The organism is Pseudomonas paraeruginosa PA7 (genome assembly GCF_000017205.1).
Taxonomy (GTDB): domain Bacteria; phylum Pseudomonadota; class Gammaproteobacteria; order Pseudomonadales; family Pseudomonadaceae; genus Pseudomonas; species Pseudomonas paraeruginosa.
In genome coordinates, this window is record NC_009656.1 from 4,390,323 (window position 1) to 4,613,498 (window position 223,176).

General features: G+C 64.5%; 213 protein-coding genes, 1 tRNA gene and 4 pseudogenes (2 of these 218 running past the window's edge). 91 read left to right on the forward strand and 127 right to left on the reverse strand.

Features of this window, described 5'->3' with window-relative positions:
• Together PSPA7_RS20205 and PSPA7_RS20210 are read left to right on the forward strand one after the other, a co-directional pair.
• Positions 1-1,539 carry the 3' portion of an LTA synthase family protein gene (locus PSPA7_RS20205; RefSeq protein ID WP_012076701.1) on the forward strand. 786 nt of this gene lie to the left of the window's left edge, so 1,539 of the gene's 2,325 nt are visible here — the last part of the coding sequence; its start codon lies beyond the left edge, outside the window; the stop codon is at positions 1,537-1,539.
• A gap of 73 nt (positions 1,540-1,612) precedes the next feature.
• Positions 1,613-1,948, forward strand: coding sequence for a lysozyme inhibitor LprI family protein (locus PSPA7_RS20210; RefSeq protein ID WP_003157845.1), 336 nt, complete (start codon positions 1,613-1,615; stop codon positions 1,946-1,948).
• Position 1,949: 1 nt separating this feature from the next.
• On the opposite strand, the gene hcuC is transcribed toward PSPA7_RS20210, so the two are convergent.
• A complete protein-coding gene (gene hcuC, locus PSPA7_RS20215; protein ID WP_012076702.1) occupies positions 1,950-3,716 on the reverse strand; it encodes a hydrophobic compound transporter HcuC in 1,767 nt (588 codons plus the stop codon).
• 447 nt (positions 3,717-4,163) lie between these two features.
• On the opposite strand from hcuC, the gene PSPA7_RS20220 reads away from it, so the two are divergent.
• A complete protein-coding gene (locus PSPA7_RS20220; RefSeq protein ID WP_003157643.1) occupies positions 4,164-4,355 on the forward strand; it encodes a PFL_1563 family small protein in 192 nt (63 codons plus the stop codon).
• 98 nt (positions 4,356-4,453) lie between these two features.
• Positions 4,454-4,675, forward strand: a complete 222-nt coding sequence (locus PSPA7_RS20225) for a VF530 family protein (protein WP_003157644.1) — start codon at positions 4,454-4,456, stop codon at positions 4,673-4,675.
• Here the strand turns inward: PSPA7_RS20225 and PSPA7_RS20230 are convergent, their stop codons facing one another.
• Together PSPA7_RS20230 and hcuA are read right to left on the reverse strand one after the other, a co-directional pair.
• Entirely contained in the window at positions 4,676-5,827 is a 1,152-nt protein-coding gene (locus PSPA7_RS20230; RefSeq protein ID WP_003157645.1) for a PQQ-dependent sugar dehydrogenase, read from the reverse strand. It lies immediately after the preceding gene.
• 97 nt (positions 5,828-5,924) lie between these two features.
• Positions 5,925-6,548 (reverse strand): hydrophobic compound transporter HcuA, encoded by a 624-nt coding sequence (hcuA, locus tag PSPA7_RS20235; protein ID WP_012076704.1) that lies wholly within the window; start codon positions 6,546-6,548, stop codon positions 5,925-5,927.
• Positions 6,549-6,661: 113 nt separating this feature from the next.
• Between hcuA and PSPA7_RS20240 the strand changes: the two genes are divergently transcribed.
• Positions 6,662-7,372, forward strand: coding sequence for an rRNA pseudouridine synthase (locus tag PSPA7_RS20240; RefSeq protein ID WP_012076705.1), 711 nt, complete (start codon positions 6,662-6,664; stop codon positions 7,370-7,372).
• A 4-nt stretch (positions 7,373-7,376) separates the two neighbouring features.
• Here the strand turns inward: PSPA7_RS20240 and PSPA7_RS20245 are convergent, their stop codons facing one another.
• The gene (locus PSPA7_RS20245) at positions 7,377-8,156 is read right to left on the reverse strand and encodes an AraC family transcriptional regulator (RefSeq protein ID WP_012076706.1); all 780 of its coding nucleotides are present in this window, start codon (positions 8,154-8,156) and stop codon (positions 7,377-7,379) included.
• 89 nt (positions 8,157-8,245) lie between these two features.
• Here PSPA7_RS20245 and PSPA7_RS20250 point away from each other — a divergent pair, with 89 nt between their 5' ends.
• The 3 genes and pseudogenes from PSPA7_RS20250 (at position 8,246) to PSPA7_RS20260 (ending at position 10,824) form a co-directional block, all read left to right on the forward strand.
• Complete coding sequence (locus PSPA7_RS20250) at positions 8,246-9,397, forward strand: MFS transporter (protein WP_012076707.1); 1,152 nt, start codon at positions 8,246-8,248, stop codon at positions 9,395-9,397.
• Positions 9,398-9,510: 113 nt separating this feature from the next.
• Positions 9,511-9,714, forward strand: a pseudogene (locus PSPA7_RS31835) (GGDEF domain-containing protein); the annotation flags it as partial.
• Positions 9,715-10,110: 396 nt separating this feature from the next.
• The gene (locus tag PSPA7_RS20260) at positions 10,111-10,824 is read left to right on the forward strand and encodes a TorF family putative porin (protein ID WP_003158010.1); all 714 of its coding nucleotides are present in this window, start codon (positions 10,111-10,113) and stop codon (positions 10,822-10,824) included.
• Between the two features lie 4 nt (positions 10,825-10,828).
• Here PSPA7_RS20260 and fliJ read toward each other — a convergent pair whose 3' ends face one another.
• The 37 genes from fliJ to PSPA7_RS20445 all read right to left on the reverse strand — a co-directional run bounded on the left by fliJ (position 10,829) and on the right by PSPA7_RS20445 (position 48,861).
• Positions 10,829-11,272 (reverse strand): flagellar export protein FliJ, encoded by a 444-nt coding sequence (gene fliJ, locus PSPA7_RS20265; protein ID WP_003158011.1) that lies wholly within the window; start codon positions 11,270-11,272, stop codon positions 10,829-10,831.
• A 13-nt stretch (positions 11,273-11,285) separates the two neighbouring features.
• Positions 11,286-12,641, reverse strand: coding sequence for a flagellar protein export ATPase FliI (gene fliI, locus PSPA7_RS20270; protein ID WP_012076709.1), 1,356 nt, complete (start codon positions 12,639-12,641; stop codon positions 11,286-11,288).
• Positions 12,631-13,434, reverse strand: coding sequence for a flagellar assembly protein FliH (fliH, locus tag PSPA7_RS20275; protein WP_003158012.1), 804 nt, complete (start codon positions 13,432-13,434; stop codon positions 12,631-12,633). The genes fliI and fliH overlap by 11 nt, the downstream gene beginning before the upstream one ends.
• Position 13,435: 1 nt before the next feature.
• Positions 13,436-14,452: a flagellar motor switch protein FliG gene (gene fliG, locus PSPA7_RS20280; protein ID WP_012076710.1), complete on the reverse strand. Its 1,017-nt coding sequence runs from the start codon at positions 14,450-14,452 to the stop codon at positions 13,436-13,438.
• A gap of 5 nt (positions 14,453-14,457) precedes the next feature.
• Positions 14,458-16,251 (reverse strand): flagellar basal-body MS-ring/collar protein FliF, encoded by a 1,794-nt coding sequence (gene fliF / locus PSPA7_RS20285; RefSeq protein ID WP_012076711.1) that lies wholly within the window; start codon positions 16,249-16,251, stop codon positions 14,458-14,460.
• Positions 16,252-16,273: 22 nt separating this feature from the next.
• Positions 16,274-16,603 carry a flagellar hook-basal body complex protein FliE gene (gene fliE / locus PSPA7_RS20290; RefSeq protein WP_003158014.1) on the reverse strand — a complete coding sequence of 110 codons (330 nt, stop codon included), beginning with the start codon at positions 16,601-16,603 and terminating at the stop codon, positions 16,274-16,276.
• A 246-nt stretch (positions 16,604-16,849) separates the two neighbouring features.
• On the reverse strand, positions 16,850-18,262 hold the full coding sequence (fleR, locus tag PSPA7_RS20295; protein WP_012076712.1) for a sigma-54-dependent response regulator transcription factor FleR: 1,413 nt from the start codon (positions 18,260-18,262) through the stop codon (positions 16,850-16,852).
• Between the two features lie 4 nt (positions 18,263-18,266).
• Positions 18,267-19,475 carry a sensor histidine kinase gene (locus PSPA7_RS20300; protein ID WP_003152330.1) on the reverse strand — a complete coding sequence of 403 codons (1,209 nt, stop codon included), beginning with the start codon at positions 19,473-19,475 and terminating at the stop codon, positions 18,267-18,269.
• A gap of 112 nt (positions 19,476-19,587) precedes the next feature.
• A complete protein-coding gene (gene fleQ / locus PSPA7_RS20305; protein ID WP_003152329.1) occupies positions 19,588-21,060 on the reverse strand; it encodes a transcriptional regulator FleQ in 1,473 nt (490 codons plus the stop codon).
• Positions 21,061-21,340: 280 nt separating this feature from the next.
• Complete coding sequence (locus tag PSPA7_RS20310; RefSeq protein WP_003152328.1) at positions 21,341-21,634, reverse strand: flagellar protein FliT; 294 nt, start codon at positions 21,632-21,634, stop codon at positions 21,341-21,343.
• A gap of 25 nt (positions 21,635-21,659) precedes the next feature.
• Entirely contained in the window at positions 21,660-22,040 is a 381-nt protein-coding gene (gene fliS / locus PSPA7_RS20315; protein WP_033998731.1) for a flagellar export chaperone FliS, read from the reverse strand.
• Positions 22,041-22,098: 58 nt separating this feature from the next.
• Entirely contained in the window at positions 22,099-22,497 is a 399-nt protein-coding gene (gene fliS, locus PSPA7_RS20320; RefSeq protein WP_003152327.1) for a flagellar export chaperone FliS, read from the reverse strand.
• Entirely contained in the window at positions 22,497-23,930 is a 1,434-nt protein-coding gene (fliD, locus tag PSPA7_RS20325) for a flagellar filament capping protein FliD (protein WP_012076713.1), read from the reverse strand. Before fliD ends, fliS (PSPA7_RS20320) begins: the two co-directional genes overlap by 1 nt.
• 76 nt (positions 23,931-24,006) lie before the next feature.
• Positions 24,007-24,390, reverse strand: coding sequence for a flagellar protein FlaG (locus tag PSPA7_RS20330; protein WP_012076714.1), 384 nt, complete (start codon positions 24,388-24,390; stop codon positions 24,007-24,009).
• Positions 24,391-24,469: 79 nt separating this feature from the next.
• The gene (locus PSPA7_RS20335) at positions 24,470-25,633 is read right to left on the reverse strand and encodes a flagellin (protein ID WP_012076715.1); all 1,164 of its coding nucleotides are present in this window, start codon (positions 25,631-25,633) and stop codon (positions 24,470-24,472) included.
• A gap of 227 nt (positions 25,634-25,860) precedes the next feature.
• On the reverse strand, positions 25,861-29,364 hold the full coding sequence (locus PSPA7_RS20340) for a glycosyltransferase (RefSeq protein ID WP_041025504.1): 3,504 nt from the start codon (positions 29,362-29,364) through the stop codon (positions 25,861-25,863).
• 125 nt (positions 29,365-29,489) lie between these two features.
• Positions 29,490-30,116, reverse strand: a complete 627-nt coding sequence (locus PSPA7_RS20345) for an LbetaH domain-containing protein (RefSeq protein WP_003152321.1) — start codon at positions 30,114-30,116, stop codon at positions 29,490-29,492.
• Complete coding sequence (locus tag PSPA7_RS20350) at positions 30,113-31,312, reverse strand: aromatic ring-hydroxylating oxygenase subunit alpha (RefSeq protein ID WP_003152320.1); 1,200 nt, start codon at positions 31,310-31,312, stop codon at positions 30,113-30,115. The genes PSPA7_RS20345 and PSPA7_RS20350 overlap by 4 nt, the downstream gene beginning before the upstream one ends.
• Positions 31,309-32,487 carry an FkbM family methyltransferase gene (locus PSPA7_RS20355; RefSeq protein WP_012076717.1) on the reverse strand — a complete coding sequence of 393 codons (1,179 nt, stop codon included), beginning with the start codon at positions 32,485-32,487 and terminating at the stop codon, positions 31,309-31,311. Before PSPA7_RS20355 ends, PSPA7_RS20350 begins: the two co-directional genes overlap by 4 nt.
• A 9-nt stretch (positions 32,488-32,496) precedes the next feature.
• On the reverse strand, positions 32,497-33,135 hold the full coding sequence (locus tag PSPA7_RS20360; RefSeq protein ID WP_003152318.1) for an acetyltransferase: 639 nt from the start codon (positions 33,133-33,135) through the stop codon (positions 32,497-32,499).
• A 4-nt stretch (positions 33,136-33,139) separates the two neighbouring features.
• Positions 33,140-33,889, reverse strand: coding sequence for an SDR family NAD(P)-dependent oxidoreductase (locus tag PSPA7_RS20365; RefSeq protein WP_003152317.1), 750 nt, complete (start codon positions 33,887-33,889; stop codon positions 33,140-33,142).
• 13 nt (positions 33,890-33,902) lie between these two features.
• On the reverse strand, positions 33,903-34,943 hold the full coding sequence (locus PSPA7_RS20370; protein ID WP_012076718.1) for a ketoacyl-ACP synthase III: 1,041 nt from the start codon (positions 34,941-34,943) through the stop codon (positions 33,903-33,905).
• Positions 34,944-34,945: 2 nt separating this feature from the next.
• Positions 34,946-35,170: an acyl carrier protein gene (locus PSPA7_RS20375; RefSeq protein ID WP_012076719.1), complete on the reverse strand. Its 225-nt coding sequence runs from the start codon at positions 35,168-35,170 to the stop codon at positions 34,946-34,948.
• Between the two features lie 54 nt (positions 35,171-35,224).
• The gene (locus tag PSPA7_RS20380; protein ID WP_012076720.1) at positions 35,225-36,361 is read right to left on the reverse strand and encodes a DegT/DnrJ/EryC1/StrS family aminotransferase; all 1,137 of its coding nucleotides are present in this window, start codon (positions 36,359-36,361) and stop codon (positions 35,225-35,227) included.
• Positions 36,362-36,641: 280 nt separating this feature from the next.
• A complete protein-coding gene (gene flgL, locus PSPA7_RS20385) occupies positions 36,642-37,943 on the reverse strand; it encodes a flagellar hook-associated protein FlgL (RefSeq protein WP_012076722.1) in 1,302 nt (433 codons plus the stop codon).
• A 38-nt stretch (positions 37,944-37,981) separates the two neighbouring features.
• Positions 37,982-40,030: a flagellar hook-associated protein FlgK gene (flgK, locus tag PSPA7_RS20390; protein ID WP_012076723.1), complete on the reverse strand. Its 2,049-nt coding sequence runs from the start codon at positions 40,028-40,030 to the stop codon at positions 37,982-37,984.
• 17 nt (positions 40,031-40,047) lie between these two features.
• Entirely contained in the window at positions 40,048-41,250 is a 1,203-nt protein-coding gene (gene flgJ, locus PSPA7_RS20395) for a flagellar assembly peptidoglycan hydrolase FlgJ (protein ID WP_012076724.1), read from the reverse strand.
• A gap of 10 nt (positions 41,251-41,260) precedes the next feature.
• Positions 41,261-42,370: a flagellar basal body P-ring protein FlgI gene (locus PSPA7_RS20400; protein WP_003082169.1), complete on the reverse strand. Its 1,110-nt coding sequence runs from the start codon at positions 42,368-42,370 to the stop codon at positions 41,261-41,263.
• Between the two features lie 11 nt (positions 42,371-42,381).
• On the reverse strand, positions 42,382-43,077 hold the full coding sequence (gene flgH, locus PSPA7_RS20405; RefSeq protein ID WP_012076725.1) for a flagellar basal body L-ring protein FlgH: 696 nt from the start codon (positions 43,075-43,077) through the stop codon (positions 42,382-42,384).
• 45 nt (positions 43,078-43,122) lie between these two features.
• Entirely contained in the window at positions 43,123-43,908 is a 786-nt protein-coding gene (gene flgG / locus PSPA7_RS20410; protein WP_003082164.1) for a flagellar basal-body rod protein FlgG, read from the reverse strand.
• Positions 43,909-43,954: 46 nt separating this feature from the next.
• A complete protein-coding gene (flgF, locus tag PSPA7_RS20415; protein ID WP_012076726.1) occupies positions 43,955-44,704 on the reverse strand; it encodes a flagellar basal-body rod protein FlgF in 750 nt (249 codons plus the stop codon).
• Between the two features lie 199 nt (positions 44,705-44,903).
• A complete protein-coding gene (gene flgE, locus PSPA7_RS20420; protein ID WP_012076727.1) occupies positions 44,904-46,292 on the reverse strand; it encodes a flagellar hook protein FlgE in 1,389 nt (462 codons plus the stop codon).
• 27 nt (positions 46,293-46,319) lie between these two features.
• Positions 46,320-47,003 carry a flagellar hook assembly protein FlgD gene (gene flgD / locus PSPA7_RS20425; protein WP_003149706.1) on the reverse strand — a complete coding sequence of 228 codons (684 nt, stop codon included), beginning with the start codon at positions 47,001-47,003 and terminating at the stop codon, positions 46,320-46,322.
• Between the two features lie 12 nt (positions 47,004-47,015).
• Positions 47,016-47,456: a flagellar basal body rod protein FlgC gene (gene flgC / locus PSPA7_RS20430; RefSeq protein WP_003082150.1), complete on the reverse strand. Its 441-nt coding sequence runs from the start codon at positions 47,454-47,456 to the stop codon at positions 47,016-47,018.
• A 5-nt stretch (positions 47,457-47,461) separates the two neighbouring features.
• Complete coding sequence (gene flgB / locus PSPA7_RS20435) at positions 47,462-47,869, reverse strand: flagellar basal body rod protein FlgB (protein ID WP_012076728.1); 408 nt, start codon at positions 47,867-47,869, stop codon at positions 47,462-47,464.
• A 245-nt stretch (positions 47,870-48,114) separates the two neighbouring features.
• Positions 48,115-48,477, reverse strand: a complete 363-nt coding sequence (locus PSPA7_RS20440) for a DUF5064 family protein (RefSeq protein ID WP_003149705.1) — start codon at positions 48,475-48,477, stop codon at positions 48,115-48,117.
• Positions 48,478-48,543: 66 nt separating this feature from the next.
• Positions 48,544-48,861, reverse strand: coding sequence for a DUF2288 domain-containing protein (locus PSPA7_RS20445; RefSeq protein WP_003149704.1), 318 nt, complete (start codon positions 48,859-48,861; stop codon positions 48,544-48,546).
• A 299-nt stretch (positions 48,862-49,160) separates the two neighbouring features.
• Here PSPA7_RS20445 and PSPA7_RS20450 point away from each other — a divergent pair, with 299 nt between their 5' ends.
• The 5 genes from PSPA7_RS20450 (at position 49,161) to PSPA7_RS20470 (ending at position 54,186) form a co-directional block, all read left to right on the forward strand.
• Positions 49,161-50,282, forward strand: coding sequence for a branched-chain amino acid ABC transporter substrate-binding protein (locus tag PSPA7_RS20450; RefSeq protein WP_003149703.1), 1,122 nt, complete (start codon positions 49,161-49,163; stop codon positions 50,280-50,282).
• A gap of 262 nt (positions 50,283-50,544) precedes the next feature.
• Positions 50,545-51,468 carry a high-affinity branched-chain amino acid ABC transporter permease LivH gene (gene livH / locus PSPA7_RS20455; RefSeq protein ID WP_012076729.1) on the forward strand — a complete coding sequence of 308 codons (924 nt, stop codon included), beginning with the start codon at positions 50,545-50,547 and terminating at the stop codon, positions 51,466-51,468.
• A complete protein-coding gene (locus PSPA7_RS20460; protein ID WP_003149702.1) occupies positions 51,465-52,718 on the forward strand; it encodes a high-affinity branched-chain amino acid ABC transporter permease LivM in 1,254 nt (417 codons plus the stop codon). Before livH ends, PSPA7_RS20460 begins: the two co-directional genes overlap by 4 nt.
• Positions 52,715-53,482, forward strand: a complete 768-nt coding sequence (gene livG, locus PSPA7_RS20465) for a high-affinity branched-chain amino acid ABC transporter ATP-binding protein LivG (protein ID WP_012076730.1) — start codon at positions 52,715-52,717, stop codon at positions 53,480-53,482. The genes PSPA7_RS20460 and livG overlap by 4 nt, the downstream gene beginning before the upstream one ends.
• Positions 53,483-53,484: 2 nt before the next feature.
• Complete coding sequence (locus PSPA7_RS20470) at positions 53,485-54,186, forward strand: ABC transporter ATP-binding protein (RefSeq protein ID WP_003149701.1); 702 nt, start codon at positions 53,485-53,487, stop codon at positions 54,184-54,186.
• Between the two features lie 177 nt (positions 54,187-54,363).
• On the opposite strand, the gene PSPA7_RS20475 is transcribed toward PSPA7_RS20470, so the two are convergent.
• The 3 genes from PSPA7_RS20475 to PSPA7_RS20485 all read right to left on the reverse strand — a co-directional run bounded on the left by PSPA7_RS20475 (position 54,364) and on the right by PSPA7_RS20485 (position 59,619).
• A complete protein-coding gene (locus tag PSPA7_RS20475) occupies positions 54,364-56,658 on the reverse strand; it encodes a tetratricopeptide repeat protein (RefSeq protein ID WP_003149700.1) in 2,295 nt (764 codons plus the stop codon).
• Between the two features lie 36 nt (positions 56,659-56,694).
• Positions 56,695-58,605 carry an ATP-binding protein gene (locus PSPA7_RS20480; protein ID WP_079262196.1) on the reverse strand — a complete coding sequence of 637 codons (1,911 nt, stop codon included), beginning with the start codon at positions 58,603-58,605 and terminating at the stop codon, positions 56,695-56,697.
• Positions 58,606-58,704: 99 nt separating this feature from the next.
• On the reverse strand, positions 58,705-59,619 hold the full coding sequence (locus PSPA7_RS20485; protein WP_012076733.1) for a LysR family transcriptional regulator: 915 nt from the start codon (positions 59,617-59,619) through the stop codon (positions 58,705-58,707).
• Between the two features lie 106 nt (positions 59,620-59,725).
• Between PSPA7_RS20485 and PSPA7_RS20490 the strand changes: the two genes are divergently transcribed.
• Positions 59,726-60,325, forward strand: coding sequence for a short chain dehydrogenase (locus PSPA7_RS20490; protein ID WP_003149699.1), 600 nt, complete (start codon positions 59,726-59,728; stop codon positions 60,323-60,325).
• 10 nt (positions 60,326-60,335) lie between these two features.
• Here the strand turns inward: PSPA7_RS20490 and PSPA7_RS20495 are convergent, their stop codons facing one another.
• Positions 60,336-60,734, reverse strand: coding sequence for a DUF488 domain-containing protein (locus tag PSPA7_RS20495; RefSeq protein ID WP_012076734.1), 399 nt, complete (start codon positions 60,732-60,734; stop codon positions 60,336-60,338).
• Positions 60,735-60,827: 93 nt separating this feature from the next.
• Here PSPA7_RS20495 and PSPA7_RS20500 point away from each other — a divergent pair, with 93 nt between their 5' ends.
• On the forward strand, positions 60,828-61,493 hold the full coding sequence (locus tag PSPA7_RS20500) for a COG3650 family protein (protein WP_003149697.1): 666 nt from the start codon (positions 60,828-60,830) through the stop codon (positions 61,491-61,493).
• 33 nt (positions 61,494-61,526) lie between these two features.
• On the opposite strand, the gene PSPA7_RS20505 is transcribed toward PSPA7_RS20500, so the two are convergent.
• The 11 genes from PSPA7_RS20505 to PSPA7_RS20555 form a co-directional block, all read right to left on the reverse strand.
• Positions 61,527-61,778: a hypothetical protein gene (locus tag PSPA7_RS20505; RefSeq protein WP_003149696.1), complete on the reverse strand. Its 252-nt coding sequence runs from the start codon at positions 61,776-61,778 to the stop codon at positions 61,527-61,529.
• Positions 61,775-62,296 (reverse strand): GNAT family N-acetyltransferase, encoded by a 522-nt coding sequence (locus PSPA7_RS20510; RefSeq protein WP_012076735.1) that lies wholly within the window; start codon positions 62,294-62,296, stop codon positions 61,775-61,777. Before PSPA7_RS20510 ends, PSPA7_RS20505 begins: the two co-directional genes overlap by 4 nt.
• Positions 62,297-62,306: 10 nt before the next feature.
• Positions 62,307-63,404, reverse strand: a complete 1,098-nt coding sequence (locus PSPA7_RS20515) for a PLP-dependent cysteine synthase family protein (RefSeq protein ID WP_012076736.1) — start codon at positions 63,402-63,404, stop codon at positions 62,307-62,309.
• 10 nt (positions 63,405-63,414) lie between these two features.
• On the reverse strand, positions 63,415-64,320 hold the full coding sequence (locus PSPA7_RS20520; protein WP_012076737.1) for a DMT family transporter: 906 nt from the start codon (positions 64,318-64,320) through the stop codon (positions 63,415-63,417).
• Between the two features lie 119 nt (positions 64,321-64,439).
• Positions 64,440-64,787, reverse strand: coding sequence for a Na+/H+ antiporter subunit G (locus PSPA7_RS20525; protein WP_003149693.1), 348 nt, complete (start codon positions 64,785-64,787; stop codon positions 64,440-64,442).
• Positions 64,784-65,053: a K+/H+ antiporter subunit F gene (locus PSPA7_RS20530; RefSeq protein ID WP_003149691.1), complete on the reverse strand. Its 270-nt coding sequence runs from the start codon at positions 65,051-65,053 to the stop codon at positions 64,784-64,786. Before PSPA7_RS20530 ends, PSPA7_RS20525 begins: the two co-directional genes overlap by 4 nt.
• On the reverse strand, positions 65,038-65,562 hold the full coding sequence (locus PSPA7_RS20535; protein ID WP_003149690.1) for a Na+/H+ antiporter subunit E: 525 nt from the start codon (positions 65,560-65,562) through the stop codon (positions 65,038-65,040). The genes PSPA7_RS20530 and PSPA7_RS20535 overlap by 16 nt, the downstream gene beginning before the upstream one ends.
• A complete protein-coding gene (locus tag PSPA7_RS20540; protein WP_012076738.1) occupies positions 65,559-67,058 on the reverse strand; it encodes a monovalent cation/H+ antiporter subunit D in 1,500 nt (499 codons plus the stop codon). Before PSPA7_RS20540 ends, PSPA7_RS20535 begins: the two co-directional genes overlap by 4 nt.
• Complete coding sequence (locus tag PSPA7_RS20545; RefSeq protein WP_003152016.1) at positions 67,055-67,393, reverse strand: Na+/H+ antiporter subunit C; 339 nt, start codon at positions 67,391-67,393, stop codon at positions 67,055-67,057. Before PSPA7_RS20545 ends, PSPA7_RS20540 begins: the two co-directional genes overlap by 4 nt.
• A complete protein-coding gene (locus tag PSPA7_RS20550; RefSeq protein ID WP_012076739.1) occupies positions 67,393-70,194 on the reverse strand; it encodes a monovalent cation/H+ antiporter subunit A in 2,802 nt (933 codons plus the stop codon). The genes PSPA7_RS20545 and PSPA7_RS20550 overlap by 1 nt, the downstream gene beginning before the upstream one ends.
• 331 nt (positions 70,195-70,525) lie before the next feature.
• The gene (locus tag PSPA7_RS20555; RefSeq protein ID WP_012076740.1) at positions 70,526-70,990 is read right to left on the reverse strand and encodes an outer membrane lipoprotein; all 465 of its coding nucleotides are present in this window, start codon (positions 70,988-70,990) and stop codon (positions 70,526-70,528) included.
• A 190-nt stretch (positions 70,991-71,180) separates the two neighbouring features.
• Here PSPA7_RS20555 and PSPA7_RS20560 point away from each other — a divergent pair, with 190 nt between their 5' ends.
• Positions 71,181-71,423 carry a hypothetical protein gene (locus PSPA7_RS20560; protein WP_012076741.1) on the forward strand — a complete coding sequence of 81 codons (243 nt, stop codon included), beginning with the start codon at positions 71,181-71,183 and terminating at the stop codon, positions 71,421-71,423.
• On the opposite strand, the gene PSPA7_RS20565 is transcribed toward PSPA7_RS20560, so the two are convergent.
• From PSPA7_RS20565 to dinG, 7 genes are all read right to left on the reverse strand, one after another.
• Positions 71,402-72,547: a glycerate kinase gene (locus PSPA7_RS20565; RefSeq protein ID WP_012076742.1), complete on the reverse strand. Its 1,146-nt coding sequence runs from the start codon at positions 72,545-72,547 to the stop codon at positions 71,402-71,404. The genes PSPA7_RS20560 and PSPA7_RS20565 overlap by 22 nt on opposite strands.
• A gap of 41 nt (positions 72,548-72,588) precedes the next feature.
• Positions 72,589-73,947, reverse strand: coding sequence for a GntP family permease (locus PSPA7_RS20570; RefSeq protein WP_003153439.1), 1,359 nt, complete (start codon positions 73,945-73,947; stop codon positions 72,589-72,591).
• A gap of 159 nt (positions 73,948-74,106) precedes the next feature.
• On the reverse strand, positions 74,107-75,219 hold the full coding sequence (locus PSPA7_RS20575; protein ID WP_012076744.1) for a sugar diacid recognition domain-containing protein: 1,113 nt from the start codon (positions 75,217-75,219) through the stop codon (positions 74,107-74,109).
• Positions 75,220-75,226: 7 nt separating this feature from the next.
• The gene (gene pdxH, locus PSPA7_RS20580; RefSeq protein ID WP_003153441.1) at positions 75,227-75,874 is read right to left on the reverse strand and encodes a pyridoxamine 5'-phosphate oxidase; all 648 of its coding nucleotides are present in this window, start codon (positions 75,872-75,874) and stop codon (positions 75,227-75,229) included.
• 98 nt (positions 75,875-75,972) lie between these two features.
• A complete protein-coding gene (locus PSPA7_RS20585; RefSeq protein WP_012076745.1) occupies positions 75,973-76,854 on the reverse strand; it encodes an OmpA family protein in 882 nt (293 codons plus the stop codon).
• Between the two features lie 204 nt (positions 76,855-77,058).
• Complete coding sequence (locus tag PSPA7_RS20590) at positions 77,059-78,204, reverse strand: EstA family serine hydrolase (protein ID WP_012076746.1); 1,146 nt, start codon at positions 78,202-78,204, stop codon at positions 77,059-77,061.
• 246 nt (positions 78,205-78,450) lie between these two features.
• Positions 78,451-80,595, reverse strand: coding sequence for an ATP-dependent DNA helicase DinG (gene dinG, locus PSPA7_RS20595; RefSeq protein ID WP_012076747.1), 2,145 nt, complete (start codon positions 80,593-80,595; stop codon positions 78,451-78,453).
• A gap of 129 nt (positions 80,596-80,724) precedes the next feature.
• Between dinG and PSPA7_RS20600 the strand changes: the two genes are divergently transcribed.
• Positions 80,725-81,189 (forward strand): CopD family protein, encoded by a 465-nt coding sequence (locus PSPA7_RS20600; RefSeq protein ID WP_012076748.1) that lies wholly within the window; start codon positions 80,725-80,727, stop codon positions 81,187-81,189.
• Positions 81,190-81,256: 67 nt separating this feature from the next.
• Here the strand turns inward: PSPA7_RS20600 and PSPA7_RS20605 are convergent, their stop codons facing one another.
• The 3 genes from PSPA7_RS20605 to PSPA7_RS20615 form a co-directional block, all read right to left on the reverse strand.
• A complete protein-coding gene (locus PSPA7_RS20605) occupies positions 81,257-82,072 on the reverse strand; it encodes a hypothetical protein (protein ID WP_012076749.1) in 816 nt (271 codons plus the stop codon).
• On the reverse strand, positions 82,065-82,364 hold the full coding sequence (locus tag PSPA7_RS20610) for a DUF1145 domain-containing protein (protein WP_003153443.1): 300 nt from the start codon (positions 82,362-82,364) through the stop codon (positions 82,065-82,067). The genes PSPA7_RS20605 and PSPA7_RS20610 overlap by 8 nt, the downstream gene beginning before the upstream one ends.
• Positions 82,365-82,478: 114 nt before the next feature.
• The gene (locus PSPA7_RS20615) at positions 82,479-83,111 is read right to left on the reverse strand and encodes an OmpA family protein (protein WP_003082015.1); all 633 of its coding nucleotides are present in this window, start codon (positions 83,109-83,111) and stop codon (positions 82,479-82,481) included.
• Between the two features lie 130 nt (positions 83,112-83,241).
• On the opposite strand from PSPA7_RS20615, the gene PSPA7_RS20620 reads away from it, so the two are divergent.
• From PSPA7_RS20620 to PSPA7_RS20635, 4 genes are all read left to right on the forward strand, one after another.
• Complete coding sequence (locus PSPA7_RS20620; protein ID WP_003153446.1) at positions 83,242-83,739, forward strand: DUF6231 family protein; 498 nt, start codon at positions 83,242-83,244, stop codon at positions 83,737-83,739.
• Between the two features lie 2 nt (positions 83,740-83,741).
• Positions 83,742-84,215 (forward strand): YchJ family protein, encoded by a 474-nt coding sequence (locus PSPA7_RS20625; protein ID WP_034079460.1) that lies wholly within the window; start codon positions 83,742-83,744, stop codon positions 84,213-84,215.
• 3 nt (positions 84,216-84,218) lie between these two features.
• Positions 84,219-84,536 (forward strand): hypothetical protein, encoded by a 318-nt coding sequence (locus PSPA7_RS20630; RefSeq protein WP_012076751.1) that lies wholly within the window; start codon positions 84,219-84,221, stop codon positions 84,534-84,536.
• 81 nt (positions 84,537-84,617) lie between these two features.
• The gene (locus PSPA7_RS20635) at positions 84,618-85,238 is read left to right on the forward strand and encodes a trimeric intracellular cation channel family protein (protein WP_003081997.1); all 621 of its coding nucleotides are present in this window, start codon (positions 84,618-84,620) and stop codon (positions 85,236-85,238) included.
• Positions 85,239-85,367: 129 nt separating this feature from the next.
• On the opposite strand, the gene PSPA7_RS20640 is transcribed toward PSPA7_RS20635, so the two are convergent.
• On the reverse strand, positions 85,368-85,922 hold the full coding sequence (locus PSPA7_RS20640; protein ID WP_012076753.1) for a hypothetical protein: 555 nt from the start codon (positions 85,920-85,922) through the stop codon (positions 85,368-85,370).
• Positions 85,923-86,228: 306 nt separating this feature from the next.
• Between PSPA7_RS20640 and PSPA7_RS20645 the strand changes: the two genes are divergently transcribed.
• From PSPA7_RS20645 to PSPA7_RS20665, 5 genes are all read left to right on the forward strand, one after another.
• On the forward strand, positions 86,229-86,723 hold the full coding sequence (locus PSPA7_RS20645; RefSeq protein ID WP_003153715.1) for an LEA/WHy family protein: 495 nt from the start codon (positions 86,229-86,231) through the stop codon (positions 86,721-86,723).
• A 7-nt stretch (positions 86,724-86,730) separates the two neighbouring features.
• Positions 86,731-86,925, forward strand: a complete 195-nt coding sequence (locus PSPA7_RS20650; protein WP_003153714.1) for an SEC-C metal-binding domain-containing protein — start codon at positions 86,731-86,733, stop codon at positions 86,923-86,925.
• A gap of 153 nt (positions 86,926-87,078) precedes the next feature.
• Positions 87,079-87,720, forward strand: coding sequence for a glutathione binding-like protein (locus PSPA7_RS20655; RefSeq protein WP_012076756.1), 642 nt, complete (start codon positions 87,079-87,081; stop codon positions 87,718-87,720).
• 122 nt (positions 87,721-87,842) lie between these two features.
• Positions 87,843-90,386, forward strand: a complete 2,544-nt coding sequence (gene quiP, locus PSPA7_RS20660; RefSeq protein WP_012076758.1) for an acyl-homoserine-lactone acylase QuiP — start codon at positions 87,843-87,845, stop codon at positions 90,384-90,386.
• Between the two features lie 149 nt (positions 90,387-90,535).
• A complete protein-coding gene (locus PSPA7_RS20665; protein ID WP_012076759.1) occupies positions 90,536-91,087 on the forward strand; it encodes an AAA family ATPase in 552 nt (183 codons plus the stop codon).
• A 3-nt stretch (positions 91,088-91,090) separates the two neighbouring features.
• Here the strand turns inward: PSPA7_RS20665 and PSPA7_RS20670 are convergent, their stop codons facing one another.
• From PSPA7_RS20670 to amaB, 5 genes are all read right to left on the reverse strand, one after another.
• On the reverse strand, positions 91,091-92,452 hold the full coding sequence (locus PSPA7_RS20670; RefSeq protein WP_079262248.1) for a DNA recombination protein RmuC: 1,362 nt from the start codon (positions 92,450-92,452) through the stop codon (positions 91,091-91,093).
• A 764-nt stretch (positions 92,453-93,216) separates the two neighbouring features.
• Positions 93,217-93,972, reverse strand: a complete 756-nt coding sequence (locus tag PSPA7_RS20675) for an RES family NAD+ phosphorylase (protein ID WP_074197528.1) — start codon at positions 93,970-93,972, stop codon at positions 93,217-93,219.
• Positions 93,973-94,108: 136 nt separating this feature from the next.
• Entirely contained in the window at positions 94,109-94,477 is a 369-nt protein-coding gene (locus tag PSPA7_RS20680; protein WP_012076762.1) for an antitoxin Xre/MbcA/ParS toxin-binding domain-containing protein, read from the reverse strand.
• Positions 94,478-94,550: 73 nt separating this feature from the next.
• Positions 94,551-95,837 carry an L-pipecolate oxidase gene (gene amaA, locus PSPA7_RS20685; RefSeq protein WP_012076763.1) on the reverse strand — a complete coding sequence of 429 codons (1,287 nt, stop codon included), beginning with the start codon at positions 95,835-95,837 and terminating at the stop codon, positions 94,551-94,553.
• 63 nt (positions 95,838-95,900) lie between these two features.
• Complete coding sequence (amaB, locus tag PSPA7_RS20690; RefSeq protein ID WP_012076764.1) at positions 95,901-97,394, reverse strand: L-piperidine-6-carboxylate dehydrogenase; 1,494 nt, start codon at positions 97,392-97,394, stop codon at positions 95,901-95,903.
• Positions 97,395-97,567: 173 nt separating this feature from the next.
• Between amaB and PSPA7_RS20695 the strand changes: the two genes are divergently transcribed.
• Positions 97,568-98,044, forward strand: a complete 477-nt coding sequence (locus PSPA7_RS20695) for a GreA/GreB family elongation factor (protein ID WP_033998987.1) — start codon at positions 97,568-97,570, stop codon at positions 98,042-98,044.
• Positions 98,045-98,046: 2 nt separating this feature from the next.
• On the opposite strand, the gene PSPA7_RS20700 is transcribed toward PSPA7_RS20695, so the two are convergent.
• The 12 genes from PSPA7_RS20700 to PSPA7_RS20755 all read right to left on the reverse strand — a co-directional run bounded on the left by PSPA7_RS20700 (position 98,047) and on the right by PSPA7_RS20755 (position 110,009).
• Positions 98,047-98,328: a double zinc ribbon domain-containing protein gene (locus PSPA7_RS20700; RefSeq protein ID WP_012076765.1), complete on the reverse strand. Its 282-nt coding sequence runs from the start codon at positions 98,326-98,328 to the stop codon at positions 98,047-98,049.
• 152 nt (positions 98,329-98,480) lie between these two features.
• Entirely contained in the window at positions 98,481-99,467 is a 987-nt protein-coding gene (locus PSPA7_RS20705; RefSeq protein WP_012076766.1) for an NADH:ubiquinone reductase, read from the reverse strand.
• A gap of 14 nt (positions 99,468-99,481) precedes the next feature.
• A complete protein-coding gene (locus PSPA7_RS20710) occupies positions 99,482-100,399 on the reverse strand; it encodes an SDR family NAD(P)-dependent oxidoreductase (RefSeq protein WP_012076767.1) in 918 nt (305 codons plus the stop codon).
• Between the two features lie 36 nt (positions 100,400-100,435).
• Positions 100,436-101,581, reverse strand: a complete 1,146-nt coding sequence (locus PSPA7_RS20715; RefSeq protein ID WP_012076768.1) for an acyl-CoA dehydrogenase family protein — start codon at positions 101,579-101,581, stop codon at positions 100,436-100,438.
• A 1-nt stretch (position 101,582) separates the two neighbouring features.
• Positions 101,583-102,344, reverse strand: a complete 762-nt coding sequence (locus PSPA7_RS20720; RefSeq protein ID WP_012076769.1) for an enoyl-CoA hydratase/isomerase family protein — start codon at positions 102,342-102,344, stop codon at positions 101,583-101,585.
• The gene (locus PSPA7_RS20725; protein ID WP_012076770.1) at positions 102,344-103,411 is read right to left on the reverse strand and encodes an acyl-CoA dehydrogenase family protein; all 1,068 of its coding nucleotides are present in this window, start codon (positions 103,409-103,411) and stop codon (positions 102,344-102,346) included. The genes PSPA7_RS20720 and PSPA7_RS20725 overlap by 1 nt, the downstream gene beginning before the upstream one ends.
• Before the next feature lie 126 nt (positions 103,412-103,537).
• Positions 103,538-103,945 carry a PaaI family thioesterase gene (locus PSPA7_RS20730; RefSeq protein ID WP_012076771.1) on the reverse strand — a complete coding sequence of 136 codons (408 nt, stop codon included), beginning with the start codon at positions 103,943-103,945 and terminating at the stop codon, positions 103,538-103,540.
• Positions 103,942-105,294 (reverse strand): MFS transporter, encoded by a 1,353-nt coding sequence (locus tag PSPA7_RS20735; protein WP_012076772.1) that lies wholly within the window; start codon positions 105,292-105,294, stop codon positions 103,942-103,944. Before PSPA7_RS20735 ends, PSPA7_RS20730 begins: the two co-directional genes overlap by 4 nt.
• A gap of 75 nt (positions 105,295-105,369) precedes the next feature.
• Positions 105,370-106,236 (reverse strand): MaoC/PaaZ C-terminal domain-containing protein, encoded by an 867-nt coding sequence (locus PSPA7_RS20740; protein ID WP_012076773.1) that lies wholly within the window; start codon positions 106,234-106,236, stop codon positions 105,370-105,372.
• Positions 106,220-108,367, reverse strand: a complete 2,148-nt coding sequence (locus PSPA7_RS20745) for an acetate--CoA ligase family protein (RefSeq protein WP_012076774.1) — start codon at positions 108,365-108,367, stop codon at positions 106,220-106,222. The genes PSPA7_RS20740 and PSPA7_RS20745 overlap by 17 nt, the downstream gene beginning before the upstream one ends.
• Positions 108,368-108,477: 110 nt before the next feature.
• Positions 108,478-109,629, reverse strand: coding sequence for a thiolase family protein (locus tag PSPA7_RS20750; protein ID WP_012076775.1), 1,152 nt, complete (start codon positions 109,627-109,629; stop codon positions 108,478-108,480).
• The gene (locus tag PSPA7_RS20755) at positions 109,626-110,009 is read right to left on the reverse strand and encodes a Zn-ribbon domain-containing OB-fold protein (protein WP_012076776.1); all 384 of its coding nucleotides are present in this window, start codon (positions 110,007-110,009) and stop codon (positions 109,626-109,628) included. Before PSPA7_RS20755 ends, PSPA7_RS20750 begins: the two co-directional genes overlap by 4 nt.
• Positions 110,010-110,167: 158 nt before the next feature.
• Here PSPA7_RS20755 and PSPA7_RS20760 point away from each other — a divergent pair, with 158 nt between their 5' ends.
• A complete protein-coding gene (locus tag PSPA7_RS20760; RefSeq protein ID WP_003157902.1) occupies positions 110,168-110,974 on the forward strand; it encodes an IclR family transcriptional regulator in 807 nt (268 codons plus the stop codon).
• A 134-nt stretch (positions 110,975-111,108) separates the two neighbouring features.
• Here PSPA7_RS20760 and ehuA read toward each other — a convergent pair whose 3' ends face one another.
• Genes ehuA through ehuB form a run of 4 tightly spaced genes read right to left on the reverse strand, consistent with a single transcriptional unit; the run spans position 111,109 to position 114,191 of the window.
• Entirely contained in the window at positions 111,109-111,942 is an 834-nt protein-coding gene (gene ehuA, locus PSPA7_RS20765; RefSeq protein ID WP_012076778.1) for an ectoine/hydroxyectoine ABC transporter ATP-binding protein EhuA, read from the reverse strand.
• A gap of 23 nt (positions 111,943-111,965) precedes the next feature.
• Entirely contained in the window at positions 111,966-112,622 is a 657-nt protein-coding gene (ehuD, locus tag PSPA7_RS20770) for an ectoine/hydroxyectoine ABC transporter permease subunit EhuD (RefSeq protein ID WP_012076779.1), read from the reverse strand.
• Positions 112,619-113,278 (reverse strand): ectoine/hydroxyectoine ABC transporter permease subunit EhuC, encoded by a 660-nt coding sequence (gene ehuC, locus PSPA7_RS20775; RefSeq protein ID WP_003155327.1) that lies wholly within the window; start codon positions 113,276-113,278, stop codon positions 112,619-112,621. The genes ehuD and ehuC overlap by 4 nt, the downstream gene beginning before the upstream one ends.
• A gap of 58 nt (positions 113,279-113,336) precedes the next feature.
• The gene (gene ehuB / locus PSPA7_RS20780; RefSeq protein WP_012076781.1) at positions 113,337-114,191 is read right to left on the reverse strand and encodes an ectoine/hydroxyectoine ABC transporter substrate-binding protein EhuB; all 855 of its coding nucleotides are present in this window, start codon (positions 114,189-114,191) and stop codon (positions 113,337-113,339) included.
• Positions 114,192-114,596: 405 nt separating this feature from the next.
• Between ehuB and ehuR the strand changes: the two genes are divergently transcribed.
• From ehuR to PSPA7_RS20820, 8 genes are all read left to right on the forward strand, one after another.
• On the forward strand, positions 114,597-115,991 hold the full coding sequence (gene ehuR / locus PSPA7_RS20785; protein WP_012076782.1) for a MocR-like ectoine utilization transcription factor EhuR: 1,395 nt from the start codon (positions 114,597-114,599) through the stop codon (positions 115,989-115,991).
• A 146-nt stretch (positions 115,992-116,137) separates the two neighbouring features.
• Positions 116,138-117,115 (forward strand): hydroxyectoine utilization dehydratase EutB, encoded by a 978-nt coding sequence (eutB, locus tag PSPA7_RS20790; protein ID WP_012076783.1) that lies wholly within the window; start codon positions 116,138-116,140, stop codon positions 117,113-117,115.
• Complete coding sequence (locus PSPA7_RS20795) at positions 117,108-118,100, forward strand: cyclodeaminase (RefSeq protein WP_012076784.1); 993 nt, start codon at positions 117,108-117,110, stop codon at positions 118,098-118,100. Before eutB ends, PSPA7_RS20795 begins: the two co-directional genes overlap by 8 nt.
• A gap of 119 nt (positions 118,101-118,219) precedes the next feature.
• On the forward strand, positions 118,220-119,410 hold the full coding sequence (gene doeA, locus PSPA7_RS20800) for an ectoine hydrolase DoeA (RefSeq protein WP_012076785.1): 1,191 nt from the start codon (positions 118,220-118,222) through the stop codon (positions 119,408-119,410).
• Positions 119,411-119,414: 4 nt separating this feature from the next.
• Positions 119,415-120,416: a N(2)-acetyl-L-2,4-diaminobutanoate deacetylase DoeB gene (doeB, locus tag PSPA7_RS20805; RefSeq protein ID WP_003153045.1), complete on the forward strand. Its 1,002-nt coding sequence runs from the start codon at positions 119,415-119,417 to the stop codon at positions 120,414-120,416.
• 26 nt (positions 120,417-120,442) lie between these two features.
• A complete protein-coding gene (locus tag PSPA7_RS20810; RefSeq protein ID WP_041025505.1) occupies positions 120,443-120,925 on the forward strand; it encodes an Lrp/AsnC family transcriptional regulator in 483 nt (160 codons plus the stop codon).
• 165 nt (positions 120,926-121,090) lie between these two features.
• The gene (locus PSPA7_RS20815; protein ID WP_012076787.1) at positions 121,091-122,548 is read left to right on the forward strand and encodes an NAD-dependent succinate-semialdehyde dehydrogenase; all 1,458 of its coding nucleotides are present in this window, start codon (positions 121,091-121,093) and stop codon (positions 122,546-122,548) included.
• Positions 122,549-122,561: 13 nt separating this feature from the next.
• A complete protein-coding gene (locus PSPA7_RS20820; protein WP_012076788.1) occupies positions 122,562-123,941 on the forward strand; it encodes an aspartate aminotransferase family protein in 1,380 nt (459 codons plus the stop codon).
• Between the two features lie 123 nt (positions 123,942-124,064).
• On the opposite strand, the gene PSPA7_RS20825 is transcribed toward PSPA7_RS20820, so the two are convergent.
• The 5 genes from PSPA7_RS20825 to dapA all read right to left on the reverse strand — a co-directional run bounded on the left by PSPA7_RS20825 (position 124,065) and on the right by dapA (position 127,770).
• Positions 124,065-124,154 (reverse strand) — tRNA-Ser (locus tag PSPA7_RS20825).
• Positions 124,155-124,247: 93 nt separating this feature from the next.
• A complete protein-coding gene (gene purC, locus PSPA7_RS20830) occupies positions 124,248-124,958 on the reverse strand; it encodes a phosphoribosylaminoimidazolesuccinocarboxamide synthase (protein ID WP_003153039.1) in 711 nt (236 codons plus the stop codon).
• A 28-nt stretch (positions 124,959-124,986) separates the two neighbouring features.
• A complete protein-coding gene (locus PSPA7_RS20835; RefSeq protein ID WP_034079422.1) occupies positions 124,987-125,745 on the reverse strand; it encodes an MBL fold metallo-hydrolase in 759 nt (252 codons plus the stop codon).
• On the reverse strand, positions 125,684-126,874 hold the full coding sequence (bamC, locus tag PSPA7_RS20840; protein WP_012076790.1) for an NlpB/DapX family lipoprotein: 1,191 nt from the start codon (positions 126,872-126,874) through the stop codon (positions 125,684-125,686). Before bamC ends, PSPA7_RS20835 begins: the two co-directional genes overlap by 62 nt.
• Positions 126,875-126,891: 17 nt before the next feature.
• Positions 126,892-127,770, reverse strand: a complete 879-nt coding sequence (dapA, locus tag PSPA7_RS20845; protein ID WP_012076791.1) for a 4-hydroxy-tetrahydrodipicolinate synthase — start codon at positions 127,768-127,770, stop codon at positions 126,892-126,894.
• A 184-nt stretch (positions 127,771-127,954) separates the two neighbouring features.
• On the opposite strand from dapA, the gene PSPA7_RS20850 reads away from it, so the two are divergent.
• Positions 127,955-128,512 (forward strand): glycine cleavage system transcriptional repressor, encoded by a 558-nt coding sequence (locus PSPA7_RS20850; RefSeq protein WP_012076792.1) that lies wholly within the window; start codon positions 127,955-127,957, stop codon positions 128,510-128,512.
• Positions 128,513-128,524: 12 nt separating this feature from the next.
• Positions 128,525-128,998 carry a peroxiredoxin gene (locus PSPA7_RS20855; RefSeq protein ID WP_003153031.1) on the forward strand — a complete coding sequence of 158 codons (474 nt, stop codon included), beginning with the start codon at positions 128,525-128,527 and terminating at the stop codon, positions 128,996-128,998.
• A gap of 55 nt (positions 128,999-129,053) precedes the next feature.
• On the opposite strand, the gene PSPA7_RS20860 is transcribed toward PSPA7_RS20855, so the two are convergent.
• The gene (locus tag PSPA7_RS20860; RefSeq protein ID WP_012076793.1) at positions 129,054-130,127 is read right to left on the reverse strand and encodes an AI-2E family transporter; all 1,074 of its coding nucleotides are present in this window, start codon (positions 130,125-130,127) and stop codon (positions 129,054-129,056) included.
• 33 nt (positions 130,128-130,160) lie between these two features.
• A complete protein-coding gene (locus PSPA7_RS20865) occupies positions 130,161-130,412 on the reverse strand; it encodes a sulfurtransferase TusA family protein (RefSeq protein ID WP_012076794.1) in 252 nt (83 codons plus the stop codon).
• 162 nt (positions 130,413-130,574) lie between these two features.
• Between PSPA7_RS20865 and PSPA7_RS20870 the strand changes: the two genes are divergently transcribed.
• The gene (locus PSPA7_RS20870) at positions 130,575-132,008 is read left to right on the forward strand and encodes a tetratricopeptide repeat protein (protein ID WP_012076795.1); all 1,434 of its coding nucleotides are present in this window, start codon (positions 130,575-130,577) and stop codon (positions 132,006-132,008) included.
• 105 nt (positions 132,009-132,113) lie between these two features.
• Here PSPA7_RS20870 and nadA read toward each other — a convergent pair whose 3' ends face one another.
• Positions 132,114-133,172, reverse strand: a complete 1,059-nt coding sequence (nadA, locus tag PSPA7_RS20875) for a quinolinate synthase NadA (RefSeq protein WP_012076796.1) — start codon at positions 133,170-133,172, stop codon at positions 132,114-132,116.
• A 722-nt stretch (positions 133,173-133,894) separates the two neighbouring features.
• Here nadA and mvfR point away from each other — a divergent pair.
• Positions 133,895-134,891: pseudogene (mvfR, locus tag PSPA7_RS20880) on the forward strand (multiple virulence factor transcriptional regulator MvfR).
• Here the strand turns inward: mvfR and phnB are convergent.
• The 7 genes from phnB to pqsA all read right to left on the reverse strand — a co-directional run bounded on the left by phnB (position 134,844) and on the right by pqsA (position 142,527).
• Positions 134,844-135,446 carry an anthranilate synthase component II gene (gene phnB / locus PSPA7_RS20885; protein ID WP_012076798.1) on the reverse strand — a complete coding sequence of 201 codons (603 nt, stop codon included), beginning with the start codon at positions 135,444-135,446 and terminating at the stop codon, positions 134,844-134,846. The pseudogene mvfR and the gene phnB sit on opposite strands and share 48 nt — an antisense overlap.
• Positions 135,424-137,016, reverse strand: coding sequence for an anthranilate synthase component 1 (locus tag PSPA7_RS20890; protein WP_041025386.1), 1,593 nt, complete (start codon positions 137,014-137,016; stop codon positions 135,424-135,426). The genes phnB and PSPA7_RS20890 overlap by 23 nt, the downstream gene beginning before the upstream one ends.
• Positions 137,017-137,134: 118 nt before the next feature.
• Complete coding sequence (locus PSPA7_RS20895) at positions 137,135-138,040, reverse strand: MBL fold metallo-hydrolase (RefSeq protein WP_012076800.1); 906 nt, start codon at positions 138,038-138,040, stop codon at positions 137,135-137,137.
• Entirely contained in the window at positions 138,034-139,047 is a 1,014-nt protein-coding gene (pqsD, locus tag PSPA7_RS20900; protein ID WP_003148817.1) for an anthraniloyl-CoA anthraniloyltransferase, read from the reverse strand. The genes PSPA7_RS20895 and pqsD overlap by 7 nt, the downstream gene beginning before the upstream one ends.
• Positions 139,048-139,089: 42 nt before the next feature.
• Positions 139,090-140,136 (reverse strand): 2-heptyl-4(1H)-quinolone synthase subunit PqsC, encoded by a 1,047-nt coding sequence (gene pqsC / locus PSPA7_RS20905; protein ID WP_012076801.1) that lies wholly within the window; start codon positions 140,134-140,136, stop codon positions 139,090-139,092.
• The gene (gene pqsB / locus PSPA7_RS20910) at positions 140,129-140,980 is read right to left on the reverse strand and encodes a 2-heptyl-4(1H)-quinolone synthase subunit PqsB (protein ID WP_012076802.1); all 852 of its coding nucleotides are present in this window, start codon (positions 140,978-140,980) and stop codon (positions 140,129-140,131) included. The genes pqsC and pqsB overlap by 8 nt, the downstream gene beginning before the upstream one ends.
• A complete protein-coding gene (gene pqsA, locus PSPA7_RS20915; protein WP_003148820.1) occupies positions 140,974-142,527 on the reverse strand; it encodes an anthranilate--CoA ligase in 1,554 nt (517 codons plus the stop codon). The genes pqsB and pqsA overlap by 7 nt, the downstream gene beginning before the upstream one ends.
• Before the next feature lie 529 nt (positions 142,528-143,056).
• On the opposite strand from pqsA, the gene PSPA7_RS20920 reads away from it, so the two are divergent.
• A complete protein-coding gene (locus tag PSPA7_RS20920; protein ID WP_012076803.1) occupies positions 143,057-143,575 on the forward strand; it encodes a methylated-DNA--[protein]-cysteine S-methyltransferase in 519 nt (172 codons plus the stop codon).
• Positions 143,576-143,643: 68 nt separating this feature from the next.
• On the opposite strand, the gene PSPA7_RS31370 is transcribed toward PSPA7_RS20920, so the two are convergent.
• The 5 genes from PSPA7_RS31370 to PSPA7_RS20945 all read right to left on the reverse strand — a co-directional run bounded on the left by PSPA7_RS31370 (position 143,644) and on the right by PSPA7_RS20945 (position 149,567).
• Entirely contained in the window at positions 143,644-144,660 is a 1,017-nt protein-coding gene (locus PSPA7_RS31370; protein WP_116803160.1) for a fimbrial protein, read from the reverse strand.
• 11 nt (positions 144,661-144,671) lie between these two features.
• Entirely contained in the window at positions 144,672-147,191 is a 2,520-nt protein-coding gene (locus tag PSPA7_RS20930) for a fimbria/pilus outer membrane usher protein (RefSeq protein WP_012076805.1), read from the reverse strand.
• Positions 147,192-147,283: 92 nt separating this feature from the next.
• Positions 147,284-148,000, reverse strand: a complete 717-nt coding sequence (locus PSPA7_RS20935) for a fimbrial biogenesis chaperone (RefSeq protein WP_041025387.1) — start codon at positions 147,998-148,000, stop codon at positions 147,284-147,286.
• Positions 148,001-148,057: 57 nt separating this feature from the next.
• The gene (locus PSPA7_RS20940) at positions 148,058-148,669 is read right to left on the reverse strand and encodes a fimbrial protein (RefSeq protein ID WP_012076808.1); all 612 of its coding nucleotides are present in this window, start codon (positions 148,667-148,669) and stop codon (positions 148,058-148,060) included.
• A 508-nt stretch (positions 148,670-149,177) separates the two neighbouring features.
• The gene (locus PSPA7_RS20945; RefSeq protein WP_012076809.1) at positions 149,178-149,567 is read right to left on the reverse strand and encodes an Hpt domain-containing protein; all 390 of its coding nucleotides are present in this window, start codon (positions 149,565-149,567) and stop codon (positions 149,178-149,180) included.
• A 655-nt stretch (positions 149,568-150,222) separates the two neighbouring features.
• Here PSPA7_RS20945 and PSPA7_RS20950 point away from each other — a divergent pair.
• Positions 150,223-153,069 (forward strand): ATP-binding protein, encoded by a 2,847-nt coding sequence (locus PSPA7_RS20950; protein ID WP_012076810.1) that lies wholly within the window; start codon positions 150,223-150,225, stop codon positions 153,067-153,069.
• Positions 153,070-153,549: 480 nt separating this feature from the next.
• Positions 153,550-154,116, forward strand: a complete 567-nt coding sequence (locus PSPA7_RS20955; protein ID WP_012076811.1) for a hypothetical protein — start codon at positions 153,550-153,552, stop codon at positions 154,114-154,116.
• A 132-nt stretch (positions 154,117-154,248) separates the two neighbouring features.
• Here PSPA7_RS20955 and PSPA7_RS20960 read toward each other — a convergent pair whose 3' ends face one another.
• The 4 genes from PSPA7_RS20960 to PSPA7_RS20975 all read right to left on the reverse strand — a co-directional run bounded on the left by PSPA7_RS20960 (position 154,249) and on the right by PSPA7_RS20975 (position 158,510).
• Positions 154,249-155,778 carry a GMC family oxidoreductase gene (locus tag PSPA7_RS20960; protein WP_012076812.1) on the reverse strand — a complete coding sequence of 510 codons (1,530 nt, stop codon included), beginning with the start codon at positions 155,776-155,778 and terminating at the stop codon, positions 154,249-154,251.
• A gap of 10 nt (positions 155,779-155,788) precedes the next feature.
• Positions 155,789-156,373: a nuclear transport factor 2 family protein gene (locus PSPA7_RS20965; RefSeq protein ID WP_012076813.1), complete on the reverse strand. Its 585-nt coding sequence runs from the start codon at positions 156,371-156,373 to the stop codon at positions 155,789-155,791.
• A gap of 15 nt (positions 156,374-156,388) precedes the next feature.
• Positions 156,389-157,501 (reverse strand): NAD(P)-dependent alcohol dehydrogenase, encoded by a 1,113-nt coding sequence (locus PSPA7_RS20970; RefSeq protein WP_012076814.1) that lies wholly within the window; start codon positions 157,499-157,501, stop codon positions 156,389-156,391.
• Positions 157,502-157,565: 64 nt separating this feature from the next.
• Positions 157,566-158,510, reverse strand: coding sequence for an NADP-dependent oxidoreductase (locus PSPA7_RS20975; RefSeq protein WP_034000411.1), 945 nt, complete (start codon positions 158,508-158,510; stop codon positions 157,566-157,568).
• A 145-nt stretch (positions 158,511-158,655) separates the two neighbouring features.
• On the opposite strand from PSPA7_RS20975, the gene PSPA7_RS20980 reads away from it, so the two are divergent.
• Positions 158,656-159,585, forward strand: coding sequence for a LysR family transcriptional regulator (locus PSPA7_RS20980; RefSeq protein WP_003150941.1), 930 nt, complete (start codon positions 158,656-158,658; stop codon positions 159,583-159,585).
• A gap of 500 nt (positions 159,586-160,085) precedes the next feature.
• Here the strand turns inward: PSPA7_RS20980 and PSPA7_RS33065 are convergent.
• The 6 genes and pseudogenes from PSPA7_RS33065 to PSPA7_RS21005 all read right to left on the reverse strand — a co-directional run.
• Positions 160,086-160,223 (reverse strand): annotated as a pseudogene (locus PSPA7_RS33065) (hypothetical protein); the annotation flags it as partial.
• A gap of 228 nt (positions 160,224-160,451) precedes the next feature.
• The gene (locus PSPA7_RS20985; protein WP_228380083.1) at positions 160,452-162,677 is read right to left on the reverse strand and encodes a TonB-dependent siderophore receptor; all 2,226 of its coding nucleotides are present in this window, start codon (positions 162,675-162,677) and stop codon (positions 160,452-160,454) included.
• A 92-nt stretch (positions 162,678-162,769) separates the two neighbouring features.
• The gene (locus tag PSPA7_RS20990; RefSeq protein WP_041025508.1) at positions 162,770-164,512 is read right to left on the reverse strand and encodes an ABC transporter ATP-binding protein; all 1,743 of its coding nucleotides are present in this window, start codon (positions 164,510-164,512) and stop codon (positions 162,770-162,772) included.
• Positions 164,512-166,329, reverse strand: a complete 1,818-nt coding sequence (locus PSPA7_RS20995) for an ABC transporter ATP-binding protein (RefSeq protein WP_012076819.1) — start codon at positions 166,327-166,329, stop codon at positions 164,512-164,514. The genes PSPA7_RS20990 and PSPA7_RS20995 overlap by 1 nt, the downstream gene beginning before the upstream one ends.
• Complete coding sequence (locus tag PSPA7_RS21000) at positions 166,316-167,080, reverse strand: AraC family transcriptional regulator (RefSeq protein WP_374954555.1); 765 nt, start codon at positions 167,078-167,080, stop codon at positions 166,316-166,318. Before PSPA7_RS21000 ends, PSPA7_RS20995 begins: the two co-directional genes overlap by 14 nt.
• Before the next feature lie 95 nt (positions 167,081-167,175).
• Positions 167,176-167,559 carry a hypothetical protein gene (locus tag PSPA7_RS21005; protein ID WP_034081827.1) on the reverse strand — a complete coding sequence of 128 codons (384 nt, stop codon included), beginning with the start codon at positions 167,557-167,559 and terminating at the stop codon, positions 167,176-167,178.
• Between the two features lie 614 nt (positions 167,560-168,173).
• Here PSPA7_RS21005 and PSPA7_RS31375 point away from each other — a divergent pair.
• Entirely contained in the window at positions 168,174-168,596 is a 423-nt protein-coding gene (locus tag PSPA7_RS31375; protein WP_003150950.1) for a lysozyme inhibitor LprI family protein, read from the forward strand.
• Positions 168,597-168,705: 109 nt separating this feature from the next.
• Here the strand turns inward: PSPA7_RS31375 and PSPA7_RS31380 are convergent, their stop codons facing one another.
• Positions 168,706-169,617, reverse strand: coding sequence for an alpha/beta fold hydrolase (locus PSPA7_RS31380; protein WP_171941857.1), 912 nt, complete (start codon positions 169,615-169,617; stop codon positions 168,706-168,708).
• Positions 169,618-169,891: 274 nt separating this feature from the next.
• A complete protein-coding gene (locus tag PSPA7_RS21010; RefSeq protein WP_041025390.1) occupies positions 169,892-170,845 on the reverse strand; it encodes a 3-hydroxyacyl-CoA dehydrogenase NAD-binding domain-containing protein in 954 nt (317 codons plus the stop codon).
• 241 nt (positions 170,846-171,086) lie between these two features.
• Here PSPA7_RS21010 and PSPA7_RS21015 point away from each other — a divergent pair, with 241 nt between their 5' ends.
• Together PSPA7_RS21015 and PSPA7_RS21020 are read left to right on the forward strand one after the other, a co-directional pair.
• Positions 171,087-172,022, forward strand: a complete 936-nt coding sequence (locus tag PSPA7_RS21015; RefSeq protein ID WP_012076826.1) for a LysR family transcriptional regulator — start codon at positions 171,087-171,089, stop codon at positions 172,020-172,022.
• A 110-nt stretch (positions 172,023-172,132) separates the two neighbouring features.
• A pseudogene (locus PSPA7_RS21020) lies at positions 172,133-172,933 on the forward strand (IS3-like element IS222 family transposase); the annotation flags it as partial.
• 18 nt (positions 172,934-172,951) lie between these two features.
• Here PSPA7_RS21020 and PSPA7_RS21025 read toward each other — a convergent pair.
• The 3 genes from PSPA7_RS21025 to PSPA7_RS21035 are packed head-to-tail and all read right to left on the reverse strand — an operon-like array spanning position 172,952 to position 178,633.
• A complete protein-coding gene (locus PSPA7_RS21025) occupies positions 172,952-175,174 on the reverse strand; it encodes a DEAD/DEAH box helicase (RefSeq protein ID WP_012076828.1) in 2,223 nt (740 codons plus the stop codon).
• A complete protein-coding gene (locus tag PSPA7_RS21030) occupies positions 175,149-176,444 on the reverse strand; it encodes an ATP-binding protein (protein WP_012076829.1) in 1,296 nt (431 codons plus the stop codon). The genes PSPA7_RS21025 and PSPA7_RS21030 overlap by 26 nt, the downstream gene beginning before the upstream one ends.
• Positions 176,441-178,633, reverse strand: a complete 2,193-nt coding sequence (locus tag PSPA7_RS21035) for a tellurite resistance TerB family protein (RefSeq protein ID WP_265184116.1) — start codon at positions 178,631-178,633, stop codon at positions 176,441-176,443. Before PSPA7_RS21035 ends, PSPA7_RS21030 begins: the two co-directional genes overlap by 4 nt.
• A 1,233-nt stretch (positions 178,634-179,866) precedes the next feature.
• Between PSPA7_RS21035 and mobH the strand changes: the two genes are divergently transcribed.
• From mobH to dnaB, 10 genes are all read left to right on the forward strand, one after another.
• Positions 179,867-181,786, forward strand: a complete 1,920-nt coding sequence (mobH, locus tag PSPA7_RS21040; protein WP_012076832.1) for a MobH family relaxase — start codon at positions 179,867-179,869, stop codon at positions 181,784-181,786.
• Positions 181,783-183,066: a site-specific integrase gene (locus PSPA7_RS21045; protein ID WP_012076833.1), complete on the forward strand. Its 1,284-nt coding sequence runs from the start codon at positions 181,783-181,785 to the stop codon at positions 183,064-183,066. The genes mobH and PSPA7_RS21045 overlap by 4 nt, the downstream gene beginning before the upstream one ends.
• A 506-nt stretch (positions 183,067-183,572) precedes the next feature.
• Complete coding sequence (locus PSPA7_RS21055; protein WP_012076835.1) at positions 183,573-184,433, forward strand: ParA family protein; 861 nt, start codon at positions 183,573-183,575, stop codon at positions 184,431-184,433.
• Position 184,434: 1 nt separating this feature from the next.
• Entirely contained in the window at positions 184,435-185,172 is a 738-nt protein-coding gene (locus PSPA7_RS21060) for a hypothetical protein (RefSeq protein ID WP_012076836.1), read from the forward strand.
• Entirely contained in the window at positions 185,169-185,666 is a 498-nt protein-coding gene (locus tag PSPA7_RS21065; RefSeq protein WP_012076837.1) for a hypothetical protein, read from the forward strand. Before PSPA7_RS21060 ends, PSPA7_RS21065 begins: the two co-directional genes overlap by 4 nt.
• A 5-nt stretch (positions 185,667-185,671) precedes the next feature.
• On the forward strand, positions 185,672-186,460 hold the full coding sequence (locus tag PSPA7_RS31385; RefSeq protein WP_012076838.1) for a Lar family restriction alleviation protein: 789 nt from the start codon (positions 185,672-185,674) through the stop codon (positions 186,458-186,460).
• Positions 186,460-187,161: a DUF2786 domain-containing protein gene (locus PSPA7_RS21075; RefSeq protein ID WP_012076839.1), complete on the forward strand. Its 702-nt coding sequence runs from the start codon at positions 186,460-186,462 to the stop codon at positions 187,159-187,161. Before PSPA7_RS31385 ends, PSPA7_RS21075 begins: the two co-directional genes overlap by 1 nt.
• Positions 187,158-187,790, forward strand: a complete 633-nt coding sequence (locus tag PSPA7_RS21080) for an HNH endonuclease signature motif containing protein (protein WP_012076840.1) — start codon at positions 187,158-187,160, stop codon at positions 187,788-187,790. Before PSPA7_RS21075 ends, PSPA7_RS21080 begins: the two co-directional genes overlap by 4 nt.
• Positions 187,774-187,998 (forward strand): hypothetical protein, encoded by a 225-nt coding sequence (locus tag PSPA7_RS21085; RefSeq protein WP_012076841.1) that lies wholly within the window; start codon positions 187,774-187,776, stop codon positions 187,996-187,998. The genes PSPA7_RS21080 and PSPA7_RS21085 overlap by 17 nt, the downstream gene beginning before the upstream one ends.
• Positions 187,995-189,338 carry a replicative DNA helicase gene (dnaB, locus tag PSPA7_RS21090; RefSeq protein ID WP_012076842.1) on the forward strand — a complete coding sequence of 448 codons (1,344 nt, stop codon included), beginning with the start codon at positions 187,995-187,997 and terminating at the stop codon, positions 189,336-189,338. The genes PSPA7_RS21085 and dnaB overlap by 4 nt, the downstream gene beginning before the upstream one ends.
• 438 nt (positions 189,339-189,776) lie before the next feature.
• On the opposite strand, the gene PSPA7_RS32510 is transcribed toward dnaB, so the two are convergent.
• Together PSPA7_RS32510 and PSPA7_RS21100 are read right to left on the reverse strand one after the other, a co-directional pair.
• Positions 189,777-190,223 carry a hypothetical protein gene (locus tag PSPA7_RS32510; RefSeq protein ID WP_021263367.1) on the reverse strand — a complete coding sequence of 149 codons (447 nt, stop codon included), beginning with the start codon at positions 190,221-190,223 and terminating at the stop codon, positions 189,777-189,779.
• 936 nt (positions 190,224-191,159) lie between these two features.
• Positions 191,160-191,597, reverse strand: coding sequence for a hypothetical protein (locus PSPA7_RS21100; RefSeq protein ID WP_010792221.1), 438 nt, complete (start codon positions 191,595-191,597; stop codon positions 191,160-191,162).
• A 177-nt stretch (positions 191,598-191,774) separates the two neighbouring features.
• Between PSPA7_RS21100 and PSPA7_RS21105 the strand changes: the two genes are divergently transcribed.
• From PSPA7_RS21105 to PSPA7_RS21215, 24 genes are all read left to right on the forward strand, one after another.
• Entirely contained in the window at positions 191,775-191,960 is a 186-nt protein-coding gene (locus PSPA7_RS21105) for a hypothetical protein (protein WP_010792222.1), read from the forward strand.
• On the forward strand, positions 191,950-192,477 hold the full coding sequence (locus tag PSPA7_RS21110; RefSeq protein ID WP_003120967.1) for a hypothetical protein: 528 nt from the start codon (positions 191,950-191,952) through the stop codon (positions 192,475-192,477). The genes PSPA7_RS21105 and PSPA7_RS21110 overlap by 11 nt, the downstream gene beginning before the upstream one ends.
• Positions 192,474-192,731, forward strand: coding sequence for a hypothetical protein (locus PSPA7_RS21115; RefSeq protein WP_012076844.1), 258 nt, complete (start codon positions 192,474-192,476; stop codon positions 192,729-192,731). The genes PSPA7_RS21110 and PSPA7_RS21115 overlap by 4 nt, the downstream gene beginning before the upstream one ends.
• The gene (locus tag PSPA7_RS32175) at positions 192,724-193,218 is read left to right on the forward strand and encodes a hypothetical protein (RefSeq protein WP_004347979.1); all 495 of its coding nucleotides are present in this window, start codon (positions 192,724-192,726) and stop codon (positions 193,216-193,218) included. Before PSPA7_RS21115 ends, PSPA7_RS32175 begins: the two co-directional genes overlap by 8 nt.
• Positions 193,211-193,444, forward strand: coding sequence for a hypothetical protein (locus PSPA7_RS21125; RefSeq protein ID WP_003103841.1), 234 nt, complete (start codon positions 193,211-193,213; stop codon positions 193,442-193,444). The genes PSPA7_RS32175 and PSPA7_RS21125 overlap by 8 nt, the downstream gene beginning before the upstream one ends.
• Entirely contained in the window at positions 193,444-194,466 is a 1,023-nt protein-coding gene (gene yejK, locus PSPA7_RS21130; protein WP_012076845.1) for a nucleoid-associated protein YejK, read from the forward strand. The genes PSPA7_RS21125 and yejK overlap by 1 nt, the downstream gene beginning before the upstream one ends.
• Positions 194,463-195,353, forward strand: a complete 891-nt coding sequence (locus tag PSPA7_RS21135) for a DNA adenine methylase (RefSeq protein ID WP_012076846.1) — start codon at positions 194,463-194,465, stop codon at positions 195,351-195,353. Before yejK ends, PSPA7_RS21135 begins: the two co-directional genes overlap by 4 nt.
• 20 nt (positions 195,354-195,373) lie before the next feature.
• A complete protein-coding gene (gene tprA / locus PSPA7_RS21140; protein ID WP_012076847.1) occupies positions 195,374-195,643 on the forward strand; it encodes an ICE element conjugation transcription factor TprA in 270 nt (89 codons plus the stop codon).
• Positions 195,640-197,373: a ParB family protein gene (locus PSPA7_RS21145; RefSeq protein ID WP_041025392.1), complete on the forward strand. Its 1,734-nt coding sequence runs from the start codon at positions 195,640-195,642 to the stop codon at positions 197,371-197,373. The genes tprA and PSPA7_RS21145 overlap by 4 nt, the downstream gene beginning before the upstream one ends.
• 27 nt (positions 197,374-197,400) lie before the next feature.
• Positions 197,401-198,156, forward strand: coding sequence for a DUF2857 domain-containing protein (locus PSPA7_RS21150; protein ID WP_012076849.1), 756 nt, complete (start codon positions 197,401-197,403; stop codon positions 198,154-198,156).
• 2 nt (positions 198,157-198,158) lie between these two features.
• Complete coding sequence (locus tag PSPA7_RS21155) at positions 198,159-199,484, forward strand: STY4528 family pathogenicity island replication protein (RefSeq protein WP_041025393.1); 1,326 nt, start codon at positions 198,159-198,161, stop codon at positions 199,482-199,484.
• A 376-nt stretch (positions 199,485-199,860) separates the two neighbouring features.
• Positions 199,861-200,100 carry a hypothetical protein gene (locus PSPA7_RS21160; protein WP_031632156.1) on the forward strand — a complete coding sequence of 80 codons (240 nt, stop codon included), beginning with the start codon at positions 199,861-199,863 and terminating at the stop codon, positions 200,098-200,100.
• Positions 200,101-200,642: 542 nt separating this feature from the next.
• A complete protein-coding gene (locus tag PSPA7_RS21165; protein ID WP_003159716.1) occupies positions 200,643-200,813 on the forward strand; it encodes a hypothetical protein in 171 nt (56 codons plus the stop codon).
• A 156-nt stretch (positions 200,814-200,969) separates the two neighbouring features.
• Positions 200,970-201,698: a PFL_4669 family integrating conjugative element protein gene (locus PSPA7_RS21170; RefSeq protein ID WP_023098073.1), complete on the forward strand. Its 729-nt coding sequence runs from the start codon at positions 200,970-200,972 to the stop codon at positions 201,696-201,698.
• Between the two features lie 5 nt (positions 201,699-201,703).
• Positions 201,704-202,252: a DUF3158 family protein gene (locus PSPA7_RS21175; protein ID WP_012076854.1), complete on the forward strand. Its 549-nt coding sequence runs from the start codon at positions 201,704-201,706 to the stop codon at positions 202,250-202,252.
• A 47-nt stretch (positions 202,253-202,299) separates the two neighbouring features.
• A complete protein-coding gene (locus PSPA7_RS21180) occupies positions 202,300-203,130 on the forward strand; it encodes a Rha family transcriptional regulator (RefSeq protein ID WP_012076855.1) in 831 nt (276 codons plus the stop codon).
• 29 nt (positions 203,131-203,159) lie between these two features.
• Positions 203,160-203,648 carry a single-stranded DNA-binding protein gene (locus tag PSPA7_RS21185; RefSeq protein WP_012076856.1) on the forward strand — a complete coding sequence of 163 codons (489 nt, stop codon included), beginning with the start codon at positions 203,160-203,162 and terminating at the stop codon, positions 203,646-203,648.
• A 149-nt stretch (positions 203,649-203,797) separates the two neighbouring features.
• The gene (locus tag PSPA7_RS21190) at positions 203,798-204,109 is read left to right on the forward strand and encodes a helix-turn-helix domain-containing protein (protein WP_003461002.1); all 312 of its coding nucleotides are present in this window, start codon (positions 203,798-203,800) and stop codon (positions 204,107-204,109) included.
• Between the two features lie 76 nt (positions 204,110-204,185).
• Positions 204,186-204,383: an ICE-associated protein CrpP gene (crpP, locus tag PSPA7_RS32725; RefSeq protein ID WP_003109353.1), complete on the forward strand. Its 198-nt coding sequence runs from the start codon at positions 204,186-204,188 to the stop codon at positions 204,381-204,383.
• A gap of 114 nt (positions 204,384-204,497) precedes the next feature.
• Positions 204,498-206,417: a type I DNA topoisomerase gene (gene topA / locus PSPA7_RS21195; protein ID WP_003120981.1), complete on the forward strand. Its 1,920-nt coding sequence runs from the start codon at positions 204,498-204,500 to the stop codon at positions 206,415-206,417.
• An 8-nt stretch (positions 206,418-206,425) separates the two neighbouring features.
• Entirely contained in the window at positions 206,426-207,178 is a 753-nt protein-coding gene (locus tag PSPA7_RS21200; protein WP_003120982.1) for a hypothetical protein, read from the forward strand.
• Between the two features lie 319 nt (positions 207,179-207,497).
• Positions 207,498-209,387 carry a hypothetical protein gene (locus PSPA7_RS21205; protein ID WP_012076857.1) on the forward strand — a complete coding sequence of 630 codons (1,890 nt, stop codon included), beginning with the start codon at positions 207,498-207,500 and terminating at the stop codon, positions 209,385-209,387.
• Positions 209,384-211,360 (forward strand): DEAD/DEAH box helicase, encoded by a 1,977-nt coding sequence (locus PSPA7_RS21210; protein WP_012076858.1) that lies wholly within the window; start codon positions 209,384-209,386, stop codon positions 211,358-211,360. The genes PSPA7_RS21205 and PSPA7_RS21210 overlap by 4 nt, the downstream gene beginning before the upstream one ends.
• Before the next feature lie 140 nt (positions 211,361-211,500).
• Positions 211,501-211,845 (forward strand): hypothetical protein, encoded by a 345-nt coding sequence (locus PSPA7_RS21215; RefSeq protein WP_003448665.1) that lies wholly within the window; start codon positions 211,501-211,503, stop codon positions 211,843-211,845.
• Between the two features lie 70 nt (positions 211,846-211,915).
• On the opposite strand, the gene PSPA7_RS21220 is transcribed toward PSPA7_RS21215, so the two are convergent.
• Both PSPA7_RS21220 and PSPA7_RS21225 read right to left on the reverse strand, forming a co-directional pair.
• A complete protein-coding gene (locus PSPA7_RS21220; protein WP_003448662.1) occupies positions 211,916-212,206 on the reverse strand; it encodes an addiction module antidote protein in 291 nt (96 codons plus the stop codon).
• The gene (locus tag PSPA7_RS21225) at positions 212,203-212,502 is read right to left on the reverse strand and encodes a type II toxin-antitoxin system RelE/ParE family toxin (RefSeq protein WP_003120987.1); all 300 of its coding nucleotides are present in this window, start codon (positions 212,500-212,502) and stop codon (positions 212,203-212,205) included. The genes PSPA7_RS21220 and PSPA7_RS21225 overlap by 4 nt, the downstream gene beginning before the upstream one ends.
• A 201-nt stretch (positions 212,503-212,703) precedes the next feature.
• On the opposite strand from PSPA7_RS21225, the gene pilL2 reads away from it, so the two are divergent.
• The 10 genes in view from pilL2 to pilM are tightly spaced (at most 21 nt apart) and all read left to right on the forward strand, a layout consistent with a single transcriptional unit that may run on beyond the window.
• Entirely contained in the window at positions 212,704-213,828 is a 1,125-nt protein-coding gene (pilL2, locus tag PSPA7_RS21230; protein ID WP_012076859.1) for a PFGI-1 class ICE element type IV pilus protein PilL2, read from the forward strand.
• Positions 213,828-215,537: a PilN family type IVB pilus formation outer membrane protein gene (gene pilN, locus PSPA7_RS21235; RefSeq protein ID WP_012076860.1), complete on the forward strand. Its 1,710-nt coding sequence runs from the start codon at positions 213,828-213,830 to the stop codon at positions 215,535-215,537. Before pilL2 ends, pilN begins: the two co-directional genes overlap by 1 nt.
• 3 nt (positions 215,538-215,540) lie before the next feature.
• A complete protein-coding gene (gene pilO2, locus PSPA7_RS21240) occupies positions 215,541-216,866 on the forward strand; it encodes a type 4b pilus protein PilO2 (protein ID WP_003099758.1) in 1,326 nt (441 codons plus the stop codon).
• Positions 216,856-217,389, forward strand: a complete 534-nt coding sequence (gene pilP / locus PSPA7_RS21245; RefSeq protein WP_003099760.1) for a type IV pilus biogenesis protein PilP — start codon at positions 216,856-216,858, stop codon at positions 217,387-217,389. The genes pilO2 and pilP overlap by 11 nt, the downstream gene beginning before the upstream one ends.
• A gap of 8 nt (positions 217,390-217,397) precedes the next feature.
• Positions 217,398-218,978, forward strand: coding sequence for a GspE/PulE family protein (locus tag PSPA7_RS21250; RefSeq protein ID WP_041025394.1), 1,581 nt, complete (start codon positions 217,398-217,400; stop codon positions 218,976-218,978).
• A complete protein-coding gene (locus PSPA7_RS21255; protein WP_003123335.1) occupies positions 218,978-220,057 on the forward strand; it encodes a type II secretion system F family protein in 1,080 nt (359 codons plus the stop codon). Before PSPA7_RS21250 ends, PSPA7_RS21255 begins: the two co-directional genes overlap by 1 nt.
• Positions 220,058-220,078: 21 nt before the next feature.
• Positions 220,079-220,609 (forward strand): type 4 pilus major pilin, encoded by a 531-nt coding sequence (locus PSPA7_RS21260; protein WP_003120996.1) that lies wholly within the window; start codon positions 220,079-220,081, stop codon positions 220,607-220,609.
• Positions 220,606-221,562, forward strand: a complete 957-nt coding sequence (locus tag PSPA7_RS21265) for an ATPase, T2SS/T4P/T4SS family (protein ID WP_003448639.1) — start codon at positions 220,606-220,608, stop codon at positions 221,560-221,562. The genes PSPA7_RS21260 and PSPA7_RS21265 overlap by 4 nt, the downstream gene beginning before the upstream one ends.
• The gene (gene pilV, locus PSPA7_RS21270; RefSeq protein WP_003099769.1) at positions 221,555-222,934 is read left to right on the forward strand and encodes a shufflon system plasmid conjugative transfer pilus tip adhesin PilV; all 1,380 of its coding nucleotides are present in this window, start codon (positions 221,555-221,557) and stop codon (positions 222,932-222,934) included. The genes PSPA7_RS21265 and pilV overlap by 8 nt, the downstream gene beginning before the upstream one ends.
• 17 nt (positions 222,935-222,951) lie before the next feature.
• Positions 222,952-223,176, forward strand: partial view of a type IV pilus biogenesis protein PilM gene (gene pilM / locus PSPA7_RS21275; RefSeq protein WP_003120998.1) — the 5' portion only. 213 nt of this gene lie beyond the right edge of the window; 225 of the gene's 438 nt are visible here — the first part of the coding sequence; its start codon is at positions 222,952-222,954; its stop codon lies off the right edge, out of view.

A 223,176-nucleotide genomic window follows, 5' to 3' on the forward strand; every position in this document is an offset into this window, starting at 1 on the left:
CGGGCGATGACCACCCCGGACTACGTGCTGCACAGCCACCAGACCATCCGCGGCCTCTACGCCATGCTCTGCGGCGACTACAGCAAGCTCGACTCGGGCACGCCGAAGGGCGTCGAGCTGCTGAACAACCCGACCCGGGCCAGGGAGTGCCTGCCCAGCCAGCTGCGCCAGCACGGATTCAGCACGCACTTCCTGCAGGGTGCCGGCCTGCGCTTCATGGCCAAGGACAAGGTCATGCCGCAGATGGGCTTCGACAAGACCCTCGGGCGCGACTGGTTCCGCAACAAGTCCTACCTGGAATTCCCCTGGGGCATGGACGACAAGGCCTTCTTCGAAGGCGCCGCGACCTACGTGAAGCAACTGCGCCAGCAGAAGAAACCCTGGATGCTGACCCTGCTCACCGTCGGTACCCACCAGCCCTACTCCGCCCCCGCCGACTACCTGGCGCGCTACCCGAGCGCCAAGCAGGCCGCGGTGGCCTATCTCGACGACGCGATCGACGCCTTCCTCGCCGATCTGGAAAAACAGGGTGTGCTGCGCGACACCCTGGTGATCCTCACGTCCGACGAGTCCCATGGCGTCGACCATGTGCGCCTCGCCTCGGCCTGGGGCTTCAATCTGGTGCTGGCGCCGGAACAGGCGGCGCTGCCGCCGATCAAGAGCGGCGTCTACGGTCATGTCGACCTCACCGCCTCGGTGCTCGACTACTTCGGCTACCGGGTGCCGACGGGGATTTCCGGACGTTCGCTGTTCCGCGACTACGCCAGCGGTCGCGAAATGATGTCCTACACCAACGGTTTGCTGCGCCACCACGACGGCAAGGACACCTTCGTCGAGTGCGACTTCCAGCAGACCTGCCGGCGCTACCGCAGCGAGGGCTTCATCGCCGACGAGGCCGAGTTCCTTGGCCGCTTCGGCGGTCGCCAGGCACGCCTGGTCAGCCAGCGCGCCGCGGTCCTCGACCACTCCGTGCAGCAGGGCAGCCCGCTGGGCCAGGAATTCCAGTTCGCCACCCGCGAGCGTATCCGCCTGAAGCCGGAAAGCCACAACGACTGGACCGACAACCTGATCGGCGCGCAATACCTGGAGATGCCGAAGAACAGCCGGACCACGGTCAACCTGAAGATCCGCGCCCTGCAGATGGACCGCAGCGGCGCCCGGGTGACGCTCAAGACCAAGGAATTCGAGCGCGACGTGCCGATCCCGGTGCCGGAGCTCCCGCGCCTGCTCAAGGGCAAGCCGCTGGAGTTGAGCTTCGCCTTCGACAACCCCGAGGCGCGCAAGGCCTTTTCCTTCCACCTGCTCGCCGAGGGGCGCGGGATCATCGAGATCAGCGATTTCCACGTGGTCACCGTGGCCAATCCGGAGCCACCGGAAAGCCGCGGCCAACTCGCCGGGCAAAGCGTGGATCGGCCGCTGCTGAGCACCTTGAAGAGCCTGTTCGCCAACCGCCCCGAGGCGGAGGAAACGGAACGCGCGGACAACCCGCGCGAGCGCACCGTCATTCCCGAACAGAAGGCCCTGATCCTCTCCCACTGACCTTGCCGCGCGCGGCCGAACCCTTCTCCCGCGCCGGCGTCGAAGCTTCGAACGAAACGCAACGGAGAGCGGCATGAAGCATCTGCTATTCCCGGCCCTGGCCGGCATCCTGCTGGCCCCCCTGGCGCATGCGGCCAGTTTCGACTGCGAGAAGGCCACGCGGGCCGATGAAAAAGCCATCTGCGCCAACCGCGCGCTCAATGACCAGGACGTCGAGATGAGCGTGAAATACCGCTTCCTGCGCGGCCTGTTCGCCATGGGCGGACGTGGCGCGATGCAGGACCGGCAGCAGGCCTGGCTACAGGAGCGGCGCCGCTGCGGCGGCGACACCGGGTGCCTGTCCCGCGCCTATGCGCAGCGCATCGGCGAGCTGGACAAGCAGTACGCGGGCATCGACAAGCCGCTCTGAACTAGCGACCGGCGACGGCGAACTGCAACTCCGCCAAGCGCGCATACAGCGGGTTCTCGGCGATCAGCCGGGCATGGCTGCCGATCGCCACCAACCGGCCCTGGTCGATCACCGCGATGCGATCGGCACTCTGTACCGTGGCCAGGCGGTGGGCGATCACCAGGGTGGTGCGCCCGCTCATCAGGCTGGGCAGGGCTTGCTGGATCAGGTGTTCGCTTTCCGCATCCAGCGCGCTGGTGGCTTCGTCGAGCAGCAGCAGCGGCGCGTCCACCAGCAGCGCGCGGGCGATCGCCAGGCGCTGGCGCTGCCCCCCCGAGAGGCCGATGCCGCCCTCGCCCAGATGAGTGGCGTAGCCCTGCGGCAAACGCAGGATGAACTCGTGGGCATGCGCCGCCCGCGCCGCGGCCTCGACCTCGGCGGCGCTGGCGCCGGGGCGGCCGTAGCGGATGTTGTCTTCCACGCTGCCGAAGAACAGCGCGGGGTTCTGCGAAACCAGGGCGAAGCAGCGGCGCAGGTCGGCCGGGTCCAGCTCGACGATCGGCTGACCGTCCAGCAACAGCCGCCCCTGCTGCGGATCGAAGAAGCGCAGCAGCAGGTCGAACAGGGTCGACTTGCCGGCCCCGGAAGGACCGACCAGGGCCAGGGTTTCCCCCGGCTCGACGACCAGACTGATGTCGTCGATGGCCCACTGCGCAGGGCGGGTCGGATAGGCGAAGCTCACCCCTTGCAGTTCCAGTCGTCCGCTCACCCGTGCCGGCAGGACCAGCGGCTGAGCTGGCGGGCGGATCTGGCTGCGAGTCTCGAGCAGTTCGGCGATGCGCTCCGCGGCGCCGGCGGCGCGCTGCAGCTCGCCGATCACTTCGCTGAGCGTACCGAAGGCCATGCCGACGACCAGGCTGTAGAAGACGAAGGCGGCCAGTTCGCCGGCGGAGATGCTACCGGCGATCACGTCACGGCCGCCGACCCAGAGCATCACCCCGACCGCGCCGAGCACCAGCACGATCACCACGGTGACCAGCCAGGCACGCTGGGCGATGCGCCTGCGCGCGGTGTCGAAGGCCCGCTCGACGGTGCCGGCGAAGCGCTGGCGGTCCTGCGCCTGGTGATTGTAGGCCTGTACCGTCTTGATCTGGCCGAGGGTCTCGCCGACATAGCTGCCGACGTCGGCCACCCGGTCCTGGCTTTCCCGCGACAGGCTGCGCACGCGGCGACCGAACAGCAGGATCGGCGCGATCACCAGCGGCAACGCCAGTACCACGATGCTGGTCAGCTTGGCGTTGGTGACGAACATCAACAGCACCCCGCCGACCAGCATCAGGGCGTTGCGCAGGGCCATCGACAGCGAAGAGCCGATCACCGTCTGCAAAAGGGTGGTGTCGGCGGTCAGGCGCGACTGGATTTCGGAGCTGCGGTTGGTTTCGTAGAAGCCGGGATGCAGCTCGATCAGGTGGTCGAACACGCGCTTGCGGATGTCCGCGACGAAGCGTTCGCCGATCCATGACACCAGGTAGAAGCGCACGAAGGTGCCCAGCGCCAGGCCGAGCACCAGCAGGAAGAACAGCAGGATGTAGCGATCGAGTCGTTCCGGCGAGGCGGTGAGGAATCCCTGGTCCACCAGCAGGCGGATGCCCTGGCCGAGGGACAGGGTGATCGCCGCGGTGAACAGGAGCGCCGCCAGGGCACCCAGCATGCGCCAGCGATAGGGCGCCATGAAGCGCCAGGCCAGGCGCAGGGCGTTGCGCTGGCGGGAAGACAGGATGGCAGGCATGCGGCGCTCGCGTTCGGCTCGGGGTGCAGCAGGTTAGCACCGGGAGACGGGAGGAAGCGATGCGCGGTCATTGGCGAAGTGTCTTCCAGAGCAACTGGAAAACACATGTTTCACACAACTTCACCCAATAACCCGAAACAACTTTCCGGACAACTCGGAATAAGCGATGCAGAGCACCCCCGCCTATATCGGGATAAATAAACAGCGCCATTCTTCAGCGCAGCGTAGAACCTTACTCCCGGAATCTTCCCGCGCCTCGCCATGCGCGGTCCACGCCAAGCAAGGCCGCTGGAAATACCGCAGCGTGCCTCTCGGGTATTGGCTAACGGTCTTTATGGAAAACAGCAGGTTACGCCCGAAATCTGATCGATAATATTCAAGATGAAATAAAACCCCGCTTCGGTTATAATGAACGGCCATATTTAATGCAGAGACAGGTCCCCGGATATGGCCATCATGAAGAAAACCGTCGCTCCGAAAGTCGCCAAGCCGGCTCCCGCGGTGGAAACCCGCGAGTCCATCGAAGCGCAGGTCGCCGCCTTCCTCCAGGCCGGCGGCGAGATCCAGAAGATCGCCAAGGGCGTCAGCGGCCAGGTCTATGGGCCTTCCCGGCAGATCACCATCAGCAAGAAACGCTGATCACCCGTCCGTAGCGGGAACACCGAAGGGGATGGCTGGCCGGCACGCAGATGTGCCACGCTCCATCCCCTTTTTCATGCCCGAGTCCCGATTGTCCCATGGCCAGCCACCCCGATCCGCTGCACGGCGTTACCCTGGAAAGACTGCTCACCGAACTGGTCGCCCATCACGGCTGGGCGGAGCTCGCCAGACGCGTCGATATCCGCTGCTTCAGGAACGATCCGAGCATCAAGTCCAGCCTGGCCTTCCTGCGCAAGACGCCCTGGGCCCGGGAAAAGGTCGAGGCGCTGTACGTCCGGCTCAAGCGCAGCCAGGGCTGATCATTTCGGCAGCAGCCCCAGGCGCAGCAGTTGCCCGTCCTTCTGGTCGGTGAGCAGGTAGAGATAGCCGTCCGGCCCCTGCCGCACATCGCGGATGCGCACCCCTAGATCGCCCAGCAGGCGTTCCTCGTGAACGATCCGCTCACCGTCGAGTTGCAGGCGGATCAGCTCCTGCGTCGCCAGCGCGCCGATGAACAGGTTGTGCTGCCAGGCGGGGAAGCGTGTCGCGTCGTAGAACGCCATGCCGCTGATCGCCGGCGATTTCTCCCAGACGTGATGCGGCGCCTCGCTGCCCTCGACGGTCTTGCCCCTGGCCTCGGGGATCGGCAGCAGGGTGTAGTTGATGCCGTGGGTCGCCAACGGCCAGCCGTAGTTCCCCGCGGCCCGGGGAATGTTGATCTCGTCGCCGCCGCGCGGCCCGTGCTCGTGCGTCCAGAGCTGGCCGGTCCAGGGATTCAGCGCGGCGCCCTGCTGGTTGCGGTGGCCATAGCTCCAGATTTCCGGGCGCGCGTCGGCGCGACCAACGAAGGGATTGTCCTTGGGAATGCCGCCATCCGGATACAACCGGACGATCTTGCCCTGCAGCTTGTCGAGGTCCTGAGAGGTGCTGCGCTGGTTGTTCTCGCCCAGCGCGATGAACAGGTGGCCATGGCCGTCAAAGACCAGCCGCGAGCCGAAGTGATGGCCGCTGGACAGCTTGGGCAGTTGCCGGAAGATCACCTGGAAGTTCTCCAGCCGGCGCTTGTCCGCCGACAGCCGCCCGCGTCCGGCGGTGGTCCCGGCGCGGCCATCGGCGCCAGCCTCGGCGTAGGTCAGGTAGACCAGCCGGTCCTCGGCGAAACCTGGAGACAGGGCCACGTCGAGCAGGCCGCCCTGGCCGCTGGCGAAGACCTTCGGCACGCCTTCCAGAGGCGCCGACAGCTCGCCCGCCGGGCTGACGAGACGCAGGCGACCGGGACGCTCGGTGACCAGCATGCCGCCGTTGCCAGGGAGAAAGGCCACGGCCCAGGGATAGGCCAGCCCGCCGACCACCGGGGTGACTTCGACGCTGCCCAGTTCGCTGGCGTGGCGGCCGGCGTCCACCGCCTGTGCCGGGAGAGCGAGCAGCGCAACGGCGCTCAGCAGGATGGCGCGCATAGACAGGCCCGGCATGGGTTCTCTCCTTCCAAGCGGAAAAACACCACTCTAGTCGCTGATCCATCGCGTTTGCGCGCTTGCACACGGGCTGTAACAAAACCCGCCGCAGCTCTCAGAGCAGCGCGACCATTTCCTTGAGGGTCACCGCCCAGGTGCCCTTGGCGTTGATGTAGCGATAACCGAAGCGCGAGCCATGCGCCTCGCCGCTGATCACCGCGTTCCAGGCCTGGCCGCGCGGCAGGTCGTGGGCCGGGTCGAGGAGCAGGAAGGCGCGCTCGCTCATGCCGATGGCCAGGCCCCAGTGGCGGATGTCGCTGCCCTTGCGTCCGTGGAAGCCCAGCACCACCGGATAACCGCCCTGCAGGTATTCCCTGGTGCGCCGGACCAGCAGGCGCCCCTCGCCCTTCAGGGCGAAGTGCTCGGTATCGTTGATCTGCGCCAGCAGCTCCAGCAGGTCGACGCCGGTGGTGCCCACCCGCAGCAGGGGACCGTGCTGGCCGAGCGCTTTCATCAGGCGCCCATAGCGGCTGCGGCTATCGACCCGCTCCAGGCCCTTGGCCTGGCGCCGGCGCAACTGGCCGCGGACCAGCATCGCCATGACCAGGCAGTAGGGTCCGCAGGCGCCGTCCATGTCGCCCTGGCGCAGGTGCACCTTGTCGCCATGGACGTTGCACAGGCTGCCGCTGCCGTCCTCGTCCAGGTCCCACTCCAGGCCATCGATCAGGCGTGAATGCATAGGTTTCTCCCGACAGGTTCCTTCTGTTGGGACCGACCGCCGGACGAATCATTCCTCGGCGCCAGCCGCGCCAACGGGTACACTGGCGGCCCGCCACGCCAGTGCTCCCCGCCATGACCGAACCGATCCGCCTGTCCAGACGCCTCGTCGAACTCATCGCCTGCTCGCGCCGCGAGGCCGAGCTGTACATCGAGGGAGGCTGGGTCAGCGTCGACGGCACGGTGGTCGAGGAGCCACAGTTCAAGGTGCTCGACCAGCGCGTGGAACTGCTTCCCGGTGCCCGTCCCGAGCCGCTCGCGCCGGTCACCCTGCTGCTGCACAAGCCGGCCGGTTGCCGGGAGGACGAAGCCGCCCGGCTGCTGGTCGCGGCGCACCGCTGGGAGGCCGACGCCAGCGTCCTGCGGCCGCTGAAGAAGCATTTCGCCCGGCAACGCGCGACGCTCCCGCTGGATACCGAGGCGTCCGGCCTGTTAGTGTTCAGCCAGCAACATGGCGTGCTGCGCAAACTGGTCGAGGACGGCGCGCGGATCGAACAGGAATATCTCGTGGAAGTCGCCGGAGAACTGCCTCCCGGCGGTCTCGAACGGCTACGCCATGGTCTTGCCTACCGCGGCCGGGCACTGCCGCCATGCAAGGTCAGCTGGCAGAACGAAAACCACCTGCGCTTCGCCCTCAAGGGTGCCCAGCCCGGCCAGTTGCGCTTCATGTGCGAAAGCGAGGGACTGGAGGTACGCGGCATCCGTCGCCTGCGCATCGGCGCGCTGTCGCTGGCCAGGCTGCCATCCGGAGAATGGCGCTACCTCGGCGTCCACGAGCGCTTCTGACGCCTCAGTCCGCGCCACGCAGCGCCCGTCCCGGGGACTGCCCGCAAACCCGCCGGTACATGGCGATGAATGCGCTGTCGCTGGCATAGCCCAGGGCGTGGGCGACCTCGGTCACCGAACGCCCTTCGGCCAGTCGCCGGCGCGCTTCGAACAGGCGCGCCTGGGTCCGCCAGCGGGCGAAGCTGAGGCCGGTCTCGTCACCGAACAGGCGCGCCAGGGTCCGCCCGCTGGCCCCCACCTCGTGTCCCCAGGCGTCGATGCCACGGCCCTCGGCCGGTTGCGCCAGCAGCGCCTCGGCCACCCGCAACGCCCGCGGGTCGCGCGGCAGCGGCAGGCTCGCGGCCTGTTCCGGCGCCGCCGCCAGCTCTTCGAACAGGGCGCGCAGCAGCGTCCGGTGCCGGCCTTCCAGCTCGAGATCGGCAGCCCAGCCGGTCATGCGCAGGATCAGCTCGCGCAACAGCGGATTGACCTCCACCACCCGCGCCACCTGCGCCAGGTCGCTGAACGCCTCCGGCGCGAAATACAGGCTGCGGTAGGCGAAACGCCCATGCAGGACCGTGCGGTGCGGCACTCCGGAGGGCAGCCAGGCGGCCTGGAGCGGAGTCAGCTGGCAGATGCGCTCGGCGAAGTACAGCGTGACGCTGCCGGCGGCCATGTACAGCAACTGCGCGCGCCGATGGCAATGCCAGTCACTGCGGTGGCCGCTGCTGTCGACCTCTATGCCGACCACCGGACAGCGAGCGAGGTCGGGATCGTCGACCTGTTCGTAGGGGTAACGCGGCATCTTGTCCTCTTCGCGATGTTTCCTGTCCTGACCGCTGCATTCTGCCAGCGACATGCCGCCTAGGCTTGGCTCTTTTTTCCGGAGAGCCCATGTCCGAGCGTACCTGTCCTCCCCTGCCGCTGGTGATCGTCCTGCTCGCCCTGCCGCAGGCCGCCGAAACCATTCTCTCGCCCGCCCTGCCGGCGCTCGCGCGCCACTGGCAGCTGGACGGCGCCACCAGCCAATGGACCATGGCGCTGTTCTTCGTCGGCTTCGCCCCGGGCATCTGGCTCTGGGGCTGGCTGGCCGACCATCTCGGCCGCCGCCCGGCGTTGCTCGGCGGGCTCGGCCTGGCCACGCTGGCGACCCTCGGCGCCTGGGCCAGCGCAGACTACGCCAGCCTGCTCGCCTGTCGCGCGCTGCAGGGGCTGGGCCTGGCGACCTGCTCGGTGACGGTGCAGACCAGCCTGCGCGACGTGCTGCACGGGCCGGCGCTGATGAGCTATTTCGTCACCCTGGGCGCGGTGCTGGCCTGGTCGCCGGCCGTCGGTCCCGTCAGCGGCCAGTGGCTGGCCGACCTGGGCGGCCACCCGGTGGTGTTCGCCGCCCTTGCCGCGCTACTCGCCACGCTGCTGGCGCTGGTCGCCCTGCGCTGGCCGGAAACCCATGCGCCGGCGACGGCGGGTCCGGGAACCCTGGCGGTGTGCCGGCGGGCGCTCGCCGACCGCCTGTTGCAGAAGCGCGCGCTGCTGGTGGCGGTGCTGAACGTGCTGGTGTTTTCCTTCTACGCCGCGGGCCCGTTCATGGTCGGCAACCTGCCCTGGCTGGGCTTCGGTTGGGTCGGCCTGGCCATCGCCCTGGCCGGGAGCCTCGGCGCGCTGCTCAACCGACGCCTGCCGCCAGGCTGGCCCAGCGGCCGTCGGGTACGCCTGGGCCTGGCGCTGGCGGCCGGCGGGGCGGCGGCGCAGACGTTGCTGGCGCTCGCGGGATACGCCCACGGACTGGCCTGGGCCGCGCCGGCCCTGCCGATCTTCATCGGCTTCGGCCTGGCGATCCCCAATCTGCTGGGGCCGGCGCTGCACGCCTATGCCGATTGCCGGGGCCGCGCCGGCGCCCTGTTCGGCCTCGCCTATTACCTGCTGATCGGCCTGGGCCTGGCCTGCTCCACCCTGCTGCCGTTCGACCACGCCGGGCCCCTGGCCACATACTGGAGCGTCCTCGGGCTGGTCGCGCTGATCCTGGCCTCCGGCCTGCCGGACTGAAGTGGCCAGGTACGCCCATGCAAAACGGACGACCGGCCTGGAGACAGGGATGAGGAACCCTCCACGCCGCTGCCATGCCCTGATGGCACAACGCCCATGCAGGACCGCCGCACGTGGCCAGAACGACGCTCGAATCGATCCAGCACGCGATCGAGGTGAATTCCTCCCTGGCCATTCCCATCGCCCGGGAAAACCTGGCACGACCGACCTGCCTCGCACTGCTGACGGCGCCGGTCAACCTGGTGCATATCCTGGTGTCCTCCCTCAGGGACTTCCACGCCGACCCCGACCACCAGCCCTGGCGCCAGGAGATCATCCCTGGCCTGGCCATGCTCGCCTTCGAAGTGGCGACGGACCACGCCCAGGCCGACCTGCAACGGCGCGGCGAGCCTCGGCAGCGGTGCCCAGGCCAGACTCTACAGCACCGCCGACCAGGCCTTGTACCGGGCCGAGAGCAGCGGTCGCAACCGGGTTGAAGTGGCGCGCCTGGCCAATCTCGCGGAAAGCCTGCGGTAACAAATAATCGTTCGTGCCTGACGAGCGGTCGGGCCCCGGGCCGAACCTTGGTTAAGATGGTTCGTGGCGCTCTAGCACGCCGCTCTTCCCGCCCATCCAACCTGCCGACCTCGCCTGGCCCAGCGCCATGGCCTGGCCGTTGGCATGGCGCGGGAAGAACGGCGCAGCGCCGTTGTCCGCATCACCAGGGGAGAACCATGCTCAAGCACCTGCTCGTGCTCACCTGTGCCCTGCTCGCCAGCACCTCGGCCCTGGCCCAGGTAATGGCCCGCGACCTGGGCGACTTCGAACTGAAACTGGCGACCAGCCCGACCCGCAGCATGGCCCAGGGCCTGGTCACTCCGGGCAGCTCCGGCAGCTTCCACGGCGGCCTCGACCTCAGCCACGAAAGCGGCTGGTACATCGGCAACTGGACCTCCAACCTCGATCCCGGCAAGCCCACCGAGATCGACTCCTACGCCGGCTTCAAGCGTCCGCTGAACAATCGCCTGGGCTACGAGATGGGGCTGATCCGCTATAGCCGTCCGGAGCAGCCGGCCAACGACGCCGCCGAACTCTACGGCGGCCTGTCGGTGTTCGGCAGCCGCCTCGGCGCGGCCTTCAGCAGCGACCCGGGACGCAACGACACCACCCTGTTCGCCGACCTCGGGGTCAATCCGCCGTTCGGTTTCGACGTCACCCTGAAATACGGCAACCATCGCCTGGACAATCCGGCGAGCCTCGGCGGCGGGGGCTATGTGAGCGTGTTCAACGACTGGTCGGTGAACCTGTCGCGACCCTGGCTGGGCATCGACCTGAACCTGTCCTACAGCGGCACCAGCCTGACCGGCAGCGATTGCAGCGCCTACTCGGGACACAACAGCTACTGCGACACCACCTTCATGCTCAAGGCATCGCGTCCGTTCTTCTGAGCCTTCAGTCGTCCTGGCGGCGGGTACGCTGGGCGAGTTCGTCGAGCTGTTTCTGCTCGCGCTTGTCCTCGGCCTGGCGCGCCTCTTCCAGGTAGCGCTCGACCAGCTTGCGCAGGCCTTCCAGGCGGGCGTACTTCTCCTGCCAGTTGAGCCGTGCCTTGTCCACCGCTTCGCGATGCCAGTTCACGCTGTTGGCCTGCTGGACGACGGCCGTTTCCAGCTGTGAAAGAAAGCGCTGGTAGTTGATCAGCCACTGGCCGCTGACGCCCTTCTGGCCCTGGCTGATCCATTGCTGCTGGTAGTCGTTGCGGTAGCGTTCCAGCTCCGCCAGCTTCTGCTGTGCCGCAAGCAACTGCTGCTGGCAGTTGCCCAACTGGGTCGCGGCGTCGCGCTCGGCCTTGCTGGCCATGTCCACCACCGGCGCCAGCCGCGCCGCGCGCTTCTCCATGCCTCAGCGCGCCTCAGGCCTGGCCGCCGGCGAGCAGGCTCGCCAGGCGCGCACGGCTGTCCGCCAGGCTTTCGCTTTCGTCCAGGGCCTGGCGCAGGAACTGGCGCATCGCCGGGAAGCGCGCGATGGCCAGGTCGGTCTCGGCGTCGCCGCCGGCGACGTAGGCGCCGACGCTGATCAGGTCGCGGCTCTGCTGGTAACGCGACCACAGCTGCTTGAAACGCTGCGCGTCGCGCAGGTGCCCGGGCTCGACCACCTGCGGCATCACCCGGCTGATCGAGGCCTCGATGTCGATGGCCGGGTAGTGGCCTTCCTCGGCCAGCCGCCGGGACAGCACGAAGTGGCCGTCAAGCACGCCGCGGGCGGCGTCGGCGATCGGGTCCTGCTGGTCGTCGCCCTCGGAAAGCACGGTGTAGAACGCGGTGATCGAGCCGCCCCCGGCTTCGGCGTTGCCGGCGCGTTCCACCAGTTTCGGCAGCTTGGCGAACACCGACGGCGGATAGCCCTTGGTCGCCGGCGGCTCGCCGATCGCCAGGGCGATCTCGCGCTGGGCCTGGGCGTAGCGGGTCAGCGAATCCATCAGCAGCAGGACGTTCTTGCCCTTGTCGCGGAAATACTCGGCGATCCGCGTGCAGTACTGCGCCGCGCGCAGGCGCATCAGCGGCGCATCGTCGGCCGGCGAGGCGACCACCACGGAACGCTTGAGGCCCTCCTCGCCGAGAATCTCGTCGATGAACTCCTTCACCTCGCGGCCGCGCTCGCCGATCAGCCCGACGACGATGATGTCGGCCCTGGTGAAGCGGGTCATCATCCCCAGCAGCACCGACTTGCCCACGCCGGTGCCGGCGAACAGGCCGAGGCGCTGGCCGCGGCCGACCGTGAGCAGACCGTTGATCGAGCGGATGCCGACGTCCAGCGGTTCGCTGATCGGATGGCGCTTGAGCGGGTTGATCGTCGGGCCGTCCATCGGCACCCAGTCTTCGGCGCGCATCCCGCCCTTGCCGTCGAGGGCGCGGCCGGCGCCGTCGAGCACCCTGCCGAGCATCGACATGCCCATCGGCAGGCGCCCGGTATCCGGCAGCGGCACGACCCGCGCACCAGGAGCGATGCCGGCGAGGCTGCCGACCGGCATCAGGTACACCTTGCTACCGGAAAAACCCATCACTTCGGCCTCCACCTGCACCGGGTGGTAGCCGCTTTCATTGATCACGTTGCAACGGCTGCCCACCGCGGCCTGCAGGCCCTCGGCCTCGAGGGTCAGGCCGACCATGCGCAGCAGGCGGCCCTCGACCACCGGCTGGGCCGGCAGCGAGACCGCATTGGTGTAGCCTTCCAGACGCCGGGCGAAGCTGGTGCGCTCAAGACGCATCGACGTCTCCGGGAGCGTCGAGGTCAATGCGGATATCGCTGGCCAGCGGATGGGTGGCCTGTTCGCGCTGCTGCTCGAACAGTTGCTTCACCGCCTGTGCCAGGCGCGTCTCGATGCTCGCGTCGATACGGCTGTGCTCGGTCTCGATGCGGCAGCCGCCCGGCAGCAGCGCATCGTCCTCGAGGATCCGCCAGCTTTCCTCGTGGCGCTCGCGCAACGCCTTGACTCGCTCGAAGTCCTGCGGGTTGACATGGATGCGGATATTCTCTGCGCCCATCGGCAGCAGCTTCAGCGCTTCGCGCAGGACCTGGCGGATCTGGCTGGAGTCCATGTGCAGCTCGCGCTGGATCACCTGGCGGGCGACATGGTTGACCAGGCTGACGAGCCCCTGCTCGATCAGCGTGTCCTGCTCGGCGATCGGTTCCAGGAGCTGGCCCATCAGGCGCTCGAGGCTCTCCAGGCGCTCCTTCAGCGCTTCCTCGGCCTCCTGCCGGGCCTTCAGCTGGCCGGCATGGAAGCCGTCGCGCTCGCCGGTGGCGAATCCTTCGTTGTAGGCGTCCTGGCGGATCGCCTCGATCTCTTCCAGCGTCGGCGGCTTGACGGTTTCCAGCTCGACCTCCTCGACCGCCGCTGGCGCCGGTTCGGCTTCCACCGCCGGCGTCTCCGGCGGCGCGACGGCAGGTTCCTCGCGCGGCTCGTCGAAACTGGGCAGCGACCAGAGATCGAAGGCGGCCACGGCCTTGCCGCGGATCAGTTCGCTGGAATCGTCCTTGTCCTTGTCATGGGGCGCCACCTCAGATCATCTCCTCGCCACCCTTGCCGCCGAGGACGATATCGCCAGCCTCGGCCATGCGCCGGGCGATGGTGAGAATTTCCTTCTGCGCACCTTCCACCTCGCTGACCCGTACCGGCCCCTTGGCCTCCAGGTCGTCGCGCAGCAGTTCGGCGGCGCGCTTGGACATGTTCTTGAAGACCTTCTCGCGGATCGCCTCGTCGGAGCCCTTGAGCGCCAGCACCAGGACATCCGAGGAGACTTCCCGGAGCAATGCCTGGATGCCGCGGTCGTCGACGTCGGCGAGGTTGTCGAAGACGAACATGAGGTCCTCGATCTGCCCGGACAGGTCTTCGTCGACCTCGCGGATCGAGTCCATCAACTGGCCCTCGATCGAACTGTCGAGGTAGTTCATGATGTCCGCCGCGCGCTTGACCCCGCCCATGGTGGTGCGGGTGGAGTTGGAATTGCCGGCGAACTGCTTCTCCAGGATCAGGTTGAGTTCCTTCAGCGCCGACGGCTGCACGGTGTTCAGCGAGGACACGCGCAGGACGATGTCCAGGCGCACCTTGTGGTCGAAATGGCTGAGCACCTCCGCGGCCTGGTCGGGATCGAGGTAGGCGACCACGATGGCCTGGATCTGCGGGTGCTCGTAGCGGATCACATCGGCCACGGCGCGCGGTTCCATCCATTTCAGGCTGTCCAGGCCGCTGGTGCTGCCGCCGAGCAGGATACGGTCGATCAGGTTGTTCGCCTTGTCCTCGCCAAGGGCCTGGGTGAGCATCTTGCGGATATAGCCGTCGGCGCCGACGCCGAGGCTGGTCTGGTCGCCCACCACTTCGACGAACTCGCCCATTACCTGCTCGACCTGCTCGCGATGCACGTTGCGCATCGAGGCCATGGCCACGCCGACCCGCTGCACCTCTTTCGGCCCCATGTGCCGCAGGACCTGCGCCGCATCGGTCTCGCCGAGCGAGAGAAGCAGAATGGCGGCCTTGTCGACCTTGGTCAGTTTGGCGGCGAGACGGTTCTCACTCATGGCGCTCACTCATCGGCGTTGATCCACTCTTTCACGACCTGGGCGACGCGGCCCGGGTCCTGTGCGACCAGGTTCTTGATCGCGTTCAGTTGCGCATCATACCCCTCCGTGGGGCTCGGCAGGAGGATGCTCGACGGCCCGCCGATGCTGACCCGATCGTCGGCCAGCGAGCCCTCCAGGCCGCTGTCGCCCAGCGCCAGGTCGCCGTCGCGGCCGCCGTCGGCCAACGCCTTGCCCTTGCCGCCGCCGCTGATGTTGCTCAGCACCGGACGCAGCACGCCGAACACCAGGACGAGGATGAACAGCACGCCGAGCACCTGCTTGACGATGTCCCAGAACCACGGCTGCGAATAGAACGGAATGCTGTCGATCTCCTCGGCCTGGGCCGGGGCGAACGGCGCGTTGATCACGCTGACGCTGTCGCCGCGACTGGCGTCGTAGCCGACCGAGTCCTGCACCAGGCGGGTGAAGCGCGCCAGTTCGTCGGCGCTCCAGGGCTGGTGGCTGACCTCGCCGGTCTTCGCATCGACCTTCATCTGGTCGTCCAGCACCACCGCCACCGACAACCGGCGCAGGCGCCCCTGCTGCTGCTTGGTGTAGCTGATCGAGCGATCCAGTTCGTAGTTGCGGGTGGTCTGGTCGCGCTTGTCGGTCGGGTACGGCGCCAGTTCCGGCTTGCCGGTCTTCGGATCGATGATGGTCTGGCCGTTGGCGTCCTTCAGCGGCTGGCCCGGCGCGACGTAGTCGGCCGGCGCGCCAGCGGTAGCCTGCTGCGGCGCGGTGGCCGGCCCCGGCGGCTGGTTCGACAACGCCCCCGGCACGCCCTGCGGGCCGGAGGAGTTCTGCCGCTCCTCGTTGTTGCGCTGTTCGCTGCGCAGGGCCGGCTGGTCCGGGTTGTACATCTCCGAGGTCGACTCGACCGCGCTGAAGTCCACGTCGGCGGACACCTCGGCCTTGTAGCGGCCGTTGCCCAGCACCGGTTGCAGGATGTTGTGCACGCGCTGGGTGAGCAGGCCTTCCATGCGCCGGGTGAAGTCGAACTGCTTGCCGGCCATGGTCAGCTCGGAAAGCTCCTGCTGGTCGGAGAGCAGGTTGCCCTTCTGGTCCACCACGGTGACCTGCGACTTGTCCAGTTCCGGCACACTGGTGGCGACCAGGTTGACGATCGCCATCACCTGGCTCGGCTCCAGGCTGCGCCCAGGATACAGCTCGACCAGCACCGAGGCGCTGGGCTTGCGGTCATCGCGGACGAATACCGAGCTCTTCGGGATCGCCAGGTGCACACGGGCCGCCTTGACGTTGTTCAGGCTCGACACGGTGCGCGCCAGTTCGCCTTCCAGGCCGCGCCGATAGTTGGTCGCCTCCATGAACTGGCTGGTGCCCAGCGCCTGTTCCTTGTCGAGGATCTCGAAACCGATGTTGTTGTCGGTCGGCGCCACGCCGGCGGAAGCCACCTTCATCCGCGCGCGGCCGAGGTCGTCGGCCTTGACCAGCAGCGCGCCGGAGTTGGGTTCGACCTTGTAGGGAATGTCCGCCGCGGTCAGCGCTTCCACCACGCGGTTCGCGTCGACCCCGTTGAGGCTGCCATAGAGCGGCTTGTAGTCCGGCTGCTGGGACCAGAGCACCACGGCGAAGCCGATCGCCACGCTGGCGGCGAGACCGACCAGCAGGCCGATCTGGCGCAGCATGGTCATCTCGGAAAGGTTGTCGAGGAACGACAGTCCCGGGAAGGACTTCTTCAGCATCCCGGCACCGCCGCTCTTGGCGGGAACCTGGCTGTCGATCAGTGCATCGGCCATGACCTAGTTATCCTCGCGCCGCTCAGACCGGCATCTGCATGATGTCTTGGTAGGCCTGGACCAGCTTGTTGCGCACCTGGGTCATGGCCTGGAACGACACGCTGGCCTTCTGGCTGGCGATCATCACGTCGGTCAGGTCGACACCGCTCTGGCCCACCTCGAAGGCGTTGGCCATGGCGGTGGAGGCCTGCTGGGTCTCGTTCACCTTGCCCACGGCCTGGGAGAGCATCTCCGAGAAGCTCGGCGCCCCCGCTTCGGCCGGCGCCTGAACCGGTTTGGCCTTGGCCATGGCTTCCATTTGCATGGAGCGCATTTCCAGCATCAGACGATTGAACTCGACACCCTGACTCATGACTCTTCCTCCAACAGCCGCGGCTTTTTTGACGCCGCCCGGCACTTTGCAGAGGAGTTAGCAACAAGGGTGCCAAGTCGACCCCAAGGCCCGACGCCAACGTGCGCCGCCAATGCTGGCGACCGCTGGCGGGTCCGGCCCTTCTCCGGTTATCGGCAGGCGCGCACGCTCGAACAGCCCCGGGCGACGACCGGAGGACGATGCAAAAGGCCCGCGCGAGGCGGGCCTGGGGGACACGGCGAGCGCTCAGATGGCGTAGAGATAGGCCTCGACGTCCATCCCCGCGTCGCGCATCTGCGCGAGCTTGTAGCGCAGGGTCCGCGGGCTGATGCCGAGGCGCTCGGCGGCCTCCTTGCGACGGCCGCGCTCGCTGCGCAGGGTGTCGATGATCACCTGGAACTCGCGACGTCGCAGGTCCTCTCCCAGGGCGCCGTCCTGCGGCAGGCTCGGCGCCGGAATCTCGACGCTCGCCGCCGCCGGCGGCATCGCCGGCAGCGGCGCGGGCGCCGGGGCGGCGAGAGGCATGCCGATCGGCGCGGCGAGGCACAGGTCGGCCGGCTGGATCTGCCCGCCCTGCTGCAGGATCAAGGCGCGCTGGATGGCGTTGTCGAGTTCGCGCACGTTGCCCGGCCAGGCGTGCCGGACCAGGCACTGGGCGGCCTCGGCGCTGAGCGCAACCGCCCCCAGGTTCATCTTGCGGCTGTGCTTGAGCAGCAGGCGCTCGGCCAGCGGCAGGATGTCCGCCGGTCGTTCGCGCAGCGGTTGCCAGGCCAGCGGGAAGACCGACAGGCGATAGTAGAGATCCTCGCGGAAACGCCCCGCCGTCACTTCCGCCGCGAGGTCGCGGTTGGTGGTGGCGAGCACGCGGATATCCAGGCTGATCGGCTTGCGCGCGCCGACCCGCTCCACCTCGCGCTCCTGCAGCACACGCAGGAGCTTGGCCTGCAGGCCGAGGGGCATCTCGGAGATCTCGTCGAGGAGGATGGTGCCGCCATCGGCCAGTTCGAACTTGCCCGGCTGGGCGGCGATGGCGCCGGTGAAGGAGCCCTTCTCGTGGCCGAACAGCGTGGCCTCGAGCATGTTGTCCGGGATCGCCGCGCAGTTGATCGCGATGAACGGCTTGCCGGCGCGCGGCGATTGCTGGTGGATGTAGTTGGCGAGGACTTCCTTGCCGGTGCCGGACTCGCCGGAAATCAGCACCGTGGAATCGCTGCGCGCGACCCGCGCGGCCAGTTCCAGCAGTTGCCGGCTGGCCGGCTCCAGCGCCACCGGTCCGTCCTGTTCGCTGCCCGGCAACTGGCCCAGGGCGTGACGCGCCACCAGGTCGAGCAGCGCGCGCGCCTCGAACGGCTTCACCAGGTAGTCGGCGGCGCCCTGGCGCATCGCCTCGACCGCGCGATCCACCGCGCCGTAGGCGGTCATCAGCAGCACCGGCAGGTGCGGATGGCGCGCGCGGATCAAGCCGAGCAACTGATGGCCATCCATGCCCGGCATGTTCACATCGCTGATCACCAGGCTGAAGGCTTCGCGGGCCAGCACCGGCAGCGCGGCCTCCGCCGACTCCACGGCGACGAACTCATGACCGCCCAGCAGCAGGGTGTCGCTGAGGGCTTCGCGAAGTGCGCGGTCGTCTTCGACCAGCAGGACCTTGGCAGCCATGGGGTTACTCCTGAATCACGGAAAGAGGTGCCGCCGGGATCAGCGGCAGGATCAAGGTGGCGCAAGTGCCGCGCCCGGGCCGCGAGCGCAATTGCAGCTGCCCCTGGTGGGCGCGCGCCACGGCCTTGACCACCGCCAGGCCGAGGCCGGTGCCGGTGGCCCTGGTGGTGAAGAAGGGTTCGCCCAGGCGCGCCAGGGTCGTCGCGTCCATGCCCGGGCCGTTGTCGCTGACGCTCAGGCGCAGGCTGTCGCCGCGGACATACAGGTGCACCTTCAGGCGCAGGTCCGCGCCGCCGGCCTGGATCGCGTTCTCGACCAGGTTGAGCACGCTGCCCACCAGGGTGTCGCGACTGCACAGCAACTCGCCAGCGCGCGCCTCGCACTGCCAGCGCACCTGCAGACCCTGGACATGGGCGTCGGCCGCCGCGCGCAGGCTGTCGAACAGCGCCTTGGGCGTCACCCGGTCGCTCAGCGGCAGCTCGCCACGGGCGAATACCAGCATGTCGCGCACCTGGTGTTCCAGTTCGTGCAGGCGCTCTTTCAAGCGTCCTGCGAAGCGTTGCTGCTGGTCGGTCGGCAACGCCTGCTCACTGAGATGCCCGGCATACAGCAGCGCCGCCGATAGCGGGGTGCGGATCTGGTGGGCCAGCGAGGCGACCATCCGCCCCAGCGCCGACAGGCGTTCGTGGCGCGCCAGCTGCTCCTGGAGGCGTCGGGTGTCGGTGAGATCGTTGAGCAGGACCAACTGCCCCGGCTCGCCGTTCAACGAGCGGGTGGCGATGGACAGGCGACGTCCGTCGCGCAGGGAAATCTCGTGGCCATCGTCCTCGCGCGGGGCGAAGCAGCGGGCGATCACCTCGCGCCAGAGCAGGCCCACCAGCGGCTCGCCAAGCAACCCGAGCGCCGCCGGGTTGGCTTCGCGGACCACGCCGTGGGCGTCGATCACGATGACCCCGCCGGGAAGCAGGTCGAGCAGGCTCTGCAGGCGGTTGGCCAGGCGCTCCTTCTCCGCCAGCTCTTCCATGCGCTGCGCGCTGACCAGCGCCAGTTGCCCCTTCAACTCGCTGACACGCTCTTCCAGCAGGCTGTAGGACTCGCTGAGCTGGCTGGACATCTGGTTGAACAGCGCGAAAGCCTGCTCGAGGCCGGCGCGGCTGGTGGCCTCCGCCGTATCGGCGGGCTGCCCGGAAAGGAGATTGGCGGCTGGTTGCATTGCGATTCTCTCGGTCGGCGCGACGTCATGGTTCTGTCGGTCGACCGAGCTGTAGCAATACCCGTGCCTAAATATATTTCAAATGGAAATCAATGGGTTACGAAAACACCCGTCAATCATCCGACAGGTCGTCGTCGCGCCGGCTCATGCCGTACTTGCGCATCTTCTCCACCAGCGTGGTGCGCCGGATGCGCAGCCGCTCGGCCGCTCGCGCGACCACCCCGCCGGCATCGTCCAGCGCCTGCTGGATCAAGCCCTGCTCGAGGTTGGCAAGGTAGTCCTTGAGATCCAGGCCCTCGGCCGGCAGCATCGCCGGCGCGTCCATTCCCGGCAGCCCGGCGTTGATCGCCGCGCGCTCTTCCAGCTCTTCGCGCAGGCTGCTGGCGAGTTGTTCGTCCTCGTCGTCGACATGGCGGAATTTCTTCGGCAGTTCGCCGACCCCGATCACCCCGTAGGGATGCATGATCGCCAGGCGCTCCACCAGGTTGGCCAGCTCGCGAACGTTGCCCGGCCAATCATGGCGGCAGAGCGACATGATCGCCGCCGAGTTGAAGCGGATCGAACCGCGCTTCTCGTGCTCCATCCGCGAGATCAGTTCGTTGAGCAGCAGGGCGATGTCCTCCACCCGCTCGCGCAGTGGCGCCATTTCGATGGGAAACACGTTCAGGCGGTAGTAGAGGTCCTCGCGGAAGGTGCCATCCTCGATCATTTTCTCGAGGTTCTTGTGGGTCGCGGCGATGATCCGCACGTCGACGTTCTGCGTCTTGTTGCTACCGACCCGCTCGAAGGTGCGTTCCTGCAGCACGCGCAGCAGCTTGACCTGCATCGGCAACGGCATGTCGCCGATCTCGTCGAGGAACAGGGTACCGCCATTGGCCAATTCGAAGCGCCCGGCACGGCTGGTGATGGCGCCGGTGAAGGCACCCTTCTCATGGCCGAACAGCTCGCTTTCCAGCAGCTCCGCCGGAATCGCCCCGCAGTTGACCGGCACGAACGGTCCTTCGCGGCGCTTGGAGTGGTAGTGCAGGTTGCGCGCCACCACTTCCTTGCCGGTACCCGACTCACCGAGGATCAGCACGCTGGCATCGGTATCGGCGACCTGCTGCATCATCTGCCGCACCTGCTGGATCGCCCGGCTGGTGCCGACCAGACTGCGGAACAGGTTGGGCTCGCGGGAGCGGCCGCGCTCGCGGGCCTGGTCGTACATTTCGCGGTAGACCTGGGCACGATGCAGCGAGTCGAGCAGTTTGTTGTAGCTGGGCGGCATCTCCAGGCTGGCCAGCACCCGGCGCCGCAGCTCTTCCGGCCAGTCGGCCGGCGCCGGTTCGCCGATCAGCAGGATCGGCAGATACTCGTCCCAACTCGCCAGTTGCTTGAGCAACTCGACCGCCCCACCCTTCGACTCGACGCTGCCGAGCAGCACGCACAGGGCCTCGCGACTGTTGCTCAGACTTGCGGCGACCTCGCGCCAATCCTCGCTGTTGCAGGTCAGCTGGTCTTCGCCGAGGAAGTTGAGAATGACCGCCAGGTCGCGACTGCGATCGAGATTATCGTCAATCAGCAAGAGTTTGGTTTCGCGCCACATTTTGATCAGCTGCCTTGCATCCATGGGCCGTCGGCGACCCGAAAGAGGGCTGGGACTAATGCCTATTCAGAATAAGCAGCCAGCATTTGGCCACTAGTTAAGTCAAATGTGAACGATTAGTCAATTTTATGGCGTGTTTTTTTTGCTGTTTCCGACCAAATGAGCCATGAAAAAACCCCCACAGCCCGCATGGATTGCAGGACTGACGGGGGTTTCAGAGAGGCGGAAAATTCCTCAGAAAATTCCTGCGCCAAACTATCGGCACAATGCCATGGAAAACTCAACCGAACATCTGGTAGACCTTGGCGCCCTGTTTCGACTGGTTGAGCTGCACCAGATCGTTGCCCAGCCGCTGCCGCTCGCCCTGGCATACACCGATCAACTCGCGGTACAGCGCCAGCAGATCTTCCATTCGGGCACGCAGCGTTTCTTCATCCTGCACATCCAGCATCGCCTCGTCGACGGCCTGGCGGCAACGCTGGTCCAACTCGCCGATGGCGTCCCAGTCATGACTGGCCAGGGCAACGCGCAGGGCGCTACCGGTTTCTTCAAGGATCTGTACAGCTGCACTCATTGCTTGGTCCCTCTGGGGATGCCTCTCAGGGGGCGATCGCATCCCAACCGGATTTGATGTTGCGCAGCAGCTCGGCGACTTCCTCGAGCTTGCTCGCGTCGTTCTTCAAGTTGGCTTCGGTCAGGCGCATCGACATGTACTCGTAGAGACGATCGAGATTGGCTGCCAGTTCGCCACCCGCCTCGAAGTTCAGCCCCTCGCGCAGGCCTCCGACGATGGCGATGGTCTTGCCGATCAGCTCGCCCTTCAGCGCCACCTCGCCGCGCTCCAGGGCTCCGCGAGCCTGGGCCAGCCGGGTCAGGCCGCCCTCCATCAGCATCTGGATCAGGCGATGCGGACTGGCATCGATAGCCTGGGCCTGGGTACTGACATTCTGGTATTGCCGCATGGCTGCCATTGCGTTCATCGACGGTTGCCTTGTTCGGTGACTGATACTTCATGTATCGGTCGGCGACCGCGAATCTTTAGCCTGGATGGCGGGGTTCAGCCACTGCTTCGGTCGCTCCGATGGCATCCCAAGCCTGCTTGATCTCGCCCAGCAGCGCCTCGACCTCCTCCAACGGACGCGGGGTATCGTCCAGCGCGACGCCGGCCAGACGTCGGGTCATGTAGTCGTACAAGGCATCCAGGTTGCCGGCGATCTCGCCACCCTGCTGGTGGTCCAGAGCGGCCTGCAGGGCGCCGATGATCGACAGGGTCGAACCGACGGCCTCGCCACGCAGCGCCGGATTGCGCTCGAGCACCGCGCGACGGGCCAGAGCGATGCGCTCAAGGGCGCCGTCCAGCAGGAGCTTGACCACCTGATAGGGCGGAACGTCCTGCGCGCTGCCTACCTGGCGGTAGGTATCGATGGGCCGCGACATCAGTTTTTCACCACGCCGGGCAGGCTGCCCAGCGCCTGGGCCATACGGCCGCTGGTCTGGTTGAGCTGGCCGATCAGTTGGTCCATCGCGGTGAACTGCTTGAGCAGGCGTTCCTGCAATTGCTCGACCCTGCGATTGAGCGCCTCGCGCTGGGTATCCACCGACTTGATGGTGTCCTGCAATCCGTCCAGGCGCTGCTGGAGCACACCGCCGGTCTGGGTATAGGGGGTGAGCTTGTCATCGAGGCGCTTCATCAGGCCGGTATCGCCGGTGAACAGAGCGGAAACCGACTCGAACTTGTCCTTGAGGACCTTGTCCAGCTTCTTGTCGTCGATCTCCAGGGTGCCATCTTTCTTGGTGGTGATGCCCATGTCGGCAAGCATGCGCACGTCGGTGCCCTGCCCCGGCTGGACCATCTCGTTGCGCATGGTGGTGAGCAGGTTGCGCACGCTGCTGTCGCCGACCAGCGCACCGACCACCGGCGCCTTGTCATCGCCGACCTTGGTCACGCCGGTGAGTTCGGAAGTCACGCCGACCAGCTTGTTATAGGCCTCGACGAATTTCTTGATGTTGTCCTTGACCCCGGAACGGTCCTGCTCGACCGAGATGGTGACCGGTTTGTCCTTGTCGGTGACAGTTTTCAGCTCGAAGGTCACCCCTTTGATGACCTTGTCCACTGTGTTGGTCGGACTCTGGATAACGAGGCCGTCGATGCTGAACTCGGCGTTCCTGGCCTGGGTGATGTAGCCGCTGCTGGAGGGAGAGGTGCCGTCGAGTTGCGACAGGGTCAGCTTGCCATCGGCTCCGACGCTGCCGATGTTGAAATTCTCCAGCCCCGAACTGCCCTGGACGAAGACGTCCTTGCCGGCACCGGAATCCTTGCCGGTAAAGACCAGCCGCGAGGTGCCGTCTCCAGGGTTGTTGACGATGTTGGCGGAGATCCCCTTGTCCTTCAACTGCGCGTTGAGCGAATCACGCACCTCTTCGAGCGTGGCGCCCGCCGCGACATTGACCGTGACGCCGGCATCGTCGGGGCCCTGCTTGATGGTCAGGGTACCCCCCGTGGAGGTCTTGAAGGCATCCCCGAACGAAGCGGTCGCCACCTTGCTGACACTGGCCAGCTGGGTCACCTCGAGCTTGTAGATACCCGGAAGAGCGTCCTTTGTCGCGGTGGCGGTGACGAACTTCTCGTCGCTGGTGCTCGCCGAACGCTTCTGGAACATCTCGGGCTTGTTCAGTTCCTTGAGGATGGTCTGCAGATCGGAAATTGCGCTCTTGAGCTGGCCGATACCGGTGAACTTGGCAGTGGTGTCGCTTTCCAGGCGCTTGAGCTGCGCTTCTTTCGGCGCCTTCTCGGCCGCTACCAGGCTGGACACGATTCCCTTGATATCCAGTTGCGAGTTATAACCGTTTAGCGTTATGTCGTTAGCCATCTGCTTTCACCTCGTCAGCTCATTGACGCTTTATCCTTCCCATGCATCTGACACTCAAAAGACGTGCCAACTCCGTTCAGGCCTCGGCCTTGAACAGCAGGCTGCGCGCCTCGTCCAGCCGCTCGGCTAGGCGCAGCGCTTCCTCGGATGGGATTTGCCGGATGATTTCCCCGGAACTGGAGTCGGTCACCTTGACCACTACCCGCCCCGTGGAATCGTCCAGGCTGAAATTCAGGTCGCGACGGATGCTCTGGGTGAATTTCTCGATGGAGGAAACCGCTTCTTCCACCGCAGCGCGTTGTTCCTTGTCGCCGATCCTGTCGACCTCGCCCGGCCGTTGCGCGGTCGCGCTGGCGGCCGCTTCGCCGGCCTGCCCGGGGCGGGCAGCGTCGGAAGACGCCGAGCCGAACAACCGGATCACCGGAGCGGCCGTCGAATTGTTGACATTGCTGACGTCCATCGTCGCTACCTCTCAATGAGATACGAGGGGAAGCGCGCCAGCGCTCCCCCTCGTGATTTCACCTTGACCTCGCCGAAGCTTAACGCAGCAGGCTCAGGACCGACTGCGGCAGCTGGTTGGCCTGGGCCAGGATCGCGGTGCCGGCTTGTTGCAGCACCTGGTTCTTGGTCAGGTTGGCGGTTTCGGCTGCGAAGTCGGTGTCTTCGATCCGGCCGCGAGCAGCCGATACGTTCTCACCGATGTTCTTCAGGTTGTTGATGGTGTTGTCGAAGCGGTTCTGCACCGCACCGAGGTCGGCACGCTGGGCGTCGATCTGCTTGATCGCCTCGTCGATCACCAGTACGGCGGACTGAGCGCCCTTCGCGGTGGAGATGTCGATCTTGGCGACGGTGTCATTGGCCTCGGTGAACGTCGAGGTACTTGCCGCGGCACCTGCGCCGGTGCTGCCGGTGTCGGTGATGACCACGCCGGAAACCGCGCTGGTGGTACCATCCGCGCTAGCCTTGGACACGTAGCTGATCGTATCGCCGTCGCTGAAGGCACCGATGCCGACGTTGGCGTCGTTGACCGCAGCGGCGATCTTGGCAGCGGCTTGCTCGGCGGTTTCGTTGCCCTTCATGTCGACCTTGACGTTCACGGTGCTGCCGCCAGTGATGCCGAGCGCGATGTCGACGGTGCCCGAAGCGGTTGCGGCAGTGACCGCACCACCGCCGTCAGCCTTGAAGTAGGTGCCGTTCAGCGACTCTGCGCTCATCTCGTCGATGCCGACGCTGATGATTTCGTTGGCGGCCGAACCCACCTGGAAGCTGGCGACGCCGAAGGAACCGTCGAGCAGCTTGCGGCCACCGAAAGTGGTGGTGTTGCTGATACGATCCAGTTCTTTCTGCAGCTGCTTCACTTCGCCGTTCAGAGCGGTACGCTCGGAGTCGCTGTTGGAGCCGTTGGCCGACTGCAGGGACAGGTCGCGCATGCGCTGCAGGATGTTGGTCGACTGCTGCAGGGCGCCTTCGGCGGTCTGCGCCAGGGAGATACCGTCGTTGGCGTTCTTGGTAGCCACGTTCAGGCCGTTGACCTGGCTGGTCAGACGGTTGGCGATCTGCAGGCCGGCGGCGTCGTCCTTGGCGCTGTTGATGCGCGAACCGGTGGACAGACGCTGCAGCGAAGTGTTCAGCGACGCGGAAGAGTTGTTCAGGTTCCGCTGAGTGTTCAGCGAAGCGATGTTGGTGTTGACGGTCAAGGCCATCTTGATGCCCTCCAAGGACGATATGTTTGCCTGAGCTTGCGACCTCGGGTGGGCATCGCCCAGGCACCCCTAAAGTTCGCATTCGTGATCTTTATCGGCGCTTCCCTGGGGAGCTTTAGGTTTTTTTTTGACCATCCTGGTTTTTCATGCATCGGCCCCGCTGGCAATCGCTCCGCAAGGCCTTCCGGAGGCCCCCGCGGCCCGCCTGAAAGTCACGGGGCAAACCGTCAGTCCGGCATCCAGGCTTGTCTCCAGGCTCGCAGGTGGTCGCCTTCCAGCATCCAGTCGGCCAGCACCCGTTCGCGCAGGGCATCCCCGGCCCTTGCCGCGGCGTCGAGATCGCGGGTGTGCAGGCGGATCGCCTCGACCCAGTCGCGGAAACGGTTCTTCACCCGCGTCACCGGCAGATCGTCCTGGTAGCAGCGCACGTCGCTGCAGACCACCGGGAAACCGCAGGCGCCGTATTCCAGCAGGCGCAGGTTGCTCTTGCACTCGTTGAACAGGTTCTGCTCCACCGGCGCCAGCGCCAGGTCGAGATCGAGAGCCGCCAATGCTCGCGGATAGCGTTCGATAGGCACCCCCGCATGCACTTCCCTGACGAAGGGACGAATGGAGGGCGGGCACATGCCGAAGAACACCCAGTCGACTTCGTCGGCCAGTTCCCTGACCACGTCGGCGATCAGTTCCAGGTCACCGGTATGGCTCGAGCCGCCCGCCCAACCGACACGCGGCCGCTCGCCGCGCCGCCGCTGCGCCCGCAGCCCCTGCCACCACCCCACCGGCAGGCGGTTCTCGATCACCCGGATATCCGGGTGGAGACCGTCGAAGGCCTCTGCCAGGACCGGCGTCGACACCACGAAGCGGTCGACGTAACCCAGCCCGCGACGCAACGTGCGCAGGATGTCCTTCGGCAGGTGCTGGCGATGGGCGCTCTTGAGGGGCACGTTGGGCAGATAGTCGTCCAGCTCGTAGACCTTGAAGGCCCGCGAGAACGCCTGCATCCGCCGCATGGCCTCGAGGCGTTCCTCGCCGACCTGGCGCTGCAAAACCACCACGTCCGGGTCGTAGCGCTCCAGATCGGCCACGTGCATCAGGCCGATCGACAGCGCACCGTCGATGGACGCTGACTCGCGCAACGCGCTGAACGGCTGGATCACCCGGTAGTGGCCGCAGCCGAACAGGTCGGCGGGGTGCGCCAGGACGGTGGGCAGAGGCCGCCACGCCTGCAACGGGCGCCAGGCCAGTTGCGGGTCGGCCAGCTTGAAACCGCCCTCGGCCTGCAACGAGAAGCCCGGGTTATAGGCGGGATCGCGCGCCAACAACGGTAGCCAGCGCGCATACAACGCATCTTCTTCCTCGACGCTCGCCGCCGACGCGGCAGGCGCATCGAGCAACAACCGCGCGCGCGGCGTCCATACGTTCAGGTAGCCCGCCTGGACCGCCCGCAGGCAAAGGTCGATATCGTCCCAGCGCGTCAGTGCCTCGTCGAAACCGCCCAACTCGAGGAACAACTCACGGCGCATCAACAGACATTCGCCCCCCACCGCCGAGTAGTTCTGGTCCACCTGCAGGCGCTGCAGGTAACCGGCGTCCTCGTGCGAGCGCCCTTCGAAAGCCCGCCCGGCCGGCCCGCACAAGCCGAGCAGCCAGCCGGCGTGACAGACTCGTCCGTCCGCCGCCAGGAGCTTGGCTCCTACCGCGCCGACTTCCGGGCGCTGGCCGTGGTTGAGCAACTGCTGCAGCCAGCCCTTGTCGAGGACGCCGCTTCCGGCATCGAGCCAGAGCAGGAATTCGCCGCGCGCCCGGGACGCCGCCAGGTTGCGCAGAGCCGCGCGGGACAACTGCCCATCGCCTCGCAGCACCCGCACCTGCTCGACGCCCATGCCCTCGACGGCGAGCAGCCATTCGCAAACGTCGGCCGCTTCGCCACCCTGTTCCAGCAGGAGGATTTCGTAGTTGGGATAGGCGGTATTCTCCAGTACGGTTTCTACGCATCGCTGGAGCTGCGCCAGGCGCTCTCCGGCCAGCACGAGGATGCTTACCGACGGTTGGCCGGCGTGACCGTAGTCCAGCTCGTAGCGCCCCGGCAGCCGGCTTCCGACTGTCGCCTGCGCGTAACCACGGGCGCGCAGGTGGCCTTCGATCGCCGCGCGTTCGGCGGCGCTGTCGTGCAGGCGCAGCGCTTCGCCAGCCAACAGGGGTTCGCTGATATGACCGATACAGCCCAGGCCCTGCTGCTCGACGAGACGCAGCTGGTAGGCCAGCTCGAAGGCCTCGCCGGCGGTCTCGTCGAATCCGCCCGTGGCGAGCAGCGGCTCGCGGCGGAACAACCAGTGCCGGGACAGGCCGGCGGGAAAACTCAGCAGGAGATCGAGATTCAGGTCCGGGCGCAACGCCGCGCCCAGCTCGCCATCATCCAGGCGCATGAGTTCGTCGGCGTACACCGCCTGGCAGTTTTCCGGTGCCGCCAGCAAGTCCAGCGCCGCCACCAGCAGGCCGCTCGGGGTGAACTCGACGCCGGCCTCGACCAGCACCAGCCAGTCCGCCTCCAGTCGCGCCAGCACCTGATTGACCGCCGTCGCCGGCCCCACCGCCGGATCGAAGGCGATCGCCCCGCTCCGCTGGCCGGCCTCCGGCGAGAACAGGCAGGTTTCGACATTGCGGTACAGGCTGGCGCCTTCCAGGCTCGCCAGGGTGCGCTCCACGCCCTCCGCATCGCCCCGGGCATCGATGATCAGCACCGCGAGGCGCGGGCCGCCGCCCTGTTCTTCCAGGTGGCGGTCGATCAATGCCTGCTGCACGCCCTCCGGCCGCCGCGCCTCCAGCCAGGTGGACAGCGTCACACTGCCGAAACCCGCCGCCCGCTGCAGGGCGGCGAGCAGGTTGACCGGCTTGAACAGCCGCGCGCTCAACCGGGTGATCGGCGCGCTCCGGACGAAGCGGTTATCGCCGGACTGGCGATACCAGCCCAGCTCGCGAATGGCGAGGCGGAAGTCCTCGTGGCCCTTCTCGCCGATGCCGGGCTGGTCGCGGCCGATCTGGCTGAACTGCTGGCGGGAAACCCGGAAACGGGTCAGAGGCCGCGACAGGAAGGCCAGGTCGCCACGCTGCAGCAACTGAGCGCACATGGCCAGGTCGCCCACCCAGTGGATGTGACGGCCATTGAGGATCATCAATTGATCACAGATCGGCAGCAGTGCGCCGCGCCGGGCCATGATGCAGCTGGGCTCGCCGATGAAGTTGATCGTATGGTCGGCCAGGAAAGAAACCAGTTCGCGGCCATCGATGAGCACATCGCCGGCGAACGGGAAACAGGTCGCCAGAATGTCCGGCAGCCGCTGTCCTTCTTCGTCGATGCGCAACCGCCGCGACGAGGCCAGGACCACGTTCGGTTCGCGCTCCATCACCCCCACCAGCGCCTCGACGCAGTCGGGCTGCAACACATCGTCATCGTGCAGGAACTTGACGTATTCGCCCTCGGCCAGGCGGATGCCCTTGGCCGTGCTGCCCAGTTCCCCCAGGCGCGTATCGTTGCGATGGTAGCGGATCGGGAATGCCGCACTGGCGCGTTTCTCCTCGACCAGCGCCGCGATCCGCCCATCTTCGCTGTCATCGCAGATGATCAGTTCCAGCTCCGGATAGGTCTGGCCAAGCACGCTGTCGAGGGCTTCCTCGAAGTATTCGAACTTGTAGGTCGGCATGACGATGCTGACGAGGGTAGCTGAACTCATTTGATCGACCATCCGATTGATTGAAGCCCCAACGCTTCACTCCTCCGCTATCAGCGACAACTTCCACAGACGTGCCCCGACCCTGTCGGATTTCCGTCCGCATGCAGACTGGAAGCGGTTTTTCGTCACGCTCCCGGCAGAACCCGTACCGGTTGCTCGAACATCGGCGAGTAGAACGTCATGTCGGCGATGCTGCCGCTGTAGTGACGCTGCAGGTTCAGGTAGCAATGAGCCCCCACCCGGGTCATCCGGGCCAGGCTGGAATTCGCGCATATCGTGGTGAAGTCGCCCACCGAAGCGCCCTCCCGGATAGACACGTTCGCTTCCAGGGTAACGAAGCGGCCGAGCGTCACGTCCTCGCTCAGGACCACATTGGGCCGCAGCACGCAGTATTCGCCCAGCGTCGCGTTCGGTCCGATGGCACAGCCACTCTGGACGATCACGTTGTCCCCCAGCACCGCCGTCGGATCGATCTCGGCGCGCGGCGAAACCACCGAGGCCGGCTCGTAGCCGAGAGCTGCGATGGCCTCCGCCAAGGCGCGCCGGACATCGTTGATATAGAACTCGTTGACTACCACACAGACCTGCCACTCCTGCGGGTCGAAACGACCGAGCGCGGAAAGATTGAAGTGGTAGTAGTCGGTGCAGGGGATCTCCAGCATTTCCATCTGTCGCTGTGGCCATACCTGTCGCGCCAGCGAGTGGATCCCGCGCAGAGAACTGTCGGGACCGAGAACCAGCAGGGATTTCATGATGCGTCCTCTCCAGCCAGTCGTTGCATGTACCACTTGCCCATGGCGGCCAGGGGGGCTTCATGGTCGCCCATGATGCCGATTGTGGTGGCGCTCTTCAGCGCACGCTGCAATTCAGTCAGCAATACCGAGTCCTCGTCGATCACCCGCTTTTCCGCGTGATGGATGCCCCAGAGCAGATGGGGCTGCGGCGGCACTTCCGGCTTGAGCCTGGAAGTGAAGACCCACGAGTGATATTCGATGCGGTCCGGCGCGAGCGGCACGTACTGCTGGAGATAGAAATGCTCGCCATGGATCGAGCCGAAGTTCATGTTGGGAAAAAGCTTGCAGTTGAAGAACGCCCCCCTGCTATTGGACGCTTCGACCAACGAGGAGAACCAACGAGGAACATAGGGCATCGAGGCGCGCTCATACAAGGAAAGATCCTTCAGGCATACCTCGTCCAGGACGGCCGCGACAGTGGCTTCGATATCGATGGCTTCTTCTTCGGCCGTTCCTGCTTCGAGCGGTTCCCGCACCTCAACGCCCGAGGGAGACAACGCACCGGCAGGAGCCTTGATCACTCCATCGCTGGAGTATTGCAACAGCGGAGCCAAGGTGTGCGGATGCACGAATCGGAAATGATTCCAGTCAAGAATGTTCTCGAAGTTCAGTTTCCAGTTGTAATGATTGATGAAGCGGGTATACGAGACCTGGGGCGCAAAATGCGCGGAACTGCTCGTCAAGAATTCGAGTATCTCGCTGGAGAATTGCTCGGCGATAGGTAATGGCTGCTCGGAAAGACTGACGAAAACGAAGCTTCCAACCACCTCCAACGCATAACGCTGCAATCTGGCGTTGTCCCTCTCCGTCTTGCATATGTTGTAGAGCCCTGCACTCGGGATCCCCCGCAAGGCGCCATCCTCCCGATAGCCCCAACCATGATAGGGGCAGATCATCTTGCGCACTCCATGGTCCGCCGTCTGGATCGGCATGCCGCGGTGTGCACAGGCATTGCGAAACGCCCTCAACTGCCCCTTGACGTTCTGCACCAGCACCGGCGTGCCACTGAAGTTGCGGGTGATGAAACTGTCTTCGGCCGCCAGTTGCTGGGTCAACCCCGCCAGCAGCCATAAACGACCGAAGATCTCCCGCTGCTCCCGCTCGAACCAGTCCTGCTCGGTGTAGCAGGCCGGCGGCAATACCGGCTTGATCATGACCGGGCCTCGGCATAGAGGATGCTGTCGAAGTAGTAATACGAGTGGTGACGCAGGCGCAGTTCGTAAGAGGGTTCGATTTCGTCCAGCAGACGGGCGATGTCCAGCAGGTCATCCGCGTAGTGGTAACCGGTTATCGCCAATCGCGGACGATGTGTCGCGATCAGCCTGCGCCCTCCCCGTAGCACACTGGTCTCGTGTCCTTCGACATCCATCTTGATGAAGGTCGCATGGTCGACCATATCGTCCAGCGGTACCGCCTGGATCCGCACATTGCCGCTCTGGTCGATGCGGCTCCCCATCGTGCCGGTTTGGGCGAACTGCAGCGTCGACCGGGTATCGGACAGCGCCATGTTGTAGGCATGGAAATTGTCGAGCATGGCGAAATAACCTCGCTCGAGTGCCGAGTAGTTTTCAGCGTCCGGCTCGAACGCATGGATCGCCTGGTATTGCCAGCGGGTAGCCGTCAGGAATTTGCCGATCGTGGTACCGACATGGGCTCCAACATCCACCAGCACTTCCTCGCCACCCAGCCTGAAGGTGTCGACCTCGCCGGCGGCATAAGGTGAGAAGTACTCGTCCTCCAGGCTGCAGAGCACCGGCAGGACCGCCTTGCGGTCGAGCGTCAGGCGCAACTCCAGCAGCGCGCCGAGGGTACGGATGCTCAGCGGATCATGGAGTCGCCGGGCCAGAGCCAGATAGTCGTCCAGGCGCTCCAGCGTTGCCGCGCGCATGCAGGCGGCCGTCTGGTAGATCACTGGCAGGCCGAGGAAGTCCAGCAGCGGGATGACGTCCAGCTCCTGCGCTCCTGCCCGTCGGCAAGCTTGCGAGAAGAAGCAGGCGGCAAACACCGAGTTCCCCAGGTTCACCGCAAGCGCCCCGGGCCGGCGACGCGCCTCGTCGATGAACCCGCGGGTATCGAGCACCCGGTGTTCGCCGAACGCTTGCTGGCGACTGGCCAAGCCATCGTCGACGTACGCCACGTCGATCCCTGCCTCACCCAGCCTACGCGCGATACTTTCCGCAAAGCTCAATCCCAGGAACGAGGTGGGGCCCAGCAGATAAGCGCAGCGTGCCTGTCCGAGCATCTCCGGATGCAGGCCGCCGCCGCTCGCGCCGCCGGTCCACCCCATGAGCTGCGCCTCGAATCGTGCCAATGCCTGATCACGGCTCATGCTGACTCCTCACTTGGAAAATATGATCCGCGCCGGATTGCCGAACACCGTGACACCTGCCGGTACGTCATTGACCACGACCGAACCGATACCGACAGTGGCCCCATCGCCAATGCTGACATCCTTGGCGATGGTCGCGCGCGGATGGATGCTGGCGCCGTGTCCGACACGGACACCGCCAGCCAGGAAGGTCATGGCCCCCAGCATGGCGTGGTCGCCGATGGTCACGTCATGCCCCAGAACCACATAGGTATCGATGTAGACGCAACGGCCGATCTCGCTGTCCACCGAAAGAACGGCGCCCGGAGTGATGAACGTCCCCGCGCCGATGCGGGTCCGCGCACCGATGAAAGCCTGCTCGGAGTAGGTGGCAAGCTCGGCGCCCTGCGCCAGCAACGGGGCGAGCAAACGCTCGCGCAGCCCCGGGTCGCCAACGGCGGGAATGAACGCCTCGCCGGGGCGGACCTGGTAGTCGAGTGGACTACCTAGCAGCGGAGCCGCGATATCGTCCGGCAGCCGCAGGTCGGGACGGGTGTCGAGAAAGCCGGCCAACGCATATTGCTCGCCGAAACCCGCATCATTGGCCAGGACGTTGTAAACCACCCGGCCCAGCCCCCCGGCACCGACGATTAACAGCTTCTTGCGCATCGAATCACTCCACGGTGTGCCCGCCGTCGAGCACCAGCGCCCTGCCAGTGATCCAGCGACTGGCCGAAGACAGGAAGAAAATGGCGGCATTGGCGACATCCTCGGGCTGGCCGATACCCAGGGGATAACGGGCTATCGTAGCGTCCAGGCCGCCAGTGGTGGCCAAGGCTGCCTCCAGCATCGGAGTCCGGACCAGACCGGGGGCCACGCAGTTGACGCGAATGCTGCGACTGGCCAACTCCACCGACAGGCTACGCGCCATACCTTCCACCGCGGCCTTGGACGCCGAATAGGCGCTCACGCCACGCACGCCGATATGTGCGGAGATCGAGGAGATGAACAGGATCGAGCCGCCGTTCGATATGCACTGTCGGGCCAGCAGATGGCGCGTCAGCAACATGGGCGCAATCACGTTCGTCGCCAGTTGGCTCTCGATATGCTCGCGACTGGCCATCCGCAACGGCGACAGCGCCGAGACTCCAGCGCTATGCACCAGGCCGTCGATCTTGCCGACCGCCCTGCTCAAGGCATCCACCTGCGCATCGTCGTTCAGGTCCGCCGCCAGCATCCTGTGCGGCTCGCCGCCCAGCTCGTCGAGCACTGCCTGCAAACGCTCGCCGTTGCGTCCGCTGACGATCACCGTGGCGCCGGCGCCCGCGCAGCTCAGGGCAATCTGTCGCCCGATGCCCGACGAAGCGCCGGTGATCAGAATGGTTCGCCCCTGCAGGCCGAAAGCGCTCAGTACTGTGTTCATTGCCCAAAAGACCTCAGGACTCGATCAGGTCGGGGAACTTCGCCCCTTCGATATCCACCAGACAGGTACCCCAGGACAGGCCGATACCGAAGCCGCAGAGCAATACGCGATTGCGGCCGGCCTCGAGCTCCCGGTTGATCCGCGCGGTCATGGTCACCGGCAGCGAGGCGCCACTGGTGTTGCCGAAGTCGCGCAGGGTCGAGGGCACCTTTTCCGGCGGCAGGCCGAGCTTCTTGCGGATGGTCTCGTTGATCATCCGGTTGGCCTGGTGGAAGACGAAATAGTCAACCTCGTCCTTGCTCGCCCCGGCGTAGTCGAGCAGCTTTTCCACCGCCGGCGGCACACGCTGGGTGGAGAAACTGAGCACGGCGGTGCCGTCGAGCTGCAGGTCGATGGCGCGGTGCCAATGGTCGTTTTCGTCCTCGCGGAACGGCATCAGGTGCTGCACGCCGACCGGTTCGCGATGCCCGCCTACCGGCAGGATGATGGCCTTGTAGCCACTGCCGTCGCTGTTCAGGTCGAAGTGCATCGGCGGCGCGCCTTCGCAGAACTCCAGCGCCGTCGCGGTGCCCGCGTCGGAGAAGATCGGGTCATTGACGCTGGCGCCACGGTCGCCGACCAGCACCAGGCCCTTCTTCACCCCGCCGGCGGCGATCAGCGAACCGAGCAGATTGAGAGCGAACGGATAGGCGGAGCAGCCCAGGTTGACGTCGAACGCCACGGTGGAATGCGGCAGCCCGAGGCGATCCTGGAGAATGATCGCGGTGGCCGGCGCCAGATAGTCGGGCGACTGGGTCACGACGATCAGCGCATCGACCTCCTCGCGCTTCCACTCCAGGCTTTCCAGCAAGCGTTCGGTGGCGTCGAAGGCCAGGTCGGAGAAGCACTGCCACTCCTGTGCCATGCGCCGCGTCTCGATGCCGATGTTGCGCACCAGGCGCTCGCGCTCGGCGCGCAACTGCGGCTTGCAATCGGTCAGGTTGGAGATGACGCGCCTGGGGACGCAGGTCGCCATCCCGGCGAAGCGGACGTTCTTCAGCGTGGAGGTGGCCATGGTCAGAGTCCGAGCATCTGGTAGAGGTCGCCCACCGTCCGCGCCTTGATCAGGTCGTCGCCGGTAATGGTCTTGCCGTATTCCATGTCGAACATGACGATGACCCCGAGGGCGGCCAGAGAATCCCATTCCGGCAGGTCTTCGAGCTGGGTGTCCAGGCTGACCTCCACGGGATTCTGGAAGTCGGTGGCGGAAAGGAAGTCTTCGATGAATTTTGCTTGGCTCATTTCTTGTCTACCTGAGTGAGGCGGTTGTTCATTCGGTTATCGGTCGCCGCGAGCTCAACTTGATGCCCGCAGGCGCGGTGCGCCGGCGGAGGTGATCAACTCGACGACGAACTCGACGTCGGCGGCGACCAGCCCGGGGTAGATCGGCAGGCACAGGATCCGCGCGGAGGTCGAGCGCGCCACCGGCAGATTGGCGGGGGCCGCCGAGGGCAACGAATGGTACATGGGGAAGTCACTGATCAACGGGTAGAAATAGCGCCGCACCAGCACGTCGTGGTCGCGCAGGCGCTGGTACAGCTCGTCGCGCGACAGCGCAAAGCCGTCTTCTACCAGGATCGGGAAATAGGCGTTGTTGGCGAAGGTCTGGCTACCCGGGCGCAGACACTGGATGCCGGCTACCCCTGCCAGCAGACGCCGGTAGCGCTCGGCGATCTCGCGGCGCTGTTCCAGGGCCTGGTCGACATGCTTGAGCTGCAGCAGGCCGAACGCCGCGCCGACTTCGTTGAGCTTGCCATTGATCCCCGGCATTACCACGGTCACCTCGTCGACGAAGCCGAAATTCTTCAGATGGTTGAGACGCTGCCGGGTATTCTCATCCGAGCAGATGATCGCGCCGCCCTCGAAGGTGTTGAACACCTTGGTGGCATGGAAGCTGAGGATGCTCAGGTTGCCATGGCGCAGGACGCTGCCACCGGCATCGCGGACGGCGAAGGCGTGGGCGGCGTCGTAGATGACCTTCAGGTGGTGGGTATCGGCGATGCGCTGGATCGCCTCCACGTCGCAGGGGTTGCCGTAGCAATGCACCGGCAGGATGGCGGTGGTCTGCGGCGTGATCGCCGCCTCGATCCGTGCTGGGTCGAGGTTCATCGAATCCTTGTCGATGTCGACGAAGATCGGCTTGAGCCCGTTCCACAACAGCGCATGGCTGGTGGCGACGAACGAATAGGGCGTGGTGATCACCTCGCCGGTGACCCGCAGCGCCTGCAGGGCGGTGATGAGCGCCAGGGTCGCATTGGCGAAGAGCACGATATGCTTCACCCCCAGGTACTCGCACAGGGCCTCCTCCAGCGCCTGGTGCATGTCGCCGCCATTGGTCAGGAAACGGCTTTCCCAGATCTTTTCCAGATAGGGAATGAACTCTTCCAGTGGCGGCAGCAACGGGCTGGTGACCGGGATCGTCTTGTTGTTCATGTCGGGCCCTGATGAATGGATGCTCGGGCGAGTAAAGGGTGAAAAACCCGGGCACGCCACTCTATGCAAGGCTCGTACCGAAAGATCTTGATGCAGGTCAAGACCCCGGGCCACGCGGCCTGCCACCTTTTTGAGGGACTTGCAGGGCAGGCCGGAAGTCAAATTTCCGGCAACTCCTATTCCCACCCGCGCCGTGGCTACGGCGCGTTCGCTGGCGATCTACCGGCGAAACGAAAAGGCCCGTGAACCGGTCACGGGCCTTGCACGAGCGAAGACAGCCTCACTTCAGGTAGTTGAACAGGCTCAGTCCCTGGATCTTCACGTAGCTCTGCTGCGCGGCGTCCATGATGGTCGATTGCAGCGACAGCCGCGACAGCGCCTCGGCGTAGTCCAGATCCTGGATCTGCGACATCACCGAGGCGTTCACCAGTTTCACGTCGTCGATGAAGGTCTCGGTGCTTTCCACGGTATTCAGGCGCGCGCCGATCCGCCCCTGGCCGCCATCAACCGAGGCCGCGACGGCCGACAGGTTGGTCAGGGCCACCGCCGTGGCGTCGCGGATGGCGTCGTTGCCGGCCTGGTTGTCGGTGGAGCTTTCCAGGGCCTTGCGCAGGTCCGAGACCACGTTCAGCAGGCTGCGCTTCTCGCTGCCCGGCTTGTAGTTGACGTTGAACTCGTCGCCCGCCTTCGGCGTACCGTCGATCGTCACGCTGACGCCGGCGTAGAGCACCTTGTCGATGGTCTTCGGGTCGTCGTCGATGGCGCCCTTGGACAGTTGCCAGGCCGGCGGAGAGTTCGGGTCGTAGGTGTTCCAGTCATAGCCCGGAGGCAGGCTCTTCGGATCGTAGACCACGTACTCCCTGTCGCTGACGAAGTGGATGTCGAAGCCATCGGTGGCCGCCGGCGGGTTGCTCGCGGGAAACTGACTGCCGAAAGCCAGCTCGTCCTCGACCAGGCCGACCGAGATGCGGCCATCACCGGTATTGCCGGCGGCCGCCCTGGTATCGAGGCGGGCAGCGTTGACGATGTCCTCGAACAGCACCTTGCCGCTGTCGCTCACCGGGATCCGCGTGCTGCTGGCAATCTGCACCTCGCGCTGGCTTTCGTCGCCCATGTAGCTGTAGGTACCGTCCTCGTTGCGCACGAACGGCTGCACCGAACCCTGCGAGCCGGAGAACAGGTACTTGCCGCTGGCGTCGCGACTGTTGAGCAGGTTCAGCAGCTCGTCCTCGCGCTGGCTCAACTCGCTGGCCAGCGCCTTCTTGTCATTGGAGTCCAGCGCACCGTCGCCGGCCTGGCCGGCGATCTCGCGGATGCGCTGGAGCACATTGCCGACCGACCTGAGAATGGTTTCCTCCTGGCTGAGGCTGTTCTTCGCCTCGGTCATGCCGGTCTTGTACTGCTCGTTCAGCCCCTGCTCCTGATCCAGGCGCAGCAGACGCACCGAACCGACCGGGTCGTCCGCCGGGGTCAGGATACGCTTGCCGGTGCTGATCTGCTCGAAGGTCCGGTTCAGGTCCGCGTAGTTGCGGGAGATGCCGTTCACCGAGTTGTTGAAGGCCTGGATGGTGGAAATGCGCATGGCGGCGGTCTCGCTGGCTTAGGCTACGTCGAGCGAACTCAACGGAACGCTCCGATCAGGGTATCGAACAAAGTGCGGGCAACTTGAATCACCTGGGCCGAGGCACTGTAGTACTGCTGGAACTGGATCAGGTTGGCCGCCTCTTCGTCGAGGCTCACCCCGGACAGCGAGTCACGACTGTCCTGGGCCTGCTTCAGCACCGTGGCGCTGGCTTCGCTACTGGCGCGCACCTGGGCGGTCAGGGTGCCGACCCGCTCGACCAGGCCACCATAGGCCTCGTTGTAGGTGGAACCGGTGTTGTCGGTGCCACCGACCGTCGGCTTGGTCTGCAGGGCCAGCAGGTCGAGGGCGTTGCGGTTGTCGGAAATGCCCTTGTCGTTGAAACCGACCTTGAAGCTGTCGGCATTCTGCGGCACGCCGCTGAGTTCGAACTCGTAGCTGTACTTCTGCCCGCTCGGATCGGTGAAAGCCATGCGCACGGTATTGGAGTTGCCGCTGGTCAGCGTGGGGCTGCCGCTCAGGGCGTTGCCGTCCTTGTCGACGTAGCTCCAGCCGGCCGGCAACGGCGAGGACAGAGTATAGGTCTTGCCGTCGGCGCTGAGCGTGGCGGCGAGGCTGATGCCGTTTGGGCCGAAGGCATTCTGCAGGACCGCCGGGTCCACCGGCGACGGAGCGCCGGTGAGGGTCGGCGCGCCGATCTTGCCGGTGCCGCGGTTGTCGGTATTCGACTCGGCCCGCGCGGTGCCGGCGAAGGCCAGTTGCGAGGCGTTCTTCAGGGTCGCCTCGATGTCCGCCGCGCCGCGCCGGGTCGGCTGCAGGGTGAAGCGGTCGCCGGCGGCGGGCAACTTGTCCAGGGTCACGCTGAAGCCCTGGTCGACGCCGTTGGCATCCTTGAAGGACAGCGTGTAAGGGCCGCTGCCGCTGACCGTCACCTGCATGCTCGCGTCGTCGCCCAGGCGCCGTGCGGTAAAGTTGGTGCCATCGAAGTCCAGGCGAAAATCACTGGAATTCAGCTTGCTGGTATCGGTGATGTTCAGGTTGGCCTTGACGTCGCCGGTATTGCCATTCTTCGCCAATACCCGCAACGCCGTGATGTCCGGGTCGTTGATGTCGCCGAACAGGTTGCTGCCGGCCTTGCCGGCCAGGTCGAGGCCCTGCCCCAATTGCCTGTTGATGGTATCGGCGAGGGTTATGGCCAATTGCCCGAGCTTGTTGTAGCTGCTATCCAGGGCGCTGTTGCGGTAGGCCAGCAAACCGCCCATCTCGCCACCGGAAACCAGGCCGGTGACGTTCTGTATGGAGTTGCCGTTGCTCAGTTGCACCTGGTACCGGGACGGATCGTCCAGCCCCGGCACCACGCTCAGGGTCGACACGGTGTTACCCACCACTAGCGGCTGACCGCTGCCGATGAACAGGCTGACGCTATTGTCGTCCTGGGTCACCGCGGTCACCCCGATCATCTCGGACAGCTTGCGCACCGCCTCGTCACGAGCGTCCATCAGGTCGTTGGGCACCGCCCCCGCCGACTTGGCCTTGGCGATCGCGTCGTTGTAGCTGGCCACGCTCTGCGACAGATGGTTGACCTGCGAGGCCAGCGCCCCCAACTGCTGGTTGATCAGACTGTTCTGTTTGTCCAACTGGTCGTAGAGGGTATTGAAGGTCTTGCCCAGGCCTTGGGCCTGGGCAAGCACCGCTTCACGGGCCTCGGTGGAGGACGGGTTGTTCGCCGCGGTCTGCAGGGCGGCGAAAAACCTCTGCATGGCCGGGCTGACACCGGTGGTGGTATCGGACAGCAGGCCGTCGAGCTGCTCGATCTGGCTACGGAAGGCGCTCAGCTCGCTATTCTGGCTGGTGGCGTTGCGCAGTTGGCCGGTGAGGAAGTCGCTGGCCAGCCGGCGCACATCGACGATCTGGCTGCCCGAGCCCATGTAGCCGGCGCCGCTGAACTGCGGGACCTGCGTCTGCTGGATGGCGGACTGGCGGCTGTAGCCCGGGGTCTTGACGTTGGTGATGTTGTGCCCGGTGACGGTCAGCCAGGTCTGGCTGGTGCCCAGGCCGGACAGGCCGATGGAAAGTAGGTCAGACATGGATCAATCCTCCTTGCTCAACCCAGGGGCGGCGTGCCGGCGGCGGCGACGGCCTGGTAGGTCTGCATCTGTCTGGCGATCTGCGCCACCTTGCGGGCGTACTGCGGATCGGTGGCGTAGCCGGCGCGCTGCAGTTCCTGCATGAAGCGCTCGGGGTTGGCGGCTTTGTCCAGGGCGTTCTGGTAGCGATCGTTGCCCTGGAGGAAGCTGACGTAGTCGTGGAAGCTCTGCTCGAACGATGAATAAGAACGGAAGGCCGCGACTTCCTTCACCGCCTTGCCGGCTTCGTACTCGGTGGTCAGGGCGCGCGCCGAGGCGCCGTCCCAGCGGCTTCCGGTCTTGATGCCGAACAGGTTGTGGCTGCTGGCGCCATCCTGCTGGCGGATGATCGACTTGCCCCAGCCGGTTTCCAGCGCGGCCTGGGCCACCAGGTAGCGGGCGTCGACGCCGATCCGCTCGGCGGCCTTCTGGGCCATCGGCAGCATGGTGGCGATGAATTCGTCGGCCGAGGCGAACATCGACCGTCCCTTGGCCAGTGGCGGCTGGGCGAGGCGCCGGCTGCCCTGGCTGTCGAGGCCATCGGTGGAAAAACCGCGGCGGCTCGCCGCCGGGTAGCTCTGCGCCGGCAGGTAGCTGTCCTGGCCGAGGCCCTGTGCCTGGCTGGCGGCCGGCGAGGCGGAAGGTACGATGCCGGCGAGCATGCGCTCGGCCAGCTTGCCCGGCAGCGCCAGGCGCCGCTGGTTGAGCAGCTTCGAGTCGTCGCGACCGGCTTCCGGCAGCGGCAAGGCCTTGCCGGCCTGCGCGTTGGGATTGCTCGGCCAGTGTCCGGCGCCGTTCTCGGCGACCCGGGCGAACGGATTCTCGCCGTTGCCCCTGGCGCCCTGCTTCATCTTCGACAGCTGGCGCACCAGCACGTCGGCCAGGCCGATGCCGCCGGCATTCTTCGACAGGCTCACCGACAGCTGCTGGTCGTACATGTCCTGGTACTGCTTGGTGGTCTGGCTGTTCATGAAGTTGCCGTCGCCCAGCGCTTCGTTGGCCGAACGCATGGACTTGAGCATCTCGTTGAGGAACAGCGACTCGAATTCCTGGGCGACCTTGCGGATGTTCGCCTCGCCGTCGCGGTCCTTGCCGACCTTCAGCTGGTTGAGGCGGTTAAGGTCGGTGTAGGAGCCGCTGTCGGGGGTTCCACCGATACCGCTGAGCAAACGGGAATCCATGGCCTCGTCCTCAGATCACGATCAGGTCGGCCTGTAGCGCGCCGGCCTGCTTCAGGGCTTCGAGGATCGCCATCAGGTCGCTCGGCGCGGCGCCGACCTGGTTTACCGCGCGGACGATGTCGTCCAGCGTGGTGCCGGGACCGAACTTGAACATCGGCTTGGTCTCTTCCTCGGCGTTCACCCGCGAGCGCGGCACCACGGCGGTCTGGCCGTTGGAGAAAGCGCCCGGCTGGCTGACGATCGGGTCTTCGGTGATGCTCACGGTCAGGCTGCCGTGGGTCACGGCGGCCGGCGAGACCTTGACGTTCTGGCCGATGACGATGGTGCCGGTGCGCGAATTGATGATGACCTTGGCCACCGCCTCGCCCGGCTGCACGTCGAGGTTTTCCAGGATCGACAGGTAGTCGACCCGCTGGTTCGGATCGAGCGGCGCGCTGACCCGCACCGAGCCGCCGTCCACCGCATGGGCGACGCCCGGGCCGAGCAGCTCGTTGATGCGGTCGACGATGCGCTTGGCGGTGGTGAAGTCCGGGCGGTTGAGATTCAGCGTCAGGCTGTTGCCCTGGTCGAAGCCGCTCGGCACCGCGCGCTCGACGGTGGCACCGGCCGGGATGCGCCCGGCGGACGGTACGTTGACGGTGATCTTCGAGCCATCGCGCCCCTCGGCATCGAAGCCGCCGACCACCAGGTTGCCCTGGGCGACCGCGTAGACCTGGCCGTCGATACCTTTCAGCGGGGTCATCAACAGGCTGCCGCCGCGCAGGCTCTTGGCGTTGCCGATGGACGACACGGTGACGTCGATCGGCTGGCCGGGCTTGGCGAACGGCGGCAGGTCGGCATGCACGGATACCGCGGCGACGTTCTTCAGCTGCACGTTGCCGACGTTGGCCGGCACCTTGATGCCGAACTGCGCCAGCATGTTGTTGAAGGTCTGCAGGGTGAACGGCGTCTGCGTGGTCTGGTCGCCGCTGCCGCTCAGGCCGACCACCAGGCCGTAGCCGATCAGCTGGTTGGTCCGCACGCCCTGGATGCTGGCAATGTCTTTCAGCCGCTCGGCCTGGGCCGCGCCGGCGGCCAGGAGCAGCGCGGCGAGGGCCAGCAGGTGCTTGAACTTGGTCATCGCGAGCATCCTCAGAACGGCCACAGCGGGCTGAGGAAGAAGCGGTCCAGCCAGCCCGGCTGGCTGGCATCGGCGAAGGCGCCGGTGCCGGAATAGGTGATCCGGGCATCGGCCACGCGGGTCGAGGGCACGGTGTTGTCGGTGGCGATATCGTCGGCGCGGACCAGGCCGGCGATGCGCACCAGCTCGTTGCCGGTGTTCAGGGTCATCCACTTCTCGCCGCGCACGGAGAGAATGCCGTTGGGCAGCACCTCGGCCACGGTCACGGTGATCGAGCCGGTCAGGCTGTTGCTCTGCCCCGCCTGGCTGTCGCCCTTGGCATCGCGCGAGCCGCCGTACTCGGCGCTGAGGCTGAGGTCGCCGCCACCGATCGGGTTGTTGGTGGTCATGCCGCTGCCGAACAGCGAGGTCAGCCCCATCTTGGTCTTGCTGTCCTTCTGGATGTCGGAGTTGGCCTTCTTGCTCGCCTGGGTCTTCTCGTTGAGGGTGATGGTGATGATGTCGCCCACGCGGAAGGCCTTGCGGTCGTCGTAGAGGTTCTGCTCGAAGCCGGCCTGGTAGATCGCGCCGTTGTTCTGCGCGGCGGGCAGCGGGGTGCGCGGCAACACCGGCGCGTAGTACGGATCGTTCGGCTTCGGCGGTGGATTGACGCAACCGCCCAGGACGGTGGCGATGCCAAGCAGGGAGACGATCATCAGCCGGTTCATGTCAAGCTACCTCGCGGCGTACAGCCAGGGCCCGGTCAGGGCCCGTCAAAGATTCTGGGTGACGAAGGACAACATCTGGTCGGCGGTGGAGATGACCTTGGAGTTCATCTCGTAGGCGCGCTGGGTGGTGATCATGTTCACCAGCTCCTCGACCACGTTGACGTTGGAGTTTTCCAGGGTGTTCTGGGCCACCGTGCCAAGGCCGTTGAGGCCCGGCGTGCCGACCTGCGGCGCGCCGCTGGAGCCGGTCTCCAGGAACAGGTTGTTGCCGATCGCCTGCAGGCCGGCCGGGTTGATGAAGTCGGCGGTCTGGATGTTGCCGATCACCTGCGGCTGAGCGTTGCCGGTAGTGGTCACCGAGACGGTGCCGTCCTGGCCGACGGTGAAGGTCTGGGTCTCGTTGGGCACGACGATCGCCGGCTCCAGGGCGAAGCCGTTGGAGGTGACGATCTGGCCGTCGGAGTTCAGGTGGAAGCTGCCATCGCGGGTGTAGGAAACGGTGCCGTCCGGCAGCAGGACCTGGAAGAAGCCGCGCCCGTTCACCGCCATGTCCAGCGGCTGCTCGGTGGTCTGCAGGCTGCCCGGGGTGAAGATCTTCTGGGTGCCGACGACGCGCACGCCGGTACCCAGCTGCAGGCCCGACGGCAGCTCGCTGTCCTGGGTCGACTGGCCGCCCGGCTGGCGGCGGATCTGGTACAGCAAGTCCTGGAACTCTGCACGGTCGCGCTTGAAGCCGGTGGTAGATACGTTGGCCAGGTTGTTGGAAATGGTGGTCAGGTTCATGTCCTGGGCGGACAGACCGGTTTTGCTGACCCACAGTGCCGATAACATCGTCGTGCTCCTCGGGCGCCGGTTTCATGGCGCCCCGCTCAAGTGATTAGCTGATCTGCAAAACCCGCGCCATGGCCGCCGAATCGTCCTCGGCGGTGCGCATCATCTTCACGTGCAGTTCGAATTGACGGGACAGCGAGAGGATCGCGGTCATCTCTTCCACCGCGTTCACGTTGCTGCTTTCCAGGAAACCGGAGACCACCTTCACGTTGGCATCGGCCAGCGGCACCTGCTCGCCCGGCTGCGGCTTGTAGTGCAGCAGGCCGTCGGTACCCTTTTCCATCTGTTTCAGGTTCGGGTTGACCAGCTTGATCCGGTCCACCACCGCGACCACGTTGGGGTTCTCGCCCAGGGCGCGGATACTGATGGTGCCGTCCTGGCCGATCTCTACCTTCTCTTCCGGCGGCACGGCGATCGGCCCGCCGTTGCCCAGTACCGGCAAACCGTCGCCGGTGCGCAGCATGCCGACGGCGTCGATGTGCATGCCGGCGGTGCGCACGTAGGCCTCGCTGCCGTCCGGCGCCTGCACCGCGACGAAACCGTCGCCGTCGATGGCGATATCCAGTTCGTTGCCGGTTTCCTGCAGGCTGCCATGGCTGAAATCGGTCCCGGGCCGCTCGCTCATGGCGAATACCCGCGCCGGGAAGCTGTCGCCGAACACCTGCATCGAACGCGCCTGCTCGAAGTCGCGACGGAAGCCGCTGGTCGAGATGTTCGCCAGGTTGTTGGCATGCGCGCGCATCGCCAGGGTGTTCTGGCTGGCTCCGCTCATGGAGACGTACAGCATCTTGTCCATCGAATCCTCCGGGCTCCGGCACAGGCTGCCGGGTGTTCTTGCAGATTAACCAGCAAGCAACGTGCCAGAACTCGAAAACAAAAATAACTTATTGATTTAAAAGGAATTAAAAAACAGAAAAGCCCCCTGGCGGGGGCTTCGGGGGCAACCCCTGGCCGGGGGTTGCCGCTGGCGGCAAGCGGCCTTGCCGCCATCATCGTCAACGCAGGTTGATGATGGTCTGGGTCACCGCATCCTCGGTCTGGATGGTCTTGGCGTTGGCCTGGTAGTTGCGCTGGTGGACGATGAGATTCACCAGCTCGCTGGAAATGTCCACGTTGGACGCTTCCAGCGCGCCGGACTGCAACGCCCCCAGGGTGCCCGAGCGCGGCGCGCCGACCGCCGGCTCGCCGGACTCCGAGGACTGCACCCAGGAAGTCTTGCCGATCGGCGTCAGGCCCTGGATGTTGGCGAAGTTGGCCAGCACCACCTGGCCCTGCACCTTGGACTGGCCGTTGGTATAGCGGGCGAAGACCACCCCGGTTTCGTCGATTTCCAGCCCTGCCAGCTGGCCGGTGGTATAGCCGTCCTGGATCGGGTTGCTCTGCGCGAAGGCCGTGGAGTACTGGGTGGACTTGCGCATGTCGAAGGTGATGCCGCTGGCGGAGCCGGTGGCGCCGTTCCAGGCGTAGGTCGGCGGCGTCTTGCCGTCCGAGGCGGCCGGGATCCAGCCGGTGCCCGGGGTCGGCGGATTGCCGCTGGCCGCGCTGAACTGGATCACGTTGGTCGCCGGATCGATGCTGAAGCCCGGCCCGGCGGTGCTGCCATCCGGCGCGCGCACCGAGGTCATCTGGCCGCTGGCGTCGAAGCTGACGTTGAAGCTCATCGGCGTCTTGTTCGACGGATCGAGCGGGTTCACCCCGTCGATCAGCACCTTCATGGTCCAGCTGTTCTCCGGGATCGGCGGCGTGGCATTCGGATTCGGCTCGTTCTTGATGAAGAACTGGCTCATGGTGTGGGCGTTGCCCTGGCTGTCGTAGATACCCAGCGAGGACGACGAGGTGTAGGTGGAGGCGTCGCTCGGGTCGAACGGGGTCACGGTCGGCGGCTTCTTGGTCGAGTCCAGGTTGTACGACTGCTGGATGCTCGAGGTGGCCTTCGGCGCCTGGTTGGCGCGCTCGACCTTGAGGTCGGTGACCACGCCGTTCTGCAACTGCCCGTTAGGTCCCACGGCGTAGCCCTGCAGGCGGTAGCCGTTGTTGTCGACGATGAAGTCCTGCTTGTCGGTGTTGAAGTAACCGGCGCGGGTATAGCTGATCGCCCCGTTGTTGCTGGTGACGAAGAAGCCGTTGCCGTTGATCGCCAGGTCCAGCACGCTGTTGGTCGTTTCGAAATTGCCCTGCTTGAACATCTGCGAGATGTCCGAGAGCAGCACGCCGCTGCCCTGCGGGTTGCTGCCCGAGCCCAGCACCGAGGCGGCGTAGACGTCGGCGAACTCCGCGCGGGATTGCTTGAAGCCTACGGTGCCGGCGTTGGCGATGTTGTTGCCGGTGACGTTCAGGCCGCTGGAGGCCGCCTGGATGCCGCTCAGGCCGATATTGAAACTCATGGATAGCTCCTTGCCGGAAACGCCGGCTTATTGGCCGATGATCTGTACTTTGGACAGCGCGATGCTGCCCAGGCCGGCGAGGTTGAGCATCAGCTCGCCGCCGTTCTGCCCCAGGGTGACGCTGTCGACGTTGGCCGGCAGGTAGGTCTGGAGCCCGTAGGTCTTGCCGTCGATCGAGGTCTGCGCCTCGAACTTGTAGGTGCCCGGCGGCATGATGTTGCCGCTGCTGTCCTTGCCGTCCCACATGAAGCTGACGCTGCCGGCGGCCTGCTGGCCGAGGTTGATGCGGTTCACCACCGTGCCCTTGTCGTCGTAGACGTTGACCCAGACGTTGCTGCTGGAAACCGGCAGGTTGAGGGATGCCTTGAAGGTGTCCTTGGTATCCACCACCGACTTGTCGGTCGCCACGATGACCTTGCGCCCCACCAGCGAGGAAGCCTGCAGGGCCTGCGACGACTGATAGTTGGAGAGGATGCTCTCCATGCTCTTGTTCAGCGACTGCACGCCTTCGACGGTACTGAACTGGGCCAGCTGGGCGATGAACTCGCCGTTCTGCTGCGGCGACATCGGATCCTGGTTCTTCAGCTGTGCGACCAGCAGCTTGAGGAACTCGTCCTTGCCGAGGTTGCTGCTGCCCTTGACGCTCTGCCCGGTCTCGGTGGCGCCGGAACCGCTGGCCCGATTAGTGCTGTTGACGTTATCGATGCTCATGCTCTACTCCGCTCACTGACCCAGGGTCAGGACCTTCTGCATCATCTGTTTGGCGGTGTTCATCATTTCCGCGTTGGTCTGGAAGGCGCGGCTGGCGGAAATCATGTCGGCCATTTCCTCGACCACGTTCACGTTCGGGTAGTACACATAGCCATTGGCGTCCGCGGCCGGGTGGTTCGGCTCGTAGCGCGGCATCAGCGAACTCTGGTCCTCGACGATGCCCAGCACCTGCACGCCGGCCCCGGAACTGTCCTGGTCGGCGAACAGCGAACCGCTGTCGCCCTGGGCCTGCTGGAACATGGTGGAGAACACCGGGTGGCGGGCGCGATAGGTCTTGTCGACGCTGGAGGAAACCGTCTCGGCGTTGGCGATGTTGCTGGCCACGGTGTTCAGGCGGGTGCTCTGGGCGCTCATGCCGCTACCGGCGATGTTGAAGACACTGGCGAGGGACATGGCGGTTACTCTCCACGCAGGGCGCTGACCAGCCCTTTGAACTTGCTGTTGAGGAAGGTGAAGGACGCCTGGAAGTGCATGGCGTTCTCGGCGTAGTTGGCCTGCTCGATCTGCGCGTCGACGGTGTTCTGGTCGATCGACGGCTGCACCGGGATGCGGTACTGCAGGCTGCCCTCGCCCATGCCGAAGCCCTCGGCGGCGATATGCCGCTCGTTGGTGGTGCGGGTGGCGAAGGTGCCCTTGGCGGCCTTGTCCTTCTGTTCGGCGAGAACCGCGCCGAAATCCAGGTCGCGAGCCTTGTAGTTCGGGGTGTCGGCGTTGGCCAGGTTGTTGGCCAGCACTTCGGCGCGCTGGGCGCGGAAGCTGAGGGCCTGCGGGTGGATACCGAGTGCTCTGTCGAAACTGATGCTCATGGCTGCGAACCTGTTTGCCGGTATGGCTATCGTCGCCAATACTTCAGCAAGGGGCGTGCCAGATATAAAAAATCATTTTAATTCAAATAGTTGAATGAAAAACGGGGCTTCCCGACAACGGCAAGCGGCAAGGCATTTCCGCTTGCCGGCAAGGGTGGCAAGCGGCAGGCCCGCCTCCCCGGCAAACGAAAAAGGCCCGATATCGTGGATATCGGGCCCTTCCCTTGTCGGCAAAAGGGAGCGCGTCACTCGTGGCGGATGATCCGCTCCAGGTCCACCGGCTCGCCCGGGTGGGCGTGCAGCTTGTCGCGGATGTCCTCGAACATCGCATCGTATTCCTTGTGCACCCGGGTGATCGCGCCGAATTTCGGGTGCAGCCCGTGCTTCTGGGCGACCCGGGTGGCGTCGCTGGCGAAGTTGAAGGCGGTATCGCGCGGCAGCTCGAAGGAGTCGCTGAAGGGCTTGCCGTCGATCTCGCCGTCCATGTCGAAGTGCACATAGGCGCCGCTTTCGGCGTTGTGCCGCACCTCGTAGCGGATATGGATGTTGATGTCTTGCTGGTCGAGGCCGGGCAGGCTGACCAGATGGAGGTGGCCGGGTTCGAACATGACGAGTCTCCTGGTGGGAATCGGGATCAGTCTAGCCAGGGTCCGAGGAAAGAAAACCGCCCTGGATCAGTGCAACGTCTCTTTTTCCGCGCGCTCCTGGATGACCACCCAGGGCGCCACCACCACTGCCCAGAGGGGCGGGTCGCGCTCCAGGAAATCCTTCGCCGCCGCTTCTTCCACCTTGCCCAGCCCTCCGCCGGCGAGCCAGGCCGCGACCTTCTCGCGATCGTCCTCGGCCAGTGCCGCGGCGACCTCCACCAGGTCCAGGGCGGCGTCGACCTGGAGCAACGCGCCACGGGCGAAGAACGGTTGCAGCTCGGCCCAGGAAATGACCGCGGTTTCGCCGAGCAGCTTGGCATAGAGGGTGCTAGTTTGTTCTGTCATGGGATCTACCTGGATTGCATGGACGCCATGATAGCGTCCGCCGGTAGCCCACGACAGCCGAAGGAACACCGGGTCCAGGGAGGTGATGCAGGCCCACGCCGTTTTTCTATACGTTTATGTCAACCAGGCGACAGGATTCACGGGAGCTCGCCGTGCCGTGCTTTTCAAGCGACGAAGCGCCGCTCTACACTGTACCGGTACAGTTCCCGGGGTCCGTCCATGACGATCACCCGGTCTCCTCCGGCCGCCACGGCCGCGAGACTACAACAATGACAACACACAAGAAGAGTGGAGCACGTATGAAGAAGGGTACTCAGCGTCTATCCCGCCTGTTCGCCGCGATGGCCCTCGCCGGGTTCGCCAGTTACTCCATGGCCGCCGACACCATCAAGATCGCCCTGGCTGGCCCGGTCACCGGTCCGGTGGCCCAGTACGGCGACATGCAGCGCGCCGGTGCGCTGATGGCGATCGAACAGATCAACAAGGCAGGCGGCGTGAACGGCGCCCAGCTCGAAGGCGTGATCTACGACGACGCCTGCGATCCCAAGCAGGCCGTGGCGGTCGCCAACAAGGTGGTCAACGACGGCGTCAAGTTCGTGGTCGGCCATGTCTGCTCCAGCTCCACCCAGCCCGCCACCGACATCTACGAAGACGAAGGCGTGCTGATGATCACCCCCTCGGCCACCGCCCCGGAAATCACCTCGCGCGGCTACAAGCTGATCTTCCGCACCATCGGCCTGGACAACATGCAGGGTCCGGTGGCTGGCAAGTTCATCGCCGAGCGCTACAAGGACAAGACCATCGCGGTGCTGCACGACAAGCAGCAGTACGGCGAAGGCATCGCCACCGAAGTGAAGAAGACCCTGGAGGCCGCGGGTGTCAAGGTCGCCGTCTTCGAGGGCCTGAACGCCGGGGACAAGGACTTCAACGCGCTGATCAGCAAGCTGAAGAAGGCCGGCGTACAGTTCGTCTACTTCGGCGGCTACCACCCGGAAATGGGCCTGCTGCTGCGCCAGGCCAAGCAGGCCGGCCTGGACGCACGCTTCATGGGTCCGGAAGGGGTCGGCAACAGCGAGATCACGGCGATCGCCGGGGACGCCTCGGAAGGCATGCTGGCGACCCTGCCGCGGGCCTTCGAGCAGGATCCGAAGAACAAGGCCCTGATCGATGCCTTCAAGGCCAAGAACCAGGACCCGAGCGGCATCTTCGTCCTGCCGTCCTACTCCGCCGTGACCGTGATCGCCAAGGGCATCGAGAAGGCTGGCGCGGCCGACCCGGAGAAGGTCGCCGAGGCCCTGCGCGCCAATACCTTCGAGACGCCGACCGGCACTCTCGGGTTCGACGAGAAGGGTGACCTGAAGAACTTCGACTTCACCGTCTACGAGTGGCACAAGGACGCCACCCGGACCGAGGTCAAGTAAGCATCGTTGCAGTACGAAGCCCACGTCACCCACCGTGGGCTTTGTTTTAGCACCCGCAGATGATTCCGCGCACGGCGGCCCGACAGGAGCAGGCGAAGACCGGCAGCGTTCACCGTTGGTGGACGGGAGCCCGGTTTTCCCCCGCGTCCCGGCGGCCCGCCGCGCGCCGGATCGTCGCGGGTCTCAGCAGCGTTCCGGCCCCACACCCGCGAGCCGAACGTTTTCCTGCCGTACAACGGCGGGCGTTTAGCGAGAGAGTCCCATGCCCGAGATTTATCACTACCTGCAACAATTGGTTAACGGCCTGACCGTCGGCAGCACCTATGCGCTGATCGCGATCGGCTACACCATGGTCTACGGCATCATCGGCATGATCAACTTCGCCCACGGCGAGGTGTACATGATCGGCTCGTACATCGCCTTCATCGCCATCACCCTGCTGGCGATGATGGGGCTGGACAGCGTTCCGCTGATGATGCTCGCCGCGTTCGTCGCCAGCATCATCGTCACCAGCGCCTTCGGCTACAGCATCGAACGGGTCGCCTACCGCCCGCTGCGCGGCGGCAACCGCCTGATCCCGCTGATCTCCGCGATCGGCATGTCGATCTTCCTGCAGAACGCCGTGATGCTGTCGCAGGACTCGAAGGAAAAAGCCATCCCGACCCTGCTGCCCGGCAACTTCGTGTTCGGCGAGAGCAGCATGAACGGCGTGGTGATTTCCTATATGCAGATCCTGATCTTCGTCGTCACCTTCCTGGTGATGTTCGGCCTCACCCTGTTCATCTCCCGCTCCCGCCTCGGCCGCGCCTGCCGCGCCTGCGCCGAGGACCTGAAGATGACCAACCTGCTGGGTATCAACAGCAACAACATCATCGCCCTCACCTTCGTCATCGGTGCCGCCCTCGCCGCCGTGGCAGCGGTGCTGCTGGGCATGCAGTACGGCGTGATCAACCCCGGCATCGGCTTCCTCGCCGGCATCAAGGCGTTCACCGCCGCGGTGCTCGGCGGCATCGGCAGCATCCCCGGGGCGATGCTCGGCGGCCTGCTGCTGGGCGTCGCCGAGGCTTTCGGCGCCGACGTGTTCGGCGACCAGTACAAGGACGTGGTGGCCTTCGGCCTGCTGATCCTGGTGCTGCTGTTCCGGCCCACCGGCATCCTCGGTCGCCCGGAGGTGGAAAAGGTATGAGCCAGTCCCTCAAGCGCGCTCTGTTCAGCGCCCTCCTCGTCATCCTGGTGTCCTATCCGATCCTCGGCCTGAAGCTGCGCACCGTCGGCATCAAGCTCGAGGTCCTCGGCGCGGACGCACAGACCCTCTGGACCATCGCCGCGGCCGCCGTGGCCATGTTCGTCTGGCAGCTGTTCCGCGACCGCATCCCGCTCAAGCTGGGCCGCGGGGTCGGTTACAAGGTCAACGGCAGCGGCCTGAAGAACTTCCTCAGCCTGCCGTCGACCCAGCGCTGGGCCGTGCTCGCCCTGGTCGTGGTGGCGTTCGTCTGGCCGTTCTTCGCCTCGCGCGGGGCGGTGGACATCGCCACCCTGATCCTGATCTACGTGATGCTCGGCATCGGCCTGAACATCGTGGTCGGCCTGGCCGGCCTGCTCGACCTCGGCTATGTCGGCTTCTACGCGGTGGGCGCCTATACCTACGCGCTGCTCGCCGAGTACGCCGGGTTCGGTTTCTGGACCGCCCTGCCGATCGCCGGGATGATGGCCGCGCTGTTCGGTTTCCTCCTCGGCTTCCCGGTACTGCGCCTGCGCGGCGACTACCTGGCGATCGTGACCCTCGGCTTCGGCGAGATCATCCGTATCCTGCTGCGCAACATGACCGAGATCACCGGCGGCCCCAACGGCATCGGCTCGATCCCCAAGCCGACCCTGTTCGGCCTGACTTTCGAGCGCCGCGCGCCGGAAGGCATGCAGACCTTCCACGAATTCTTCGGCATCGCCTACAACACCAACTACAAGGTCATCCTGCTCTATGTCATCGCCCTGCTGCTGGTGCTGCTGGCCCTGTTCGTGATCAACCGGCTGATGCGCATGCCGATCGGTCGCGCCTGGGAAGCGCTGCGCGAGGATGAGGTGGCCTGCCGCGCGCTCGGCCTCAACCCGACCATCGTCAAGCTCTCCGCCTTCACCATCGGCGCCAGCTTCGCCGGTTTCGCCGGCAGCTTCTTCGCCGCGCGCCAGGGCCTGGTGACTCCGGAGTCCTTCACCTTCATCGAGTCGGCGATGATCCTCGCGATCGTCGTGCTCGGCGGCATGGGCTCGCAGCTCGGCGTGATCCTCGCCGCGGTGGTGATGGTGCTGCTCCAGGAAATGCGCGGATTCAACGAATACCGCATGCTGATCTTCGGCCTGACCATGATCGTGATGATGATCTGGCGTCCCCAGGGACTGCTGCCGATGCAACGCCCGCACCTGGAGCTGAAGCCATGAGCCGACCGATTCTCGAAGTGAGCGGCCTGACCATGCGCTTCGGCGGCCTGCTGGCCGTCAACGGCGTCAACCTGAAGGTCGAGGAAAAGCAGGTGGTCTCGATGATCGGCCCGAACGGTGCCGGCAAGACCACCGTGTTCAACTGCCTGACCGGCTTCTACCAGCCCACCGGCGGCCTGATCCGCCTCGATGGCGAGGAGATCCAGGGCCTGCCCGGTCACAGGATCGCTCGCAAGGGCGTGGTGAGGACGTTCCAGAATGTCCGCCTGTTCAAGGAAATGACCGCGGTGGAGAACCTGCTGGTCGCCCAGCACCGCCACCTCAACACCAACTTCCTCGCCGGCCTGTTCAAGACCCCGGCGTTCCGCCGCAGCGAGCGCGAGGCCATGGAGTACGCCGCGCACTGGCTGGAGGAAGTCAACCTCACCGAGTTCGCCAACCGCAGCGCCGGCACCCTCGCCTACGGCCAGCAGCGGCGTCTGGAGATCGCCCGCTGCATGATGACCCGCCCGCGGATCCTCATGCTCGACGAGCCGGCCGCCGGCCTCAACCCGAAGGAGACCGACGACCTCAAGGCGCTGATCGCCAAGCTGCGCAGCGAGCACAACGTGACGGTGCTGCTGATCGAGCACGACATGAAGCTGGTGATGAGCATTTCCGACCATATCGTGGTGATCAACCAGGGCGCCCCCCTGGCCGACGGGACGCCGGAGCAGATCCGCGACAACCCGGACGTGATCAAGGCTTATCTGGGGGAAGCGTGAGCATGCTGAGTTTCCACAAGGTTTCCACCTACTACGGCAAGATCCAGGCGCTGCACGACGTCAGCGTGGAAGTGAAGAAAGGCGAGATCGTCACCCTGATCGGCGCCAACGGCGCCGGCAAGTCGACCCTGCTGATGACCCTCTGCGGCTCGCCGCAGGCGGCCAGCGGCAGCATCCGCTACGAAGGCGAGGAACTGGTCGGCCTGCCCTCCTCCAGCATCATGCGCAAGAGCATCGCGGTGGTCCCGGAAGGCCGCCGGGTATTCTCCCGCCTGACGGTGGAAGAAAACCTGGCGATGGGCGGCTTCTTCACCGACAAGGACGACTACCAGGTGCAGATGGACAAGGTGCTGGAACTCTTCCCGCGCCTGAAGGAACGCTACGAACAGCGCGCCGGGACCATGTCCGGCGGCGAACAGCAGATGCTCGCCATCGGCCGCGCGCTGATGAGCAAGCCGAAGCTGTTGCTGCTGGACGAACCTTCGCTCGGCCTGGCGCCGATCATCATCCAGCAGATCTTCGAGATCATCGAGCAGCTGCGTCGCGAAGGCGTCACCGTGTTCCTCGTCGAGCAGAACGCCAACCAGGCGCTGAAGCTCGCCGACCGCGCCTACGTGCTGGAGAACGGCCGGATCGTCATGCACGACACCGGCGCCGCCCTGCTGACCAACCCGAAGGTGCGCGACGCCTACCTCGGCGGCTGAGCACCGTCCCGCCGGAGACATCAGCGGATACGAAAACGGCCCTGATGGGCTAATGCCAGTCAGTCAAGCCTTTGAGCGAGAGGCTTCTCGCTCACCTCGATGAGAAGGCCCAAGAAAACGGCGCTTCCCTCGCTTGAGGAAGCGCCGTTTTCTTAACTGACCGGCATGACCTGCTGGCTACAGGCCGTAGCGCTCGATGGCATCCAGGTGCGGCTGGGTGTCGACCTCCGCCGCTTCCGCCAGGCGCAGCCAGCACATCCGGTGCGGCCATTGGCCGGTGGCCTCCTGCAACGCCTGGTGCAGCTCGCGCGGGGCCAACTGCGCGGGCGTCGCCACGGTGAAGTAGATCGCCCGCAATTCCTCGCCGCTGCTGGCATCGCTGACCTGGTAGTCGCGGTTGCTGTGCACCCAGACCTTCCAGCCGCGCGCGTCCATGGCCTCACGGAAGGCGTCGAAGGCTTCCTCGCCGGGATACACCCCATCCACCAGCCAGCTCGGCGAATAGCCGCCGCCCTCCAGCACGTGCACCACGGCATAGGTGGGCACGAAGCGCTTGCGCTCCTCTTCGTCCTCCGGCGCCGGGTAGACCAGCCCGGCGTCGAACACCACCCAGTCGCCGACCCGCTGGCCGCGGTTGCCCGGGGCGTTCTCCAGGACCCGCGCGGTCACCGGGCCGGTGCGCCGGGCATAGTAGTCGAGCGCCTCGCCATCCTCGATGTAGCGGACGATCACCCAGCCCCAGTCTTCCTCGATCGGCCCCTCGCCAGCGGCGAACTCCATGCCCATCCCGGCGGCCACCTCGCGCAGCATCGTCCAGTCGCGCGCGGCGCTGGCGGCCGTCATCTGGTCCCACTGCACCGACTGCGGTTCCTCCAGCTTGCCGGCCAGTCGCTGGTAGGCCAGCGCCGCCTCGGCGAAGCGATCCTGCTCCATCAGCGCCTTGCCCAGCAGGCTGTGGGCCCCCAGCGAGCCGGGGGAAAGCTCCAGCACCGACTGGCAGGCGCGCTCCAGTTCCGGCCAGTCGTTGAGTTTCTCGGCCAGCTTGACCTCGCTCCACAGGGCGATCAGCGGCACGCTGTCGGCGTAGAGCCGTCCCAGACGCTTGACCTGGTCGTACTCGCCGCGCGCCAGCAAGGCGTTGAGCAGGTAGTAGGCCAGCTGCTGTTCCTCGTCGGTGTGGCGCTCGACGTATTCCCAGAGCAGGTCGATAGCCTCGTCGTCGGCGGAACACGCTTGCAGCGCCGAGGCGGCCACTTCGCGCAGGGCGGTATCGTCGGGTCGCTCGGCCAGCGCCTGGAGCAGCCACTGCACCTCCTTCTCCGGGTTGCGCGGCGAGTCTTCGGCGCCCTGCGCCGCCAGCCAGTCGAGCAGTTCCGCGGCCGGCACAGGCAGGTCCTGCTGCTGCGGCGCGGCGTCGATTTCCGTCCGCAGCCCGGCGAGCAGTTCGCTGGCGCCGCGATCGCGCTGCAACTGTTGCGCATGTCGCTCGGCCAGCGCCAGGTGACGCCTGGCGCTCCACACCGAACCGCGTTGCAAGGCGAGGCGGATGGCCTGGCTGGCGACGTCGACGACCACCCGGTGCGCGCCCTTCTGCGAGTAGTGTTCGAGCATCTGCTGCAGGCGCCCGCCGAAGTCCCAGGTGTTGCGCTCCGGGGTCCGTTGCAGCAGCAGGTAGACCGCGCGCAGCCAGATCGTGCGGTAGCGCGGAGCGATCTCGGAGAACGGCAGCAGCGCCTCCAGGGCTTCCTCGTCGCGCGCCAGCAAGGCCAGCGCATGGGCCTTGTACAGGCGCCGTGGCTGGCTGATGTTGTTCCACTCCGCGCCTTCGACCTTGTCCTCCATCTCGCCGATCAGGGCCAACGCCTGTTCGGCGCGGCCCAGGCTCAGGAGGATCGCCACGCGCATCTCCAGGAGGCTGTCGAACACCTCCTCCCCTGCGTCGAGGATCTTCTTCTCCTGTTCGGCGAGGAAGGCCAGGGCGTCTTCGCCGCGCCCGTCGTCGAGCAGCGCCTCGGCCTTCTCATTGCTCAGGCAGTGGAAGCAGGCCCAGGTCGGGTCGATCCGCGCCAGGGTCTCGTCACAGACCTCGATGCGCTCCTCCACCCAGCCGGGGCCGTCGACGTTGGCGTAGCACGACGCCAGGTCCTGGGTCACGCAGACCGACTGCGGGCAGGCCTGGGTGTCGTCGCGGTTGGCCAGTTCGAACAGGGAGACGGCGTCGGCCAGGGCGGTCTCGCCCTCCAGTTGGTTGCCGACCCGGTTACGCATCTCCCAGTGGCGGACGAAGATTTCCAGCCACGGGTTGTTCAACGTCCGGCTCAGCGCCTTGACCTCCGGCAACAGCGCCTCGGCGCGCTCCACCTCGAGGTCGCAGACGTACGCGGTGAGTTCGTCGATCAGCCGCGCACTCTGCTCCTGGCCGGCTTCACGCAGGTCGGCGCGGAGCTTTTCCACCCAGTTCCAGATATCCATATGCTTCAGTCTCCATCAGGCGTGTTGCGAATTTTCTTATTGCCCCAGCAGGCGCTTCACCGAATCGGCGAGTCCGGCCAGGGCCTGGTTCAGCGAGGTCGCGGGCTGGCCGCGCCCCTGACCGGCGATGATCACCTTGAACGAGCGCAGCAGCAGCGCAGCATGGGCCGCTTCGCCGCGCTCCTCGCCGACGGCCGCCAGCAGCGCCTGCACTGCCGGATTGTCGAGGTTGACGTAGAGCCGGCTCGGCTGGCGATTGTCGAGCTTGCGGGTGAACTGCCGGGCCAGGCGCAACGCCGCGGTGGAGATACGCTTGTCGGCCTCGTCGTCCTCCAGCCGGCGCTTGAGTTCGGCGTCGCGGTCGGGCACTACCACAAGCGGCAGTTCCTCGGGGCTGAAGCGGGCGATCACCAGTTCCTCCCCGGCGCTGCCCAACTGCTCGGCAAGCCAGGCGGTCTCGCGCTCGGGCAGACGATCCAGGCGGAACAACTGGCGGTTGCCCTGCTCGGTGCCCAGTTCCACCAGGCGCTGGCCCTTGGCCTGGGCCCAGCGACGCAGAAAAGGTACCACCGCATAGCGATTGCCATGGGCCACCGGTACGCCCATGGCGCGGAACAGCATTTCCTCGAAGCCGCTGTCGTTGTCCAACAGCACGTGCACCGCGCCGCGCGAAAGGAGTTCGGAGGCCGGGAGGTCGCCCTGCGAGGTGGGTACGCGCAGGCTGTCCATCATCAGCGCGAACAGTCGCTCGTCGCACAGCGCCGCACCCAGCAGGGCTTCGTTGTGCCGCAGCAGGACCCGTCGCCATGCCTCCGGCTGCTGCCGGGCGACCTCGCCGAGCCCGGCGATCAGCGCCTCGGCCAGCGCATGCTGGATCGCCGCGTAATGGTCGTCGCGCTGCAGGTCCTCACGGCTGGCGGTGGGCGTCAGGCGGTTCGACTCGATCACCCCGCCGACGAAGCCGGCCCAGGACGGCAGCAGGTCGCGGGCGTCGTCGTCGAGCAGCATGCCGCGGAGGAATACCGAGAGATTGCGGTTGTCGCTGGTGCCATAGGTGCCACCGTCCTGGATCCACAGCAGGCCCCGCACGTCGACCCGCTCGTCGGGCCGCACCGGCAGGCAGCAGATCGGCTCGAAGTCGTGTTCGAAGCGCGCGGCGAACTCCAGGTCGCGGCGTCGCTGCTGCAGGGGGTGCAGCGCGGCATCGGCGGCCAGCCGCCACGGCGGCGGCTCCGGGTTGATCGGCTGGGCGTCGCCACCGACGTGAATCGGCTCGCGCAGCAGCACGCAGTAGCGTTCGAGGATCTCGCGCAGACGCGCGGCCTGGGTCAGCGCGCTGTACTCGTCCTGCAGTTCGAGGGTGATCTCGGTGCCCACCGGCCGCGCCGGCATCGGCGTCACGCTGTACTGCTCGGCGTTGCTGGAGACGTAGCAGAAACCCAGTTCCGGCTGCTGGTAGGAAGTGGTCCGCACGCTGACCCGGCGGGCCAGCACGAAGGCGGAGAGGAAGCCCAGGCCGAACATGCCGATCAGCCCGCTGTCCTCGTGGCCGGACTGGCGCAGCCCACGGGTGTAGCCGACGCCGACGGTGGCCAGGTAGGCATGGATTTCATGCTCGGTGAGCCCGGCGCCGGTGTCGACGATGCGCACGGTATTGCTGGCGCTGTCGCCGATCACCTCGATCCGCGAAGGGTCCTGCCAGTCGGGCTGCTCCAGGCGGCGGCGGAGGATCGAGTCGTGGGCGTTCTGCACCAGCTCGCGCAGGGCCACGGTGGGCGTGGAATAGAGGTGCTTGCTGAGCACCGACATCACGCCGTTGAGATCGACTCCGGCGCGACGGATCTGGGGAGTGTTCGATTGCGGAAAGCTGCTTTGCATGTCCCTATCCAAGCGTTCGATGAGTGGCGTCCGCTCGCGCTCGAGCGGTCCGGTGCGCAATTCTGCCACGTTCCGTCGCCTTCCTTGTGCGACGACGGGCCCGCGATGGGTCCCGGCCCGGCATCGGGCCGGCTCGGAGTGCAATAGAGCCGTGTCGCGGCGAAATGTTCAACCCTGCAGGCCGATCAATTGTCGCCGGCTGCGCTCGAACCAGTCGAGCAGGTAGTCGGCGAGCACCTGGGTACGCCGCGGCAGGCCGCCCTGGAACGGGTGGACGAGGAACATCGGCGTGCTGCGCGTCTGGTAGTCGCGCAGCAGCCAGGCCAGCCGACCATCGCCCAGTTCGTCATGGACCATGTACGACGGCAGCCGGGCGATGCCGGCGCCGGCCAGCGCGGCCTTCTTCAACAGGCTGTAGTGGTTGCTGGCGAGGAAGCCCGAGACCGCTACCCGCTCCAGCCGGTGGCGACGGTGGTAGAGCCACTCCTCGTGCCCGCTGTAGTGCGAGTTGAGCAGGCACTCGCGCTCGCGCAGCTCGCCCGGACGCAACGGTTCGCCATGCCGCGCCAGGTAGGCGGGGCTCGCGCAGGTGATTTCCTGCAGGACGAACAACGGCCGCGCCACCAGCCGCGCGTCCTGGTCCACGCCGGCGCGGATCGCCAGGTCGAAGCCCTCGCCGACCAGGTCGCGCAGGCCATTGTACAGGTCCAGCTCGACGCGCAGCAGCGGATAACGCGCCTGGAAGTCCTCCAGCAGGGCATCGAACAGCGTCTCGCCCAACGACACCGGCAAGGTCACCCGCACCTGTCCTTCCACCGACTCCTGCAGCCGCGCCACCGCCTGCCGCGCGCGTTGCGCCTGGGCTCGCAGCGCCTGCGCCTCGGGCAGCAGCGCGGCGCCCGCGGCGGTCAGCGACAGTCGCCGGGTGGTGCGGTGCAACAGGATCACGCCGAGCTGCCGCTCAAGGGCGCCGATGCGCTTCGACAGTTGCCCCTTGCTGCAACCCAGGCGTTCGGCGGCGCGGGTGAAGCTGCCCAGTTCGACGAGCACGGCGAAAGCGGCCAGGTCTTTCAGGTCTTTCACGACTGTTTCCCCATGGAAACGAAAGGTTGACGATTGGCTGGATTATCCACACCAAAGCCGACTCTACACTGGAAACCGTCTTCCTTCATTCCAACGAGAGGCTCGCATGAAGATCATCCTCATCGGTGCCAGTGGCACCCTCGGCAAAGGTATCGACAAGGAACTCGGCGAACGCCACGAGATCGTCCGGGTCGGCCACAGCAGCGGCGACTTCCAGGTCGATATCAACGACGCCGCCTCGATCCGTGCCCTGTTCGAAAAGACCGGTCGCTTCGACGCGCTGGTCGCCGCGGTCGGCAAGGTGCACTTCGGCGCGCTGGAAGAGATGGGCGAGGTCGAGTATCAGCTCGGTCTGCGCGACAAGCTGATGGGCCAGGTCAACCTGGTCCTGATCGGCCGCGAATACGCCAACGACGGCGGCTCCTTCACCCTCACCAGCGGCATTCTCAGCGATCAGCCGATCCGCTCCGGCAGTTCCGCGAGCATGGTCAACGGCGCTCTGGAAGGCTTCGTGCGCGGCGCCGCCATCGAACTGCCACGCGGCCTGCGGATCAACGCCGTGAGTCCGACCGTGATCAGCGAGGCGATGCCTGGCTACGCCCCCTACTTCCGCGGCTTCAAGCCGGTACCGGCGGCCGATGCGGCGCTGGGCTACGCGCGCAGCGTGGAAGGTGCGCAGACCGGGCAGGTGTATCGGATCTGGTAAGGGACGCCGGTCAGGACAAGCGGTCCGCATAGCAGGTCGGCGAACTGCCCGGTTGTTGCCGGTCGAGTTCCTCCTCGAGGAATTCGGCCAGCACCACGGCGTTGTTGTGCCGCTGGTCGTGGGCGCCATAGAGCAGGGTGAGGGTGCCCTCGCGGGCACTGTCGAGCAGGCCCCACCAATGTTCCGGATGGGCCTGCAGCTCGGCGCGGTAGCGCTCGCGGAAGCTGTCGAACAGCGCCGGGTCGTGGCTGAACCGCTTGCGCACCTCGCTGGACGGCGCCACCTCCTTCAACCAGTCGTCCATGGCCAGCGCTTCCTTGCGGATGCCGCGCGGCCACAGCCGGTCCACCAGGACGCGCCGGCCATCGGCGGGCGACGCCGGTTCGTAGACTCGCTTGCATTGGATCATCGTTCGCCTCCCCGGTCATAGTGAAGGCCGATCGGACTTGAGCTCGGCCCGGACGCTCGGTAACGTGGGCGCATTTTCGATGGAGTCTTCCTTATGCGCCCTGCCCGTCTGCTGGTCTACAGCCTGCTCCCCTTGTTCGCCGCCTGCCAGGTGTGGAAGCCCGAATCGCCGAGCACCAGTGTAGACACCCGCTTCCAGGGCGAACTGGTGAAGATCAACGGCGCGCTGCAATTCCGCCCCTGCGCCGAGAAACGCCTGTTCAGCGTCGAGGACGTGGCCAATACCGGCCTGCGTCGCGAAGCCGACGCCCTGTTCGACGACGGCGCCCAGGGCCTGTTCGTCGACCTGCGCGGCACCATGGGCCCGGCCAAGGCGCGCGGCACCGACGGCAAGCTGGAGGTCAGCCGACTGTACCGCGTGCAGAACGAGGGCCCCGGCTGCGACGATCCTAACTTCAAGCTGCTGACCTTCGCCGCCAATGGCAACGAGCCGTTCTGGAGCGCCAGGGTAAACAACCAGGGCCTGCGCCTGGATCGCCCGGAGCACGAAGCCCTGGCCCTGCCCTATGTCGCCGAGGAGCTACCCAACGGCAGCACCAGCTACTCCAGCGAGGCGAACGGCAAGAAGGTCGAGCTGTGGATCGCCCCGTCGCCCTGCAGCGACAGCATGAGCGGCGCCTTCAGCAGCTATTCCGCCGAGCTGCGCATCGACGGCGAGACGCTGCGCGGCTGCGCCTATCCGGGCGCGCTGGGCAAGTGACGACACGGGCCGCCACGGCGGCCCGTCTCCCGTTCAGAACAGCAGTCCGGCCTGTTCCAGGCGCCGCCGCAATGCCGCCAGGCCGCCTTCGTACTCCCAGTAGGCGACGCGACCATGGGAAGCGCTGACCAGCAGGTACTTCTCGCTGACCGACTGGATACGCTCGACGCGCAGCAGTTTCTCGACGAACCGTTCCTCGCCGATCTGCTCGACGATTTCCCGGTTGTCCGCGTCGTAGCCGTGGACCATGAAAGCGGCGCGCACCTTGAGACGGATGAAACTCACCGTGCGGCTTCGCGCTGGAGGGAAAGATTGCGATGGCATACCGTCGAGCGCCCCGAGCCGTTCGGCCGCCGCGCCGGATCGGCATAGGTTTCCAGCTCGACGAAGCCGGCCTTGCGCATCATTCCCGCCGACGCCAGGTTCTCTTCGTGGCGATCGATATAGACGTCCTCGATGCCTTCGTCGGCGAGCCGGGCCAGCACCGCCTCCAGCAACGCGCTGCCGAGACCCTGGCCGGCCGCCGCCGGATGCACTACCGCCTCGCAGATATAGGCCCGCGGCGCATCGGCACGCTGCGGCTGGTAATGGGCGAAATCCTCGGTGCGACGGAAGCTGGCGAACCCCAGCAGCCGCTCGTCGCGCTCTGCCAGGACGGCACGTACCTCGCCGCCGGCGATGGCCCGCAGATGCGCACGCACCCCCTCCTCCGGCAAGTGGTTCCAGGGATTCGGCCCGTGGCTCAGCAACAGGTCGGTCATGGCCTCGATATCGCCGGCTTCGGCAGCTCGCAAACGGTTCATGTCCCCTCCGTCAAAATCCAGCCACCAACAGTCCGTCGGGCAGCGCCACGCCGCGCTCGACGCAGGCAGCCACCGCCTCGATCAGGGGTTCCAGCGCATGACCCTGCCTGGCCAGCCAGACCGGATCGTAATAGGTGGTCGCATAGCGTTCGCCGCCGTCGCAGAGGATCGCCACCAGCGAGCCCGTCTCCCCCGCCGCCACCATCTGCCGCGCGGCCACCAGGGCGCCGATAAGGTTGGTCCCGCTGGAACCGCCGACCCGCCGGCCGAGGCGTCGCGCCAGGTAATGCATGGCCGCCAGCGACCAGGCGTCCGGTACCTTGACCATGGCGTCGATCACCTCCGGCAGGAATGACGCCTCGACCCGCGGCCGCCCGATGCCCTCGATCCGCGAGCCGCAATCCAGGGTCAGGCCACGATCGCCGCTGACGTAGGCGTCGAAGAATACCGAGCGCTCGGCGTCGGCGCAGAGCACCCGGGTGCAGTGCTGGCGATAGCGCACGTAGCGGCCGAGGGTCGCCAGGGTGCCGCCGGTGCCGGGGCTGGAGACCAGCCAGGTCGGGGTCGGGTGCGGCTCGTGGCGCATCTGCTGGAAGATCGACTCGGCGATGTTGTTGTTCGCCCGCCAGTCGGTGGCGCGCTCGGCGTAGGTGAACTGGTCCATGAAGTGTCCGCCGCTCTCCCGCGCCAGGCGCTCGGACTCGGCGTAGATCTGCGTAGGGTCGTCCACCAGGTGGCTCTGCCCGCCATAGAAGGCGATCTGCGCGATCTTTTCCTTCGACGTGCTGGCCGGCATCACGGCGATGAAGGGCAGGCCCAGCAGGCGCGCGAAATAGGCTTCGGAAATCGCCGTGGAACCGCTCGACGCCTCGATCACCGGCGCGGCCGGCCTGAGCCAGCCATTGCACAGCGCATAGAGGAACAGCGAGCGTGCCAGGCGGTGCTTGAGGCTGCCGGTGGGGTGGCTGGACTCGTCCTTGAAATACAGTTCGACACCCGGAAGGCCGGGGGTCTCCAGGGGAATCAGGTGGGTATCGGCGCTGCGCTGGAAATCCGCCTCGATGATGCGGATCGCCTCACGGGCCCACTGCCGGTGGTCGAGGGTCATGCCTACTCCTTCAGTTGAGGACGCCGGCCGGAGGCGGCGGCGCGGCGCTGCGCCACTGGCTGATGGCGACGCCGATGAAGACCAGGCCGGCGGCGAGCAGCTGCGGGCCGTTGAGGGTTTCGCCGAGGAACAGCGCGGCGAATACCAGGGTGAAGACCGGAATCAGGTTGATGAACCCCGAGGCCTGGCTGGCCGGCAATCGACCGACGCCAAAGTTGTACAGGCCGTAGGCGCCTACCGTGACCACCACGCCGAGATACACCACCGCCTGGATGCCCAGTGCGCTGGGCTGGCTCGGCAGTTCGGCGCTGGCCAGCGCCAGCGGCAGGAAGAACAGCGTGCCGACGAAGGCCTGCATGGCGGTCAGGGCGAACGCCGAGTAGCGCGCCGACAGGTGCTTCAGCAACAGGGTATAGCCAGTCGCGCAGAGCATCGCGAGGAGTTCGAAGAAGTTGCCCAGCAAAGGTCGCGGCGCATGCAGGTCGGGCTCGCCGGCGAGGCTCAGCCAGATCGAACCGAGCACCGCCAGGCCGAAGCCGATCCAGGTCATCCGGCCGATCCGCTCGTGCAGCAGCAGCCAGGCGCCCACCGCCACCAGCAGCGGCAGCAGCGCGGTGATCATCCCGGCCTGGGCGGCGCTGGTGTACTGCAGGGCGAAGGATTCGCAGAGGAAGTACAGGCAGGGTTCGCAGGCGGCCAGGCCGAGCAGGTACTTCCAGTCGCCCGGACGGTAGTCGATACGTCCGCGCCAGCGCCAGGCGGCGAGGAACACCAGGCTGCCGAGGGCCATGCGGGCGAAGATCACCCAGAGCGGCGGCAGTTCGCGGAAGGCGACCTTCAGCACCACGTACGAACTGCCCCACAGCGCCATCGCCAGGATCAGGCAGGCCAGGGCGAACCAGCGCGTCCGAGTCAAAGGGAACCTCCAGCACGGGCGCCAGTCGGCGCCGGAAAACGGATTCCCAGTATAGGCAGCCGGCTAGCCGCACCGACAGGCACAGAAGCCGGGCAAAACTGTTGCGCCGGTCCCGGGCCTCATTGCTCCCAGGGCTTGCCGCGAGTCTTCTTCGCCAGCGGCAACTGCTGCAGCACCGCGGCCTTGGCCAGCATGTAGGCGCTCACCGGGGCGCTGATGAAGAGGAACAGGCTGATCAGCAACTCATGGAGGCTGATCCCCGCCTGACGGTTGGAGAAGTAGACCAGCGAGGCCACTATCACCCCGCCGACGCCGAGGGTGGTCGCCTTGGTCGGGCCATGCAGGCGCATGAAAAAGTCCGGCAGGCGGTACAGGCCTATCGCGCCGATCAGGACGAAGGCGCTGCCCAGCAGGAGGAATGCCGAGACGATGATTTCCAGCCATAGGCCCAGGGGTTCGCCGTTCATTCGATGATGTCTCCGCGCAGCATGTATTTGGCCACCGCCACCGTGCCGACGAAACCGAGCACCGCGATCAGCAGCGCCGCCTCGAAGAACAGGTCGCTGTCGCGCCAGATGCCGTAGAGCATCAGCAGCGCGATGGCATTCACGTACAGGGTGTCCAGCGCCAGCGCACGGTCCGGCAGGCATGGCCCCCTGACCAGGCGCGCCAGGGTCAGCACCAGGGCCAGGCCGAGCAGCGCCAGGCACAGCGGGATCACGTAAGCGAGCATGGGAAGATCTCCTTCAGCGGCGCCTCGTAGCGTTGCTTGATCTCGGCGACCAGCGCGTCCTTGTCCGGCACGTCGAGGCCGTGCACCAGCAGGGTCTTGCGATCGTCGCTGAGGTCCGACGACACCGACCCCGGGGTCAGCGAGACGATGCTCACCAGCACGCTGATGGCGAGGTCGTTCTCCAGGTCGATCGGCACCTCGACGAACGCCGGACGCAGTCGCTCGACCGGCCCCAGGGTGAGACGGGCGACCTGGAGATTGGCGACGAGGATGTCCCACATCACCAGCACCAGCAGCTTCAGCAGCAGGAACGGGTGCCACTCCTGGCTGCGCCCGACCAGCAGGCGGTTGGTCAGCAGCGGGATACCCACCCCGAGGAAGGCGCCCAGCAACCACTGGCCGAGGGCGAAGGAGTCCACCAGCAGCAGCCAGACCAGCACCAGCAGCACGCTGAGCACCGGATGAGGCAGCACGCGCAGGAGTGGACGTGGCAGGGAACGGCTGATCATGCGGCACCTCCGCGGGTGACGATCTGGCGATACAGGTCGAGGTCATGCAACTGCGCGGCGGTGGCCTGGACATAGGCCAGCAGCGGCTTGGCCGCGACCACCAGCAACGGGCCTGCGGCCAGCAGCAGGATGCAGGCGAACAGCCGGCCGTGGTCCAGTTCGGCGCTACCGAGCACGGTGTGCCCGGTGCGCCAGAACAACGTGCTGCCGGCGCGGCTCAGCGCCACCAGCGCCGCCAGGCCACCGCCCAGCACCACGCTCCACAGCGCCAGCGCCTGGCCGCCCGGGGCGACCGACTGGAGCAGCATGACCTTGCCGAAGAACCCCGACAGCGGCGGCAGGCCGGCGACGGCGATGGCACCGAGGAAGAAGGCGCCGCCGAGCAGCGCCGGGTTCTGCAACGCCGGCCCCTGGACCAGGTCGCCGGCCTTGTCGCCGCGCTGGCGGACGATCAGGTCGGCGAGCAGGAACAGCCCACCGGCGATCCAGGTGCTGTGCAACAGGTAATACAGCGACGCCGCCAGCGCCCGCTCGGTGCCCAGCGCCACGCCGGCCAGGAGGGTCCCGGCGGAGACCACCACCAGGTAGGCCAGCAGGCCTTGCAGGGTGCGCGCCGCCAGCGCGCCGACGGCGCCCAGGGCGAGGGTCGCCAGGGCCAGCGGCCAGAGCCAGGCCTGGGCCAGGTTGGCCAGTTCGCCGGCGCCCTCGCCGAAGACCAGGGTGTAGACACGCAGGATCGAGTAGATGCCGACCTTGGTCATGATCGCGAACAGCGCCGCCACCGGCGCGCTGGCCGCGGCATAGGCGCGCGGCAGCCAGAAGTACAGCGGCAGCAATGCCGCCTTCAGGGCGAACACCACCAGCAGCAGGAGCCCGGCGGCGCCCAGCAGCGGTGCGCGCCCGGCGTCGGCCAGGGCGATCTTCTGCGCCATGTCGGCCATGTTCAGGGTGCCGGTGAGGCCGTACAGGGTGCCCACGGCGATCAGGAAGAACGCCGAGCCGACCAGGTTGAGGATCACGTAGTGCAGGCCCGAGCGTACCCGCTCAGCGCCGCCGCCATGCAGGAGCAGCGCGTAGGAGGCGATCAGGAGGATCTCGAAGAACACGAACAGGTTGAACAGGTCGCCGGTGAGGAAGGCGCCGTTGATGCCCAGCAGCTGGAACTGGAACAGCGCGTGGAAGTGCTTGCCCAGCCGGTCGTCGCCGCGCAGCGCGTAGATCAGCGCGGCGCTGCCGAGCACGGCGGTGGCCAGCAGCATCAGCGCGGCGAGGCGGTCGAGCAGGAGCACGATGCCGAACGGCGCGGCCCAGTTGCCCAGGGCATAGACGGTCAGGTCGCCGCTGGCGGCGGTGCGCAACAGCAGCAGACTCAACGGGATCAGCGCCAGGCTCGCCAGCAGCGACAGGCCGCGCTGCCAGCGCTCGGCCAGTGGCAACAGCAGCAGGCTGCCGGCGAACAGCGGGACCAGGATCGGCAGGATCAGCCAGTGACTCATGGGCGCGACTCCTCCTCGTCCGGGCGTCCGTCGACATGGTCGCTGCCGAGGTCGCCGAGGCCGCGCAGGGCCAGGACCACGACGAATGCGGTCATGGCGAAGCCGATGACGATCGCGGTCAGCACCAGCGCCTGCGGCAACGGATCGCCGTACTCGCCGGGGGTGCCGATCACCGCGACGCTGCCGCTGAGCCGGCCCATGGCGAAGAGGAACAGATTGACCGCATAGGAGATCAGGGTGAGGCCGAGCACCACCGGGAAGGTCCGCGCCCGCAGCAGCAGGTAGACGCCACTGGCGGTGAGCAGGCCGAGGGTGATGGCGAACAGGGCTTCCATCAGAGCGCCTCCTCTTTCGCGACGGGTTCAGGCATCAGGCTCAGCTTGCCGAGGTAGGACAGGATCAGCAGCGCGGCGCCGACCACCGTCAGGTACACGCCCAGGTCGAACAGCATCGCCGTGGCCAACTCGATCTCGCCGATCAGCGGCAACTCGAAGTGGCCGAACGCCGAGGTCAGGAACGGATAGCCGAACAGCCAGCTGCCGAGCCCGGTGAGCCCGGCGATCAGCACCCCGGCGCCGGCCATCGCCGCGTAGTTCAGCGGCAGGCGTTGCTCGACCCACTGCGAGCCACTGGCGATGTACTGCAGCACCAGGGCGATGGCGGTCACCAGGCCGGCGATGAAACCACCGCCCGGCAGGTTGTGCCCGCGCAGGAAGATGAACACCGAGATCAGCAGGGCCAGCGGCAGCAGCACTCGCGACAGGGTTTCCAGGATCAGCGGATGCTTGGCGTGGGCCCAGTTGCGTCCCTGCGGATCGCAGGTCGGCTTGTGCAGAGCGAAGCCGGCGAGCATCGCATGAATGCCGACCGCGGCGATCGCCAGCACGCTGATCTCGCCGAGGGTATCGAAGCCGCGGAAGTCCACCAGGATCACGTTCACCACGTTGTAGCCGCCGCCACCGGAGACGCTGTTCTCGACGAAGAACCCGGCGATGCTCTCGTAGGGTCGTGTCAGCACCGCGTAGGCCAGCAGCGCGACCATGGTGCCGACCCCGCCGGCCAGCACCACGTCGCGCAGGCCCCGCAGGCTGGAGGACTCCGCCGGGGTGCGCGAGGGCAGGAAATACAGCGCCAGCATCAGCAGGACCATGGTCACCACTTCCACCGACAGCTGGGTCAGCGCCAGGTCCGGCGCCGCGAAGCGGGCGAAGGCCAGCGCCACCAGCAGGCCGGCGACGCTGAGGACCAGCAGCGCGACCAGGCGCATGCGGTGGAACAGCGCCGTGGCCAGGCCGCTGAAGGCCAGCACCAGCATGCCCAGGGCGGTGATCCCGTCCAGCGGGGTCAGGCCGCGCGAACCGGTCAGGCTCGTCAGCGGCACCAGTTCGACCACCACCACGAGCACCGCCACGCCCAGCAGCCAGGCCAGGTAACGTTGCAGCGAACCGTTCTCCAGCCAGGCGGTGAAGCGTTCAGCCAACATCACCACGCGCTGCACCTGCTGTTCGAAGACCAGCTTGGCGTCGATCTCCGGCAACCCGGCGTACCAGTTGAACAGCGGCTTGCGCAGGACGTACACCAGAACCCCGCCGACCAGCGCCACCACGCTCATCAGCAGCGGCAGGTTGAAGCCGTGCCAGATCGCCAGGCTGTATTCCGGCAGGTGGCCACCGAGGCTGGCCCTGGCGGCGGTGGCCAGCAGCGGCGCCACGGTGTAGGCCGGCAGCATGCCGACCAGCAGGCAGAGGAACACCAGGATCTCCACCGGCACCTTCATGTAGCGCGGCGGCTCGTGGGGCGGAAACTTGGGCAGCCGGGCCGGTTCGCCGTTGAAGAACACGTCGTGGACGAAGCGCAGCGAGTAGGCCACCGAGAATACCCCGGCCAGGGTCGCCATCGCCGGAACCATCCAGTTGAAGCTGCCCAGCAGGTTCTGGCTGAGGGTTTCGCCGAAGAACATCTCCTTGCTGAGGAAGCCGTTGAGCAGCGGCACCCCGGCCATCGCCAGCGAGGCGACGATGGCCAGCACCGCGGTGTGCGGCAGGTAGCGCCACATCCCGTTGATCAGGCGCATGTCGCGGCTGCCGGTCTCGTGGTCGATGATCCCGGCAGCCATGAACAGCGAGGCCTTGAAGGTGGCGTGGTTGATGATGTGGAACACCGCGGCGACGTTCGACAGCGGTGAGTCGAGGCCGAACAGCAGGGTGATCAGGCCCAGGTGGCTGATCGTCGAGTAGGCCAGCAGGCCTTTCAGGTCGTGCTGGAACAGCGCCATGCCGGCACCCAGCAGCAACGTTACCAGTCCGCTCAGGCTGACCAGGTAGAAGAACCACTCGGTGCCGGCCAGCGCCGGGTAGAGGCGCGCCAGCAGGAACACCCCGGCCTTGACCATGGTCGCCGAGTGCAGGTAGGCGGACACCGGGGTCGGCGCCGCCATCGCATGGGGCAGCCAGAAGTGGAACGGGAACTGCGCCGACTTGGTGAATACGCCGAGCAGGATCAGCACCAGCACCAGCGGGTACAGGGCGTGGGTGCGGACCGCCTCGCCAGCCGCCAGTACCTGGGTGAGCTCGAAGCTGCCGGCGATGTGGCCGAGCAACAGGATTCCGGCCAGCAACGCCAGGCCGCCGCCGCCGGTGACGGTCAGGGCCATCCGCGCGCCCTTGCGGGCATCGGAGCGGCTGCCCCAGAAGCCGATGAGAAGGAACGACGACAGGCTGGTGAGCTCCCAGAACAGCATCATCAGCAACAGGTTTTCCGCCAGCACCACGCCGAGCATGGAGCCCATGAACAGCAGCAGGAAGGCGAAGAAGCGCCCCATCGGCTCCTGTTCGGAAAGGTAGTAACGGGCGTAGAGAATCACTAGCAGGCCGATGCCCAGGATCAGCAGGGCGAACAGGAACCCCAGGCCGTCCAGGCGCAGGCTGAGGTTGATGCCGATATCCGGCAGCCAGGCGTAGCTCGCGGTCAGCGCCTGGCCGGCGAACACCGTGCCGCGCTGGCCAAGCAGGAGCGCCAGGCCGAGCAGCGGCGCGACACCCGCCGCCGCCGCGCACAAGGTGCGGCCGCCACGCTCGGCGAGCAGGGGCAGCAGCGCCCCCAGGAACGGTAGCGCGATGATCAGCGCCAGAATCATGGGCTACTCCTCTTCGGTGGCGGAGCCCTCCGGCATGTCAGGCCGGCGGTGCTTCCCCGCGGTTGTCGGTGCGCGGCCGGATCGCCAGCAGCTCGAAGCCCCCGCCCACCGTCGGAAAGGCGCGGCGCGACGGAGCTACGATTATCGCAATCTATCGAACGAACGTCATGGATTGAATTATTACAAAATTCAGTCGTTCCGGCTGCCGGAAAACCGAAAAAAGCGCTGCAAGGGCAATGACTTGAAGCTTAGCAAGAGCACGCCGGGAGGGAACCGACGGCCTAACGAAAACGGCCGGCAAGGTGCCGGCCGCGGAATCACGAGACTGGGATCAATGGGCGACGCGGCTGGTGCCGTTCACGGTCAGGATGCGCACGCGCTCGCCGACCCGGAAGATCTGGCCCTGGTCGACCTGCTGGACGTAGGCGCGGGTGCTGCCGTCATCCTCGCGCACGGTGATCTCGACGCCCTGGGTACGGGTCAGCCCCTCTTCGGTGGCCGCGCCGAGCAGGCCGCCGGCGACCGCGCCGATGATGGCCGCGACGTAGCTGCCCTTGCCGCCACCGACCGCGCTGCCGGCGACACCGCCGACGCCGGCGCCGGCGATGGAGCCGATCGGAGTCTTGGTGCCTTCGATCTTGACCGGGCGCAAGGCCTGGATGGTGCCCATGCGTACAGTCTGCACGGTACGGGCTTCCTCACGGGAATAGGTATCGCCGGTGAGGCTGGATTGGCAGCCGCCAAGAGCCAGGGCCATGGCGGTGAAGGAAGCAACGATCAGGGCAGGCTTGCGCATAACGGGCATCTCCGAAAGGGATAACTGACGAACATTAGACTCTCCCGCGGCCGCTCCTGTCACCTGGCTGGCGCGAGATAATCGAATCGATTCAGCAATGGTACAGGTTCGTTCAGTTTCGACCGAACCCTCCCCCGCTTTCATCGGCGGAACCGATCGGCTAGGGTGAGCGCCCGCAGAAGGAACAGCCATGGACTATTTCATCATCGTCGTCACCACCGCCGCCGGCCTGTATTTCCACTGGTGGATCTACTGGCGCATCCGCCGCTGGATGGACCGCGACCTGGCGCTGTCATTCGCCGGCGGCGACCCGCAGAAGCGTGACTATCTGTTACGGCGACTGGCCGAGGCCAAGGCCAGCAAGGTGAAGCGGCGCGACCTGCCGGCCTGGCTGGAGCGCGCCGCCGCCGACTACCCTTCCCGCGAAGCCTGAGCCAGGCGCCAGAGCCGGGCGATCTGCTCGGCTCGCGCCTCGAGCTCCTCCGCCGCTCCGGCACAGGCCTGCTCCAGGCTGATCGGTCCCGGCGCCAGGCTGAACGCCGCATCGATGCCGGCCTCGTGCAGGCGCTGGTAGCCATCGCCCAGGCTACCGGCCAGGGCTACCACGGGAACGCCGGCCGCCCGCGCGATCCGCGCCACTCCGACCGGAGTCTTGCCATGCAGGCTCTGCGCATCCAGGCGGCCCTCGCCGGTCAGCACCAGGTCGGCATCGACCAGCGCATCGGCCAGCCGGGCCAGCTCCGCCACCAGTTCGATTCCCGGGCGGAAGCGCGCGCGGAGGAATGCCTTCGCGGCGAAACCCAGGCCGCCGGCGGCGCCGACGCCCGGCAGCCGGCTGAAGTCCTCACCCAGGGTCGCCGCGACCACCTTGGCGAAGTGCGCCAGGGCGGCGTCCAGCTGCGCCACCTGTTCGGCGCTCGCGCCCTTCTGCGGACCGAACACCGCCGAGGCGCCACGCGGCCCGCACAGCGGGTTGTCGACATCCGCGGCGACTTCCACAGCGACATCCACCAGGCGCGGATCCAGCCCACCCAGGTCGAGGCTGTGCAGGCGCGCCAGCGCCGCCCCTCCGGGTGGCAGCTCCACACCGCCGGCATCGAGGAAGCGCACGCCGAGCGCACTCAGCAATCCAGCGCCGGCATCGTTGGTGGCGCTGCCACCGAGACCAAGGATGATCTTCCGCGCCCCGGCGTCCAGCGCCGCGCGGATCAGCTCACCGGTGCCACGGCTGCTGCTGCGCGTGGCGTCGCGGCGGTCGCGCGGGACCAGGTGCAGGCCGCTGGCGGAAGCCATTTCGATCACCGCGGTGGCGTCGTCCAGCCAGCCCCAGTGCGCCAGGGTAGGTTCACCGAGCGGGCCTGCGACCCGGCACTCGCGACGTTCGCCGGTGGTAGCGGCGAGGACCGCCTCCACCGTGCCCTCGCCTCCATCGGCCATGGGCCGCAGGCACATCTCCGCCTGCGGGAAGACCCTCGACCAGCCACGCCCGATGGCGTCGGCGACCGCCGGGGCGGACAGGCTTTCCTTGAACGAATCAGGAGCAATCACGATTTTCATCAGTCACCTCGCAGGGCCGGGAGTCCCCGGCCCCGCTTCAATCAGAGCAGCACGAGGCTGAGCAGCCATACCGCGAGCATGCCGGCGATGCCCTGGACCAGGGTCGCCAGTGTCTGCGCGCGATAGGCGGTGGATACGGTCATGCGGCTGAACTGGGTGACCACCCAGAAGAAGCTGTCATTGGCGTGGGACACCGTCATCGCCCCGGCGCCGATCGCCATCACCGTCAGGACCCGGCCCATCTCGCTGTCCAGGCCGAGCTGCGGCAGCAGCGGAGCGACCAGCGCCGAGGTGGTGACCAGCGCCACGGTGGTCGAGCCCTGCGCGGTCTTCAGCGCGGCCGCCACCACGAACGGCATGAACAGGCCGATGCCCAACGCGGACAGGGTGCTGCCCAGGTAGTCGCCGAGCGGAGTGATCTTCAGCATCGCACCGAAGGCGCCGCCGGCGCCGGTGATCAGCAGGATCGGCGCGGCCGACTGGATGCCCTCCACCACGCGCTCGTGGAATTCCTCGCGCTTGTTCTCTCCCTTGAGCAGGGTGCAGGCCAGGGCCAGGCCGACCAGCAGGGCAACCACCGGCTGACCGAGGAAGTTCAGGCAGGCGAACAGTACGCCTTCGCCCAGCGGCTTGCTCGGGAATACCGCGACCGAGCCGAGGCAGATCAGCAGGATCGGCACGAAGATCGGCGCGAACGCCTGGGTCGCGCTGGGCAGCTTGCCGTAGCGGGCGCGCAGTTCGCCGAAGTCTTCTTCGGTTTGCGCGGCCTGGCCGTCGTCGACCAGGACGATATCCTTGCCGATGAAGCGGTTCGCCCACCACATGCCGGCCATCGCAGTGACGAAGGCGACCACCAGGCCCACCGCGATCACCAGGCCGAGGCTGGCGTCGAGGCCGAGGTTGCCGGCCGCGGCGATCGGTCCCGGGGTCGGCGGCACGAAGGTGTGGGTGGCGTAAAGACCGGTGGCCAGGGCCACGCTCATGGCGATGGTGGATATCTTCATCCGCGCCGCCAGGGCGTTCTTCAGCGAGTTGAGGATGACGAAGCCGGAATCGCAGAACACCGGGATCGACACCAGGTAGCCGATGATCGACATGGTCAGGGTCGGGAAGCGTTCGCCGAGCAGGCGGATCACGCTTTCCGCCATGGTGATCGCCGCACCGCTGCGCTCGAGGATCACCCCGATGATGGTGCCGAGCACGATGACGATGCCGATGTAGCCGAGGATGCTGCCGAAGCCGCCGGTGACGGTCTTGACGATCTCCGCGGTCGGCACCTGGTAGGCGAAGCCGGCGAGCAGCGCGGCGGCCAGCAGGGCCAGGAACGGGTGCAGCTTGAGTCGTGTGGTGGACAGGACGATAAAGGCGATCAACGCCAGCAGGATCAGGACCAGGGTCATGAGCCGCCTCCTTGTTGTTATGGGTGTGGGATGGGCGCCCAGGGGCGGCTCATTTTCGCTCCACCGGCGCCTGCGCCGCCTTGTGCAATGGCCAGAGGAAGGTGCCGGCGGATGCCCTTGATTTTGTGCGTCCGCACAGTGAATCGATTGGCGCGCTCTTCACCCGCGGCGTGGCACCAGCAATTGCAGGCCCAGCAGCAGTTGCTGGCGATGCTCCAGGCGACCGAGGTCGAGCCCGCTGATCGAGGCGATGCGCTCCAGCCGGTAGCGCAGGCTGTTGCGGTGGATTCCCAGCGCCTGGGCGCAGGCCTGGGGATGCCCGTCGTGGGCGCACCAGCACGCCAGGGTGGCGGCCAGCAGACCTTGCGGGTCATGGTCGAGCACCCGCTGCAGGGGCGCCAGCAACTGCCGCACCTGCCAGTTGTCACGCTGGCTGAACAGCAGGCTGGCGAGGCGGTGCCCGTCCAGGCCCACCACCCGCTGGCCGGGCAATCGGCTGCGCGCATAATCCAGCAATTCACGCGCCGCGCGGGCCGAGGCGCGCAGCGCCTCCAGGCTGTGTACCGGATCGCTGCAACACAGACGCGCCACGCCCCAGCCTCGCGCGTCGGCGCGCTCCAGCCAGTGCTCGAGCGCATCCGCCTGTGACGCCGGCCGGCACCAGAACACCAGGCGCTCGCCCAGCGCCGCGCTCCAATGCTCGGCCCGTGAGCCAAGCGCGGCCAGCAGACGCGCCTGGAACGGCAGCGGGTCGGCATGCTCGTGCAACTCGAGGAAGACCGCCTGGCGCGGCCAGTGCAAGGCCAGGCCAAGGTGCTCGGCGTCGGCGGCCAGCGCGCCCAGGCCGTGGGCGGGATCGAGCAGCTGGCGCAGCCAGGTCTCCTGGCGCTGGCGTTGCCAGTGCCGCTCATCCTGCATCTGGCGCTGCTCCATGAGCATTTCCGCGGCCATCCGCACCAGCTCGGCATAGGGCCGTACCACCTCCGGCGCTCCGGTGATGCCGAGCACACCGACCAGGCGCTCGGCATGCAGCAACGGCAGATTGACCCCCGGCCGCACTCCACGCAGGCAGGCGGCGGCCTGCTCGTCGATCTCCACCACCCGGCGGTTGGCCAGTACCAGTTGCGCGCCTTCGTGGCGGGTGTGCAGGCGCGACGGATCGCCGCTGCCGATGATCATGCCCTGGGCGTCCATCACGTTGATGTTGTGCGGCAGGATCGCCATCGCCCGATCGACGATGTGCTGCGCCAGCGCCGAATCCAGCTCGAACATGGCGGCGTCAGGGGGCCAGGCGTTCGCGCGCCCAGACGCCGTCCTGGTGCCGGTAGTCGAGGCGGTCGTGCAGGCGGCTCGGGCGCCCCTGCCAGAACTCGATGCGCTGCGGCAGCAGGCGGTAGCCGCCCCAGTGCTCGGGACAGCTCGGCGCCTGGTCGGCGAAACGCCGCTCGGTCTCGGCCAGCAGGCGCTCGAGCTCGGCGCGGTCGGCGATCACCCGGCTCTGCGGCGAGGCCCAGGCGCCCAGGCGGCTGCCCAGCGGGCGCACCTGGTAGTAGGCGTCGGACTCCTGCGCGGTGACCTTCTCGATCTCGCCTTCGATCCGCACCTGGCGTTCCAGGGCCGGCCAGAAGAAGGTCATCGCCGCCCGCGGATTGGCCGCCAATTGCCGGCCCTTGGCGCTTTCGTAGTTGGTGAAGAAGGTGAAGCCGCGTTCGTCGAGGCCCTTGAGCAGGAGGATGCGGCAATGCGGATGGCCGTCGGCGTCGACGGTGGCCAGGGTCATGGCGTTGGGTTCGACCGGCAGGCGCTCGGTCTTCACCGCGTCGTCGAACCACTGGCGGAACAGGCTGAAGGGGTCGCTCGGGGCGTTGGCCTCGCTGAGGCCATCGCGGGTGTACTCGCGGCGCATATCGGCCAGGGACTGGGTCATGGCGCATCTCCAGGGGGAAATGCGCCATAGCTTAACCGCAGACTCCGCCTCGCGCTTGATCCGGGACAATGGCGCCAGCGCCCCGCCCCGGCTTCGGCTCAGTTGCCCTGGGCCAGGGACAGCAGGCTGGCGCGCTGGGTATAGAGCACTTCGACGCGGCGGTTCTGGGCACGGCCGGCGGCGCTGGAATTGTCGGCGCGCGGCATGTCGGAGCCGACGCCCTTCAGGCGCAGCTGGTCGCCCTTCAGGCCGCTGAGGCGGAAGATCGCCGCCACCGACTGGGCACGCTCGAAGCTCAGCTTGTCGTTGACCGCCTTGCTGCCGGTGCTGTCGGTATGGCCGAGGACCAGGATGCCGCTCTGCGGATCGGCCTGGGCCATCTTGGCGACCTTGCCCAGCGGGTTGAGGGTGATCGGCATCAGCATGGTGTGGCGCTTGGGATTGAACGAATAATCGGCCGGGGCGATGACGATCAGCGCGTTGTCGCGCCGCTCGAGGGTGAATTCGCTGCCGGCGATCGCTTCGCGCAGGGCCTTCTCGTGGGCGTCCAGCCACTCCTTGGTGACCTTCTGCTGGACCAGCGCCGGCTTGCCCGAAGCCTTGCCCGCGGAGCTGGCGCCGAACGGCCACCACCAGGGGTTGGCGGTCTTCGGCTCGGCGGCTGCGGCGACGTCTTTCTTCGCCGCGGCGATCTCGGCCTTCTGCTCGGCCGCCTTGGCCGCTACGTCCTGGCCGGCTTCGTCCTTGCCGAACGGCCACCACCAGTGGCTGGAGCCGACATGCTCGGCCTCCGCCTTCGGTTCGGCGGCCTGCCTGGCGACGGTCTGCCCGTCGTCCTTGCCGAACGGCCACCAGGAATGGCCGGACGCCTGCTCGGCCGACGCCTTGGTCGGGGGGGTGGAGGCATCCTGGGTCTGGAAATAGCTGCAGCCGGAAGCGGTCATGCAGAGAAGAAGCGTCGAGGTCTTAAGCAGTTTCATACGTCGGGGTCCGTTGGAAGTGAAAGAAGGCGAGCCCGATGGAACATTCGGCTCAACCGCCGGTCACATCGCAGCGATGCCGGTTCAATCCACTGCACCGGCAACGCCCTATCTCATACGACGCTTTAGATTGTGTCGCTAAGCCATTATTTGGCAATGAAATTTGGCATTCAGCCGACAGGCGGTTAAAAGTTAACCAACCTATTACAGGCACTCGCCGGCGACGCGCGCCAACTGCTGCGCCCGCGGATCCATCAGCACGTACGGCCCCAAGGCATTGCTGACAAAGGAAAAAGCCAGTTCGCGCTCGGGATCGGCAAAGCCGATCGAACCACCCGCCCCGGGATGGCCGAAGGCCTTGGCACCGAGGCCGTAGGTAGCGTTGGCCACGCCGGGCTGGTCGAGCATGGTGCCCAGGCCGAAGCGGGTGCGTGTCAGCAGGGTCCGGTCCTCCCCCACCGCATGTTCGCGGGCCAGTTCGCCGAGCAACGCATCCTCCAGCAGGCGTCCCTGCAGCAGGCCGCTGTAGAAGCCGGCAAGCGCGCGCGCATTGCCGTGGCCGTTGGCCGCCGGCTGCTGCATGCGCCGCCATTCCGGCTTGTTGGTACTGGTGAGGATCGATGGCGGGTTGGTGAAGGCGCGGGTGGTCAGGGCCAGCGGCTCGCTCATCATGGTCTTGAGCATGCGCTGGGCGGCGGCGTCGCCGAGACTGCCCTTGCTCCGCGCCATGTGCGCGACGCGGCCGAACTGGCTGTCGTCCAGGCCGATGTGGAAATCCAGCCCCAGCGGCGCCGCGGTGCGGGCGACGATGGCCGCGCCCGGTTCACGGCCATCGACCCGGCGGATCACTTCGCCGACCAGCCAGCCATAGGTGATCGGCGCGTAGCCATGGGCCTCGCCCGGTATCCACCAGGGCTCCTCGGCGGCCAGCGCCGCGGTCATGGCTTCCCAGTCATAGAGGGCCTCCGGCGGCAACTGTTCGCGCAGCGCCGGCAGGCCGGCGCGATGGCAGAGCAACTGGCGCACGCTGATCGCCGCCTTGCCGTTGGCGGCGAACTCCGGCCAGTAGCGTGCCACCGGGGCGTCCAGTTCCAGCTTGCCCTCGGCCACCAGTTGCAGCACGGCGACGGCGGTGAAGGTCTTGGTGCAGGAAAACAGATTGAGGAGGGTGTCGCGCTGCCAGGGCTGGTGGCCGTCCTTGTCAGCGAATCCGCCCCAGAGGTCGACCACCGTCTCGCCGCCGACCTGCACGCACAGCGCCGCGCCGCGCTCCTGCGGATTATCGAAGAGCCTGGCGAAGGCCTCGGCAAGCGGGGCGAAACGGCGGTCACAGTGGCCTTGCGGGGTCATGCGGGAGCTCCGGCGGAAAGTGGTCGAAGCATTCTTCCAGCCCCCAGCCACCTTGTGAACCCTGACATAAGAGGGGTTCACAAGGTGGCTGCCGGCGAATGATCGCTCATCGAGCGGCTGAATCATCTCGCGCCGACGGCAATACACCGGCCAGCGCCAACTCTTGGGAAAGCACAGCCCGGCCGCCGCGACACCCTCGTGGCGTACAGGGCCGGCGACAGGGGGTTCGCCAGCGAGACCAGCGCCTCAGGCGATTTCCCGCCGGAACGGCGGCAACGCATTGAGGATGGCCTTGCCGTAGCGCTGGGTGACGACGCGGCGATCCAGCAGGGTGATGGTGCCGCGGTCCTGTTCGGTGCGCAGCAGCCGCCCGCAGGCCTGGACCAGGCGTAGCGAGGCGTCCGGTACGGCGATCTCCATGAACGGATTGCCGCCGCGCGCCTCGATCCACTCGGCCAGCGCCGCTTCCACCGGGTCGTCGGGCACGGCGAAGGGGATCTTGGCGATCACCACGTGCTCGCAGTAGGCGCCCGGCAGGTCGACGCCCTCGGCGAAGCTGGCGAGGCCGAACAGCACGCTTTCCTCGCCATCATCGACCCGCGCCTTGTGCTTGTTCAGGGTCTCCTGCTTGGACAGGTTGCCCTGGATGAAGACCCGCTTGCGCCAGTCGCGTTCGAGGCCGTCGAAGACTTCCTGCATCTGCTTGCGCGAGGAAAACAGCACCAGGCTGCCGCGCGCGCCCTTCACCAGGTCCGGCAGCTCGCGGATGATCGCCGCGGTGTGTTCGGCGGCGTTGCGCGGATCGGCCTTGAGGTCGGGCACTCGCAGCACGCCGGCCTCGGCATGGTGGAACGGACTCGGCACCACCGCGGTGATCGCGCCACGCGGCAGGCCGGCGCGCATCCGGTAGCGATCGAAGGTGCCCAGCGCGGTCAGCGTGGCGGAGGTCACCAGGACCCCGTAGGCGACGTTCCACAAGTTGCGGCGCAAGGTCTCGGCGGCCAGGATCGGACTGGCGTTGGCCTCGATATCGTAGAAGCTGCCGCTCTCGGCGAGGGTCAGCCAGCGCGCCATCGGCGGACTGTCCTGCGGATCCTCGCAAGTGAACGCGGTCCATAGCTCCCAGTTGCCCTGGGCGCGCGCCAGCAGGCTGCCGAACAGCGGGTACCACTCTTCCGCCTGGTGGCTGGCGATGCCGCCGGCGCCTTCGCCGTCCATCGCTTCCTTGAGGATGTCGGTGAGGCGGGTGAACAGGTCGGTCAGCTTGGCGAAGCCCTTCTTCAGCTCGATGCCCATCTCGCGGATATGCTCGGGGACGACCCCACCGACGAACCGGTGGCGCGGTCGCTCGCGGCCTTCCATGTCTTCGCCGGCGCGGAAGTCGCCGATCTCCTCGCAGGCGGTGAACATGAATTGCTGGTGGGTCTTGATCTCCCGGGCCAGTTCCGGCACCTGTTCGATCAGGCGTCCGAGGTCGCCCGGCAGCGGGTGCTGGGCGAGCAGCTTGGTGAGGTTCTTGGCGATCTGCTCCAGCCAGTCGGCGGTGGCGCGCAGGCGGGTGAAATGAGCGAAGTGGCCGATGGCCTTGTCCGGCAGGTGGTGGCCCTCGTCGAACACATAGAGGGTCTCGCGCGGGTCGGGCAGTATGGCGCCGCCGCCCAGCGCCAGGTCGGCCAGCACCAGGTCGTGGTTGGTGACGATCACGTCGACCTTGGTCATGCCTTCGCGCGCCTTGTAGAAGGCGCACTGCTGGAAGTTCGGACAATGCCGGTTGGTGCACTGGCTGTGATCGGTGGTCAGTTGCGCCCAGTGCGCGTCGTCGATCGCCTCCGGCCAGCTGTCGCGATCGCCGTCCCAGCGGTTGCCGGCCAGGCGCTCGATCATCTGGTTGAACAGCTTGCTGCTGGCCTCGTCGACATCGATGTTGAAGCCGTCGTCGGCGAACAGCTGCGCCGTCGCGCTCTGCGCCTGGCCTTCCTGCAGCAGCACGTCGAGCTTGGACAGGCACAGGTAGCGCCCGCGGCCCTTGGCCAGGGCGAAGCTGAAAGCCAGGCCGCTATTGCGCAGCAGGTCGGGAAGGTCCTTGTGGACGATCTGTTCCTGCAGGGCGACGGTGGCGGTGGCGATCACCAGGCGCTTGCCACTGGCCTTGGCGCAGGCGATCGCCGCCAGGCTGTAGGCCACGGTCTTGCCGGTACCGGTGCCGGCTTCCACCGCGAGCACCGCCGGCTCGCCCTCGCGGTGCCCCTCCTCGTCCTCCTTGATCGCGCCGAGGGCCTTGGCCACTTCGGCGATCATCAGGCGCTGGCCATAGCGAGGCTTCAGCTCCTTGGCTTCGAGAAAGCGGGTGTAGGCACCCTGGATCTGGGACTTGAGTTCGGCGCTGAGCATGGAATTCCTGGGCCCGGCGCGCAGCGGAAGACGAATCCGCCGGCGCGCCATAGCTGGATAAATTTTCAGTGGTTCGACAGGGCGGCTATGATAACGCGCTTCGTCACAACCGCCAGTGGAGATCGCCGAATGACCCCTTACGCCCTCGTCTACGCCCTGCATGTCCTGGCCGCCCTGGCCTGGGTCGGAGGGATGTTCTTCGCCTGGACGATCCTCCGTCCGGCGGCGGTCGCCACCCTCGAGGCGCCGGCCCGGCTGGGCCTGTGGCTGGAGGTGTTCCGGCGTTTCTTCCACTGGGTATGGGCGGCGGTGATCCTGCTGCCACTCAGTGGCGTCGGCATGCTGCACCTGAGCTTCAACGGCTTCACCGGCGCGCCGCGCTACGTACAGGTGATGATGGGCCTCTACGTCGCCATGCTGGCGCTGTTCCTGCGGGTACAGGCCCTGCAACTGCCGGAGCTGCGCCGGGCGGTGGAAGCGCGGGACTGGCCGGCCGGCGGCCAGGCGCTGGGCAGGATCCGTCGCACCGTCGGCTTCAACCTGCTCCTCGGCGTGCTCCTGGTGGCCCTGGTGGCCGCGCGCCCCAGCCTCTGAGGCGTTGGCGCAACCTGCGCGGGCCGCTCAGCGGCCTGCCGCCCTCCCGGCAGCCTCGCGCCTTCGCTCAGAAGCGCACGACATCCAGGCTGCCATCGCTGCCGTCGGCGCCATTCGCGCCATCCTGCCCGCCGCGGCCGGCCCGGCCGGCGTCCACCGAATAGATCCAGCAACCGTTGTCGGGATCGGCCGCGCCCGGCTTGCCCGCCTTGCCGCCGGCGCCACCGACGCCGCCCTCCAGGCGGGTCTGGAGGCGCTCCACGGGGAAGTCGCCCGGCACCTCCAGGCGAATCCGACCGCCAGCCCCACCCGGTCCACCGTCGCTGCCGGACTGGCCGTCGCCACCTTTCTGCGCGCTGCCCCAGAAGCATCCCGAGGCCTTGCCAGAGGCGCCGTCCAGGCCGTCATAGCCCGGCGCGCCGACGCCGCCGCGGGCGTCCAGCAGCAGGTTCTCCACTTCCACCGCCTGCAACCGCAGGGTCAGGTCGCGACCGTTGCCGGCACGCTGGCGAAAGGTGCCGGTGGCGCCCGGGGCGGCGATGATGCTGCCGTCGGCCAGGTGCCCGCTGATCACCTCGATGCTGATGCGCCCCTCGCCCGGGGCCACGCCGATGCGGGCATTGCGCGCCATGCGCAGTTCCTCGATGCGCAGCACGCTGACCTGCAGAGGAATCAGCAGGGCGCCATCCTCGCCGATCTCCACCCGTTGCAGGCGCAGCTCCTGGGCCCGCTTGGGCAGGCGCATCACCGAGTTGGGCTGGACCCGCACGGTGCCGCCGATGCCCTGCTGGCGTACCGCCGGCGCCGGGTTATCGGCCGCCATGGCGGCCTCGGCCCAGCACAGCGGAGCGATCAGCAACAAGCCGAACAGTCGCTTACGCATCGCCATCCTCCTGCTCCCGCGGCGCCTCGCTGGCCGGGCTCAGGGCCGGCAGCGCGAGCATGTGGAACACACCGAACAGCAGGACCTGGAAGCGATCCAGCCAGGGGTGCGCGCGCGCCTTCAGGCGCCGTCCGAGCACCAGGATCTCGATCAGGTGGATCAACAGGATCAGGCCGCCCGCGATCGACAACAGCCAGTTCAGCGGATAGGCGAACGGATGCAGCAGATTGACCAGCACCGTGCCCCAGAACGCCAGGGTCACGAGCTTGCCCAGGCCGAGAAACGCTTTCATGGAACTCCCCCCAAGACATCGTGTGCGGGGAACATACTCGCCAGTCCGCCGCTGCGCCAGCCATGGACGAAAACGGGGGCGACCAGGCCCCCGTTTTCCTGCGTACCTGCGGCGTCACTCGCGCTTGATGAGGATTTCCACCCGGCGGTTCTCGGCCCGGCCCTCGCGGGTCTTGTTGTCGGCGACCGGCTGGCTTTCGCCCAGGCCCTGCACGCCAACGATGATGCTCGAAGGCACCCCGGCATCGATCAGATAGTTCGCAACGGCATTGGCGCGCCGTTCCGACAGCTTCTGGTTGTAGGCGTCGGAACCGACGCTGTCGGTATGCCCGGTGATGCTCAGCCGGGTACTGGCCGCCTCACCCTTCAGGCGCTCGGCGATACCGTTGAGCTTCTCGCTGTCGGCGGCGTCCACCTTCGACGAGTCGAAGGCGAAGTGCAGGTCGCGCACGACAATGGTTTCCTCCTTGACCACCGGGGGCGGCGGCGCGACTTCCTCGACCGGTTGCGGAGGCGGCGGCGCGACCTGCTCGCCGGCGCCATGCACCCAGCAATAGGCGGCGCCGACACCACCGCCGATCAGGGCGCCCCAGCCGGCCCAGCTGCTGCTTTCGATCGCGCCCAGGCCGGCCCCGGTAACACCACCGACCGCCGCACAGGTCGGCCAGTCGCTTTTCTGCAACCCTGCGCAGCCCGTCAGCAAGCCGCTGACCAGGATCAGGGGTAAAGCGGTCCTCGTGATGCTCATTGGAATTCTCCTCGTGGATCGGTTGTTACCGACAGATAGGGAGTAAAGACCCCTGCCGAAAAAAGCGCCAGCACTAGGCCATGCAGGCGCTTCAGGCTAGTCTTGGCGAATCCGAGGAGGCTGTTTTCCCATGAGCGAACCGATTTCCCCGCGCACCCCGCAACAGGCCCTGGCCGCGCTGCTCGCCCGCCACGCGCCGAAGCGCCTGCTAGTGGTCGGCGCCAGCCGGCTGCCGGCGGTGGAGGCCTTTCTCCACAACCATCCACAGTGCCAACTGGCACACAGCCCGGCAGCGGAACTGCCCGCTGAACTGGCCAGCCAGCGTTTCGACCTGGCACTCTTCGTCGACTGCCTGGAACACCTGCCGCAGCGCCGCGGCCTGCAACTGCTCGCCGGGGTGCGCAACCTGAACGCCAGCCGGGTCGCGGTACTGGTCGACCTCGGCGCCAGCGACTGGAACGAAACCGATTTCTTCGCCCTCGCCATGCAGAACAGCGAACGCTTCCAGCGCGAGGGGCAGACCCTGACCCTGTTCACCTACGACCTGCACGAATACAAGCAGGTCCCCGACTGGCTGAACGCCAGGTTCTGGGCCAACCCGGAAAATTTCGGCAAGTACTGGTGGTAAGCATGAACCAACCCTCCTGCCCTTGCGGCAGCGGCGACCCGCTCGACGAATGCTGCGGCCGCTATCACCGGGGCCATCCGGCCCCCACCGCGGAAGCGCTGATGCGCTCGCGTTACAGCGCCTATGCCCTGGGCCTGGTGGACTACCTGCGCGAGACCACGCTGCCGGCGCAGCAGGCCGGACTCGATCTCGACGGCATCCGCGCCTGGAGCCACGGCAGCACCTGGCTCGGTCTCGACGTGGAAAGCCACGAGGTGCTCGGCGGAAAACCGGAACACGCGCGGGTCACCTTCACCGCGCGCTGGCACGACGCCGCCGGTGAGCATGCCCACCGCGAGTGTTCCGGCTTCGTCCAGCGCGACGGCCGCTGGTATTTCCTCGACCCCACGGTAGCCCTCGGGCTCGGCCGCAACGACCCGTGCCCCTGCGGCGCCGGCGGCAAGCTGAAGAAATGCTGCGGTCCCTGGATCAACTGACCGATGCGCTCGCTCGCCAGCTACATCCGCGCCATCCATGCCCTGCCCTCACCCGTTTCGATCAGCGACGAACAGCGCGAGGAACGGCGGTACCGGGAGGGCGGCAGCGAAATCCACAGCCGCGAGGCCATCTATCGCTTCGACAACGGCGTGCGTCTGCGCCAACATTGCGAACGCGACCTGTTGCCGCACGAGCAGGCCTGCGAGGAATGCTGGATCGGCTACGAGGTGCTGGATGCCGCGGGACAGGACATCCGCCCTTGCCACAAGCATTTCAGCAACGCCTGCCAGGAGCGTTTCTGGTTGCGCATGCACGCCTGAGAGACTGCGCCAGGCGCCGCGGTTTGGGCGTTCCCGGCCGCTCGGGTAGAATGCGCAGCCTTTTCATCCGGGCCCATCCCCATGCTGCTGACCGTGCTCTACATCATCGCCATCACCGCCGAAGCCATGACCGGTGCGCTGTCGGCCGGCCGGCGCAGCATGGACCTGTTCGGCGTGGTGCTGATCGCCTGCGTCACCGCCTTGGGCGGCGGCTCGGTGCGCGACATGCTGCTCGGCCATTATCCGCTGACCTGGGTCCGCCATCCCGAATACCTGGCGCTGACCGCCGTCGCCGCGCTGGTCACGGTCTTCATCGCGCCGCTGATGCGCCACCTGCGCTCGCTGTTCCTGGTGCTCGACGCGGTCGGCCTGGTGGCGTTCACCCTGATCGGCTGCCAGGTCAGCCTGGAGATGGGCCACAGCCTGCTGATCGCGGCGATCAGCGGGGTGATAACCGGGGTTTTCGGCGGCATCCTTCGCGACATCCTCTGCAACGACGTGCCGCTGATCTTCCGCCGCGAGCTCTACGCCAGCGTGTCCTTCGCCAGCGCCTGGTGCTACCTGATCTGCGTGGAACTGGAACTGCCCTCGGAACAGGCGATGCTGATCACCCTGTTCAGCGGCTTCCTGTTCCGCCTCCTGGCCATCCGCTTCCACTGGGAAATGCCGAAGTTCGTCTACCAGGACGATTTCGACCACTGAGCCGGTGTCCAGCGGCGCCGTAGCGATCACCGTCGAACCGGCGGATGACCACGCCGCGCTTGGTCGCTCTGGCCGAGGACTTGGCGCCGGACGCTTTCGATGCGTTGCCCGCCTGCCGGGCTGAGCGTCTCAATCCTGCAGGCGCAGGTGACTGGTATCCGGCGCCGGCGGCGGCGCCTCGGCGCGCGCCTGGCCCATGTCGCTGCCGACCGGGGCGATGCTGAGACCAGCGAGATCGAGCTTCGGCGCCTCGATCCCGGCCTTGGCGTCCTGCAGGTCGGCACCTAGCGGAGCCAGGCCGAAGTCCGGCGCGTCAACCTCGGCGAAGGCCGCCATGTAGCCGTCCCGCGGCGCGACCTGCAGGCGCCCGGCGGGTGCCGGCGCAGCCGCCACGGACGGCGGCGTCGCTGCCGAGGGCTGCGGCGCCGGTGGTGGCGCCATGACCACCTCCTCGACCTCCATCTCGCTGACCAGGGCGATCGCTCCCGCGCGCTCCAGCACGCTGCGGTACTTCTCCGCGGATGCCGCGTCGAGATTGTTCTTGATCACCACCCGGCGTCCGGAAAACAGCAGCTCGATGCGCTGCGCGTCGGCCTGGAACAGCTTGGCCAGGTTGGCCTTGACCACTTCGGGCCTGGCGCCCGCGACCAGTTGACCGGAAAAGGCGATTTCAAAGCGGCTCATTGGCATCTCTCCGAGTGACGGGCCGGGCGGAGTGGCGCCCCCTGACGATTGCGGGAACGATTGTACCCCTCGCCGTGGTCCCATGCAGTGACTGGGTCGGCAACGGCCAGGCTCGGGTCAGCCATGCCGGACGCGCGAGCCGACGGGAAGACTTGCACGGGCATACGCGCTTCTCCATGCTCCCCGGGCCGCAATGCGGGAAACATGTGGACACAGGCCTGTAGCTGAAACATCTTTCCTCTATACAACAATGAGTTGCAGCACATTCACTGCTTGATAAACTGGGGCGTCTCGGGGGGGATTGACATGAATTACCAGGCGCAAATGATAAGAATTATCAGCCTTATGATGATGTGGGGCGTAATCTCCAATCTGTCCGGCTGCAGCTGGATGACCGGCAACTTCGAAGACCCGGACGTCAAGCTGCTGAAGGTGGAGGTGATCAAGGCACGCCTGCTGGAGCAGGAGTTCGTCATGCGCTTCCGCATCGACAATCCCAACGACTTCAGCCTGCCGGTGCGCGGCCTGCGGTACGCGGTGCAACTCAACGACATCCAGCTCGCCGAAGGCGAATCCGGCCAGTGGTTCACCGTACCGGCCCACGGCCACGAAGTGTTCGACGTGCCGGTGCGAACCAATCTCTGGCGCCACATGAAATACATCGTCAAGCTCCTCGAACGTCCGGAGGAGCCGATCCGCTATCGCCTGGCGGGCGAGGTGAAGACCGGCCTGATGTTCGGCCGCAGCGTGCACCTGAGACGAAATGGCGAGATAATTCCCGGCGATTTCATTCCAGAGTAGGTCCCCCATGAGTCAGGAACCCCACGTGCACGGCCCGAACTGCAACCACGACCATGATCACCAGCACGACCATGGCCACGTCCACGGCCCGCACTGCAACCACAGCCACGAGCCGGTGCGCAACCCGCTGAAGACGGTGGGCCGCAACGACCCCTGCCCCTGCGGCAGCGAGAAGAAATTCAAGAAGTGCCACGGCGCCTGAGCGCCGCCGCGCTCGGAGAATTCCAGGCCCGCATGACAGCGGGCCTTTTGCCGGCGCGACAGCGCTGTGCAGCGACCGGCACGATTTGCATCGAACCTCCCGTCCTGGCGTACAGTCTTCCTTTCGTAACCCATCGAAGAAGCGGAGGCACCGATGATCGACCTCTACTACTGGACCACCCCGAACGGCCACAAGATCAGCCTGTTCCTCGAGGAGGCCGGCCTGCCCTATACCCTCCATCCGATCAACATCGGCCAGGGCGAGCAGTTCCAGCCGGAATTCCTGAAAATCTCTCCGAACAACAAGATTCCCGCCATCGTCGACCGGCAGCCGGCCGACGGCGGCGAACCCCTGGCCCTGTTCGAGTCCGGCGCGATCCTGCTCTACCTCGCGGAAAAGACCGGCCGCTTCCTCGCCAGGGACCTGCGCACCCGCGAACAAACCCTGCAATGGCTGTTCTGGCAGATGGGCGGGCTGGGGCCGATGGCCGGACAGAACCATCACTTCAGCCGCTTCGCCGCGCAGAAGATCCCCTACGCCATCGAGCGCTACGTCAAGGAAACCGCGCGCCTGTATGGCGTCCTCGACCAGCGTCTGGCCGACCGCGCCTTCGTCGCCGGCGACGACTACAGCATCGCCGACATGGCGATCTATCCGTGGATCGTCCCGCACCAGTGGCAGGAGCAGGATCTTGCCGACTTCCCCCACCTGCAGCGCTGGTTCGAGAACATTCGCCAGCGCCCGGCGACGCAACGCGCCTATGCTTTGGTGGAGCGCATCAACCCGCCGAAGTAGCGAGTCCCGAGCCGGCCTGCGAATGTCCTCGCGGACGACCGCAGGCGGAGCTTGCGCGGCCCTGCGCTCCTCTCTAACGTAGCGCCTCTCGACGCGACCACCCCCGCAGGAGCTCCCACCCCATGGCCTCGCCAGCCTTCATGCGCTTTCTTCCCCGTTGCGGCGCCGCCGCGGCCTTCGGCACCCTGCTCGGTCTCGCCGGCTGCCAGTCCTGGCTCGACGACCGCTATGCCGACAGCCTGCCGCCAACCTCCGGCGTGCAGCCGATCAAGGGCCTGGCGCAGAACGTCTCGATCCGGCGCAACGCGCTGGGCATGCCGCTGATCGAGACCAGTACCTTCCACGACGCGTTGTTCGCCCTGGGTTACGTGCACGCTTCCGACCGCCTCAGCCAGATGGTCGGCCTGCGCCTGCTGGGCCAGGGGCGTCTGGCCGAGATGGCCGGCCCCGGCGCGCTGGAGATCGACCGCTTCATGCGCACGGTGAACCTGCGCCAGGCCGCGGAGATCCAGTACAAGAACGCCTCGCCACGCCTGCGACGCTTCTTCGAGGTCTACGCGCGCGGCGTCAACGCCTACCTGTACCGCTACCGCGACAAGCTGCCGATGGACCTCGCCCAGTCCGGCTACCGCCCGGAATACTGGAAGCCCGAGGACTCGGCGCTGGTCTTCGTCCTGCTCAACTTCGGCCTGGCGGTGAACCTCCAGGAAGAAATCGCCTCGCTGGCGATCGCCCAGAAGGTCGGCAGCGACAAGCTGGCCTGGCTGACCCCGTCCTATCCCGACGAGAACCTGCCGTTCGACGAAGCGGAAAAGCTCAAGGGTCTGCGCCTGGACGGGCAGATTCCCGGTCTCGCCGGCATCGATGGCGCCGCCCGGCAGGTCGCCGCATTGAGCATGCTCGGCGTCGCCGCCTCGAATAACTGGGCCATCGCGCCGCAACGCAGCCGCAGCGGCAAGAGCCTGCTGGCCAACGACACCCACCTGCCGCTGAGCATGCCTTCGGTGTGGAACTACGTGCAGATCCGCTCGCCCAAGTACCAGGCCGCGGGCGTCTCCATCGCCGGCCTGCCGGGCGTGGTGGCGGGCTTCAACGGCAAGCTGGCGTGGGGCATGACCATGGTCCTGGGTGACAACCAGGATCTCTACCTGGAACAGCTGCGACGCCAGGGCAACCGCCTCTACTACCTGGCCGACGGCAAATGGCTGCCGACCCGCGAGCGCCAGGAAACCTTCTTCATCAAGGGCCAGCGGCCAATCCGCGAGGTGATCCACGAAACCCGCCACGGCCCGCTGCTCAACAGCGCCCTGGGTGAACGCAAGAACATCCTCCAGCCGCTGCCGCTGAGCAGCGGCTATGGCCTGGCCTACCGCAGCATCCAGCAGGAAGCCGACCGGACCCTCGACGGTTTCTTCGACCTGTCGCGAGCCCGGACCATCGAGCAGGCCTTCGACGCTACCCGCGAAATCCGCGCGATGCCTCTGAACATCGTGTTCGCCGACGAGAAGCACATCGGCTGGCAGGTCACCGGTCGCTACCCGAACCGCAAGGAAGGTCGCGGCCTGCTGCCCTCCCCCGGCTGGGACGGGCGCTACGACTGGGACGGCTATGCCGAGCCGATCCTCCATCCCTCCGACCAGGACCCGCAGCAAGGCTGGCTGGGCACCGCCAACCATCGGACCGTGCAACCCGGCTACGGCGCCCAGCTGTCCAACTCCTGGTACTATCCGGAGCGCGCCGAGCGCATCGCCCAGTTGGCCGGCGCCAGCAGGAGCCACGATACCCAGAGCATGATCCGCATGCAGTACGACCAGACCTCGCTGTTCGTCGCCAAGCTGCAGGCGATGTTCGACAGCCCCGGCATGGCCCTGCCGCTGCGCCAGGCCATCGACGCCCTGCCGGAAGCGCAGCGCGGTCGCGCGCACGAGGCCTACGACCGGCTGATGGCGTTCGACGGCAAGCTGGCGGCGAACTCCAGCGACGCCGCGCTGTACGGCGCGTTTCTCCAGGAAAGCGCCCGGCAGATTTTCCTCGACGAACTCGGTCCGGAGGATGGTCCGGCCTGGAAGGCCTTCGTCGAAACCGCCAACCTCTCCTACTCGGCGCAGGCCGACCACCTGCTCGGTCGCGACGACAGCCCGTTCTGGGACGACACCCGGACGCCGCAGATGGAAGACAAGCCGGCGATCCTGGCCCGCAGCCTGGCCGCTGCGGTGGCGTTCTGCGAACAGCGGCTGGGCAGCGAGCGCAAGGCCTGGCAATGGGGTTCGCTGCACACCTATGAATGGCAGAGCGACAGTTCGCGGATGGCTCCCTATCTGAGCGCCGGTGAGCGTGCCGGACTCGGCGCAATCAAGGGCTATCTCGACCGCGGTCCCTACCCGGCGGGGGGCGACCATACCACCCTGGACGTGTCTGCCTATAACTGGGGCCAGGATTTCGACACCTGGCTGATCCCGGCGATGCGCCTGATCGTCGATTTCGGCCAGAGCGAACCGATGATCGGCGTGAACAGCAGCGGCCAGTCCGGCAACCCGGCCAGCCCGCACTATGCCGACGGCATCGATGCCTGGCTCAAGGGGCGTTACGTCAGCTTCCCGTTCCAGCCACAGAACCTCGACCGCGCCTATGGCAGCAAGCGGCTGACCCTCACGCCCGCGCGCTGATGGGGACAGGCATGGAACTTTCCACCACGCCACCGCTCTGAACAGTCGACTTACTCCATGATCATCTTCGGGCGTCCTCCCGGGCGCCCTTCTTTTCCTCTCCCTCGCGACATCCTTTCCTCCATCAACCTTTTCCGAAGAGACTCACGATGCCTATCGAGTTGAAGCATTGCTTCGTCTTCACGGGCGCCCCCGGCACGGGCAAGACCAGCCTGCTCGAAGCCCTGCGGCGGCACGGCCAACGCTGCGTGGGCGAGGCTGGCCGGGCGATCATCCGCCAGCAACTGGCGAACCGGGGCGACGCCCTGCCCTGGGCGAACGCCGAAGCGTTCAAGACACTCATGCTGGAACAGGCCCTGGCGACGTGGCAGGCACATCGCGAAACCGCCGGCCCGGTATTCTTCGACCGCGGTATCGTCGACGTCCTGGGTTACGCCCGCCTGAGCCGACTCGACGAACCGCCCGCGCTGCGCGAAGCGGCGAACGACCTGCGCTACAACCGCCGGGTGTTCATCGCCCCGGCCTGGGAAGCGATCTATCGCAACGATACCGAGCGCCGCCAGGATTTCGCCGAAGCCCTGCGCACCGAACGGGCGATGCGCGAAGTCTATGCGGAGTCGGGCTACCGGTTGCTGGAACTGCCCAGAGCCGGCATCGCCGAGCGCCTGGCGTTCGTCCTCGCCCACCTCGGGACGGACTGAGGCTCAGTCCGCCCCACGCTCTTCCGCCGGCGCCACCAGCGCCCGATCCAGCCAGTCCGGCGGCAGGCTCTTGCTGGCGCGAGCCCCCAGCAGCTTGAGCTGCTCGCTACGGCTGATCAGGTTGCCGCGCCCCTCGGCGAGCTTGTTGCGCGCCGCCGCGTAGGCCTTGTCCACCTGCTGCAGGCGTGCGCCGACCTCGTCGAGGTCCTGGACGAAGAGCACGAACTTGTCGTACAGGGAACCGGCGCGCTCGGCGATCTCCCGCGCGTTCTGGTTCTGCCGCTCCTGGCGCCAGAGACTGTCGATCACGCGCAGGGTCGCCAACAGAGTGGTCGGACTGACGATCACGATGTTCTGCGCGAAGGCGTCCTGGAACAGGTTCGGCTCGGCCTGCAAGGCGGTGGAAAACGCCGCCTCGATCGGCATGAAGAGCAGGACGAAATCGAGGCTGTGCAGCCCCTCCAGGCGCCGGTAGTCCTTGCCGGAAAGCCCTTTGACATGGTTGCGCAACGAAGTCACGTGCTGCTTCAGCGCCTGCTGGCGCAGCAGCTCGTCGTCGGCGGCGACGTACTGCTGGTAGGCCGTGAGACTGACCTTGGCGTCCACCACCACTTGCTTGTCGCCGGGCAGTCGGATCAGAACGTCCGGCTGGAAGCGCTCGCCCTCGGCGCCTTTCAGGCTGACCTGGGTGTCGTATTCGCGACCCTTTTCCAGGCCGGCATGCTCGAGCACCCGTTCCAGCACCAGTTCGCCCCAGTTGCCCTGGGTCTTCTGGCCCTTGAGCGCGCGCGTCAGGTTGGTCGCCTCCTCGCCCAGGCGCAGGTTGAGTTGCTGCAGTCGCTCCAGTTCCTTGCTCAGGGAGAAGCGCTCGCGCGCCTCCTGCTGGTAGCTTTCTTCCACGCGCTTCTCGAACGCCTGGATGCGCTCCTTCAACGGGTCGAGCATCTGCCCCAGGCGTTGCTGGCTGGTTTCGGCGAAACGCTGCTCGCGCTCATCGAAGATCTTTCCAGCCAGTTCGGCGAACTGCGCCCGCAACTCGTCGCGCGCCGCCTGCAGGTCGGCCAGGCGCTGCTGATGGCTGTCCTGTTGCTCGCGCAGTTCCGCGGCCAGTCCGGCGCGCTCCGACGCCAGCCGGCGCAATTCCTCCTCCCGCGCCTGGCGCTCGCTGGCCCAGCGCGCTTCCGCCTCGGCCGCGCGCTGCCGCGCTTCGCCCATCAGTTCGGCTTCGCGGCGCAGGGCCGCGGCCTCGCCGGCCAGCTTGGCGTGACGCTCGCCGAGTTGCTGATAAGCCTCCCGCCCCATTTCCAGCTGCGCGTTCAAGCCATCCTGGGCCAACTGGGCGGTCGCCAGCCGCTCGCCGAGCAAGGCCACTTCGCGCTCCGCCAGGCTGCTCCGCCGCTGCAACTGCCAGGCCAGCCCGGCCAGGGGAAGCGCGGCGGCGAGCAGGCCAAGCAACAGGTTCGGTAGATCGACGGCCATCAAGGTACTCCAGCGGGAAAGGACGCCCTCGCCAGTCGGGCGGGCAGGCGCGTGCAGCGGATTCTAGGTTCTCGGAAAAAAGCCGTCGAGCGAATGGCGCCTGCCAGCCAGGCCAGGCAGGATGGCCCTTCCCCGAAGACCTCTGCGATGGCGCAGCAGCAGGCTGGCCACGGCTCGTAGCCAGCGCCGCCTTCGCCACAGGCTCCGGCACTCTTGTCGCGCTCGCAGGGCTTGCTTTGGAGCACGCGATGTGCTGTCGAGCAAGCGCTTGGGAAATCCACAGAACCTGTGGATAACTCGGTGGAAAAGACCTCAAAAAACTGCCGAAGCCCCGATGGAGCGGGGCTATGGGACAGATTGACGATTTTTTCACCAACTATTTTTATCTTTATTTTTCAATAAGTTACGAATCAAACATGAAAAATCAAGCGTTTAGAGCCTATCGCTCTCAGCCCTTGACAAGCTGCTTTCCATTTGTGCACAAATTTTCGCCGCGGCACCTTCGCGCTCCATCGCGGGGCATCCGCAAGCGAAACACGGGGCTTGCGGAGCCACAGGACGAACCGCTGCTCGCGAGAGATCCCGCTCACCCCGCCGTCCTCCAGTCTTCCGGCCCCCCCGCTCCCGGCTGCCGGCGCATTGCCTCAGGGTCATGCCGGCTGGGGCAGGCGGCCGTCCACCAGGAACAGTTCGCGAGCGAACACCTTCGGCGAGCCCGGCACGTGCGCAGGCTTGAACGCCACATAGCTGGCGGTGGTTTCGCACAGCCATGGGGTCAGGTTGCGCGGACGTTTCTCGATGAAGGCCCGCGGCGTGAACAGGGCGACATTGCAGCCACGCTGCGGGCAACGCGCCGAACGATACTCGAATGCCTGTACACCGGCGCCGCGCATGGCACTACCCAGCTCCTGGGCGACTCGGTAGTCGGCGGTATCGGTCAGCGCGCGCTCGTAGTCGGAGAACGGCGGTTCCTGCAGGCGAACGCCCCGCTCCACCTTCCAGGCCGCCTCGAACGAGGCGTGCTCGGAAAGGATCCGCCCACTGGGCGGCGGCACCGCCATGCCGCTCCACAGGACGCAACGGTAATAGGCGCCCTCGGCCATCGCTGTCTCCAGTTTCAGCGCGGCATAGAACAGGCCTGGCTCATGCCGGCGACCGAAGCGCGAGCCCCAGCGCAAGGGCGGATAGCGGAACGGCGTCTTCAACAGGTAATGCAGCGGCTCGGCACTTTCCGGCAGCGGCGGCTTGCTGGACTCCAGCAACTCCTCGAGCAACGCCTGCTCCTCGAGGGTATCCACCAGTTGCAGAGTCGCCACCTGCTCCTGGCTCTCCACCAGCCGCACCAGCCGCCCTTGCAGCGGCCGGACCTGCTTCTCGCCTGCGCAGAGGCGCCAGATCTCGCTCACCATTCCATCCCTCGCTTCCCGTGGTGTCGGATGCCAGCATACCGGCACCGGAATATCCGCTCGGCCAGGCGCGTCGCCACCGGCTGCCAGCCTTTTCCGCGACAGGCGTAGGCAACCCGCTCAGGCGCGCCGGGCATCAGACCTTGCCGCGGATCGCGTCGAGGTACTCCAGTACATGCACCAGGCCCTGTACCTGTCCCATCAGCGCCAGGGGCTCCCCGCCCAGGTGATGGTTGGGCGTGCGCATGAAATGACGCAGGTCCTCCTGTTGCCCGCCGAACAGGGCATACAGCGCGCGGTAGACCCGCACGAGCAGCAGGGCCAGTTCGCCGGTCTTGCTGTCCACCCGCAGGCCCTGGCTCTTCCAGCGACTGATGGCGCTGCGGTCGACGCCGAGGATCCCGGCCAGTTCGAGTTGCGTCAGGCCCAGCTGCTCGCGCGCGGCCAGCACCGCCTTGGCCAGGACGGCATCGGCACTGGGGCGTGCCTTGATGAGAGCGCTCATGACGACCTCCTCATGTGTGTTTACAACAAATTAACATCATTCTGCTGAAAACACACGCACGGACCGCCCTCCTCTAGAGCACGACCCGCAGGCACTGCCCGGCGTGGTACAGGGAAAAGCCCGCCTCGTAGGCGCAACCGCGCAGCCGGGCGGCCGTTACCGGTTTCGACGCGCTGAACGGCAACGGCAAGGCATCGCGCTCGCCGCCCAGCAGATACTCGGCGAACGCCTTGCCCACGACCGTGCCGGTGGTCACCCCCCGGCCGTTGTAGCCGGTCACCGCGAGCAGGCCCGGCGCAGGCTCGAACAGGCGCATCAGGTGGTCGGGCGTGAAGGCGATGCGGCCGGTCCAGGTGTACTCCCAGTCGACCCGGCCGAGCTCGGGAAAGTAGTGCCGCCGGATACGTTCGGCCCACTGGCGGAGAAACCAGGTCGGCTTGCTCGAACCGTTGCCGAGGCTGCCCAGCAGCAGGCGCCCCTGGGCGTCGCGACGGATGCTGCTGAGCACCGTCCGAGTATCCCAGGCCCCCTGGCCATGCGGCAGGATGCGGTCGGCCGCGGCTCCCCGCAGCGGCGCCGAAGCGACCTGGTAGTAGTAGCCGGGGAAGAAGTGCCGGCGCAGGTCGGTCCACTCGCCTTCGGTATAGGCATTCGAGGCGATCACCACCTGTTCCGCCAACACCACACCCGCCGCGCTGCGTACCGCCCAGCACGAGCCGTGACGCTCCAGCCGGCACACCGGCGAGCGCTCGTGAAGACGCCCGCCCAGGCGCAGGATGGCCGCCGCCAGCCCCCGTACATAGGCCATGGGGTTCAATGTTCCGGCACGCCGGTCGAGCAGCGCGGCGCTGATCCGGCGGGTGCCGCAGGCCTCGTGGCAGGCCGCTCCGCCCAACAGTTCCAGCGGCGCGCCGCGTCGCGTCCACTGCGCGTGGCGGCGCCGCAGCTCGGCCACGCCACTGGCGTTGTGCGCCATGTGCAGGGTGCCCTCGCGCCGCAGCTGGCAGTCGATACCGAGGCGCTCGATCGTTTCCATCACCAGCGTCGGCGCCCGGCCCAGCACGCCGTTGAGCTTTTCCCCATGCTCGGCGCCGAGTCTGGAGACCACCTCGTCCGGAGCAATCCAGGTGCCGGCGTTGATCAGCCCGACGTTGCGCCCGGATCCCCCGTGACCGATCTCGTGCGCTTCCAGCACGCACACCGAACGCCCGGCCTCCAGCAGGTGCAGCGCCGCCGACAGCCCGGTGAAGCCGGCACCGATCACGCAGACATCCGCCCGCTGCTCGCCGTCCAGGCTCGCCGACCCGGGCAAGCCTGGCGTGACCACTTCCCATAGACACCGTTGCTGCAAACCACCCATGCGCGACTCCGCTGCCAGCCCGATAGCCATTAGCCATGCGGCGAGCCATCCGCCGCGTTCCGTTCAGTCGAAGGTGATGCCCTGCGCCAGCGGCAGCTCACGGGAATAGTTGACGGTGTTGGTTTGCCGGCGCATGTAGGCCTTCCAGGCGTCCGAGCCGGACTCGCGACCGCCGCCGGTGTCCTTCTCGCCGCCGAAGGCGCCGCCGATCTCCGCGCCGCTGGTGCCGATGTTGACGTTGGCGATCCCGCAGTCGCTGCCGGCGGCGCCCTGGAAACGCTCCGCCTCGCGCAGGTCGGTGGTGAAGATGCACGAGGACAGCCCCTGGGGCACCTCGTTGTTCAGGCGCAGGGCCTCGTCGAAATCGCGATAGCCGATCACGTAGAGGATCGGCGCGAAGGTTTCCGTGCGCACCACCTCGGTCTGCCCCGGCATTTCGACGATGGCTGGCGACACGTAGTAGGCGTCCGGGTAGCGCTCCCGCAGTTGCCGCTCGCCGCCGAACACCTGGCCGCCCTGCTCGCGGGCCCGTGCCAGGGTATCCTGCATGGCCCGGTAGCTGTGCGCGTCGATCAGCGGCCCGACCAGGTTGCCCTCCAGCGGATGGCCGATCCGCACCTTCGAATAGGCCGTCTTCAGGCGAGCGACGATCTCGTCCTTCACCGATTCGTGGGCGATCAGCCGGCGCAGGGTGGTACAACGTTGCCCGGCGGTACCCACCGCGCCGAAGAGAATGCCGCGCACAGCCAGGTCGAGGTCGGCGCTCGGGGCGAGGATCATCGCGTTGTTGCCACCCAGCTCGAGAATGCAGCGGCCGAAGCGCGCCGCCACCCGCGGCGCCACCTCGCGCCCCATGCGGGTACTGCCGGTGGCGCTGAGCAGCGCGACACGCGGATCGTCCGCCAGCGCCTCGCCGGCCTCGCGACCGCCGATCAGCAACTGGCTCAGGTGCGCCGGCGCGTCTGCGCCGAATGCCCGCGCCGCGCGCTCGAACAGGGCCTGGCAGGCCAGCGCGGTCAGCGGCGTCTTCTCCGATGGCTTCCATACCACCGCGTTGCCACAGACCAGGGCCAGCGCGGCGTTCCACGACCATACCGCGACCGGGAAGTTGAACGCGCTGATCACCCCGACCACACCCAGCGGATGCCAGGTCTCGCGCATGTGGTGGCCGGGTCGCTCGGAGGCGATGGTGAGGCCGTACAACTGGCGCGACAGACCTACCGCGAAATCGCAGATGTCGATCATTTCCTGCACTTCGCCGAGGCCTTCCTGGGTGATCTTGCCAGCCTCCCAGGACACCAGTTCGCCGAGCTGGACCTTGTGCCGGCGCAGCTCTTCGCCGAACAGCCGTACCAGTTCGCCGCGACGCGGCGCCGGCACCTGGCGCCAGGCGCGGAACGCCTGTTCGGCGCGTTCGAGCCTGGCGCCCGCAGCATCGCGCCCCTCCAGGCGCAGCATGGCGAGGCGGCTGCCGTCGACCGGGGTATGCACGGCATGCTCGCCCTCGCCGAAGTCGGCGGGGTCGAGGCCGAGGCTGCGCAGCAATCCATCGATCATGGGGGTGGTTCTCCTGGCTGTCCGTTTCCGCCCGTTGTAGTCGGTTTGCCCGGCAGCGACAAACGACCTTTATTCGCCACGTCATTCCGACTTTTCATACAGTTCGGAGCGCTGTCTGGATCCGGCGCATTTCCCGTACCATGCACCCCTTCGCCGACCAGCCACGCCCGACCATGGACAAGAAACAGCTGCTGCACCTGATCATGCAAGCCCTCGCCGCGGATCTCGACGCCGCCGTGCGCGCCGCCCAGACCGCCCACGAGAGCGCGACCCACGAAGAGAACGTCGCCGAGAACAAGTACGACACCCTCGGCCTGGAAGCCGCCTACCTGGCCGCCGGGCAGTCGCGCCGGGTCGAGGAGATCCGCCAGGCGCTGAACCTGTACCGCAACCTGGCGCTGCGCGATTTCGACGAGGAGCAGGGGATCCAGCTCAGCGCGCTGGTCACCCTGCTGAACACCGACGGCAGTCGCCGCGTGGTGTTCCTCGGCCCCGCGGCAGCCGGCCTGAAGGTCGACTGCGAGGGCCGCGAAGTGCTGGTCATCACCCCGCGCTCGCCACTGGGGCAGAGCCTGCTCGGCAAGCAACCGGGCGACACGGCCGGGCCGAAGGATCCCCGCCAGGCGGTGGAAATCCTCGCCGCCGACTGAGCCTACCGCTGCGGCGCGCCACAGGCGCCGCAGAACTTCGCAGCCGCGGCGACTTCCGCCTGGCAGGCGCCGCAGCGCAGCGGCGCCAGGGAGCCACCGCAGCCCTGGCAGAAACGCGCCGTCGCCGCATTGGCGGCACGGCAAGACGGGCAGGGGACAGCCGGCGCGGCGGCCGGCGCCGACGGCTGGCCGTCCGCGCCGCGCCGATGACCGGAACCGTGGTGGCCGCCTCCGCCGTACCCATGATGGCGACCGCCCTGCAGCAACCGTTCGAAGAAACCCATGGCGCAATCCTCTCGTGGTGTTCTGACGCCAACCAGTGAAAAGGCTGTAGCCACTACAGGGTCAACGGCGTGGAAACATCGGGATACGCATGACCGTCGCGCGCCCGGGCGATCCTCGGCGAAGCCCGCCACGCCGGCCAGGAAGGAACGCCTCAGTCCTGCGCAAGCATGCCCTCCAGCCGTTGCCGCACCAGGCCGCGGGCCTGTTCGACGATGCCTTGCAACAGCTCGGCGCAGGTCGGCTCGTCATCGATCAGGCCCTGGACCATGCCGGCCGACCAGATCCCCAGGTCGGTATCGCCCCGCTGGTAGACCTGGCGGCCGCGCTGGCCGCTGACCAGCGCGGCGATGTCGGCGTAGGCGGCCCCGCCACGCGCCTCGATCGCCAGTATTTCCTGGCTGATCGCGTTGCGCGCCACCCGCGCGGTATTGCGCAGGGAGCGCATGATCAGGTCGGTGGAACGCTCGTCGGCCGCACGGATCGCCGCTTTCACCGCCGGGTGTACCGGACATTCGCGGGTGGCGAGGAAACGCGTGCCCATGTTGATCGCGTCGGCGCCCAGCGCCAGCGCCGCCACCAGCCCGCGTCCGTCGGCGAAGCCGCCGGACGCGATGATCGGCACGCGTAGCCGGTTGGCCGCGGCGGGCAGCAACACCAGCCCGGGAATGTCGTCCTCGCCCGGATGGCCGGCACATTCGAAGCCGTCGATGGAGACGGCGTCCACGCCCAGTCGCTCGGCCTTGAGCGCGTGACGCACGGCGGTGCATTTGTGGATCACCTTGACCCCGTGCCGACGGAATTCGGCGATGTGCTCGCCGGGGTCGTTGCCGGCGGTTTCGACGACGCGGATTCCCGCCTCGATGATGGCTGCGCGATATTCGGCATAGGGCACCGGCTTCTGCGTCGGCAGCAGGGTCAGGTTGACCGCGAACGGCCGATCAGTCAGTTCGCGGCAGCGGGCAATCTCCGCAGCCAGTGCCTGCGGGCTCGGCTGGGTCAGCGCCGACAGCGTGGCGAGGCCGCCGGCATTGGCCACCGCGGCGGCCAGCTCGGCGCGCCCGACCCACTGCATGCCGCCCTGCATGACCGGGTGTTCGACGCCGAAGGTCTCGGTGAAGCGGGTCCTGAACACGCCCATGGATTACCCCCGGTTCAGATCGGGTCCCAGGAGAACACATCCGGGCTGCGCGCCAGGTCCATGAAGCTGCCGCGCAACGCCGGCATGCCGTGCTCGGCGATGCTCTCCGCAGTCCAGCCGCGCTCGCTATGCACGCTGCGCAACGGCCGGCTCTGGCTCATCAGGAACAACTCGTGGTTGCGCGCGGCGAACACCTGGCCGGTGACTTCGCGGGCTGCGTCGGAGGCCAGGTAGACCGCCAGCGGTGCATTCTTCTGCGGGGTCATGCGTTGCAGCTTCTCGACGCGGGCCTTCTGCTCCGGGGTGTCGGCCGGGATCGAGTCGGTCATCCGGCTCCAGGCGAACGGCGCGATGCAGTTGGAGCGCACGTTGTAGCGCTGCATGTCGAGGGCGATGGATTTGCTCAGGGCGACGATGCCCAGCTTGGCCGCGGAGTAATTGGCCTGGCCGATGTTGCCGATCAGCCCCGAGGTGCTGGTCATGTGCACGAACGCCCCTCCCTGCTGGGCGCGGAAACGCTCGGCGGCGGCGCGACTGACGAAGAAACTGCCGTTGAGATGGACATCGATCACCGACAACCAGTCCTCGGCGCTCATCTTGTGGAAGATCGCGTCACGCAGGATGCCGGCGTTGTTCACCACGATGTCCAGGCGGCCGAAACCGTCCATGGCGCAGTCGACGATGCGCCGCGCGCTGTCCCAACCGGCGACGCTGTCGGTGTTGACCAGTGCGTCGCCGCCACGCTGGCGGATCAGGCCGAGTGTCTCCTCGGCCGGCGAGGCCGAGCCCCCCGCGCCCTGCAGCGACACGCCGATGTCGTTGATCACCACCCGCGCCCCGGAGTCGGCCAGGGCCAGGGCGATCTCGCGACCGATGCCGCCGCCCGCGCCGGTGACGATCGCGACCTTGCCTTCGTTGAGTTTCGTGCTCATGGGTAAACCTCTTGGTCCGCTGGATATCGGTTGCGCTCAGCCCGGCAGGCCGAGGACGCTCTTGGCCAGGATGTTGCGCTGGATTTCGTTGCTGCCGCCGTAGATGGTGGTCGGCCGCGACTGGATGAAGATCCCCGCCGGATGCAGGTCGGGATCGTCGGCGAAGGGTTGCAGCAGCGCCGCGTCCTCGCCGGCGATCTCCAGGCCCAGCTCGCTGATGCGCTGGTACAGCTCGGACTGGAAGATCTTCAGCATGGAAACCTCCGGCCCGAGCCTCTCCCCGCGGCGCAGGCGTTCGGCGAAACGCCCGTAGAGCGCCTTGTGGCTGTCCAGGTCCATGCTCAGCGCGGCGAAGCGCCGGGCGAACAGCGGCTCGCGCCACACTCCCAGGTGCCGGGCCAGGCGCTCCAGGCGCTGGAGGGCGAAGGTGGACTGCTTGGGCGAACCGAGGAAGATCCGCTCGAAACCGAGCAGCGCCTTGGCCATGCTCCAGCCCTGGTTGATCTCGCCGACCAGGTTTTCCCGGGGCACCCGCACATCGTCGAAGAACACCTCGCAGAACTCGCCGTGCAGCTCCAGGTTGAGGATCGGCCGCACCTCGATGCCGGGACTGTCCATCGACACCAGCAGGAAGCTGATCCCATGCTGCGCCCGGGTGCTGCGCTCGGTGCGCACCAGCATGAACATCCAGTTGGCCTCGGCGCCCATGGTGGTCCAGGTCTTCTGTCCATTGACCACCCACTCGCCGTTTTCCAGGCGCGCCTCGGTGCGCAGGCTGGCCAGGTCGGAGCCGGCGTTGGGCTCGCTGTAGCCCTGGCACCAGATGTCCTCGCCGCTGAGGATGCGCGGCAGGAAGCGCGCCCGTTGCGCCTCGTCGCCGTAGCGGATCAGCAGCGGACCGAGCATGGTCACGCCGCTGTCGGGCAGGCGCGCGCAACCGTAGTCCTCCATTTCCTCCATCATGATCAGTTGCTTGCCGGCGCTAAGGCCCATGCCGCCGTACTCCGCGGGCCAGCCGGGGCACAGCCAGCCCTGTCGCGACAGCAGCAGGTACCACTCGCGGGTTTCCTCGCGCCCCAGGCGGTGGGAAGGATTGCGGATGCGCTGCGGATAGTGGGCGGCGATCCAGTCGCGGACCACCCGGCGAAAGGTATCGTCGTCGAGACGGTTGTAGTCGGTCATTTCAGTGTCCTCCGAATACGGGGGGGCGCCTGGCGAGGAAGGCGGCCTTGCCTTCGGCGTGGTCGGCGCTGAGGAACAGCTGGCTCTGCAACTCGCCCTCGCGCTCCAGCAGCAGGTCAAGGCCGTCGGCGAGCAGCGCGCGAGTCATCGCCAGCGGCAACGGCGCCTGCTGCTCCACCCGCGCGGCCAGCGCCAGCGCGGCGTCCAGCGTGCCGCCGGCGGCACAGAGCTGATCGGCCAGGCCGATGCGCAGCGCTTCCTCGGCCTCCACCACCTGGCCGAACAGAAGGATCTGCCGCGCCCGGCCGAAGCCGATGCGCGCCGGCAGGGTGTGCAACTGGCCGAGATCGGCGAGCAGGCCGACCTTGCCGAAACCGGCGGCGAATCGCGCGGTGGCGCCGCAGACGATGCTGTCGCAGGCCAGCGCCACGGACAGCCCGGCACCCACCGCCCAGCCTTCGACAGCAGCGATCAGCGGCTTGCCCATGCGCACCATCTGTCGCACCAGGCGTGCGTTGTCGCGCATCCGCGCCCTGCCGTCGGCCAGGCTGCCGACCCGCATGTCGGCGAGGTCGCCGCCGGCGCAGAACACCTCGTCGCCGCCGCTGAGCAGCACGCTGCGAATCGCCGGGTCGCGCTCGGCCGCCTCCAGGGCAGCGAGCAGATCCATGCGCAGCGCCGGCGACAATGCGTTGCGCCGTTCCGGATTGTCGAAGCGCAGCAGGCGCACCGTGCCGCGCGTTTCCTGCAACAAGCCGCTCATCAGGCCACCTCCCGCTGTAGCGACTCGACGTAGCGCGCCCGGTGGAAATCCAGCGAACCATGGGCATTGAGCAGCACCATGGCGCGGCGCAGGAACAGGCCGATGTCGGCCTCGTCGGTGTAGCCGATGCCGCCGTGCAACTGGATGGCCTGGCGGGTCACCAGCAATGCCGCCTCCGAGCCGCGTACCCGCGCACTGGAGACCTGCCGCCGGCGCTCGTTGGCGGACGCCCCGGCATCGATCGCGGCGGCGGCCTGCCCAACCATCGCGCGCGACAGCTCGATCTGGATCTTCAGGTCGACCATGCGGTGCTGCAGCGCCTGGAAGCTGCCGATCTCGCGCCCGAACTGGCGGCGCACCCTGAGATATTCCAGGGTCCGCTCGAAGGCGCCGTCCATCAGCCCGACCAGGTAGGCGGCGCAAGCCAGCGCCGCCTCATCCAGCGCCTGCTCGACGGGCCCGTCGACGGGCAGCGGGCGCGCCGGCGTGTCGTGGAAACGCAGGCGCGCCCGGTGGGCGCCATCCTGGGTCGGCTCGCAAACCAGCTCAACCCCGGCGGCATCGCGCTCGACCAGCGCCAGGCCCTGCGCACAAGCCACCAGCCAGGCATCGGTGGCGCCTCCCAGGCAGACGCGGGCGACGCCGCCGCGCAGCCGTCCGCCATCCAGGCACGGGCGCTGCCGTTCCTCGCGGTAGCCGATGCCGGCGGGCAGGATCAGGCGCTCCCCGGCCAGCAACGCGGCGCGTTGCTCCTCCGGCAGCAGCGGCGCCACCAGCCCGGCCTCGATCAGCGGCTCGGGCAGCAGGCCGCGCCCCAGGGTCTCCAGCAACGCCACCCACTCGGCCATGCCCAGGCCGCTGCCGCCCAGCGCCTGGTCCAGACGCAGTCCCGGCCACCCCATGGCACAGACCTCGCGCCAGGCCTGGCGGTCCACCGCGGTCCCGCTGAAACGGCCGCGGCGCACCCGCGTCAGGTCGCCGTCGCGCGGCACCAGGGAGGCGGCGCTGTCACGGATCATCCGCAAGCGCTCCTCGCGCTCGCGGTCCCAATCGTCTTGCTCGCTCATCTGCTCGTACTCCTGTGGATGGGACGGTGTCCGCTCCCCTGCCGGACGGAGGGTGACGGCCGACCCCGCGCAGGCCATGGGTAGAACGCACGTCGGGCAATCCCGCCGCGACACCTGGAAACGCCGCTAGGGCTTCGCCACGCGATACCTGAAGCTGCCCGAAGCCATGGCGATCACCTCGCCGTCCTCGTTGCTGATCTGCGCCGTGCAGAAACAGATGGTGCGGGCCCGCCGCACCAGCCTGCCGACGCCCCTCAGTTCGCCGCGCGCGCTGCCCATGAAATGCGTGGCCATGTCGATGGTGACCATCGAGCAATCCGGCAGACAGGCGCGGATCGCCTGGGCCATGGCGGCGTCCAGCACGGACATCAGCACCCCGCCGTGGAATTGCTGCAGGTAGTTCATCAGTTCGGGACGATGCCCCAGGCGCACCCGCGCCACCCCGTCGGCGTCGGTCCAGCGCTCGAGGCCGATGAACTCCTGGAAACTGACGGGCGGACGCGCGCCGCTCGGATCGTGTGGGAAAGCATTCATGGCATACGCACTCCTTCTGCAGGATCAGGCCTTGGCCGGGCGCCGCCGGCCGCCAGTGGCGGGGATGCCGCCTGGCTGTCGCCGGACGCCCGGTTCGGGTCGTAGAGGCGGTCCGGAATGAACAGCGCCGGGATCAGCCCGGTGAATACATAGGTGATGCCCATCACCAGGAAACCCGCGCCGATCGATACATGGCTGGCCAGCAGGCCGATGCCGGCGGGCGCCAGCGCCGCGCCGATGCGTCCCAGGTTGTAGGCGGTGCCCACCGCCGAACCGCGTACCCGGGTGGAGAAACTCTCGGTCATGTAGGTGGCGAGTACGCCGACCGGGACGCCGTAGATGAAACCGAAGATGATCAGGATCCAGAGGATGTTGGCCGGCGAGTGATGGAACACGATCAGCGGCATGAAGGCTGCGCTGCCGATGGCCCCGGCGGCGAAGGTCAGGCGCCGGCCGAAGAGATCGGCGCAGGCGCCGGCGACGATCTTGCCGAGGATCATCGCGCTGTAGGTGCCGACCATATAGCCGGTCATCGACTTGAAGTTCATCCCCAGCTCGCTTTCGAGGTAGGACGGCATCCAGTTGTTGGTGCCGTAGTAGCCGAACAGCAGGAAACAGGAGGTCAGGCTCCAGAGCAGGAACATGCCGCGCGTTTCCGGATCGCCCAGCATCCGCCCAAGCGGACCGGCGCCGCGCGCCGCGCGCTGGGCCGCACCGGAACGCCGGCATTCGCTCCGGGTCGCCAGCCAGGAAGGCGACTCCGGCACCCAGGGCCGCAAGAGCAGGCAGACCAGCGCCGGGCCCAGCGCGGTGAAGAACAGCACGCGCCAGCCGAACTCGGGGATGATCCGTCCCGCGAGCAGGGTCGCGACCAGGTAGCCGACGGTCCAGCCGGCCTGCATGGCGGCAAGGAGGGTGGTGCGGTACTTCGTGCCGACGCACTCGGACATCAGGATGTTGCAGGCGACGAACAGCGAGCCGAGGCCGAGCGAGGCGACGAAGCGGACCAGCGCGAACTGCCAGTAGCTCTGCGTCAGCCCGAGCAGCGCGGTGCCGATGGAGAACAGCACGATGGTCCAGGTCACCACCCGCACCCGGCCGAAGCGGTCGCAGCACCAGCCTCCGTAGATACCGCCGATGGCCATGCCGGCCAGGGTCAGGCTGCCGAGGGAGCCGGCCTCGAAGTTGCTCAGGGCGAATTCGCTCTTCAGGCTGTTGAGGCTGTAGGCGAGGAACATCAGGTCGACGCCGTCGGCGAGCAGGCCGAGGAAGCAGAAGACGAAGGCGATGAGCATGGTGCGCCGGGGGATGGCCGGCGCCGGGTTCGGGGAAAGCGCGGTGGCATTCATTATTGTTGTTCTCGCAGGCAGGGGTTCGCTTCATCGTCGCGCCGGCCCGGAGCCTCCGGGCCGACACCCTTCGGTTCAGTCCGGCCGCTCTCGAGGGGCGCCGATCCGGCCGTTGTCCAGCACCACCCGGTCGCGCTCGACGACACGGGTACGGAACGAGCCATCGCTCCACATCTCCGTGCGCAGCGTCTCGCCGGGAAACACCGGCGCCGAGAAGCGCACCTGCAACTGCCCCAGGTGCTCCGCCCGATAATCGGCGAGCCCGCGCAGCAGCGCGTGGAACGCCACGCCGAGGGTGCACAGGCCGTGCAGGATCGGCCGCGGGAAACCGGCGCGAAGCGCCGCCGCCGGCTCGGCGTGGAGCGGGTTGTCGTCGCCGTTGAGGCGGTAGTACAGGGCCTGCTCGGGGCGGGTCGGCAGGTCGACCTGCAGGTCCGGCGCCCGCTCCGGCAGGCGGTGCGGCGCTTGCGCCACCTGTCGGGAACCGCCGCAGCCGCCGTCGCCGCGCAGGAAGGTGGTGCTGTGGGCGACGGCCAGCACCTCGCCGCTGAGCGCATCGCTGAGGACCTTCTCGCTGTAGAGCAGCGCGCCCTTCTCGGCGCCCTTGTCCACCAGCCCGGTGACCCGGGTCCGGCCGATCACCTCGCCCTCCGCCGGCAACGGCCGGTGCCATTCCAGGCGTTGCTCGCCATGCACCAGGTGTAGCGCGTCGACCCCGGTGTCCGGCCTGCCCAGCCAGAAGCCCGGATGACCGAGCACCAGCGCCATGCACGGCAGTGCCCGCAACTCCCGGCGTGGATCGACGAAAGCCAGCTGGCGCTCGTCCAGCGGGTCGCCGCCCAACCCCAGGGACAGGGCGTAGAACGCCGTGTCGCGACGGCTGTAGCGCTGGCGAACCTCGGGGATCGGGTAATTCAGGAGCACCTCAGGATCGAGCGCCATCGGCCACCTCCTCGAGTTCCACCACCGCATCCACGGCCCAGGCGCCCTGCCCCTCGGGCAAGGCGATGACCGGGTTGAGGTCCACCGAGCGCAAGCGCGGCCCCGCCGCCCAGGCGAAGCGCGACAGGTTCGACAACAGCCGCGCCAGCGCCGCCACGTCGGCCGCCGGGCGCCCGCGCGCACCGAGCAGGAGCGGCGCACCCTTGATGCCGCGGATCATCGTCTCGGCCTCCTCGGCGTCGAACGGGCAGCGACGGAACACCACGTCCCGCAGGACTTCGACGAAGATCCCGCCAAGGCCGAACAGCGCCACCGGGCCGAACAGCGGGTCGCGCTGGATACCCATGAAGCACTCCACCCCACCTTCCAGCTGACGCGCCACCAGCACCCCGTCGAGGCGCGCCAGCGGCGCCCTCTCGGCGGCGCGCCGCAGCAACAGGTCGAAGCCGGCACGCACGCCATCGGCGTCGCGGATATCGAGCAACACGCCGCCGATATCCGACTTGTGCAGGATGTCCGGCGAGGCGATCTTCAGCACCACCGGGTAACCGATGCGCCCGGCGAAGGCCACTGCCGCACCGGCATCGACCAGCACCGCTTCGGCGGCGGACTCGATGCCGGCCATCGCCAGCAGGCGCTTGGCCTCGGCCTCGGCGGGCGTGCCCGCGGGCAACTCCGGACCTTCGCCCGCCGTGCGCTGCCGCAGGGGCCGGGCAAAAGCCTCGCCGAGGCGACCCATGGCCTGGATCGCCACGACCGCCCGGGTGGGATCCTCGAACAGGGCGAAGCCGGCGCTCTCGTAGGGCGCCAGCTCCTCGCCCTGGCCCATCACCGAGACCACGAACAGGCGATCGGGGTGGGCCTCCTTGACCCGCCTCAGCTCCTCGGCCAGGCGCGGGCCGACGGAGGCGGCGGTGCCGGCCTGGGTGAAGAAGGCGATCAGCGACCGATAGCCGCCGTCGACCACCATCGACTCGGTGAAGTCGCGTACCAGGCCCAGGTCGTTGAGCGCCTGGGCGGTGCAATCCAGCGGGTTGATCGGCGAGGCGAACGACAGCCGCTCCTTCAGCCGCGCCTGGGCCGCCTCCGGCATCGGTGGCATCGGCAGACCGACCTCCTCGGCAGCGTCGCTGACGATGATCCCGGCGCCGCCGCTGACGGTGATCATGCCGAGGCTGTTATCCACCGGGTAGATGCGCCGGGTGGCCAGATAGGCGATGTCCATCAGCTCCTCGGTGGTGCGCGCGCGGATCACCGCGTAGTCGCCGAGCACCGCGTCCAGCACCTTGTCGTCGCCGGCCAGCGAGGCGGTGTGGGACAGCGCCGCGCGGCTGCCGAGGGCACTGCGCCCGACCTTGTGCAGGATCACCGGCTTGCCGGCGCGGTGCGCGCGCTCGAGGGCGGCGAGAAAGCTGTCGACATTGCGGATGGATTCGGCGTAGGCCATCACCACGTCGATTTCCGGCGACTCCACCAGCCAGCCGATGCTGTCGCCCAGGGTGACGTCGGCCTCGTTGCCGGTGGCCACGCAGATCGGCGTCCCCAGGTGACGCTGGCGCGCCATGCCGAGCAGGTGCGCGCCGTAGGCGCCGGATTGGGTGGCGATTCCCACCCGGCCCGGCAGCGGTACGCCGCGCTCCATGCTGGTGGAGAAGAACGCGTAGTAGCCGAGGTTGCCGTTGAATACGCCCAGCGCGTTCGGCCCGAGCAGACGCATGCCGCTCGCGCGGGCGGCAGCGACGATGGCTTCCTGCATCGCCGCGCCGGCCGCGCCGACTTCGCTGAAACCGGAGGAAAACACGATGGCGCTGCGCGCGCCCTTGCGCCCCAGCGCCTGGACGGTTTCCAGCACCTGCGCCGCCGGCACGGCGACGATCGCCACGTCCGGCGCCTCGGGCAGCGCCTCGACCTCGGCGAAGGCCGGCAGGCCCTGGATCTCGGTCCGGTTCGGATTGACCGGAAGGATGCGTCCGGCATAGCCGTGGCGCAGCATGTAGGCGATCGGTCGGCCACCGATGCGGATCGGATCGCTGGAAGCGCCGATCACCGCGACCGAGCGCGGTTCGATCAGCGGAGTGAGGCTGGCGAAGCGTGGAGCGTCGACGATCTGTTGCGAGTGGTTCGCTGACATGGGGTCCACCTGGTCCGTTCGTTTGCGGCCGGCGCGGCAACCTTTTCGCGTGCGAGCGCGCCCGTGGGACGCCGCTCCGGCGGTGCCCGGGGAAGCTGTCGGCCTGGGGTCTAGAGCGTGTCGCGGGTGCCGAGCAACGCGGTCACCTGGCTCGACAGCGTGCCGCCGTTGCCATGCAGCAGCGCCACGTCGGCCCTGGCCAGCTGCCGCTCGCCGGCCTGGCGGCGGAGCTGGGTGACCGCCTCGATGATCAGGAACATCCCGTACATGCCGGGATGCACGCAGGAAAGCCCGCCGCCGTTGGTATTCACCGCCAGTTCGCCGCCGGGCGCGATACGTCCGTCCTGGACGAACCGGCCACCCTCGCCCTTGGCGCAGAAGCCCAGGTCCTCGAGGAACAGCAGGGTGTTGATGGTGAAGGCGTCGTAGAGCATCACCAGGTCGATATCGGCGTGCCGCACACCGGCCATCTCCATCGCCCGGGGGCCGCTTTCCGAGGCCGCCGTCACGGTGAGATCGGGCATCGACACGATCGAGCGATGCCACTGCGCGCCGGCCGCGCCGAGGAAGTACACCGGCGTGCCGGGCAGGTCGCGGGCGCGCTCGGCGCGCACCACCACGCAGGCGCCACCGCCATCGGTGACCAGGCAGCAGTCGGCGGTGCTCAGCGGGTCGCTGACCATCCGCGCGGCCAGCACGTCGTCGACGCTCAGCGGACCGCGGGCGAATGCCTCGGGATTGAGATTGGCCCATTGCCGCGCGGACACCGCCACTTCGGCGAGCTGTGCGCGAGTGGTGCCGTACTGGTGCATGTGCCGGCTGGCCGCCAGGGCGTAGGCGGTGATCGGATGGCGCGGCCTGTAGGGCGTCTCGTGCCATTGCGGCTCGCTCATCGACACCAGGCGGCCACCGGCGGTGCGCTGGTTGGAGCCATAGCAGATCAGCGCGGCGTCGCACAGGCCGGCTTCCAGGGCGAGCGTCGCCTGGAGCAGGTGCAGTTCGAAACTGGAACCACCGATGTTGGTGCCATCGACGAATCTCGGCCGGATCCCCAGGTATTCGGCGACCGACAGGGTGGGAAAGGCATGGGAACTGGTGGCGGCGAAGATCGCATCGATATCGCGAAGTGCCAGGCCGGCGTCGGCGATGGCCCTGAGCGAGGCCTGGGCGAGCAGTTCGATGGCGCTGTGCCCCGGCGCTTCGCCGAGGCCCGCGCTGCCGATGCCGACGATCGCGGTCCTGCCACGGAGTGCCGCGCTCATGGGCGCACCTCCCGGGGAACGAACACCACGATGCTGGCGCCGTCCTGCTCGACGATGCGCGCCTGCAGCCGGGTACCGATCGGCAGGCTCGCATGCCCCTCGATCCGCGACATCATGCGGACACCTTCGTCCAGGTCGACCAGCGCGACATTGTGCTCGCCACCACGGGAGCGATTGACGGTGATCGCATAGAGCGTGCCCAGGCCACTGGCGGGAACCCACTCCAGATCGGTCTCGCCGCTGCCCGGCACCAGGTGGCGCGGGTAGAACACGTGACGGCCGCTGGAGCGACTACGCTGCAACATGAAACGGCCCTGGGCGAGATACGCAAGGTATTGCGCCTCCGGTCCCGGAGTACTGCCATCGGGAAGATCTGCCACGAGGTTTCTCCTTTGTTCTTGTCGACCTTTGCTGCAAAGTGCATCGCGGTGAACGCCGAACCGGATCCTGCCGATGACGCCGGTTGTACGCTCCGGAAGGTCAGAATATATTCACCATCGTGAATGTCAATCAGAATACTGAACAAGAAAGAGGAAGAATGACCAAGGACGCCCCAAGCAAAAGCGCCGGCGGCAAGGATGTCGGCGCCGTCGTGAATGCCATCCAGATACTTCGCCACCTGGCCCATGCCGACGGCGCGCAAGGCGTGGCCGCCATCGCCCGCGCCACCGGCATCAGCCCGAGCAGCGCGTTCAACATCCTGCGCACCCTGAGCAACGAACGCCTGGCCTCGTTCGACGACGCCAGCAAGACCTACCAGCTCGGTCTCGGCCTCTCGGAACTCGCCGTAGGATTCTTTGGCCGCAGCTATGCCGACCTGATCCAGCCGGAACTGGAACGCCTGAGCATCGCCCACCACATCCTCGTCGCCCTGTGGCAGGTGACCGACGACGCGCACATCCGTGTCATCGCCCTCGCCGCCCCGCCCGTCGCCCATGTCAACGTCGCCATCGGCACCCGCCTGCCGGAACTGGTCGGCGCCGCCGGACGCTGCATCGCCGGCCTGCGCAGGTTGCCGGAGGACGAACTGCGCAGGCGCCTGACCCGGGTGCGCTGGGAAAACCCGCCGAGCTTCGAGCAGTACCAGGCCGAAGCGGCCGACGCCGCCGCGCGCGGCTGGGCCATCGACGAGGAGCACCTGTATCGCGGCGTCAGCATGGTCGCCAGCGCCATCGTCGACCACGACGAGCAGCCGCGCTTCGCCATTTCCGCCATCGGCATCAGCGCCCAGCACCAACCCGACGATCTGGAACGGATCGGAACCGACCTGCGGGATACCGCGCGCTTCGTGAGCCGCGCGCTGTTTCCACAGAACGTGGCACACAAAAGCACGGCCAAGGAATAGCATTCAGCCAGCTGAAAGAACCGTTCGAAGCGCACCCGCGCGGCGACGGCGAAGGACTCGGCCGGGTCTTGTCGATGTCCAGCGAGACCCGCGCCTGCCGGGGCACCCGCTCAGCGCGGCAGACAAGCCGCGCTTCAACTCGCTTCGTTCACCGCGCTCAAGAAGCAGCGCGTCCGCTCATGCTGCGGCTGCCCGAACAGCTGCTCCGGCGTCCCCTGTTCGAGGATGCCGCCCTGGTGGAAAAAGCACACACGGTCGGCGAACTCGCGGGCGAAGCCCATCTGGTGGGTGACCATCAGCATGGTCAGGTTGTGCTCGGCGCCGAGCCGGCGCACCACGTTGAGCACCTCGCCGCACAGTTCCGGGTCCAGCGCCGAGGTCACCTCGTCGAACAGCATCACCTTCGGTCGCATGGCCAGGGCCCGGGCGATGGCCACGCGTTGCTGCTGGCCACCGGAGAGTTGCGTGGGATAGTGCTCCAGCTTGTCGCCCAGGCCGACCATCGCCAGCAGCTCCTCGGCACGCTCGCGAGCCTCGCTGCGGCGCATTCCCAGCACCTGGACCGGCGCCTCCATCACATTCTTCAGCGCGCTCATGTGCGGGAACAGGTTGAAGCTCTGGAACACCATGCCGATCTTGCCGCGCACGCGGCGCACGTGAGCTTCGGAAGCGCGCACCGGTTCGCCGTTGCGCAACTGGTGGGTAAGCGGCTCGCCATCCACCTCGATCACCCCGCTGTCGATGCTCTCCAGGGTCATCAAGGCCCGCAGCAGGGTCGACTTGCCCGAGCCGCTCGGGCCGATGATGGCGACCTTCTCGTTGGCGCCTACCTCCAGGTTCAGACGGTTCAGCACGCTGAAGCTGCCGTAGCTCTTGCATACGTCGCGAAAGCGCACCATCGGCTGCGCGGTCTGCGCCTGCGGGGCCTCGCTGGCCAGCGGCCGGGCGGTCATGGACAGGACGGTCATGGGGTTTCCTCCGATAGGCGTCTTCATGGCAGCGCCGTGCGTTTTTCCACCTGGCGGACGACGCTGGCCAGGCCGATGCTGATGAGCAGGAAGAACACCCCGACCAGGGTGATCGGCTCCAGATAGCGGAAGCTGTCGGAGCCAACGTTCTTGGCCTGCTGCATGATTTCCACCACGGTGATAGCCGAGAGCACCGGAGTGTCCTTGAACATGGCGATCAGGTAGTTGCCCAGGGCCGGCAGCACAGGGCGGATGGCCTGGGGCAGGATCACCTGGCGGTAGGCGCGCCACGGCGAGAAGTTCAGCGCCGTGACCGCTTCCCACTGTCCGCGCGGCACAGAATCCAGGCCGGCACGGTAGACCTCGGCGGTGTAGCAGGCGTAGTGCAGGGCGATGCCCAGGGTGCCAGCCACCAGCGAGGTCATGCTCAGCCCGTAGCTGGGCAGCACGTAGAACAGGAAATACACCTGGATCAGCAGCGGCGTGCTGCGGATGAACTCGATCAGCCAGGCCACCGGCCACGACAGCCAGAAGTGCCGGCTGCGCCGGGCCATGGCGAAGAGCAGGCCGAAGACCATCGCCAGGGTGAAGCCGACCAGGGTGATGCCGACGGTCTTGAGCGAGGCGTGCAGCAGCTGCGGCAGGATCTGCCAGGCGAACTGCCAGTCGAAGAATTTCATCGCAAGCCTCCCCGGATGCGCCCATGCCCCAGCCGGCGTTCCAGGCGGCGCATGAGGAAGACGATGACCTGGGCCATGGCGAAGTAGAGCACAAGGGTCAGGCTGAAGATCTTCAGCGTCTCGAAGGTCGCCTGGTCCAGTTGACGGGCGCGGAAGGCCAGGTCCGAAAGAGTGATCAGCGACACCAGCGAGGTGTTCTTCAGCAGCTCGATCAGCAGGTTGGTGCCCGGCGGTATGGCGCACAGCAGCGCCTGCGGCAGGACGATCCGGCGGAAGCGCGTGAACGGCGTCATGTTCAGCGCCAGCGCAGCCTCGTACTGGCCCCTGGGCACCGAGCCGATGGCCCCGCGCATCACTTCCGCGCCGTAGGCGCCGATGTGCAGGCCCAGCCCGAGAATGGCCACCGTGTAGGCGCCCAGATCAAGGTTGAACGGCGGCAACGGCAGTACGAAGAACAGCCAGAACAGTTGCACCAGCAGCGAGGTGCCGCGGAACAGCTCGATGTAGCCGATGGCCAGCCAGCGTACCGCCGGCCACGGCGCCAGGCGGCCGAGGGCGGCGATGATGGCCATCGCCACCGCCAGCAGAGAACCGAAGAAGGTGACCTGGACGGTGACCCAGGCGCCCTCCATCAGCAGTGGAAGCAATTCACCCATGTTGCGCATCCCGTATCGACAGGTTCGAAAGAACGACCGAGTGGCCAGGCCCCGTCGCTCATTGCTTGCAGAGCTCGGCGGCGCTCTTGTCGGTCAGATTGGACTTGTCGAAGCCGAACGGCTCGACCGTCCGCAGGTGATCGTCGCTGCCCAGCCACTTCTTCAGTTGCCGGTTCACCGCATCGCGCAGGTCCTGGTCTTCCGGGCGGAAGGCCAGGGCACCATAGCCGATGTGCGCCGGGTCGTCCTTGAAGTCGGTGATGGCCTCGACGCTGTCGCCCCCCTTGCTCGCCAGACCCTTCATGGTCAGCGCGGTGCCGACGCTGGCGTCGGCGCGACCGGCGCGCACCGCCTGGAGCTGCGCGGTGGTGTCCGGCACCTGGACGATCTGCTCCTCGCTCACTCCCTCGGCGCGGGCGTAGCCCAGCTCGACGGTGCCGGACATGATCGCCAGGCGCACGTCCGGGTTCTTCGCCACGTCGGCGTAGCTGTGCAGGTTCTTCGGGTTGCCCCGCTTCACCAGCAGGGTGTCGGGGATCTGGTAGTGCGGATCGGTGAAGATCACCTGCCGGCAACGCGGCGGGGTGATGTACGTGCCGGCTGCGATCACGTCGAAACGCCCGGCGCGCAATCCGGGGATCAGCGCGCCCCATTCGGTGAGCACCGGCTCTATCTTCTTCACGCCCATGGCGCTGAACACCTTGGCGGCGATCTCCGGCGACTCGCCGGTGACCTTGCCGGAGGTCTCGGTGTAGGCGAAGGGGGCCTCGTTGGCATAACCGATGCGCACCGTGGCGCTGTTCTGGATGCGTTCGAGGGTGCTCTCGGCCTGGCTGGCGAAGCTGGCCGCAAGGCCCGCCAGCAGGCTGCCGGCCAGGGCCAGGCGATGGAGGGAACGGGGGGCGGTACTCATCTTCGGATCTCCTGATCTTCTCGTGCCGGCCTTGTTGTGTAGTTGGGACGCGGCGGTGGATGGCAGGTAGCGATGTCGTGCGACTGTTGTTCTTATGTTGGGACCCGTCGAGCGGGCCTTCCGAAGTACTGCCCCGGGAGAGGGCATTCATTGCGTTGCAGACTAAGCCGTCCGGCCTTGCGGCAGTTCCCGATCGGCGCCGTCGCGACGGAAAAAACCGCCTGTCGCACAGCGCCCATCCGCGGCTTTTTTCTGCGCCGGCCCGCTCCGCGGCGAAACGGAGCCATGCACGACCGGTCGGGCCGAGCATACAAAAGGCTTTCCAGCGCTGGAATTGCACTAGGACAATCCATGGAAATGCCCTGATCCATCACCCTGTGCCGAGGACGAAAGGGAATGCCCATCATGCAAAGCTGGCGCCACGCGCTGGCCGGCCTGCGGGTCGGCGAATCCAAGTACAAGACGCTGGTCCAGGCCATCGCCACGGAAATCGAGCAGGGCCGCCTGCAGGACGGCCAGCGCCTGCCTGCGCAGCGCCAGGTGGCCGACGGCCTGGGCATCAGCGTGCAGACGGTGACCAACGCCTACAAGGAGCTGGAACGCCAAGGCCTGGTGCGCTGCGAGGTGGGTCGCGGCAGCTTCGTCTCGCGCCGCATGACCGAGGGCATGGCGCGCTACATGCTCGACCACCCGGAACGCGCGCTGGTGGACTTCTCCATCGCCAGCATCGTCCACACCGACGAGCACGACCGCCTGTGGCGGGACACCTGCCGCGAACTGGCACAGGAGACGGACCAGCCGTGGATGCGCGCCTGCCGGCCGATCGCCGGCTTCGACAGCCACCGCGAGGCGGCGGCGCAGTGGCTGGCGCAACAGGGCCTGCACTGCGAGCGCGACGACCTGCTGATCACCAACGGCGCCGCCCATGCCATCTTCCTCGCCCTCGCCTCGCTGGCCGGGCCGGACGACGTGGTGCTCTGCGAGCAGTTGACCGACCACGGAGTGATCGGCAACTCCCAGGTGCTCGGCTTCACCCTCAAGGGCGTGGAGGTCGACCGCGAGGGGATCGATCCGGAGCACTTCGAAGACCTCTGCGCCAACGAGCGCATCACCGCACTGGTGTGCACGCCCAACCTGAACAACCCCACTTCCAGCCTGATGAGCGATGCGCGGCGCCGGGAGATAGCCGCCATCGCCCAGCGCTTCGGCGTCTACGTCGTCGAGGACGACGTCTATGGCCCGCTGCTGGGCGAGCGCCGCGCACCGCCGCTGAGCCACTATCTGCCGGAGCTGTCGTTCTACTGCACCAGTTTCACCAAGAGCGTGCTCACCGGCCTGCGCATCGGCTATCTGGCAGTGCCACGACGCCTGGCCCTGCGCACCGAGAGCATCCTGCGGGTGAACAGCTGGATGGCCGCGCCGCTGCTGGCCGAGGTGGCCACGCGCTGGATTCACAACGGCAACGCCCAGGCCCTCGCGGAACGCCAGCGACGCCTGTTGGCGGCGCGTCAGGCGCTGGTCGGCGAGCGCTTCGCCGACTACCTGCTGGGCCATGCACCGCAGTCCCTGAACTGCTGGATGGGGATTCCCGAGCACTGGGAACTGGACAGCCTGGTGCGCGAACTGCGGCACCGGCACATCGCCGTGACCTTGCCGGATCCCTTCATGGTCCGCGGCACGCCCCGGCCGCGCGCGGTGCGCCTGTGCATGGGCGCCGAATGCAGCGACGAACGCATGGCCCAGGCCCTGGACGACATGCGCGAGCTGTTCGAGCAGTATCCGAAGATCCACGACTTCTGACGCAGGGCACGCTCCTCGCCCGGCTGGCGAGCGGTAGAGCGTATTCCCCGCGACGAATGACAATCCCCGCAACATCGTCCTAGTACATTCGTCGCGACAATTTCCCGCTCATACACTCGGCCCGACTGCATTGTCGGGAGGCCGCCATGGCCAACGAGATCCCCCTGATCGAGCTGTACCGCGCGCGCCAGCGCATCCACGGGATGGTCCGGCAGACGCCGCTGGAGCATTCGCCGAGCCTCTCCGCACGATTGGGCGCGCCGGTGTACCTGAAGCTGGAGTCGCAGCAGGCCACCGGCAGCTTCAAGTTGCGCGGCGCCAGCAACGCCATCGCCCAGTTGGACGACGCGCAGAAGACGCGGGGGGTGGTCGCCGCCTCCACCGGCAACCACGGCCGCGCCCTCGCCCATGCCGCCCGTGCGCTGGGCGTACCGGCGGTCATCTGCCTGTCGTGCCTGGTGCCGGCGAACAAGGTCGAGGCGATCCGCGCCCTCGGCGCCGAGGTGCGTATCGTCGGCAACAGCCAGGACGACGCGCAGGCCGAAGCCGAGCGCATTGCCCACGAGCGGGGCGCGGCGCTGCTGCCACCCTTCGATCACCCGCAGATCATCGCCGGCCAGGGCACCCTGGGCCTGGAAATCCTCGAACAACTGCCACAGGTACGCCAGGTGCTGGTCCCGCTCTCCGGCGGTGGCCTGTTCGGCGGCCTGGCCCTGGCGCTGAAAGCAGCCGATCCGTCGATTCGCCTGCACGGCATCAGCATGCGCCGCGGCGCGGCCATGGCCGCCAGCCTGGAAGCCGGCCGACCGGTGGAGGTGGAGGAGCGGCCAAGTCTCGCCGACTCCCTCGGCGGCGGCATCGGCCTGGACAACCGCTACACCTTCGACCTCGCCCGCGCCCACTGCGACGAGTTGCACCTGCTCGACGAAGCCGCGATCGCCGCCGGCATCCGCCACGCCTACCGCGAGGAGCGTCAGGTGCTCGAAGGCGCGGCGGCGGTGGGCATTGCCGCCTTGCTGGAAGGGAAGATCGCCGCCGAAGGGCCGGTGGTGGTGGTCGTCAGCGGCCGCAACATCGCCATCGATCAACATCAACGCATCATCGAGGAAGCCCCCCATGGCTGATGTCACCCTGCTCAGCGAAGCCGACCTGCGCGCCTGCGTGGCGCTGGACCGCGAAAGCCTCGACGCCGTCGAGCAAGCCTTCCGCCTGCTGGCAACGGCGGCGGTGGCGATGCCGCCGATCCTGCGCCTGGACATTCCCGAGCGCAACGGCGAAGTCGACGTGAAGACCGCCTACCTGCCGGGCCTGCCGCGCTTCGCCATCAAGGTCAGTCCGGGCTTCTTCGACAATCCCCGGCTCGGCCTGCCCAGCCTCAACGGCATGATGATGCTGCTGTCGGCGCACACCGGCCTGCTCGACGCCCTGCTGCTGGACAACGGCTACCTCACCGCGGTGCGCACCGCCTGCGCCGGCGCCGTAGCCGCCAAGTGGCTGGCCCGGGAAGACGCCCGCCGGGTAGCCCTCCTCGGCGCCGGCGAGCAGGCGCGCCTGCAGCTCAAGGCGCTATGCCTGGTGCGCCCGATCGAAGGCGCCAGCCTCTGGGCCCGCGACGCGGTCAAGGCGCGCCAGTGCGCCGCCGAGCTGAGCACCGCCCTGGGCATCCCGGTGGTCGCCTGCTCCAGCGTCGACGAAGCCCTGGAAGGCGCGGACATCGCCATCTCCAGCACGCCCAGTCGCGAGCCGCTGCTCGAACGGCGCCACCTGCGTCCAGGCCTGCACATCACCGCCATGGGCTCGGACGCCGAGCACAAGAACGAGATCGCCGCCGACGCGCTGGCGGCACTGGACTGCTACGTCGCCGACCGCCTGAGCCAGACCCGCGTGCTCGGCGAGCTGCACCACGCCATCGCGGCCGGCCTGGTAGCGGCGGACGCCGACTTCGCCGAACTCGGCCAGGTCATCGCCGGCCTCCGCCCGGGCCGCCGCAGCGTCCGGGACATCACCCTCTGCGATCTCACCGGCACCGGCGCGCAGGACACCGCCATCGCCGGCCTGGCCTTCCAGCGCGCGCAGCGCATGGGCAAGGGGTTCCGCTTCAGCAGTTGAACAATTCCCCCGCCGTCCCGGCCCTCCCCTGCAACGGCAGAGCCTCGGGATGACAGGGGAGCCCAGGCACGGGCCTTCCGGAGCAGGCCCGGCAACCACTCAATCCAGAGGATTTCCGCATGCCCGAAATCGTCGTCGATCTCCCCTTCGCGCGGGAGGAATACGCCCAGCGCCTGGCCAAGGTCCGCGCCAGCATGCAGCAGCGCGGCATCGAGCTGCTGCTGGTCAGCGATCCGTCGAACATGGCCTGGCTGACCGGCTACGATGGCTGGTCCTTCTACGTGCACCAGTGCGTGCTGCTGGCGCTGGACGGCGAGCCTGTCTGGTTCGGCCGCGGCCAGGACGCCAACGGCGCGCGGCGCACCGTGTTCATGCAGGCCGACGCTATCGTCGGCTACCCGGACCACTACGTGCAGTCCGTCGAGCGCCATCCCATGGACTACCTGGCCCGCGAAGTCATCGCCGCGCGCGGCTGGGAAACGCTGGCCATCGGCGTGGAAATGGATAACTACTATTTCAGCGCCGCCGCCTTCCGCTCGCTGCAGAGCAACCTGCCGCAGGCGCGCTTCGTCGACGCCACCGCGCTGGTCAACTGGCAGCGCGCGCTGAAATCTCCGCGCGAGATCGAATACATGCGCATCGCCGCGCGCATCGTCGAGAAGATGCATGCGCACATCCTCGAACGCATCGAACCGGGCATGCGCAAGAACCAGTTGGTGGCGGAGATCTACAGCGCCGGCATCCTCGGCGTCGACGGCCACGGTGGCGACTACCCGGCGATCGTCCCGCTGCTGCCCACCGGCGCCGACGCCAGCGCGCCGCACCTGACCTGGGACGACACGCCCTTCCAGCGCGGCGCCGGCACCTTCTTCGAGATCGCCGGCTGCTACAAGCGCTACCACTGCCCGCTGTCGCGCACGATCTACCTGGGCAAGCCGCCGCAGCACTTCCTCGATGCGGAAAAGGCCGTGGTCGAAGGCATCGCCGCCGGCCTGGAAGCGGCCAGGCCGGGCAATACCACCGGCGACATCGCCCGTGCGTTCTTCCGCGTGCTGCAGAAGTTCGGCATCCACAAGGACAGCCGCTGCGGCTACCCCATCGGCATCAGCTACCCGCCGGACTGGGGCGAACGCACCATGAGCCTGCGTCCCGGCGACGAGAGCGTGCTGCAAGCGGGCATGACCTTCCACTTCATGCCCGGCCTGTGGATGGACGATTGGGGCCTGGAAATCACCGAAAGCCTGCTGATCGCCGACAGCGGCGCACAGACCTTCTGCGACTACCCGCGCCAGTTGTTCGTCAAGGAGTGAAACCATGAACCAGTTGCCCGACAACCCCATCGCCGCCAGCGTCAACTTCGAGCACGACGGCGTGCAGCACGGCCATCTCAAGCTGCCCTACTCCCGCGACGACTCGGCCTGGGGCGCGGTGATGATCCCCGTCTGCGTGGTAAAGAACGGCGCAGGCCCCACCGCACTGCTCACCGGCGGCAACCATGGCGACGAGTACGAAGGGCCGGTGGCGCTCAGTCGCCTGGCCCAGGAACTGCGCGCCGAGGACATCCGCGGCCGGGTGATAGTCGTACCCTTCATGAACGCCCCGGCCTTCCTCGCCGGCAAGCGCACCTCGCCGATCGACGCCGGCAACCTCAACCGCAGCTTCCCCGGCCGCCCGGACGGCACGGTGACGCAGAAGATCGCCGACTACTTCCAGCGCACCCTGCTGCCGCTGGCCGATGTGGTGCTGGACATCCATTCCGGCGGCCGTACCCTCGACTTCCTGCCCTTCGCCGCCTGCCACGTCCTGCCGGACAAGGCCCAGCAGGAAGGCTGCGAGGCGCTGATGCGGGCGTTCTCCGCCCCCTACGCCATGCGCATGCTGGAGCTGGACGCGGTGGGCATGTACGACAGCGCCGCCGAGGCGCAGGGCAAGCTGTTCGTCACCACCGAACTGGGCGGCGGCGGCAGCAGCAGCGCGCGCAGCGTCGCCATCGCACGCCGCGGCGTGCGCAACGTGCTGGTGCAGGCCGGCATCCTGCACGGCGCAATCGAGCAGGCGCCTTCGCGGATGCTCGACATGCCCGACGCAGACTGCTTCGTCGCCAGCGAACACAGCGGCCTGCTGGAGATGTGCCGCGACCTCGGCGAGCGAGTGGCGCGCGGCGAGGTGCTGGCGCGGGTGCACGACGTGCTGCGCACAGGCGCCGCACCGGTGGAGTACCGGGCCAAGCGTGGCGGCATCCTCGCCGCGCGGCACTTCCCCGGTCTGGTGCAGAGCGGCGACACCCTGGCGGTGGTCGCCGAAGTGCTGGCCTGATGCGCACCACGGCGCCGGAGGTGGCGATGACCAAGCTCGACCGCTACGACCTGAAGATCCTGCGCATCCTCGCCGACGACGGACGCATCACCAAGTCCAGCCTGGCCGAAGCCATCAACCTCTCGGTCAGCCCGGCCTGGGAGCGGGTGCGCAAGCTGGAGGAAGCCGGCCTGATCAAGGGCTACCGCGCGCAGATCGACTGGCCGGCGCTGTTCCGCCAGCAGCAGGTGCTGGTGGAAGTCACCCTGGGCCGCCACACGGCCCAGGACATGCGGCGTTTCGAACAGCGTCTGCTGCAGGCGCCGGAAGTGGGCTTCTGCTACGCCACCGGCGGCGGGGTGGACTACATCGCGATGATCCAGGCTCGGGATATTGATCATTACCAGCGTTTTATCGACCAGTTGCTACTGGAAGACCTGGGAATCGAGCGCTATTTCACCTACATCGTCACCAAGGTGATCAAGCCGCTGGATGCGGCCGTACCGGCAGAGGCGCTGGCGGGAACCTGACGGCATGCCGCCCTTCGCCTGCCGGCGGCGCGCCGGCGGGCGAAAAAAGCCAAGCCGGCGGCGCATCTGCGGAAAGAATTGCCACCGCCGCCCCGCCCTTAGGAAAAAACCGCCACGGCGTCCGCCCTAGGATGACTCCCATGCCACCTGCAAGGAAACGCCGTCATGTCCTACGCCCACCCCCTCCTCTTCAAGTCGCTGTGCTACGTCAACGGCCAGTGGCTGCATAGCGCCAGCGGCGCCAGCGTCGCCGTGGAAAACCCGGCCAGCCGCGAGGTCATCGGCCACGTACCGCTGCTCGAACGCGAGCAGATAGTCGCCGCGGTGGATGCCGCCGCCGCGGCCTTCCCGGCCTGGCGCAAGCTGTCCCTGGACCAGCGCGCCGCGCCCCTGCTGCGCTGGGCCGAACTGATCCGCCGGCACCGCGAGGACCTGGCGCAGATGCTCTCCCAGGAACAGGGCAAGCCCCTGGCCGAGTCCCGGGGCGAGATCGACTACGCCGCCAGCTTCATCCCCTGGTTCGCCGAACAGGCCCGGCGCCTGGACGGCCGCAACATCCCCAGCCACATCCCCGGCGCCCACCTGGGCACCGTGATGGAGCCGGTCGGCGTGGCGGCATTGCTGACCCCCTGGAACTTCCCCGCGGCGATGATCACCCGCAAGGCCGCCGCCGCCCTGGCCGCTGGTTGCACGGTGGTGGTCAAGCCAGCCCACGAGACACCCTACTCGGCCTTCGCCCTGGCCCAGTTGGCCGAGGAAGCCGGGCTCCCGGCCGGCGTCTTCAACGTAGTGCTGGGCGAACCGCAGATGAGCATGGAAACCCTGGTACAGGACAGCCGCGTGCGCGCGGTGAGCTTCACCGGCTCGACCCGCGTCGGCAAGCTGGTGCTGCAGGCCGCCGCCCAGGATGTGAAAAAAGTGGCGCTGGAACTGGGCGGCAACGCGCCCTTCATCGTGCTGCCCGACGCCGACCTGGAGCAGGCGGTGAAATTCGCCATCAACGCCAAGTTCCAGACCTCCGGCCAGGACTGCTGCGCGGCCAACCGCATTCTGGTCGCCCGCGAAAGCTACGAGCCCTTCCTCAAGCGCTTCGCCGCCGCGGTGCGCGAGCTGCGCGTGGGCCCGGCCAGCGACCCGCGCAGCGACATCGGCCCGCTGATGCACCAGGCTGCCTTCGCTGCCACCTGCGAGCGCGTGCGCGACGCCATCGACCGCGGTGCGCGGCTGCTGGCGGGTGGCGAACCCCATGCCCTGGGCGGCTGGTTCCACCAACCCACGCTGCTCGCCGACGTCACCCCGGCCATGCGCATCTGGCGCGAGGAGAACTTCGCGCCCATCGCCGGAGTGACCGCCTACGACGACCTGGAGCAAGCCGTCGAACTGGCCAACGCCAGCGAGTACGGGCTGGCCGCCTACATTTGCGGACAGCGCCTCGATCAGGTCTGGCCGCTGATGCGGCGCCTGGAGTTCGCCATGGTCGCGGTGAACGGCGCCCGCTTCACCGGCCACCCCATTCCCTTCGGCGGCATGAAGGCCTCCGGCCTGGGCCGCGAGGGTAGCAGCGAAGGCTTCGAGCCCTTCATCGAGACCAAATACTTCTGCCTGCATCACGGCGCCATCTGAGGAGAACACCGCCATGACCGACTACGCCAAGCTCTTCGAACAGGACCGGGCGCACTTCATGCACCCCTCCACCCACGCCCACGACCACGCCAGCGGCACCCTGCCCGGCCGCATAATCACCGGCGCCTCGGGCGTGCGCATCCGCGACCAGCAGGGCCGCGAACTGCTGGATGCCTTCGCCGGACTGTACTGCGTGAACATCGGCTATGGCCGCCTCGAAGTGGCCGACGCCATCCATGAGCAGGCCAAACGACTGGCCTACTACCACACTTATGTCGGTCACTCTTCCGAGGCGATCATCGAGCTGTCCGCACGGATCATCCGCGACTGGGCGCCGGCAGGCATGAAGAAGGTCTACTACGGCCTCTCCGGCTCCGACGCCAACGAAACCCAGGTCAAGCTGGTGCGCTACTACAACAACGTGCTGGGCCGTCCGCAGAAGAAGAAGATCATCTCGCGCCAGCGCGGCTACCACGGCTCGGGCATCGTCACCGGCAGCCTCACCGGCCTGGCCAGCTTCCACCAGCACTTCGACCTGCCGGTGGAAGGCGTGAAGCACACCCTCTGCCCGCACTTCTACAAGGCCCCGGCGGGCATGGACGAGGCGGCCTTCGTGCGCCACTGCGCCCAGGAACTGGAGAAGCTGATCCTCGCCGAAGGCCCGGACACCGTGGCGGCCTTCATCGGCGAACCGGTGATGGGCACCGGCGGCATCATCGTTCCGCCCGAGGGGTACTGGGAAGCGATCCAGGCGGTACTGGCGAAGTACGACGTGCTGCTGATCGCCGACGAGGTGGTCTGCGCCTTCGGCCGCCTCGGCGACAAGATGGGCAGCCAGCGCCATGGCCTGCGCCCGGACCTGATCACCACCGCCAAGGGCCTGACCAGCGCCTACGCGCCGTTGTCGGCGGTGCTCGTCGGCGAGAAGGTCTGGGATGCGATCGACAGCGCCTCCGCCCGCGAAGGCGCCATGGGCCACGGCTGGACCTATTCCGGTCACCCGATCTGCGCGGCAGCGGCGCTGGCTAACCTGGATATCCTCGAACGCGAAAACATCACCGCCAACGCCGCGGACGTCGGCGGCTACCTCAACCGACGGCTGCGCCAGACCTTCGAAGGCCACCCGCTGGTGGGAGAAGTGCGCGGCGACGGCATGCTGGCGGCACTGGAGTTCATGGCCGAACACGAGACGCGCACGCCCTTCGACCCGGCGCAGAAGATAGGCCCGAGAGTCTCGGCGGCGTGCCTTGAACGCGGCATGATCGCCCGCGCCATGCCCCACGGCGACATCCTCGGCTTCGCCCCGCCGCTGGTGCTGAGCCGCGCCGAGGCCGACGAGGTAGTGGAGATCGCCAAAGCCGCGGTGGACGCCGTGGCGGCGGAGGTGCTCTGAAGGCCAGCACCGAAACGCCCTTCGTGGGATGGAGGCGCTGCGCGCCCCATCGCCTCAAGACAGCCACAGAAAAGACAAAACCCCTGAAATGCCAAGCATTTCAGGGGTTCTGGCCATATGTAATGGCGGAGAGATAGGGATTTGAACCCTAGGAGCCATTGCTGACTCAACGGATTTCGAATCCGTCCCGTTCGACCACTCCGGCATCTCTCCGTGCGGCGCGCATGATACCAGCTTGTACGCAGAACGCGAAGCCTTCTTGAAGATTTTTTCGCGTTCTTTCAGATGGTTGCGCGCGTCCGGAGGTTAAAGCGGCACGCCCAGGCGCCTGGCCACCTCTTCGTAGGCTTCGATCACCTCGCCGAGGCCCTGGCGGAAGCGGTCCTTGTCCATCTTCTTGCGGGTTTCCTTGTCCCACAGGCGGCAACCGTCGGGGCTGAACTCGTCGCCGAGGACGATCTGGCCATGGAACAGGCCGAACTCCAGCTTGAAGTCCACCAGCAACAGGCCGGCCTCCTCGAACAGCTTGTTCAGCACTTCGTTGACCTTGAAGGAATAGGTCTTCATCTGCGCCAGTTGCTCGGGAGTGGCCCAGCCGAAGGCCTGGACGTGGGATTCGTTGATGAACGGATCGCCCAGGGCGTCGTTCTTCAGGAACAGTTCGAAGGTGGGAGGAGTCAGGGCGATGCCCTCTTCCACACCGAGGCGACGCACCAGGCTGCCGGCGGCGAAATTGCGCACCACGCACTCGACCGGGATCATGTCGAGCTTCTTCACCAGGCACTCGGTATCCGACAGCAGCGTGTCGAACTGGGTCGGAATGCCGGCGGCTTCCAGCTTCTGCATGATGAAGGCATTGAACTTGTTGTTCACCGCGCCCTTGCGATCGAGCTGCTCGATGCGCTTGCCATCGAAGGCGGAGGTGTCGTTGCGGAACAGCAGGATGAGACGGTCGGCATCGTCGGTCCGGTAAACCGACTTGGCCTTGCCGCGGTAGAGTTCTTCGCGTTTTTCCATGATGGGCTCCGCTTACGGGTAATAGGGCCTAGGCGATCTCGCGCCAGTCCAGGCCTGAATGCTGATCGGCCACCTGCAGCCAGCCCGGATCGCACCCGAGGGTGTCGACGAAGGTTTGCCGGGCCAGCTGCGGCGAGTTGTTCTTTTCGCTGAGATGGGCCAGCACCAGGTGCTGCATGCGGCGCCAGTCCAGCTGCTTCACCAGTTCGGCGGACTGGTGGTTGTTCAAGTGCCCTCGCGGACCGCCAACGCGGGCCTTGAGAAAATAGGGGTACGGGCCGCCGGCGAGCATCGTGCTGTCGTGATTGGCCTCGACCACCAGCGCATCCACCGCACGATAGCACTCCAGCACCTCGGCCGTGGCCATTCCCAGATCGGTGAGCATGCCGAAGCGCCGCTGCCCGTCGGTCAGCACGAACTGGGTAGGCTCGCGGGCATCGTGGGAGACGCCGACCACCTGCACCTCCAGCCCGCGGATCGCCAGGCGCTGGCCGGCCCGCAACAGTTCGGCGGGAAGCACCGGGCGACGCATGCCGCGCAGGGTACCCGCACTCAGATAGACCGGGATCTGGTAATGCCGCGCCAGCAGCTCGACGCCATGGATATGATCGGCGTGTTCATGCGTGACCAGGATCGCGTCCAGCTGCGCGGGGCTCAGCCCCAGGCGCGCCAGACGCTTGATGATTTCACGCAGCGGAAAGCCGCAGTCGATCAGTATCCGGGTGTCAGAACTGCTCACCAAGGCCGAATTGCCCCGGCTTCCGCTGCCCAGAACCGCGAACCGCATTGCGCATGCTCTCCTGGAGTTTTTCCAGTACGTTTTGCGCGACATCGGCCGGCGCAGAGGTGTTGATGTCCTTGTCGACGGTGACCTGCACGGCGTCGCTGACGGTGGTCAGGCGGACCTGGTAGCGCTGCGCCTTGGCGTCTTCCTCTTCCTTGGTCTTCTCGCCGCCGCCGAACAGGCGACTGAAGAAGCCAGGCTTGTCTTCGTCGGGCTTCTTCGCCCCTTCGGCGATGTTCACGTAGTACACGCCAAGGCTGCGGTTGAGGTCGTCGACGCGGATGTCGGCGCTGTCCAGGGCACGCCCGACGCTGACCCAGGAGCGGTCGAAGTCGGACTGCAGGGTCAGCACCGGGTTGCCGCTGCCGTCCTTGCTCAGCTCGAAGGTGCCGGGCGTATCGTAGACCGAGTTGGCTGCCAGCAGGGAGACCGAACCGCCCTGCTCTGCGCTGCGCGCCATGCTCGCGACCATCTCGTCGAGCAGCGCCGCGTCGAGGCTCGGCGCCACCGACTTGCTCGGCCAGCTCGGGCTGCTGGTGTCACCGGCGGCGCGGGTCTGGCTGAGCACGTAGACCTCGCTGGTATTGCTTTGCACCCCGGGCTCGATGCGCACCCGAACCCGTGCCTGGCCGTCCGGCTCGACGCCGCTCACGCGACTGCTCAGGCGGCGTGCCAGCGGCGCGGAAAGCTGCGACAGCGATTGCCAGTCGGAACTGAACTCGCCGGTCTGCGGACGCTCGTCGGCGATGCGGAAACCGTTCTCCTCGAAGAACTGCCGGGCCACCGGCCAGACCTCCGCCGGCGGCCGCTGGGCCACTACCCAGCGGCTGTCGCCGCTACGCTGCAGGCTGTAGTCGCTGATCTCGCCGGAATTGGCCAGCGGCTGCGGACGCGGAACCTCGTACTCCCCCTCCTTCTCATGGGTGGTGGCGACGTTCAGCGGAATCGGCAGCAGCGGATCGAGCGGCTTGCTGTGGACCCCTTCGGGCAATTGCATGGGCGGCGTCTCGCGGGCACCGAGGTAATCGGTGCCGCGGTCGCGGAAGTAGCCCTCCGGCCCCCACAGCCAGCCGCAGCCGGAAGTGTTGCCGATAACCAGGGCGAGGGCGGTCAGTCCAGCCAGTCGCTTCATTGCGTGGAGCTCCTTGATCAAGCCAATACGCCGGTCTGGCGCATGGCCTGACGCAGCGGCTCGTGGCAACGCGGGCTGAGCCAGGTCAGGGGCAGGCGGATGCCCTCGGGGATCAGACCCATCTCATGCAGGGCCCACTTCACCGGAATGGGGTTGGATTCGATGAACAGCGCCTTGTGCAGCGGCATCAGGCGGTCGTTGATGGCCCGCGCGGCAGCGGCGTCGCCGCGCATGGCGGCGGCGCACAGGTCGCTCATGGCGCGCGGCGCGACGTTGGCGGTGACCGAAATGTTGCCCTTGCCGCCCAGCAGCATCAGCTCGACGGCGGTGGCGTCGTCGCCGGAATAGACGAGGAAGTCCTTGCCGACGCGCTCGATGACTTCCCTGGCGCGCTGCAGGTCGCCGGTGGCTTCCTTGATGCCGATGATGTTCGGCACCTTGGACAGGCGCTCGACGGTCTCCGGAAGCATGTCGCAGGAGGTGCGGCCCGGCACGTTGTAGAGGATCTGCGGGATCGCAACGGCTTCGGCGATATGGCGGAAGTGCTGGTACATGCCTTCCTGGGTCGGCTTGTTGTAGTACGGCGTCACCAGCAGGCAGGCGTCGGCGCCGCCGCTCTTCGCGGCCTCGGTCAGCGCCACCGCCTCGCGGGTGGAGTTGGCGCCGGTGCCGGCGATCACCGGGATGCGCCCCTTGACCTGGTCGACCACGCGACGGATCACCTGGATGTGCTCTTCCACGTCCAGCGTGGCCGATTCACCGGTGGTGCCGACGGCGACGATGGCGTTGGTGCCTTCCTGCAGGTGGAAGTCCACCAGCTTGGCGAGGCTGTCCCAGTCCAGTCGACCCTGAGCATCGAAGGGGGTGACCAGTGCCACCATACTGCCCGCAATCATGCAACCGCTCCTGCCGCGAAATTAAAGCGGTAATGGTACTGTCGGCGGCAGGCCTTGCACAAGACGAGCGCCGCGTCGTCGGAAGCCCCTGACAGGCGGCAGACGTTTCCCTCGGCGGCGCTTTTCGCTACCCTTCCCGCTTTCAGGTACGGCCCGTGCCGCCAGCGTATTCCAGGAAAGTTGAATGTCCACCAGCCAACCCCGCGAACAATTCCTTCTGATCAGCGCCCTCGGCCCCAATCCGATGGAGCTGACCACCCTGCTCTGCCGCGCCTGCATCGAGAGCCGCTGCGCAGTGGTCAGCAGCCGCCTGACCCGCCATGGCGAGTTCAGCGCCCTGGTGCTGCAGGTCTCCGGGAGCTGGGATGCCCTCGCCCGCCTCGAGGGCAGCCTGCCGACCCTCACCAAGCGCGGCGACATCACCCTCAGCATGACCCGCAGCAACGCCCACGTGACCCGCGCCCAGGCGCTGCCTTACGTGGCCTATGTCAGCGCGGTGTATCGCCCGGACATCCTCAACGAACTCTGCCAGTTCTTCATCGACCACAACATCGAGCTGGAGAACCTCACCTGCGACACCTACCAGGCGCCGCACACCAACACCACCATGCTCAACGCCACGATCACCGTGACCCTGCCCGCCGGCACCCAGATCAGTTGGCTGCGCGACCAGTTCCTGGACTTCGCCGACGCCCTGAACCTGGACGCCCTGATCGAACCATGGCGCCCCCAACATCCCTGAGGAGCCGAGTCCATGCCGGTCGCTATCGACAAACCCGTCCCCGACTTCACCGCCCCCGCCACCAGCGGCAAGGAAGTGACCCTGTCCGCGCTGAGAGGCAGGCAGGTCGTCCTCTATTTCTACCCGAAGGACAGCACTCCGGGCTGCACCACCGAGGGCCAGGGCTTCCGCGACCAGTACGCGGCGTTCCAGCGGGCCGATACCGAGATCTTCGGGGTTTCCCGCGACGGCCTGAAGTCCCACGAGAACTTCAAGTGCAAACAGGAATTCCCCTTCGAGCTGATCAGCGACAAGGATGAGGCGGTCTGCCAGCTGTTCGACGTGATCAAGCTGAAGAAGCTCTACGGCAAGGAATACATGGGAGTCGACCGCAGCACCTTCCTCATCGACAAGGATGGCGTGCTGCGCCAGGAGTGGCGTGGCGTGAAGGTCCCCGGCCACGTCGATGCGGTGCTCGCCGCCGCCCAGGCGCTGAACGGGGCCTGAGTCCCGCACCAGCGAAAGAGGCCGCTTCCGCGGCCTTTTTCATTTCCACCCGACGCTACGAGGTCGCCGCCGGGCTTTCGGGAAGATCCTTAGGCCAGGCGTCCAGCACCGCCTTCACCAGGGTCGCCAGGGGGATCGCGAAGAACACCCCCCAGAATCCCCACAGTCCGCCGAACAGCAGCACCGCGCAGATGATCGCCACCGGGTGCAGGTTCACCGCTTCGGAGAACAGCAGCGGCACCAGCACGTTGCCGTCCAGCGCCTGGATGATCGCGTGGGCCACCATCAGGTAGATGAACTGGTCGCTCCAGCCCCACTGGAAGAAGGCGATCATCGCCACCGGCACGCTCACCACCACCGCGCCGATGTACGGCACCACCACCGACAGGCCGACCAGCAGGGCCAGCAACGCCGCGTAGTTGAGGCCGAGGTAGGCGAAGGCGATGTAGGTCACCGCGCCGGTGATGACGATCTCGATGACCTTGCCACGGATGTAGTTGGCGATCTGCTGGTTCATCTCCGCCCAGACCTGCTTCATCAACCCGCGCTCGCGCGGCAGGTAGCGGCGAAACCAGGTGTAGAAGCGCTTCTTGTCCTTGAGGAAGAAGAACACCAGGATCGGCACCAGCACCAGGTAGATCATGATGTTCACCACTACCGGCAGGCTGGCCAGCGACGAGGTCAGCGCCCACTGGCCGATCTGGCCGAACTCGCCGCGCGCGGCCTCTATCGCCTTGAGCACCTGCTCTTCGCTGATCAGGCTCGGATAACGCTCGGGCAGCATCAGCAGCACGCTCTGCCATTCGCCGAGCATCCGCGGCAGTTCGTTGAACAGGGTGAACAATTGCTGCCAGAGCAGCGGCAGCAGGACCACCAGGAACAGCGCCAGCAAGCCGAGGAACAGGCTGTAGACCAGCCACACGGCGAACAGGTGCGGCATCCGGAAGCGCTCCAGCATGCCGACCACGCCCTGGATCAGGAAGGCGATCACCATCGCCGCCAGCACCGGCGCGAGCATCCCGCCGAAGGCGAGGATGACGCTGAAGCCGAGCACCAGCATGATCGCCAGCACCACCGCTTCCTCGTCGGAGAAGTAGCGCTGCATCCAGTCGCGTAACACCTTGATCATCGCAAATCCTGAATCGGTACGGCGGAGGCTCCGCTAACGCTTGCGCAGCCAGTATCGGTAGATGCCCTCCTCAGCCTCCTCGCGGAGCAGCTCGTGGCCGGCGAGCTGGGCGAAGGCGCGGAAGTCGCGCTGCGACCCGGCGTCGGTGGCGATCACCTTGAGCACCCCGCCGCTGGGCAGGCGGTTCAGCTCCAGCTTGGCCTTGAGCAGGGGCAGCGGACAGTTGAGACCACTGGTATCCAGCTCCGCGTCACATACCAGGGAAAATGAATCGTTATCCGTCATGACAGCCTCTCCCGAAGGGCCGACAAGCATACCCAAGCCCATCCGCCGCTGGCCAGTTGAAACGGCGGGCGACCTCCAACAGCTTCGGGTCCCGGGCAGATACCTAGGCAGTGCCGATAACCAACGGCTAAAGTAAGGCCTTTGCCAACCTGAGCTTCCTGCATGAATTTACTGCGCCCCGCCCTGTTGACGCTCGCCTGCATGCTCGCTTCGCCGGTCATGTCGGACGATCTGCCCTCCCTGGGCGACGCATCTTCCTCGATCGTTTCGCCGGAGCAGGAATTCCAGCTGGGCCGCGCCTGGCTGAGCATGCTGCGCAACCAGGTCGACGCGATCACCGACCCGCAACTGAAGGATTTCGTCGAAAGCAGCGTCTATCGGCTGGCCGAGACCAGCGACCTGCAGGACCACCGGCTGGCCTTCATTCTCATCCGCGATGCGCAGATCAACGCCTTCGCCGCGCCCGGCGGGGTGATCGGGGTCAATGGCGGCCTGCTGCTCAACGCCCAGACCGAAGGCGAGTACGCCGCGGTGCTGGCCCACGAACTCGGCCACCTGATCCAGCGCCACTTCGCCCGCGGCATCGAGGCGCAGCAGCGCATGCAGTTGCCGGTGATGGCGGCGATGCTCGCCGGCATCGTCGCCGCCGCCGCCGGCGCAGGCGACGCGGGGATCGCGGCGATCGCCGGGACCCAGGCCGCGGCTATCCAGAACCAGTTGCGCTTTTCCCGGCAGAACGAGCAGGAAGCCGACCGCGTCGGCGTCACCAACATGGTCCGTGCCGGCTACGACCCGCGCTCGATGCCGAACATGTTCGAGCGCCTGGCGCGGCAGTACCGCTATGACGGCAAGCCGCCGGAGTTCCTGCTCACCCACCCGGTCACCGAGTCGCGTATCGCCGACACCCGCAATCGCGCAGAGCAGTATCCCCAGGGCGGCAAGGAAGACAGCCTGCGCTACCAGCAGATGCGCGCGCGTACCCAGCTGATCTTCGAGGAAACCCCGGGGATGGCCGGCAAGCGCTTCCGCGCCATGCTCAACGACAATCCCGGGCTGGACGCCGCACGCTACGGGCTGGCCATCTCGCAGACGCGCATCGGCCAGCTCAACGATGCCCGTGACAACCTCAGGCAATTGCTGGCGAAGGCACCCAACGACGTCGCCTACAACCTCGCCCAGGTCGAACTGGACATCACCGCCAACCGCCTGCCGGACGCCGACCAGCGGCTGAAGAAGATGCTCGCCCAGTTCCCCAGCAGCTATCCGCTGAAACAGGCGCGCGCCGACCTGATGCTGAAGATGGGCAAGCCGCAGGACTCGGAAAAGATCCTCGACGACCTGAGCAAGGTCCGCCCGCTCGACCCCGACGTCTGGAACCGCCTGGCCGAGGTGCGCAGCCTGACCAACAACGCCATCGGCGTGCACCAGGCGCGCGCCGAATACCTGTCGCTGACCGGCGACTACCAGGCCGCCATCGAGCAGTTGGACTTCGCCAAGCGCCGCGCCGGCGGCAACTTCCAGCTGGCCGCGCGGATCGACGCGCGCCAGCAGGAAATCCGCCAGCAGGAAAGGATGGTCAAGGAAATGTTCCGCTGATCGACGGCTGATCCGAGGAAAAAAGCCCGGTGATGTTCGCCGAAGCAGGGCGTGGGACGAATGCTGCCGGCGGCGCCATTCGCCCTGCGGAGCGGGCTTGCAGGCTCAGGCGTTGCCGGCCAGGCGCAGGCGCGCGGCCTGGGTGAAATCGAGCATGCGCTTCAACGGACGGACCGCGCGCGGAACCAGCGCCGGGTCGACGAAGATCTCCCCGCTGCCCTCGCGCAGGCAGGCCAGGGTGCGCTCCAGGGTATTCATCGCCATCCACGGGCAGTGCGCGCAACTGCGGCAGGCGGCGCCATTGCCGGCGGTGGGAGCCTCGACGAAGGTCTTCTCCGGGCACAGCTGCTGCATCTTGTAGAAGATGCCGCGGTCGGTGGCGACGATGAAGGTGCTGTTCGGCAGGGTCTGCGCGGCCCTGATCAACTGGCTGGTCGAACCCACGGCATTGGCCAGCGCCACCACGCTCTCCGGCGATTCGGGATGGACGAGGATCGCCGCGTCCGGGTAAAGCGCCTTCATGTCCTCGAGCTGCTTGGCCTTGAACTCCTCGTGGACGATGCAGGCGCCATCCCAGAGCAGCATGTCGGCACCGGTCGCACGCTGGATGTAGCGCCCCAGATGCTGGTCCGGCGCCCACAGGATGGGTTCGCCGTTGTCCATCAGGTGCTCGACGATCTCCACCGCGCAACTGGAGGTCACCACCCAGTCGGCGCGAGCCTTCACCGCCGCGGAGGTATTCGCATAGACCACCACGGTGCGTTCCGGATGCTGGTCGCAGAATGCCGAGAACTCGTCCACCGGGCAGCCCAGGTCGAGTGAACAGGTCGCCTCGAGGGTCGGCATCAGCACGCGCTTCTCGGGATTGAGGATCTTCGCCGTCTCGCCCATGAAGCGCACCCCGGCGACGACCACGGTCTGCGCCGGGTGCTGGTTGCCGAAACGGGCCATCTCCAGCGAATCGGACACGCAACCGCCGGTCTCCTCGGCCAGCGCCTGGATCACCGGATCGCAATAGTAGTGCGCCACCAGCACGGCATTCTGCGCCTTCAGCTCGGCCGCGATCGCCGCGCGATGCTCGGCGCTCTCCTGCTCGCTCAACACGCGGGGTTGCTTGGCGGCCAGGTGGGCCTGGACCAGGAGTCGTTCGGAAATCTGCGTCATAGTCGCTACACCTGAAGGCGCAACAGCGCGTCTCTCTATCTTATACCCGGCGGCAGGCTGGCCCGCCGGAAGCTGACGATTGCAGGCCCGGGCACGGCACCCGGCACCGCCTGCAAGGTCGCGGATTCTAACCGCATAGGCCTGGCCAGGGCCATCCCGGCGCCAAGCCCCGCTGGCAGACGGCTACGCTAACAAAAGACATAGGTTTCGGTGGTTAGACCGACACGACATAATTTTTCTGTTTCTTAGAACAAACCTTTTGAATCCTTCGTCGCCGGCGATCCGAACAACCCTGCCGGCGGGTAACGCCTGGTACTTTAGTATTAAACCCTTGGTATTAACGTTAAAGGCCCGGTAAATATCCGCAATTTCTTTTCGTCGAATTTACGAGCAATATGAAACTCATTTCACTGAAATAAGCTCTTCTTTCACATAATTATAAAAAATCCTGAAACAGAGCCGTCATCCCTCACCTTCGATACGACGACTCCCGTGCCATGCGTCGGCCACCGTGCCAAGCCGGCGGCCAGTAACACCCTTGCCACGCCAGCCCTTGCGCTTCACCGATCGACGGGAGGATTCCCCCGATGAAAACGTCATCCAGAAGACAAGTTGAAATACTCGGGCGCTATGTATCGAGTCCTCGACGCTTCTTCGCCAGCAGCGGCAACCTGACCCGATCAAGGGAAGCGGCACGCGCCACCCAATAAAAGGACAAAGGGATGCCTATTCATAACCTCAATCACGTCAATATGTTCCTCCAGGTCATCGCCTCCGGCTCGATCTCTTCCGCCGCGCGTATCCTGCGCAAGTCGCACACCGCGGTCAGCTCGGCGGTCAGCAACCTGGAAATCGACCTGTGCGTGGAGCTGGTCCGTCGCGACGGCTACAAGGTCGAACCCACCGAGCAGGCGCTACGCCTGATCCCTTACATGCGCAGCCTGCTGAACTACCAGCAGCTGATCGGCGACATCGCCTTCAACCTCAACAAGGGGCCGCGCAACCTGCGGGTGCTGCTGGATACGGCAATCCCGCCATCGTTCTGCGACACGGTGAGCAGCGTCCTGCTCGACGACTTCAACATGGTCAGCCTGATACGCACCTCGCCGGCCGACAGCCTGGCGACCATCAAGCAGGACAACGCGGAAATCGACATCGCCATCACCATCGACGAGGAGTTGAAGATCTCCCGCTTCAACCAGTGCGTGCTCGGCTACACCAAGGCGTTCGTCGTCGCCCATCCCCAGCATCCGCTGTGCAATGCCTCGCTGCACAGCATAGCGAGCCTGGCCAACTACCGGCAGATCAGCCTCGGCAGCCGCTTCGGCCAGCATTCGAACCTGCTTCGCCCGGTCAGCGACAAGGTGCTCTTCGTGGAGAACTTCGACGATATGCTGCGCCTGGTGGAAGCCGGCGTGGTGGGGTATCGCGCCGCACTATTTCGTCGAGGAGCGCCTACGCACCGGCACCCTGGCCGTTCTCAGCGAGCTGTACGAGCCGGGTGGCATCGATACCAAGGTGTATTGCTACTACAACACCGCGCTGGAGTCCGAGCGCAGCTTCCTGCGCTTTCTCGAAAGCGCCCGCCAGCGCCTGCGCGAACTGGGCCGGCAGCGCTTCGACGAGGCGCCGGCCTGGCAGCCGAGCATCGTCGAGACGGTGCCACGGTGCTCAGGCCCGAAGGCGCTCGCGTACCGGCAGCGCGCCGCACCAGAGTAGAGCGTTCTCCAGCAGGCGCTGGCCGTGGGTGGTGAGGATCGATTCGGGATGGAACTGCAGGCCCAGTTGTCGGTTCCGCGCATCGGCCATCGCCATGATTTCGCCATCCGCGTCCGCCAGGCACTCGAAGCCCTCCGGCAGACGGCTGACCACCAGCGAGTGGTAGCGCGCGACGCGCAGGTCGCCGATGCCATCGAACAATGGATGGCGCGGATCGAAGCGCAGCGCCGTGCTCTTGCCGTGCAGCGGGCGCCGCGCCACCGCGACCGCGCCTCCGGCGGCCAGCGCCAGGGCCTGGTGGCCGAGGCAGACGCCGAGCACCGGCAGGCGCCCGCGAGCCCAGGCGAGCAATTCCAGCAAGCAACCGGCGTCCTCCGGCCGCCCCGGCCCCGGCGACAGCACCAGCAATTCGCAGCCGTCGGCCAGCAACGCCGCGCGTACCGTCTGCAACGGCGTGTCGTTGCGCATCACCCGCACCTCGGCGCCCAGCAGGCAGAACTGCTCGACCAGGTTGTAGGTGAAGGAATCGAAGTTATCCAACAGCGTGATGCGCATCGCGCTCTCCCCTTTCGCGTTCGGCGGCGGCCACGGCGGTGAGTACCGCCAGCGCCTTGTTGCGGGTTTCCTCGGCCTCCAGCCGGGGCTCCGAGTCCAGCACCACACCGGCTCCGGCGCGGACCCGGGCGATGCCGTCGCGAACCTCGGCGGCACGGATGACGATGCTGGTGTCGAGATTGCCGGCGCTGTCGAGGATGCCGATCGCGCCGCCGTAGCTGCCGCGATAGCCGTCCTCGAACTGCCGCAGCAATTGCATGGCACGGACCTTCGGTGCACCGACCAGGGTGCCCATGTTCAGGCAGGCCCGGTAGGCGTGCAGGGCGTCCAGCTCGTGATGCAACTCGCCGGTCACCCGCGAGACCAGGTGCATCACATGGCTGTAGCGGTCGACCTTGAGCATGTCGCGCACCCGCCGGGTGCCACGCCGGCAGACCCGCGCCAGATCGTTGCGCGCCAGGTCGACCAGCATCATGTGCTCGGCGATTTCCTTGGCGTCCAGACGCAGTTCCGCCTCCAGGCGGTTGTCCAGTTCCGCATCGATGGCCCCTTCGGCGTCGCGCCCGCGCGGCCGGGTACCGGCGATGGGATAGAGCTCCACCTCACGGCTGGCGGCATCGTATTTCACCGCCGATTCCGGCGAGGCCCCGAACAGGCAGAAGTCCCCCGCATCGAGGAAGAACCGATACGGGCTGGGATTGCGCAGGCACAGTTGGCGATAGGCCCGCCAGGGGTCGGCGCAGGGCACGCTGAAACTGCGCGACGGTACGATCTGGAATACGTCGCCTGCCCTGACATGCTCCTGCAGGCGCTCCACCTGGCGGGCGAAGCTCGCGTCGTCGAGGTCGACCTGGTAGTTGCCGGCACGAACGCCGGCAAGCGCGGGTTCGACCGCGTCATCGACGGCGCCATGGTATTCGTCGGCGCACCGGCGCAGGCTGGCGGCCAGCGCCTGATGCCGGCCCGGTTCGTGGACGAAGGCCTGCAGCGAGGCCTGGCGCGCCACGTGATCGATGTCCAGCAGCAGTTCGGGAACCAGGAACAGATAATCCGGACATTGCCGGGCGGGATTGGCGGGCGCCGGCAGCGGCTCGAACTGCTCGGCCAGGTCGAAGCTGAACAGTCCGCCCAGTAGCACCGGCCGCTCGTCACCGCCCAGGGTCTCGAGCACCCGGCGCAGCGCCTCCAGGCTGGACAGGGCGTGCAGGCGCCACCATTCGTCCGCCTCCGGCGCCTCATGGGGGAAGCGCCAGTGCAGGGTATCGCCGTCGCGCAGGCAGGTGACCTGCGCCGGACACGCCTCGCTCAATGGCGCCAGCAAGGCGCGCCCATTGGGGTTGGACGCGCGCAGCAGCACATCGCGTCCCCAGCATTCGATGCGCAGGCAACTGGAAAGAATCGCCACGCTGCGCCGCGGCGCCTTGCTGTCGACATCGAAACAGTCGAACAGCATCCGTCCGCTTCCCGCCGCGCGCCAGACCGACAACGCGTCAGGCGACAGGGAGCGGTACTCCAGGCGCTCTTCCAGCCGATAACCGCTCCCGCTCACAAGCCACCCCCCGGCGCCCACGGGCTGCCGGCCGGCGTAGCGCGACCACGCAACAGCCTGTCCATCATCGATATCCCCCTTCATTCCCCCGATTGCGGCCAGCGCCGACGGCGCTCGCCGCCGCAATGAATTTCCCGTCTCACTCCAGCGGCAGCGACTGGCGGGAAAGAATCTCCAGCATCCGGCGCATGCTGCCCAGGTGCAGTCCGCCGGGCAGGAAGTCGACGCTCTGCCCACCCCAGGCACGGTGCAAATCCTCGCTCAACTCATTGATCGACTCGCCCATCGCCTGCCGCCAGCGCAAGCGCCGGCACAGCCGCAGGCACTCGGTGAAGGCGGACTCCGCCCCGTCCGCGGCCAGCCGCCCCCGCAGCAGGCCGCCATGGCCCGGGATCAGCTGCAGCAGGGTCGGCAACCGCTGCAGGCGCTCCAGGGTGTCCAGGTAGGCGTCCAGGTCCTCGAATACCAGCGGCCGCCACACCCCTTCCGCCTCGTCGAACTCACCCAGGGCGTCGCCACAGAACAGGCGCCGCCGACGTACGTCGTAGAAAACGATCTGGTCGTCGCTATGACCGTGCGCCTCGATGACCTGCAGGCGATGCCGCGGGCCGAGCTCCAGCCACTCGCCGTCGACCAGCGGACGCACCGGCAACGCGTCCCAGGCGCAGGCTTCGGGCAACCGCTGGTCCGCACGCAGCAGTTGCCGGTTCAAGCGCTCGACTACCCGCACGCCGCTTTCCGACCGGAAGGCCTGGCAGGTCCGCTCCGACGCCAGGACCTGCACGTTGGGCAGCCGCGGACACAGGTAGGGCAACAGTCCGCAATGGTCGTAGTGCTTGTGGGTGATGAGCCAGTAATGCACCTGGGACGGGTCGGCCACCCAACGGCACAGGTCGGCCCAGACCAATTCGGCATCCCGGCTGATCCCTCCTTCGACCAGCGCCCAGCTCGCCTCGCCGAGGCGCAGCAGGAACACCGGTACCTGAACGTCCCCCAACAGGCACAGGTCATCGTCCAGTTGGCCGGGAGCCGAGAGTCTCAACATGGCCGGTTCACCTCCTCCGGTTTGCGGTACAGCGCCGCGCCCCAGGTCGCCCCGGAGCCGTAGGTCAGGATCAGCACGCGTTGTCCCGGCTGGATGTCCGGCCAGAACATCGCCAGCGTCACCGGGGTCGAGGCCGAAGCCATGTTGCCGAGGCGATCGACGGTGACGGCGAACTTGTGCTGCGGGATGCCCAGTTGCTCCTGCACCGCATCGAGGATGCGCAGGTTCGGCTGGTGGCAGATGACGTGGTCGATGTCGTCCAGCGTGAGTGCGTGGGCGGCGAGCATCTCGCCGGCGATCCGCACCAGGGTCTGGCTGGCATGCTCGAACATCGGCCGGCCACGCATGAGGAACTCGCCACCGCCCTGGCGCAGGACATTATCGTCGAGGAAGGTCGGCGACGCGCTGCCCGGCGCCGCGGTCATCAGCAGGTCGAAGTAGTTGCCGTCGGCGCCCAGGCGCAGGTCCAGCAGGCCATCTTCGAGACTGTCGCCAGCGCTGACCACCGCCGCGCCGGCGCCGTCGCCGAGCAGGATCGACAGGTTGCGCCCGCGATCGGAACAGTCCATGCGCTTGGACAGGACCTCGCCGCAGACCACCAGGACATGCCGCGCCAGGCCGGCGAGGATCTGCCCGCGGGCCACCTGCAGGCCGTAGAGCAGCCCGCTGCATTGCGCCCGGATATCCAGCACCGGGATCTGTCGCAGGCCGAGCAGCGGCTGGATCAGGCAGGCCTGGGATGGATCGTGGTGATCCGGCGACAGGGTGTTGACCAGCAGCAGGTCGATGTCCCCCGGCAGCAGCCCGGCGGCCTCGATGGCCTGGCGCGCCGCCGGCACCATCAGCGCGCTGACCGCCTGCTCCGGTTCGACGTGGTAGCGCGTGCGCACGCCGGTGCGTTCGACGATGAATTCGTCCGAAGTGTTGATGCGTCCCACCAGGTCATGGTTGCTGACCTGGCGTTTCGGCAGGCTGAACCCCAGCCCGGCGAGAATCGGATTACCCATGTGCGGCCCTCCTCGAGCGCAGTGGATCGGCGTGGCGATGGGTCAGCACACCAGTACCTCGCCCAGCCGCCAGACCTGCGCGGCGAAGCCCCAGCCGGTCGCGGCGCCGGCCATGACGATGCGATCGCCGGGTCGGATCTTGCCCTCGCGCAGGCCGGTCATCAGGGTGTAGGGAATGGAAACCGAGATCATCACCCCGGTATCGCCCATCGTCAGCTGGTACTGGTCCGGACGCGCGCCGATGCCTTCGGCCCAGGCGTTGACCAGGAACGGCGCCGGCTGGTGGAACACGAAGTAGTCGATCTCGTCGCTGCCCAGCCCGGCCTTCTCCAGGGCGCGGCGCATCGCGATCGGCACGTTGGTCGGGACGAAGCTGGCCATCTTGTTCTGGCCATCGCTGAACAACGAGAAATACAGCCGCGGCCTGGCCTCGCCGGCCGGGTTTTCCGGCAGGCGCCAGCGACCGGTGGCCACTTCATAGAACGTGGCGTCGCTATGCTCGGCCGAGGCCAGCAGGTCGCAGCTGTCGTCGTCGCCGCGGGTCAGCAGGGCCACCGCGCAACCATCGGCGAACAGGGTCGAGGTGCGCGAGGTGAAGTCGAGCAGGTTGGAAATGTATTCGCTGCACACCACCAGCACCTTCTCCGCCTTTCCCTGGCGGATCATGCTCGCCGCCAGGCGCAGGTTGAGCAGGAAGCTGGCGCACTCCATCTGCGAATCCAGTGGCAGCGCCCGGCTCAGTCCGAGTTGCTTGGACAGCACGTTGGCCATGCGCGGGTAGAGACGCCCGCGCAGATCCGGCAGGACATCGCCGGCCTCCGTCATGATCGGGGAAGAAGCCGAACAGATCAGCATGTCCACGCTATCCGGCGCGGTATTGCTGCTGCGCAGCAGGCGCTCGGCGGCACGGACCACCAGGCTGAACTCGTTCTCGCCGTTCCGCGGATCGAAATAGCCCCGCCGATTGACGCCCCAGAATTGCCACCAGGACTCGCTGAGGTCCGGTACCGCGGCGAACACCGGATCGTCGTTTTCATAGCTGCGAGCCGGAAGCTCACAGGTGATCGCTGCCAGTTTGACCTTATGCATGAGCTTCTCCCGCCAGTTCCAGGGTCACGCCCTCCACCACCATGCCGAACGGATCGAAGCTGATCAGCAGCAACTCCTCCAGGCGGTCGCGTTGCGCCGCGCGCAACTGCAACGCCAGCTCGAACGGCCCCAGGCAACGACCATCGGGCCGCCCCTGGCCGAACCATTCCTCGCGCACCCAGTTCAGTTGCGGGAAGTCCCCGGCCAGGCGGGTGAATCCGGCGCGCACCGCTTCGGGCAACCCGGGCTGGGCCGGCAGGTTGAGGTGTCCCTTGACGTCGCCTACCTGGCGAATATCGGTATTCAGTGGAATGCTCAGCGGCAGCCATTCCTGCGCCGGATCACCGCCCAGCGCACCGCGGCGGAACGCAGCCTTGCCGGTCGGCTGGCAGAGCAGCGCCAGGGCGCCGTCGGCGAGGGCGAAGCCGGATTCGCTATCCACCTCCAGTCCCTGGCTGGACTCGCCGCGCACCACCAGCACGTTGCGATAGCCCTGGTCGCTGGCGAGGGTATCGACCACGTAGAGCGCGCGGGCCAGGCTGGAATCGGTGAGGTCGAAGACATGCGCACGCTTCGCCCCGAGCACTTTCTGCAAGGGGTGGCCGATCTTCGGCGCCATGATGTCGCGATTTTCGATGAGGTGGTCGGGAGACAGGGCGAGGCCCACGATCAGGTCGATCTCCTCGGGCTGCACCGACGCCTCGTCCAGGGCCTCGCGCACCGCCGGCAGCAAACGCTGCATCAGCATCTCGTCGCCCTGGGCCCTGGGGCGTTCGCCGCCCAGCGGTCCGTCCAGACACACATAGGATGGGGGCAGGTTCACCCCCACAGCCTGAATCAACATGCCCGTTCCTCCGGAAGGTTGTCGTGGTAGAGGGTGTCGGCGAGATGACGCAGCTCGGCGCGCGCCAGCTTGCCGTTGTCGTTGCGCGGCAGTGCCGGCAGTACATGCAGCTGGCTGGGCAGCATGTGCGAGGGAATCCGTTGGCCGAGATGCTGGTCGATGCGTTGCGCCAGCAGGATCTGGTTGCTCTCCTGGCGCTCGTCCAGGGTCACGAAAAGAGTCGGACGCAGGCCATCGTGACGCCGACTGGTAGGCACCAGCACGGCTTCGCGCACCTCCGGCAGATGCCGGCAGACCGCTTGCTCGACCTGGGTCGGCACCACCCAGCGGCCATTCACCTTGAACAGGTCGTCCTCCCGTCCGCAGTGGCGGTAGGCGCCTCGCTCATCACGCTCGAACAGGTCGCCGGTGCGGTACCAGCCGTCGGCGAAGCGCGCCTGCTGCTCGACGCTGGCCCGCCAGTAGCCCGGGCTCAGCCCCGGCCCGCGCACCAGCAGCACGCCCTGCTGGCCGGCCGCCTCGACGGTCTCGCCGTCACGGTCCAGCAACCGGCACTCGTAGCCCGGCAACGGCAGGCCGGTGCTATCGGCCTGCGCCTGGCCCGGCCGGTTGGCGAGGAAGACATGGCCGACCTCGGTCGCCCCGATGCCATCGCAGATCTCCAGGCCCTGGGCGCTCCAGAACTCGAACTCGCCGCGCGGCAGGGGCGATCCGGCGGAAAACGCCAGGCGCACGCTCTCCAGGAGTTCGTGCGCATGAGGGCGTAACGCCGCATAGATCGCCGGCACGCCGAACAGCACCTTCGGCCGGCTGGCGCGCAGGTTCTCCAGCACCCGCTCCGCGCTCGGCCAGGTGTCGTCGAGCAGCGCCGAGGCGCCGCTGAACCACGGGAAGAACAGGCTGTTGCCCATGCCGTAGCCGAAGAACATCTTGGGTATCGAATACAGCCGGTCGCCTTCGCGCAGCGCCAGCAATTCCCCGGCGAAGGCACGGCAGAAGCCGAGGGTATTGCGCAAGGTGTGGATCACGCCCTTCGGCGCGCCGGTGGAACCCGAGGTGTATTGCAGATAGCAGGGCGTCGTCGACTCCTGGCGGTGGAAGTCGCTCCAGCCGGGCTCGGCGGGCCCCGCCAGCGCCGCCAGGGAAAAATCGTCGAGCAACGGCTGCCCGACGGTGGCACGCAGGGTCAGCGGCGCCAACGGCCCGCTCAACGAAGGCGCATCGGCTTCGCGAACCACCAGGCTGGCCTGGCAATCGGCCAGGATCTCGGCCAGAGCCGGCTCGCGGGTCTTCGGATTGATCACCGCCGGAATCGCCCCGACGGCGATGCAGGCGAGGAACAGGCAGACCAGCGAGGGCGAATCGTTGAGCGCCAGCACCACCCGGTCGCCGGGTTCGAGCACCCGGGCCAGCTGGCTTGCCTGCGAGAGGATGGCGGAGCGGCACTGCCGGCGGCTCAGTGTCTGGCCCCGATAGCGATACAGTTCGGTGCCGGGATCGAAGTCGAGGCGGAACAGAACCTCGGTCAGGTTGGCCAGTGTGGTCATGACAGAACGTTCCCTCTTCAGCGATAGGCGCCCGTTTCAGGAGAGGCCTGAGCCAGAGCGCTTGCTTTGTCAGGAACGGGAAACTAGCGGCGCTGGGCGAAGCGCGGTATTCGGAGTCCGAACGAAAAAGTTTCGGTGGCCAGGGGCCGGCAACCGGCCTGGCCATGCCCAGGATGCTTCGCAGCCGCATGAACGACGGCTCTTCGCTGGAGAACCGGCCCGGACTGTCCGACGCTGGTGGCTGCGCCCACTACGGGAGGAATCCGGCAAGCGGCAAAGAACCGTTACAACACACCACCATCGAACGTCGTCTCCGGCTCGAAAAGACTACAAACCAATGACAACCTACTTTGCCCGGCAAATCGCCTGCCAGATCTCACAGTTCCGCTGGCCTGGCCGCAGGCGCCATCCAGGGCGCCGAGCACGACCCACCGGGGCGGGAAACAGGGGGCCTGGCCAACCCCTCTCCTCGCTCCCATGAATCATTGCGTACACTGGGGCGGCCTTGCCGGGAAAGGATGTGCCACAGATGTACTACCGCTATACGAAAATGCAGTCGCCGGTCGGTACCCTGACGCTGGTAGCCAGGGGCCCGGCGCTGGTCGCCGTGCTCTGGCCGCACGAACGTCCGAATCGCGTTCCGCTGGACGAGATGGAGGCGGCGGACGCCAACCCCGTGCTCATCGAGACCGAACGCCAATTGCGCGAATACTTCGCCGGCCAGCGCACACGCTTCGACCTGCCCATCGACTTCCAGGGCACCGATTTTCAGAAGAAGGTCTGGGCCGCGCTGCTTACCATTCCCTTCGGCGAGACCCGCAGCTATTCGGAAATCGCCACGCAGATCGGCAGCCCCAGGGCCGTACGGGCGGTCGGGGCGGCCAATGGCAGGAACCCGATCTCCATCATCGCCCCCTGCCATCGGGTCATCGGCGCATCGGGGGGGCTGACCGGCTTCGCCGGAGGGCTGGAGGCCAAGCAGAGGCTCCTGCAACTGGAACGCCAGGTATGCAGGCCGGACCTGCTGGATGGACTCGGCGGTGGCTGATACGTCGACCTGACGGCAAACCAGGCGAAGTGCTGGCGCCCGCCTGGCAAGAAGCGATAGTACCGCCCTTACTGGTAGCTCATCGTGAAGGTCGCGGCGGCATTGGCCTGGCCCGCTGCCAGCGCAGAGGACGTCGTCACATAGCGCGCCCTCAACGGAATCGAGGTGCTGGTGTTGCCGAACTGGCCGACGAACCATTGGTTGGGGTTGCCAGTGACGCTGGAGTCCGGGCCGAAGCTGACCACGGAGTCGTCCGCCCGGCGGATTTCCACGGCGACGCCCTTGGCCGCGGTGGAGCCCTTGGAGGACAGAGTCAACCGGTTGCCGCGATTACCCGGGTTCGTGGAGTCGGTCAGGGTGATGAACATCCGAGTCGAAGTACCTGTCGAACCTCCCGAGCATTTCAGGTCGATGGATATGGGCTTGTAGTCCGACCCGCCATTGCGCTCGAGCTGGTTGAGGCTGACCTCGCCCAGACCTACGTCGAGCCTCTTCCTCTGGATGGTGCAGGTAGGGACAGTCGGGCGAATCGGCAGGCCACCATTGAAACTAACCCGTGCGGCTACCAGGCCGCCATGTTCCAAAACCCTGATAGTACCGATCTCACCTGACAGAACGCCAGCGGCGGTGATAGGCCCGATTTTCACTAGTTGCACCCGATAATCCACTGCTCCCGGGAGAATTTTTCCCACTCCTTGGTAGTTTATGTTTTTTGGCCACCAGCCACCTGGTGCATATTCGGTTATCCGATAGCCGACTCCCGATACCGATGTTTCATAGGCGTTGAACTTGGCGTCGTACCTCCCCTTGCCTTCGTACACCATATTCCCTATGAGAGCACCATTGCACTTCACAACCGCGAAGTAGTTGTCCCCCATCCCCGTAGCATCATAGACCACCGCGCCATCCGGTACATTCGGGTCGAACGTCGGTGGCAATACCGCGGGGAACTTGATCTCCTGGTAGGAAATGGTCGCGCCATTACCCCCTTGGGTATCAACACGACATTCTGGTTCCGGCGCCGCAATGGCAACCACGGGAAGAACGAGAAAAACCATCACGCCGGGCAGGAAACACCGTTTCATGAAAACCTCTATCAAGTCCTGTTGCTGGAAGCGATGCAAGAGAGCTGCACGCGTTCATAGGCGAGCTCCTTATTCTTCGGCGGCAACTGGTAGTCAGCCATGCAAGAGCCGCTGCTCCAACGGATGGAAAGACGTCCCTGATCCTGGATGCCGAATACCAGCAGACGAGAAAGGTTGTCCACCATGCCGACCACCTTCTCTTCCGAGTCATAGGCCTGGGCACCGAACGGAATCTTCTCGCCAGAACCCATGGACAGTTCGAACTGCACCCGGCGGCCGGATTCCGCGGCGAAGCTGCTGCGGACCACCGCTCCGCGAGTGGGAACGACCATCTTGGAGTTGTCGGAAACCTCGGTATCGGAACCGAGCGTGGTGGCATCCAGGTTCACATAGTTGTATCGGTATGGCTGCGCGTAGGGCACTACCGCATAGCCGCTGCCATCGGTACGCACGCCCCGGTAACCTTCGATACCGACACCGGAGACATCCGGCACCTCGACCAGCGCGAAGGTTTCCCCGACCGACTGGCCAAAGGTCACTCCGCCCCCATGCACCACGACGGAACCACTGGCGCCCATGTCGATGTGCTTGTTGTCGCGTCCCTGACTGTAGTTGGCGCTCAACGAAGCTTTCGCGGTATCCCAGCCAAGCCCCACGCTACCGCTGTCGCCGTTGTACTTGCTATGCCCCGCCTGGACGGAATAGTTGACGGAGTTCTGATCGTCCAGGTAACCGGATACGCCGCTCTGCAGGCTGGAATCCCCATGCCGGGACGATACGGCACTGGCGTAGGCACGGTGCGAACGACTCGAACTACCCAATGGAATGCTGACAGAGGCGGTGAACTGCGTATCGGCCTGGCCCACCGGCCCGGTGTCCTGGGTACGCGATACCGCCAGGCTGTAAGTGGCGCTCCTGTAGCTGCTGCTGTAGCCGAACTGCCAGCGGCGGGTGCTGCCCTGGCGGTTCCAGTACGTCGTTTCGCCGGCGCTAAGATAGATCGAACTGGTGCGGAACAGGGTCTGGTTCACCGTCAGGTCCAGGCGGCTCTTCTGCCGGCCATAGCTGACACCATTCAGGAAGTCCTCGCTCGACAGATCCTCCACATGCTGGCTGAGCGTCCGGTAGCCCTCGGTGGAGTAGCGGTAGCCCACCATGGTGAAGTTGGTGTCGGTGGAGTTGATGGTCTTGGAATAGAGGAAGCGCAAGCTCTGCCCCTGGTTCCTGCCGCTGCGCCGGGCATTCGACTGGCTGTGGGTGATGTCCATCGAGAGCCCGCCATAAGGCGTGTTCAAGCCCAGGCCCAGGTTGGTGGCATTGTAGTTGTCGGCCACCAGCAGGCCGCCGTACCCGGTGACGTTGTCGGACACGCCGTAGACAGTGGTGCCCTGCACCAGCTTGGGCGAAGGTTGCCCGTCGTTCCGGTATTCACCAGCCGATACGCTGTAGCGCAGATTGCCCTTACGCGTCATCACCGGCAGGTAGGAATACGACTGCTTGAAGGTTCGCTCGCGCCCATCCTCCTCGATGATCTTCACCTCCAAGTCACCGTTGGAACCGCTGGGATAGATGTCGGTGATCTCGAAAGCCCCCGGCGATACGCTGGTGGAATAGATCACGTAGCCGTCCTGGCGTATCTCGACAGTGGCGTTGGTTTCAGCGATTCCACGTACCACGGGCGCGTAGCCGACCTCGTTGTCGGGTTGCATGCCGATATCGGATTGCAACCTCACCCCTCGCATACGCACGCTGTCGAAGATTTCCGAGTTGGTATACAGCTCACCGAGAGAAAGGGTGCCCTTGAGTGGACGTATATCGCGCTCTACATAGGTACGGTTGCTGCTGAACTTGTTGCGCATTCCGGTGCCGCCGACCAGGGAGGAGTCGTTGCGCAGGCGCCAGCCGAACAGGTTGAAGCCATTGCGCAAACCCAGGTATCGATAGTCGCTGCTGTCGCCATGGCTGGTATTGCGGCTGAAGTTGGCCTGATAGTTGGTGAACAGCGCCGTGACCCCATCGTCCCACAGGGAAGGATCCACATAGCCCCGGACATGCCGCTGGACGTACATCTGCGGAATGCTGACCAGCAGGGCCAACTGGTTGACTTCGAAATCGACCGACGCACCGGGGATGAGCGCTGCGATGTCCAGCGGGGTATTGTTCTCGAGATTGGATGGAATCAGGTTGTCGCGCATCAGGCGGGCGACGTCGACACCCAGGTCCCTGAGCAGGCCGACCTGGATGACCGGACGGACCTCGCCGGTTTCGGCATTGGCGCTGAAGTTGATGTCCTGGCGACGGATCATCGTCTGATTCAGGTAGACGTCGACGTTATAGGAGCCCGGCGCAACCGAGTTTCCTTGCTCGAAGTACTTGAGTTCAACCGGACTGCCATTGGTATTGTTCAGGAGTTCCGTATTGAACTCCACCGCCTGAACAGCGGCCGGCAGCGCAAGCCCCAGGGCCATAAAACAGGAAGACCCGGAACAAAGGGCTATTTTGAAATTGAACTTTTTCCTGAAAATGGCCACGAGACTATCCCTTGGGCTAACTTCCCAACTTAGGCTGGAAATACTTGTCCGTAATCAGGACAGGTTCCGACCTGCCCTACCCTGCATATGAATCAGTTTGTCAGGACACCTGAGTGCTTCTCGGAGGCACCAAAATCGTTGACGTTTTCAAACTCGACGCTCAAACCGGTGGCGGTACTCGGAACAGCATCCTTTAGAACCAACTTTTGAGAGGACTTCGGTCCAATCATGTCCGCCATGGCTTCATAGGACTTGCCACCGGACTTCAACTTCACGGCGACAAAGGAAATATGAAAGGGTGAATCATTGGTGACTTCGAGGAGTGCTTTTCCATCCTGACGAACCAGGCGCCATTTCAAGTTCTTTGGGGCGTCTTCAACAGTCGGCAGTCCTGCCGGACGATAGAAAACCTTGATACGTTGACGAAGTGCGATCTGCAGGGTGTTTTCCCCTTTTGCCTTCTGTGGGATTTCCTGGACGCTCAGGCGAAACACGGACTCACGATCCGACGGCAGCCCTTGACCCTGGAAGAGAATGCGTAGGTTCTGCTGTTTGTTCGCGCCCAACCGACTCAGTGGTGGCGTGATCGCAAAAGGAACATCCTGTATCCCGCTGCCGGATTCAGGCTCCATCCAGGACTGGATCATGATGTCCTCTGCGGCCTGGTTCTTCACCAGGATGGACGCCTCCTTGGCAGGAGCCTGGATAACGACGCGTGTGCCACCCAAGGTAATGCCCGCACTGGCCATGCCGGAAAACAACATGAAGGCGCCAGCCCAAAGTAATCTGGAAGACAATGCAAGTTTCATGGTTTAACTCGAAGCTTGAGAAAGGGGGGGCCGCAGCCCCCCCCTCTACAGGGCGGATTAACGGTAGGTCAGGGTGAACGGCAGGGTGCCGTTCGCGGAACCCGCAGTTACGCCTTTGGCATCGGAGGCGGTCATGACATAACCGGCGCGCAGGTTCAGCTTGGCGCTATAGGTGTAGTCCGGATCGGTGCCAGCCTTGACCAGCGCTTCCTCGAAGACGTCGCTGGAGTTGGACAGGTTGATACGGGTACCGTCCTGCTTGTACAGGCCGATGCCTACACCTTTGGCCGTCGAGCCGCCAGTCAGCTTCAGCAACTGGTTGTTGTTGGGGTCGACCTGGGAGCCGGATTGCGGGTCGAAGCGGAGCTGAACGTGGGTCAGGCCGGTACCAGTAGCGCCACAGTCCAGATCCAGGTTGATGTTGGTGCCGGCCGCGATGCCGCCACCAGCGGTGCCACCCAGGGCATCGATACTGACAGTGCCCAGGTTGACGTCGATGATCTTGTTGCCTTTCTCACCGGTAACACCGGTGCCGGCGCCGCCGGTGATATTGCAGGATGCAGCAGTAATGTTGCCGGTGAAGTTGATGGTGCCGTCTGCAGCCATGGCGTTACCGACGACCAGGCTGGCTACTGCGGCAGCCAGAAGACTTTTCATGGAAATGGACACGATTGAGCTTCCTTTTTGCTAGTGAATGTATTGCGAAAATTAACTCCGTAAGAGCCACGCCTATTCTCCAGAAGCCTCAATGGGACGACAATTAATCGCTTCCCATGCCGCCGTATGAAACGTCCCCCCGAAATGTATGAATTTTCCTACAAGGACCCTAAATAATGATTCATCTCAAATAACGAGACAGGAAAGCCCGCCTGTTTGCGTTCACAAGTGGAAAAACTTCCAGAAGTTCCGGTAGTTGCGAAACAGAAAGCCCATATCAATTCATCGGCGAATTGGCGCTTCACACAAGCCCGATTGAAACCATGGCAGATCCATTGAAATTAGATGGACGCTGTTTTTCAGGTGCCGCAGAGAAACCGGGACCAGACGGCCCGGCCTCGAGGAGACAGGAGACAGGAGACAGGAGACAGGAGACAGGAGACAGGAGAAGAAGCATGTCTCCGCAGGATAAGAAATTGGTAGGTGGTAGGCCGCTGAAGAACCCACCACCGAAAACGACTCAGACTTTTGTAAGCCTGGCCAACTCCGCCAGAATGCTGGCCTCGAACGTTTCGAGTCCATCGTCCAGAGTCGCCGCATAGCCGGGCACCAGGGCAAGACCTTCGCCCCGCCCCCGACAGGCCTCCTCGAGCCGGGTGCAAGCCTCCACCAGGACGCTGCTGCCAACCACCCTGGCAGCGCCTTTTATGCGGTGAGCAAGTTCGGCCAGCCCCTGCTGGTCCTTGTGTTCGAGCAACTGCGCCAAACGTGCGCGGTCGTCCCGGCTGCTCGTCAGCAGCGTGTCCAGCAGACGTCGCAATGCGTCCGGCTCACCGCCTGTTATGGACTCCAAGGATCGGCTATCGAACAGCCTATCCATCGACTGTTTCGAATCCAGTTTCTCGTTCATACGCCCCTCATCGTCATGCTTGCGGATTCGGCCAGCAAGTTTCCGCATGTCAAACCCATCGGCCTAGCCAGATCAACCTGAACCCAGCCATCGGAACATCAATCAATGGGCGAGGATAAGGGAATTGACCAGCGTCCGCTGCCGCTATCGCCCATCCCGCGTGGCTGCCCTCACCTCGCGAAGCGCGCCGGCTCCAGGCATGCATGCGTTGCAGCTGAGCAGTTCTTTCGCTTCGCAACGGCCGCGCCAACACAGCGGCTCAAGTCGGGAAAGTCCTACAGTAACGAAAATTCGCGGAAGCACCCTGGCCGCAAGGATCATTGAGGCGTCCGTGGCGGACAGGTGCTACCATGGCGCCCAGGACAGATCCATCGAGTCCCTGCCGCCAAGCATTGGAAGCACGGTCATGAACGCGTACCGAACGCCTGAACGTCGAAGTACCGACATTCCCGGTCCGTCTGAAACGTTTCCCTCTTTCCCGCGTTCGCCTTGCAAGGATGGAGGAGGCTCTGCGCCGGTCACACCTCGCCGGTGAAGAGGGCCTGCCGGCAAGGCAGCCAGCTCGACATCGCCTGGGACCCCGCGCGCCAGGCCATAGGCCCGCCGACGCACGGTTCCGACGCATCCACACCCAGCAGATTTCGAAGGACACTCCATGAGGGCAATGGCTTGGCGCGCGCTAGCCTTTCTTGTCGTTTTCCTTGCCGGCAACACGCTCAGCCTGGCCCAACAGACGCCCATCACCCTGTTCGGGCGGGTAGCCCCGACCCTTCGCCCCTGGCTGGACGAAGCCGATAGGCAGTGGCTGGCCGAGCGGGGACCGCTGACCCTTGGCGTGTCCAGCCCCGACTATCCGCCACTGGAACTGCTCAGCGCCAATCATCTGCAGGGCATTACCGCGGATTATCTCGCACTGCTGTTCGACCAACCCGTCCGGATCGCCCGCTATCCTTCGCGGGAAGCCGCGCTCCAGGCCCTGCGCCGGGGTGAAGTGGACCTGCTGGGCAGCAGCACGCCGGTCGAAGCCAGCGCCAGCAAACTGGCCCTGAGCGAACTCTACCTGCTCGACCAACCCGTGCTGGTCACCACCAGCGACGCAGCTGAATCCCTGGAGAAATCCGCCATCCGCCTGGCCCTCCCTCCCGGCTATCTCACGGAAACGCAGATTGCCGCCGCCTATCCCGGCAGTCGGCTGTTCCTCTACGAATCCACCAAGCGGGCACTGGAGGCCCTGGCCCTCGACGAAGTCGACGCGGCGCTGGGAGACGTGGTTTCCAGCAACTACCTCATCAATACCAATTACTGGGTGAACCTCAAGATCAAGAGCTTCGCCCCCATCGAAAGCCGAGGCTTCGGTTTTCTCCTGAGACCCGACGACGCGCGCCTGCGCGCCTATCTCGACAAGGCCCTGCCTGTCGTCTCCGCACAGTTCGGCGACGGCATCCTGCGCAGCTGGAGCGGTGGCCGAAGCATCAGCCTGAGCGACAACCGGATAGCCCTGACGCCCAGGGAAAACCGCTGGCTGGCGGAGAACCCCAGGATCAAGGTCGTGCTCAATGGTTCGCTGGGCGCGCTCGGGCAGTTCGACCAGAATGGCAAGGCGGTAGGCATCGGCCCGGACTACCTGGAGCTCGTCAGCCGCCGCAGCGGCCTCCGCTTCGACTATGTCGCCGCCCGCAACTACACGGAACTCGACCAGGCGATGGCCAGGGGGGATGCCCTGCTGTCGCCGGTGATGTCGCCTACGCCAGCACTATCGGACAGCATCGAGTTGTTGCCGCCCTACCTGCAGTCGTCGGTCATCGTCCTCGCCGCGAAAGGCTCGCCCAGACCCAGCGGAAACGATCAGGTCCATCACCTTTCCGAACTCGAGGGGCAGCGCGTGGCGGTGGTTTCCGGCTACTTCCTGGAAAGCGAGATACGCACGCATCACCCACGCATCAGACTGGCCGTCTATCCCACCCTCGTCGATGCGCTGCGCAGCGTCGACGAAGGCATAAACGACAGCTTCGTCGGCAGCGACTACGCCGCCCGCTTCGTGGTGACCCAACGCTTCGACAATCGCCTGCGGGTGACAGGCGTACTGGACGAGTACAGCCGCCCCGTCAGCCTGGCCGTGCAGGCGCCGGAAAAGGAGCTGTACAGCATCCTGGAAAAGGCCCAGCTCTCGGTGACCCCGGAAGAAATCTCCGAGCTGATCAGGAAATGGGAGCCCAGGTATCTGAGCATCAAGGGAAGCTTCTGGCGTGATTACCGGCAACTTATCCTGCAGATCCTGGGCGTGTTTCTGCTTCTGGTAGCCATTTCCATCGTCTGGGGGCTCTACCTGACCCGGCAGATCCGCAGGACCCGCCAGGCGGAGCAGAAGGCGGAGGCCGCCAACCAGGCCAAGAGCATCTTCCTGTCGACCATGAGCCATGAGCTGCGTACCCCGCTGAGCGCGGTGATCGGCCTGCAGGAACTGGCCCTGCGCCAGGCCGACCAGGGCGTGCTGGACAAGGAATCGCTCGTCGCCGCGCAGACCGCTGCCCAGGGGCTGCTCCTGCTGATCGGCAATGTCCTGGACCTGAGCCGGATCGAAAGCGGAAAAATCGACTCCACGCCCAAGGCCGTGGCGCTGAAGGCGCTGATGGAAGAGATAGCCGGGCTGGTGGACGGCCTGGCCCGCCAGAAACAGCTGACGCTGACCACCGAGTTCCATGGCGAGGTGGACCCGTGGGTCACAGTGGATCCGCTGCACCTGAAGCAGATCACCTTCAACCTGCTGAGCAACGCCATCAAGTTCACCGAGCGGGGCGGCGTGACCATGCGGGTAAGCGGCACGCGCCGGTCGCAGCATCTGCATGTGCAACTGGACGTCATCGACACCGGCATCGGCGTCTCGGCGGAGGACAGCGCCAAGCTGTTCCAGCCCTTCGCCCAGGTCGAATCCGCCCAGGCCGGGCAGGCTCATGGCAGCGGGCTCGGCCTGAACATCACGCGGCGCCTGGTGGAGCACATGGGCGGGCATATCGCGCTGCAGAGCGAACCCGGCAAGGGCTCGCATTTCAGCGTGACGCTCGAACTGCCGCTCGCCGCGCCTCCGGCCACCCTGCCCGAGGTGACGGCCAGTCCGGACATGGATACGCGGGAGACATCGCTGAGCATCCTCGTCGCCGACGACCACCCGTTCAACCGCATCGTCCTGGAAGGACAACTACTGCAGCTGGGCCATGCCGTCACGCTTTCGGAGGACGGGCTCGAAGCCTGGGAACGGTGGAAGACAGGGCAATTCGACCTGCTCGTCACGGATGGACACATGCCGAAGATGAACGGCTTCGAGCTGGTCGCCCGGATCCGCGCGGAAGAGCAGGCCGAAGGCCGCGCCCGTCGCCGCATCATCGCCCTGACGGCCAGCGCCGAGGAGGCCATGGCGGAGCGCTTCCAGCAAGCGGGCGCGGATGAGGTCCTGTTCAAGCCGGTTACGCTGGAGACGCTGGCTCTTGTCATCCGCAAGGAATGACCTGACGAACGTTCCTCGCACACCGGTACGAACGACAGCGAAGGCTTCCGCGCCTGGCCTGCGCGACGCAACCGCGCGTCTCGGCGGCGAGACCTGGATGAGCCGCTCCTCCAGGGTCTTGCGAGCGCAGTTGATGAGCATGTTCGAGGAGACCCAGTCGGGCACCCTGGGATTTTCCAGGGTGGTGATGGTTTCGAGCTGGCAGGTCCGCTCGGAAAAAGGCAGCGCATCGAGATAGGTCTCGTCGACGACGACGAAGATGCGGCTGGGCTTTTCTTCTTCGCTGTAGACGAGCCAGAGATCGCCCGCATGGACTGGCGCGATGCAGGCGACAGCGAGGGCCGCGGGCGGGCGGCCCCGGGGATCGCCCGGCGCGCCCATAGTTCATCCGTGCTAGTCGACCCTCGCGGCCGCCCGCACCTATGATTCCTCCCTTGGACGCCCCCGTGGCCAGGAACACCACATTTCAAGGAAGAAGCGATGACCAAACCACTCCTCCACCTTCGACGCTGGCTGCTGCCGCTGCCCCTCCTGTGCACGGCAACGACAGCCATCGCCGAAAGTTCGGGCGACTACTGGATCGTCTACGGCAAGGGCGAACGCTACAACAACGAGATATTCGTCGCCGACGCCGCCGGCATCGTGCAGAAGCCCAAGGGCATTCAGTCGGCGCAGATCATGCAGATCTTCGAAGACCCGTCGATGCCGACGCTGGCGGCCTATGAAGTCCAGTTCAAGTGCAAGGAGCGCAGGATCCGCTTCTACAACGCGCGCGCCATGCGCCGCATCGACAACGTCATCAACAACGTGAAAACCGTCGAAGGCTGGATCGATCCGGAGAAGTACGACTATTGGCTGCAACGCTCGTTCGCCTTCGTCTGCGCCCCTGCCATCCGCGCCAACAACCAGATGCTGCCACTGGGCAAGATGGCCACCGCGCGCATGGTGCGGACCGTCCAGGCGATGTTCGCCGAACTCAAGGGCGTCCAGGCCAGGAAACAGACCATGCGCGACCTGGACGAGATGCTCGGCAACGCGCCGAAATGACGGAAGGCGTGCACGCCCTCCCCGCCCCTTGGCAGGAGCCTGAAGTATCTTCGAAGTCAGGCGCCCCACCATCATCGGGATACCACAGCGTTATTCGAATCCTTGGCTTGCAGTGACGCTCTCAGCAAATATTCAGCGTCGCTGCTCCGATACGGTGATCTTGTGTGCCAAGTATTCAGCTCCCATGATTACAGTCGGGTTCGTCGCCACGGAAGGTGTCTCTGGATAGATTGACGCATCCACGATACGCAGTCCTTCGACTCCCCACACCATGCCTTCGCAGTTCGTCACGCTGAGACCGTCGCGCGCGGCCCCCATTGGCGCCGTTGATGTGATGTGCAGGGTGGGTTCCACATGTTGCTGTAAAGCTGCACGCAGAACATCCGGATCGTCCGGCACCGGGGTCCCGTCGCGGAACGTCACACTCTCCACGCGCTCGATCAAAGGAGCCTGGCGTACCACACGCAATGCAGCCTCGATGCCCGCCATCAGCCGGACGGTATCGTTCGGTACTTGAAGCAGGTTCAGTGCAACATCGATTTCCGCATCAGGATGACGGGCAAGCAATTCCATCGTTCCACGAGACTCCACATGACAGGCGCATACTATGACTCCGAACGCATGTCCGGAGGACGCGACTGACTCGTCCGCGTAATGATTGAAGCCAAGGTAGAAATCGAGTTCCTCTCCCGTTGCGAGTGGCGAACGTCCCCACACCTTGCCGCCCACCGCTGGCGTCCGCTCACCTCCATCGCGTGTCACAACCTGCAAGTAGACATGCGGCTGATCCATCAGCGCCTGCCCCACCGGCAAGTCTTCTACAAGTGGAATCCCAAGTCGTTCGAGCTTCGCTCGCGGCCCAATGCCTGAGCGAATCAGCACTGCCGCACTGCCAACCGCACCAGCCGCAAGCGCAACTTGACGACCGCGAAACTCTCTGCCGTCGGCTAGCCTGACACCGACCACGCGCTTGCCTGCAAACAACAGGACATCGACGCTGGCGTCAGCGACAAGCGTGAGATTTTCGCGCGCAACCACTTCGCGACCGAGATATGCCATGGCGGTGTTTATCCGCACGCCGTCGCGAACATTGGCCGGATAAATGGAGACTCCAAACGAAGAGGGCCCATTCGCGTCATCGACATAAGGGAAACCGGCGAATTGCGCCGCCGCAATGAACTCGCGCGCATCTCGAGTCAGTTCATCCAGGGTGCGCAAATGAACGGGAATCGGTCCGTCACGACCATGAAGCGCATCATCGCCATAATCGGAAGATTCGCATTTTTTATAGAAAGGCAGTACGTCACCATACGCCCACCCCTTCAGTCCATGTTCCGTCCATCGCGTGAAATCGGCTCGTGGTGCACGCACAAATGCGCCAGCGTTGATCGTTGAGCCCCCGCCGATCACCTTTGCTCGCAACCCTCCAGTCGGGCGCCCCCGGGCGACATCCCGTGTCGGCGGCCATCGATGCTCGGCGTCGCCGCCGACCGAATCTACCGATGCGAGTCGGTCTGGGAACTCATGAGAGCCGTAGTGGTGACCTGCCTCGATGAGCAGCACACGGAACCCAGGGGTTTCACTCAGGCGCGACGCTAGAACTGCACCCGCCGAACCACCACCAACGACGATAAGGTCAAACTCGAGGAACGCGTTCTTCATGAGACCAACCTCAGTTGGAAGTTGCGGGCGTGCGCTGGATCAGATTGAAGTCACGCAGTGCCACGTAGGGGTCCCAGTATTCACGGACGTAGGAGATCTGGCCATCCGCCACCTTGACGATGGAAATGAACTTCTGGTTGTACTCTCCGCCAGTGGCCTTGATCAGACCGCGACTGGTGTATTCGAAGACGTACGTACCCGGCTCGTTCGTCTTGAGCTGGGTCCAGTTCTTTATCTCGGAATATTCGAGCCGCCCTAGATAGGCGCTCATCTCGGTAAAATAACGGGTGATATTCTCCCGCCCGGTATTGGAGCGCGAAAATATCGGGAAGTCGTCCGCCGGCGCATAGGCCAGTTCAAATGTCCCCGTCGGGGTAAAGTAACGTGCGACGTTGTCTGGCGTCTCCGACCAACCATTCAGGCTTTCCCGAAAGAAGCGCGCCACATCTTCGGTGTCATAGCCCGGCGCCAGGTACTTATAATCACCTCGTTGGACGATATGGCTCTTTCCGTTTTCCGCTGGTGTATCGGCAAAAACACCGCTGGCAACCATCGCCAGCGACAGAGCGAACATGACAGGTTTAACAAGCTTCATGATTTTCCCCTTCATCTATGGATGTCGCATTTGAATGACAGCTTTGATCGTCGCACCTGAAAGAGAGTCTTCGATGGCCTGGTTTATCTCGTCGATCGAATAGAAACGGACCAGAGCATCGACTGGAAAACGGCCCTGTAGAAAGAGTTCGATCAATTGCGGGATGAATTCCCTCGGTGCGGCGTCGCCCATGATCGTTCCCTTGATATGGCGACCACGCATGACATGCATTACATCAAGCGGAATGGTCGTGTGCTCCTTGACCACACCCGTCAAGGCGCACTGGCCGTTCTCGGCCAGGCAGGCGATCGCCGACTGCATGACGCCGGTGTTGCCTGCGGCTTCCACCGCATAATCGGCACCGCGGCCTTGGGTCAACTCCCCCAACAGGGCCGTCAGATCATCCGTTTTCGGATTGAGGCAGTGGGTGGCACCCACTTGTTTCGCCAGCGCTAGACGATTGTCCTTGATATCGACGGCGACAATATGCCCACATCCGGCGACGCGTGCCGCCATTACAGCAGCCAGCCCTACCGCACCAAGGCCGAACACCACAAGCGTAGAGCCCGGGCGTGGGCTCAGGGTATTCAGTACCGCACCCGCACCGGTCATGATGCCGCATGCGAATGGCCCCAGATATTCCAGCGGCGCCTTGGGATCGACCTTGACCGCACTGCTGACGTTGACTGTCGCGTAATTGGAAAAAGACGATTGCCCAAAGAAGTGGCTATGGACATCTTTGCCGCTGTCCAGCTCATGCAGACAGGTCGTGGCATTGCTGCGACAGGCCGCCCAATTGAGTGCCGTATGCGATTCGCAATAGGTTGGCAGGCCGCTTGCGCATTTCCTGCAGGTTCCGCATGAGGCCAGAGACAGCACCACATGATCACCCGGTTGCAGGTGTTCGACACCGGGACCGACACACTCGACCACACCAGCTCCCTCATGGCCCAGGACGACCGGCATCGGCACATCGACGAGTTTGTCTCGCACCGCAATGTCCGTATGGCAGATACCGGTGGCAACGATGCGCACCATCACTTCGTTGAACCCCGGAGGGTCCAATTCCAGAGGAAGAATTTGTAGTACGTCGTCGCTTCTTACAGCGACCGCCGAAGTAACTTTCATACAAGTTCCTTTATTAAAAGTGCGGTATGGAACATGCACGCATGTTCCTCTTCCGGGCCCAGCCCTAGGCGATGTCGATCACCGTCTTGCCCCGTGCGCCGCCGGCCTGCCGTTGGCTCATGACTGCGGGCACGGCTTCGAGCGAGATGTGCTTATCGATCACGACGCGAAGGGAACCGCTGAGCACCTGTCGCGCAAGGGTCCGAAGATCCTCGCGATTGGGCAGCATTTCCAGATTGACGGCGCGTACTCCGCGCGCTGCCGCGACATCGGCAGTGGCGGACCAAATGCTACTGAGCGCCGTCCCGCCGGGAGCAATGCAGGAAACCAACTCAGCAAAGGCCGGCGCAGGATTGACGAGGTCGATCAAGCCGTTGATGCCAGCAGGCCAACCTGTGCTCAACCGCTCAGGAACATTCTGCGTTCTGTCGAAAACATGCTCGACGCCCAATTGCGCCAGCCATGGAGCCGCTTCGGTCGATGCGCTCGCCAGCACCTGGTAGCCTTTGGCACGTGCCAGTTGCACAGCGAACGTACCCACTCCACCAGTGGCCCCCATTATCAAAACAACGCTGCCAGGCGGCAGTCCGAGGGACTCGACGGCCTGAAGGGCAGTCGTCGCCGCGGTGGGCAGGGCTGCCGCCAAAGCTGGCGGCACGCCGAGCGGCGTGTGCAGCAGCGTTGCGTCAGCCGATATGGCTACATATTCAGAGAAGCTGCCGTTACCGACATAGCTGTGCAGAAACCGTCCGAACACGGAATCGCCGACCTCGAAGTCGCTCACCTGTTCGCCAATCGACTCGACGACGCCAGCACCGTCGATACCGAGCGTCAGCGGAAAGCGGTGTTCAAACCGGTCCTTGAAAAAACCTTCTGCGATCCGCCGGTCAATCGGATTCAGACTGGCGTGGGTCATTCGAATCAGAATTTCCTGCGGCCCGGCGACCGGAAGCGGGCGCTCGTCCACGATCGGCATGGTTCCAAAAGCAGACAGGACTATAGATTTCATCGTCACATCTCTAACCAGGTGGGAAAGCGCCTGCACCGCTGGAGTCGACATCGCGATGCAGGTGGTTAGGGATGTTATTTCCTGGACAATCTTCCGATAAGAGGCAATATAGTGACGAACTGTTCTTCCATGGACGACAATCCTGGTGAAAAAAAAAGCGGTATTGCAGGATCTGAATGATCTCTATTACTTCGCCGCAGTGGCCGAGCACGGTGGATTTTCAGCCGCAGGTCGAGTGCTGGGCGTTGCCAAGTCCAAACTCAGCCTGCGAGTATTGCAACTCGAACAACGTTTGGGCGTTTTGTTGTTCCAGCGCACCACGCGCAAGATTCAGTTGACCGAGGTGGGCGCCCGCTTTCTGGAACATTGCCGCAGCCTGGTCGCAGAAGCGCACGCGGCACAGGATGCGATCGACTTCTCTTCGTCCGGTCCCACAGGTCTGATCCGTATCAGTTGCCCCGCTGGCGCGGCGGAAATATATCTGACGCCATGGCTATCGCAATTCATGGCTCAGTATCCGCGTGTGCAGATTCAACTTCAGGCCTCCGATAGAGTCATGGACCTGGTAGCCGAAGGCATTGACGTTGCTTTACGACTTCGCCCCGAATCGAGCATGGCCCCCGAACTGGTGACACGCCGATATGGCACCAGCCGACGTATCCTGGTGGCCAGTCCGGCGTATCTGGAAAGACATCCGGCAATCCAGTCACCGGACGACTTAAAGCACGCCGATACGATCAGTTTGCTTGAAGAGGCTCCGCTACAGCAGTGGGAGCTGATCGGTCCTGAATCCGAAGTGCGCACCATTGAACTCCGCCCCCGCCTGATGGCCAGTGTCTGGTCCCTGGCAATGCAAGCGACTCGGGACGGCCAGGGGGTTGCGCTACTTTCGGCGCTGGGCTGCCGATCTGCTCTGGAATGCGGGGATCTGCGTCAAGTCTTGCCAGAATGGGCGGCGCGCGAACTGGTGGTGCATGCGGTGTTTCCTACCCGGCGCGGAATGGTGCCGGCGGTCAGGGCGTTGTTGGATTTTCTCTCGGACAGACTTCCCGTGATGACCGCACTCGATAGCTAGCGTTAGTTCCCAGCAATGCTGCACGCACCGAAGCAATCGGCGTTGGCCTGGAACACACAGCACCCTACGAAAAGCACAGCGAGTATCTGGCAATGAAGTCTGCTCCTGGCCGCTTGCTGCCAGTCTTCATTGGGTCTTCGCGGTTCAATGCACCCCGAATAGCCATGCAGTGAGTATTCGAATCGGTTCCGACACTAAATTCGCATGCCTAATCGACACCGATTCGCGCTCAAAACACCACCACGGCTTTTCAAAATCGTCAGCCAATCGCACGACTCCGACAGCCAGTCGCATACCCGACACCTATTCGCGTCCTCCGACAGCAGTTCGCAATCTCGACAGTCTGCTTTGCTCGCGCCTAGGACAGCCAATCTTCAAGCGATGCAGGGTTCATTCTGCAGTTCCCAGAAACGGACGTAGATGAAAGACAGTTGCCGGTAAATTGCGGACAGTGCACTAGCAAATAAAGCTGTCCCCTTTTCGGACGGCGGCGGCGTAGCCCGACCGTGCAACTGGCTGTCGAAACGCTCGCTGACCCGCACCAGGACAAAGCTGCGCAGCCTTCCAGCACACCCATGAAGAACGAACACGCCGAGCGCTATCAATGTCAGCATCAACCGGATGACTTCGTTGGCCGACCGAGCCGCGCTCATCCCTGCCACCACTGCCCGCCTAATCCCGAATGAGCCCGGATGGCACCTCCCTGTGCCGGGCGCTCCCTCGCCGCTGCGCCAAAACCGTAGAGTGCCTACTGGGAGTTCAACCTACACGATGCTTATTGCCTGAACCGAAAGAACTTCTGGGTTAATCCCAACCAAGGTGATCATCCCCAACGTCAATAGACACATTACCATCAACCATATTAATCATTTGATTCTAAAGTGCAGACTGACCATGAAATTGCGTGGTTCACCATAGAGGTAGCCGTTCTGGAATCCCACAGTTGTGTAGTACTTCCTGTCGAACAGGTTGCTTATATTGGCCGATAGGCTGGTGGTATCGGAGAGTTCATAACGGGCCATGAGCGACGTCAAGGCATAGGACGATTGCCCGACCTTAACGCTCTGCCGCTGGGGATTGGTGGCCTCTTGGTAGAAGCGGCTCTGCCAGTTGACCCCGCCGCCGACCGTCAGCCGGTTCCAATCGCCCTGCAGGCGGTAGGTCGTGAACAGGCGCGCGGTGCTGCGGGGAATCTGAGAGTTCAGGCGATAGCCGTCGCCATCCTCGGCGGTGAAGTGCGAGAGCCCGGCGTAGAGGTTCCAATCGGGGAGGGGTTCGCCCTGCACTTCGACGTCGAAACCGCGCGATACCGTACCGTTTGCCGCACGGTAGGCCTGGGTGCCGTCCGGCAGGACCTGCCCGGCGTCGAGTTGCGCGACGCCATCCAGGCGGGTCTCGAACACCGCGAGCGAAGCGTTGAGCAGACCGCCGAAGTATTCCCCCTTGATCCCGATTTCCTTGTTCTTTCCCTCTGCGGGTCCCAGTACCCTGTTACTGCTGTCGCGGTAGGCCGACTGTGGCTTGAAGATTTCTGTATAGCTCGCATAGACCGAGTAGGTATCGTCCAGATCATAGATCACGCCGACATACGGGGAGACCTGCCCAGTTTTCTTGTAATGGTTGTCATTACTCTCATCGATCTCGTAGTTGCTGCTGCGCGCGCCGATGATGAGCTTGAACGGGTCTGCCAGGGAAAGGCGCAGCGCGCCGAAGATCCCGCTCTGCTTGATAGTGGTATTGATCGTCGGGCCCGGCTGGAACGCTTGGCGCGGGAAGCGGCCGTTCCAGGTATAGATACTGCTGACATCGGAGCTGGACACGAAGTTGAGGCCATAATCGCTATGGGACCTGGAGCGTGAGCCGCTGCCGCCGAGGACCAGTTCGTGCTCGCGGCCCAGCAGTTGGAACGGGCCGCTGACCAGCAGGTCGAGGCTGTCCTGGCGTGTTTCGACGCCGCCGTTCAGGGCCGCAGGCATCCAGCCCAGGCCGGTTGCGCGGTCCGGGTAACCGTTCATCGACAGCAGGTCACTATTGACGTCGCTTTCCTTGTGGTCGGCGTTGACGCGCAAGGTCCAGCCATTGTCGAAGGATTGCTCGACCCTGGCAAACGTGGTGTTCAGCCTGCTTTCCCAGCGGTTCCAGCGTGCGGCCGGATTCTTCGAACGCGACCAGTCGGTGCGCGTGCCATCTGAGAAGAACAGCGGCATGCCGCCCCAGGTGACGCCCTTGGGGTCGTTGTTCTGGTACTCATGACCCAGAGTCAGGGTGGTGACCGGGGTGAGGTCAACGTCGAGCACGCCGTAGAAAGCCTGGCGCTTTTGCCGGTAGTGGTCCTGGAAGGAGTCGCGGTCCAGGTAGGTACCGACGATACGCCCGCGTACCCTTTCATCCGTACTGAGCGGCGAGGAAAGGTCGAACGTGCCGCGCTGGTTGTCCCAGCGTCCCAGTCCCATGTTCGCCGAGGCGGAAAACGTCTTCAGCGGACGCTTGCGGACCAGGTTGACCGACGCGGAGGGTTCGCCGATGCCTTGCAGCAGGCCGGTCGCGCCACGCACCACTTCGACGCGGTCGTAGAACGCCGTGTCCAGCATGCCTTCCCCTGGTGCCATAGCGTTGGCAGTCGTAGGAATTCCGTCGTACATGAAGCTGTCGATGCTAAAACCGCGGGCAAAGTAGTTGACCCTCTCGCTGTCCAACATAGTCGACGAGACCCCGGTGCTGTTCTCCAGCACGTCACGGAGAGAGTCCAACTGCTGGTCGTCCATGCGTTGGCGGGTGATTACGGTGAGAGACTGAGGCGTTTCCCGTGGCGTCAAGGCGAGGCCGGTTCCCGAGCGACTCTTTGCTGCCGTGTAGGAGCCCGAGCCCTCGGTCGAAAGGTCTTCCGAGCTGCCGGTGACGGTGTCGGCAGGCAGTGCCAGGGCCGCCTCTTCGTCTGTGGTCTGCTCGAGCATGTCGGAGTGGGGCAGCGCTTGCCGGGTTTGTGCATTGGCCGGAACCAGGACGTGTGCGACCAAGGTGCACAGACAGGCGGCATGGAGCAGGGGCTTGTGGGGGAAGATAAGGGGCCTGCGGCGGTAAGGGTGGGTCATTGGATCGATTCCTGGAAATGGGGCAAAACCTGCCCGAAGCCGCCGTGCCGATAGGCGCGGCGGCGCGAGCATCATAGAAATGGGGTGTTGCTTCAGGCGATGCGCCAGCCCTTGGCCATCTGCCGTTGCGCCAGGAAGTGCGCATAGCGCCCTTGCTGCGCTTGCAATTGCGCGTGAGTGCCGGACTCGACCACCCGACCGTCCTCCAGCACGGCGATCCGATCCGCCATTGCAACCGTCGATAGTTGGTGGGCAATGACGATCAGGGTCCGGCGGCCGCGCAGGCGCGCGAGCGCTTCGGCAATGGCCGCCTGGTTTTCCGCGTCCAGCGCGGCGGTGGCTTCGTCCACCAGCAGGATGGGGGCGTCTTTGAGCAGGGCGCGGGCAATCGAGATACGCTGGCGCTCGCCGCCCGACAGACGCATGCCGCCCTCGCCTACCGGCGTGTCCAGGCCCTGCGGCAGGCGCTCGATGATCTCCGTCACGCCGGCCAGTCGGGCCGCCTGCAATATTTCGTCATCGCTGGCATCGGGTTTGCCGATGCGAATGTTGTCGGCGATGCTGCCCTGGAACAGGTAAGTATTCTGGAAGATCTGGCTGATCTGCCCAGCCAACTGCTCGCTGCCCATTTGCCGCACGTCGACGCCCCCGACGAGCACGCTGCCGGCCGTCACATCGAAGAAGCGTGCGACCAGGGCCGCCAGCGTGCTCTTGCCCGAGCCGGAGGCGCCCACCAGCGCCAGCATGCTGCCCTCGGCGATATGCAGGTTCACTCCGCGCAGCACCTCGGGCGCGCTGGGCGCATAGCGGAATCTCACGTCACGCAGATCCACCGAGCCATCGATCGGCAGCTTCGGCTCGAGCGGTTCGGCCAGCGGTTTCTCGTTCAGCACTTCAGCTACCGCGTCGAGTTGGCCGCGCGCACTGCGCAGCACCTCTCCATAGCCGGCGATGTCAAGCAACGGGTCGATGAAGCGGTTCACCAGCAGCAGCGAGGCGACCACGGCGATGGCCGTGTCGGCCTGTGACTCCCCCCCCAGTTGGCTGCCCAGCCAGAGCGCGGCGGCGATCAGCAGGGCGGCGAACGCCAGTTGTACTGCCCAGGCATTGAGCACGACCGAGGCAATCGAAACATAGAGCAATCGCGAGCCGGACGCGTGCTGCCGATCGATGGCACGTTTCAGGAAATCCATGCTGCCGCTGCGAGCGCTGAAGGCGCGGAGCACCGACTGTGCCTGGGCGAACTCGACGATGCGCTGGCTGGTACGGGCGGCACTGCTGTGGAACGCCTCGTCGGCCTGTTGGCCCAGGCGTGCGCTGAACACGAATATCCCGGCCAGGATTGGCAACGCTAGCAGTGCGATCAGGCCCAGTGGCCAATGCAGCGTTGTCAGTGCGACGACGAAGACCAGCGGTGTCACCACGCCACTGAGGATCGGAGTGAACAGGTGGCCGGGCAACTCGGACAGCTCGAACATGCCGTGAGTCATGACATGATTGAGGCGTGCGGTGTTCTGTGGCGTGAACCAGCCGACCGACAGGCCGGCGATGTGATCGCCGATGCGTTGGCGGCAGTCGCGGAGTACGGCGACACGCACCGCCACGCTGGCCTCCTCGACCTGGCGGCGCCAGGCCCAGCAGGCCACGAGCCCTATACCCAAGGCGAGGAGCCAGAGACCGGCGCTGTGGACGTCGCCGGCCAGCAGGTGACTCAGGATCGGCACCAGGGCGGTGATGATCAGGCCATTGAGCAGGCCCAGAACGACGGCCATCCAGGCATAGCGGTGGAAGATGCGTGCATCGTCGCCCAGCAGACGGGAAAAGGTCTTGAACATCATTGCGTCACCTGGCCTCCGATTCTTTGCGCGGCCTGCGCATCGCCATAGCCGCCCAGTTCCCACAGGCGAGCGTAGTGCCCGTTGCGCGCCAGCAACTCCTCGTGGCGCCCTTGCTCTATGACGGTGCCATTGTCGATCACGACAATGCGGTCTGCGTGCATTACGGTATCGAGCCGATGTGCGATGACTAGGAGCGTGCGCCCGTGGGCGAAGCGCGAAAGCGCTTCCTGGATGGCCACTTCGTTTTCGGCGTCGGCGGCGGCGGTGGCTTCATCCAGTACCAACACCGGCGGGTCCAGCAGAATCGCGCGAGCGATGCTCACGCGTTGTTGTTCGCCGCCGGAGAGATGCGCGTCCTCGCCGATTACCGAGTCGTAGCCGCGTGGCAGGCTCAGGATGCGTTCGTGGATATTGGCTGCGCGCGCGGCGTTCTCGATTTCCGACCGGGCCGCCGAGGGACGGCCCAGCGCGATGTTGTCATGCACGCTGGCATGGATCAGCCGCACGTCCTGCAGGACGAAACCAATGTGCCGGTACAACTCGGTACTTTCGAGGTTCCGCAGGTCTGCACCACCTAACGTTATGCGCCCTTCGCTCGGATCGAAGAAACGCAGCAGCAGTCGCGCCAGGGTGGACTTGCCAGCGCCGGAAGGACCGACCAATGCGGTAACTGTGCCGGGTTCAAGTGTGAGATTCAGGTTCGCGAGCACTTTGTGCTGCGCGTCGTAGGTGTAGCCTACCTGCTCAATGCGAATCTCGCTGCCGGTGGGCGTCTGCCGCAATGCTGCCGCAGGTTGTTCCAGCACTGCGGTACGCAACAGGTCCTGCACACGCCGAGCCGCTCCCTTCGCGGGGTCCAGTCCGTGCGCAATGAAGATCAGCAGCATCAGCGGAGCAGACACCCCGGGAGCCACCAGGACAAAGGGCAGAACTGCCGCCGGGGTCATCCAGTCGAGATGCACGAACAGTGTGCCTGCCGCAAGCACCACGCCCAACACCGCGACCGGCGCCATCAGTGCGTTGGCGATGCTCATGGAGCCGAGCGTCGGCTGTAGCAACTGGAGAAATACTTCTAGGAAATCGTCCACCGCGGTCCGATAGTTGCCGTGAGCCCTGCCGCCGGCGCCGAAGGTCTTGATGACCGGAATGCCGTTGACGAACTCGACTACCGCATTGTCCACGCGCGCTTGTCCTGCGCCGAAGGCCTGCATCTGACGTTCGCTGAAGTTCATAGCCGAACCGATCAGCAGCAACCCGCCTACGTAGGGCAGGAGCGCTACCAGTGCCAGGCGCCAATCCAGCGCGAACAGATAGACCAGCGAGGTCAGGATGACACCGAGCGTGCGCCCCAGGGTGGTGTAGAAATGTGCGGTCAGGTCGTGCAGGGTGCCGATGTCGTCCTGCATGGCGTGCTTGATCTCGCCCGACGAGCGCGAGCCGAACCAGCCCAGCGGCACCTTCGCCAGCCGACGCGCCGCGGCTAGCCGCAGGTGGTGGGTCAGGCGGTTGTCGGCCGCGTGCGCCGTGGCTTCGGCCAGCAGGATCAGTAGCAGGCCGCCGAACAGGCTGGCGATGCTGAGGGCCACCGTCCGCCAGAGTTCGCCGTGGACCGTGGCTTCGGTGGCATGGGTGGCGACAGCGCCGAGCGCAATCTGTGCGATATGGGCGATACCGGCCAGCGGCACCAGCGTCAGCGCCGCACCCAGGCCTGCCAGGGTGGCGGCGCAGATCAGGCGGCTACGGATCGGGCGCAGGATCTGGCCCAGCGGCGCAGGCTCGTTGGCCGGCGTGTCGTTGGCTTCAAGGGCGCTCATGGAGACTCCCGGCAGGAATGTGTAGGGGGGCGTCGAGCCGGGCCGTGCGCTGCGCCAGGAAACGTCGCGGAGGCACTCCGACGGCCTTGCGGAACATAGTCACGAAGGCTCCGGGGCTGTCGTAGCCCAGGTCGTCGGCGATGGCCTGGATGAGATGGCCCTGGGCGAGCAGCGGCAAGGCCCTGATGATGTGCATCCGGCGGCGCCATCTGCTCACGCTCAAGCCGGTTTCGGCAACGAACAGCCTCGACATGTTGCGCTCGCTCATGCCGATGCGGCTGGCCCAGAGATCGAGCGTGGCATGCTCTGCCGGGGCAGCCAGCATCGCGTCGGCGAGTTTGCGAAGGCGTGGGTCGACAGGCATGGGCAGGTGCAGGCTCTCCTGCGGCGCGGCGATCAGTTCATCGAGCAACACCTGCATCAGGCGCGCCTGTGGGCCGTCCAAGCCATAGTGCGCGGGAAGGGCCGCGGTGCGTGCCAGCAACGCGCGCAGGAACGGCGAAACGGAGATCGTGCAGCAACTGCTGGGTAGCTCTGCCGCAGCATCCGCTTCGACGAACACCGCAAAGCCCTCGGCGTTTCCGCAACTGCTGGCGCGGTGCGGCATGCCGCTGGGAATCCAGACGGCTCCTTGCGGCGGCACCACCCAGATGCCGGCATCGGCCTCCAAAGTGATCAGCCCGCTGTCGGCGAATATGAGCTGCGCCTTACGGTGGTTGTGGAACGGTATCTCCCAACTGGCGGTTGGCATTTCCAGTCCGAGTACCACCACCGGGCGGTCGATGAGATCGGGATAGTTCGATTCGTTTCCGGCGATGGGCATCGGACGATTCCTCACGAGCTCATTCAGGCACCGGCCAGCAGCGACTCGGCCTTGGCGCGAGCGGCCTCGGCACTGGCGACAACGAACATGGGGTAGCCCCAGAACTTGGCAAAGACCATCGAGAACCCCTGCATCTCGGCGCGCTGGTCCGGCTCCGGGACGATCTGCAGGTGGCCTTTGATCAGACGCCGAATCTCGGTCCGGTGGGCCTTCATCCAGGTGACGATCTTGCGTCGGGTATCGATATGGTCTTCGGCGTCGTCGGGGGCATCCTGGCTGACGAATACGAAAGGGCGGCCGCGGGCCAACAGTTCCGAGATGCACTCCAGCACCTCCTCGATAGGTCTGGCGCGGGCGGGGGAGTTTTCCATACGTACGAAGGGATACTCAGTTGTGTCGATATTCATGGTCGGCTCCAGCACATCGATGCGATCCGGAATACAAATGAGAATACTTATCATATCCTCAAGAAGAAGTTGCGTCATTGGATAAAACGGACAAAAAATTCTTCATTTCAGCCAATCTGGCAAGGAAAGCTGCTTCTTTTTCGATTGCCTATCGAACCCAGGATGCAGAGTGGCGGCCGGAATATTGAGACGTTGGTGCGGCAACAATTCCAAGATGCTCTTGACTGCGCTCAAGCACACATCGCAGTGGCAGCATGTGAGGCTGCCGTTTTCGACGAAGTCTTCGCTTCCCACAAGGAAAACTATTCTCCGACTCCAAGCATTGTGGAAACCTGAAAGACTGAAACCTCCTCAGCAACCTTATTTTTGAATAACTCCATACAATCAATAGTTCAGTATTTTTTAAATTGGATAGTTTCCCTGTCTGACGTACCTACGCCCACATCGCTTAGTGTCCTAGACAGACGTCACCAAACCCAGCCAAAGCAGGCGGTAAGTCTTGACACTGTAGTGTTAAAATTTTAATAAAGCACCATACGCCTTGCCAGAAGTTTTTTTACAAATAAATTTTATCAGTCAAGTGACAATCACCACAAACCACAGGAGCAGCCAGCATGAAAATCACTAGAACTTCAAAAGGACTCATTTCCTCAATCACTTCCTCCGCAGTATTCTTTCTACTAACAGCTAGCAACCCAGCAAACTCTGAACCTATAACCCACCCATACACTGAAACTTACAGAAAATGCATAAACGACAGCACAAACACAGTAGAACAATACTCCTGCATAGAAGAGGAACATAAAATTTGGGACCAAAAGTTAAACAAGGCCTACAAAGAAACACTTTCAAGCAGAGTGAATCCTCCAGCCTGGAAAATAGCCCAACGCAACTGGCTGAAGTTTAGAAAATCACAATGTGAAATTTATAACTTCAAAAGCAACGGTTCCGGGGATGGAGTCTTGGAAGCAGTTTGCGAACTTAATTTAACCATTGAAAGGACCCTTCAACTGGAAGACAGCAACTGGCCTTCCTAACCATTGAGAAAAAACATAGGAAATGAATTCCTTTAAACTATTTATCTTAAAAGGCTTGCCATCAGACGATGGCAAGCCCGATCCTTATAAGAAATTTAAATTTACAAAATCAGATAAGAAAATCTTCAGCAATCTTCATAAAAACATTGCTTCTCTCCCCCATGCTATTATGCCCACAGTTCCTTATGCGCACGGACTTGGCACCGGGTATACCTTTCTCCAACTGCTTGGCATGAGGAGGCAGCAAACAGCGATCCTCCTCGCTCCAGAGCACTAAAGTACGAGCTTTAATCTCTCCGAGCCGACTTAGAGTGTCAGCCTTTCTATCAGCTTCTACATTACGAAGAAAAGCCGCTGGCTCTTGTGGTGCAAGTATCTTCGCAGACGCTTCAAGTAGTTCATCAACAGTCCGCCTTGATAGAGTGCTGGAACCATTTCCATAAATTGTCATAGACTTGGCAAAAGCCTCATCGCTTTGATAATTACGAAGGACCTCCCAACTATCGAACATGGCATTCATGTTGTCGTCAGTGCGAGCCCAGGTATTGGCCAACAGCATTCGGCTGACGCGAGCCGGTGCCATCAAAGCAAGCTCCTGCGCTATCTGCCCCCCCATCGAGTGTCCCACCAGATGAACACGCTCAATTCTCAACTCGTCGAGAAGTGCCAGAGCGTCCTCAGCCATGTCGCGCAAGGTGTAGTTGCTCGGGCTCAAACTACTCTGTCCTGAGTCTCTATTGTCGAGTAAAATGGTGTCGAAGCGCTGGAAAGCTTCCTGTACTGGCCGCCAGATCCCTCGATCACACATGGTGCCGGGAATAAGCAAGACTGGATGTCCACCATTGCGCTGCCGTTCATAGGCTATTCGCAGACCATTTGGTGTGGTGATGGAGCCTTGCTCGATCGGAATGGGCTTGGAGGTATTTGCAAAAACAGATGGCGCCATCGAGGCAGCTATTAGGGCTGTGCCTGTGCTCAGGTAGGTACCAACAAAGTTTCGTCGCGTCATCTCTCTGGACATGGTATTTCTCCTAGGCTGTTTAAGTAAAAAGCAAATGATTGCTCGAAAGCATATAACCGTTTGAACATATATAATTCAAAATTCGATTACAGAACAACTTAGGCTACCAGTTAACTAGACTATTAGTAGTAACCTCGGGAGGCTTCATCAAGTCAAGAAGGATGTTAGGTTTCAACGATTAATTCGACAGTACCATTTAGACCCCTAACCTAAGCTAGGCCATCGACCATATGTACTGTTCTGAATTCATCGAATACTGCATATTGACCTGCTGCTACCGGGATTTTTCAACGGTCTCGGCTGCCAAGCGCGCTTTGAGAAGGATCATCAATAAACGATCACGCTCGCAGGCCAATTCCTCAATGTTTCGTCCATCTACTTCCGCATACAGGCCGTCGACTATTTTTTTCTGCATCTCGGGGTTTAGCTGCACCTCCCCCAGGGGTGTCCACCATGTGACCAGTGGTCCGGCGAACTGCTGATAAAAGTGCTCAATGCCCCCCGATCCGCCACCAAGATGGTTGAGCAGCACGGGCCCCATCACCCCCCAGCGCAGACCCGGCCCCCACGAACACGCGGTATCAGCATCGGCCACTGTCACGACGCCCTCATTGACAAGCGACATCACCTCACGAATCAGCACACCTTGTAGCCGATTGGCTACATGCCCCGGCACCTCTTTATTCAACCGGATCGTTCGCTTGCCAAGAGCGGTGTAAAAAGCGTCCGCTCGTTTGATTGAATCCGGTGAAGTCCTCTCTCCAGCCACTAACTCAACCAGAGGAATGAGATGCGGAGGATTGAAAGGGTGGCCGACTAAGCATCGCTCTGGATGAAGGGCGCAGCCCTTCTGGATTTCCGTCATCATCAGCCCCGACGAGCTGGTAGCAATTAACACCTCAGGCGCCAGAAGCTCATCCAGTTGATGATACAAGCTCTGCTTAAAGGCCAGTCGTTCAGGGCCATTCTCTTGTACGAAATCAACATCGGCAATTTCAGCGAGGTCTTTAGTAAAAGTTAGATTTGTTGGCGAAGCTGCCGGAACCGCCAGCCCTAACTCTTCCAAGGCCGGCCAAGCATTCGCTATGTATTCACGCAGAATAGTCTCAGCCTCCGGTGCTGGGTCGGTTGCCGTTACCTTGAGCCCCCTGGCTAAAAATAAAGCGCTCCAGCTCGCACCTATGACCCCAGTACCGACCACTGCAACTTTCGTGATTGAATTGCTCATTACTAATTCCTCACTCTGTGGAAGCGTCACAACATTGACACAAGTATCATCGGATGCTCTTGATGCTTGTCTTTGCCTATAGGCCCTCGTTCCCGAGCCATCCAAATCAAGCCTTCATGCCTATGAGCCTGCGGCTCTTACCCGATCTATCGATTCGACTGGCGCTAAGTTAGGAAATAGATGAAGAGCAGTTCAAATACTTTGTTAAGTCCTACCTATAGCTTGCAGGTATGATCATGGGATGGATATCCGCCATCTACGTTATTTTCTCGCGATTGCCGATGCCGGCAGCTTCACCGCCGGAGCTCAGCGGTTACGGGTTGCCCAACCTTCGTTGACGCGCCAGATCCAAGCGCTTGAAGCACATGTCGGTTGCACGCTTTTTGTGCGCACGTGGCAAGGTGTACACCTGACTGAAGCGGGGGAGGTTCTTCGAAAGGAGGCCCTGCTGGCTGTCACCCAGTTCGATGCAGCCCTGAAACGCACGCAAGACAGCGGAAAACAGGTATGCCGCCTAGTGCTGGGCATGATTCCTGGCACGGAAGATGAATTGATGGGATTAGTCTCGGCGGCGCTGGCTTCTGAAACACGCTGTATTGGGGTTGACGTTCAAAGCAAGCTACCTCTCGAGCTGATCAGAGCTCTAGAGCTGCGCAGCATCAATGCCGCATTCATTCGGCGCGGCGATGTGCCTCCTGGATGGGCAAGTCAGGTCGTTCGAAAGGAAACCCTTATGGCCATTCTTCCGCGCGGGCATCGCTTATTGCACAAAAGGAAAATTTCTCCGTCAGACCTCTGCAAGGAGCGCCTAGTAGCGATTAGCGCCTCGGCGGCACCTGCTCTCCGATCCACCATCGACGAATTTCTCCACCAAAACGGCAATGCGGTCGTTGAACCGCTCGAGGCCGATGGAATGTTGAGTATCTTTTCCATGGTGGCGGCAACGGGGCTTTGCAGCCTAGTGCCCTATCATTTCTGCAACATGTTACCCAAGAGCATAACCATTCGTAGGCTTACATCAGTGGATCACTCAGCACTAGACCTCGTTCTGGTGCATTCCGGCAAGGAAACGTCGCCGCTTTTGGAGCGCCTACTGGTGTACATCCAAGACATGAGGCCCCCTGCTGTTGTAAACAACAGCCCTGGATCGCGGGTCAAAAATACACCGCTTACGTAATGATGATTTCCTGCTGCCCCATCGGAAGCGATCCTGTCTGCTATCCGTACCTCCTCGAACCGGTACAGACCCATGCCTCTTCATCACTCTCCCCCTGGCTGGCGGCCGCAGTGGCGCGGTCTTGCTACTACGTCCACCGTCTTCGACGGCGGCGTGTCGATGCTCGCCGCGTGGCGCTACGCAGCCAAGTCAACCAGTTGTTCAGCCAGAGTCGGGGCTCGGCCGGCAGCCGCAGCATTCTGGGCATGCTGCGCGAAGAGGGCGTGACCATCGGCCGTTTCCGAGTGCGTCGGTTGATGCGTGAGCTGGGCCTGGTTAGCAAGCAACCGGGCTCGCACGCCTACAAACAGGTCACGGTTGAGCGGCCGGATATCCCGAATCGGCTGAACCGCGAATTCGCGACCGAGCATCCCAATCAGGTGTGGTGTGGCGACATCACCTACGTCTGGGCGCAAGGCCGTTGGCACTACCTGGCCGCGGTGCTGGATCTGCATACCCGGCGGGTGATCGGCTGGGCGTTCTCGGCCAAGCCGGATGCCGAACTGGTGATCAAGGCCCTGGACATGGCCTACGAACAGCGCGGCAAGCCACAGCAGGTGCTGTTCCATTCAGACCAGGGCAGCCAGTACGCCAGCCGCCTGTTTCGGCAACGGCTCTGGCGCTATCGGATGCAGCAGAGCATGAGCCGTCGGGGGAATTGCTGGGATAACTCGCCGATGGAGCGCCTGTTCCGCAGCCTGAAGTCGGAGTGGGTCCCGTCAACGGGTTACCTGACGGCGCAGGAGGCCCAACGGGACATCAGTCATTACCTGATGCACCGCTACAACTGGATCAGGCCGCATCAATTCAACGACGGGCTACCGCCTGCGGTGGCCGAAGAAAAACTCAACCCACTGTCCGGGATGGGTTGACCACTACAAACAGATTCGCTACTGCCTCTCTCGACCCAGTCGTACAGCGACCTTTCGAGCGCTTTCAACATCGAGATAGGTTGAGGCGTATGAAGCGGCGAGCAGGTTTGGAGGAAGCACCCAGTCCCATTTCTCGCACATCATGTTTTGCACGTCAGATAGCAGCTCTGGGAGAGGCGGAACAGGTGACTCTGCTATGAGTCGCAGGGCTTCTTGGACACGTTCCACACTGCCATTAACCTCAAGCACCAGCCCTGCTCTATCACATCTCAAACCGTGCCATTCGAGCAGTATTACCAGGGCGTCATTCGTCCAATCGCCATGCCAAGTAAACACCGCGGTTACGGCACCAACATCAACCAGACCACGGCTCGCAAGTCCGAGCTCGCTAAAGCAACGACGCGCCTCGCCCAAAAGGTTCTGCCCCACCGCATCCACAAACGGACAGGGAGCTTCTTCGCTTAGGAGTTGCCTCATCTCTTGGCGAACATGGTCGTGAACACGGGCGCCGATACCGTCAAATACGGGAGGTGCGCCTCCTGGTGATGGCCGCACAACGACCACTTTGGCGTTTGCGTCGACATCAGTGACTTGCCACCTGCGTCCCGCAAAAATGATGCGTTGCTCGACAATCAGCGGACGGGAGACAGGCAAAGACCCAAGCGCCTTACCGTCACAGACAAGCCGAAACTCTTCATCGCTGATAAAGGCACTGTAGAAGTCATAGTGATTGATGAACCGCTCCCCTGACTCTCCAGGCAGAAGCAGGCCAGAGGACTCTTGGACGACGAGATCGTGCTCACCCATGGCCCGTAGCAGCATCAGAAAGTCGGGCTGAGCGACTGTCGAGAATGGCCCTGTAGCAACGAGGCTGCGCCAGAGCTCACCTGCTGTTGCCCCTCCCCGTTGAGCAATGATCGACAGGATCTGCTGAACGAGAGTCGAGTAATGGCAGCCCTGCACTTTGGGAGGCTCAAACCAGTTAGCTATCAGTAGACGTATCATCGCGACGCTCTGCACTAGCCCCTGGCGCAGCCGATCAGACAGAGACGAGTCATCGCTCAATGAGCGCTCTTTGCAGTAGCTACGAAGGATGGCTGACTCGCCCTGCCGACGCCCTGAGCGGCCTAGTCGCTGACGCAGGCTTGCCACGCTCGGTGGCGATCCAATTTGCCCGACAGTGCGAATGCTCCCGATATCGATACCCAGTTCAAGGGTCGTGGTGCACACCGCCGTTGCCGGGCGATTGCCAGCCTTCAGGGCCTTCTCGGCCTCCTCTCGGACATCCTTGGAGAGGTTGCCATGGTGGGGCCAAAACTCGTTCGGAACCCCGTCTCTTTCGCACAACCGACGCAACTGGTCGGCGTACCACTCAACCTTTCCGCGGCTGTTGGGGAAGACGAGGTTGTTGCTCCCTCGCAGTACTTGGTACAGGTGCGCAGCGATCGCCTGCTCTACGCCCGAGTCATCGTCCCGCTGTGCCTCTTCACTATTTGCTGTCTCTTGCTGCGAGAGCGCCTCAACGTACCCTCTGACCTGAACCTTAAGTACCTGCTCAGAAGTCTTTGATTCGATGATCTCAACGCCCTGCTCTTTTCCAGGGCGCAGGAAAGAAGATGCCAACGCCATGTCGCCCAACGTTGCCGAGAGCCCCACTCGGGGCACGGTTCGCTCTACGACCAGCTCGACCCTATGGAGCAGCGACTGAAGCTGCTTACCACGCTCGCTCCCAATAAATGCATGCAGTTCATCAACGACTAGATAGCGCAGGTTAGCGAAAACGCCTGCGAGCCCTGTCCCTCGATTCACAAACATCGCTTCGAGCGATTCGGGCGTGATCAAGAGGACGCCGCTTGGAGACTTTAAGAAGCGCCGCTTACGACTCGCAGAGATGTCGCCGTGCCAGGCAATAACAGGGATATCCAGCTCTTGGCAGAGGGTCTCAAGCCGGCCCCATTGATCGTTGATCAGCGCCTTCAAAGGACTGACGTAGATAACAGAGCCTGCAGGGTCATCATGCTTCAGCAGGTTCGTGAGAATCGGAAGGAACGCTGCTTCGGTTTTACCTGCAGCAGTCGAAGCCGCAATGATCACATCGCGATCGGCGTTCAGAAGCGCAGGAATAGCTCGCTCCTGCGCATCTCGCAGTGACGTCCACCCCTCTCGCCAGACCCAGCGTTGAATCGCTGGGTCTAGCAGGCCGAAGCCGGCAGAGTCAGAGTTTGAAGGTGGCAAGCTCATCGTCGGGATCTACCTGCGTGTCAGCTGCACCACCATCGTCAGTAGCTACCTCGATCACACCGAGGAAACTTCTCCAATTCGCACCTGGGTTCTGTTCCAGTACCGCAAGAAGGTTGATGAAGGCTGTGATCGTCGTCCGCGGCGTACGGAAGTAAGCGTCACCGAGCCGCTGATTGCAGTGAGCCATGAACGCGGGCAGAGCTTCGTCAGGCAGCAAGTAGCGGGACTGCTCCCCCCCGGCGTAAACATGCCGCAGCTTCTGCAGGAGGACGTAGAAATCCTCTGGCGACAGGCTGGCCAGCCTGATGACTGGCCCGGACAGGTCGATCAGGCCGGATTTCGCGAAAGAGTTCTCGGCTAGGCGCGACTGCAGCGCAGGGTAACTGTAGAGCCCGCGCCGGGTATCCATGAGGAACTCTGGCGTACCGCCAAGCACGAACCCAAGACCTTCTGCAGCGCCCTGGAGAGAGTCATTCAGGATCCGCAAGATCTGCTCGTAGTTGGCGTTTCGTGCCTGCGTATTTGAGAGCTTGTACAGGTTTACCAGCTCATCCAGGCAAACCATCAAACCGCTGAAACCTGCGAGCCTCACAAAGCGCGAAAGGAGCTTGAGCTGGTCGTAAACGGATGCGTCATCAATGATCGTGCGAACGCCGAGGGCGGCCCGGGCATCCGTCTTCGTGGTGAACTCACCGCGCAGCCAACGAATGGCATCGGCTTTCAGTTGCTCGTTCCCTTCCTCAAAGCCTTTGCAGTAAATCGCGATCACATCAGCAAAGTCGTATCCATTCACCATTTCGGTGAGCTCATCGAGATGCGAGCGAATGACCTCTTCGCTGCTCTTTCCTGAGCTCTTTGCCTCTGCCTTAGCCTGAGCGATGAATTTCTCCACGATGCCCTGCAGTGCACCACCGTCGGGCTTGGTGCGCGTGGACATATTCTTGGCAAGCTCGGCGTAGAGCGATCGCGCCTGGCCTCCAGTGGCGTGCAAACGCCGATCGGGATTGAGATCCGCGTGCATCGTCACGAGCTTCCGTTCCATCGCAATGGCGCGAACCAGATTCAGGAAGAACGTCTTACCCGCACCGTACTCTCCTATTACGACTCTGAAGGCAGATCCTCCATCCGATAATCGCTCGACGTCGCGGATCAGCGATTCAAGCTCACCGACACGCCCTACCTGGATGAGATGCTGGCCAACGCGGGGAACCACGCCAGCACGAAGAGACTGAATGACTGCGTCACGATCTTTAGCTCTGATGGTGCTCATACAGTTAGCTTTTCCCTGATCTCTGAATTGATTTCGACAGGCTCCTCACCTTCCGTGAGCGGCATGTCAAACAAGTCGAATGCTGCGTCGTTGACGTGCTCTAGAGCACCATCAAGCATCAGCTCCATGTCTGCGGCCACAGCTTCAAGTTCGTCTCGACTCCACTCGCTGCGCGATACAAGCAAGCGAAGGAACGCAGAGTGCTCGGCGTCGAGACTCCAAAGACTTGTATCGCCCGAAGCCTCCTCCTCCACCGTAGGTTCCTCGGGCTCGACAACTTGCTCATCGACGAACACCTGAGCGAGGAGCTTGGAGACTTGCTCGGTCTCCTTCTGCAGTGCAGCAATTCGATCCTGGTCTAGAACGAAACCACCGCCAGCTGTCGGCGCCGGCGCAGCTGCTTGAGGCGACAGTGCAGCAGACGGAGTACTACCAGGCTGGCTGCTTGCTGCGATATGCAAGTCGCTATAGAGCAACTGGGCATCTAGCTGCAGTGATTTATAGACACGCTCGAGCAGCTTCACCTCCGCCGGACTCACTTCCCCATCGGCCTGAGCAAGGTGCGCTAGAAAAGCAACAATCGCTCGTTTCGCCGACGTGTCTAATGGATCCAGGCGTTTCTTGAGGCTCTGCAGAGTCGGCGGCTGATTCAATTGGAGGCGCAGGTGCGCTTTCAGACGCTTGCGATGGGCGCTGCTCAAGTGACTCCAGGAGTCGATGTGACGCGAGAGCAGCATGATCTCTTGAGGCGATGTCTCGCCATCAGCGGCGGCAACAGCACAGGCAAGATCGAGGGTTACCGATGCGGCACCATACGCAGGAGACGATCGCAGATCACCGTCCTCAGGCTGCGTAGCAAACAGTGCGATCGAGTTCTCTGACTTGGGAATTCGGCTCCCCGCGAGAACGTCGGGTTGCAGGCCTATCTGCAATGATTCAAGGGCGCGCGCAAACGCTAAGACTTTGTCCCTTGAAAGCGCGCCTGCGCTCTTCAGGCGTCCCGCTAGCTCGCCAAAACTCATGACGAGCATGCCCTCGCCGATCCGCTCCTTTAGCGACTCAAGCTCAGCACGGGTGGTCTCCGGCCACAGCGCAATCGGAAGCTGAAGCACGCCCTCCAGCGCATCAGGAGAGTCGGGGTTACGCCCCAGGTACCGACTGTACGAATCCAGTTCCGCCGTGCACTCATCAGTGATCTTCTGCAGCTTATTTCGAGGCCCACTCACCGCAGTCACGTCTGGAAGATTTTCGGTACCGGGAACCTTCAAGGGCCTCAACGAGCCGGACGCTGGCTGGTACTCGACCTTCACTCGAGTCTTGTTCTGAGGCAGAACGATCCCAGCACCGTGGGCCTCCTCGTACCTCATCTTGAACAGCTTGGCGAACTCCGCCTGGCAACGAGTAGCAGGTGTGCGCAGACCAATGTTGACGTCGGAGAGCACCCACGCGAGAGCCCACTCTGCCGGCACTGGCTGCTTGTCCAACGCTAGCTGGCCAAGACCCACTCTTAGCTCCATAGCCATATCGTAGGACGACCGATCTACTTCCGGAGGCTTCTCTAGGTAACGCTTCTCTTGGAAGCCTCTCGTAGTCACAAATTCCAAGAACCTTCTGGCATAGCCTTGGAAGGAATAGTTGTCGTGATAAATGGATTGCAGCCGCACAACCTCAGCAATGATTGCTGGCACTTCCCCTGCAGCTACCGGATCGCTTTTCGCGTCAATAAGGACCCGCCGCTCCAGTCCATAGAAGAAGATGAAGACGTAACCGATGTTCGCATGTGGCGCCTTCCTGCCACTGGACAGCCACTGCAAGTATGCACGCCTCGCCTCCGGAGAGAGACTGTCGTATCTCGGCCAGTAATAGGTCAGACGCTCGGCGATATCAACGATTCGACGCGCTACGGGAAGGCTTGGGTCGATCATCGAGGGCTCCGTCTCGCCATACGACAGACCCGTGGTTGTTCCTAGGTAGAACATCCCTCCAGGAATCTTCTCGCCCGCAACTTCGACCGTTTCGCCTGCCGGCACCCAATGGGGCTCTATGTCCTCAAACTCTGCTGGTCGATCAGGAATCGGGTACGACGGTGGTTTGCTAGACCCAATCGATATCGTGAAGAAGTGCGAGAGGTCTTTCTCGGGCGGCGGTGGCGGATCAAACCGTGCGGGCGTTGAAGCAGCCCGAACGATAGGTAGAGGCGTCACAGCAATCGGAGTTTCACGCTTGCTAGTTTCGCTCCGAGTGATTTCGGCCGCATGAACAGGAGAAGTTTGAGTTACTGGTGTATTGGTTTTGATTGGGCTGGTGGCGAGCTGAGACAGGGCTTTCACTGCCGGTGCCGGCGAACTAACCCGTGCGGGGGCAGAAGCAGCTTGAACCACGCTAGGAGGCGCCTCAGAAGTGGGTGCGACCGTCTTGGTTTCGTTCTTAGTGCTCTCGGCTGCGGCTGGCAAAGCCTTGAGGACTGGCTCCGGTTCATCGAGCGAGAGATTAAAAAACGCCGAAAGATCGATTTCAGTGCGAGGAGATACTTGCGCCTGAACGACTGCCGGGGCTGGCTTCGTCGCACGAGGGGCTGCGGCAACCGGAGTAGGAGGCTTAGTTGGCTTGGCAGGCTTCGCAAGCTTTACAGGCTTAGTGGACGCGACCTGATCAACCTTGACAGGAGGGGCGCGATTAGCAAGAGGCTTTGAGTCAGCGACAAGCTTGGCAATCAGCCAAATGATTCCCCCCAATACCAGCGCGATGCCGATGAGAAACCATACAGTCTTGGGAATCGATGCAAGGATCACGACGAAGATGGCGGCTAAAACCAAACCGCCAGATGCGTTCGACTTCCTTCCTCTGCGCTTCCTTGCCATGAGCCCAACCCTTCCTATATCCGATACTGGCAGATCGTCAGTATCGGCAATTTGGGCTCAACCGCCAACCATCAGGAGACACCCGGCAGTTGGCACGCTCAGAGGCCTTACGGTGTACAGACTATCTGTCTCTGCTGCGGGCTAGCTGCTGGAATGCAAGACGGTGAAGTACCGGCCGCTCTAGCAGGTCGCGAGACCGGCGAGGATGGAGTTGTCACCGGGGGAGCGGTAGCTGGCCGGAGTCATCTGGTCAAAAGCGATCTAGCGGGCCAGTTTTAAGCGAATGGATCATGAAGAGCAGCGGTTTACGCAAAATAAAATGACTAGATCCAATCAGGCCAAGAGCTGCAATGGATTCCTGGGTGGATGGCACCGATGCATGTCCGCTTTGGGTCAAAATCACTATGCAGTGTGCTGTCAATACCGAAACCGGTGGGAAGCACTGCCTGAAGATGGCACATTGCCAACAAAATACCCTTCCCCGCTACCGTTGTTTTATCGTTGTTGCCAGCCCCTGATCTGGCGGAAAAGCCCGCTCCATGAATCGTCATGGAGCCTCCCATGTTTCAACTCCTTTCCTGGATATCCAGGAAGCCGTCCCCCAGCCCACCAACCAAAGCTGCCCCAGAGGGATTCCTCCCTCCTCTGAGCAGTACGGAGCTGCTCGGCACGCCTCGGCGCCGGCAGCTACTGGAGAACATCTGGCAGCGTGCCTCGCTATCCAAGCAGCAATTCGAGGAGATCTACCGGCGGCCATTGGCCAACTATGCCGAGCTGGTCCAGCAGCTCCCAGCTTCAGAAAACCATCACCATGCCCATCCAGGCGGGATGATCGATCACGGCCAGGAGATCGTGGCCTACGCACTCAAGGTACGACAGACCTACCTGCTCCCGATCGGCGCAGCGCCGGAGTCACAGTCAGCCCAGGCTGAAGCCTGGTCAGCCGCCGCGGCTTATGGTGCCCTGGCTCACGACCTAGGCAAGATCGTCGTAGACCTGCAGGTGGAGCTGCAGGACGGCAGCACCTGGCACCCTTGGAACGGACCGATCAACCAGCCATACCGCTTCAAGTACGTGAAGTCCCGCGAATACCAGCTCCACGGCGCTGCCTCAGCACTCCTCATCCACCAACTGCTACCGCGCACGGCACTCGATTGGCTCAGTCGCTTTCCAGAGCTGTGGGCTCAATTGATCTACCTGTTCGCTGGGCAGTACGAGCACGCCGGGATCCTCGGCGAGATCATCGTGAAGGCAGACCAGGCCTCAGTTGCACAGGAGCTGGGAGGCAATCCGGATCGAGCGCAGGCTGCACCGAAGCAGTCGCTGCAGCGGCAGTTGGCAGACGGCCTTCGCTTCCTGGTGAAGGACAAGTTCAAGCTGAATCAACCTGGCGGTCCGTCCGATGGATGGCTGACCCAGGACGCACTCTGGCTGGTGAGCAAGCCTGCAGCCGATCAACTGAGAGCCTACTTGCTGGCCCAGGGTATCGAAGGGGTGCCCTCCTCCAACTCGCCGTTCTTCAACATGCTCCAGGATCAGGCCGTCATCCAGACCAACGCCGAGGACAAAGCCATCTGGACGGCCACGGTAGACAACGGTGCTGGATGGAGAAACAAGTTCACGCTGCTCAAGATTGCTCCAGCCTTGATCTGGACAGATGCTGCCGAGCGCCCCTCACCCTACAGCGGATCACTGGTCGTTGAAGATGGAACCGCCTCAACGGAAAAGCCGGAAACGACCTGTGAAATTCCCAACGAGCCGGCTGAACAGCAGCAAGCACCAGAAACGAAGATGACGCTCCATCAACCTGAGCCGAGCGTTGCGAAACCGGCAAACGAGACGCGGGCGATTGCGAAACCCTCAACTGATGATCAAGAAGAAACAGACGATTTGTATGCACTTCTTGGTAATATCAATTCGCCACCAGAAGAGCTAGACACTAGCCACGACTCGCCGGCTGCTTCTCCTACGAACACACGCGGGGAGGAGAACCTACAGCAGCCACTAGGGACCAAGGAGCCAACAGATTGCGCTCCTGAAGCAATTGAAGATGTATTTATGCCTAGCAGAAGCACTGATCTGGGACAGGGATTCATTGGCTGGATGAAATCTGGTATCGCGACCCGTCGCCTGTTCATCAACGACACCAAGGCTTTGGTGCATACCGTCGACGGGACCGCCATGCTGGTCACGCCAGGAATCTTCAAGCGTTATGTCCAGGAGCATCCAGAGCTCGAAAAGCTGGCCCAGGCCAAGGAGACGACCGGCTGGAAGCTGGTGCAGCGCGCGTTCGAGAAACAAGGGCTTCACCGGAAGACCAGTAAAAACCTGAACATCTGGACCATCAAGGTTTCTGGTCCTCGCAAGACGAAGGAGCTCAAGGCTTACCTGCTCCAGGATCCCAAACTGCTGTTCCCTGTGCAGCCTCTGGACAACCCAAGCCTCACGGTCATCACCGATGCCGAAGGAGGTGTGGAATGACGCCGCAGCAGCTCACCGAGGAGTACATCTTCGCGCACGATCTCCGAGAAGCCAGCGCGAAGATCTACCGCGCCGCGACCAAGGCGCTGCTCAAGCACTTCGGCCCTACGGCAACCGTACAGGAGGTGGACCACAGGTCTGTGCTGGGATGGCGGCGCAAGGTCCTGGAACAAGGCCTGTCGAAGCGGAGCTGGAACACGTATTCGAATCATCTGCGAACGATCTGGGGCTATGCCATCGAGCACGAGCTGGTGACTCACTCCCAAGTCAACCCGTTCAGAAAGACCACCGTCATCCCCCCCAGGCGAGCAAGCAAAACCGTCGCAGCCGAAGCCATCCTGCGCGCCCGCAATTGGCTCAACATGCAGGTCGGCGCCGAGCGCTGCACTGGCGATCGCGCACGCATCACTCCCGCCTGGTTCTGGCTTTGCACGTTCGAGGTCTTCTACTACACCGGCATCCGGTTGAATGCGCTGCTGTGCATCCGCAAGCGCGACATCGACTGGGATAATCAACTGATCCTCATCCGCGGCGAGACAGAGAAGACTCACAAAGAGTTCGTTGTGCCAATAACGGAGGGGCTTGTGCCTCACCTATCGAGGCTCCTGCAAGAGGCCGATAGAGCCGGATTCGCCGATGACGACCAGTTGTTCAACGTCAACCGGTTCTCACCGCACTACAAGAGCAAGGTGATGAACTCCGACCAGGTCGAAGCCATGTACCGGAAGTTGACCGAGAAGGTTGGGGTGCGGATGACCCCGCACCGTTTCCGGCACACCCTGGCCACCGACTTGATGAAGGCACCCGAGCGGAACATCCACCTCACGAAGTGCCTGCTCAACCACTCGAACATCCAGACCACGATGAGCTACATCGAGGCCGACTACGATCACATGCGTGCCGTGCTGCATGCTAGAAGCCTGGCCCAAGGCGCGCTGGAGAATGTCAGGAAGGTGGATTTCAGCGGCTCCCCGCAAGCCTCTGCCAAACCGAAGCCATGCGGGCAACCTCTCGCTCGAGTGAGTGAAGCACCGCCACCGGAGGTCAGGACAGAGCCTGCAGAACCAAGGGAGCACACGCCAGGGACAGGCATTCAGGGAGGCCCAACCGCGTGGGAAGCAGAAGCGCTACCACAGCCACCTGACACCTTCGAGCAAAGCGTGCTGTTCACTCTGATGGCTCAACACTTATCGAACCGTGCCGCCTCGGCATCCGCGGCTCCCGCTGCAACAAGCGGATCTGGTGGATGGGGATCTACTGCCCGAAGCAGTCTCGCCTAGCGATACCGGTACTGAGGGGCCGGCTACCGGACGAAAGGTAGCCGCACCTCCCAGCAGTTCGCTAGGCCTGTAGGAAAAATCTGGAATTACCGAGAGCGCCTGGATTCCAGCGCCGGCATGCTGGCAGAGCCCCACAGTTTCAAGGCCAACACCGCAGTACCCTCTGTAATCGCTGATTACGTCGAGGGCGCATTGCTACGCCTGCAGAATGGTTTCAGGGCCTTAGAAACAGAAAAGCCCACCTAGAAAGGCGGGCTATTCCATATTGACATCACGTCAATGCGAGCCTAATGTTCGGCCCAGACGGCTGCAAGGCTAGAACGGTGCAACACCCCCTTCCTAGACCTACGCAACTCGCCCCGTAGAAAATGGTGGGTCGTGTAGGATTCGAACCTACGACCAATTGGTTAAAAGATAATTGGTTGCAGGCCTAGAACCCTCATCAGGAAGAAGCCAGAACTACTACCGCCGCAGCCTCTAATGACCCCACATTAGAGGCTGAGAACATGATAGCGACTTCGGTCATTTCCACGAAGGGTGGTGCAGGCAAGACTACCACCACCGCCAACCTCGGTGCGATCTGCGCCGATGCCGGCCTAAAAACCCTCCTCATCGATCTGGACCCCGTCCAGCCCTCCCTATCCTCGTACTACGAGCTTCCGGAAGTTGCCCAGGGCGGCATCTACGACCTGCTCGCCGCCAACATAACGGACCCGGCGAGGATCATCTCCAGGACGATTATCCCCAACCTGGACGTCGTGATTTCCAACGACCAGAACAATCAGCTCAACAACCTACTGCTCCAGGCACCCGATGGCCGGCTACGCCTGGCGAACCTGATGCCCGCTCTGAAAGAAGGCTACGACCTGGTGCTGATCGACACCCAGGGTGCGCGCTCAGCTTTGCTCGAAATGGTTGTGCTTGCATCGGACCTGGTTGTTTCCCCCCTCCAACCCAACATGCTTACCGCCCGTGAGTTCAACCGCGGCACCATGCAAATGCTCGACGGCCTACGCCCCTATGAGCGTCTCGGCATGCGGATCCCCAATGTTCAGATCGTCATCAACTGCCTGGACCAGACCAATGACTCCCGGGCAATTCACGAGAATGTGCGTGCCATCTTCGATGAGCATCAGGACATTTCTGTGCTCGAAACGACTGTCCCGGATGCCGTCGTGTTTCGCAACGCAGCATCGCGCGGGCTACCAGCGCACCGCCTCGAAACGCGGCAACCCTCCAATCGCACATCAGCGCCCGCGCTGGAAATCATCCGCAACCTGGCCATCGAGGTCTTTCCCGAGTGGACTGACCGCTTCCTGGCGCTGACGCCGGAGGCGGTTGCAGCACTGGTCAAGGGAGGGCGCTGACATGGCGAAGACTCCTATCACCCAAGCCCGCGACGTCGACGCGGAACTTGTGCTGCAACTGAACAAGTTCGGCAGCGCCGCCGACCTTCGGAGCCAACAGGCCAAGTTGACCGGCGCTGCGCGAGAAATACGCAAGCTGACTGGTGGCGGTACCGACCTGTTCGGGAAGCTGGGTGGCTACTTGAGCTTCGAACAAAAGCAGCTCCTACAAGACGCTGCGCGTTTGCTCGACTCGGTGAACAAGCAGATCGAGCATGCGAAGGAAAAGCGTGATCGCGACGAGAAACAAGCCAAGAAACGGCGTGAGCTGCGTGGGCGCCTGGCCAAGCAACTGGTCGCCTCGAACTACCCGCTTCCGGCAAACACGCTCGAAGAGCGGCTGGAAATACTGCAGATCGCGCTGATCTACAACCGGGCCAAGGTGTTCGATCCCCTGTACTCCACCCGAGAACTCCACTCAAGACTGAAAGGTTGGCTGGAGCGCCCCAAGAGGGACATCGGTTGGCGCAGTGAGGCCGAGTATTTCGCCAGTTGGGTAGGATGTCTGCGCAGTGAATTCATTCAAAGCCTGACCGACGAAATCGCCTACGACGATGGCAGTGAAGTCGAGGAGCGTCTGCGCGTCATCAAGCAGAAGGTCGCTGACTGCACCGCTCAAATCGCTCTGACCAGCGAGGAGCAGGAAACCCTTCGGCTCTGGAAAGACGCTCTGCAATCGGCTCCGGAGGGCTCCATATGAACCTCCAGAACCGCAACAACCTCCTCCTGAGCTTGATCGCCGAGACCCAGTTCGACGCCTACGTGCAAGGCTACATGGCCAAAGCAGGCGCTGCCGCCGGTGCTTCCGAGAATCTGCAAATCGAGGCTGAAGGTGCTGCGATGTTGCAGGGTCTGGTCGCTCCCGTTCGCGATCAGCAGCGTGCCTGTGGACAGTCCCTGCAGAACGCCCTGCTCCAAATCGCCCACGACCTACTGTTGCAGACGAAGTCGCAACTGGCCATCGCGGCCAATGCCAGCTCGATCCACGTGGTCCAGCGGGACATGAACAGGGCCATCTGGAATATCGCGACTGCCATCGATCACCTGGCCGAGTTCTCCCAACCCTCGCAGGACACTGTGAGGGTCATCGAGCGGCTGATGCTCTTCGTCGGCAGCTCACCAAGCACTGAAGGCCAGCAACTGGCCGCCGAGGCAAGTGCGGTGCTCGGCATGAGCGTGGGGGGCCTGGCATGAAACCTATGATTCAAGCCCACCTGGTCGAGCGCGATCAGTTCGGCTTCTGGACCCATCCGAACTATCCGGACCTGGCCGACAACTGCTCTTCCAACGAAGCGCAGGAAACGCTGCGCCGGCTTGGCCTTGAGTTGCAGACCGTCTTCATGGAGTCGGATGCGCCTCGCCTCTACGACTCTGCACGATCGGACCAACGATACAGCGAGTGGATCCCAACGCGGCCCGAAGGCTCCGGTTGGTTCGTGCTGTCTATCCACGATACCGAGAACGGCCCGGTGTGCCAGTACGTGAGGCCCCTCGCAGAGAGCCTCAGCCCAATCGATCTTGATGCGGCAGCAGAACAGCATGAGCGCCTGCTCAGCGAGGCTTGTGCCAAGGCCTTGAATCAGCGCGACGCCGCCCTGGCAAGGGTCGCCTCGCTTGAGTCCAAGCTGGCGGAACTGGAGAAGCAGGAGAAGCAGGAGAAGCAGGAGCCGGTAGCCTATCGAATTGAGGCCAGGGATGAACGCGGCATCGTTCGCCGCGATTATCTGTCGCGCACGCCATTGCTCAAGCCCTGCCCGCTCTGCGGCAGCACGAACATTCGTATGCTGGAACCCGAGCAGTTTGACTCTGGTGCCTGGAACTGTGCCGTTGAGTGTCTGGATTGCGAGGTCCACGTGGGGCCGTCCTACTGCGAGCCAGACCCGGTAACAGCGAGGTATTCAGCACAGGTCGACTGGAACAGGCGCCCAAGTGCAAAAAGCCACTCCGCCACCGAGCAGGGCTCAACCTGCTGCAAGGGGGGCGCGTAATGGACAAGCAAAAAGTCCTCGCCAAGGTCGAGAAGCTGATGGCCCTGGCGAATGCCAAGGGGGCCACGCCGAACGAGGCGGAAACCGCATTGCGCCAAGCCGCGATCCTGAAGCGCCAGTTCGACCTCAGCGATGCGGAGATCTCGGCCCACACGGTGGAAACCGCGTGCGTACCCACACGTACCAGGCGCTCTCCAGCACCGTGGCTGCATGACCTGGCCGGGATCTGCGCCAGTTCCTTCGGCTGCGACTACCTGGCTGCTTACGCGATGCCAGCGGGCTGGACGTTCAAGTTCATGGGCCGAGGGATCGGCCCTGAGCTAGCCGCTCACGCCTACTCTACGCTCCACCACCAACTGGTGGCGGCGCGCTCGGCTCATGTCGCTCAACAGAAGCGCTGCAAGCTGTCGACCAAGCGCCGTCGCAGCAAGCTCTTCGTCGAAGGCTGGCTTCTCGCAGTGCGTTCGCTGGTACGTGACTTTGCCGGCAGGCCGGACGAGTCGACTCAAGCAGCCATCAAGGCCTACCTCGAACTACACCATCCGGAGCTGAAACTCCTGGAGCCGGCAGCGCCGACGAAGCCCCTGGCCTATGACCAGGCTTCGCTGCACGCAGGCTGGGAGCACGGCAAAAACACTCGCCTGCACCGCGGCGTCAGCCGGCGAGTTCAGGGCGCGCTCGAGCAGGGAGGTTCCCGATGACTCGCTCTGCTCTCTCGACCATCGCCTACGAGGCCCTGGTGCGTGCCCGCCGCAAATTCAGCAACCGAGAGGAGCGCTGCATCCGCGAAACCTGGACCGCCGAACAGGAACTGGTGCTGCTGCGCCTGTATCCGGATATGCCGAACGAGGTCCTGGCAGCCAGGTTGAACAAAACGCTCCAGCAGATCTGCTCCAAAGCGTATCGGCTCGGGCTGAAAAAAAGCCCCGAGTTCTCCAAGAAGATCCGGCAGGACTGGGGCAGCGCAACTCGGTTCAAGAAGGGGCAAAAGCCCCACACATGGCTCCCAGTCGGCAGCACGCGGATCAGCGCTGATGGCTACCTGCAACGAAAGATCTCGGATACCGGCTATCCCCCCCGGGACTGGAAGGGCATCCACATCCTGCTCTGGGAAGAACACTTCGGCCCCATCCCAACCGGCCATTGCGTCTGCTTCAAGGACAACAACAAGCAGAACGTCGTCATCGACAACCTGGAGCTCATCACCCGGGCCGAACGCATGCGCCGCAACTCCATCCATCGCTATCCACCTGAGCTGAAGAGCGCAATCCGCGTCATCAGCAAGCTCAAGCGCACCATTCAGGAGGTCGAGCATGAAGAACAAGATTGAGGATCTGCGAAATCACCTCTTTGCCACCATCGAAGGGCTGCTTGACGAAGACAAGCCCCTGGATATCGAACGCGCGAAAGCGGTGGCTCATGTGGGTTCGGTGATCATCGAGTCCGCCAAGGTGGAAGTGAAAGCGCTGGAGATCATCGGCTCCCCGGACGGCAGCGGAAGCACGTTTCTGCAGATCGGCCGGGAGGACTCGAAGTGAGTGTTCTGGAACTTACGCCGCCGCACTCCGTCGAGGCGGAGCAAGGGGTACTCGGCGGCCTGATGCTGGACAACGCGGCATGGGACATTGTCGGCGATCAGTTGCAGAAGGAGGACTTCTTCCGGCATGAGCATCGGCTGATCTTCACCGCCATCAGCGAGTTGGCCGCAAAAGATGCTCCGTTTGATGTCGTGACTGTGTCGGAAGCGATCGAAGACCTTCCAGAAGCCGGCGGGCTGGCCTACCTCGGCCAGCTCGCCGACAACACGCCCTCCGTGGCCAATATCGAGGCTTACGCGCAGATCGTTCGCGATCGGGCGCACCTGCGGCAGTTGATGTCTCTCGGGCACCACTGCACCAGGACCGCCTCGAACCACCAGGCAAATCCCTCTGAGGTTCAGGAGGAGATTGAGCAGAAGCTGTTCGCCCTCGGCCAGGACCACCACAACGCCGATTTCGTCGATATCAACAAGAGCCTCACGAAGATCGTCGACACCATCGATTACCGCTTCAACAACAACGTGACGGTAACGGGGGTCCCGACAGGCCTGAAGGATCTCGACGAACTCACCGGCGGACTACAGAAATCGGATCTCATCATCGTCGGTGCCCGCCCCTCGATGGGCAAGACGTCGTTTGCCCTCAACCTGATCGACGCGGCGCTGCAGAGCGACCAACAGAAGTCTGTCCAGGTTTACAGCATGGAAATGCCGGCAGAGCAGTTGCTGTTCAGGCTTACCGCCCTGTTCGGCCACCTGGACCTGGGCAAGCTGATGAAGGGCCAACTGCAGGAGGAGGATTGGCCCAGGCTGTCTCTCGCGATCCAGCGCATAAACGACTATGGCAGCCGGCTGGTTATCAACGACCAGAGCAACCTGACGCCGACAGAGCTGCGCGCCAAGGTTCGCCGCGCAGCCAGGAAGTACGGTCACCCCGTACTGATCCTGGTCGACTACCTGCAGCTGATGCGCTGCCCAGGCCTGGAAAACCGAGCCACCGAGATCTCGGAAATCTCCCGCTCGCTGAAAGCACTGGCCAAGGAAATGGATTGCCCCGTCGTGGCCCTGTCCCAGCTCAATCGCGGCTTGGAAAACCGGCCGAACAAGCGGCCGAACAGCGCGGACCTGCGCGAGAGCGGCGCAATCGAGCAGGACGCGGACGTGATCATGTTCGTGTACCGCGACGAGGTCTACCACCCCAACACCGAGGCCAAGGGCATCGCCGAAATCATCATCGGCAAGTACCGCAACGGCCCTATCGGCACCGTTCACACCGCCTTCATCGCCAACCAGACCCGCTTCGCCGACCTTGCACCAACTTGGCAGGGAGCTCTTGCGTGAGCCCCTTCATTGAACTTCCGATCTCTCGCCGGCGGGAGCCGGCAAGGAGTCTAGTCATGCGTGACCAGCAGCCCGCTAACAATCCCCCCTCGATAGCGAGCGCCGAATGGATACAAGCCTTGCAGAACTTCTGCCACCGCGGACGGGTGTATGACGGGTCCGCCGCCAATGCCTGGCTATTGGATGCCTGCCTACTTGTTCCCAGTGCTGCCCTCATCCACGGTGTCATCGAGTACGTTCTTAACAGCCGTGAAGACATTCCATACGGAGGGCTACGCCCAAGCTGGGTAGCTCAGCGGCTCGAGCAGGAGGGATTGATTAGTCACCGGTGCGGGGCAGTCTTGCACTGGCAGGAGCACGGCTATCGCTTTTCCACGGTGGTCAGGATCGACCCCGAACAGATTTGGCCCGATAAGCGCTCGAGACCCGAAGCATTCGTTACCGGACCACTAGATAGCCAGGAGCTTGGGGTAATTGAAATCCTGGCGCATCCGAACGCCAGACGTCGTAGTCCGTCCCCGGTGCGCCTGGCAGCACTGGTTCGATCTTCGCTAGCCATACCTGCTGAGCCTCTTCATCCCATTGCAAATCCGCCAGCTCTTCATGCAGTGCTAGCCACCTATCCCGAATTGGCATCTCCCGAATGGTTTCCAGTGGCCAGGAGTAGCAACGCATGAGCGCATACTCAATGGCATCCATGCCCCATAGCCTCCAGCCTTTGTCACGTGCCAGTGAGTTACCAAGGGTACACAGCACAAAGACTTGGCTTATCCATTGCGCTCTGGCCATCGTCATAGGCAATCCGTCCCCCTTTTGTGAGTCAGGAACGCATGCCTGGATCTGGATAAGCATCTCGTCGTATCCAAAGCGGTATTCGTTCTTCATGCCGGACCTCCTGTGGTCTGGGTGGGTTTGTTTGGCGACGCCAACCTTACCACCGGATGCGTCCGGCTCCCTTTCGCGCCTGTGGCCACAGGCTGCACGACGCCCTGCCGTCCCTGCCCTCCCCTCCGATCTCTCGCCGGCGGGAGCCGGCAAGGAGTCTAGTCATGCGTGACCAGCAACCTGCTACCAATCCTCCCCAGCCTTGCGCCCAGAGTCCAAGTCCAGACTGGCTCCAAGACCTGTCCCATGCACTGATCGAGTCACTCATGGCCGAGCCCAGTGGTTTTCATGGCGAAGCACAGGCAGAGGCCTTCCTGCGAGCTCATTTGGCACGGCTCCCCCACTACGAACGACTGGGGCTGTCGAAGGCTAATCTCGTTCCCCTGATGCAAGATATCTTCAGGCAACTGCAGCACACCTTTTCTTTCCTGGGTATCGATGCGACCTGGCTCAGGCAGCGCCAGCTCGAGCGACAAGTCGCTCAGACGAATGCTTACTCTGTCTTGAAGGCACTGCAAAGCGCCGTCGCACAGTTGCGGACCCACGAAGGGCCGAGCCCCGTACTCTGGTTAACGGGGCTCGACCGGACGACCCGGCCGTTCGTTCGGGCTTCGGCATTAGAGGGAGCCCTACGCCAAGCACTTACCGACAAAGGCTGGACGACCTCGCAGATCGAGGACGCCTGGCCAAGCGCAGGCCTGCAACCTTACCTACAGGCCCTTGGCCTGTGCCGGCAGACGCTCGCCTTCGCGCTTGACGACCCCAGCCAAGCCCTGGACCTGCCAACCCAGCGTGCAGCCATCCTGGCCGCTCATGACGAACTCATCATTGAGCTGAGGGGGCGGCCTCTCTGGGAGAGCTGGAACAGTCCGCCAGCAGACTACGAATGGGGTGAGAGAGCGACCGTTCCAATGACCTCTAGCTCGTCCACGGATACTACTGGGCAAACGCTTCCCGCCACACCTCGAGGTCGTCCTTCCTACTATCTATGGGAACTGGTCCCCACACCTGTCTCTCATCGCGCCACACCCGACGCGCCTCTTCCGGGACATGAAGCGGCTCCAGCTCATCGCAAATGGCTAGCCATTTATGAGCAGGAGACAGCGCCTGCACCTGCGGCGGCGTCCAGGAGTAGCGTCTTATGAGCGCGAAATCGATCGCGACGACCTCACCCAGGGGCCAACTGTACTTCTCTGCAAGTGCAGTGCCCAAGACGTTGAGCAAATACTGCTGCTGGAGCACCACTACATCTTCAGTGGCCAGCGGCTGGTCCTTTTCCAAACCATTGTCCTTCCTATATCGCTCGATTAGGCGGGTGAGTATGCGCTCGTACGCCTTTACACCCTGCGACATCCCCTCTTTGCCTGCGTTCATGCCGGACCTCCTGTGGTCTGTCTGGTTTTGGTTCGCACCGCCGACCTTACCACCGGATGCGTCCGGCTCCCTTTTAGCAGCGACCGTCACGCCTTCAGCGCTACCGGTCCTGCAACCTCATTTTTCATCTCATCTTCAACTGCCAGTTGCTGGCCCACGCCGGCAAGGAGCCCATGCATGAACACTTCCCAGCACCTGGTCACCCACCAGTGCATGAATTGTGGCCGGCACCACCCACACCACTTGGTGCGCCAGGTTCTCCCCGCCGAGAACACCCCAGAAGGAGAAGCCGAGGTGTTGGTCTGCCCCTGCTGCGGGAGCTACGACGTCCATCAGTTGGAGGCTGTCTTTGATGAACACTGAAGCCCGCTTTCCGAGTATCCACGCCTCGGCCGCGTTCACCGACTCGGCAGTGGTTCATGCCAATCACGTTGGGGTCAACCCCATCGAGCTGGACGCCCTCAGCCAAGTGATCTCGCGCCTTTCGCGGGACGAGAGCACGGTCGCACCCAGTTCGATGGAGCGAGAGCTTCGTGAGCTGGAGGAACTGGGGTACATCGAAATCTCGACCACCCAGGCCGGGACCCTGGTGGTCACTACGCGCGCTCCGGGGCAATTGCTTTCGGCTTACTTCTGGTCGGTATGGATCCCGCGACACCTGTTCAGTTGCTCGCTGAAAGTGAGCCTGGTGCCGTACCTCTGCTGCGGCACTCAGGACTCCCAGCACCTCACCGCCGTGTTCCGCATTGCAGGCAGCAAGGACGCCGCGCGCGAGTTCCTGCATCAGTTGGCCAACAACTATCCCGGGCATGAGCCGGAGTTGCCCGAACTGGTGGCCGTTCAGGTCGGTGATGCACTCAGCAAGGAGGCCGAATCATGAAGGCGTCCCAGACCTATCAGTGCATCGTCAAGTTCGATGGCGCCGGCTTCTGGACCAATACCATTCAGAAGCAGCGTGCGACCTGCACCTGGAGCGACAAGGTTGCAGCCTCCCGCCTTGCCGAACGGCTGTTTGGCGAGGACAACGCCTACATCACCCGTATGCCGGCACAGGCAGGCGACCACGAAAAGCGCGTCGAGAGCCGCTGGGAGCTGTCCTGTGGCAATCCCAAGGAGGTAGCGTGCGATGGCTGACGTCACTGCCTACCGACCGCTCGAGCACTTCCAGAAAGGCGAGCTGATGCTCGAGCTCAAGTTGCGTGAAGGTCCTTCGTGGATCTGTCTGAACTGCGGCTATCACCTGGATGGCAGCGGCGCACAGCCCTGCCCTGACTGCGGAAAGTCGCGCTACTGGACCAGCGGTTGGAGTGTAGGTCGTGGCCATCGCTTCTCGGCAGCAAGGGAGGAGTGGGAAAACCGCCTCAGGACACGGTCGCGGTCACCTGTCGCGTCAACGGCACCAGTAGCAACTGACGACGTATGCACTCAACTGCGCACAGAGGTCCGCATGCTGCGTTCCGCGCATGACGACCTGGCCTGCAGCCGGCAGAGCGATCGTCGCAGCCTTCAGGCGCTGGTGAAACGTCTCCTGGATGCCGCCGCCACCGATAGCCTTCCCCGCTCCCTTGCAGAGATGGAGACCTGGCTGCAGCTCAACAGCGAGGAGACCACGAATGCGTAGTTTCCTTCGCGGCGCCCGGGAAAGCGTTCGCCGGCTGGTGGCCTTCGCTCAAGCAGAAGGCTGGAGCGTCGACCGCTCCGCAGGCGGCCACTTGAAGCTCAGCAAGATCGGCTGCGCCTCGATCTTCATTTCTTCCACGCCAAGCGACGCACGCGGCGAGCTCAATGCCCGCGCCCTGCTCCGTCGAGCCGACAGGCAGCGTTCCCTGAACCAGGAGTCTTTCTGATGCCTATCAAACACGCCATCGTCCACCTGATCGAGAAGAAGCCCGACGGCACCCCGGCCATGCTCCACGCACGCGACGCCGAGCTGGGCGACTCCCAGGCCATCGAGAACCTGCTGGCCGACCTCAACGAAAGCTACAACGCCAAGAACAAGGCCTGGGGCTTCTTCCAGGGCGAGTCCGGGGCCTACCCGTTCAGCGGCTGGCTCGGCGATTACCTGGAGGGCGACCGCGACTTCGTCGGCTTCAGCCGCGAAGCGGTCGAGCACCTGCAGAAGCTGATGGAGGAGTCCAATCTCTCCACCGGCGGCCACATCCTGTTCGCCCACTATCAGCAAGGCATGACCGATTACCTGGCGATCGCCCTGCTGCACCACAGCGAAGGTGTGGCGGTGAACGAGTCGCTGGAGGTCACCCCGTCGCGCCACCTGGACCTCGCCCAGTTGCACCTGGCCGCGCGGATCAATATTTCCGAATGGCGCAACAACAAGCAGTCGAAGCAGTACATCTCGTTCATCAAGGGCAAGGGCGGGAAGAAGGTCTCCGACTATTTCCGCGACTTCATCGGCTGCCAGGAAGGGGTGGATTCGCCGAGCGAGACGCGCACCCTGCTGAAAGCCTTCAGCGATTTCGTGGAAAGCGAGGACATGGCCGAGGAACAGGCCCGCGAGAAGACCGAGACGCTGGTCGACTACGCCACCTCGCAGGCGCGCATCGGCGAGCCGATGACCCTCGACGCGCTCTCGGAACTGATGGACGACCAGCAACCGCGGGCGTTCTACGACTACATCCGTAACAAGGACTACGGCCTGTCGCCGGAAATCCCGGCGGACAAGCGCACCCTCAACCAGTTCCGCCGCTTCACCGGCCGCGCCGAGGGCCTGTCGATCAGCTTCGAGGCGCACCTGCTGGGCTCCAGGATCGAGTACGACGAGGAGCGCGACACGCTGCGGATCAGCAGTCTCCCCACTCAGCTTCGCGACCAGCTCAAGCGCCGCAAGGCGGAGCAGGAGAGCACGTCATGAAAGGGGTTCGTCGCCCAATCCTGCGCTACCACGGAGGCAAGTGGAAACTTGCTCCCTGGATCATCCAGCACCTGGCGCCACATCACACTTACGTCGAGCCCTTCGGCGGCGCAGCCTCCGTCCTGCTCCGGAAAGCCCGCAGCTACGCCGAGATCTATAACGACCTCGACGGGGACGTGGTGAACCTGTTCCGCGTCGCGCGGGATCACGGTGAGGAACTGCGCCAGGCCCTGGCGCTTACCCCGTTTGCCCGGGAAGAGTTCGAAGCCAGCTACGTCGAAACAACCGATCCGCTCGAGCGCGCGCGGCGGATGGTTATCCGAAGCTTGCAAGGTTTCGGTACCGCAGCTGCGTCCGGCGAACGTACAGGGTTCCGCTCAACCTCGACCAGATCCGGTACCGGACCTGCACTGGACTGGCGCAACTACCCCGACACGCTGACCGCGATAACAGAACGCCTGCAGGGCGTGGTGATCGAGAACCGCGACGCCCTCGCGCTGATGGAGTATCACGACCGGCCGAATACGCTGCACTACGTGGACCCGCCCTACGTCCACTCGACCCGCAGCACGAAGGTGCGCCACAACGCCACCGGCAAGTCGTACCGGTACGAAATGGACGACAACCAGCACAAGGAGCTGGCGGCACTCCTCAAACGGCTGCGCGGCATGGTGGTGCTCTCCGGATATCCCTGCCCCCTCTACGACGAGCTCTACATCACCTGGCACAGAGTCGACCGCCACGCCTATGCAGACGGCTCCAGAGAGCGAATCGAATGCCTCTGGCTCAACAGCGCAGCGCTTGAGGGGTTGGCACAACTGGACTTCTTCCAGGCCAGTAATGCGTCTCCATCGCCCTCATTCCAGACCACGGCCGCTCATTACTGAGCGATCTGCAGGAGAACAACATGAAGAACGTTACTTCGATCAGCCGCAAACACGCAGAAGACAAGTTTGTTGTACGCATGCCGCAAGGGCTCCGCGATCAGCTCAAGCAAAAGGCCGCGCATAACCACCGCTCGGCCAACAGCGAGATCGTCTACCGACTGGAGCGCAGCAACGAGCTCGAGGAAGAACTCGCGCGAGCAAACCGAATGGTCGACGAGCTCCTCGCCAAGAACCAGCGTCTGCAGGCAGAGCTGGCGGCGGCGAACGCGCCTCAGGTGGCGGAGGCATGAGTATGGCCAAGATCAACCCGCAAGATCTGAAAGACCGGCTACTTGCCCCTGGTTTTACCGCGCCGCCCAAGGTTCTGGAGCAGCTGTCGGACCCAGTCAGCGACACGCCCATGGTCCTGACGCTCGACCAGGTCCTCCCCTGGCACGATAACCCCCGGACCACTCGAAACCCGAAATACGATGAGTTGAAAGAATCGATCCGGCATCGAGGCCTCGATACGCCGCCACCAGTGACTCGACGCCCTGGCGAAGACAAATACCGCATTCGCAACGGCGGAAACACTCGCCTGGAAATTCTCAACGAGCTCTACAAAGAGACCGGCGACGAGCGTTACTTCCGCTTCAACTGCCTATTCCGCCCCTGGGATCAGCAGCGCGGCGAAATCATCGCGCTCACCGGTCACCTGGCCGAAAACGATTTGAAGGGCGACCTCAAGTTCATCGAGCGGGCCGTCGGCATTCAGAAAGCGAAAGCCTTGTATGAGGAGGAGAAAGGAGAACCGGTCGGCATCCGCGAGCTATCTCGGAAGCTCACCGATGACGGCTATCCTGTTTCACCCTCACACATCAGCAAGATGTTGGATGCCGTTGAGATACTGCTGCCAGCCATCCCTGTGATGCTGTATTCGGGACTCGGCAAACCTCAAATCGAAAAACTCCTGTCACTCAGAAAGTCAGCCTCTTCCTGCTGGACACGTCTATACGCCGGCGAAGGCATCGACTTCGAGATGCTGTTCCAGGACACCCTGGCAATCTTCGACAGTAGCCCTGACGAATTCATATTCGACCGATTCCAGGACGAACTCATCGACCAGATGAAGCGTCCCTTGGGCCTGCGTTATGACCAGATCCTGCTCGAGATCACCAACGGGCAGCAGGAACAACGCCGCAGCACTCTGGTCGACCTGCCCACACCTGCCGGGCCACCTGAAATTCCACCAGTTGGGCAGGAAAACCCTGCTGCGTCGTCTACTGGGCAAGCACAAATACAGAGCCCCGCTACCGGCCTCCAAACGTCCAAGACCAAGAGCCCCCCGGGTACATCTACCCTGCCAGCTCCGCCGCCACCAGTCCAACAACAGCAACTGACCGACGAGGAGCGTGCAGCGGTCTTGGCAGGCCATATCGTGAGCCCGGTATCGACCAGGATCCAGCAGACTCGCCAACGGCTTGCCGGCCTTGAGGGTGAACATCTACCTGTCTTCGATGAAACAGCCCTGCAGGCAATCCCAGTGCAAGTCGGCGGTCTGCACCCGATCACCGACCTCTGGTACATCGAGCGGTCGATCGATACCCCCGAGATCTTGCGACAGCACATCGCTGACCTGGCTGAAGAGATCGCTCTGCACGTCGGCGCCCCAGGCGAGATCGTCAGGATCCAGGGCGGTGTGGGTTACACGTATCGCGAGCCCAATGAAGACCGTGAGATTACTGATTCAGCGCTGCACCTCATGACGTTGCTTCAAGCGCTCAGCGGCCAGGTCCAAGTCGTTCTGAACACTCACGATCAACAGACCTGCCGCGATGCACTGGGTGAATTCCAGTTCTCAGCTGGCCTAGCTCAGTTGCTGCTGGGCCAACCCACCACAAGCGATCAGCCATCCAGCCAGGCAGGCCGTCTCAATGACGAAGCCCTGGTGAAACTGTTCCGGATCATTCGTCTTGCCCGACGCCTGGTTGACCTTGAGCTGCCGCCGACCGCCTTCGAGCAAGCAGCTACTGACCAGTGATTTCGCACGATTTGGGGAGGGATCGACATGTCGAAGTCGTTGATCAATGAAGCGGTCCTGACGCAGGTGCTCAACCACCTGCGCAACGGCCAGCTCAGGCGTTGTGCCGAGATGGGGCTGCGGCCGGAGATTCTGGCTCAGCTCCAACAGCCTGCCGTCATGAGCATCCTGACCAATACCCCGGTTTCCTGGGTAGACGTCAGAGTGAACATCGACGTCATGGAGAAGATCCTGGCCACAGCCGAGCGCAGCGCGCAGGAAGACCTGCAGATCGAACGCGCACTGAAGCTGGGAGCCACCACAACGATGATCCAGAGCTTTTTCGGTCTGTCGCCGGAGGACACCGCCACCAAGCGCTTGATGCTGGAGATCCACCCGCGCCGCGGTCGCTGGCGGCAGCTCGATGAACAGATCGAGCGCCAGATTTGGTTCCGCTGGGAGCACCTGATGCATGAAAACCAGGTCCGCCTCGAGGACAGCATGGAGTTGCTGGACATCGCGATGATCCTCACCGAGGAAATCAACGCCGGAATCGAACAAGACAGTCCAGAATTCATCAGCCTCGCCATTGTGTGGTCTCTCATCCAGAGCTGGTTGAAAGACAACCTCTATCAACCAAACAGGAAAGGACAGGCCAAGCCCACCACCCTTTACCTGGCCAGCGTCAGCGCTCACCTCCCCTCGCCTGCGGCTCACCCGCCACAGAGTCCCGCCCTGGAGATTGAGCCTGCGCAGCAGCAACTCCTCAACCTGGTTCAGTCGGAAGGCGATACGACACCATGACAATGAGGCTGTCGCGCTTTCCCATTTCGACCTTGCTGGACTCGGCCTCGGGACATCTCGAGGACCACTTGTTTAAGAAGCGGCTCGCTGCCGAAAGCGGCGAACCGCTGGCTCAACAATATTCCGGTATCATTTTCAGCGGCAACCCGCATGAAACCGTTCCTCGGCGCCTGCTGCTGGATAAACGCCTCACCCCGCTGGAGCGGAACTGCTGGCAAGTGTTCCGCCTGCTCATCAACGACGACGGGCTGACCGCGTTCCCGACATACGAGCAACTACGCCCCTACCTCGGTATGCAGCCGGGCAAGATCGCCTCGCGCGAAACCATCGCCAAGGCACTCACGGTCCTTCGTCTGACCCGCTGGCTCAGCCTCGGCCGACGCCTACGCAACGACCTCAACGGACAGGTCCAGGGCAACGTTTACATCCTTCACGACGAGCCTGTCTCTCCAGCCGAAGCCTTGGAGCTGGACACCGACTACATGCAGTTGCTGAGCCAATCCACCGGCCACGGCAACCGAGCCATACGCGAAATCGGGCAGATCATCTGGCGGGAGTTCAGGGATGACCCGGACGTGGGTCGCCGCCTCCCAACCCATCTGGAGAAGCTCGAGGGACGATTGAACCACCAGCAATGGGCTATCGATAGTCAGCTCGAAGCGGATCCAGCGGCAGAGTTCGGCATCCGAACTCTGCCCGATCTACCTCATTCAACCCCGAGTTCGGATGCCGAACTCAGTGAAATCAGCAACAAGCAATGCGCTTTACCGCTGAGTTCGGATGCCGAACCCAGACAGAATCCGCCGAGTACGCCCTTGGTTCGGATGCCGAACTCATATAGTACGTATACATACAAACAAGATTCTGTATGTAAAAAGCCAGTACAACCGCGAGCACGCGAGGACGCACATCCGAACTGGCAGGATCTCCTGAACGGACTGGAGGCCGAGCAACGGATCCAAGCCGTAAGCGCGCTCCGACGGGTGTCGGAGGATCTTCGGCTACCCATCATCGAGCAGTGGCAGCACCGATGTGCCGGCGGAACCGTCGGCAATCCGTTCGGCTACCTCATGACGCTCATCCAGCGTGCAGTCCAGGGCAAGTTCAACGCTTCTTGGACTCCGGAAGAACCGGCTGAGCGAACCATCCCCGCAACGGAACGCCCCATTCGTGCTCCGGCACCATCAAGCCCCATAGCGCCTACACAGCCTCAGGTCCAGCCCAGGGGGGATACCCGGACAGGGAGCGAGGTCCTCAGCCGGCTCAAGGACCTCATTCGGCCCAGGCACGGATCGAGCGTGCCATCCGAGCGGGGTGATGAGCCATGAGAAAGTCTCGGTCGGGCGTCGTGTTTTTTAGTGTTGCGGCCCGCATCACTCTGCCAAGGAACGACCTCGGCGCCGACGGCAAGCTGGGTGTTTCCACTGGAAACACTCTGCCAAGGATCGACCTCGGCGCCGGCGGCGAGTTGGGTGTTGCCACTGGCAACACTCCGCCAGGACCTGGCCTCGGCGCCGCCGGTGCGTTTGGTGTTTCGGCCCGAAACACTCTGCCAAGGATCGACCTCGGCGCCGGCGGCGAGTTGGGTGTTGCCACTGGCAACACTCCGCCAGGACCTGGCCTCGGCGCCGCCGGTGCGTTTGGTGTTTCGGCCCGAAACACTCTGCCAAAGCGAGACATCACCACACACGAGGAACTCAAACAATGTTCTTGAGCATGGCCCCTTTCTTTTTGGTCGTTCTCGTTCTTTCTGCACTTTTTACAGATGCGTGGAACGACCGAGAACTCAGGCTGTTGTTAATGCTGACCGTGTTCGGGTATTCACTAACCGTGTTGACCATTACGGTTGAGATGTATCGCTTTGAAATGGCAGAAAAAGCGATGTGGGGAGCTTCATGCAACAAAGCCAACTACATGAACTGCCAACCAGATTACCAACGGTAGAGATACCCAAGTCGGCGCCAACGGCAAGATGAGTGTTTCCACTGGAACCACTCCACCAGGTCCTGGCCTCGGCGCCGGCGGCAAGCTGGGTGTTGCGGCCCGAAACACTCTGCCAAGGATCGACCTCAGCGCCGACGGCGAGCTGGGTGTTTCCACTGGAAACACTCTGCCAAGGATCGACCTCGGCGCCGGCGGCGAGTTGGGTGGTTCCACTGGAACCACTTCACCAGGAACTGACTTCGGCGCCGACGGCAAGCTGGGTGTTTCCACTGGAAACACTCTGCCAAGGATCGACCTCGGCGCCGGCGGCGAGTTGGGTGGTTCCACTGGAACCACTTCACCAGGAACTGACTTCGGCGCCGACGGCGAGTTGGGTGATTCGGCCCGAAACACTCTGCCAGGTCCTGGCCTCGGCGCCGCCGGCGAACTGGGTGTTGCCACTGGCAACAGTCCGCTAGGACCTGGCCTCGGCGCCGAGGGCTATCAACCTCTCCCACTCAATAGGAACCGAAAAGATGTGCGACTCAATCGTGTATGCCCCTATGGACGAACTCGAATTCGAGCGGCTGCTAGGGCTGGCAACCCTATTCAACGACAACGATGAATGGCCTATCGACTTTACGGAGCTGCAGGAACTGAGCGAGCTGCTCGGCAAGCTCAAAAGTTGCGTCGACGTAGCGATAGACAACGCCCCTGAGGGGGCCAAGAGCTGAAGGAAGCCAACCTCCATGAGCCGCAAGCGGGATGATGATGAACCCGCACTGCCAGCGGAAATACCCCAGCGGCGAACCATGTATTTCCTACTGCGCGCTCCTACCCCGATCAGCACGATGTGGCCGAACCCCTTCCCTATAAAGGAACCCTGCACCATGGCTGAAACCCATCGGCTTCAGATCGGCTCTCTCCGCAGCGATGTCGCCCTGACGCTTCACACCTATCACGCCGCCCGCATCTGGACAGGCCGGCAGAAGTCGGATGCCAAGCACAGCATCCTCGGCCTCTCCGGCTTCTGCGCCTACGTGAATCGCATGCACCGCGGGGCAGCACTGGACGATCCGTACTCCGACTGGTGGCTGGTTCAGATCGAAGAGAAAGTCGAGAGCTGCCAAGCCGCACTCAAGGCCATCGACCAGCGACTGGATGACGTCATGGCCAAGCTGCCCGCGACCCTCGATATCTCCGAGAACCTGTCCGTCACACCGGTCAAGGTCCCGTTGTTCATCTCCAACCCTCTCGGCTTCAAGGCAGTCTATCTCCTGACCAACTACGACGAACTCGCCCGTCGAATCCTGCTGGCCCAGCACGTCGGACTGGTCGGTCGCCGCGACATGGAGGTCTGGCTCGACGAAGGTGCGTCGGTGCTGCGCAGCCTCTTTGGTCTGGCCCAGAGCTACCAGTTCTCGGGGGCCACTCGCGACGACTTCGCCGCAAACAATGCTCGCGCCGAAGCCGCGCGGAAGATGTACGAGAAGTTCGGCGAGATCCCGCAGGACATCCTGGAGGGCACCCGACGCTCGAACTTCGCTCCGCCGATCACCCGAGGCCGCTCTGACGGTGATGCCGATGATGACGCTGACCGTGTTGAGCTTGAGGACTGATCGGAATGCGGCAGCTCGATAAGGACCAGCAAGGCGCTCTGCAACAAAGTGCCTTCCGCCCACTGCAACAAACTGCCTTCCAGGCGCTGCAACACAGTGCCTCACTAAAAGGCCTTTTAAAGCCTTTTAAAGGTAAGGGGGAGCTGGCCCAGTTGGCGGAGCAGTGCGAAGTCCTGGAGCAGGGATTGCTTGAACTTGCCCAGCGATTGCTGGCCCAGGTTCGTCGCCCGCCCTTCACTCTTCTGCCCGCCCGACTCATCGAGCAGCGCACATCCGCCCGCACCACCTTTCTTCGCTGGCAGCACATTGCAACCCGGCGGATGGGCGTCGGGGTGTGGGCGGAAATGCTGCGCCAGGACAAGACCCCGGAATACCTGCTGCAAGACCTCTACCAGATGGAGCTGCAGCGCATCACCCTCAACATGCAGATCAGCTTGATCCACTCCATCGGCAAGCAGGCCGCCGAGTGTGCGGAAAAGATGGGCCAGGCCGAGGCCGAGTTCATGGGCCGACTGCAGCAGAGTCAGACCCGCCCTGGTTCCGTGGGCATGTAGCTGTACCGCTCTACCTTCGACGAAACGATCACCAACGGAGAGAAAACATGAGCAACATCAGCAGCAAGACCGTTTCCAACACCAAAGCCCAGCCCTCCACCGAGGTCAGCGTCGAGATCATCGGCGGCAAGCCCACCACGACCAGCCTCGACGTCGCCAAGCATTTTCGGAAGAGGCACGACAACGTGTTACGGGATATCAAAAACTTGGAATGTCCCGAGGATTTTGCACTCCTCAATTTTGAGGAGTGTTCCCGCACGGGAGCGAACAACAGGCCAGAGCCATACGTGCGCATGACTCGCGACGGCTTCACCCTTCTCTGCATGGGGTTCACTGGCAAGGAAGCTATGCACTGGAAGGTCGCTTACATCAACGCCTTCAACAAGATGGAACAGGCGATCATCGAGCAACCCGAGATCCTCAGCCACAACCACCTGCTCCAGTTCGCTATCAAGACCCTCGACCTGATGCGCGACCACACCCTCGGCGAGCCGGCCCGACCCAGGACAGAACAGGTCGTATGCAACTACCTGGCCGTCGAGTCCTTGGACGCGGCGAATCCCGAGCAGATCAAGCAGGCCCTGAACTTCCTCCAGGGGCAGATCATCGGTGAAGGTGTGGCCGCCAAGTCCTTGCCCAGCGTGGCCGGCTCCTCCATCGCCAAGGACCTGCTCTACGGCTTGCTGCGCTCCGCTCATGACGCGGAGCTGCTGTTCAACTCCCTTTACGACAGCGGCGTCGAAAAGCTGGCCAGCGAAGTGTTCAAGGAGCACATGGCCAACACCTTGGCTGCAACGTCTCGGCAAACCCGTGAACTGCTCGGGTACGTGGCCAGCCGCGCCACTCGCTCCCCCTTCAAACCACGCTCCACCCACTAACCCCCGACTCAACCGACTGGAGATTCATCATGGCTACCCCCGTCTTCTGGGAAGGCAACATCGGCTCGGCGCCGGAGCACCGCAGCTTCCCCAACGGCAACAATCCCCCGCGGCAGTTGCTGCGTCTCAACGTGATGTTCGACAACTCGATTCCCGATGGCCAGGGTGGCTACAAGGATCGCGGCGGCTTCTGGTGCAGCGTCGAGTGGTGGCATCAGGATGCCCAGCGTTTCGCCGAACTGTTCGCGAAAGGTATGCGCGTCAAGGTCGAAGGCCGGGCGATCATGGACCGCTGGCCGGACAAAGAGTCTGGCGAAGAAGTACAGGCGCTGAAGGTCGAAGCCTCGCGCATTTCCATCCTTCCGCATCGCCTGGCCGAGGTCACCCTGTTGCCGTCTACCAACGGCCAGTCGACACAACATCAGCAGTCTCGGCAGGTGCCGCCGCAACCTGCTCAGCAGGATGCGCAATCGCAGCAGGACTACGACAGCGCCTTCGACGACGACATCCCCATGTAACAGGCGGCTTAATTTTTGGCCGCCCATTCGTGAAGCTGCGGGTGGCAAGCACTACTCTTCGCCGCCCGCAGCCTCTTAAAAACACTCGAGCAACTGGATCAACCACAATGATCGGAAATCGACTGAGGGAAGAAAGGCTTCGACTGGAAATGAGCCAAGACGCCTTTTCACAGCACTGTGGGGTGACGAAGAACACTCAGGTTTCGTATGAGAAGGGACGGCGCAGTCCCGATACCACCTATCTGCTTAAAGCCATCGAGATCGGAGTCGACGTTCTATACGTAGTCACTGGCCGACATGTTCCAGCGGCGGTGAAAGCGCTCACTCAAGAGCAGCTGGATATCCTCAATTACATGTCCGGAATGTCCGAGCAAAACCGCGCCGATCTCGTTCGCGTGGGAAGGGCAATGTATGACGCCAACCAGTTTCGAAGGATGGCGCCTGCAAACTCCCTGTCTTAATTTTGGCCGCCCGTTCGTGAAGTCTCTGGTGGCAAGGGCTTCCGATTCGGAAATCTCGACCAGTACGAGGTGCAGTGTGTCAAAGAAAGCTACCGATACCGACAAGCTGGACAGACGACACTTCAACGATCCCCACCGGACTGTACGGGCTATTGGTGCTGAGGCCGCGCGGAAAGGGCTACGGGTGTTCGACTGCCCCTACAGTCATCCTGCGATGCGGGCGTCCTGGTTGAAAGGGTTTGCCCAGGAGCAGCAACAGCAGCTCGACTTCTGATGACGTTACCCTTCAGTTCCTCTCGAAAACTGCAACAGCGCACCGTCCATTTCGTATTGTTGGCCCGCTCTCTGATCGCGACAGTTCGACCGACTGTTCCGAGAGATTCCGCCGATGCACCTCGTAATCATTGAAGCCCCGGGCAAGCTGAAAAAGCTGAGGTCCCTTCTCCCCTCGATTCGTCCCGACGTGACCTGGCAGGTCGAGGCGACAGCCGGCCACATCAGAGACCTACCCGTTCACGGCCAGGATCCGCAGATGCTCACCGTCGGCGTGGGCCAGGATTTCAAACCGCACTACCAGATCCTCTCGGGCAAGGAAAAAGCCGTCGCACGGCTGAAGGATCTGCAGCAGAAAGCTCTGGAGATCTACGTCGCATCCGACCCGGATCGCGAAGGCGAAAGCATCGGCTGGCACATACTCCAGGCTGCCGGGATCAAGAACTACAAGCGCGTTGCCTTCAAGGAAATCACCAAGTCATGCATCAGCGCCGAACTCAGCTCGCCGCGTCGCCTGGACCTCCCGAAGGTCGCCTCGCAGGAATGCCGTCGCGTCATCGATCGCCTGGTGGGGTATCTGGTCACGCCAGAGTTGCGGCGCGTGATGGGCAGGCCAACCACCGCCGGGCGCGTGCAGTCCGTCGCTGTGTACCTGGTGGTCCTGCGAGAGCGGGAGATTCGCGCCTTCACACCAATCAAGCATTTCGGGGTGGAACTGGCCTTCGTTTCGCCCAGCGACGGCCGCACCTGGAAGGCGGAGTGGGATCCAGTGCCCACGTTTGCCAGCAAGGAATTTCCGTATATCCAGGATCGTCAACTCGCAGAACTGGTGGGGGCTATACGCAATGTGATCGTCGAGACCTGCATTGATGGCGAAGAAACCGATATGCCTCCGGCGCCGTTCATCTCCTCTTCGCTCCAGATGGCAGCCGGAAATGCACTGAAGTGGTCACCCGACAAGACGATGAAAGTCGCCCAGCGGCTGTATGAACAGGGGCTCATCACTTACCACCGAACGGACAACCCCAATATTTCGAAGGACTCGATGCCGGATATCCGTGCTGTCGCCAAAGCCTTGGGGCTGAAGTGTGTAGAGCAACAGCGAATGTTCAAAGCGGACCAAGACGCTCAGGAAGGCCACCCCGCCATCACCCCTACCGACTGGATGGCCGCTACCGCCGGTGAAACTGCTGATGAGCAGGCGCTGTACCAGCTCATTCGAGTTCGCGCGCTTGCCAGCCAGATCGAAGCTGCCGTGTACGCAGTGAGAACCATCACCCTCCTGGGCGTCGGCCCCGACAAAAAGCCACTGCGCTTCGGCGCCAAAGGGAAGCTGTTGAACGTGCCTGGATGGAGAAAACTGCTGCAGGGCGATGATGCCGAGGAGCAAAAGAACGAAACGCCTTCAAGCCCCATCCCGGCGCTGGAGCCAGGCCAGATACTCAAGGTCTACAGCGGCGAGGTCCTGGAGAAGAAAACCACCCCTCCCAAACGCTTCACCGATGCCAGCCTGGTGGGCGAGATGAAGCGCCGCGGGATTGGTCGGCCATCCTCCTACGCCTCGATCGTGAAGAACATCATCGACAAGGGCCAGGTGCAGATGAAGGGCCGAAGCCTGATCCCCGGCGAGCTGGGCGAGGCCACCATAGCGCTCCTGGAGCACAACTTCAGCTTCCTCAGCCTCGACTTCACCCGCAACCTCGAGGTCGCCCTGGACCGGATCGCCAACAGCGAGGACACCTACATGAACGTGGTCCAGCAGTTCTACCAGCTCCTGCAGTCAGAGCTGCAGACGCTGCGCGCGCTCCCCAGCGCACAGGGCGACCCGCGAGCAAGCTCTACCGCCAGCGCTCCCTCGGCGCCGGCCAGTGACTTCCTCTGCGGCAAGTGCGGTCTGCCCCTGGTCCACCGAAAGAAAGCCGGCAAGGGCGGCTTCGACTTCTGGGGTTGCAGCGGCTATCGCAGCACCGGCTGCAAAGTCAGCTACCCCACCAAGGACGGCCAACCTGACTTCGACAACCCGCGCGGGCTATAGGTAAATACATGAACATGCAGACCAGCACCGACAGGAACCTCAATTTCGACTTCGTGCGCAGGCAAGTCGAGCAACCGCCAGCATGGGCATCAGAGGTCCTGCTGTCGTGGGAGGAAGCCTACCCCCAGGAAAAGCACGCCTTCCTTCAAAGCCACTACTGGACCGAGACGGGATCGATCAATGTGTTCCGCGTCGTGGGTACCGACCGCAAAGACTACCGGGGAAGGTCCTGGCTCGACTTCCTCACTGGCGGCAAGCGAATGCAGCGAAACCTGCAGGCCTTGCTGGACAACCCGAGCTACTACCTGCAGCCAACGGAGCGTAGGCCCGCGATCCACTACAACACGCTCGATGGCTTGAGCTTCTACGTCGGCTCCGACGGCAACCACCGCACCTGTATTGCTCGATTCTTCCTGGCCGAGCAGCAGAAGAGCCAGCTCCACGACGTGACGCTCAACCACTACCAGGTCAACGACGCCTTCTACCGCCTGTACGGGCAACTCCGGCAACAGGTCCTGCTACAAGGGCTGCCTGTACAAGTTCATCCGGAGCGCGTGCAGTTGGGCCGGGAAGATACTGCTGGCTGGAAGATGGATACCTACCAGACCACTTTGAACTGGCTGAACCTCAAGACTCAGGAGGAAATATCTCTGAACGAAGCCCAGGCGCGGGAGCAACTCATCGACCTCATTCGGAGAAAACCATCTGAAGAGCAACCGCGAGGCTGGAAGGCAAGGCTGAAATGTCTCATTTCAGGCTGAGTTCGCAGTCAGACTTGCATCGCTATTCGGGCCAGCTACGCTCAGCCATACACGCTGTATATCCCCGGCGTGTTCCCCGCCCCCGACACCCTGTTCCCGCACACAGGCCTGTCGGGGGCTCCTTTTGAGGTCAGTGGCCATGAAGGTCATGATGTTCAGCTTCACCGTTTTAATTCTCTTTGCAGTGACTCTCAGCGTCCACCTGGTGTTCCTGGCCTCGTAATCCAAAGAAATACAGGCCGCGTGGCCTGAACATTTCCCATCGATCCGTAGCACACCGACCAGCCACAGTGCTGCTCGCTTACACAGGAGCATGCGCGTGGCACCTCTCGACAACGCCTCCCCTAGCGGGCCGCTACAGGATCCATTCCTTGCCCGCTACAGCGAGCGGCAGCTCGCCGTTGCCAACACCTGGGCAACGCATTTCTCCCTCGCTGGGACAGCTCGAACCAAGTTCATCCGTCACTACCTGCGCAGCACCTCTACGACCAGGTGCTGGTGCATCACCGTCGCTGCAGACAACGGTGTGCGTTACACCATCATGCGTGCAGGGCCACTACTCCAGGTGTTCGACGGTCAACTGATCGGTGCGTGGGAGTGCAAGCCTACCCATCGTATCCCGGCAAGCACGCCGTCCCCAGCAGGGGCGTTGAAGCTGCTACAGCGCCTTGAGAAGTTCGACGACGCAGTTGCTGTACTCAGCTCATACACCAAGCGAGCGCACGACCTAGCCACACAGATGGCCAGGGACGACCTCGGACTTCCACATCGCCTCGTGTATCCGAGCCACAGCAACAAGCGCTACTACGCGCCAAGGCACCAGTTCTACTTGAAGCAGATCGGAGCGGTCTTGCGAACCTTCAGACAGGTCCTGGACCAAGACCTGCTGTTCGCCATCCGCTCGGTTCGGTGCCTCTCGCCCCAGCTCTACAACTGGCTGGCTCAAGGCAACCGGGTGCGCCGGCTGCAAATGCTGAAGGCTCAGCCGGTCTTGACGCCGCTACTGGTGGATTGCGAGGAGGGAGTCTGGCCTCACACGACGACCAATGACAACGGCGAGAGCATCTACCATTACCTTCCTTGCCCCTTTTCCCTGATTGATAGTGAACGACCGCAGGCCGCCGCCATGCCATGCGATTTGTACCTCGATATGGGCCGTATTCTTGGGCAGGTCGCGGACGAAGGGATTTCGGTCATCAACTTTTTCGCCTGGCTATTTCAGGCGCCGCGGGCCTCGATTCGATTTCTTAGTCACGTCAGTCCCGGCCGTGCGGGAGGAGCTCTCTTCCATCGCAAACGGGAAGGCCGATGTTCGGGATGGCATGCTCTCCTACTGGCAGCATCGTTAGGTAACCGGCGGCCGATCACTCGCGCTCAATGGACAGCATTCTATGCCGCCTACAATGCGATCCCTTGGCAAATTCACAACGCCAAGCCCGACTACAACCGTCTCTTCAACGGCTGCCCGTCGGATTGGCAGGATCCGGCATGGCTTGCAATCACTGCACGGCTGAGCGACATCAAGGAATTCTATTCCGCCCTCGACCAGGGGAACTCACAGGTTGTTCGGCAGGCGCGCAGCGCCCTGAAAGCGTATCTGGGTCATTGTACCTACCGACAGGCTGGCAACCTGGTGGACGACTACCATCAGGTCCAGAGGGAGCTGCGTGCTGCAGTGCAGAGCAGCCTGCCCGATCTGGTCGACACCGACGAGTACACCACCTGGGAGGGAATGCTGCCTGTCGGCCTTGTCGATTGCCCTAATGGCCTGCAGATCGTCGAGCTCCGCTGTCCTGCCGACCTCTATGCCGAACATGTCGCTCTGGCACATTGCATCGATAGCTACGACCAGGCCGCCTACCGAGGAGACTGCCGACTGCTCTCAGTACGTGAGGCTGGTCGTCCGCTGGCCTCTGCCGAATTGGAGCTCAGGCGTGAGCATGGCGAGCCTATAGGTAGGCCCTGGAGTCCCAAGCACCTTTCCACGGTGCAACTTCGCGAATTCGATAATGCCCCCGTGCCGACAGACTCGCCTGCCGGCCAGGCATACCGCTGGTTCATGGAACGAATTCGCTCTGGAGCCATAGCGACGAACCTGAACTGGCCCGACATGACCGTCCACATGACGCGCTTCGCCAATGGTCGCTGGAAGGCGGGCCTCGCCGAAGCCACGGCGAAATGGCTGCTCACTCGGTTGGAAGACCGATGAACCGTCCACGCCTGATCAACCGTACCTCCGCGACACCTTCGACGCTTCTGCAGCGGGCGATCTTCGACGGCTACGACTTCGGCTTGAAGATCCCCTACATCGCAGGCAGCAACCGCGCGCTGCTAGAGCTGTCCGGCTTCTTCATCAGCGCCCGGGAGCATCCGTTGCACCGCTACTGGCGGGTCCCCAAAGGCAAGCTGCTCCCTGAACTGGACACTCTGTACAACCGTCTCGCCGAGCTCGCTGGAGGCCTTCACTCCCAGTCCTGGCGGGAGTTCAGCTCCTTGGTCGAATCCGCGCAGGCCTCGCTTGACCGACAGGCCTTCACCTGGGGGATGCTGCTGCGCATCGCGCCCCTGGCCGAGGGCGGCGTCCTACTGTCAGGCGAGTTCCATCCTGGTGTGGTGGCGGTGGCTCGGCGGATGCGCGGGGTGTTCCTGCGCCCATCGAGTTCCTGGCGCATCGACACCACTCCCGAGCTGCTTCGAAGCAACCTGATTCTGGAGCTTGGCCTCGCCGAGGAACAATTCGAGATTCTGGATACTGTCCAGGAGCTGCTCAGCGACGGCAGCTTCGCGCCGTCGACCGAGCTGCCCAGCATGAGCATCGGCGGTCCACAGCAGGAACCGGCAGCGCCATCCCTGGAGGACGAGTCAGCCTCTGACATCTACCTCGCCGCGGTGCCGGAGATCGAGCGTACCGAGTACAGCTCGGCTGATATCGAGGCGGCGCTCCAGGGCTACTCACTACTGGCCCACCAGCCTGACGGCATCGCTCATCTGCTGCAGAGGACCAGCGCCTTACTGGCCGACGACATGGGACTGGGCAAGACCCGCCAGGCGGTCATCGCCGCTTCGATCCGCGCGGCGGGCAAACCAATTCTGGTCATCACCCTGGCCACCCTGCTGATCAATTGGCAGCGGGAGATCCAGGAGGTCTATCCCTCGGCCACCGTGGCCATCCAGCAGGACACCCCAGAGGCGCAGTGGATACTCGTTAACTACGAGCAGTTGAGCCCCCTCGTCGCCAACGCTTCGCGCTTCGCCGTGATGGTCATCGACGAGGCGCAGCGGATGAAGGAACCGACGGCGCAATGCACGCGGCACGGTTTCGACATTGCCGCCCAAGTGCCGAACCGCTACCTGCTTACCGGCACGCCGGTGCTCAACCGCGAGACCGAGCTGCACACCCTGCTGCGCCTCTCGGGCCACCCCATCGGCCAACTGCCGCTGAAAGAGTTCTGCGACCGTTTCGCCGGCAACCCGGAGTTCCGCCAGAGTCTGCGGGCGGAGCTGGGTGACTGGATGCTGCGCAGGCGCAAAGATGTGCTGCCCAGCCTCAAGGGCAAGCAGCGGCAGTTGCTGAAGGTGGCCCTCTCCACCGAGGAACGCCAGCAATACGACGTGCTGCGTCTCGAGGACCGACCGGTCTTCGCGCGACTCGGCGCGCTGCGGCGTTACCTGGAAACGGTGAAGGTTCGCGTGGCGATGGACCTGTTGAGCGAGCTCGACGCCGAGGACAAGGTGATCCTGTTCTGCGAGTTCAAGCCGACCGTGGCTGCGCTGAAAGAACTCTGCGAGCAGGCCGGGCACGGCTGCGTCACGCTGGTGGGCAATGACTCGCTCACCAAGCGGCAGAAAGCGATCGATCGCTTCCAGCAGGATCCCGACTGCCGGGTGTTCATCTGCACCACGGCGGCCGCCGGGACGGGCAACAACCTCACTGCGGCGAACTACGTGTTTTTCCTCGGTCTGCCCTGGACTCCCGGTCAGCAGGAACAAGCCGAGGACCGCGCGTACCGCAACGGCCAGCTCCGCATGGTGGTGGTGAAGATCCCACTGGTCGAGGGCACGATCGACGAGCAGCTGTGGCAACTGCTCAACGCGAAACGCCAGGTAGCCCAGGACCTCATCGAGCCAGAGCAGGTTGACGGAAACCGTGCGCTTTTGGCCGCAAGCCTTGCCGAACGCTGATTACTCGGGTTGAACCAGCCGCTGATCGACACAGTAAGAAAACTACTCTCACCAACCGAGCACTTCCTGCTGCAACACGGAGGAGCAGGAAGCAAGCTCGATCACAACGACACGACTGTTCAGCAGGAGATGCCCCCAAAATGAGATTCGAGCAGCCCTCACCGACTATCGACTACAGGAGAAATATGGTGCTGCAAGCGTTGCTGAAGATCGAGGCGCTCTACGAGCTCGCACATGCCGCCTCTCCAGAGCTGCTAGCGAACATTAAGGAAACGCTGGCCGACCCAGATAGACTTTGCGAAATGGCGACAGCAATCGCCTTATATTACCTTCACCGGGAACCTACAGTTCCAGCGCTATACATAGAACTCGTCGAGGATGAAGTTGCACGCTACCCCTTCACCTATGACGAGATAGAGTCAGTGATGGATTCAAAGATTAGGGAAGTCCTATTCCCTAGGTATGAGCGATACCACGATACATGAGTGAGCCCAGCAACTCGATTCACCAGTGATAGCCAAGGATCGGGAGAGAGAACTCTAACTGGACGAGTTCTCACTGAGCATGCGGGCGGGCGGTCAGATCAACTCCCAGAGCTCGCATTACTGCCAGCATGGTTTTCAATGTAGGGTTCCCGCGCTCACTAAACGATTTGTAAAGCTGCTCCCTGGCCAAACCCGTTTCCTTGGCCAACTCCGTCATCCCCTTGGCGCGGGCCACGACTCCCATAGCCTTAGCGATATAGGCGGTGTCTCCAGTATCCAAAGCGTCTGCGATGAACAGAGCCATGGCCTCCGGGCTATCCAGCGCTTGCGCGGGGTCATAATCATAAATTTGCTCGGTCATTGCGGCCTCCACTCATTTGCCAGGCGTTTCGCCATTTCTATATCCCTGGCCTGGCTGCTCTTGTCTCCACCACATAGCAGGATGACGATTTCCGTCCCGCGCTGCTGGAAGTACACCCGATAGCCTGGGCCATAGTGAATCCTCAACTCGCTCACACCCTGGCCGACTGGTGACACATCGCCGGGTAGTCCATTCGCCAATCGGAAGATACGGGCGGCGATCACGGCCTTTGCCCGCCGATCCTTTAGCTTGCTTTCCCATGCCATGAAAGTGGCGGTTTGTTTGACTTCAACCATGGATCAACTGTGACTTATAAATCACAAACAGTCAATCGCTCGCAGCCTTAGCACACGCTTTGTTCCAAATTCTGTTGGCTCCCCTTGAAGCACAATCCTTCGGATAGGCAAAATAAATCCCCTCCCCTGTTGCCGAGTATTTCCTGCTGAAGCATGGCGATTGGCCTGCCATTGTGTGCCCCATCATCAAAGGGGGCCTCAATGACCAGGCAGTTGACCACTCTCACGCTGTGCCTGCTGCTCGCCAGCTGCACGACCCACAAGGCTGAGCCGGCCAGGCCCGCCTTCGACAGCAGCCGCAATCCAGACCTGCTCTCCCCGGACCTGTACCCGAATGGCGTACAACCGGAGAAGGAGCCCGTCGTGCGCTACGGGCGCTACACCCTGGTCAGCACCCAGCCTGATGCCGGTCAACGCGACCTGATGGCCCAGATCATCGACGTAACCATCCCGTCGAGCATGAACCCGAGTGTCAAGGACGCCATGCAGTACGTGATGAGCCGCTCGGGTTACTCGCTGTGCCCGGCAGAGGCCGGTCATGTGAACATCCTCTACACCCGGCCGCTGCCGGCGGCTCAGTACAAGCTCGGCCCGATGACCCTGCGCAACACCCTCCAGGTCCTCTCCGGCCCTGCCTGGCAGGTGAAGGTCGACGAGGTCGCGCGGCAGGTCTGCTTCGTGCTGCGCCCGGGCTATCAACTTCCCCCGGTGCCAAGGCCGAAACCGGTCCAGCAACTGTATGCGAAGCCCGCTGCCCCAACTCCAGCGGCGGTAACGCAACCCTCCTCCACGGAAAAAGTCAGCACGCTGGAGTCGCCCGTCGTGGTCGCCTCGGTGCCAACGCCGGCGCCGATCACAACCAGCCCCGCTCCGACCAAGAAGCCTGAATACACCACTGTGCTCCCCCCAGCCGCACCGGCCAAGGATGGCCACTCCTCTTCTCCTCCCGCGGCTTCGGCACCGATCAAGCTTCCGGCCTCCGCCGTGAAGTCCACGCCGCCCACTCCGGCCACCGTGGCTTCCACTCCACCGGACAAGGCGCTCCCTTCGGCGGAGCCGAGTCGGCCGCTGACACAGGCCTGGTCGGCCGAGACGGGATCAACCCTGCGCGACACCTTGGAAGCCTGGGCCAAGCGCGCACGCTGGACCGTCCGCTGGGAGCCGCAGGATCTCAACTATCCGATCGAAGCTCCTCTGACCTTCCACGGCTCCTTCGAGGACGCGGTATCCGAGCTGTTCCCGCTGTATGACGCTGCCGAACGGCCCTTCCTGGTGAACGCCAGCCGGCCGCAGTCCCTGATCATCATCAAGGAGCGCAAGAACTGATGCGTGCCCCCCTGAAGAACCTCTTGCCTTGCCTCCTGATCCCCGCGCTGGCCAGTTGCTCGGTCGCACGGGTGAACGAGTCGGCGGATCGTGTCGAAGCTACGGCAGATTCCGCGTCGACGATCGCAGCACAGATGCGCAACACCCGACCGGATCGCCGCGATACGGTGGTGTTCTCCGACAAACCCTGGGTCAGCACGAAGCCCCTGAGCGTTTCGCACACCTTGTCCAGTGACTGCATCGTGACGTGGCGCCCTGCAGGCGCAGCGTCGCTGCAGGAGGCCGCCCAGGAAGTCATCAACCAATGCCACCTGGCGGTCAGTATCACGCCCGACGCGCTGAACCCGGCCGCTTTTGCCCTGCAACCTCAGCAGCGCGCGAGCAACGCCCCGCCGCCCATCCAAGGCGGCCAGGACATGGCCACCATGCTGTTTCCTGCCTCCGTCGCCAACGGCATGTCCCTAGGTGCCGGCGGCAGCATGGGATCGAGCTTCGGGTCCTACGGCCCGCGGTCGCTGTACAACATCAAATGGAACGGCAAGGTCAGCGGGTTCCTCGATCTCATCGCCGCCCGCGCCGGCGTGTCCTGGCGCTACAACCCAACCGAGAAACGGGTCGAGTTCTACTACCTGGACACTCGGACCTTCCGCATCTACGCCTTCGACGACGTCAACACGGTGGACTCCACCGTGCGTTCCGGTATGACGACGGCCGCCGGCATCAGCGGGGACGGCTCCGGATCCACTGGACAGAATGGCAGCTCCGGCATCAGCGGCGACTCCGGCAGCAAGCAGACCACCAGCTCCGAGCTGAAGACCTCGATCCTCAGCGACATAGAGAACAGCATCAACTCGATGCTGACGCCGAGCATGGGACGCATGTCGCTGTCGCGTGCCACGGGCACCCTGACCGTCACCGACCGACCAGAGGTCCTCAACCGCGTCCAGCAGTTGGTCAACCGGGAGAACGAGAGCATCACCAAGCAGGTGCTGCTGAACGTCAACGTGCTCTCGGTCGCCCTGACCGACAAGGATCAACTGGGGATCGACTGGAACCTGGTCTACAAGTCGCTCAACAACAAGTGGGGCATCGGCCTGAAGAACACCATGCCAGGCATCGATCAAAGCGCGATCTCCGGCTCCGTGAGCATCCTGGATACCGCCAACAGTGCCTGGGCAGGATCCAAGGCCATGGTCCAGGCGCTGGCCCAGCAGGGTCGCGTCTCGACCGTCCGCTCCCCGTCCGTGACCACGCTCAACCTCCAGTCGGCGCCGATCCAGATCGGCCGCTACGACAGCTACCTGGCCTCCAGCCAGATCTCCAACGTCGCCCAGGTCGGCAGTACCACCTCGCTGATCCCGGGCGCCGTGACCAGCGGCTACAACATGAGCCTGCTGCCGTTCGTGATGGAAAGCGGCGAGATGCTGCTGAAGATCAACATCAACATGACCTCCAGACCGACGTTCGAAATGCAGACCAGCGGGGACTCCAAAGCCCAGTTCCCGAGCTACGACATACAACTGTTCGACCAGAAGGTACGCCTGCGCAGCGGCGAGACCTTGGTGCTCTCCGGCTTCGACCAGACCACCGAGGATACCAACAAGGTCGGCACCGGCGACGCCGGATTCTTCGGCCTTGGCGGCGGGCTGACCCGCAATACCAAACGCGAGGTCATCGTGGTGCTGATCACCCCCGTCGTGCTGGGCTGAACCATGGAGAAGCCTGACATCGGTAGCCGTGGACCAGACGTCTCGATCCTGAGCTACCACGGCAACAAGTTCGTCAGCGGCCTGTTCTGGCGGCCGCTATCCAGCCAGCGGCAGTACATGAAGGAAGCGCGCAAGCTGGGCAAGGAAGAGCATCTGGACATCGTTGCCATCCGCCATTCGCCGACAGTGATCCAGGCCGGCTTCGTTTCGAAGTCGCAAGGCGCAGTCAAGGGCATGTACTCCCTGGCCTCGGCGCTTTCAGGCCAGTTCGAAGGCGACTTCCTGGCCTGCTGGAAGGTCGACGAGGACCGCTACGCACTGGTCGCCACGCTCGATGGTGCGATCGTCCCCGGCCAGGACCTGGTCACTACCTTCGACGAAGCCAGGGACCGGATCAGGAAGCTCTCTACGCGCGGCGTGCTTCGAAACGCACAGGTCTTCGTTCCCGAAGGATTCGATTTCCCCGTCAAGGACTTCGACATCGAGGAACTGCTCGCGCCGAAGCGCCTGCGGCGCGACTACCGCCTCCGGCAACTCACCTTCGGCTTGTCCGCCAGGGAGTGGACGGCAGTGGCCCTGCTCGGTTGCTTGGTAGGCGGGTCGCTAACCGCCTACTACCTATGGAATGCCCACCAGCAAGAGCTCGCCAGACAAGCCGCGCTCCTCGAGGAGCAGAGGCGCCTCGCCGAGCTGGCCGAGAAGAACGCCCAGGCCAAGCAGCCGCTGGACCTGGCTTCATTGCAGAAGCCTTGGACGCTCATGCCTGACCTCGAGGACATGCTACGCGCCTGTAGCAAGGCAACGGGGGTACTGTCGCTGTCGATCCAGGGCTGGCTCTTCGAATCCAGCAAGTGCGACGGCAGGGTCCTGGTCGCCACCTACCACCGTACCGGCAACAGCACGGCAGCCGACCTGACAGCGGCCAGCCAGCACCTGTTCGCTGACCGCCCCGCCTTCGTCATCGACAACGGCAACACCGCGGCCCTGAAGGTCGACCTGAAAGTCGCCATCGGTAGCGATGAGCCGCTGCAGCCAGCCGACGACGCGCTGCAGGCGCTCACCAGCCATCTGTACCGTCAGGGTGTCGAGCCCAAGCTGTCGATCAGCCAGGAGACAACTCCACCCCTTCCTGGCGCGGAAGCGGCGACGGAGCAGCAAGTGGTGTTGCCCTCCTGGAAGAAATTCACCTTCAGCGCCCAGACCAGGCTCCCGGCAGACCTGACCTTCCAGGGGCTGCCCGCCGCCGGGGTCCGCATCACCAACCTCGAAACCACGCTCAAGGACAGCCAGTTGGACTGGACTGTCACAGGAGAAATCTATGCGAACTGAGCCGATCGGCATGGCCGTGGCCGTGCTCTTCCTCCTCGCGTCCGGCCAGGCCTGCGCCGGCACCGTTGGCGAACTGGCGGAGATCCAGGCCCAGGCCATCCTCACCGAGGCCAAGGTGCGTCTGGCCACGGCGCAGCGGCAACTGGAGGGCAAAGGCGAAACCGGCCAGGTCGTCAGCGCCCAGGGGCAGACGTTCGCCATGCCGGTGCCGGCGGCGGCGCCGACGATCACGCAGCCGGTTCCGCCAGTGGTGCGGACCATCTACGGCGCCGGCGGCAAGATGACTGCCACATTCTTGTTCCCGGGCGGGTACGAGGTGGACGCCGCCAGCGGCGCGGAGCTGCCGGGCAACTACCGCGTCGAGTCGATTTCCCTGGACCAGGTCGTACTCACCGACAAGGACGGCAACCGCGTGCCCGTGGGCTTCTCCAGCGTTGCCCCGACCCAAGCCGCCTCCTCGGCCCAAGGCGCCTCCGTTCCGCCGGCGCTGCCCGGGGCGGTACCGCAGCCGTTCATCCAGTAGGTACCGCCATGACGAACCTTCAAATTGCCGCGCTTGTACAGCCCTCCATGGTGACCCAACTGCTCACCGCCGACGGTGGCGAGTGGGAGGTCTCGAAGCACCTGCAAGAGATCATGGCCCTGGCCGCCGACGGCACGCTCTATCTATCGGAGAGCCACCAGAACGACATTCACGTTCTGTCGTTCATCGACCGTCTCGATCGCCGTGGCTTCCGATACCAGCTCAACCTCACCGACCTGCAGACCATTCACCAGCTCTACCGCGCCGTCGCCATGGACGGCCTGGTCGATAGCGATGGCCAGCGCGCCACCCAGATGCAGGAGCGCGTGGTCAAGATCATTCGTAAGGCCACAGAGCTGCGCGCCAGTGACGTGCATTTCGTCGTGAGTCCCGCCGGCACCGGCAGCAAGATCCGTTTCCGCGTCGACGGCCTGCTGAAGACCGTCGAGCAGTACCGCAGCCAGGAACTGCACGAACTTTGCGCAACCATCTACCAGTCCATGTGCGACGTGGCCGAGCCGCTTTTCAAGCCGCAATTGGACCAGGACGCGCGGATGAGCCAGGCCTTCGTCGAGAAGCTGAACCTGTTCGGCGCCCGGATCGCGACCCGCCCGCGCGCCGGTGGGTTCCTGATGATCCTGCGGCTGCTCTACGACGATACCGGCCTCGACAGCCTGGAGCAGCTCGGCTACCTGCCCGAGCAGAACGCGCTGTTCGATCGCATGATGCGCATGCCTTACGGCATCAACATCCTGTCCGGCCCCACCGGGTCAGGGAAGTCGATGACCTTGAAGGTCACCATGGAAGGACTCGATAAGCTGCATGGCGGATCCAAGCATATCCTGACCATCGAGGATCCACCGGAATACCGCATTCGCGGCGAAGGCATCAACCAGACCCCACTGGTCTATGACGCCACTGACCCAGACGCAGAACGCCAGGCCTGGGCCGCAGGCATCGCCAACGGCATGCGCCTGGATCCGGACTACATGATGATCGGCGAAGTGCGCGACCTCTTCGCCGCTGTCGCCGCCTTCCGTGGCGCGATGACCGGGCACGGCCTGTGGTCGACCCTGCACACCAATAGCGCGATCGGCATTGTCCAGCGCCTGAAGGACCTGGGCGTCGACCCCGGCTTGCTGTTCGATCCGGCCCTGCTGACCGGCCTGATCAACCAGAGCCTGCTGCCTAAGCTCTGCCCCCACTGCAAAGTGCGCTTCCAAGACCACCAAGACCAGCTCGCGCTCGACCTGGTCGAACGGGTCCAGCGCTTGACCGATGTTTCCCAGGTGTACGTCAAGGGGCCTGGCTGCCAGGCCTGCCGTGGCTCCGGGGTCAACGGCCGCTCGATCGTCGCCGAGGTGGTGCTGCCCACCCTCGCCTTCATGCGTGTGTTCGCCAAAGGCGGCCCAGCCGAGGCACGCAACTACTGGGTCAAGACCATGCAGGGCATCACCAAGCACGCCCACGCCATCCGCCGCATCAACGAGGGTATGTTCGACCCGCAGATAGTCGAGGATTTCATTGGGCCACTCGACTTCGATGAGCATCTGCTCGACGACAGCTTCTACTCGCAGGAGGCGTGCTGATGGGGGGCTTCTGGGAGCAGTTGCAGTTCGCCTTCTACAGCAAGCAGTTCGGCCGCAAGGAACGCCTGCAGTTCTACGAAAGCATGTCCACCCTGCTCGAAAACGGGGTCCCGTTGAAGGACGCTGTGGCAGAGGTGCACAAGATCTTCGCTCATGAGGGACAGCATCCGTTTCATCCGGTGGCCATCGCCAGTCGCGAAGCGCTGATGGGGCTGTCCAACGGCAAGCGTCTGGCCACCGCCATGGCGCTCTATCTGCCCGCCCAGGAGCGAGCGCTGATCGAGGCCGGCGAGATGAGCGGCAACCTGGTTCAGGCCATGGGCGATGCCGTCTCCCTGGTCGAGGCCCAGGCCAGGATCCGCGCCACCATCTGGCAGGCGCTGCTCTATCCCTCGGCGCTGTCCGCCATGATGGTGTTCCTGCTGTGCATCGTGGCCTATCGCATGGTCCCCAGCCTGGCCAGGCTCTCCGATCCAGTCACGTGGACCGGCCCGCTCGCCACGCTCAACGCCATTGCCAGCTTCGTCACAGGACCTGGTATCTACGTTCTGGTCGCCGTCATCACCCTCACGGTGGTGGTCATCGTCACGTTACCGACCTACCGCTGGAAAGGCCGGGTCTGGCTGGACCGGATGCTGCCGCCCTGGTCCATCTACCGCATGCTCCAGGGCACCACCTTCCTGCTGAACATGGCCGTCATGCTCAACGCCGGCATACGCCCCTACGACAGCCTGGCCAGCATGATCAAGATCTCCCCGCCCTGGCTGAAGCAGCGCTTGGAAGCTGCCCGCTACGGCGTGGGCCTGGGCCAGAACCTGGGAGTCGCCCTTCGCAGCGCCGGTCACGATTTCCCCGACCGACAGGCCATCCAGTACCTGTGCATCCTCGCCAACCGGGGAGGCTTCTCCGAAGCTCTGGTCAAGTTCAGCCGCCGCTGGCAGGAGACCAGCCTCAAGCAGATCGAGCTGGCCGCCGGGCTGGTGAAGAACTTCGCCCTGATCTTCATCGGCGCGCTGATGATCCTGGTCCTGCTCGGCGCCTACCAGGCACAGCAGCTCATCCAATCCATGAACCACTGAAACCTCACCAAGGAGCGCTCCATGAGCACTACGCAACGCACCTCCCGTCCGACGCAGGGCGGTTTCGTTTCCATCGAGATGATCATCGTGCTGATCATCATCGCCATCGGGGTCGGCCTGGGCCTGGCCGCAGCGGCTGGGATGTTCAGTTCGTCCAACGCCAACGAGGAACAGCGCAACATCAGCGTCATTGCGGCCAACGCACGTGCCCTGAAGACCTCTTCGGGCTACGGCTCCAGCGGTACCAACCTGATCCCGAGCCTGATCGCAATCAACGGCGTGCCGAAGAACATGAGTGTCTCCTCCGGCGTCGTCTACAACGTCTACGGCGGATCGGTCACTGTCTCGTCCACCGGCATGGGCTTCTCGATCACCACCAGCAAGCTGCCCAAGGATGCCTGTATCACCCTGGGCACCAAAATCGCGAAGAACACCTTCGAGCAGACCAAGATCAACAGCGGCACCGCTATCACTGGTGAGGTCACCACTGCGGCTGCGACCCAGGCCTGCAGCAGCGATAGCAACAGCATTACCTGGACCTACAGTTCGTGAGTGTGAACCCGATCATTCAGGCTCAGTTCGTCGACCTTTACCTCGGTGAAGGCTTCGCCGACGTGAAGGGCCTGGCCGGCGTCGGCGCGCGCCGAGTCGAGGTGCCTCGCGAGTGGGAGTCGCACGCCCAGGAACTGCTCCAGCTCTGCAGGCAAACGCTGGAGGAGCTGCAGGATCCCGAGTTCGCCATCGTCGTCGACGGTGTGCTGCTGCGCGTCACCCAACTGGAAGATGCTTTCAACGGCGGGAGTGTCTTCGTGCTGCGCCGGTCGACAGCCCAAGTTCGAAGCTTCGAGGATATCGGCTATCCGAGCGAGGTGGTCGCTACGCTCCTGAACCCGCAACTGCAGGGCTTGATCCTGTTCTGTGGCGATATGGCGACCGGCAAGACCAGCTCCGCCGCCTCGCTGATTCTCGCCCGACTGCAGACCCTGGGCGGGGTTGGCTTCACAGTCGAGGATCCACAAGAAACCAATCTCAGCGGCCAACATGGACTCGGCCGCTGTATCCAAGTCAGAACCTCACGACGCTCGGGAGGCTACAGCGAAGCCCTGTTGCGCACCCTGCGTACCGGAGCCGACCTGATATTGATCGGCGAGATCCGCGACGAAGACACCGCCTATCAGGCTTGCAAAGCTTCGCTGAACGGCAACCTGGTCATATCGACCATCCACGCCAAGAACTGCCCGCAAGCCATCGAACGGCTGATCACCCTGGCCAAACCCCTCGCGTCCAATGCCTACGACGTCGTGGCTGAAGGCATTCAGGCCGTGATCTGCCAGGAGTTGGTAAGTGATGGCGGCGCTCGAAGACTGCACGCAGAACCGTTGCTTTTCACCGGAGTGGACTCCGTCGCCATGCGCGATAAGATCCGCCGGCAGCAGATTCATCTACTTGAGGACGATGTGAATCGCCAGGCTCGCAAAAGCCTGTGGGAGCCTATCTATGAATAACCTCAAGCTCAGCCGCGGCTTTATCTCAATTGAATTAATGATCGCCTTGATCGTTATCGCCATCGCGACTACCGGCGGGATTTCAGTCTTGATGAGCTATCTAGACGGCCTGAATGAACAGCACGCGGCCCAGCAGCAACAGCAGGTGGCCAAGGCAGCGGAGAAGTACCTGAAGGACAACTTCAGCACGGTTCTGGCCAGCGCCGGCGCCACGGCCCCGGCGGTGATCACCGTCCCGATGTTGCGCAACACCCGTTACCTGCCCGCAGGCTTCCGCGACACCAACATCTACGGCCAGCAATACCAGGTACTGGCCCGCAAGCCGGCGGCCAACCAGCTCGAAACGCTGATCGTGACCACGGGTGGACAGGTAGCTTCCGAACTCTCGATCCGCCGGATCGCGCAGCTCATGGGAGCCACCGGGGGCTACATCTCGAAAACCAACACCAGTGTCGCCCAGGGCGCCGCCTGGCAGGTGGCCTTGAGCAATTTCGGTAGCGCTCCCGGCGCTGGACACCTGGCGACGGCGCTGTTCTTCCAGGACGGCGCCATTGCCAACGAGTACCTCTACCGCAATGCCGTCCCGGGTCATCCCGAGCTCAACCGGATGAACACGGCATTGAATATGGGCGGCAACAATATCGCCGCAGCCGGAGCGGTCACCGCCAGCGGAAACATCACGACCAGCGCGGACATCAGCGCGCGCAACGTGACAGCCACTGGCACGGTGAAAGCCGGCACTGCTGACGTCGCCGGCGAGACGTACACCGGAGGCTGGTTCAGGACCCGCGGTAACTCAGGTTGGTACAACGAACGGTGGGACGGTGGCTGGTATATGAGTGACAGCACATGGGTCAGGTCGTGGATGAACAAGAACGTTTATACCGGCGGAGAATTGAGAGGGGGAAAGCTCAGCTCCGAAGGTAGAACGACCGTCGGCGAGTACCTTCAGATCAATGGTTTGGCGGCAGAAAATGCAGGATGCGCCCCCAATGGCCTGGTAGGCAGAGACAACAGCGGCCCCCTATTCTGCACCGATGGGCTGTGGAAACGGCCCAGTGGCGTGAATATCGCCACCCCTGTGGTGCTGGCACAGTATCCCGCCGATAACCGACCCCGCACCCACTGCCAAGCGGTATCCAGGGACGCGCTGATCAATGGCTCCGGCCCCGGCGTTCTGCGCCTGGAAGTCGATGGCGTGATCGTTGGTCAAGCGCGCTCCACCGCTGGGCGAAACGCTGACGTAGTTGAAGACGCCTCGATCTCCGCCATGGTGAAAGCCGGACACCGGTTCTGCCTTTACAGCACCGTTGTGCTCGCAGGATTCGGCAACTCCGCCGGCATGCGTGTGACGGCCACCTACCTCAACTAGGGAGTCCTCCAGATATCATGCCGCTGCTCTGGATTGCCCTATTGCTCACCCTGCTCACCGGAACCTGGCTGAGTGTACAAAGCGACCACGCGACCTCGAGCGCCGAACTGGCCGAGGTCGATACCCTGGCCAGGAGCTTGCTGCTCTACCGCTCCAGGCTGGCGGAGTACGCACACGCCAACCCCGGTTTCAGCGGTTCGCCGGCGGACTCCGCTCTTGGTTTACCGGCCTGGTTCCGCAAG

Bases quoted from the DNA above. Each gene is read 5' to 3' on its own strand.
- PSPA7_RS20210 (WP_003157845.1), top strand. From the start codon at position 1,613: ATGAAGCATCTGCTATTCCCGGCCCTGGCCGGCATCCTGCTGGCCCCC.
- hcuC (WP_012076702.1), bottom strand. From the start codon at position 3,716: ATGCCTGCCATCCTGTCTTCCCGCCAGCGCAACGCCCTGCGCCTGGCC.
- PSPA7_RS20220 (WP_003157643.1), top strand. From the start codon at position 4,164: ATGGCCATCATGAAGAAAACCGTCGCTCCGAAAGTCGCCAAGCCGGCT.
- PSPA7_RS20225 (WP_003157644.1), top strand. From the start codon at position 4,454: ATGGCCAGCCACCCCGATCCGCTGCACGGCGTTACCCTGGAAAGACTG.
- PSPA7_RS20230 (WP_003157645.1), bottom strand. From the start codon at position 5,827: ATGCCGGGCCTGTCTATGCGCGCCATCCTGCTGAGCGCCGTTGCGCTG.
- hcuA (WP_012076704.1), bottom strand. From the start codon at position 6,548: ATGCATTCACGCCTGATCGATGGCCTGGAGTGGGACCTGGACGAGGAC.
- PSPA7_RS20240 (WP_012076705.1), top strand. From the start codon at position 6,662: ATGACCGAACCGATCCGCCTGTCCAGACGCCTCGTCGAACTCATCGCC.
- PSPA7_RS20245 (WP_012076706.1), bottom strand. From the start codon at position 8,156: ATGCCGCGTTACCCCTACGAACAGGTCGACGATCCCGACCTCGCTCGC.
- PSPA7_RS20250 (WP_012076707.1), top strand. From the start codon at position 8,246: ATGTCCGAGCGTACCTGTCCTCCCCTGCCGCTGGTGATCGTCCTGCTC.
- PSPA7_RS20260 (WP_003158010.1), top strand. From the start codon at position 10,111: ATGCTCAAGCACCTGCTCGTGCTCACCTGTGCCCTGCTCGCCAGCACC.
- fliJ (WP_003158011.1), bottom strand. From the start codon at position 11,272: ATGGAGAAGCGCGCGGCGCGGCTGGCGCCGGTGGTGGACATGGCCAGC.
- fliI (WP_012076709.1), bottom strand. From the start codon at position 12,641: ATGCGTCTTGAGCGCACCAGCTTCGCCCGGCGTCTGGAAGGCTACACC.
- fliG (WP_012076710.1), bottom strand. From the start codon at position 14,452: ATGAGTGAGAACCGTCTCGCCGCCAAACTGACCAAGGTCGACAAGGCC.
- fliF (WP_012076711.1), bottom strand. From the start codon at position 16,251: ATGGCCGATGCACTGATCGACAGCCAGGTTCCCGCCAAGAGCGGCGGT.
- fliE (WP_003158014.1), bottom strand. From the start codon at position 16,603: ATGAGTCAGGGTGTCGAGTTCAATCGTCTGATGCTGGAAATGCGCTCC.
- fleR (WP_012076712.1), bottom strand. From the start codon at position 18,262: ATGGCTGCCAAGGTCCTGCTGGTCGAAGACGACCGCGCACTTCGCGAA.
- PSPA7_RS20300 (WP_003152330.1), bottom strand. From the start codon at position 19,475: ATGCAACCAGCCGCCAATCTCCTTTCCGGGCAGCCCGCCGATACGGCG.
- fleQ (WP_003152329.1), bottom strand. From the start codon at position 21,060: ATGTGGCGCGAAACCAAACTCTTGCTGATTGACGATAATCTCGATCGC.
- PSPA7_RS20310 (WP_003152328.1), bottom strand. From the start codon at position 21,634: ATGAGTGCAGCTGTACAGATCCTTGAAGAAACCGGTAGCGCCCTGCGC.
- fliS (WP_033998731.1), bottom strand. From the start codon at position 22,040: ATGAACGCAATGGCAGCCATGCGGCAATACCAGAATGTCAGTACCCAG.
- fliS (WP_003152327.1), bottom strand. From the start codon at position 22,497: ATGTCGCGGCCCATCGATACCTACCGCCAGGTAGGCAGCGCGCAGGAC.
- fliD (WP_012076713.1), bottom strand. From the start codon at position 23,930: ATGGCTAACGACATAACGCTAAACGGTTATAACTCGCAACTGGATATC.
- PSPA7_RS20330 (WP_012076714.1), bottom strand. From the start codon at position 24,390: ATGGACGTCAGCAATGTCAACAATTCGACGGCCGCTCCGGTGATCCGG.
- PSPA7_RS20335 (WP_012076715.1), bottom strand. From the start codon at position 25,633: ATGGCCTTGACCGTCAACACCAACATCGCTTCGCTGAACACTCAGCGG.
- PSPA7_RS20340 (WP_041025504.1), bottom strand. From the start codon at position 29,364: ATGAGTTCAGCTACCCTCGTCAGCATCGTCATGCCGACCTACAAGTTC.
- PSPA7_RS20345 (WP_003152321.1), bottom strand. From the start codon at position 30,116: ATGAAATCCCTGCTGGTTCTCGGTCCCGACAGTTCTCTGCGCGGGATC.
- PSPA7_RS20350 (WP_003152320.1), bottom strand. From the start codon at position 31,312: ATGATCAAGCCGGTATTGCCGCCGGCCTGCTACACCGAGCAGGACTGG.
- PSPA7_RS20355 (WP_012076717.1), bottom strand. From the start codon at position 32,487: ATGAGCCGTGATCAGGCATTGGCACGATTCGAGGCGCAGCTCATGGGG.
- PSPA7_RS20360 (WP_003152318.1), bottom strand. From the start codon at position 33,135: ATGCGCAAGAAGCTGTTAATCGTCGGTGCCGGGGGGCTGGGCCGGGTG.
- PSPA7_RS20365 (WP_003152317.1), bottom strand. From the start codon at position 33,889: ATGAACACAGTACTGAGCGCTTTCGGCCTGCAGGGGCGAACCATTCTG.
- PSPA7_RS20370 (WP_012076718.1), bottom strand. From the start codon at position 34,943: ATGGCCACCTCCACGCTGAAGAACGTCCGCTTCGCCGGGATGGCGACC.
- PSPA7_RS20375 (WP_012076719.1), bottom strand. From the start codon at position 35,170: ATGAGCCAAGCAAAATTCATCGAAGACTTCCTTTCCGCCACCGACTTC.
- PSPA7_RS20380 (WP_012076720.1), bottom strand. From the start codon at position 36,361: ATGAACAACAAGACGATCCCGGTCACCAGCCCGTTGCTGCCGCCACTG.
- flgL (WP_012076722.1), bottom strand. From the start codon at position 37,943: ATGCGCATTTCCACCATCCAGGCCTTCAACAACTCGGTGAACGGCATC.
- flgK (WP_012076723.1), bottom strand. From the start codon at position 40,030: ATGTCTGACCTACTTTCCATCGGCCTGTCCGGCCTGGGCACCAGCCAG.
- flgJ (WP_012076724.1), bottom strand. From the start codon at position 41,250: ATGGATTCCCGTTTGCTCAGCGGTATCGGTGGAACCCCCGACAGCGGC.
- PSPA7_RS20400 (WP_003082169.1), bottom strand. From the start codon at position 42,370: ATGACCAAGTTCAAGCACCTGCTGGCCCTCGCCGCGCTGCTCCTGGCC.
- flgH (WP_012076725.1), bottom strand. From the start codon at position 43,077: ATGAACCGGCTGATGATCGTCTCCCTGCTTGGCATCGCCACCGTCCTG.
- flgG (WP_003082164.1), bottom strand. From the start codon at position 43,908: ATGTTATCGGCACTGTGGGTCAGCAAAACCGGTCTGTCCGCCCAGGAC.
- flgF (WP_012076726.1), bottom strand. From the start codon at position 44,704: ATGGACAAGATGCTGTACGTCTCCATGAGCGGAGCCAGCCAGAACACC.
- flgE (WP_012076727.1), bottom strand. From the start codon at position 46,292: ATGAGTTTCAATATCGGCCTGAGCGGCATCCAGGCGGCCTCCAGCGGC.
- flgD (WP_003149706.1), bottom strand. From the start codon at position 47,003: ATGAGCATCGATAACGTCAACAGCACTAATCGGGCCAGCGGTTCCGGC.
- flgC (WP_003082150.1), bottom strand. From the start codon at position 47,456: ATGTCCCTCGCCAGTGTCTTCAACATCGCCGGTAGCGGCATGAGCGCC.
- flgB (WP_012076728.1), bottom strand. From the start codon at position 47,869: ATGAGCATCAGTTTCGACAGAGCACTCGGTATCCACCCGCAGGCCCTC.
- PSPA7_RS20440 (WP_003149705.1), bottom strand. From the start codon at position 48,477: ATGTTCGAACCCGGCCACCTCCATCTGGTCAGCCTGCCCGGCCTCGAC.
- PSPA7_RS20445 (WP_003149704.1), bottom strand. From the start codon at position 48,861: ATGACAGAACAAACTAGCACCCTCTATGCCAAGCTGCTCGGCGAAACC.
- PSPA7_RS20450 (WP_003149703.1), top strand. From the start codon at position 49,161: ATGAAGAAGGGTACTCAGCGTCTATCCCGCCTGTTCGCCGCGATGGCC.
- livH (WP_012076729.1), top strand. From the start codon at position 50,545: ATGCCCGAGATTTATCACTACCTGCAACAATTGGTTAACGGCCTGACC.
- PSPA7_RS20460 (WP_003149702.1), top strand. From the start codon at position 51,465: ATGAGCCAGTCCCTCAAGCGCGCTCTGTTCAGCGCCCTCCTCGTCATC.
- livG (WP_012076730.1), top strand. From the start codon at position 52,715: ATGAGCCGACCGATTCTCGAAGTGAGCGGCCTGACCATGCGCTTCGGC.
- PSPA7_RS20470 (WP_003149701.1), top strand. From the start codon at position 53,485: ATGCTGAGTTTCCACAAGGTTTCCACCTACTACGGCAAGATCCAGGCG.
- PSPA7_RS20475 (WP_003149700.1), bottom strand. From the start codon at position 56,658: ATGGATATCTGGAACTGGGTGGAAAAGCTCCGCGCCGACCTGCGTGAA.
- PSPA7_RS20490 (WP_003149699.1), top strand. From the start codon at position 59,726: ATGAAGATCATCCTCATCGGTGCCAGTGGCACCCTCGGCAAAGGTATC.
- PSPA7_RS20495 (WP_012076734.1), bottom strand. From the start codon at position 60,734: ATGATCCAATGCAAGCGAGTCTACGAACCGGCGTCGCCCGCCGATGGC.
- PSPA7_RS20500 (WP_003149697.1), top strand. From the start codon at position 60,828: ATGCGCCCTGCCCGTCTGCTGGTCTACAGCCTGCTCCCCTTGTTCGCC.
- PSPA7_RS20510 (WP_012076735.1), bottom strand. From the start codon at position 62,296: ATGAACCGTTTGCGAGCTGCCGAAGCCGGCGATATCGAGGCCATGACC.
- PSPA7_RS20515 (WP_012076736.1), bottom strand. From the start codon at position 63,404: ATGACCCTCGACCACCGGCAGTGGGCCCGTGAGGCGATCCGCATCATC.
- PSPA7_RS20525 (WP_003149693.1), bottom strand. From the start codon at position 64,787: ATGAACGGCGAACCCCTGGGCCTATGGCTGGAAATCATCGTCTCGGCA.
- PSPA7_RS20530 (WP_003149691.1), bottom strand. From the start codon at position 65,053: ATGCTCGCTTACGTGATCCCGCTGTGCCTGGCGCTGCTCGGCCTGGCC.
- PSPA7_RS20535 (WP_003149690.1), bottom strand. From the start codon at position 65,562: ATGATCAGCCGTTCCCTGCCACGTCCACTCCTGCGCGTGCTGCCTCAT.
- PSPA7_RS20540 (WP_012076738.1), bottom strand. From the start codon at position 67,058: ATGAGTCACTGGCTGATCCTGCCGATCCTGGTCCCGCTGTTCGCCGGC.
- PSPA7_RS20545 (WP_003152016.1), bottom strand. From the start codon at position 67,393: ATGGAAGCCCTGTTCGCCATCACCCTCGGCCTGCTCACCGCCAGTGGC.
- PSPA7_RS20550 (WP_012076739.1), bottom strand. From the start codon at position 70,194: ATGATTCTGGCGCTGATCATCGCGCTACCGTTCCTGGGGGCGCTGCTG.
- PSPA7_RS20555 (WP_012076740.1), bottom strand. From the start codon at position 70,990: ATGCGCAAGCCTGCCCTGATCGTTGCTTCCTTCACCGCCATGGCCCTG.
- PSPA7_RS20560 (WP_012076741.1), top strand. From the start codon at position 71,181: ATGGACTATTTCATCATCGTCGTCACCACCGCCGCCGGCCTGTATTTC.
- PSPA7_RS20565 (WP_012076742.1), bottom strand. From the start codon at position 72,547: ATGAAAATCGTGATTGCTCCTGATTCGTTCAAGGAAAGCCTGTCCGCC.
- PSPA7_RS20570 (WP_003153439.1), bottom strand. From the start codon at position 73,947: ATGACCCTGGTCCTGATCCTGCTGGCGTTGATCGCCTTTATCGTCCTG.
- PSPA7_RS20575 (WP_012076744.1), bottom strand. From the start codon at position 75,219: ATGTTCGAGCTGGATTCGGCGCTGGCGCAGCACATCGTCGATCGGGCG.
- pdxH (WP_003153441.1), bottom strand. From the start codon at position 75,874: ATGACCCAGTCCCTGGCCGATATGCGCCGCGAGTACACCCGCGATGGC.
- PSPA7_RS20585 (WP_012076745.1), bottom strand. From the start codon at position 76,854: ATGAAACTGCTTAAGACCTCGACGCTTCTTCTCTGCATGACCGCTTCC.
- PSPA7_RS20590 (WP_012076746.1), bottom strand. From the start codon at position 78,204: ATGACCCCGCAAGGCCACTGTGACCGCCGTTTCGCCCCGCTTGCCGAG.
- dinG (WP_012076747.1), bottom strand. From the start codon at position 80,595: ATGCTCAGCGCCGAACTCAAGTCCCAGATCCAGGGTGCCTACACCCGC.
- PSPA7_RS20600 (WP_012076748.1), top strand. From the start codon at position 80,725: ATGACCCCTTACGCCCTCGTCTACGCCCTGCATGTCCTGGCCGCCCTG.
- PSPA7_RS20605 (WP_012076749.1), bottom strand. From the start codon at position 82,072: ATGCGTAAGCGACTGTTCGGCTTGTTGCTGATCGCTCCGCTGTGCTGG.
- PSPA7_RS20610 (WP_003153443.1), bottom strand. From the start codon at position 82,364: ATGAAAGCGTTTCTCGGCCTGGGCAAGCTCGTGACCCTGGCGTTCTGG.
- PSPA7_RS20615 (WP_003082015.1), bottom strand. From the start codon at position 83,111: ATGAGCATCACGAGGACCGCTTTACCCCTGATCCTGGTCAGCGGCTTG.
- PSPA7_RS20620 (WP_003153446.1), top strand. From the start codon at position 83,242: ATGAGCGAACCGATTTCCCCGCGCACCCCGCAACAGGCCCTGGCCGCG.
- PSPA7_RS20625 (WP_034079460.1), top strand. From the start codon at position 83,742: ATGAACCAACCCTCCTGCCCTTGCGGCAGCGGCGACCCGCTCGACGAA.
- PSPA7_RS20630 (WP_012076751.1), top strand. From the start codon at position 84,219: ATGCGCTCGCTCGCCAGCTACATCCGCGCCATCCATGCCCTGCCCTCA.
- PSPA7_RS20635 (WP_003081997.1), top strand. From the start codon at position 84,618: ATGCTGCTGACCGTGCTCTACATCATCGCCATCACCGCCGAAGCCATG.
- PSPA7_RS20640 (WP_012076753.1), bottom strand. From the start codon at position 85,922: ATGAGCCGCTTTGAAATCGCCTTTTCCGGTCAACTGGTCGCGGGCGCC.
- PSPA7_RS20645 (WP_003153715.1), top strand. From the start codon at position 86,229: ATGAATTACCAGGCGCAAATGATAAGAATTATCAGCCTTATGATGATG.
- PSPA7_RS20650 (WP_003153714.1), top strand. From the start codon at position 86,731: ATGAGTCAGGAACCCCACGTGCACGGCCCGAACTGCAACCACGACCAT.
- PSPA7_RS20655 (WP_012076756.1), top strand. From the start codon at position 87,079: ATGATCGACCTCTACTACTGGACCACCCCGAACGGCCACAAGATCAGC.
- quiP (WP_012076758.1), top strand. From the start codon at position 87,843: ATGGCCTCGCCAGCCTTCATGCGCTTTCTTCCCCGTTGCGGCGCCGCC.
- PSPA7_RS20665 (WP_012076759.1), top strand. From the start codon at position 90,536: ATGCCTATCGAGTTGAAGCATTGCTTCGTCTTCACGGGCGCCCCCGGC.
- PSPA7_RS20680 (WP_012076762.1), bottom strand. From the start codon at position 94,477: ATGAGCGCTCTCATCAAGGCACGCCCCAGTGCCGATGCCGTCCTGGCC.
- amaA (WP_012076763.1), bottom strand. From the start codon at position 95,837: ATGGGTGGTTTGCAGCAACGGTGTCTATGGGAAGTGGTCACGCCAGGC.
- amaB (WP_012076764.1), bottom strand. From the start codon at position 97,394: ATGATCGATGGATTGCTGCGCAGCCTCGGCCTCGACCCCGCCGACTTC.
- PSPA7_RS20695 (WP_033998987.1), top strand. From the start codon at position 97,568: ATGGACAAGAAACAGCTGCTGCACCTGATCATGCAAGCCCTCGCCGCG.
- PSPA7_RS20700 (WP_012076765.1), bottom strand. From the start codon at position 98,328: ATGGGTTTCTTCGAACGGTTGCTGCAGGGCGGTCGCCATCATGGGTAC.
- PSPA7_RS20705 (WP_012076766.1), bottom strand. From the start codon at position 99,467: ATGGGCGTGTTCAGGACCCGCTTCACCGAGACCTTCGGCGTCGAACAC.
- PSPA7_RS20710 (WP_012076767.1), bottom strand. From the start codon at position 100,399: ATGAGCACGAAACTCAACGAAGGCAAGGTCGCGATCGTCACCGGCGCG.
- PSPA7_RS20715 (WP_012076768.1), bottom strand. From the start codon at position 101,581: ATGACCGACTACAACCGTCTCGACGACGATACCTTTCGCCGGGTGGTC.
- PSPA7_RS20720 (WP_012076769.1), bottom strand. From the start codon at position 102,344: ATGAGCGGCTTGTTGCAGGAAACGCGCGGCACGGTGCGCCTGCTGCGC.
- PSPA7_RS20725 (WP_012076770.1), bottom strand. From the start codon at position 103,411: ATGAGCGAGCAAGACGATTGGGACCGCGAGCGCGAGGAGCGCTTGCGG.
- PSPA7_RS20730 (WP_012076771.1), bottom strand. From the start codon at position 103,945: ATGAATGCTTTCCCACACGATCCGAGCGGCGCGCGTCCGCCCGTCAGT.
- PSPA7_RS20735 (WP_012076772.1), bottom strand. From the start codon at position 105,294: ATGAATGCCACCGCGCTTTCCCCGAACCCGGCGCCGGCCATCCCCCGG.
- PSPA7_RS20740 (WP_012076773.1), bottom strand. From the start codon at position 106,236: ATGGCGCTCGATCCTGAGGTGCTCCTGAATTACCCGATCCCCGAGGTT.
- PSPA7_RS20745 (WP_012076774.1), bottom strand. From the start codon at position 108,367: ATGTCAGCGAACCACTCGCAACAGATCGTCGACGCTCCACGCTTCGCC.
- PSPA7_RS20750 (WP_012076775.1), bottom strand. From the start codon at position 109,629: ATGAGCGCGGCACTCCGTGGCAGGACCGCGATCGTCGGCATCGGCAGC.
- PSPA7_RS20760 (WP_003157902.1), top strand. From the start codon at position 110,168: ATGACCAAGGACGCCCCAAGCAAAAGCGCCGGCGGCAAGGATGTCGGC.
- ehuA (WP_012076778.1), bottom strand. From the start codon at position 111,942: ATGACCGTCCTGTCCATGACCGCCCGGCCGCTGGCCAGCGAGGCCCCG.
- ehuD (WP_012076779.1), bottom strand. From the start codon at position 112,622: ATGAAATTCTTCGACTGGCAGTTCGCCTGGCAGATCCTGCCGCAGCTG.
- ehuC (WP_003155327.1), bottom strand. From the start codon at position 113,278: ATGGGTGAATTGCTTCCACTGCTGATGGAGGGCGCCTGGGTCACCGTC.
- ehuB (WP_012076781.1), bottom strand. From the start codon at position 114,191: ATGAGTACCGCCCCCCGTTCCCTCCATCGCCTGGCCCTGGCCGGCAGC.
- ehuR (WP_012076782.1), top strand. From the start codon at position 114,597: ATGCAAAGCTGGCGCCACGCGCTGGCCGGCCTGCGGGTCGGCGAATCC.
- eutB (WP_012076783.1), top strand. From the start codon at position 116,138: ATGGCCAACGAGATCCCCCTGATCGAGCTGTACCGCGCGCGCCAGCGC.
- PSPA7_RS20795 (WP_012076784.1), top strand. From the start codon at position 117,108: ATGGCTGATGTCACCCTGCTCAGCGAAGCCGACCTGCGCGCCTGCGTG.
- doeA (WP_012076785.1), top strand. From the start codon at position 118,220: ATGCCCGAAATCGTCGTCGATCTCCCCTTCGCGCGGGAGGAATACGCC.
- doeB (WP_003153045.1), top strand. From the start codon at position 119,415: ATGAACCAGTTGCCCGACAACCCCATCGCCGCCAGCGTCAACTTCGAG.
- PSPA7_RS20810 (WP_041025505.1), top strand. From the start codon at position 120,443: ATGACCAAGCTCGACCGCTACGACCTGAAGATCCTGCGCATCCTCGCC.
- PSPA7_RS20815 (WP_012076787.1), top strand. From the start codon at position 121,091: ATGTCCTACGCCCACCCCCTCCTCTTCAAGTCGCTGTGCTACGTCAAC.
- PSPA7_RS20820 (WP_012076788.1), top strand. From the start codon at position 122,562: ATGACCGACTACGCCAAGCTCTTCGAACAGGACCGGGCGCACTTCATG.
- purC (WP_003153039.1), bottom strand. From the start codon at position 124,958: ATGGAAAAACGCGAAGAACTCTACCGCGGCAAGGCCAAGTCGGTTTAC.
- PSPA7_RS20835 (WP_034079422.1), bottom strand. From the start codon at position 125,745: ATGCGGTTCGCGGTTCTGGGCAGCGGAAGCCGGGGCAATTCGGCCTTG.
- bamC (WP_012076790.1), bottom strand. From the start codon at position 126,874: ATGAAGCGACTGGCTGGACTGACCGCCCTCGCCCTGGTTATCGGCAAC.
- dapA (WP_012076791.1), bottom strand. From the start codon at position 127,770: ATGATTGCGGGCAGTATGGTGGCACTGGTCACCCCCTTCGATGCTCAG.
- PSPA7_RS20850 (WP_012076792.1), top strand. From the start codon at position 127,955: ATGTCCACCAGCCAACCCCGCGAACAATTCCTTCTGATCAGCGCCCTC.
- PSPA7_RS20855 (WP_003153031.1), top strand. From the start codon at position 128,525: ATGCCGGTCGCTATCGACAAACCCGTCCCCGACTTCACCGCCCCCGCC.
- PSPA7_RS20860 (WP_012076793.1), bottom strand. From the start codon at position 130,127: ATGATCAAGGTGTTACGCGACTGGATGCAGCGCTACTTCTCCGACGAG.
- PSPA7_RS20865 (WP_012076794.1), bottom strand. From the start codon at position 130,412: ATGACGGATAACGATTCATTTTCCCTGGTATGTGACGCGGAGCTGGAT.
- PSPA7_RS20870 (WP_012076795.1), top strand. From the start codon at position 130,575: ATGAATTTACTGCGCCCCGCCCTGTTGACGCTCGCCTGCATGCTCGCT.
- nadA (WP_012076796.1), bottom strand. From the start codon at position 133,172: ATGACGCAGATTTCCGAACGACTCCTGGTCCAGGCCCACCTGGCCGCC.
- phnB (WP_012076798.1), bottom strand. From the start codon at position 135,446: ATGCGCATCACGCTGTTGGATAACTTCGATTCCTTCACCTACAACCTG.
- PSPA7_RS20895 (WP_012076800.1), bottom strand. From the start codon at position 138,040: ATGTTGAGACTCTCGGCTCCCGGCCAACTGGACGATGACCTGTGCCTG.
- pqsD (WP_003148817.1), bottom strand. From the start codon at position 139,047: ATGGGTAATCCGATTCTCGCCGGGCTGGGGTTCAGCCTGCCGAAACGC.
- pqsC (WP_012076801.1), bottom strand. From the start codon at position 140,136: ATGCATAAGGTCAAACTGGCAGCGATCACCTGTGAGCTTCCGGCTCGC.
- pqsB (WP_012076802.1), bottom strand. From the start codon at position 140,980: ATGTTGATTCAGGCTGTGGGGGTGAACCTGCCCCCATCCTATGTGTGT.
- pqsA (WP_003148820.1), bottom strand. From the start codon at position 142,527: ATGACCACACTGGCCAACCTGACCGAGGTTCTGTTCCGCCTCGACTTC.
- PSPA7_RS20920 (WP_012076803.1), top strand. From the start codon at position 143,057: ATGTACTACCGCTATACGAAAATGCAGTCGCCGGTCGGTACCCTGACG.
- PSPA7_RS31370 (WP_116803160.1), bottom strand. From the start codon at position 144,660: ATGAAACGGTGTTTCCTGCCCGGCGTGATGGTTTTTCTCGTTCTTCCC.
- PSPA7_RS20935 (WP_041025387.1), bottom strand. From the start codon at position 148,000: ATGAAACTTGCATTGTCTTCCAGATTACTTTGGGCTGGCGCCTTCATG.
- PSPA7_RS20945 (WP_012076809.1), bottom strand. From the start codon at position 149,567: ATGAACGAGAAACTGGATTCGAAACAGTCGATGGATAGGCTGTTCGAT.
- PSPA7_RS20950 (WP_012076810.1), top strand. From the start codon at position 150,223: ATGAGGGCAATGGCTTGGCGCGCGCTAGCCTTTCTTGTCGTTTTCCTT.
- PSPA7_RS20955 (WP_012076811.1), top strand. From the start codon at position 153,550: ATGACCAAACCACTCCTCCACCTTCGACGCTGGCTGCTGCCGCTGCCC.
- PSPA7_RS20960 (WP_012076812.1), bottom strand. From the start codon at position 155,778: ATGAAGAACGCGTTCCTCGAGTTTGACCTTATCGTCGTTGGTGGTGGT.
- PSPA7_RS20965 (WP_012076813.1), bottom strand. From the start codon at position 156,373: ATGAAGCTTGTTAAACCTGTCATGTTCGCTCTGTCGCTGGCGATGGTT.
- PSPA7_RS20970 (WP_012076814.1), bottom strand. From the start codon at position 157,501: ATGAAAGTTACTTCGGCGGTCGCTGTAAGAAGCGACGACGTACTACAA.
- PSPA7_RS20975 (WP_034000411.1), bottom strand. From the start codon at position 158,510: ATGAAATCTATAGTCCTGTCTGCTTTTGGAACCATGCCGATCGTGGAC.
- PSPA7_RS20985 (WP_228380083.1), bottom strand. From the start codon at position 162,677: ATGACCCACCCTTACCGCCGCAGGCCCCTTATCTTCCCCCACAAGCCC.
- PSPA7_RS20990 (WP_041025508.1), bottom strand. From the start codon at position 164,512: ATGTTCAAGACCTTTTCCCGTCTGCTGGGCGACGATGCACGCATCTTC.
- PSPA7_RS20995 (WP_012076819.1), bottom strand. From the start codon at position 166,329: ATGAGCGCCCTTGAAGCCAACGACACGCCGGCCAACGAGCCTGCGCCG.
- PSPA7_RS21000 (WP_374954555.1), bottom strand. From the start codon at position 167,080: ATGCCAACCGCCAGTTGGGAGATACCGTTCCACAACCACCGTAAGGCG.
- PSPA7_RS21005 (WP_034081827.1), bottom strand. From the start codon at position 167,559: ATGAATATCGACACAACTGAGTATCCCTTCGTACGTATGGAAAACTCC.
- PSPA7_RS31375 (WP_003150950.1), top strand. From the start codon at position 168,174: ATGAAAATCACTAGAACTTCAAAAGGACTCATTTCCTCAATCACTTCC.
- PSPA7_RS31380 (WP_171941857.1), bottom strand. From the start codon at position 169,617: ATGTCCAGAGAGATGACGCGACGAAACTTTGTTGGTACCTACCTGAGC.
- PSPA7_RS21010 (WP_041025390.1), bottom strand. From the start codon at position 170,845: ATGAGCAATTCAATCACGAAAGTTGCAGTGGTCGGTACTGGGGTCATA.
- PSPA7_RS21015 (WP_012076826.1), top strand. From the start codon at position 171,087: ATGGATATCCGCCATCTACGTTATTTTCTCGCGATTGCCGATGCCGGC.
- PSPA7_RS21025 (WP_012076828.1), bottom strand. From the start codon at position 175,174: ATGAGCTTGCCACCTTCAAACTCTGACTCTGCCGGCTTCGGCCTGCTA.
- PSPA7_RS21030 (WP_012076829.1), bottom strand. From the start codon at position 176,444: ATGAGCACCATCAGAGCTAAAGATCGTGACGCAGTCATTCAGTCTCTT.
- mobH (WP_012076832.1), top strand. From the start codon at position 179,867: ATGTTTCAACTCCTTTCCTGGATATCCAGGAAGCCGTCCCCCAGCCCA.
- PSPA7_RS21045 (WP_012076833.1), top strand. From the start codon at position 181,783: ATGACGCCGCAGCAGCTCACCGAGGAGTACATCTTCGCGCACGATCTC.
- PSPA7_RS21055 (WP_012076835.1), top strand. From the start codon at position 183,573: ATGATAGCGACTTCGGTCATTTCCACGAAGGGTGGTGCAGGCAAGACT.
- PSPA7_RS21060 (WP_012076836.1), top strand. From the start codon at position 184,435: ATGGCGAAGACTCCTATCACCCAAGCCCGCGACGTCGACGCGGAACTT.
- PSPA7_RS21065 (WP_012076837.1), top strand. From the start codon at position 185,169: ATGAACCTCCAGAACCGCAACAACCTCCTCCTGAGCTTGATCGCCGAG.
- PSPA7_RS31385 (WP_012076838.1), top strand. From the start codon at position 185,672: ATGATTCAAGCCCACCTGGTCGAGCGCGATCAGTTCGGCTTCTGGACC.
- PSPA7_RS21075 (WP_012076839.1), top strand. From the start codon at position 186,460: ATGGACAAGCAAAAAGTCCTCGCCAAGGTCGAGAAGCTGATGGCCCTG.
- PSPA7_RS21080 (WP_012076840.1), top strand. From the start codon at position 187,158: ATGACTCGCTCTGCTCTCTCGACCATCGCCTACGAGGCCCTGGTGCGT.
- PSPA7_RS21085 (WP_012076841.1), top strand. From the start codon at position 187,774: ATGAAGAACAAGATTGAGGATCTGCGAAATCACCTCTTTGCCACCATC.
- PSPA7_RS32510 (WP_021263367.1), bottom strand. From the start codon at position 190,223: ATGAAGAACGAATACCGCTTTGGATACGACGAGATGCTTATCCAGATC.
- PSPA7_RS21100 (WP_010792221.1), bottom strand. From the start codon at position 191,597: ATGAACGCAGGCAAAGAGGGGATGTCGCAGGGTGTAAAGGCGTACGAG.
- PSPA7_RS21105 (WP_010792222.1), top strand. From the start codon at position 191,775: ATGAACACTTCCCAGCACCTGGTCACCCACCAGTGCATGAATTGTGGC.
- PSPA7_RS21110 (WP_003120967.1), top strand. From the start codon at position 191,950: ATGAACACTGAAGCCCGCTTTCCGAGTATCCACGCCTCGGCCGCGTTC.
- PSPA7_RS21115 (WP_012076844.1), top strand. From the start codon at position 192,474: ATGAAGGCGTCCCAGACCTATCAGTGCATCGTCAAGTTCGATGGCGCC.
- PSPA7_RS32175 (WP_004347979.1), top strand. From the start codon at position 192,724: ATGGCTGACGTCACTGCCTACCGACCGCTCGAGCACTTCCAGAAAGGC.
- PSPA7_RS21125 (WP_003103841.1), top strand. From the start codon at position 193,211: ATGCGTAGTTTCCTTCGCGGCGCCCGGGAAAGCGTTCGCCGGCTGGTG.
- yejK (WP_012076845.1), top strand. From the start codon at position 193,444: ATGCCTATCAAACACGCCATCGTCCACCTGATCGAGAAGAAGCCCGAC.
- PSPA7_RS21135 (WP_012076846.1), top strand. From the start codon at position 194,463: ATGAAAGGGGTTCGTCGCCCAATCCTGCGCTACCACGGAGGCAAGTGG.
- tprA (WP_012076847.1), top strand. From the start codon at position 195,374: ATGAAGAACGTTACTTCGATCAGCCGCAAACACGCAGAAGACAAGTTT.
- PSPA7_RS21145 (WP_041025392.1), top strand. From the start codon at position 195,640: ATGAGTATGGCCAAGATCAACCCGCAAGATCTGAAAGACCGGCTACTT.
- PSPA7_RS21150 (WP_012076849.1), top strand. From the start codon at position 197,401: ATGTCGAAGTCGTTGATCAATGAAGCGGTCCTGACGCAGGTGCTCAAC.
- PSPA7_RS21155 (WP_041025393.1), top strand. From the start codon at position 198,159: ATGAGGCTGTCGCGCTTTCCCATTTCGACCTTGCTGGACTCGGCCTCG.
- PSPA7_RS21160 (WP_031632156.1), top strand. From the start codon at position 199,861: ATGTTCTTGAGCATGGCCCCTTTCTTTTTGGTCGTTCTCGTTCTTTCT.
- PSPA7_RS21165 (WP_003159716.1), top strand. From the start codon at position 200,643: ATGGACGAACTCGAATTCGAGCGGCTGCTAGGGCTGGCAACCCTATTC.
- PSPA7_RS21170 (WP_023098073.1), top strand. From the start codon at position 200,970: ATGGCTGAAACCCATCGGCTTCAGATCGGCTCTCTCCGCAGCGATGTC.
- PSPA7_RS21175 (WP_012076854.1), top strand. From the start codon at position 201,704: ATGCGGCAGCTCGATAAGGACCAGCAAGGCGCTCTGCAACAAAGTGCC.
- PSPA7_RS21180 (WP_012076855.1), top strand. From the start codon at position 202,300: ATGAGCAACATCAGCAGCAAGACCGTTTCCAACACCAAAGCCCAGCCC.
- PSPA7_RS21185 (WP_012076856.1), top strand. From the start codon at position 203,160: ATGGCTACCCCCGTCTTCTGGGAAGGCAACATCGGCTCGGCGCCGGAG.
- PSPA7_RS21190 (WP_003461002.1), top strand. From the start codon at position 203,798: ATGAGCCAAGACGCCTTTTCACAGCACTGTGGGGTGACGAAGAACACT.
- topA (WP_003120981.1), top strand. From the start codon at position 204,498: ATGCACCTCGTAATCATTGAAGCCCCGGGCAAGCTGAAAAAGCTGAGG.
- PSPA7_RS21200 (WP_003120982.1), top strand. From the start codon at position 206,426: ATGAACATGCAGACCAGCACCGACAGGAACCTCAATTTCGACTTCGTG.
- PSPA7_RS21210 (WP_012076858.1), top strand. From the start codon at position 209,384: ATGAACCGTCCACGCCTGATCAACCGTACCTCCGCGACACCTTCGACG.
- PSPA7_RS21215 (WP_003448665.1), top strand. From the start codon at position 211,501: ATGAGATTCGAGCAGCCCTCACCGACTATCGACTACAGGAGAAATATG.
- PSPA7_RS21220 (WP_003448662.1), bottom strand. From the start codon at position 212,206: ATGACCGAGCAAATTTATGATTATGACCCCGCGCAAGCGCTGGATAGC.
- PSPA7_RS21225 (WP_003120987.1), bottom strand. From the start codon at position 212,502: ATGGTTGAAGTCAAACAAACCGCCACTTTCATGGCATGGGAAAGCAAG.
- pilL2 (WP_012076859.1), top strand. From the start codon at position 212,704: ATGACCAGGCAGTTGACCACTCTCACGCTGTGCCTGCTGCTCGCCAGC.
- pilN (WP_012076860.1), top strand. From the start codon at position 213,828: ATGCGTGCCCCCCTGAAGAACCTCTTGCCTTGCCTCCTGATCCCCGCG.
- pilO2 (WP_003099758.1), top strand. From the start codon at position 215,541: ATGGAGAAGCCTGACATCGGTAGCCGTGGACCAGACGTCTCGATCCTG.
- pilP (WP_003099760.1), top strand. From the start codon at position 216,856: ATGCGAACTGAGCCGATCGGCATGGCCGTGGCCGTGCTCTTCCTCCTC.
- PSPA7_RS21250 (WP_041025394.1), top strand. From the start codon at position 217,398: ATGACGAACCTTCAAATTGCCGCGCTTGTACAGCCCTCCATGGTGACC.
- PSPA7_RS21255 (WP_003123335.1), top strand. From the start codon at position 218,978: ATGGGGGGCTTCTGGGAGCAGTTGCAGTTCGCCTTCTACAGCAAGCAG.
- PSPA7_RS21260 (WP_003120996.1), top strand. From the start codon at position 220,079: ATGAGCACTACGCAACGCACCTCCCGTCCGACGCAGGGCGGTTTCGTT.
- pilV (WP_003099769.1), top strand. From the start codon at position 221,555: ATGAATAACCTCAAGCTCAGCCGCGGCTTTATCTCAATTGAATTAATG.